Origin of the sequence: Aporhodopirellula rubra (assembly GCF_014192335.1) — a bacterium.
Taxonomy (GTDB): Bacteria; Planctomycetota; Planctomycetia; order Pirellulales; family Pirellulaceae; genus Rhodopirellula; species Rhodopirellula rubra.
This window is the reverse complement of sequence record NZ_JACHXU010000016.1, coordinates 1-207,804: the sequence shown is the minus strand read 5'-3', so window position 1 is coordinate 207,804 and position 207,804 is coordinate 1. Positions and strand designations below refer to the sequence as shown.

Below are 207,804 nucleotides of genomic sequence, written 5' to 3'. Positions count from 1 at the left end.
CTTCTGGCATCGCCGAGGCCAAAGAAACGACGGCTTCCGCCATCGACGTCGCAACACCAAAATCAAAGAAACCTAACAAACCCTGTCATGCACCCGTTGTTCATCATGAGTTGGCTTTGTAGCAGCGAAGTTGGTTTGGCAATTGTTAGATCGTCGCGAGTGTCGCTCAGAACGAGTCGCGTCGATGAACGACCCCGTTTCGCTGCGCGAAGGAAAACCTCTAAACTGGCGAAACGTTACCAAACACCTTTACTAGGAAATTCAATGAATCTGGTTGTTGCTGCTTACTTCGTTCTGGCTGTCGTCGGGGTGAACGATTGGCCGGCATTCTTAGGTGCCGGGGCTGGAGAGCGGTCCTCTGAATCGTTGCCGCTCACATGGTCACCGACCGAAAACATCGCTTGGATGACAGAAATTCGTGGGCACGGTCAATCCAGTCCGGTCGTGTGGGGTGATCATGTGTTCGTCACCAGCGTCGATGGACCCGAGAAGGATAACTTTTACACAACGTGTATCGACGTCCGCGAAGGCAAAGTTCTTTGGCAAAAAACGCTTGTTAATTCGTTTCCCGTTGCCAACAGTTACTACGTCAGTCGTGCGGCACCGACGCCGATGGTCGACACCGAGCGTGTGATTTCATTCTTCGAAAGCGGCGATTGTGTGGTGTACGATCATGGCGGTGGGCAACTTTGGAGTCGTTCGCTCGGCAAGGATTATGGGCCGTTCGTCGCGGAGTTCGGTTTAGGGGCGTCACCGTGCCAAACCGATTCCGCCATGTTCGTGTTGCTCGAGCATGACGGGCCGAGTTGCTTGGTTGCTTTGGACAAGAAAACGGGCGAGACGAAATGGAAAGTGGATCGCGATCCGCGACGCAGTTGGAGTTCGCCGGCAATTGTCAAAGTTGGGGACACACAGCAGATTCTCGTCAGCTCAGCAGGAACGGTGGACGGTTACGATCCCGAATCGGGTGCATTGCTGTGGTCGTTTGATGACGTCGGTGGCAATACGGCGACGAGTCCGATCGATTGCGGTGAGGGACGCTTTTTAGTGGGTGCGTCTCCCGGGCGAAACGGTGAAAATGCTGGTTCGGCGGCAGGTTCGAATGGATTGATGCAGATCGTTCGTGAGGGAGATGACTGGACGTTGACACGTCAATGGACGGCGGAAAAAGCGACTCCGACGTGGGCCTCGCCGATCATTCATAACGGATTAGCGTATTGGGTGAACCGGGCCGGCGTGGTGTATTGTTTCGATGCCGAAACGGGTGACGCGATTTATACCGAACGGATGAAGGAGTCGTGTTGGGCGACACCGGTCGGCGTTGGCGATCGTGTTTACTTCTTCGGTAAGGATGGAACCGTGACCGTATTGGCGGCGGGCCGTGAGTACCGTGTTTTCGCCGAAAACGAATCATGGACGGCTGAAACGTTGCCGGCCGAGAAGCCGTTGGCCGAAGAGTCGAGCGAGGAACGTCGTCGCGGTGCGTCAATGTTCAGTCGTCCGACCCTGTATGGGGTCGCGGTCACCGACGACGCGTTCTTGCTACGAGTCGGCAACGCGGTAATCTGCGTTCGCTGAGACGCCCGATCAAACGTTCTGCACGATTGGGTTTGAGAGAGTGCCGATGTCAGCGATGCTGATGTCGACGATGTCACCGGCGTGAAGAGTGAAATCGTTTGTCGGCACGATACCGGTACCCGTCATCAGAAAGGCTCCGGCGGCGAAGGTATTGTCACGGCCGAGCCAGCCGACGAGGTCGTCGAATTGTCTCGCCATTTCAGCCGCGGAGGTGGATTGGTCAAAAACGACCGAGTCACCACGACGGATCTTCAACGCGATAGTGATTTGGTCAACCGGCGGGAGAGTATCGTAGAGACGGATCCACGGCCCCAGCCCGGCGCACTGGTCGTAGCATTTCGCCTGCGGCAGATAGAGAGGGTTTTCGCCTTCGATGTCGCGTGAGCTCATGTCATTGCCGATCGTTAGGCCGACGATCCGGAGTTGTGGAGACAGCACCAGGGTGACTTCTGGTTCGGGGACGTTCCATGTCGCGTCGGTGCGGATGCGGAGTGGTTGACCGTGCCCGCTGACTCGCGACGGTGTTGCTTTAAAAAACAACTCCGGGCGGTCCGCTTGGTAGACACGGTCGTAGCACGAGGCGGCGGCTTCGGACTCTTCCATTCTCGCGGTTTGGCTGCGGCGGTACGTGACGCCCGCGGCCCAAACTTCTTGATGATCGATGGGAGGCAGCCAACGCGTGTTTGCGTCGATCGCGACGGGGTCTTCTCGTGTGAGAGAGCCCGCGGCCGCGATCGGACGATCGGCAGCCAAGATGTCAGACAGCGAGGTGAGCTCATCGCTCATGCGCAGTGGGATGAGATGGTCGCCTTCGACCAAGACGACGCGTTGTTGCGATGACGAATCGAGAATTTTTGTGATGTTCATCGCCGCATTGTAGCGGAGACAAACGTCAAAATGTGGATACCAAACGCGATCGATTCGAACGGCGGCGGATCAATCGGCGTCAGGCGATTCTAGATTCGGTTTGAGGGTTTCGACCAAGAAATCCGTCATCATTTGGCGCAGGTGCATTGAGGTTCCTTCACCTTCGGAAATGGAGTGCGAACGGCCGGGATAGGCCATCAACCGAAACTGCTTTCCGGCAGCGACGAGGCGATTGATCAACCGTTCGGTTGACCCGTAATGGACGTTATCGTCACCGGTTCCATGAACGATTAACAGCGGATCGTCGAGGCCGTCGGCGTGCGTGATTGGCGAACCATTGACAAACCGTTGTCGGTCATCTTCGACGAGTCCCATGTACCGTTCTTGGTAGATTGTGTCGTAATCGAACTGATCCGGGACAGGAGCGACTGCGATACCCGCGGCGTACAATTCGGGATAGCGGAAGATGCTGTTGAGTGTTGTCGACCCTCCGCCACTCCAGCCCCAGACGCCGACGCGTTCAGGATCGAGTTGCGGGAAACGTTCGAGCAGGCGGCGCATCCCGGCGGCCTGGTCGGCGGGCGTCAATACTCCGATTTTTCCGTAGATGCTCTGCCGGAATGCTCGACCGCGTGGTGAGGCGGTGCCGCGGTTGTCAATGCTCGCGACGGCGAATCCGAGTTGGGTGAGGTAGCGATGCCAGAGGTAAGTTTGCCCGCCGAACGAATCGCGAACCGTTTGTCCGGCGGGTTCACCGTAGACGTGAAGGATCAACGGAATGGACTTCGCCGGAAACTCGGGCGTTTCCGATTCGGCGTCCGGTGTGGGAAGCATGATCCATGCGTCGAGGGACGTCTCGTCGTCGATCAACAGAGAAACGAAGCGTTGATCGACGGGCTTTAAATCCGCGATCGCTTCGTTGACCGAAGTGTTTTCGACGAACGTTTCGATCACGTTGCGTGAACCGAGCGGTACCAGCCGTTTCACCGGAGGTGTTGAAAAGTCGGACCAAGTTTCCAACGCGTAATCGGCGGAGCGGCTGATGGTGTATCCGAAGGTGCCGTTTTGAGTCGGAGAAAATCGTGGTGGTTCGGCGACGGGAGCGGTTGCGAGTCCGTCGCAGGTGTAGAGTCCTCGAGACGCAGCATCGGCCGGTGAGGCCGTGAAGAAGCATTTGCCCGATTCGGAATCGACGGCATCGAGTTCGATCACGTCCCAGGCACCGGTGGTGATGGGGGTTAGTGATACGCCGCGTTGACAACCGTTTTCGTCGAGCGTTCCGCCATCGCCGATTGGGCCGGTAAGGTATCCCGGGTCGATCGAAAGCCGGTAGAGGTGCTGCCACTCGGTTCGTTCGCTGAGCCAAACGTAGTCGAGATTGGATTGCGGTGCGGTGTTGGTTGTCGCCGGGATATTGGTTCCTCGTGGAGCCGCACCGACTGCGTTTCCGCGGGCGGGCAATGGGTGCAGTTCGGCTTGATGTCGGACCCAACCGGGGCTGACTTCGTTAAGCAGGACAACGCCTTTGCCCGTTGATGCGTCCATTATCCAAAGACGATTTTCGTTTTGGCGTCGGGTGAGTTGTTGAATCAGCAGTCGATCATTGGCACCGGGCACGCCGTCGGGCAGCCACTGCAGAGCCGCGAGGTAGTGATTGCGAGGATCGCCTTCGATTTGCATCCACGTGGTCGTCTTTGAGCCAAAATCAAAAACACCGATTCGGGCCGCGGAGTTCGTTTGGCCGACTTTGGGATATGCGAAACGTTTGATGCTCGGATAACGTTCGGAAGTGTTGTCGATCAGCGAATGAACCGGGACGCCGGTTTCATCGAGTTGCCAAAATGCGATTTGGGTTCCGTCGGGACTAAACCGGAAACCGCGTCGCAGGCTGAGTTCTTCTTCGTAGACCCAATCAAAAGTGCCATGAATCAGGTTCGGGTTTTCGCTAGCGGCGATGGCTTCGATTTGGCCTGTTGCGGAATTTTCAAGATAGAGGTTACGGTCACTGACGTAAGCGACGGCATCCCCATTGGGAGAAAAGGTGGCAAACATCAATGATTGGTCACGTGCGATGTCTCCTCCCAGTTTCCGCCAGGATTTCGAAAGCATGTCGAGTAGCCAGTAGTCGCCACGGGTGTTAGTTCGCCACACTCGAACGGAATTGCTCAGCACGAGCAGATATCGATGGTCGTGTGACCACGAATAGTCATCGATCGAGATGCGTTCGCCCGAGGGTAGATGGAATTGGTCGGCGGATACCGCAACGGTCTCTTTACCCTCGGGGACCGACAGACGCACGATCTCGGTGTGTCCTTCGCTGGTGCCCCGTTTCCACCACAGGACGTCTTCGGTTTGGTCCCACCGTAGCGATTTGGTTTCGAGATTGAAATCTGAACCGTGGAAGATTCTCGAAATGCAGAGACGCTCCCGGTCGCTGGCGCAGGGGGCTGGGGGTGGGGAGTTTTCGGCTACCGGGGTGTGGGCGGCGCCGGTCGTTGCGAATGCGATGCAGAGCAGTAGCAACAGCAACGCGATCGCGGTTGGGGTGGGCGAGTTGATAAGGGGGCCACGGGAAGGCGTTTTCGAAAACGGTGGGTGGTAAGTCATCTTCTCGGCAGGTTTACAGGAGGGAATCGACGTAAGCGGGGAAACCCGTCATGTCGGCCGGTGGTTCACCGGGGCCGATGACGAGAGGACCATCGTTCGGATTGTCGGCGAGTAAGCCGTGGCTGCCGCGGACGAGCGTGGCGTCGAGCGGAATGACGTCCATCTTGTAACGCATGCCGATTTTTTTCTGCAGTAATCTCGCGGCGGCTCGCGCTCGGCTCGTCATGAACAATTCACAAGGGTCGTATCCCGGTTTGCGATGGATATCGACGGTACGCGCAAAATCAGGTGCGTCGCGATCGTCGTTCCAATAGTAGTATGTGAACCAGGCGTCGGAATCCGCCAACACGATGAGTTCGCCGCTGCGGGGATGGTCCAATTGCAGTTCGCCGGGCGGAACGACGGCAGCCACACCGGGCACGTCTCGCAGCAGTTTCGCGACGGTGTCGATGTTTTGTGGATTGCGAACGTAGACATGTGCGACTTGATGGTCCGCGACGGCAACGGCTTCGCAATCGGGGACCAGGAGTGCTTCACCGAACGGCCCCATGCGGGTGCGAAGGAAGCCGTTTTGCCGGAGCACACGGTTGAGATGGACGGGGCGGTTGACTCGCGTGAGGCCGTACTCGCTGACCACGACGATTTTTGCGTCGATTTCGTTCGCCGCATCAATGACACGCCCCGCCGCTGCGTCGACTTCCGCGACACGCGCCGGATCTTGATGGTCGAGTCGTTGAAAGTCGTAGTCGAGATGTGGGAGATAGCACAATGTGAGCTGTGGCTGCTTTTCGCGCATGACAATCGCGGTGGCATCGGCAATCCAGTTGCTCGATGCGATTCCGGCGCCGGGGCCCCAGAACGCGAAAAACGGAAACGGGCCGAGCTTGGCAGTGAGGTCACATGTTGTCCAATCCAGCACGTCAAATGCTTTGCTGCCGTCGCAGCCGTAGTGTGGTTTGGGCGTTGCGCCGTATCGGGCGTTAGTGGCTTGATTGAACCACCAGAACATTTTGGCGGTTTCGTATCGTTCGTAAAACAGCTCGCCTTGGATCAGTCGGCGAGACTGTTGCCAGAACCGGACCTCCTGCGTGTCACGATAGAGCCATCCGTTGCCCACGATGCCGTGGTCGCGCGGGGGGAGGCCCGTGTACATGGTCGCTTGACTGGTCGCCGTGACCGCCGGCACGGGGCTGGTCCAGGGGCGGGCGGCACCGACCTGTGTCAGGCGTGGTGCATGTGGCAGCAGTCCAGGGGTGAGACCGACGACGTTAAGGATACAAACTTTCGACAACTGTTGAATCTTTTCGGTTTTCGGGGGAAGGTATTGCGCAAACTCGACGGTTCAAGATTGTTTCGGTGAGATCGCTAGTAACACATGTCACCCGTTCTCGCTGGAAAGTCAGTATCCTATCGTCACAAGCCGCTTCAGTATCTGCCCTGCTGAAGCCGACGTGTCATTCGGAGCCGCACCGAATGAACGCACGAGTCTCTCGCCGCCTTTCATCATTGCCTGCAATCCCCGGAACTTCTCATGCTCACACCGACATTGATTTTTCGCCATCCGCTCCGCCTCGTGCTGTTGCTGGCCGTTGTGTTGATGATGGGGACGGGCGAGGCATGGGCACAATCGGAAGAGCCTGCCGCTGCGCCGGCTGAGTCGTCGTTGGGCTTGGATCAACAAGTTGACCAGTTGTTCAAGCCGATTGCTGACACCTGGGGTGGGATCGTGTTTTTCACCGTGCCGGTCCCCGGAATGGAAAGCCCGCTCCCGTTTGTGTTGATCCTGTTGGTGTTGGGGGCGGCGTTTTTCACGATCGTGTTTGGTTTTATCAATGTGCGTCTTTTGCCGCTGGCGATCCAGGTGGTCAGTGGGAAATATGACGAGATCGAAAAGCAAGGGCAGGATATTCCGAAGCATGTCGAAGTTTATGAGGTCGACGGCGACCTCGTCGATACGATTCGTGATGAAGGCGAAGGCGAGGTTTCGCACTTTCAAGCATTGGCCACAGCGGTGTCGGGCACGGTCGGCTTGGGCAATATCGCTGGGGTGGCGGTGGCCGTCGCGACAGGTGGCCCGGGGGCAACGTTTTGGATGATCGTTTGTGGCTTGCTGGGCATGTCCACGAAATTCGTCGAATGCACGCTGGGGGTGAAGTATCGCGATGTCGATGATGACGGCACGGTGCATGGCGGGCCGATGTACTATCTGCACAAAGGTTTTGCTGACCTCGGGCTCAAGCCAGTTGGGAAAGTGTTGGCAATCCTATTTTCGATTTTCTGCATTGGTGGCTCCTTCGGTGGTGGGAATGCTTTTCAAGCAAACCAGGCCGCACAGCAAATTCAATCCCTTATGGGGCTGTCAGCCAACGGTTCATCAGGAACGATCATCGGGTTGGTGATGGCCGCATTGGTGGCCACGGTGATCATCGGCGGGATCAAGCGGATCGCCAAGGTGACCGAGAAGGTCGTCCCTCTCATGGCGATCATGTACTGTTTGGCGGCGATTGTGATCATCCTGATGAACGTCGATAAGGTCCCCTGGGCGATCGGGGAGATCCTTTCCGGGGCATTCACGCCTGCCGCCGGATTGGGTGGATTGATGGGAGTCATGATCCAGGGTTTCCAGCGGGCGGCATTCTCCAACGAGGCCGGAGCAGGATCAGCTCCTATTGCTCACTCCGCGGTGAAGACCAAATACCCGGCCTCCGAAGGGATCGTCGCCTTGTTGGAGCCTTTTATTGATACGGTCGTCATCTGCACGATGACCGCGATTGTGATCGTGCTCTTTAATTCCGAGGCCTCGTTTGTGTGGGGAGCCGTGGAGTCGAAAAAAGTGCTGATTGAAGGAGTTCCGTTGGGCGGCGTGGACCTGACCTCGGCGGCGTTCGACAGCGTCCTGCCAGGATTTCGTTATCTGTTAACAATCGCGATTATTCTTTTCGCGTTCTCGACGATGGTGTCGTGGTCCTACTACGGGCTGCAGTCCTGGAAATATCTTTTTGGTCGCAGCAAAGCGGCAGATTTGTCTTACAAATTGCTGTTCTGCGTTGTGATCGTGATCGGATCAGCCGTGTCTCTCGGGTCGGTGATCGATTTCTCCGATGCGATGATTTTCGCGATGGTATTTCCCAACATGTTGGGTCTGTTTTTGCTGTTCCCCAAAGTTCGCCAGGAGTTGTCGGCGTATTTGGAAGCCTGTGGGAAACGTTAAGGCCATTTCGCGCGGCCCATGTATCCCGAAAGGCGGATTTGCCGAAGGCCGGAACTTTTGATTTACCGGTCTTTCTTTGAGCGATTGATCGCCCGATTGCCGCCTTTCCTATGGGTGGGTCGGTGCGTGGCAGGTGATGCCCACCGGCGTCTGTTTTCGGTGGCGTGCGGTGCGACAAGACGCCCGAGGGATGCACCTGCCAAAGTGGTAGTAATGACCAGCTGCTAGGCTACGCTAGGTTTGTTGGTGGCCAAGACGCCAGGCTCGATGGTCTCGTTGAGACCGGCGAGGGGGACGTGAACCGTCGAAGATTCGGGGGATGCACCTCCGAATTCGCCTTCGTGCGTAGCCCAAGTCGAGTCGTCTCGTCAGGTTGCAAGGCTTCAGCGGGCAGGTTGCTTTTCTGCAGGCACAAAAAAAGCCAGCCGCGTCATAAGACAGGGCTGGCATCGACATTTTGTCATTGGAAAAGTGGTTAGGCGCGGGCTCGAACCGCGGACACCGGCCTTTTCAGGGCCGTGCTCTACCAACTGAGCTACCTAACCAGAACAAAACGTTGCCGCTAACAGATACAGTAGGGTGCGAACCGGTGCTCTGCGAGGCTTTTTTATTCAACAGATGAGAAAACTACGCTATCATGTGGGTTCGCGTCAATCGGCCCCGACGAACTCTTTTCTAAAAATCAAATCTCTATGGGTATGGCTGCCTCTCCCGATCCAGATTCAAGCCAAGCTGCTGTTCTCGATGCCGAGGAACCCGCAGGTATCGTAAATGATGGAAAACACGGGAAATCCAATCCGGAACTGACTCCGATTCAGGCGAAACGTCTGGAAGAGAGGGAGAAGTTACGGACAAGCAAGTTCGACGCGGTTTCCTCTTTTTTCATGGCGACGATTCTCTTTTTGGGAACGTTCGTTTTCATGTTGTTTGTCGTTTGGCTGACGATGCGGATGCCGGTCCGCGTGAAGGCGATCGCGCCGATCATCGAAAACGCTGCTGGCCGGGCTGACAACGCCGAAGGCTTCGAACGTGACTTCGAACCGCCGGGGGCCGAAGAGGTCGAAGAGTTGATGGAACCGACTCTCCAGGACACGATCGAAGCGGTCACCGATGCCGTCAGTAGCGTGGCCGCGTCGTTGGACACGATGAACACCAACGCCACGGCCAGCACGTCGGGTTCGGGTAAGGGTGACAGCCGTCCACCAGGCCCTGAGGGGGAAGGCGAAGACATCGTTCCGCGTTTCGAGCGTTGGCAACTGAACTTCTCCGCAAAGGGCATCAAACCCTACGCGCAGCAGTTAGATTTCTATGAAATCGAGCTCGGATCGATTGGTGGGGGTGTCCAGGGTGTGGACTACGCGACTAATTTGTCGACTCGGCCGAAGTCCCGCCACAGTGACGACAGTGCGGGTGAGAAACGCCTGTACTTCATGTGGGCAACGGCCAGTCCATTGAAGGAATTTGATATCCAGTTGCTCGGCCAGGCGGGGGTGAAAACCAGTGGCCGAAGTATCCTGAAGTTCATCCCCCCAAATCTTGAGAACCAGTTGGCACACATCGAACTAGAGTATGCAGCGAGTAAGGGACACAAAAGTGTCACCGAAATCGCCAAAACTGTGTTCGTCAGCAAGCCTGAAGGTAGCGGTTACGCGTTCGAAGTCACCGAACAACGTTATCGCAGCAAACGATAAACCCTTTCCGCTGCTGCTCACTCTTCTGTAAAACCTCCCAACCCCATAGGAACCGACCTTGTCTTTTCTCGCTGCGGCCGACCTCTATACATTGATTTCCAACTCCACGTATGGGGCTTTGGCAATCGTCGCCCTGTGGGGCCTCTATCAGATCGTGATCGTGTGGACCCGCGTGGCACAGAAACGATTCAAGACTGAAGAGGAACAGGACACGTTCATGGACGATTGCGAACAAATGCTCCGAGCGGGCGATTTCGAGGGCGTCGAGGAGTATTGCGAGGGTGATTCTCGCGCGATTCCGCAAATGATGCACATGGCGATCGACAACCGGGCCGAAGGTTTTCGTCGGGCCCGTCAAATTATGATGGACCGATTCCAACGGGACGTGATGAGCGATCTGGAATACCGTCTGAGCTGGGTCAGCACGGTGATCAAGAGTGCTCCGATGATCGGTCTGTTCGGGACGGTGTTCGGGATGATGGGGGCGTTTAAGACGCTCGCAACCGCGGAAAGCGTCGAGCCGTCCGCACTCGCCGGTGACATTCAGGTCGCACTGGTGACGACGGCCAGCGGTTTGGCGATCGCGATTCCGTTGATGATTCTGATCGCGACCGTGAACATTCGGATCGCGAAAATGGAAGACTTAGTCGGTTCGGGGCTCACCCGATTCTTCGAAGCTTTCAAGGCTGGGCTCGCGATCGAGGCGTCACGACCTGCCGCTCCCGCCGAGGCCGTTGCTGAACCGGCATACGCGGAAACGGTTTAGAGGAATCTGCCCGCGGCGGTATCGACTGATCAAGAGACGTTTGGCCACGTTTTGAGGCGGATCGAAAGGACGTCGAGGATCGAGACGCCGAGAAATTCGCCTCATGACGAAAGGCGTCAGGACGAGGCCTCGGCAAAAAAAGGCGTGGCAAAAGGAGCCTCAGGAAAAGGGGACACAGGAATAAGCCATAGGAAACAGGCCGAGCGAGAACGCAGTGGACGAGATTGTGGCGAGTCATCGCACACCGACGAGCCACCGGTGATGACGACAAGCCCGGGTGACGACGTAGGTTGGTGACGCGGCGAATTGATTTGAAAAATAAGAGCGACCGAACATGAACGATGACCTATTCGAAGAAGATGAAGACGACGCCGATGCCGTTCCACCGCGTGCGAAACGCGAAGAAGAGGAAATGGACATCACGCCGATGATTGACATCACGTTCCTGCTGCTGATTTTCTTTGTTGTGGCGTCCAAGATGGATCCCACGCAGACGGGGAACATTCCTGATGCGGATAACGGACTGGCGATTTCGGCGAAAGATTCAGCGGTCATCTTTATCGAGCCCGGTGGTGGAGATGCCCCTGCGATCTTGAAGCGACGTGACCAAAGCGAATTCAGTAAAGACGAAGAAGCACAGGCGAACGAAATTGTTGAGTACGTCACCAACGAACTCGAAAAATCGATCAGCAAGAATAAAGATCAGGTGATGTTGCTCGGTGACGGTGACGTCAAAGTTTCTGAGGTTACTCGCGTCCAAAAGATCCTCGGTGACGAGTTCACAGACATGGAATTCACCTACATCGCGGTGAAAGAAAAATAGGATGAGGGACCAGTAACATGTCGATCAAAGTTCAATGCGAATCGTGTGGCATGCGTCGCCAAGTCAACGAGAGGTTGGCCGGGCGTACGATCCGATGCCCCGGTTGCGAACAACCGCTGACGATTCCTCAATTGGCTGCCCCGGAAAGCACCGAAGAAGTAATGGCTGTCCCTGTGGACGACGAGTTGCCGTTCAGCAGTGGTGAAGGAAAAGTTTTCGAGGTGGAGGCCGTTGCCGTGCCCGAACCTGGTTCGGTGGCAACACCCGATCACGTCAATTCCGCGGCGAGCGTTGGCGGGGCGACCGCAGTATTCGGGACGACCGATTCCGCGACCGGTGTGGTCACGGGGGAACCTCGACCGTCGACTCATCATGCAGAGGTGCCACCCTCGGCGTTGTTGCCCGACGACTCAGACGAAGACGGAATGCCGCCACGCAAAAAACGCGATGACGGCGAACTCGACATGACGCCGATGGTGGATGTCACGTTCTTGCTGCTGATTTTCTTTATGGTCACGGCGAGTTTCAGTTTGCAGAAGTCGATCCAAATGCCACGGCAAAACTCCGATTTGCCGAGTATGTCCAACGTTGAGGAGCCGACGGAGGAGCTCGACCCGATCGAACTCGAAATTGAAGAAAATGGCAGTTTCCTGGTGTTGGCCCCAGAGTGGGAAAAAGAAACGCCCGGTAAACACAACTTGATCAACGCCCTGCGGGAAGCGCTCGGTGGAAACAAGGACGGCATGCGGTTGGACATCAAAGTCCACGAAAACGCCAAACTGCAAATGCTCGTCGATGCGATGGACGCCGGAACGATCGCGGGGTTTACTGAAATCCAAGTCGCCGAAGTCGACGGCTTTGATTGATACAGGCACCCCGAGCGACTGGCGAATCGCATCAAACACCTCATCCTAAATCACACACAACTTTTCCTTTCAGGTTGTTCGGCGGTATCGCTAGCAACTAATCGCAAATAGCTCTCTCCATGCTTGCAAACGAACTGATTGATCGCCTCGAACGTCGCGGTCTGCTCGATCAAGAAATCATCGAAGCCCTGCGTGAACAACTGACCGAAGGCGGTGCTCGCGTGACGCCCGAAGCGGTCGCCAAATTGTTGGTCGACAACGGGCAGTTGACGCGGTTTCAGGCCACCAAACTGATCGGTGAACTCCGCAGTAGCGACTACGACGACGGCGATGTTGTGGAAGTCGTTGAGGCCGAAGACGACCTGACCGCGATGCCCGGCGAAGATGATGGCATCTTGGTTGACGACGTTTTTGATGCCGAACCGATTATGGTGGATGCCGAGCCGGTTGAAGTCGAAGCGGTGGAAGCCGTTCCGGTGGAGGCCGTGCCCGTCGAAGCGGTTCCCGTTGACGCCGTAGCAAACGGTGACCGCCCGCAACGAAAGAAGCCGCCCGTTCGGGTCAAACCGCCGGAGCATAAGTCGGTTTGGGATTCGTTCAAGATTTACGGTTATCTCGGCATCATCGGTTTTCTGATCATCGCGGGATATGGCTTTTACTGGATCCTCACAAAAGCCAATATCGATGATGTCATCGAGGCGGCCAACAAGCAGTACGACGCTCAGAGCTATCAGCCGGCTCAAGATGCGTACATCAGTTTCTTGGCGCAGTTCGGGCAAGAGAGCCAGTATTCGTCGGAGGCTCGGGTAAAGATCGCGATGTGCGAGATTTACCGCAGTGCCGACATGACGGACACGACCAAGGGACTCGATAAGGCAAAAGAAGTTTTGCCCCGGATCGTTGATGAGGAGGCGATGAACGGGGAACGCGGAAACCTCGCCGCCCTGCTCGTTGATATCGCCGAAAACATCGCAGAGGAAGCATCCAAAGCGACCGAGACAACTGAGAAACAGCGGTTGCTCGACCGACTCGACGAACAGTGGACGTTGATCGACAACCCGAACTACATGATGTCGTCGATGAAGACGACGCTTGAGGGGCGATTGCTGGAAGTCACCGAGGCTCGCAATCGTGTTAAGCGAGACATCGATCGCAATATCCGATTGGATAAAACCGAAGCAACGATGAAAGAGGCGTTGGCGTCGAAGAACACGAAGGAAGCTTATGACCTTCGCAAGTCGCTGTTGCGGGACTTTCCCGAACTCGCCGTTGATCCACGATTGACCGTGTTGATTGAGGAAGCGAGCAGTATCCAACAAACACTCGTTGTTCCGGACAAAGATCAACCTGAACCGAACACCGCTCCGATCGACGAAGGGGCCCTGAAATCGATCGTATTGACGACGCGGGAAGGTAACTCGGTCGCGGGATTGGAAGACGAAATCTATTACCTCCGAGCCGGCGGCAGCGTGTTGGCGTTCTCGGCGTACGATGGCCGTTTGCTGTGGCGGAAGTTCACCGGCTACGGTGAAGATCACACGCCGATTCGACTCGACGATGGTATGTCGGTCTTGCTCAGTGATTTGACCACAAACGAAGTTCGCAACTGTCGCGGCAGTGACGGAGAGTTGCAGTGGCGAAATGAAATCGGCGAGCGATTTGTTGAACCTGTCGCGGGCAAAGACTCGATTCTGATTTCCACTTATGCAGGCAAACTGATCTCGTTGGACGTCGAAACCGGCGATCCGAACTGGGTGACGAAAATGCCGCAATCGATCAGCACGGCGGCTGGGATCGATGACAAACTGCGTCGCGTTTATTTGCCCGGCGATCACAGCAACCTGTATGTGCTCGATTCGCGTACCGGCAAGAGCCTCGAGAGTTTCTACGTCGGTCACGAAGACGGAACGATCGCGGTCGCGCCGGTATCGCTGCTCGGTCACTTGTTCGTGATCGAAAACGCTGGTGCCGATTACGCAAACGTGCATGTGCTGCGAATGAATGACCAGGGCGGTGATCTGAAGGTCGCTCAACAGTCATTCCGGTTGACTGGTAACGTGATCGTCCCTCCGGTGATTCAGCAGCGCCGGATGATCGTGTTGACCGATCGCGGGCAAGTCGCCGTTTATGACATTGAACCGACCGCCGAAGGTGAGCAGGTGTCGTTGATCGCCCAACAGGTTGCGTCCTACGACACCCCGACGTTGACTCGCATGGCCGTCGGTCGCAGTCAGATGTGGATCACCGGAACCCGTGTCGGTCGATATGAATTGCAAATCAATACCGGACGGGTTGTTTACGATTGGGGTAAAGAAGAAGGCGACTCATTCATTGGCCAACCTTTGGCGTTTGAAGACGCGCTTATTCATGCCCGTCGGTTGCGAGGCACGTCGGCGATTCGTGTCACCGGCGCGGAGCCCAAGACCGGTCGAGAACTGTGGCGAACCGATGTCGGTACTCCGATATCGATGTTGGAGAAGAACGCGGCCGGCTTCCACGCCGTGACCAGCCAGGGTGCCCTATTCCAACTCGATCGTGAATCGCTCGCCAGCGGATCGACACAAGGACCGATCGAAAATCCGGGTGCGAACTCGATCTCGATGAAGTTCACCCAGCCGATTTCGGTTGATGATGTTCGGCGGATTCTTCTCAATGAATCACAGCCTGGTGAGGCGATGCTCTATGACCCAACGCGTCGCAAGGAAAAACTCCGCAAGATCACCTATCGATTGACCGGACCGAAGCCGACCGGTGTGGGGATCTTCTCCGGAGGCGGGTTGTTCTTGCCGTTGGATTCCGGACGTGTCGTGTTGATGAATTGGGAAACAGGAGCTCCGAAGGGCGCGCCCTTCCAACCGGCGAGCGATCCGACGTCCAAAGTGACTTGGACGACTCCCGTTCCATTCAGTACCGACCCTGATCAGGTGTTGATCGCGGACAGCCGTAAGAAGCTCTATCGGCTGCGAGTGGGCGATCAGATTCGCGAGCTTTCGAGCGTTGATCTCGTCTCGCCTTTCTTGGGCAAGACGATCGGAGTGGGTGGCGTCTTCATTGGCGGCGTCAACGGACCCGCGGCGGACTTCTTGGTCGGTCACGATGAGGAGGGTTTGGACGAGAAATTCAAAAAGCTGCTCGACGGTCGAATCGAATGGGGACCCTCGTTGGCGAAGACTGAAAATGGTGATGAGTTGGCGTTAGTGATCACGAATGATTCAGTCCTGCGAGGATTCACGTCCGAAGGCGACCAGGCATTCCAAACTCCGATGCCGAAGAAAGGGTTGCCGATCGATCAGGTGGTCTCGATCCAAGGTCGATGGGTCCTCACGGGTGCCGACGGATGGCTCGTGGCGATCGATCCTTCGAGCGGCGGCGTGCTCGGCACGACCGAACTCGGCCAGCCGTTGTCGGCGAGTCCGCTTCCGGTTGGCAATCGATTGTTGGTGCCAGGGGCCGAGGGCGTGGTTTACATTACCAACATCCCAGGTGAGAACTGATCGACCATGCGAATCTCACTTAATCAAACGATCGGATGTTTGGCGTTGGCGTTGTGTGCGTGGATGCCCCTGTCGCCCGCACATGCGGAGATCATCAACTATGCCGAGAAGGGGCGTCCTGAAGATCCTGGATTGGAGCTCCTGCAGGAAGATCCGCACGACATCATCCTGTTTAAAGAGTCGGCCGGTGGCGGTTGGGTGAAGACCCGTTTGCTCGACCTGCCCGGCCGATCGATGCCATCGAATCCGAAGGGGCAGTTGAAGTTTCGAATCATCGGAATTGAGACAAAAGACTTCGTTGCCAAATGGGACGATGTTGAGTTTATCGATTTTTGGGAAAAACGACTCGAGCGGGAGACCGCCGATCGAATCAAGGAAGGCGACTTCACGGGGGCGTACCCGTTTTTGGCGGTGCTGATCCGTGACTATCCCAGCCGGCCAAATTTGCGGACGTTGCGTTCGGAATTTCTGATGCGTGACGCCGGCAGTCGATACAAGAAAGGCGAGATCGGCCCGGCCTTGGCCATGCTCGAAGAACTGCATCGCTATGCACCGGAGTACAAGCCGCAGGCGGTCTTGGCCGCGATCGGCATGATGACCGACAGCCTGATGCAGAAACTGATGGACGAGAACAAACTCGAGTTGGCACAAAAATTACTGGCCCGACTCGAGAAGGATTACCTCGGCAAACCGTTGGCGTCGATCAAGAAATGGAATCAGATTTTTCTAGAGATGGCGCAAGAGCGACAGGCTGGCGCGATCGCGGCATTGAAAGCGGAGAACTTTCGTGAAGCCAGGCGCCTGTCACGCGAGAGCATTTACCTAAAACCGAGCATCGAAAACGGGAAGGAACTCGTTCGCAAGATTGACCAAATCTACCCGTTGGTGAACGTCGGTGTTTTGCAAACGGCGAAGGATCTTGATCCGACCCGGTTGGATAACTGGGCGGCTCGTCGTGCTGGGCGTTTGCTCTACCGCGTGTTGTTTGAAATGAAGGGCGCCGGACCGGAAGGTGGCGAGTACGAGTTTCTGTTTGGCGAAACGGAACAGAGTCCCGACCGGATGAATTTTTCCATGATGTTGGAACCAGAAAAACTGGAACCGCCTCTCAACGGGGTGGACGGGTTCTTCATTGCCGATCGTTTGGCGGCGCGGGTTTCTCCCGAATCGGATGTTTACTTTTCACCATGGGCGGCCGCTCTTGAGGCGATCGGGTTGGATGGTCCGAAGCAGATCGATTGTGTCCTCCGGCGACCCAACGTGTTGCCGTCGGCGTTAATTCAAATGACCGTTGACGGCAGTTGGTTTGGTGGCGAACCAGGGTCGCCGACCGGGGATTATCGCCGCGATGTCGTTGAGGGTGATGTGGTGCGTTACACGCTCGTGGGCGAGCAGCGAACGGCATCGCAACCTCGCGAGATCGTCGAAATTCGTACCGAGAGCGCGTCCGATGGTGTCGCCAAACTGCTCAAAGGTGAAGTCGACGTTCTGGATCAATTGTTCCCCGCGGATGCGGTACGCTTGGAAGGCAATCGTAAGATTCGTGTGGCGAGGTACCCGCTGCCGAGTGTGCATATGCTCGTCCCATGCAGTGACCACGCGTTCTTAGCCGAACGTACGTTCCGCCGCGCGTTGGTCTACGGTACCAATCGCCAAGACATTCTCAGCGGCGAATTGCTCGAGAGTCTGGAGGTGCCTGGTTGTCGAGTGCTGTCGGGTCCGTTCCCAGCAGGGATCGAGATGAACGACCCGCTCGGATACGCCTACGATCAGTCGATCGCTCCGCGTCGTTATGAACCGCGTTTGGCGAAGTTGCTGATGACGATGAATGCGAACCAGTTGGAAGCCACCGCGAACCGCAAGAAAGAGAAACCTGCGGAGTTGAAACCGATCCGTTTGGCGTTTCCACCCGAAAACCTCTCTCGAAGTGCTTGCGAAGCAATCAAGAGCCAGTGGGAATTGTTGGATCTGAAGATTGAGTTGATCGAGTTGCCCGTGGGCGAGGCGTTTCCTAAACCGGGGACTGCGGATTTGGCTTATGTCGCCGCGGCGGTTTGGGAGCCCATCATCGATGCACGACGTGTGCTCGGTCCCAAAGGCATGGCAGGCAGCACGGATCAGTTGATCGGGTTGGGCCTGCGTCGGTTGGAAGAATCGAAAAACTGGAAAGACGCGAGGGATCGCTTGCTCGACCTTCACTTCATTTCACACCATGAGTTGCCCGTGATTCCGTTGTGGCAACTCGTTGACTCTTATGCGTACAACCGCAACCTGCTCGGCGTCGGGTCGGAGATTGTGTCGTTGTACCAGAATGCCGAAAAATGGAGACTCAGCCAGTGATGTTTGACAACCACTCTCGACGTGCGGGCGGTTCGTCCACCAAGGCTGCTGTTGTCGGATTCGCGTTGATCGTCACCGTAATGGTCGGCGGTCTGTTGTGGACTTCACGTGGTCTCGCGATCAGCCCCGTTGTCGATTCAGTTGATGATCAGGGCACCGATTCGGCGGCCGCTCCTTCGTCAGGCGATGCCGCGACTCCCGATTTATTGGCCGAAATTGAAGAGCGTCCCGAAGAACCACCGCCGTTTGATTACGCGCCGTATCGCGTTTTGATTTGGGTTGCGTCGGACGATCCACGGATCAACACGAATTTGATTCGCGATGATCTATTGAGCTTTCTCGATCGAGATTTCTATTCGGTATGGCGGACCGTTGTTGCCGACGCTCCTCCCGCGGTTGCCTCGATTGCTCGACGAGATCTCAGTTCGATCACGTTTGCATCGATCGCGGCATCGGACCCGGTAATCGCACTTAAAAAGGGACATCCGGATTCATTGCGGATCCACTTCGCGTCGGATGCCGGCCGATTCCTGGATGAGATTCCGGGGACGCAAGGACGGATTCAAGACATCCTCAAACGGATCGATGAAAATCCGGAGTCGAAAACGACGCCGGCTAAGTTCGCGTGGAAAGAAAAACTGCGAGCGATTGATGGTGATGCCGTCGCGTTGCAGGAAATGTGGAAAGAGGAATCGACCGAGGCGATTTTGGTGTCTCGTGGGATGGCCGATACGCTGACGGACCCCAAGGCGAAACTGATCGTGCCCCCGCTCGACGGGCAAGTCGTGCAGGCGATCGAGCAGTTTGACAAAATCTACATCGCCCGGTTGAAAACGAAGGGCACACCGCCGAGCGTGGAGGTCATCGAACTCGATACGCTGATGCGGCACTTCGGTTCCGTCATGACCCGCGACATGATTTCCGTGGGCGCCGTCGCGGAGTCGGTCGGTGCAGCGGTCCGTGACGCGTTTTCCCCGATCGTTCGAATCGACAACGCCGGGCAGAAGTCGGCGACCGGTTTGGTACGTGCGTCTGGGTTGGCGTTGGACAAAAACTCACCCGCGCATGTTCGCGTCGGCGACGTGCTCGAGCCTTTGGTCCGAAAGGACGATCGCAATGGGAACCCGATCACGATCGGTCCGCTCGATTGGGCGTATCTGTACGTGACGGAAAAGAAAGAGAACATGGTCGAGATGGATTTCTTTGCCGGACGCATGGGTGGATTGCAAGGTCGTAAGAACAATCGGACTCATCGAATGGGCGTTGTCGTTCGTCCGCAATTGAAGGACACGATGTTGAGATTGCATGCGAAAGGCAAACCGAACGATCCCCTGATCGGTTATGAAATCTACGACAAGGAACTCGACAGCACTAGCATGACGTTCGTCGGTCGCACCGATTGGAACGGGAGATTGATGGTCGGTAAAATCGACCGCCCACTGCGTTTGCTCTATGTTAAGAACGGCGGCGCGGTGTTGGCGCGATTGCCGATCGTGCCTGGACACCATGAAATCTCCATCGCTGACCTCGCCGGTGACGACATGCGTCTGCAAGCGGAGGCCTACATTCGAGGTGTGCAAAATGCCATTATCGACTTGGTCGCGGTTCGCGAATTGTTCAAGGCACGTATCAGCATGCGGATCAAGGAAGGTAAGCTGAAGGAAGCCGACGAGTTGCTCGAGATGCTTCGAAACGAGCCCTCCAACGAAAAAATTGCCAACGACATGGGCAAAAAGCAGACAATGTTCCTCAAGGCGATCGGTCGCAATGCGAATCAGCAGCGGAAGGTCGACGAGATGTTCAGCACGACTCGAGAATTATTGTCCAAACACATTAACCCCAAAGTCGTTAACGATCTCGAAACGGCGTTAATCGAAGCTGAGAAGAACGGGGGCGTACCCCGTTCGGAAGACGCGACTCCATCCGAGGAAACAACTCCACCCGAAGAGTGAGTCGCTCGGGATAACAGCCTTTCCATTTCCACGAAAAACTATCGTTGAGCCGTTTTTAGTGAACCGTGATTCTCGCGAGCCGTCTGACGTGGACTCCTTTGTCGATGCATCTTCGACAACGGCGTTGGTCGTTGCGTCCAAGGGCGGCAACAACGAGGCGTTGGGCGTTCTGCTGAGTCGGTATCGTGGATTTCTACTGATGTTGGCTCACCGTTATCTCTCGGATCAATTGCGACGGCGAATCGATCCCGCCGACATCGTGCAGGTCACGTTTCTCGAAGCGAAGCGTGACCTTGGTGCGTTTCGTGGCGAGACGCCGGCGGAGTTCGCCGGTTGGTTGCGTGGAATGTTGAAAAACAATGTTGCCTCTGCCCTGTCGCATCATGTGATGACGCAGAAGCGGAGCATGAAGAAAGAGGTTCATGCGGCGGCCGGTAACGGCGAATCAGAGTCTCGCGAAAATTGGATCGCTCAATTGCCCGGTGGCATCACCAGTCCTAGCGGCGTGGCCGTGCGAGAGGAGGCGGTGGTGGCGATGATGGAGGCGTTGCATCAATTGCCCGAAAACCAAGCCGAAGCGATTCGACTGCGGTACATGGAAGGGTTGCCGCTGAAAGAAATCGTCGAACGGATGGGCAAGAGTGAGACGGCCGTCGCCGGTTTGCTCAAACGGGGTTTGCAAAAAATGCGAACCCTGCTCGACACCGGTAGTAGTCCGTGGTGGGCGACATGAGCGGTGGTCACTCCGACGACGTGACACCTCAACCCGCGGATGAGGAATCGCAGGTTGATGAAGCGTTCGCGTTGTATTTGAAGGCGTGTGATAGCGGTGAGCTGAGTTCCCGCGAAGACTTTCTCAAACAGTTTCCGAGTCTTTCGGGGCAATTGCGAGAACTGATGGATGCGGCTGACTTGATTGGTCAGTACACGCACACCGGCAACCCTCTGGAATCATCGCCGGCGAAACAATCGTCCACGGATCCAGAGAACGATGTCGCCGACGAAGAGGCGATTAATGACGGCGATGAGACCGCGAGTAGCTTTCTCGACTTTGCATCGATCGATGATGTGCCTCCCATTCAGGCGAACTGGTTTCCCGAGGTTAATATTTCGAAGGGAAACATCGACGGCGAAACGGTCGGAATGGATGAGCTCGGCCCTGATGAAACGACAGGTGATTTCTCAGGGCTCGACCCCCACGCGACGTTGCCGGTGGCGAACCGGCCTCGCGGTCAAGACGGACCTTCACTGCCGTTCGAGATGGAGGACTACACCCTGTTGAAAGTGTTGGGTGTTGGCGGCATGGGCGTCGTCTACCTTGCCAAACAACGTGACCTCGATCGATTGGTCGCGGTGAAGATGATCCGCAGTGGGATGTTGGCGGGGAAAGATGAGGTCCGTCGGTTTTACACCGAAGCCAAAGCCGCGGCCCGTTTGCGACACCCCAACATCGTTGCAGTGCATCAGTTCGGTCGCCGTGCCGGGCACCATTTTTTTTCGATGCAGTACATCGAAGGGAAAGACTTGCAACGTGTGCTGAAGAAGGGGCCGTTACCGCCGCGCCGCGCCGCAGAAATTGTTCGTGATGTTGCTCGCGCGATCGAACACGCACATAGCCGCGGTGTGCTGCACCGGGACTTAAAACCAGGAAACGTGATGATCGACCAGAACGGTCAAATCCACGTTACCGATTTCGGTTTGGCGAAACACGTCGATGCCGACAGCAGTCTGACGGGCACGGGTGAAGCGGTCGGAACACCGCACTACATGGCACCCGAACAAGCGGTCGGTAACAGCGACGGTGCGACTCACCAGAGCGATATCTATTCGCTCGGCGGGATCCTGTTTGCCGCGGTCGCGGGACGTCCGCCGTTGGTGGGCGATACGGTCATGCAAACGTTGATGCGTGTGGCTCACCATCCCGCGCCGGCGCTGCGATCGGTTTGTCCGCACGTGGATGCTGATCTCGAGGCGATCGTTGAAAAGTGTTTGGAGAAACAACCGCAATTGCGATACGCCAGTGCGGGAAAACTCGCTGATGATCTCGATTGCTATCTTACAGGAGATTCCATCGCCGCCCGGTCCAAGGGGCGGGTTGGGAAATTGATTCAGTGGATACATCAGGTGCCGGTCGTCGCGGCACTGACCGGGCGGCCGTCGACCGATGCGCCGCTCGGGCAACGACGACTGCAATCCAGCCTTGTGGTGATGATGTTTGTCCTGCCACTGCTGTTTTTGTTAGGCAATTGGTGGCACCAACACCGGATCGCCGCGATGCCGCAGCAGGTGCGGTTGGCGGGCGGGCTTGTCGGTGGGTTGTATACCGTGGCGTCCCAACATTTGGCTGATGCGATCGGCAGTGGCACCGGTTCTGTGTGTGAAGTCATTCCCACCTCGGGAACGATGGACAATCGCTCGCGTTTGTTGTCAGGCGAAGTGCAGTTGGCTCCGATGCAGGCGTCCGCGATTGGCGGGAGTCAGCTCGCCGTAGTGGCACCGTTGTTCTATGAAGCGGTGCATGTTTTGGTCCGTCGCGATGGTCCGATCCGTTCGATCGTTGACCTCGCCGGTCATTCGATTGCGGTCGGTCCTGATGGCAGCGGGTCCCGACGTGCTGCGGAGTTGATCTTGGATTCGTTGCAACTCGATGAGGCCGCGTGTCCTCGTGTTGTGATTGAGTGGCCTGAACTTAACGATGTGTCCTCCCCGCCGGACAATGAACACGAGTTGCCGTCGGTTGCGATTATTTGCATCGGGCCCGGCAGCGAGTTGGTAAGAAGTTTGCTCAAGGGAGGAAACTGGGATTTGCTGCCAGTGACGGGGAGTGTTTCGATCGCGTTGCAGCACCCGACGCTGCGTCCGATGGCGTTGAAGCGGTCGGAGTATCCGACGCCACAGTTGCCCAATGCAGAGACCGCGCAGGACGCGTCGATGATCGAAACGTTAGGCACGACGGCGTTCCTGGTATGCCGACGTGACGCCTCCGACGCGTTAGTGCGGGCGACACTGGAAGCACTCTATCGCGAGCCGACTCTCGTGGGGCTGATTCCCGCAGGCAGGGCCGCCGAATGGCAGGGACTCGCGTTTCACCAAGCGGCGAGAGAGTATTTCAATTCGCTCGAGCCCTAACTGATTGAACTTGGGCAGGGTTGGATTGGGGTGCGGGGCGTCGAAACGAGGTGAGGGTAGATATCGAGCGGGGTCAAGCTTTCGCGGATCGTAGTTGGACCCGGTAGGACCACTGAACCGTCCGGACCTCTGCCATTTGTCGCGGTTGAATTTGAATACCCGCGTTTGAGGAATCTGTGTTGATCAGAGCTTCACCGATCGCGTCAAAACGAAAATTCGCGGGAGTGTCGTTTACCGAATCGCTGCCGGTTTCTTCGCGATACGAACTGCCCAACCACGCGTTGGCGTCATCGTTTTCAGCGCCCTTCACTTCGCCGGTCGCGAGTGGTTTGGAAAGACGGGCCGCCCAATCGAATCGCAGTGAAGGTGATGAAGCGTCTTCGCTGGCATCGTACTGCACACTGACGCTGAAGTGACTCGTGCCGCAGCATCCCACACCCAGGATCGTTGTCTTGCCGTCGATGACTTCCGTGGACAGTTGTTGAATCGCGGCGGAGGAGGGCCAATCGTCGTCGGCGCCACCTTCGAGGCTCGCACAACACGGAGTGGAGGCGTCGTTGCTATCGCGGAGAACGTGGGCGTAGCGATCACCCTGCCATGTGAACTCAACGGCAGGTCCCGCGCCCTCGGGGCTGAGTCGATGGGGGACAGGAACTGATGTTGTGGTGGGACCGGTTGGATCGGTTTGAGAGTTCACAAGTAGGTTGGTCGTTTACGAGTTTGAGAGGGTATTGGGAATCAACGTGCCGCGGGCGAATCGTTCGACGAGTTGCAAGCCAGCTTGTTGGCTTTTCTCGGGGTGAAACTGGGTCGCGAAGAGATTGCCGCGTCGGACGGCGGCGCAGAACTGGCCTCCGTAATCGCATGTCAGGGCGACGACGTTTGGGTCCGTCGGACGCACGTAATACGAGTGCACGAAATAGAAGTGCGTTTGGGGTTCGATGCCCAGGTCTTCGCCGGCGGGGCCGACGTCGACGGTGTTCCAACCCATGTGTGGCACCTTATAGGACAGCGGCAATGTGAACTTGACCACATCACCCGGGATCACACCGAGGCCTTCGTAGGTGCCGTGTTCGAAGCCTTGTTCGAAGAGCATTTGCAGGCCGAGGCAAATACCGAGAAACGGTCGGTCGGCCGCGAGGTAGTCCTTGATCGGCGCCTCAAGGTCACGGTTACGGATTTCGGAAATGGCATCGCCAAACGCACCGACGCCGGGAAGGATCAACCGTTCGGCGGCCGCGATTTCGGCCGCGTCGCTGGTGATGACGGCTTCCACGCCCGCTCGCTCGACCGCCTTTTGGACGCTCCGCAAATTTCCCATCTGGTAATCGACAATGGTGATCATCTTAGATTCTTAAACTCTCTGAAATTTCGCAATTTACTTCGTCAGCGCTGCGAGCACTCGCTGGAACGGGACGTCTTCGCAGACACCATAACCGGGATTCTTGAATAGTCGAAATCGTCGGAAAAAGGGCGTGCTCAGCCCACACAGGAATTTGGCTTGGTCGACGGGTTCTGCAAAGAGGTCAGGATATTGTCGGATCGCCGTTTCGAGCACCCCCAGAGCGGAGCGTCCGATCGAATCAGAGGGAACGATCTGGTTTGAAAAGGGTCCCTGGCACAAACAAACAGTACATCGGCCACATATGCGAGAGCGCCGGTGACCAAAATGTTCGGCCAATTCGATCGCGAGACAGCGATGACACTCGAGGAAACCCATCAATTGGCCGACGCGTTGGGCGTTGTTCTCAAATTGATCGAAAGCGTGTTGCCGGAGCGATTTAACTAAGGATTTTGGGCGTTTGATGCGTTTGATCCATTCGTACCCGTGCATCGAATCGGCGCTTTCGACGTTCCAGAGGCCCTCGATCGCGGTTTGTTCGATCGCCTCGATCAATTTTTCTCTTTCGATCCCGTGCTGTTCGGATGCCACAATCAGATTGACTCGGAACCCCCGACGACCTTTGGCGAGTGAAGCCAGAATGGCGCGAACGGCGTCCCGGTGGGAGGGTGAGCTTTCTTGGACGATTTTTTCGTTGGTGTATTTCGGTGTGATCCGGTAGGTGTCGTATCGCATCGGTAGGCATCGAACGTACCCCAGCGATTGCAACCGGATCAGCAGCGTGGCGACGGCGGGCGTCGAGAGATTGACTTCCCATCCGAGTTTGCCGAGGGCCAGGTAGAACCGGTCGGGTTGGCCGATCAATCGTTCGATCAGGCGGCTGAGCGCCGCGTCACTGGGCAGGTCACTGGCGGCGAGATTTCGCAGCGCCGTTTGGTCTTCGGCAACCAACAGGGTTTCGCATTCACACGGTTTTCCGTCGCGTCCCCCCCGGCCGATCTCTTGGCTGTAGGCCTCGATCGACTGCGACGGGTTGTAGTGAATCACGCGGCGGATGTTCGCTTTGTCGACGCCCATGCCGAACGCGATCGTGCCGATCAAAACCGAATTGTCCGATTCAATAAACTCTCGCTGGACATCGTCTCGTTCGGCCGCGGATAGCCCGGCGTGGTACACGAGGGGTGCGAAGCCGCTCTCCCGCAGCGTATCGGCGAGTTGATCGGCCGTGTTTCGCCGTGTGACGTAAACCAGTGTGGAGTTTCGTCGTTTGCTGCGGGATGGGCTGGCCGTGCCGCTACGGCGAGTCTTCTTTTTCGGGGGGCCGCCGAGTCGGTCGATCAGGATCTGGTCGCGTTGGTCCGTTCGCGTCGGGGTGCAGTGCAGCCGTAGGTTGGGGCGGTGAGTTGATAAGCGAATCGTGTTCTTGGAGTCGATCGAAAATGCGCCGCGAATGTCTTTGACGACCGCCGGAGTGGCCGTTGCGGTGAGAGCGAGGGTTTGCCCAATTCGGTAGCGTTCGACGAGTTCGGGCAGTCGCAGATAGTCGGGACGAAAATGGTGCCCCCACTGGCTCATGCAGTGGGCCTCATCGATGGCGAGCATCGAGAGCGGGAGGTCACCGATCTGAGCCGCAAATCGCTCGTTGAAGAAACGTTCGGGGGCGAGATACAGCAGTTTGGCTTCGCCGGAGCGGACCGATCGCCAGGCATCACGGAATTCATCGGGCGAGACTGATTGATCGATCCGGACGGCTTTGATCGATTTGTGGGCCAGCGAATCGCACTGGTCTTTCATCAACGAGACCAGCGGCGAGACGACGACGGTGAGGCCCGGCAGCACTTGGCTGGCCAGTTGATAACAGAGGCTTTTGCCGTGTCCGGTGGGCAGGACGGCCAAAACGTTATGCCCGCGGAGCACCCTTTCGATCACTTTCCGCTGGGCCGGGAGCAGGCCGTCGTGCTCGAATCGGTGGCGGAGGATTTTTTCGGCGGCCCGCCATCGCGAATCCAATTCGGCTTGGTCGAGGCTGCCATCTGCCATCGATCCGCGATGGTTCTCGTCAATATTCACGCCGGCCATGATACCCGCCCCTCGTCACCCGCACATCCTGGCGTCATGATAGGTGCGGTGTGCGGATTGCGGCTCTTGGCGGTTTTTCCTGCTCATCATTGAACGGCTGAGGTCGTTCCGCCCTTTTTTGCTTTCGAGCGTTTTCTTCCGACCCCTTTCTTCCCCTTTTTCGCCCATGGCCGCGACCTACAAAGATGCGGGCGTCGATCTCGACGTTTACGCCGAATCGATGAGCCGATTGCCCCGGTTGATGCACCGCACGTTCAGCCCCCGAGTCCTGCCGAGCGATGGCGGATTCGCCGGTCTGTTTCAACTGGATTTCGCGGGCAAATTGTTCGCACGCAATTACGAAGAACCGGTCCTCGTCAGCGGCACCGATGGGGTGGGAACCAAACTCGTCGTAGCCCAATCGCTCGACCGGCATGACACCGTCGGCATCGACCTCGTCGCGATGTGCGTCAACGACTTGATCTGCACGGGTGCCGAACCACTGTTCTTCCTCGATTACGTGGCGATGGGACGTGACGATCCCGCACGGTTGGAACGGATCGTATCGGGAATCAGCGACGGATGCGTGGCCGGCGATTTGGCGCTACTCGGCGGTGAGACCGCGATCATGCCGGACATGTACGGCACCGACGATTATGACCTCGCCGGGTTCGCCGTCGGTGTGGTCGAACGCAAGCGATTGATCGACGGGCATCTGATCTCACCCGGCGACGTGGTGTTAGGTTTGGAAGCAACGGGACTGCACAGCAACGGGTTCTCGCTGGTCCGTAAAGTCATCGCGGATGCCGGCGCCGGATGGGACGATTGTCCGGAAGAGTTTGGTGGTGAATCACTCGGCGATGTTTGTTTGAAACCGACGCGTATTTACACTGCGGCGATCCGTGCGATTCAGTCGCACTATCGCGTCAAGCAAGTGCTGCACGGGATCGCTCACATCACCGGCGGCGGCATCGAAGAGAACCTCGATCGGATTTTGCCTTCGGGAGTCGATGCTGAAATCGATCCCACGTCATGGACCCCGAACCCGATTTTTAGTTGGGTGCAAAAACACGGCCAAGTCGAAACGTCGGAGATGCGGCGTGTCTTCAACATGGGAATCGGTATGGCGATTGTCGTCAACGATTTCTACGCATCGAGCATCACGACCCAACTGTCATCGCTCGGTATCGAATGCCATCGCATCGGTGCCATCACCGAAGGCACCGGCAAGGTCCGCTACGCCGAGTAAACAAGCTCTGCAAAAACATGCTCGCATCACATAAGTGATTGCGATGGCATGCTCGATCGTCGACACGTCACTCGGGTTTGGTAAGTATCCGAATTTCGCGATGACACGACTGCGTGTGATTAGTTGCTGTGTTGTATGGTGGGAATCGACGTCTATCTGGCGCTAGCTAACGACTTACTTGATTGGCTTGATAAACTTATTCAGCTCATCAATTACTTCTTTGGCTGCTTCGAACCCTTGGACGTTGCGAAGACGGGTGAACAATCGAGAGACCCCCCAATATCGTTTGAGAGTTTTGCCTTCAGGTTCCGCTCCTGGTGGCCCAGGTAACGTTGAAACACTGCATCGGCGGAGCTTGATGGCACCACGAAATGCATCACTTGCATCGAGTACGACGTACAGACGATGAGGGCAGGTGACACGCGGTTTGTCATTCGGCAATTGAATTACTCGCAACTTCCAGGCTTTCGCTGGTTCCCAGGACAAGGTTCAGAACCTGCTTTCGATCGGCCAACCTGCGGGGAATCGGCTAGATGTTCTCAATCGTTCGGCCGCTGTCGTTAGAAAGGCGTCGCCTGGTTGATATGCATCTGCAATTGACTGATCCTTCGCCACTCGATCAGTGGCGAGTTCGACTTTGGTGACCGGCCCTGTTGTCGCCCTCCCCACTGTCGCCCCTTGCGGCGTACGCGAGTCCGAACGACCACAGCTCACTGATTATCTTGCAGGCGTCCCGGCCGGTCCATCGATGACTGTCGGCCGAACGCCTGCGTGATTCGGTTGGTATTACCAGCGGATTGAGATTCCACCGACTTGAACGCTGCCACCCGAAGGAGAGGGCAATCCGAGTGCTCGAGCTACGTTGCTGGTTGCTTGAGAGACGGTCGATGCCGCAAGTCTCGCCCCGTTCTGCAACGCGTCCGAAATGGAGTTGACGTTCGTTGTCAACGCGCCAATCCCGCGAGCCACGTCGTCAGCGGTTGTCCAGGAGATGCTGTTCCACATAACGTTTGCGACACTGCGATAGCTGAGGTTCAACTGGCTCGACAAAGCCCGAGCGATCCCGGCGGCATCTCGCGATACGCTGCCCAGGCCTTGCGAGATCTGGTTCGATGTCGTCCATGAAATCGACCACATCGAGGAGGCAATTGTATTGAGGTTACTCGAGACGTTGTTCTTAAGTGCGTTGGCGATGCCGCTGACATCTCGCGAAACGCTTCCCAGGCCTTGCGCGATCTGGTTCGATGTCGTCCAAGAGATCGACCACATCGAGGAGGCAATCGTATTGAGGTTACTCGAGACGTTGTTCTTGAGTGCGTTGGCAATGCCGCTGACATCTCGCGAAACGCTTCCGAGCCCTTGTGCGATCTGATTCGTCGTCGTCCAAGAAATTGACCACATCGAGGAGGCAATCGTGTTGAGGTTGCTCGAGATGTTGTTCTTGAGTGCGTTAGCGATGCCGCTGACATCTCGCAAAACGCTTCCGAGGCCTTGCGCGATCTGGTTGGTGGTCGTCCAAGAGATCGACCACATCGAGGAGGCAATCGTGTTGAGGTTGCTCGAGATGTTGTTCTTGAGTGCGTTGGCGATGCCGCTGACATCTCGCGAAACGCTTCCGAGGCCTTGCGCGATCTGATTGGTGGTCGTCCAAGAGATCGACCACATTGAAGAAGCAATTGTGTTGAGATTGCTAGACACGTTATTCCTGATCGCATTGGCGATGCCACTCACATCTCGTGAGATGCTTCCTAGGCCTTGTGCGACATGATCCGCGTTCGTCCACGGAATGTTGCGGTATAGGGTTGCGGCAATTTGATCCAACGTCACACCGGCTCGGGTGTTCAGGGCTGCTGCAATTTGCCCAATGTCACGGCTGAGGTTTCCGAGTGCACCGGCCACATCTTGAAGTGAGGCACCGGCTTGGTTGAAAAGATTTCTCGCAATGTCCGAGAGGCCAAAGCCGAGCTCTTTGAGTAACTGCGCAACCTGCCCGGCACTGGCGGCGGCTTCACGGCGCAACAGACTGGTTAACTCACCGACCCCCACGTTGAGTTCACGAAAGAGTGTCTTGCCGATATCGGCGACCGACGCTCCGACATCATTCTTGAGGACACGCACCACTTCCCCAAGTCGCACGTTCATGTTTCCATGTAGGATTTTGGCCGTGTTGGTTAAATTCACTCGCAGGTCTTGGATCATCGCCCGCGCCGTGCCACCGATGCTTTGCAGGTCCTGATAGAGCAGGACCGCAGCTGCGGCTGCGATGTGCGGGTCCAAAGGAGCCCCTGCGTAGACGGCGAGTTTGCCTTCTCGTTGAAACTGTTCCTTGAACGAATTCAACTGATCCTGAATGTCAGCCATGGTGCCGACTTCGTAGCGATAGAGCGGTCGCTCGATCTCGCGTTGAACACTTCGCTGGATACCGAAGTTCAGCAAACCGACTTCGCCTTTCAATCCCAGGTTGAGGTCCAGCCCCGCCGTCACGAGCAAATTATCGGGCGTGAGTTGACGCAATTTCGTGTCCGAATTCGGTTCGGTAATGAAGGTGAATCCTCCGAACGCCTCCAATCCGATTTCAGCCGTCACTCGCACGAGATCTAAGACGAAGAAGAGGTCCCCTTCCCCGACAATTTGTCCTGTAATCCCACCGCCGAATGTAATGTTCGCTTGATCGCTCACTTCGTTGACGGGATCCGCTTCGACATAGAAACCTTGGGTGTCAATCCCCATCTGAACGTCAAACTCGAAGAACATGCTGGGGATCAGGTTGACCTCCATCGTGACATTTGCGATTCCGAGATAGCTGAACAGAAGCGTCTCGGGCATGACGGTGATGGGCGTTCCATCAGCCTGAAAACGCTGGTGTAAATCCAGACTCAGAATTTCATAAGACTGGCCGCTGAGCAAACGGGTGAGGTTGACCGGCTCGAACAGATCAAACCCGAGATCAAATCGATTGCCGTTCTCATCTCTGGCCACGTCCGCCAGAGGTTTGCCACGGAACGCTTCCGGTGCGATCAAAAACTGAGCTTCCTCGGGAACATCCAATAGATCCAGCAGCGATTGCTCGAGTATTGGGATTTTGGTACCCAGCATCGTTTGCACCGCATCCGGCAATGGATTGTGTGTGGCAATTTCGTCGATCAATAATTGAAACAATGCGTCTTGCAGTGAATCGTTGGAACTGAGCAACGAAGCGATCGCAGCGATCGACTCGCTTTGAATTTCTAAATCAAACGTCTGGGTGACTGCATCAATATGGACATCGGCCGTCCACGAGAATTGGGACGGGAAGAGCCCCTGCAATCGGGTTGAAAGAAACGCAGGCAAACGCGAGAGCGGGTTGTCGAGTTGAAACTGAACCTCGGCGTCCGCGGTTGCCGCGAAATCAACTGCTCTCGAATCGGCCAACAAATCCGCTAGGTTCGTTGCATCTACCCCGGCCAAGTAGAAGCGTTCGTTTGCGATCGCGTCAAAATCGCTGAACATAAAATCCAAACTACTGACGAACAAATGCTGGTCGTCAGCCGAGGTGGCCTGGGCGGTGACGTTCGCGAGATTGGGGATGTGAGCCGTGCCATGAAGTTCACCATCGGCCGTCACGTTTACATTGACCGTCGACCCCTCGACAATAAAGAATCGCCCTTCATGATCGAGGCCGAATGTCAATTGATAGTCCACGTCAGGCGTGACAGTGAGAGTACCATCGAGCGTCAATCGGATTCCATCATGCGAACCTAGATTCCCAGCGGCGGATACGGTCAGCGGGTTGGCGAGCGATTGGGTGAAATCCATCGTCAGCACCAACAGGTCGCCATGGGTTCCCGCGTAGACTTCCTGAGCGGTGGCGACGGAATTGATTTCAATGCCACGGGCGCGTAAGTACTGTCGCGCATCACCTTGAACATTGCCGATGCTGTTCGCCGAGCGAATTACCGGTGTGACGGCGGCTAGAATTTCATCGCCGACCGCGGGGATCGTTCCGAGCCCATTCAAGTTGCTGCCGATTGCCGACGAGATTTCTCCAAAATGGTTGGCGGCTTGGACCGCTAGTAGATTGAGTAGTTCTTCATCGTTGCTAAAGGATGTCGTCGCGAGCGAGTTTGCCGCGAAGGTCTGATCAATCAACGATGCTAGATAGATGGCGGCCGGCGTGTCATTGGAAACCCCCGTCGTCAAAGGAGAGGCAGTCATGACCCGTCTTTCCTCCAGGTTTTGCAGGATCATGACACGGTTCTTGCTAGCCGTGTCGTGCCCTTTCCTGCGACGTGATCGGGAGCGGTCAGAGAAAAACTTTACCAACATGCCTCGGTTGCTTCGATTCATTTCACATGACTCCAGGTCCGGGATCGTCTTCGACGCGAAGTGCGTCTCGAATTCCCTGAGCTAGAGATGTGAAGCGTTCGTCCAATACGGACAAGAAATCTACAAAGATTTTTTTTCCCGAGCTTTGGCGTCGATCGGCGTAATTCCAAACGCCTAACTTCACCTCCCAGGCGACCGCCCAACGGAGGCACAACGTAGCTCGTTACTCGCAGTCGCAACGTGTGGGGCGACACCAAATTCCGTTACCGCCCTGGCGGTTTAGCAATCACGATTTGGCTGTTCGGCAGACGTGAACGGTCAGTGCTCCTTCGTCGTGAGCCAGCGTGATCCAGAAACGGCAATGATAGGAAGAACGTGCGGCCCACCATCTGGTTGTTGGGCCGCCAAAAGTTTGACGTTGACTGGCAATGTGTTTGGACTGGCAATGTGTTTGTGTCGCTTTCATCCCGAAGAGATTGTCAGAAATTAGCCGGTGGTTTGAGCGAAGCGAACACCACCGGAAACAGATGGATCGACAACCTGTTGAACCTGGAAGGGTCATCGAATCTGCGACCCTTTCAGGGGCGGTGGTTCGTTTTTTTCGTCCCCGGGGGTGCGCTGCTGCGCAGCAACCCCCGGCGAATCTCTTCCATCCCTCCGGGATAGCATTCCCAATTGCGGAACAAAACGGACAGGTGAAAACGTGTCGGACCGACCTTTTGGCGTCCAAGCCAGCGCCACGACAGGCAATGCACTGGAAGACTTCTGCTTACATGCTAATACCTGCTGCTGAACTTCTATCGGCGTAACGCGTTTGCTGAAAAACTGAGTTTCGAAGCGATGCGATTTTGTGTTTGGGGTTGCTCCGGTGGCTGGGTTTGGGTCGCATGGTGGGGATCGTTATCCGGGGCGATCGACAACGCATCTTTGCTTAGGACTCTCTTGCATGCTTTCTGAATCTTCCGCCGCTGTTAGGCCGTTTTTGGTTTTCTGTCTTTCTGCAATGACGCTGGCCTTTGCCAATGGCGCTGAGCCGGTTTCATTGGATTGGGACGTGACGGCGACGGGGACGGACGCGAGTCTTCGTGGCCTGTCCGCGGTCGATGATCGAGTCGTGTGGGCCAGTGGATCGAACGCGACGGTGATTCGGACCCGCGATGGCAGTAAGACTTGGACGCCGTGTGGTCCGAAAGGTTTTGGTGATCTCGAGTTTCGCTGCGTGCACGCGTTCGGTGCGGACGTTGCCTGCATCGCCAGCGCGGGTTCACCAGCGGTGCTGCTCCGAACCGAAGACGGCGGAGTGTCATGGCGAGAAACCTACCGCGCGTCGTCTCCGACGGCTTTCTTTGATGCCATGCGGTTCTGGGACTCACAACGAGGCATCGCAATCAGTGATCCGGTCGACGGGAAGTTGCTGGTCGTCGAAACGAGCGACGGCGGACAAACCTGGGAACGACTGACGAATGAACTCCCGCAGTCTCGGCCTGGTGAAGCGGCGTTTGCTGCCAGTAATTCGTCGCTGCACGTTGGCGAGCAGGGGCAACTGTGGTTTGGAACGGGCGGGAGCGAATCCGAGACCAGCCGTCTCTGTCTTCGTACCACTTGGGATGCCAAATGGACAACGGTCTCGGTGCCGATTCCCAGTTCGCAAGCGTCCGGGATCTTTTCGGTTGGCACGGTTCCAACGTCGACGGCAGGAAAAGAAGACAGCACTTTGGTGCTCGTCGGTGGAGACTATCGGGCTTCCGAAACGTCGAACGTCACCGCGTGCATCAGCCACGACCGGGGAGTCACGTGGCGTACGGTGAAGACGCAGCCTGCTGCGTTCCGAAGTGCGGTTATCGCAACTCCGCGGGGCGGCCCGTTGCCAGCGGGGCTGATCACCGTTGGTCCGTTCGGTACTGACTTTTCCCGCGACGCAGACGTCTGGGAACCGGTATCCCAGACAGGCTTTCATGCCTTGGCGGTTGGCCAGACGCAGGTCTTCGCATCCGGCTCGGATGGCCGCTTCGGTCGACTGATCGTTGTCGGCGATTGAGCGTTGTAGGCAATTGATCGAAGCGACCCGTTGGTACTGCCTCTAAGAATCAGACCTTGGCCGCCCGGCCCGCGAACCGCGTTTCTGATTCGCGACGAATCCTTTTCTCGGGCGTCTCCTTCTCTCGGACATCGCTTTGTCCTGCGCGCCCTGTCTTCGCGTGATTGTTGCCTGGGTAAATAGCAATCGATGTTCTGGTTCGTTCCTGTGGATACCTATGTTCCTACCCTACGGTACCGACGCTCCTGTCTACCACTATCCGGTGGCCACGATCGGTATCATTGCTGCCAACACAGTGTTGTTCGTGCTGACCGGCATGGGCGACTGCGGCGGCTACGATTGGTTGATTCTCGAATTTGACCGCATCAATCCGTTCCAGTGGGTTACCAGTGCGTTCATGCACGCGTCCTGGTCGCACTTGATCGGGAACATGATCTTCCTGTGGTGCTTCGGCCTCGTCATCGAGGGCAAGTTGGGTTGGAAGCGATTTAGCCTGCTCTATCTGGGACTCGCGCTTGCCGACGGAGCAATCGGGCAGATTCCGATGTTCGTGTTCACTGATGGTCAGGGCGGCGCGCTCGGTGCGTCCGGGGTGATCTTTGCGTTGCTCGCCGTGGCGGTGATCTGGGCTCCCCAAAACGACATCCACTTCTTTTACGTTTGGAGTTGGTTGTTTTATGGCACGATCGAAATCCCAATCAGCGTGGTCGCGTTCTTCTACTTTGCGATCGAATTCCTGCAAGTCGCTTGGACGGGGATTCGAATGTCGACACCCATGCTGCACTTGCTGGGGATGTCGGTCGGGATCCCGTTTGCAATCTTCATGCTCAAGCATGAGTTGGTCGACTGCGAAGGTTGGGATCTGTTTTCGCGATTAGGGATGCAGCCCTTCGGTGTAGGCCGTGTTTCAAACGAAAACGATACCGCGCAAGTAGACAGTGTTCTGCATCGTGTCCACGGTGCGTCGAAGCTTGCCGTCACCACCGCGATCACCGACGCGACAACTCAGGCCAAACGTGACCCGTGTGCGACAGCTTTTGAAGCTTTTGCCAACGCCGTTCGATCCGATCGCGTTGACGAGTCGATTGCATGTTTTGACCGTCTTCGTCAGAACGCGTGTGTCGCCGCGGTTCCCAATTCGACCTTGATCGCGTACGTCAATCAACTTTCCAAGAACGATCGGCACCGAGAGCGACTCTTGCCGCTTCGTTATTTGGCCTCGCGGTCTTCGAAGCATTCGAACAACGCACGTTTGCAGATCGCGGCGATCGAACTCCGGAACAATAACGACCCGCAGGCCGCGGTCAGGGCACTGCAGGAACTCAGGTTGCCGCTGTCGTCTCAAGTCGCAAGTGCGAAGGAGAAAATTCTTCGAGCAGCCAACACGCGACTTCGCCAACGTCAGGCACACGCAACCGATCCGACGTCATAGCGAGGTTCGCCGAGATCCACACGCCAAGTCATTCGATTCAACCTCCACTTCATCGTCCTCGCCTGCAACGCAGCCATGCACGTTGCAAGTTTTGTCGGTTCACACGCCGTTCCAATTGGGAGCTAATTATGTCGAGCAGCGCTCAAACAAAATGCCCATGCTGTCTGAAGCCAATGAGCAAAAGCGAAGAGAGTTGTCCGACATGCGGCTACCAAGAACGCGACATCTATTTGCGGAAATTGGAGGTGGAAGCCCAAGCGACACAGCATCTCTACCGAGCCAAAATGCTGCAAAAACTATTTCGAATCCTGCGAGTCTCGCACCTGCTGCGATAAGCAATCCCCGATTGATGAAACCAGCCACCGGTGTCGGCCACCGGAGCACTTCGAGGCCGACCTCGCATCTACCGGATCCGCGTCAAAACGACCACTAATCCCCTTTTTTTCGTCGAACTACTTCGGTTGCGCCCGCGTCACAACCTCCGTCCACCAAGCCGTTGAATTCGCCATCACCGGTGCCATCCGCCTCGGCATCCTCGCCTACGGCGGCGACACCATTTGGCGAATCCAGTGAGCGAAATGACGCAAACACTTCTGAATTCATGACGTTCACCTTGCGAATAGCCGATAAAATCTCGTATTTGCTAAAGTTCTCGCCCGATTGACGATTCGGAAGCGGAGATCAAAATGAGAGGTTAAGGAAGCATAATTAAATGCCTACGTTGCAACGAGAACCAGAACAACAAGTATTTTCAGTGGTGATCCTCGGAAATTTCAACCCGAAGATCTTTCATCCACTGTGGTATGCGCAGAATGAACTGATCGCTGGGCAAGAGATCGACGAGGCTGACGATGTCTTGAGTAGTTCCGAGGTGTCGATGTTCAATTGGCACGGGATCCACTTCCAAATCGAACAGCATCGTTTCGGATTGACGACCAAAGATGCAGCTCGAGTACCTCAATTGCGAGACTTGGCAATTGGGTCGTTTTCGCTTCTAGAGCACACACCGCTCTCGGCAATTGGGTTTAACTTGGAGAGCCGATTCCAGCTTCCGAGTCGAGACGCTTGGAATTCGGTTGGGGATCGACTGGCGCCGAAGGACCAGTGGCAGAGTATACTTGAGGATCCCGGAATGCTCAGTGTTGCGATGCTTGGAAAGCGAAAGGACTGCTCAGCGGATCGGATTTCGATTCGTGTCGCACCTGCCAGTGGATTGGAGAATGGTGTCGTCGTGAGCATCAACCAACATTATAATATCGAAACGGAACAGCGTATCTCTATCGCAGATCGAAACAACGAAGTCATGAGAGCTCTCAAAGACGATTGGAAATCATTCCGCAACTATGCGGAGTCGACTGCCGTTAGCTTGGCATGCGACGGTATCGAGCAAGCGGGGACAGGATCATGAACCTCCTGCTTAATGAAAGAAGCTCACTAGAAACGAATTCACATGTTCGTGAATCAATATCGGAGCCCGAGACGAAGCGATTGCGTAAGGGTGACTGGTGGTTTTTGGAGTCGTCAACACTTCCTGAGAATGCCTCCACAAACGGGGCAGAGCCAGACACCGAAAAATCAACCACGCCTCAATCGGAGGCAGCTCCTAAAACTGTTCGCCCCGTGAGCAAGGACGTTGGAATTGTCACCTTGGATGGCGATCGTAAGGTTTTGCTCCAGCAATGGGAATGCGTCGTACTGGAACGTCAACACGATGTCGTTTGTTGCGAGTTGTACGACTTAACCGATGAGTCGAATCCAGTCGAATACGCGGAGGTCTTGCTGAGTGAGTTTAATACATGGGACTTGCCCCTGCTGGTCGAAGGGGCTGTGTTTTACTGGAGCCTTGGGCACTTGAGACGGCAAACGGGCCAAGTTAAACGTTTCACGGAATTTCGTTTACGCCGCATGCCCAAGTTAGGCCAAGCGAAACGAAATGAGATTACACGGAAGGTCAAGAATCTAAGTGGACTTTTGCTCGGAAAATAGCGTCTCGTTTGTTCCTCCTAAAGCGGACGAATTCGAGCTTACGATTTTCGGACCAGGCGTGGGTGAGTGCATATTGATGCACCTGGGAAATGGTAACTGGTTCGTCATTGACTCGTGCCGTTTCCCACGCTCGAAAACACCTGCTGCCATTGCTTACCTTGAAAAGCTAAAAATCAATCCGTCGTCAGCGATTCAAAGCATTTTGGCGACTCATTGGCATGACGATCATGTAAAAGGATTGGCTGACATTGTTCGTCGATGTCCTCAGGCAACTTTTGCGATGTCAGCAGCGTTGGAGCAAGAACAGTTTTTTCAGCTCGTCTATGAAGCCAACGAAAGCAACAAGCTCGTTGAAGCGAGTTCGACGGCTAGTGAGTTCGCGGACATCCTCGACCATTTCGCGGAGACGGGAAGAGAAATCGTTTCCCCTGATGTTTTTGCTTCCGAGGGAACGATCCTTTACCTAGGCGGCGTCGATGAGTCGGTCCGCGTTCAAGCATTGAGCCCATCGAGTGCAGCCATTACAAGCTGCAAGACGGATGTCGTTGCCAAACTGATGACGAATAGCACGACTCGGTGTTTTCGCCGTTTCGATCCGAACGATTTGTCGGTCGCGGTCCAAGTCTCGACACCAGTTCTCGATCTTCTACTGAAGGCTGATTTGGAGAACTCGGATAGTAAGCAACTTGGCTGGCAAGCGGTGCTTTCGTCGAAGGTCCGTACGAAACGAACAAGTCAGCTTGTAAAGGTCGGGCATCATGGGTCTGTGAATGCCCACAACGACGATGCCTGGAGTTCGATGGTCGCCCCCAATCCACTAGCAGTCGTTACACCTTATTCTCGCCTGGCAGATCCTCTTCCACGCGAGCACGACATTCAGCGAATTAAGTCATTGACCAACCAGCTATACGCGACGACTTGGCCGCCTTCGAGTCGGCCGCCTCGGCGACGCGGCGTTGATTCAGATGTCGGGAGTGCAACTAAGGTTCGTCGCGCACTTCATCGTGAACCCGGATTCGTTCGTGTTCGGTTCTCGATTAAGCAAACACCGTCGACGCCGACAATCGAACTTTATGGCTCTGCGAAACAGCTGTAGTTCGAGCTAGCAGGTGTCGCAGACCTCATCGCCAGAAGGCATTAAAATCATGAGGCAATGATATGATCGGCACGTTGCCACTGTTTAATTTTGAAGAGTCTTTGAAGAAGAAATGGGGGACGGGGCGATTTACGAAGCGGACGGCCATCTTTCAATCTCCTTCTTGCTGAATCTCCTTGCCTCGGCAGTGCTCCGGTGGCCGACGCCGAGGGGGGCTGTACTTGTTTTATGCGGCGTTGAAACTGCGGTAAGTCGTTGAGGCCTCGTGCAGTATGTGCTCGATCACGCTGCCCGTTCGTTCTGCATGGGACGCTGGTGGTCCGGGCTTGGTTGGGTTGGCGATGAATGGGGGCGTCCGTTTGTTGGTTTTTTGTTTTGAACCAGCGACGGGATTGGGGGTGTGCGGAGCTTGGGGTTACCAGATTTCTGGGATGAAGGTTTGGTCTTCTAGGGGTGGGCGGACGTAGGCGCCGTCGGTGGGGCGTGGGAGTAATTTGGGTGGTGTTGGTGTCAGGTCTCTGTATGGGATCATGCTCAGTAGGTGACTGATGCAATTGAGTCGGGCACATTTCTTGACGTCTGCTTTGACGACATGCCAGGGGGCTTGCTTGATGTCCGTGTGTGCGAACATCGTGTCTTTGGCTCGGGAGTACTCGATCCATCGTGAGCGTGATTCGACATCCATCGGACTCAGTTTCCAGCTCCGGGTTGGATCTTTCATGCGTTTTTGAAAACGTCGTTCTTGCTCTTCGTCGCTGACCGAAAACCAGTACTTGATCAGTTGAATTCCCGATCGCACAAGCATGCGTTCGAACTCGGGGCACGAGCGGAGAAACTCGTGATACTCCGCGTCGCTGCAAAATCCCATCACGTGCTCGACGCCGGCGCGGTTGTACCAGCTCCGGTCGAGCAAGACGATTTCTCCGGCCGCCGGCAGATGAGCGACATAACGTTGGAAGTACCAACTTTTTTTCTCTCGCTCGGTCGGAGTGCCCAAGGCCACGACTCGGCAGATACGTGGATTCAGACTTTGGGTGATCCGTTTGATTACCCCGCCTTTGCCAGCGGCGTCGCGGCCCTCGAAGATCACGGCGACTTTCAGTCCCTCGTGCTTGACCCACGCCTGCATTTTGACCAGTTCGATCTGCAGCCGAGCGAGTTCCTTTTCGTAGACCTTTTGATCGATACGGTGCTTCGTTGCTTTGACGTCACCGCTCCCGTTGAGAATCGCGTGGCCTTCAGAATCGTCACGGTTGTGCTTGCGTTTCTTCGGTTTGGAATTCACTCGAAGGCACCTATCGATTCAGGGAGGCGGTAAGGGTGGCAGCCAGAATCCGGCGTGTTGCCGTTTCGATGCCGCGCGGTCGTGCGACGTGTTCCTGCCTTCCTTCATGCTACACGAATCCGGGGCTGTGCGTGTTTTGAGGCGGCGGCTCTGCGGGGCTTGAATTGCAACGAATGCCCGCATAAGCTCGCCGAGGTGCGGGCGCGGTTCGTTCTGGTTTCAGAACGGTTGTCCGACAGGAATACTGTAGTGCACGGCGTTTTGCAGGTTTTTGAGTAAAATCTGGAGGACTCGCATTTCCGCTACGCTAACCCGAGTTACTCTGAGGCAACCCGATGACCCGACTTTTGATGACCACCGCACTGGCGATTCTTCCTGCGACTCTCGTGATGGCGCACGAAGGGCACGGGCATGGTGCCGCAGGCCAAGGAAATGGTTTCTGGCACTATTTGACCGAGCCGCAGCATGCGTGGGTGTTCGCTGCGTTGGTCGTCGTGTCGGCGGCGGTGGTTGGTTACCGGTGGCTCGAACGCACCGAGGCTGCCGACGCGAAAGATGCTTCCTAAATCACCTGTCTACTTGCCGTAACCACCGTCGCCAGGCGGTGCGGCACGTTCTCGCAAGCGTCGCATGCTCTTAGATGAGCATGCGTCTTTTTTCATGAGCACGATCAAAGTGTTCGGGTTTGTCCCGTGATCGCTTAATGTATCACTGGCTGACGTTGGCCGCCGCGATCGCTTGCGGGTCATCGAGGACGAGGTAGTGACCGTGGTCGCTGGTGACGAAGACCACGGTATCGTCCCACGCGTCATTGTCTTCGGCCCACTTGGTGACGGCACGGAAGGCGGCATCGCCACTGAGTACGGCACCGATGCTGTTGTCGATGTTGTTGGCGTGGTTGGCCCAATCGACGTCGCCTGCTTCGAGCATCATCCAGAACTTCGGTAGCTCGGCTTGGTCGTCGTTCGCTTCACCGGGGGTTGGCGCCGAGAGCACGTGGAGTGCTGCCGTTGTCATGTCAGCGAGCGTTGGGTTTTCGTTGACGTCTTCCGCCGTGTACCGTTCGGTGCCTTTGACGTCGAAGGTCGGATTGTAGTTTCCGTCGGCGGTTTGAAACGGGAGGTGGCCGCCTTTGGTGCCGAAGTAACCTAGCAACCGATCACCTGTTTTGATTGCCCGTGAGGCGGCTTCGGCGAGAACTTCGCTACCCCGGCGTCCGCTCGTTCGTTCGGCGACGACGTACTTGCGTCGTGACGGGTCAGTTTCGCCGGGTTGCAAACGCACCGCGTCGAGATCGGACTCGTGAAGGTATTTGTTGCCCGGCATGAAGTTCTCGCCCTGGCCGCCGTCTTTGCCGACGCCTTCGCCCCATCCGCCGCCGATCAATACATCGACGCCCGGTAATGGGTCGCGGCGGTGGGAAGAGGAGGGGCGGCCGATCATGTCACGAGCGATGTCTTGATAGTCGCCACGTGACACGTTGTTTGCGTAAGCCGCCCCGGGAGTGGCGTGACTGACCGGGACACAGGTGACGACGCCGATCCGGAAGCCTTCGTTTTGCAGTTGCCGGCCGATCGAAACGGCGTACGTACCGTCGTGAGCGATTCCGACGGATCCGTTATAGGTTTTGATGCCGCACGTTAGGCTGGTCGCTGAGGACGCAGAGTCGGTGACGGTATGCGGTTGCTCGCGGTCTTTTCCGATCGGGTACGCGATTCGGTCTCGTTCGTGCCATGGCATCGGGCCAGCGAAGTCGGGATCGAATCCTCCGGTTGCTTTCTTGTCAACGTCGACGATTGTTTGCGAATTAACGTCGAGTTTGGTGCCGCCGGTATGTGGTGTTGTGCCGATGAACGCGAAGTCCGTTTGGGTGCCGCGATAGTCTTGAATCGACAAGCCACGTCCTCGTCCGCTGTCGTAAAGGTCGGCTCGGTTTCGGTAGATCGTTGCCGCTCGTGTTGTTTGCCAATCGGTCCCGTCAAACACCATCAGGATGACGTGTCGTTTTCCCTGCTCGACGGCGAGTCGTTGCAGTTCGTAAACGTCGATTTGGTCGTGATAGTTAGCGACCGAGTTGAGTGTTCCGGCGGGAATGCGGCCGAAGAGTTTTTTCATCCGCTCGGCGTCAGAATACAAACTGCCTCGTTCTCGCAGTGCCGAGAGCGTCATGCCGAAGGAATAGAGCGGTACCAACCGATTGCTGTGGTTCGTCCAGCTGCTGTATTTGTTCGGCTGGTTGCCCCAATGTCCCCACGGCGCAGACTGTTCGCGCATCGCGTTGGATTGCATCTCTCGCATCGGGTCGGTGACGCTTTCGCCGTTGGCGTCATCGGAATCGGTATCGATGGAGTTCTTCAGCGCGTCGACCACTTTGGCGAGCGTTGAGGTATTCGTTGTTTCCTCGGCCTGGCATTGGCTGAGACTCATCGGCGGGGCGACGGCGGCGATCGTGGCCAAGAACAATCCGGCGATGAGTCCGGATGGGCGATCGGTCGATCGGAATAGCGAGGCGGGTGACAGAAATCGATTCAGTGATGAACGCATGGCAGTGGGTGGGGCGGGGCTGCGGGGGGAGGGGGGCGGTCGTGATAGGGCAGTCGTCAGGAACTGGGAGAGTCAGTGCTGAGCGAGGCTGGGACTGGGTGAGTCTGGGTGAGTCTGGACTTGGGCTTTTGAGAACCGACACAGGAGGATCGGTTTTGAAAGAGTCGAGCTTAAGGGTGTGTGGGGGAGAGGAGGTGTCGATCGCTGAAGATGATGAAAGGAAGGTTGTCGAAGTCCGATTGGGTGTCGTACACGGGTTAGTTTGGTCGCAAGATGCGGGTGTGGGAAGAGCGACGATGGCGAAAGACGCCGAATGTAGCGGATAGGTGAGGTTGGGGATTTGAGGCTGCGTGCCGGACCCCCATTTGGCCGAAAGTGCCCAGGTTTTCGAAGCGGAATCGTGATTTTGCTTGACGAATTCGCCCAGCGGCTTTAGGTTCAGGGACTCTTCTTAAACACGGATTAAAGGCAAGGAGGACTGCCATCATGGCGACTGTCTTCACCGGTTCGGCGTCCAATGCGGCGACGGGCGGCCCCGATTCGCAACCGCACCCTCAGGGCGAAGCGGCTGCATACTGGTTCGTTAACGCAGCATTTTTACAAGAAATTAAAGATAGCAATCCTCATCTATGGCATGAGGTTCATCGTCTGCGAACGCTCTGCGAGCTCGATCCCGGCGACGTGGAAAAGCCACAGGCGACGATTCGTGAATTCGTGGCATGTTTGGACGAGTTGCGAGATTTGCTCGCCTTGCAGTTTGCGCTTGAAGAATCGTACGGATTGATTTCGGCGGATTCGATCGCCGCTCAGCGGATTGCGGCGTCCCTCTCGATCTCGCAGCAGAGTGAGGCCGAACACGAGCGGCAGCGGATGGTTCGTAGTGTCACCGATCAACATCGTTGTCTGTATCTTCAATTAATCGACTTGGTCGAACAGGCCGAAGAACTACAATACAGAGGATGTGACGTTCAATGTTTGAAGATGCTCGCGGCATCGATCGAGCGATTTTCGGGTGATCTCACTGCACACGAAAGGCTCGAAGCGGAATTGATTCGGTTGCATGATTCGCGAGCCCGCAGCGGCGGTTCGCAGGAATGAAGTCGTCGGCGAGTAACGCGGTTGTCCCGCTCGTTCTCACGGCGAGCACTTTTAGGAGGTTTTACGATGTTGGGTGATTCACGTACCAAGCCAATGGAAATTCTGTTGGTCGAGGATGGTTTGGTTGACGCACGTATCACCATTCATGCGCTGCGTCGCAGCGGTGTGCATCATCGTTTGACATTGGTGCGAACGGTTCACGAAGCGATTCTGTTTATGAAACGTACCGGGATCTTTGCCCGTGCTCCTCGCCTTGATTTGCTGCTTCTCGATATGATTCTGCCCGACGGTACGGGGCTCGACGTGCTCGAAGAGATGTTGGAAATCCATCCGGACTCCGCTCGCATCACGACGGTGGTCCTGACGGCACTCGAAGATGAGACGTATCGCCAGCGCTGTGACGAACTCGGCGTTTACGATTACATTCAGAAGCCGGTCAGTGAGGAAGAGTTCCTTCGAGTCGTCCGCGATCACAAGAAACTCATGATTCACTTGCAACAAGTCGCGGTTGCGACCGCCGATCAGGAAGCTCAGGGATCGAGCGTTTCCTCCTCTTAATATCAATTTGGAACCGTCGTTGATGCTGATCTCTCGCTGTCGTTTTTTGATTGTGTTTGTCGTCGGATTCGCATCACTCGCGGCTGGGGCTCTCTCAAACGGCGAGACGACTGAGACGACTGAGACGACTGAGACGACTGAGGGAATCGAACCTGTTGGGCCGGTGAAGAGGTTACTCACGGGTTTTGCGTTCACCGAAGGCCCCGCCGTGACGAGCGACGGAACGCTTTACTTCACTGATATCCCGAACGCAACGATCCATCGTTTGGATCCGGATGGCAAACTCGGTGTGTTCACGGATCAGTCGAACTTTGCAAACGGTCTGTGGCCCCTTTCAGATAATGGTCTGCTCGCGTGTGAAATGAACGGAGCGGTCGTTCGGTATCGCCTCACCGATGGTTCCCGCGAGGTGCTGACGGATGAATACAAAGGTGTTCGTTACAACGCGTGCAATGATCTCGTTGTGGACGGGGCCGGTGGGATCTATTTCACCGATCCGCAGTACCGAGCGCCGACGCCGCTGCCTCAGAAGGAGCGTGCCGTCTATTACCTTTCGAGTGACGGGGAGGTGACGCGGTTAACGGGAGATTTGAATGCCCCCAATGGGATCGGATTGTCGCTTGACGAAAAAACGCTGTATGTGATTCCCAGCATGCAGAGCGAGATGTTGGCGTTTGATATTGAAAAGCCGGGTGTGGTTTCGAATCGGCGAACGTTCTGCGTCTTGGCCCAGCCTGAGGGAGTCAGCGGCACGGGGGGAGACGGAATGGCGATGGACGTGCTCGGCAACTTGTACATCACGACGCATTTAGGTGTTCAGATCTTCAGACCGTCGGGGCAGACGCTCGGCACGGTTTCCTTTCCCGAACGTTCTTGCAACGTCACGTTCGGCGGCGAGGATTTCAAGACGATGTTCGTAACGGCACAGACGTCGGTTTATTCGGTGCAAATGCCGGTGGCGGGAAGCCGCCGAGGCAAGTAACTGCAGTGGCGATCTGTCGACTTGTGACGCCGATTTGCCTTCCGGCTAAACTGGATTGGCTCAAATATTTGCGAACGAATCCCTCGCGAGTCGTGTAGAAATCTTGTACGACTCGCCGCCGCCGGAGATAGATAGATGCGATCAAAGAGTGCTTTCTCGTCCAAACCGTTTTGGGCTGTTTCGTTGAGTGCCCTCGGCCTCGCCGTGATGGTCGGTTCCGTGGGGGCGTTCGGGCGACCGGTCAACGCGGATGACGAAACCGCTGTGGTTCCTTCAGAAACCGCTGAGACGCAGACCGATGAGGTTGCCGTCGCTGCCGAAGACACCGGTTCGGCAGATGTTGCGGCGGACGCGGAAGGGGCATCATTGGACGAGCAGGCGGTGAAATTCGGCAATTTCAATCCGCTGAATCAGTTCGAACGATATGTGATTTTGCAGAAAGGCACCGAACGCCCGAGCAACGGTGGTTACACGTCGAACAAACGTGAGGGGACGTACATTTGCCGTCGTTGCAACGCGAAGTTGTATTTGAGCAAGGATAAATTCGAGAGCCATTGCGGATGGCCGAGTTTTGATGATGAGATCGAAGATGCGATCGTTCGGCAGACGGACGCGGACGGCGTTCGCGTTGAGATCTTGTGCAAAAATTGCGGCGCTCACCTGGGGCACGTCTTCACCGGCGAGCAGATGACCGAGAAGAACACTCGGCACTGCGTCAACTCGATCTCGATGAGGTTCATCGCGAAGGGGAAGAAGATTCCTCCGAAAATTCGCCCGGTTTCCGAGCGGCCCTCGGGAACGCTGAAGTCGAAATAGCGACGGGGCAGCCGATTGCGGTGCCCGTGAGCCGTGAAGTCGTCGGGCTCGTGAAGTCGTGGGCCCCGAGGTAATCGCACCCCGTGGACTAGTGGGATTTGGTACAGTGGGCGTCGTTGTGCGTCGCTGGGGTAGGGATCGTTTGTTTGGCTGTGGCAGCAATCCGCGATCCGGCAAGACCGAATTCGACTGGGAGATTGCCGCGTGTCTGATGAACTCTTCTTTTGGCAGCAAGAGCAGGAATCGACCGAGGACGCCACGGAACTTCTTCCGCCGGGACCTCCTGAAACGCGTCCTGATTCCGCTCCTCCGGCGAAGACGTCCCGTGAGCGTGAATTGGGAGGCGATCTTCGAGCGAGTGAACCCGATCGCGATCCTGATGGTGACACGGGCACGACGATGCGTGTCGGCGCGGGACTGCGAGATCGGTTGCAGTTGTGTCTTTTGCCCGGGCTCGGGCCGCGGGGGCTGAGTGTTCTGCTCGACGAGTTCGGTTCGGCGGGCAACGTTCTTCGGGCCGACAAGGCGAGTCTGCAGCGGGTGCCTGGAATTGGGCCGAAGATCGCGCACGTGATCCAAACGGCGACGGATCATGTGGATGTCGATCAAGTGATCCAGTGGTGTCACCAGCATCGTGTGCGGATTCTGCAGCCCGATGCGGCCGGGTATCCGAAGTCGTTCGATGAGCTCGAGGACACGCCGCCGATTCTATTTTGCCGTGGGGAAGTGACCGCGGCGGATCAGCTCGCCGTCGCAATTGTGGGGACCCGTCACGCGACTCCGTACGGTTTGCAGCAGACCAGGCGTCTGGCTCGCGACCTCGCGTCGGCGTCGGTGACGATCGTCAGTGGGCTGGCTCGCGGGGTCGACACGGCGGCTCATCGTGCGGCGGTGGAGGTCGGAGGCCGCACGATCGCGTTTCTGGGTGGCGGGCTCGGGCAGATGTACCCGCCTGAAAATGCGGGCTTGGCTGGGGAGATTGCCTGCTCGGGGGCCGTGATCAGTGAATACGCCCCGATGGCGAAACCGCGGGGCGGGATGTTCCCTCAGCGGAATCGGTTAATTGCCGCAGCGGGATTGGCGACGTTGGTGATCGAGGCGCCCGAACGCAGCGGTTCGTTGATCACCGCCCGATTGGCGAGTGAGATGGGGCGGGGTGTCGGTGCCCTGCCGGGACCGGTCAACAGCCGAGCGTCGCAGGGGTGCCATCGGTTGATTCGCGACGGCGGGACGTTGGTGACCAATGCGGACGACGTGCTCGAATTGCTCGGGCCGCTCAGCCAGCCGATTTGCCGTGGCGACGAGTCGCAGGCCAACCGGGACGAACGCGAGATTCGAAACGGCCGTGAAGTCACCTTAAACGAGATCGAGCGAGCGGTGCTGGATCGCATTTCACCAACGGGAACTTCGCTCGACGAGGTCACGGTGGGATGCGAATTGTCGTCCGCTCGCGTCTCCGCCATTGTCAGTGTTCTGGAAATGAAGCGGCTCGTCCGACGGCTGAGCAGCCAATACGTGGCCCGAGTTTGAGGTCCAGGACGATCAAGTCATCTTGACCTTCAAATTCCATCGGCGATACCCTTTGCAGTTTCGTGGTTCCCCTCCCGCCCCCTCCCTCCGTCCGCAGGTCGAGGCATCCTTCGCAGGTGTCCCCCTCGCGGGTTTATGTAGGCTTCTCTGATGAGTTCGAGTCCGTTCGAGATATTTCGACGCAACCTCAAGCCTTTGATGGTCTTTTTGACCCTCTTGGCTCTTTTTTCTTTCGTTGTTTTGCCAGCGTTGGACACCTACATGCGTCGTGGCGGAGGGATGAATTCCGATCCGGTTGCGGCGACGTTCGATGGTGTCGAGTTGACCCGCGCTCGTGTCGCTCGTACGACGCAGAACCACGCCGCCGTCGTGCGTTTTCTCAGCGAATTGGCTTCTGAAACGATCAATCGGGGCGGCGTGCCGCAAACCCCCGGTTTCCAATTTGACGAACAATCGGGCCAAATTCAGTCGCTCGGAATCGATTCCAATCCAGGCGAAGAAGCCACGGTCAACACGCTTCGTTTCTACAGCGAATCTCAAAAAGCTGGCTTCGAACTCGACGATACCGCGATCGGAAACTGGTTGACCCGGTTCACCGATGGAACCTTCACCGACAGCGAAATCGTCGCGATGTTGATGAGGAGCAGCGGCAACCAACTCGGCCAACAGCACCTCTACGAACAGCTCCGCATGCATTTGTTGGCGGACCTGTATCAACGCGGTTCGCTCGTCGGATTGACCAATGGCCAGATTCCTGTGGTCACTCCGCTGGGTCAGTGGGAGAATTTTTTGAAATTAAACCAGAAAGCGACCGTGAACGCGTACGGCGTTTTGGTGAGCGAATATCTGGATCAAACCGACGCCGAACCGAGCCAGTCGGACATTAAAGAGGTCTACGAAGAAGGCAAGAAACGCCTGAGTTATCCCGGTGATCAATCGCCGCTGCCGAGCTTCGGACGCCCCGATTCGGCTCAGATCGAATGGGTGGCCGCCGACTTGCAGCAGTTCCTCGATGTCGAGAAAGCGAAATTCAGCGAAGAGCAAATCCGGGCGGAGTACGAACGACGTCTCGCCGGGGGCGATTTCCAGCTTCCCGTCGGCTCTGATGAAGCAGCCGCAGCGGAAGAACAGCCCGCCACCGCAGAGGCCGCCGCAGAAGAGACCAGTGAAGAACAAACCAGCGAAGAAACTGCGGAAGAGAGCACCGACGAGCCGGCCGCTGATGCTGCTGAAGATACTGAGTCGAGTGAACCCGCCGCCGAAGATTCGTCCATGAACGCCAGTGCGGACAATTCGGTCCGTTTGGTGATGTTCCAGGACGAAGAGCCTGCAACGGGTGAACCGGCGGCCGACGCAGAGACGCCTGCGGAAACCGAGACGCCTGCCGAAACGGAAGCTCCCACCGAGCCTGAGACCCCTTCCGAGCCTGAGACTCCGGCTGAGTCTGACGCACCTGCCGAAGCGGAAGAAGCGGCTGAAACCGACGAGCCCGCCGAGATGAGCGAAGAAGAGCCCGCCACCGAAGCGGAATCAACTGAATCGGCGGAAGAGGCCCCCGAAACGGAGGCTGAAGAAACTGAAGAAGAAGCGACGTCGGAACCTGCCGAAGAAGCCGCAATGAGTCTCGAGCTCGACGACGAACCCGAGCAAACCAAGCTGCAATCATTCGAAGAAGTTCGCGACCAAATCGCGACCGAAATGGCACTCGAGCCCGCCCGCAACGCACTCGATCAGGCCGTTACCGAAGCCAACAAACGGATGCGGCTCTATTTCAGCGAACGGGCGGTGCATGAAAGCAATGTTTCCGTTGGTATTCAAAAGGAATCCGACGCTCCCGAACGCCTCAATCTGAAAAAGATGGCGGATGAACTCGGATTGATTTACGGGAAAACGAAACAGTTGGTCAACCGAGTGAGTGTCGATGAGGTCGATCCAGGCACCTCCTACGGATTGGGCACCGGGTTCAACCGTCGCGGACCGCCTTACGGTGCCATGATGTTTGGTGCTCAGATGCAGGACGGCTCGATGTTGCCGCCACAACCTGAGTTCTCGCCGCTGCGTTCGGTGGATCTCGAAGCCGGTGTGACGTACATCAGTTGGAAAACGGAGGACGTCCCGACATTCGTTCCCGAGCTCGATGAAGTTCGTGACGAAGTGGTCTTGTTCATTCGCACTCGAGAAGCGAGGAAGCTCGCTAAGGCGGCCGCAGAAGAAATCGCCGCATCAATCGCAGACGGAGACAAGACTTTGTCGGACGTGGTTCCTGAAGACAAAAAATCAAACCTGATCGAAAACGTCGGCCCGTTCAGCTGGCTCGAACAACTCGGGTTCATGCAAACCGTGATTGCGGAAGTGCCTAAACTCGATGCCGTTGGTGACGAATTCATGCGTGAGGTCTTCGCGACACCTTTGGGTGAATACGGAGTCGCACCGAATGATCCGCAGAGCGTTTTCTACGTGGTAACACCGACGGAATTCCAGCCGGATGTCGAGCAATTGCGTGAGCAGTTCCGCCAACCGCAGCAGCGTTTCATGGCTCAGTTGTTGGGCAACCAAGACGCTCGTAACATCGTCCGTGGGTTCTATGAATCGGTTGATGAGCGGACGGGATTCGAAATGCGATTGTCGGACGACGAATAGTCGACCCGCTCTGAATTGAGGGCTCGCCTGGCTCCTGCCGGGCAGGCCGTCATGAGCGGCAACTCCCGCAATCGGCGGCACGATAACGTGCGGTAAGACAAACAAAAAAGGGCGAGAAAGCAAACTGCTTCCTCGCCCTTTTCCTTTCGTGATCAGTGCCGTGAATCTGCCGGCGTGCCATGAGAGAACGGCGTGCCGCGGAGCCTCCCGGTCGGACGAGGAGGCGAACGTGAGGCGGCCGGTCAGCGTGCGGGGTGTGTCGGTGGCTTAGCTGACCTTTTCGGCGCGGGCGACTTCGCGGGACTTCCGGCTCATCAACGCGTTTGCTTGATCGTCATTGACGAACTCTTCGGCCTTCGGATCCCAAATGAGTTCGCGGCCGAGCATCAGGGTGAGGTTGCACAGGTGGCAGGAGGTCATTGTGCGGTGGTGCGACCACACGTCGGAGATAGGCAGTCCGCCCTCTTCAATGCAGGCGAAGAAGTTGCCCATGTGGTTACCGGGTTTCTTGCCTTTGCAGAGTTCAACGATTTTTTCGTCGAGTTCTTTGCGGTCGGCATCGGTCAACGCATCCATGGGGCTTCCTTCGATTTTGCCACGGTTGACGAAGATGCGTCCCTTGTCGCCTTCGAACAAGATTCCGTTTCCGAAGTCGACGTTATCGCCTTCGCGTTTGTAGTGATGGTTCACGCTCATCGTGGCACCATCGGCGAATTCCAGGTTGATGTGGAATTTGGTGGCGGCGTTGTAACCGTTTGGCAACGAGGCTTCCCCTTCGAGGAACGAGTTCCAGTTGAAATCGGCAGGAACGATTGGTGTGAAGGTGCCTTCACCGGAGATCTTTACCGGGCCGGTATCGCCGGGGGCGAGTGCCCATTGTGCGATATCGATATGGTGGGCACCCCAGTCGGTCATTTTGCCGCCGGAGTATTCGAGGTACCAACGGAAGAAGCGGCGCCGCTCTTCGCTGTATTTCGCTTCTGGGGCCGGTCCGACCCACAGATCCCAGTCGATATCGTCGGGAGCGGTGGTGGTTTCAAACGGTCCGCCTTCGGGAGCTCCGCCGATGGCGACATAGGCGTTCACGTTGTCGCCGAGGCGTCCGGTTTGCACCATTGCGATGGCGGTCAGGAAGCGGGCATTGTCGCTGCGTTGCTGCGTTCCGACCTGGAAAACCTTGCCGGTTTCTTTAACGACCTCACGGATCTGTTTGCCTTCGTCGATCGTCAACGTCAGCGGTTTTTCGCAGTACACGTGGCAGCCGGCGCGAAGGGCGTCGATCGCAATCGATGCGTGCCAGTGATCAGGGGTGCCGATCGTAACGACATCGGGTTTTTCGGTTTCCAGCAGGTCGCGGTAATCACGATAGGTGGTGAGTTTACCGCCGAAGGACTCGTTGAATTCAGCGGCATGTTTGTCGTCGACGTCACAGACCGCGATCATGTTTGCGAATTTGGCGGCTTGGCGAGCGATCGCTCCTCCGCGGTTGTACCGACCTCGGCTTCCACCCACCCCGATCGCGGCAAGACGCAGTTTTTTAGATCCAGCATTGTCGGTTTGATCTGCTGCTGAGACGGCGCCCGCGAGCGTGAGGGCCGAGCCTGCTGCCGCACTCGTGCGTAAGAAATCTCTTCGATTGGCGTTCATCAGATTTTCCATTGGGGATGGGGAAAGTAAGTGAGAGGTTTGGCGAGCGACGGGATTACTCGACGCTGCTGATCTTAAACGTCCACGCAAACTCGCAGGGCATTTTAGATGGGTTGATCGTTGGCATGTCGATAACGACATGATCACCGACCTGTTTCCACGTCAAATCGCTGTCGTGGCCGAGCATGGAGACGACGGCGTTGGGCGACGCGGTGATGTTTTTGAGGGTCAATTGGCCATTGGGGAACACGGCACAGATCGCATAGAACGCGTCACCTTTTCGGGTAAAGACGGCTTCTTTGCGTGCCTTTCCTTCGTCGGGCGTCTTGAGCAGTTTGTTGACGTCGTATTTGACGCGGTAGTTGCCTTTGCCGAGTTCCTCTTCGATGCCGGCGGTCCATTGGCAGGTCGTCGAGTGCGTCGTTGTGCCGTAAATCGCCTCGCCGTTGACGTCGAGCCAATCACCGATCTCGGCGAGCCGCTCTTCCATCAACGGTGGGATCCGTCCATCGGCAGTCGGGCCGATATCGAGCAGGAAGTTCCCGCCGCGTGAGACGATGTCGATCAGCATCAGGACCAATGCCTCGCTGCTGTTGTAATCTTCGAATCGTTCGGTCCGGCTGTATCCGAACGAGTGAGCCATTCCGCGGTTTTCTTCCCACGCGTTTTCGGCGTTGGGCAATCCGGCACCGTATTCGGTTGTGTAGTAGCCACCGTGTTTGTGTCGGTCGCCTTTGCCCCAGCGATCATTGATCACGACTTCGTCTTTGCATGGTGAGTCGTTGAACAACCACGTCAACATCTCCGATGTCCGCCATGTTTTGGCCGGATGATCCCATTCCCCGTCAGTAAAGATGACGGCGGGTTTGTATTGGTTGACCATGTCTTTGAATTGAGGGATCAAGTGCTTGGTCACAAACAGATCGACGTCGGTGGTGTAGAGCGGATTGAACCATTCGTAGATCGAATAATAGAGTCCCATTTTGACATCGGTTTTGCGAACCGCTTGCGTCAGTTCACCGACGAGGTCGCGACCGGGACCGGTGTTGGTGCTATTCCAAGGGCGTCCCCAGGAGAGGTCCGCTTCTTCGCTCGGCCAGAGGCAATAGCCGTCGTGGTGTTTGGAGGTTAGGACGACGTACTTCGCGCCGGATTCTTCGAACGATTTGGCCCACTGGTCGGCGTCGAAGAGCTCACACGTGAACATCGGTACGAAGTCAGGGTAAGTGAATCGTTCTCCATAGACCCGGTCGTGGAACTGTTTAACGAGTTGGTGTGATCGTCGTTTGGGGTTCGCGAGATCCATCCAGTACCACTCCGAATAACGACCGACTTCGGAGAAGGCGGGTACCGAGTACGGTCCCCAGTGAATGAAGATTCCGAATTTGGCATCACGCCACCACTGGGGTGTCGGACGTGCGTCGATCGCTTTCCACGCGTCGGCTTCTTGTTGGGCCGATTTGGCTTCCGTTTCGACGGATTCAGTTTGCTGTGCTACCGCGATACCGGAAACGCAGAGAAGGGAAAGTGTCACAGAGAGAAACAGAGTAACTCGATATAGCACGGTGGGACTCAGGAGGAGGGCGTATGGGTGAGGTTGGTGGGAATCAGGGTGCTGCACGCTGCTCATGCGATGGAGGCCGGGGTGGAAGGTTGTGCCTTCGCATCGGGCTCATGGATTCGCGGCGGTGCCCTGGGTTGGCACGTAAACGCAGGGTCTTTGGATCCCAATGTTTCCGGGTGACTTCGCCGCGCGACGACGTGCCAATCTTGCCGGTGGTCGACTCCTTTTGAATCGTCGGCTTCCCAGGTTTTTGATCGGTCGGAGTATACTCTCAGATCGAAACGGAGGGGCTGGCTCAACCCTATGCGTGACAATTTTGCGTCTATTGATTTGGGCGGACTGCCCGTAGATTGAAGACGTCTATTTTGTACAGCGATAGACAAATGCAGGCGGCAAATTACGCCACACCGTCGGGCTGCGATGCACCTCCGAGAAGCTTTCTCGAAGCCGTCTAGAAAACCGAACACCGGCTGGCAAAACGACACCCTGCCAGTAAGCGAACGTGGCGAATTGGCCGCCCGGACGAAGGACATCGAGCGTCGCGTCGAGAATGTTCCGCTGCAACGACTCGGGGAACGAAGCCCACGGTAACCCGCAAATGATCGCATCGACCTGGTCGATGCCTGCGGACTGGCACAATCGGGCCACATCGGCCGCGGACTCTTCGTGCACGGTCACGTCGGGGCACCGGTTCCGAGTGATCGCGGCGAGTTCGGCGGACCGCTCAATGGCGAAGAACTTCGCGTCCGGGTGCAGGCGTCGACTCACGCCTTCGGTGAAAACGCCGGTGCCGGGCCCGTACTCGACAACGCCGCGGGCGGTATCCCAATCGAACCACTCGACCATCGTTTCGACGAGACCTTGGCTGCTCGGGGCGATCGCGCCGACGGATGTCGGGTTGCGTGCAAAGTTCTTCAGAAACGTCCACGTTGCTGACCCGTCGCGTCCGGTCGTTTCAGCGTGCGAGGGGCCCGATTGCGGGGAATGGTTGGAAATGGCTCGGGCTCTCGGCGGCGGACAGGGGACGTGAAACTCATCCGAAGATCGTTCACCCGATGATAACGCATTCCCGTCAACACGTGGACGCGTCGTGACCGCGGATCAGTCCAGATCGACTTCTTCCATTTCGATGTTCAGTCCTTTGAGCACGTCACAAAGCTTCTTTTCGAGGTCGTCGAGTTGTTCGAGGGCCTCGTCTTGGCGACGTTCCAGGTCGGCGAGCAATTGACCGGGGGCGTTTTCTTCGGGATCGGACAGGCACGTAGGGAACATCGAGACGCTCAAATGAAATGCGGTCGCACGGTTGGACAGTTCTCCGTCCACCTCGCCGACCCTGTTTTGGGCCGGTGGTGTGACAGTGGAGGGCGACCGAGATGTCGAACGACTCGGCCGCCGGTTATGACGATCGGCCGTTTCTTTCCGGGATTCGCGGCGTGGGACGGGTCGTGCGGGTCGTTCCGAAAAGCGAAGATTTGCCGGTTGTCCGGCTGGCAACGGTCGTAGCGATTTTGGTATCAGTCGAGCGTGAATGACCGGAATTGCCGGTTTATCGTTAAGATTTGGGATCCCGAACCAATCGGAAAACGGGCGGTAGCCGGTGAAGGTGCAGCGAACGTGAACGCGAGTTCGCACGACCGATTTGCGAGCCGATTCCACGACCCCTTCGGCCGAGGTCGTGTGATCGCCGTTTCCCCGTGCGCGGTGGGAATCCTCTTTGGCCTGATCACGGTGATGTGTTCTCAATCAGGGTGCCGAGGGATCGTCAAGTTCGGTGAGAGCCGGCAAACCGTCGCGGCCCGCCGGCTTTCTCGCCAGGGTCTCAAAGCGGCCCGGGAAGGCGATTGGATGATCGCCGAGACCCTGTTTAGTGAATCGCTGGATGTTTCGGACAGCAACGACGCCGCTCACCGGGGGCTGGCCGACACGCTCTGGCAACGAGGCCGGCGAAATGACGCGATCGAGCATCTCAAACAAGCCGTGCAGCTCAGTGCCGGCGACCCGAAGCACCTGCAACGGCTCGGACGCATGTATCTCGAACTCGGACGCGTCGACGAAGCGGCCCGGCAGTGCGAGATCGCTCTGCAGTCGGATCGCGAGTGGGCGGCGTTATGGGCGTTGTGGGGCGATTGTGAAAACGCACAAGGGCGTGCTGACTCCGCACTGGCCGCCTATCACCGGGCACTCTCGCTGCAGCCGGATTATCCGTATGTGCAGTTGCAGGCGGCCGAGATTTACCACCGACAACAGCGGCACGATCGCTTGTTGGCCACGCTCGATCGGCTGAACGAATCGAGCAGTTCGTTGATGATGAACCAAACCGATGGGGGCATTGTTCCCGGTCGGGCTGATTTGTTGCGTGGGCTCGCGATGCGGGAACTCGGACGGATCGAAGAATCCAACCGGTATCTCGTTGCCGCGGCCCAGAAAAACCCTGCCGACGTGACCGCGCGACTGCAACTCGCCGCTGCGTCGATCGCCGGCGGGGATCCCGTGTCGGCTCAGGGGTGGCTCGCTCAGGCGATGCAGGTCGACCCCGAGGCGGTGGCCGCGTCCGGTTGGGTCCGCAGCGGGATCGATACCTCGGAACTGGCCAACAACATGATCCCCTCGGCGATGGAGGATCCCACGACTGCCGGTCGAGCCTCGGCGTACGGATCGGCGTCGGCGTATCAATTGCCTGCTGACTTCGAAGTGCCCACGTCTCGCTCGCGGATGGCGGTCGGACCCGTCGAATCAGAAAACCGCTGAGCTGACCAACGCGTTTTGCCTCGTCTCATTGCCCCACCACCCACATGCCCGGTTGTGACGGCGGGGTTTAGAGAGGATTCTATCGGACGACTGAGACAGTGGGCGGGGTGACCGCTGGTGATCGCATTTGTCGATCACTGGAGGAAAGTCCGGGCTCCGCAGGGCAGGATGGTCGATAACGTCGACCGGCCGTGAGGTTAGGGAAAGTGCAGCAGAGAGCAGACCGCCGAACGGTTTGACGTGATACCTTTCGGGGATCGCGGCAAACGCGTGGTAAGGGTGAAACGGTGCGGTAAGAGCGCACCAGCGACCGGGGTGACTCGGTCGGCTCGGTAAACCCCATCCGGAGCTAGACCAAACAGGGTGCATTCACGAGGCGGCCCGTCTCGTTATCGACACCCGGGTAGGTCGCAATTGAGGCGGCGAGCAATCGTCGTGCACAGATAAATGGTCACCGGCAGCGAACGCTGTTACAAAACCCGGCTTACAAGCCCGCTGGCTCCGTCGCTTTCAGAATTAAATTTTGCAACCGCATACTTACAAGGAATGCTTCGTCACAGACAATTGGGAGGCCAGCTAAATGCGAGGGCAGCCAAATGGGAGGGCAGCGAAATTCGTTGAGAATTTCCGTTCGTCTCGTCGTTGGCCGAATGATCCGATGACATTCGCGATTCGCAGAACCCCAATCCATTCTCTGTGACGCAGCACGACGCTACCACTAACGTCGTCCCTTCACCTTTGTGTGAACAAGGCACCGATCTGACTCATGACGATCTCGCGATCCGATGAACGTTATCTTCGCCAATCCCAGTTCGATCCGATCGGACAAGAGGGGCAGGCTCGGATCGAGTCCGCACGGGTGGCGGTGTTGGGGTGTGGCGCCCTGGGGAGTGTCGCGTCGGAACTGCTTGCTCGCGCCGGCGTCGGAACCATCCGGTTGATCGATCGTGATCTGGTGGAGTGGAGCAATCTGCAGCGTCAGAGTTTGTATACCGAAGTCGATGCGGAAACCGCAGCCGCCAAAGCCGAAGCCGCGGCCTCGCACTTACGGGCGATCAACTCATCGATCGAAATCCAAGAACGCGTTGTTGATATCACACCCAACAATATCGCCCACAACCTCGAAAACGTGGACCTCGTGATCGATGCGACTGACAACTTTGCCGCGCGGTTGTTGCTCAACGATTGGTCCATCCAGACGCGTACACCGTGGGTCCACGGAGGATGTATCGGCGCAGGGGGACAGGTGCGTTTGTTTGATGGCGAGACGCCGTGTTTCCGTTGTCTCCTGCCGCAACCGCCACTGCCGGGGGAAACCGCGACCTGTGACACCGCCGGTGTGATCGGCCCGGCCACGCACCTGATAGCGAGCCTGCAGGCGTGTGAGGCGATCAAGTGGTTGTCGGGGAACCGCCTCGATGTACGGAACGAAATATTGTCCGTTGATCTTTGGCACAACCAAATCCGAACCATTCGGCTGTCACCGGCCCCAAATTGCCGAGCCTGCGTCCAACACGAATATGATTTTCTGAACGCCTCAACATTAGAGACGCAATCGGCCGAAACGTTGTGTGGTCGCGACGCGGTGCAGATCGCCGGTGGCGGAGCGGATGTCGATTTGCAACGGATGGCCCGGACATGGGAAACCGTCGGCGAGGTCAAAACGTCACGTTTCTTCGTGCGTTTGTCGCTGCCTGAGGAACGGATGCTGACGTTGTTTCGGGACGGACGGGCGGTGATCAGCGGTGTTCGTGATGTCTCTCACGCTCGCTCCCTTTTCGACCGCTACGTCGGGTCGTAGATGCTTTTTGGGGATGCGACGGCGCGTTCCCGATTCAACCGACACGCACAATATCCGCTAAGCTATCGGCATGTCTAACGTCACCCCCGCCGCTGCTGATCCGTCTGCCACGTCCGTTGCATCGAACGACAGCGGTCCGCTGCTTACGCCCGCGTTGCTGCAGCGACTCGAGCGGCTCGAGTTGGTGTCACGCAAGATTTTTCGCGGGCGAATGAAAGGGGAGCGGATCAGCCGTCGAAAAGGCCAGAGCGTCGAGTTCGCTGACTTTCGGAACTACGTCCCCGGTGATGACCTTCGGCTCATCGATTGGAATCTCTACGCGAGATTGGATCAGTTGTTTTTGAAGTTGTTTCAGGAAGAGGAAGATCTGCACTTCTATGCGTTGATCGACACGAGTGCGTCAATGAACTTTGGCACACCCAATAAACTCCGCGTCGCCAAACAGCTCGCCGCCGCGTTGGGCTACGTCGGACTCTGTCGTGGCGATCGGGTTAGTGTTCAGGCTTTGGGGCCAGCGGGACGATCGGCACCGGTCGTCCGATCTCGCGCGGCCCTTTGGAAACTGCTGAAGTACCTCGACGGTCTCGACGCGGCGCCGAACCAGGACGTCGACGCCAACGTGTCGTTGCACGATGGGGTCAAGGATTTTGTTCTGCGTGGAACGTCGACGGGGGTTGTGGTGTTGATCACCGATTTGATGGACAAAGCCGGTTACGAGTCAGCGCTGCGGATGTTGATCGGTCGCCAAATGGATGTCTTTGTGTTGCATGTTCTTTCGCAGGAGGAACTCGACCCGCCACTAAGGGGTGACCGTCGGTTGATCGATGTCGAAGACGGCGACGCGGCTGAAATCACCGTGAACCAACACGTGATCGATCGTTATCAGGAAACCCTGAAAGCGTTCTTGCATCAGGCACGTCAGTACTGTGCTCAACGATCGGTGATGCATGTCTTGGTCCCGACGGACACGCCGATCGAAACCGTGATGACGAAGTATCTGCGATCGCGGGGAGTGGTCCGATGAGTTTGATCCCCGCGTTGACAGGCATTTGGCCATGGGTGGCTCTGGTTGCGGTCCCGGTCGGCATCGTGCTGCTGTACTTTTTGAAGTTGCGTCGGGAACCCGTCGAGGTGCCGAGCACTTACCTGTGGTCGCGAACGATCGAAGACTTGCACGTGAACAGTCTGCTGCAGCGGCTCCGAAATAGCATCCTGTTGTTCCTGCAATTGCTCGCTGTTTTGCTGGCGGCGTTTGCGTTGTTTCGGCCCGGCGTTCGCGAGGACACCAGTTCTCTGGGACGGCTCGTTTTCTTGCTCGATACGTCGGCGAGTATGCAGGCACCGGCCGCCGATTCGGCTACACCGGATCCAACGACGCGATTTGACCGCGCTAAAAAGTTGATCAGCGAACGTATCAACACGATGCACGATGACGAGACCGCGATGTTGATCACGTTCAGTGATCGTGCGGAAGTCATGCAGGCGTTTACTTCGGATCGCTCGCGTCTGCGCGACGCGCTGGGACGATGCGAAGTGACCAACCGTCCCACTGATATTCTCGGCGCGCTGCGTGCCGCCGATGGACTGGCTAACCCGCGACGTACATCGGAAATCGCAGACATCGGTGACGTGCAGGTTGCCGATGCGTTGCCCGCGGAGTTGCTGCTCTACAGCGACGGCGGTTTTCAAAGTGTGACCGAATTCAAACTCGGAAATCTGAAACCCGTCTACCACGCGATCGGTGCCCCGCAAACCAAGAACCTCGCGATTGCCTCCTTCTCGGCCAACCGAGATTTGCAGGATCCGACCAAAATTGAAGCCTTTGCGACGGTCGTCAACAGCGGCGACGAACCGGCGACGGCGGAAGCCTCTTTGTTCCTCGAAGGACGGCTCGTGGATGCCGCCTCGGTGTCTCTCGACCCGGGTGATCAATCGGGGTTGTCGTTCGCGGTGGAAGCCGCCGATGCGGTGCGAATGCGGTTTTCGCTGGACATCAAAGATGATCTGTCCTTGGATAACACCGCCTACGCCGCCCTGACGCCATCGGGTTTGGTTTCGGTGTTGGTGGTAACCGAAGGCAACCGTCCACTCGAGTTGGGGCTGACAACGGAGAAAGCCAACCGTATCGCGGTATGCGAATTCGTTGCGCCGGAGTTTCTCGAGACCGAAGCGTTTGCCAAACGTGCGGCCGCCGGTGACGACGATCTGATCATCTTTGACCGCTGTCGACCGAAGAAGCTTCCCGCGACGAACACGTTCACGATCGGTGAATTGCCGAGCGACGAGTGGGAATGGACCTCGCCGCCAGGCAGTCTCACGTTGATCGACATCGATCGCACGCATCCGATTCTGCGCTATCTCGAGATGTATTCGTTGCTGATTTTTTCTGGCCGCGGTATGGATGGCCCCGAAGGCACATCCACCTTGATCGAATCGGATCTCGGTGCGGCGTTGGCGATCGCACCCCGCGGCGGCTACCGGGACCTCGTGCTCGGTTTCGAGTTGGTCAGTCAGAACGATGAAGGCGAGACACAGGCGAACACGAACTGGTACGCCGAGCGGTCATGGCCGGTGTTTTTGCTGAACGTTCTTAGGCATCTCGCCGGTGCCGCCTCCTCATCGGCCGCACCCTCTTATCAACCGGGTGAAACCGTCCCCGTCCGACTCGAGAGCGCGGTCCGCACGGTCTCTCTAGTACGGACGGGAGAAGAAGATACAGATACACCGCTCGACGAGATCACCGTCGCCGAGGGGGGAAGTGTTGATGTCGTGCAAACAAGTTCGCCCGGCAATTATCAACTCGTCCGCAAAACAACCGGTGAATCTGCGGCCGGTGTTGGCAACGTGGTCGATCGTTTCGCAATCAATCTCTTTGATGTTCAAGAGAGTCGTTTGTCGACCAAGCCTGACGTTGAGCTCGGTTATGAAACGGTCGCCGCCGTCGATGCCGGAATCCAAACCCGCCGTGAATACTGGCGACCGCTTCTCTTGCTCGCCCTCGTCGTCCTGTTGGTCGAATGGTGGCTCTACACTCGCAGGTTGTCTTAGAGCAATTTCATTTTTGTTGTAGCCGCCGTCGCCCGACGATGGACTATGTTCTGGCGTACGCAGCTGCTTTTGCAAACCTACGTCATTATTTGAAATGCTCTCGACCACGGCGGCATTTGGAGGTGACGCGTTTGTCCGAGAAACTCGCTCGGCGGGAGTCGCGATTCAAGCCTGCCGAGCCTGCAGGCCGTCACCGCCTTGACGTTGTCAGAGGCGGGCGATCGTTTGGCGAATGACTACTCGCCTGTTTTCTCCGCGTCCGCGTCCTGCGCGGTGAGTTCTTTCACGCGGACGTTCTTGAACCGGACTTTGCCTTTGCGGCCTTGGTGGACTTGCAGGCTGAAGAAGCCGCTCGGGTAGGTCCCGTTGTCGACCCAATGTGCCGCCGGCACACCGTTGATCCATGTTTGGACGACATTGCCTTTGGCCCGGATCGTCAATCGGTTCCAACCGCTTCGGTCGAGTGCTTGCCGGGCCGCCTCGTGTTCCTTTAGCCACAGGGGATAGAAGTATCCGCCACAGCTTTGGCCGTAGATTCCGCCGGACCAATACCGGTCGCCGGTGATGCCTTCCATTTCCGCTTGTGGGCCGTAGACCGTTTCACCTTTCGCACCCGGTTTGGATTTTGCCCGGAACATCACTCCAGAGTTTCCATCGACTTCCCATTTCATTTCGCAGGTGAAGATGAAGTCGGTGTAATCGTTGTTATCAGTGCTCAGGTAGGTGCTCTTGGAGCCGGGAACACATGTTCCGACGATCTCACCATCGACCGCCTCGAAAGAACAAGTGCCGCCACGTGGCGTCCAACCGCTCAAGTCAGTTCCGTTGAACATGTCTTCGAACCCTTCCTCCAACGCCGGTTCCGGATCGGTGTTGAGTACCATTTCCTCGGGTTGCGGGATGTTTTCTTGCGATTTGTACTTCTCGTACCACGCCTTTTGTTTGGGATCAACTTCGTTCGCGGTGACGACGTTCATGCTCGCCCCGGAACTGACGATCAGGATGGCAAACGCGAGTGAGTGAAGTTTCGTAAACGACATGAGGTTCATTCTTGGCTCGTTAAGGAACAAGAGGATCCGGCTGCAGATTGGCGACGAGACGCAATCAAACGGTGAGGTGTCGCATTGGGCCGTTTTTGGTCTGTGGATTCTATTTGGGTGTTGGAGTGATTGGTAGTCAGGGCCATGCGTGGGCCGAGGTTCTGTTACGAACGAATCGCGAGTTCCCGGGTATCACGCATGAAATGAGGTATGCGTTATGTTGGCGACGCATCATTTCACTTTTCGCGGAAACGAACGTTGATACCGAATTCCGACGCAGCGAAATCGTCCGAACTGACGAAACTACGGTGGTGGTCGCGGGTGGAACCGCATGAACGCAAGGCAGTCGTTTGGGCAACGGCGTGGTTTTTCTTCATTCTGCTCGGGTACATGATCATCCGGCCGGTGCGTGAGACGATGGGCAGTATCGGCGGAACACAGCAGTTGCAGGGGCTGATGCTGGCGACGTTTCTCGTCATGTTGGCCGCCGTTCCGTTGTACTCATCGCTCGTCGCGAGGTTGCCTCGTCGGTGGTTGGTCCGAGTGGTGTATCACTTTTTCGCGGGATGCCTTGTCGCGTTCTTCGTTTTGATGCAGTTGGATTCGGAGTTTGTGCGAACTTGGACCGCGCGGACGTTCTTTGTTTGGGTGAACGTATTCGCTTTGTTCGCGACCAGTGTGTTCTGGAGCGTCTTGGCGGATCTGTTTACCAGCAGTCAAGGGAAGCGTCTCTTTGGCTTGATCGCCGCGGGTGGGACGGCCGGTGCGATCACGGGTTCCTTGATCACCAGCCAAGTCGCCACGCAGCTTTCGACGGACGTGCTGTTGTTGCTGCCGGTCGTCGTGATCGAAGCCGGATTGTGGTGTGCATGGCGATTAGAAAAGCAGTCCACGTCAATCTTGAGCGATACGGAGTTCACTTCGAACGTGTCGCAAAGCCCGACTGGCGGCGGCGTTTTGTCGGGAATCACTCACGTCGCGCGATCGCCTTATCTGGGCATGATTTGCGTGTTCCTGGTGTTGGTGCAGTTTTGCGGAACGCAGCTGTATTTCCAGCAGGCCGAGATTGTCGCCGCTGAGATAGAAACGAAAGAGGCACGCACGCAACTGTTTGCCTATTTGGATCTTGGAACACAATTGCTGACGCTCGCGATCCAAGCGTTGTTGTCCAGTGTGATCCTGCGGCGGTTCGGAGTCAGCGTGGCGTTAGTGATCTTGCCGGTCGTGTACTTCGCAGGCTTCCTTTCGCTCGCATTGAATCCGATGTTGTCGACGTTGGTGGTCACCATGATTGCGACGCGGGCGGGCGGTTATGGAATCACCGTCCCGGCACGCGAGGTTTTGTTTACCGTGGTTAGTCGCGAAGACAAATACAAGTCGAAGAGTTTCATCGATACGGTCGTCCTGCGAGGTGGTGACGCCGCATCGGGACAACTGTTTGGCTTCGCGAGACAACTCGGCGTTAGTATCACGGCGATGAACGTATGGGCGTTGCCGATCACGGCGATTTGGGGCGTTGTCGCTTGGCGATTGGGACGATTGCAGAAACGACGCGCGGCGCAGTTGGCGACTGAATCCGAATCGGACGCGTAACGCCGTTTGGTTCGTTGACACCGAGGGAGTCTGCTGTGGTGACGATGATGTTAAGTGAGAATCTCTTCGACAACGCGTCCGTGTACGTCGGTGAGTCGGAAGTCACGGCCCGCGTAACGATAGGTGAGTCGTTCGTGATCGATTCCTAGCGTGTGCAGAATCGTGGCATGTAAGTCATGCATGTGAACGCGATCACGCAGCGAATAGTAACCGTAGTCGTCGGTTTCTCCGTACGCGAAACCGGGTTTGACGGCGCCGCCGGCGAGCACCATCGAGAAGCCTTGAGGATTGTGATCACGTCCGTTGGCACCTTGGACGACGGGAGTTCGGCCGAACTCGCCTCCCCAGACGATCAACGTGTCGTCCCACATGCCACGCTGTTTTAGGTCGTTCATTAACGCTGCGATTGGCAGATCAGTGGCAAGGGCATTCTTATTATGTCCGGCTACCAAATTGCTGTGTTGGTCCCAAACTTGGCCGCTGCTGACGGTGATGAAACGCACTCCCGCTTCGGCCAATCGTCGCGCGAGGAGGCAGCTTTGTCCGAACGACTTGGTGGCTTTTTGGTCGATACCGTAGGCCGTCTGCGTGGCTTCGGATTCGCGACTCATATCGAACACCTCAGGGGCTGCCTCACGCATCCTCGACGCTAAATCCATTGCTTCAATCGCACCCTCAATCTCTCGATCCGGACCGCTGCGGTGGAGATGGAGTTCATTCATTCGTTGAACCAAATCGAAGCGTTGTTGAGCTTCTCGCGGATCACCGGGGGCATCGAGATAGGGGATTTTCCCGCTTCCGAACCTGCCGTTGCTGCCGATCGCGGTCGCTTGATGCATGGCGGGCAGGAACGCGGCGCCGTAGTTCCGCGGGCCACCGTGTGCCGTCGCCGGACCGATCGCAATGTGCGCAGGAAGGTCGGGGTGGCCGCTGCCCAACGCATAGCTCACCCAGGCCCCGACGCTCGGTCGCACCAAGTTGTCGCTGCCCGTGTTCACCATCCCGACGGCTTGTCCGTGCGATTGTCCTTTCGTGTGCATGCTGCGAATTACACACAGCGAATCTGATTCTTCCGCCATGTGCGGCAGCAGGTCGCTGACCCACAATCCGGAGTCGCCACGCTGCGAGAACTTCCAAGGACCGTTGAGTAGTTTCGGGACCGCGTCGATGTTCGGCGGAAGTGAAAACGGCAGCGGTTTGCCGTCGTCGCGAGCGAGCAAGGGTTTGTAGTCGAACGTGTCGACATGGCTGGGCCCGCCATGCATGAACAAGAAGATCACGCGTCGAGCACGTGGTGGTACATGCAGTGGTCGTACCACGCCCGTCGAATCCGAATCGGACGACGATGGCGGTGCCGCCTCTGCCGTCGTCCACGGAACAAAACCTGAGACCGCGAGTGAACCCAACGCAAACGAACCGGTGACGCCAAAATCACGTCGGGTCAGGTTTGTCGGTAACCAGGGGCCAGACTGTTTTCGGTTTTCGTTGGACAACGTTCGACGTTGGTATTGGTTCATTTTAGTCAATCCAATAAACGGAATTCGGTTCCCGCGAAAAGAGCGGCGACCCACTGCTGCCACGCATCGGGCGATTGTTGATTGTCGGAGAAGAAGCTTGCCGCCAATTGCTTGTCCTCTTTCGACGGCAAGCGTTGTAGGCACAGTTGATAAACGAAGTCCAAGCGTGCCTCGAATCCTTCGGTACTGGCGACCACACGATCGGCGGTCTTCTGAGCCCAATCGTTAATTTCGGGAGCGTTGATTAAGACGAGGGCTTGCCCGGGCACGTTGGTGGTCGGGCGTCGTCCAACCAACAGGTCGGGATCCGCGGCATCGAGCGCGGTCATCATCGGCGGCACGTAACCGCGTACGACGGGCAGATAGATGGATCGACACGGTGAGGCAACGCCCGTGATCTTTCCGGCCGTGCTGTTACCGTTGTTGGCCGAAACCAACACGCCGTGCGATTTCATCGAATCGTAGATGGGAGTGCGAGAGAGGATCCCTGCCGCCGACAGCATGGTGTCGCGAATCGACTCGGCGGGCAGTCGACGTCGGTGCATTCGCCACAGCAACCGGTTCTCGGCGTCGGCTTGCATGCCCTCCGCGTTGTAGTCACTCGATCGATGATAGGCGGCCGAATTGACGATTTCACGAATCAGCGGTTTCAGATGCCATCCGTTGCGCACGAAATCAGTCGCGAGGTAGTCGAGCAATTCCGGGTGAGTCGGACGCTCACCACGTTCACCAAAGTTGTCGACCGTCCGAACGAGTCCTTCGCCCATCAGGTGCATCCAAACGCGGTTGACGAATACGCGAGAGACCAGCGGGTGATCCGGATCCGTGAGCCAATCCGCCAAATCCAATCGCCCACTTCCTCGAGGGTTTGGGATTGTCGCTTCACCACCGCTGCACACTTGCAAAAAACCACGCGGCACGATCTCACCGAGGTTTTTGGCTTCACCACGAATGTGCACGGGGCTGTCACTGATTTTGGACGTCGGACGGTCCGTGGGGGCCATCGCTTGCGGTAGCGGTGGGGGTGTGTTTTTTGCGAGTTCTTGAAGTTCCTTTTTGAGTGAAGCGACGTTTTGTTGGGCAGCATCGATGCGGGCTCGGGCCGCTGCGGCTTGCTCTTTGTTTTCAGCCGGTGCGTCTTCGGGATGGTTGATTTTGTGGAGATCATCGACGGACAGAAACTGCACCGCGTCGGCGATCACGTATCCGTCGGTGTCTCGATTCGAAAGTGTGACGGCGGCGGGCGATGCCGATTCGAATTCGAACGTGCCTAACGAAGTCCAAAACGGTGGGATCTCGGTTTTGCGTTGGTTGATGGTGGCCGTTTTGACGCCGTTCGAAGTTTCAATGGTGACGGGAACCTTGGACGCGCGATTGGTGTTGGCCGAGAACGCGACCCGGATTTCATACGGTCCATCGGCGGGCAACTCCGCGGAAAAACGAATGGTGGATGTTCCTTTTTCGGTGTTGTTGTCGTGCACGTAACCCTGCCCGACGAAGCCTTTGGTGTAGGTCGATTCTTTCCAAGTGCCGGTTTTGATGGCTTGCGTGTCGTCGATCACGATGCCGTGCAAATCGTCAGGATTACCCGCTTTGGCTTCTTCAAGTGCCTTTTCCGCTTTCGCGATTTCTGATTTTAAATTTAGCACGGCGATGTCGTGTTCGCGCACCGCGGTGCGGTGTTCTTCCGTGGTCGGTAACGGCACTCGGTTCCACGTGCTGACGTACCGTTGGCTCTCACCTTTTAAGGTCACCGTGCTCTTGAATATACCGGCTAGTGAGTAGTAGTCTGACGTTGGCACGGGATCGAACTTGTGATCGTGACAACGTGCGCAACCCAGGGTCAGACCGAGAAAGGCTCGGCCGATGGTGTCGATTTGTTCGTCAACCACATCGAGTTCGAGTTTCGTCTTGTCGCGTTCACTGAGCATCTTGGTGCCCAGCATCAAGAAGGTGGTCGCGACGACGTTATCGTGTCGCTCCGCATCGGATTCGTAGGGCAGTTGGTCACCGGCGATTTGTTGTCGAATCATTTGATCGAACGGTTGGTCCGAGGCGATCGATCGGACGAGATAATCGCGGTAGCGCCATGCTTCGTGGAACGTCGCGTTGAAGTCACTGCCGTTGCTGTCGGCGTATCGGGCAACGTCCATCCAATGTCGTGCCCATTGTTCAGCGAAACCGGGCGATTCGAGCATCTCGTCGACGATGCGTTTCCAATGTTGCCACGAAGGGTCGGCGGCCCATCGTTGTTGCAGTTCGATCGACGGTGGCAGTCCGGTTAAATCAAACGAGAGTCGTCGCAACCGAATCTCGTTGGAGGATTGAGGGTTCGGTTGGATGCCCGACTCGAGTAGCCGTTGACCGATGAACTGATCGATCGCACCTCGAGACCCTTCATAGGATTCGCCGGTGGGTTCGGTGTAATCGAGAGGTTGGAACGCCCAAAATTGACGTCCTTGTTCCATGTCGATGTGGTCGCGACGGATCATCTCGGTGGACGTGTGATCGCGAGGGTCAGTCGCACCGGCGGCGATCCAGTCTTCGAAATCGCGGATCACCTCATCAGGAAGTTTGCCTTTGGGTGGCATTTCCGATGTCTCGTATCGAATCGCCAGGACCAAGGGACTGGCGTCGGTTTCACCAGGTTTGATTGCCGGACCGCTGTCACCTCCGACGAGCATCGCGTCGGATGAGTCCAGCAGAAGAGAGCCGCCGATTTCGTCGGCATCGGCAGCGTGGCATTCGTAACAGTGCTCAACGAGAACGGGACGAATGCGGTTTTCGAAGAACGCTACCGAGTCGGCGGGTTCTTTTGTGAAGGCGGGATTGGGTGTCCACGTTAACGCGAGAACGCACGTGAACAGCCACCGTTGGTGAGGGCGGGAGGTGGGCATGCTGATCTGATCCAAGGCGGGCCGGGCGACCCTTGGGGAGATCTGTGGGGGTGGGAGACGACCATCCTACCACAACTCTTCGGCTCAAGCATGTAAAAATATAGAGCATACGTACAGGTTTCGGCGGCCTCGTTTGTTCGCAGCAAGCGAGTTACTCATGCGTTCAGATGCCTTGGTCTTCTCGACCGTTTTCCACACGCGTTACTGACGACCTCGGTGGCAGCTACATCCGACGACGTCGCAGTATTCGCTGTCGCTGCTGACGCCACCGTCGCGTTGCCAGTAGAAATCCGCGCGAGGTGCGTTGTCGCCGTAGCGGTTCATCCGGTCGGCTTGGAACACATTACCGCCCGCGATAACGAGGGCAATCTTTTCGCTGTCACGAATTTGTTTGGTAGGGTCTGCCTTCTTGCGAAAGACGATCAGGTCGGCGAGTTTGCCATTTTCGACCGAACCGAGATCACGATCGAGTCCGAGATACTTCGCGCCATTGAGCGTGCCGCACTCCAACGCCTGCATCGGTGTCATGCCGCCCTGGACGAAGCTCCACATTTCCCAGTGGGTGCAAACGCCGGGAAGTTGCCCGTGTCCGCCCGCCTGCACCATCCCGCCCTGATTGACGACGTCACGTGCGATTTCGGCCACACGCATGTGGTTATAGTCATCTTCGGATGCCTTTTCGCGTCGTCTCGATCGTGGGTTCAATACATGCGGAGGGATGAACGTTTGCAACCGAGTGTGCAGCCAGAGGTCGTCGAGTTGGTACCAATATCGTTCTCCGGAGAGTCCGCCATACGCGACGCTGAGTGTCGGTGTGTAGCCAACTCCGGTGTTGCGCCACAAATCCATCACGTCGTCGTATGCGGTCTGGACGGGCAACGTGTGTTCAATGCCCGTATGTCCGTCAACAATCATGGTCATGTTGTGCATGAACGTGCTGCCGCCTTCGGGGACAACCATCATGTCCAGTTCTCTCGCCGCGGCGATGACTTGTTGACGTTGGTCGCGTCGCGGTTGGTTGTAACTCTTGACGGTGAAAGCACCGACCGCCTTCATCCTGCGGAGGTGAAAACGGGCGTCGTCGAGTGAGTCGATTTCTGCTTTGATCGCGCCTGTTGCCCCATACAGAATTTTTCCCGTTGAGAACGTTCGTGGAGATGTGATCATGCCGGCCTTGGCCAGTTCACTCGCGGCGAAGATGGCGTGCGTGTCGTTGCTCGGGTCGTGGATTGTCGTTACGCCGAACGCGATTCGTGCATAGTCGATCCAATTGTGTTGCGGCGTGATGCCGAACGTTGCCTGTGCGCCGTGAGCGTGCGCGTCGATGAGTCCGGGCATGATGACCTGACCACGCACGTTCGTCGTCACATAACCGTCCGGGATCTCGATCTCCTTGCGTGGGCCGACGGCAACGATACGGTCTTGATCGATCAGGATGACACCGTCTTTGATGATGCCTGCCGGACCCATCGTGAGGATTCGAGCGCCGACCAGTGCGCGGCGGGTGTCGGGTTTGGCAGTCGGTTGGGTGAATCCGATCGAGAGGCTGGTCGCTTTTTCGGGAGTCGATGTTGGGGTGTCCGCATCGTCGGTTTCAGCCTCTGGTCGCATCGCATCGGCCACATTGCACGTATACAAATTGGGGCCGAGGCTCCAGTGCAACTGTTGGCTGTCACCTGAGAAATGGATGAACTCGCCTGCCTCGTCACTGACCTTGACCGTTGGAATGCCCTTCGCGTTTGGTCCGACTTGAATCGGGGTTGGGGAGTGGACGAAGGGAGCAACGTAAACGTGGAAACGCTCGATCAGGGCGATGGATTTCCCGTCGGGTGACACTGCGAAATCGGTCGCCCAGTCGCTCTTGTAGTGTTCGCGGGTTTGATTGCCATGAAGGTCAACGGACACGAGCGTCACGTTGTCGGAGTCTTTCGCCGCGTCGCGACGGGTGACAAACACTCGTTCGCCCGAAGCGTCGAAGCGAGGTTGCGTTCCCTGCTCACAAATCAATTTTGGTTCGCCGTTTTGGATGGCCGTCATGTAGATGCCGGGATCTCGCGACCAAAGTGCGGATCGGATGTGGCCGCCACCGCGTTGCTCGTAAACGATGTGTTTTCCGTCGGGCGAGAACGACGGGTGCATGTAATGTCCTGGTTTGTTCGAAACGATCCATCTTTCACCGCGATCAGGATCCGTTGTCGTGATGCGAATCGATCCGAGTTGCCGGTCATTCCAGGTCGTGTAGACGATGTAGCGTCCGTCCTTGGAAAACGATGGCGAGAACTCGAAATGATCCGATTGTTCGGTCAGACGCGTGGGGACGCCATCAGGGAGCGTTTTCAAATACAAATGACCGAGTGCCTGATAAACGACCTGAGTGCCGTCGGGCGAAACTTGAACGCTCTGAAGCATCTTGACGTCGAATTCATCTCCGCCGACGGGGATAGGATGCCGAACGGCTTTGCGGACGTCTCGGTGATCTCGGATGCGGAAGGGGATCACATCGGCTGTTCCTGAATCGATATCGATTCGGCGGATCTTGCCTTTTGCCCACACGACAATCGATTTGCCATCGGGAGTCCAGTCGAATCCTGAATACACACCGTGAATCGCCCATGCCTCTTGCATGTCGCGTTCGAGGTCGTCGTATACCAAACGGATTCGGCCCGACTCTAAATCAAACAAATGCAGTCCCGTCTTTACGCCGACACGTCGCACGAAAGCGATCGTTTTTCCATCGGGTGAAGGCGTCGGGCGGCACGCACCACCAGGTCCGCGGATCAACGTTTCGGTGTCGCCGTCGACAAGGTCGAGTCGTTTGATCGCGTAGATGCCTTGGTGCGAGTTCTTGTCGTATTCGAAATCCTTGCCCGGCGTGACGTCTTGGCTGTAGTAGAGGTATCGACCATCGGGTGAGTAGGCCGGTTCGTTGACGTCTTTTTGGTCACTGGATCGGGTGGTCAATGCCGTGCCGGCGGTCGCGTCCATCGCGATGGCGTCGCGATGATACCGATGGCATTCCCCTGCACCGAGCGAGCGACGACTCGAAAAGTGTTTGCGGGCAACCAAATACTGTCCGTCGGGTGACCACGCCGGACTGCTGAGCAGGCGGTAGGTCTCATTGGTGACCTGAGTCAACGAGGTTCCATCGATGGTCACGATCCAAACATTGTCACCCGCTTTTTTACTCTTGCCCGTACGGTCGCTCGTGAACGCGATGTGTTTGCCGTCGGGGCTGAATCGCGGTTGCATGTCCCATGACATGGACTGCGTGAGGTTTTCGGGAAAACGCTTGTTCGTCGCTTTGGTGCCATCTGCCCCACTGATCGGCATGACATAGAGGTCGCCGAGTAGGTCAAATACGATTGACTCTCCATCGGGACTGACGTCGAGGTTCATCCACGTCCCCGAATCGCAATCGATCTCTTGCCGTTGTACCGGACCGGGGGGCGACTCAATGTCCCATTGCTCGGGAGTCTCTTCCGCTACGGCATCCTTTGCCACCTTCGCATCCGCCTGTGGGTTCGAATCGGATGCGGGTGTGTTGGTGATACCGCTCCCGAAAAGGAGCAGGAATGTGATTGAGAGACGAAATCGGCCGGAATCAAAAAGTCGCATCGAATTCGATTGGTTGATAGTTCAGGAGCGGTGAAGCAAGGTGGCGTCCGTTAGCGTCGCCAGAGGGCATTTGCCCTGCCGCTATCATTGAACTCTAAACCATCAACGAGCGAGTCTTCGAGCGACGCTCGACACATTCTACTCACCAATCGGTTGAAGGCTCATCCCCATTGTCATGTCAGTCTTCATCTTTTGAGTTTGGCCGGCGACATCGATCGACATGCTTGAAACGGTGTGTACCGTCACTTTTGAACTTGCGGGGAAAATGGCCGATTCTGAAATCGTTGTTTTGCCTGATCCGGTTGATTCGAGTGAATCTAATTTCAGTTTAGTTCCGGCTGGCAACATCGGATTTTCGATCTCTTGTGGATCGGCTTTCTGTTCGATTTCGACCGACATTTCGAAACCCGTACCGCTCAGGTTTGTGATGGTGTGAGTCGATGTTTGCGTCAACTTCATTCCGTTAGCAACGATACGTTGGATGACCTTCCACTGAGCGCCATCTCCGATCGCTTCCTCGGGAACCGGGGAGCTCAGTCGGTTCATCGCGTCCTTCATGCCGGCGAGCATTTGTTTGAGTTGAGGAGACAGGTCTTCGGGAATATCGAACTCGCCCTGTTTTGTAATGCCTCGGTTTGTGACGACGCCACGGCCGGTGGAACCAATCATCGGCTCTAGCATCTTTTCCAGGGTAGCCGCGATCGGCGACGGATTGTTTGGATCGTCGACGACCTTCATGTCCGTGTATTCGAAATCGAAGGAGATGTCGCCGTCGGATGAGACATCGGTCACCTCGACTTTCATCGTCATTTTCTGTGCCGGTATCGGCTGGGACGGCATCGCGGCGCCGCCCAATGAAACCTGTTGTTTCATTTCGATGATCATGTCGGCTTCTTGTATCTGTCCGATTTCAGGAGACAGGCGGACGAGACGCCGTGGTTCGCCCCCCGCATCAACGAGTTCGACTTCGACCCCAAGGCCTTTAACGGCGTCTTCGGATTTTGCTGTTGGGGCAAACGTCGCGAGCGACAAAGTGGAAAGTGCGATGAGGAAGCACTGAAACGGTTTGGCTGACGAACGCATCATGGTCTCGCAGTTGGATGATTAGGAAATGCATGACGGTTTTCGTCATACCCTCCCCAAATATATCAGGAGTCAAGCTGCGGCATGGGACACGTGGCGAGGATCACGAGAATGTTTCGTTATACAGATCGAGACCGAGTGGGTTTTCGCTTGCGTGGTAGAGCATCGGGTACCAGAATCACGCTTGTTCGCGTGAGTGATTTGCGGTGGCAGTGAAGTTGCGACGGCAGTGATGTTGCTCAGTTGTTCGGAATCTCTCACCCTACCTTTATGCGTTTTCGCCTCAGGCGGCTTTTCTCATGCCTCGCTGCAGACGTTCCTTCTACCTCGTTCTCGTCCTTTGGATCTGTTTGGGGGTGTGCCGTTCGGGTTCGATTAACGCACAGGATCTTCGTTTGAATGAAATCCAGACGATCGGCACGCACAATTCCTACCGTCTCGCTCCGCCCGGCGAGATTCTTTCATTGATCAGGCTCACAACCCCGTCCGCCGCCGAAGCTCTCGACTATTCGCATCGCCCGATTCCCCAGCAGTTTGACGACTTCAATATTCGGCAATTGGAGTTGGATCTCTACGCGGATCCGGACGGCGGTTTGTATTCCAATCCGATCGGACATGCATCGTTGCCGCAGAACGCCGCCACGGCGCGATCGCATCCCAACGTAGACGGAGCGATGGATGCACCCGGAATGAAGGTTCTGCATTCACCCGGGTTTGACTATCGAAGTACGGTCGCGACCTTTGTCGCGGCACTTCGGCAAATCAAGGAGTGGTCACAAAGTCATCCGTCCCACGTGCCGATACTCGTGTTGGTGGAATTGAAACAATCTGTCGTTGGACCTGCGCTCGTCAAACCCGTCGCGTTCAATGAGACGTTGTTGGATGAAGTCGATGCGGAAATCCGAAGTATTTTCACGGACCAGGAATTAATATTGCCTGATCAAGTTCGGGGCACGCATAAGACGCTGCGTGATGCGGTTATGAAAAACGGCTGGCCACGTTTGAGTGAGTGCCGAGGTCGCGTTTGGTTTGCATTGGACAACGAGGGCACGCTGCGTGATCGGTACCTCGATGGGCACCCATCGCTTCGTGATCGAGTTTTATTTGTGTCGGTCGATCCGCAGCACCCTGCCGCCGCGTTTCGGAAACTGAATGATCCGATCAAACGGTTTCGCGAAATTCAGGACGCGGTGAAACGCGGATTGATCGTTCGAACGCGTGCGGACGCGGAGACCCGCCAAGCACGCAGTGGCGATACCCGCCGCCGTGAGCGAGCGTTCGAAAGCGGGGCTCAATACATCAGTACCGACTATCCGGTCGCGGACCCTCGGCTGACCGACTACCGAGTCGTTTTGCCCGGTGAAGTCGAGTACCGGGCGAACCCGGTTTTGTTTCCCCAGGACTGAATTGGGGTCACATGTTATTGATTGCTGGGTTCACCAGGGCGCGAGCAACCACGAACGGATATCCAGCTCACCGTTTGGTCCCATTCGCACTCGGATGGCACCTTCCTTTGTGGTCACGCGCACGCCTCCTCCGGCCGCCGACAGCATGTCAGTCACGGCGACTTTGGCCGCCCGTTTGCCACCACTGACAACTGTCTCGCGAGGCCGAGCCCATTGAAGGACAGCGTCCGCGTCCATTCGGAGACTGCCGTGATGCGGTGCCATCATGACGCCTCCGGGCGGAGGCCGCGGCGTCGATATCAATACGGATGTGCCCGGTGGTTCGAGGTCGCCCGGCAACAGCAGACATCGCCCGCCGTGGTCGATCTGCAGGACCAATGAATTGGCGTTGTCGTTGGCGTCGAGTCGTTCGGAGGGTGGATGCAGGACACTGACGTCTCGAAGCCAAACGTGCGAGTCGGCGAGATCGAAAACGCTCTCCATTGGACGGTCACGATCGATCTCGAGTACCGGGATGTGATGTTCGGCGATCACACGCCGTGTTTGTTCCAGGGTTGTACCTTCCCCGCCCAGCATTCCCGGCGGCGTGACGATACAGCCGATCGAAAACCGACGAGCCAAGCCCGGAAGTGCGTTGAAGTGATCTGCGTCAGCGTGCGAGATCACGATGCCGCGGATTTTCGTCACGCCCATCGACCATAACACGTCGTCGATCTTTCGGCTGCTTTGGTTGAGATTGCCCATCCAACCGCAGTCGTAAAGCCAAACGTCTCGGTTGTTGGGGCGAAGGATCGTCGCCGTTCCGTGGCCAACGTCCACAAACGTCGCTTCGTAGGTGTCCGGGGGTAACGCGTTGGGAGTCGTTGCCGTCCACCACGTGATCACGAACCAAGTCAACGACCAAGTGGCGATGAGAATCCGTCTGCGACCGCTTTCGCGAAGAGCGATGATGGCGAGTAGAACGATGTAGTAAACCAATACCATCGGTGCCGAAGGACTGGGCAACCATGCGTGCCCACCGGGAGTCGCACTGGCGACGTTGATGACGAACTGCATCGCACTGAGTATTTGCGAACAGATCCACCCTGGAATGAAAGCCAATGGCAAGAAGACCCATCCCGCAATCACGGTCGCCACGCCCGCCGATAACGCGATCGCCATCATGGGTGAGAGGACGACATTGACCACGACACTGATAGGAGAAACAACATGGAATTGTTGCCACACGATCGGCAACGTGATCACCGAAACGCACCCGCTGTACCAGAGCGCCGTTGCGGTCGCATGGCCGGCGAAATGGAACCGTTGTCGCCATCGACCGTGTGACTGGCGAGCGAGTGCGTCGAAGTTATCTTCCAATGCCACCGCATGGCTCGCGGCGGTTTGTCCTCGCCCGCTCGGACGACCACATGAGAGCAATGTTGCTACGGCTAGAAAAGAGAGTTGCATGCCGACGCCGAAAATGGCCGCTGGCATCCACCACGCCAAAACGATGCCCGCGAGCGAGAGTGAATTGATCGGATGATTGGGACGCGCCATTGCGGTCGATAAGACCAACGTGGCGAGCAAGATTGCGGCTCTTAACACGGGAGGTCGTCCTCCCGTGATCGCGACATAGAACAACGTCACGGCGCCAAGGAAAATGAGTTGCCCTTTCAACGGAAGACGCAACAACCCGCTCACGATTCTCGCTAAGACCAGCAGGATGCCCAAGTGAAGTCCGCTGACCGATAGGAGATGCGCAGTACCCGTGACCAGCAACGCCTCTGAGGTCGGGCGGTCGAGGAGGTCGCGTTGCCCGAGCACAAGAGCGAGCGCGAGGCCCTGTTGATCAGGCGAGATTTGCTGCAGGATTGAATCTCGTGCCGAACCGGCCATTTTGGCAACGGTACGCTGCCCCGCCACCCAAATCCCAAAACGGTCGACCGCCTCCGGGGAGTCTGGATCGTCGTCATCTGGGGAGAGGATGTCGTCGACACGATCGATCTGAAATACGCAGTGGAGGTTGCTGCGTTTGGCCCAATCTCGCATGTCGCGTTCCCCCGGGTTCGTCGGGGATTCAATGAGCGAGATCTTTCCGAACAATTTGACACGATCCCCAGGCAGTAGCGTTGAGCGATCGCCATCCACTCTGACCATCGCACGCCCCGAAAAAGGGACTTGCTCAAAACCGATACGCAGCGATTCGACTTTGACTTGCAGGATCGTTTGGTAGTCGGTTCTTCCGATCGCCCCGTTGGCGAAATTGCCGCCCGCCGCGATGGCGTCTTTCTGCAATCTCGCGGGGCGGTCGATCGAGCCGACCATGATCATCGGCTGCGCGTCTTCGGTAAGCACATCCAGGACGGTCGCCGATTCGTAGTCCGCGACGCTGCGAGCATGGCGCATCGCAAACAGGCTCATCACCACGACGCACACGCAAGCGATCCGGCATCCACCCGTACCGAGTCGCCGCCACCATGACCCGCCCACCATGCCGACGGCGGACAGCAAAATCAATAATGTCCACGTCCATGGAGGGATGGAGGTGAAGCGATCCAGCGCGACCCCGGTCCATGCAAACCCCGCGAGCACCGTCAGTGGTTGACGCCACGCGAGAGCATCCATCCTTTCCTTGAGCTGGATGGCATCGATTCGACGAGAAATCGTAGTCAAGATCATGAGAATCGTTACAAGCCGCAAAGTCGCAGGGCCGGTTTCCTTTCGTTACCAGTAAAGTCTACCCATAACGCGTCACACGCACTGCCTTCGTGCTACCTATTGATGACCCAGGAGTTTCGATCCGTTTAATCGACTCTCCCAGCACCTTCCATCGCACGAGGACCCGAGATGTCAGTTTCTACCCCCGCCGCTAGTACCAATTCGATCTCCGCCGGCAACGCGACGGTAACGATGGATCGCCGACGCCAAGAGCGGCGCGATGAAGCGGCAGCGGAAGCTTCTGCAGCCCCGGCGAACCCTCGTCGCAAACAACAACGCCGCCGTCATATTGATCCCACCACTTGCGAACGAGACTACTCGGATCATGAAGTCGAATTCATGAAGGCGATGGACGATTACAAACAAAGCTCGGGGCGCATGTTCCCGACGTGCAGTGAAGTCCTCGAAGTCATCCGATCGCTCGGATACGTTCAGTTGACCGACCAGCAGTTCGAGCAACTCGGCCTCGAAGACAACGACGTCGTCGAAGGTGAATCCGCATTGAGCGAAGAAGAAGCCGACGAACTCGTCGAAGCCTAATCGGCGATGGGCATGTCCTCAGGAGAAGAGCCGGCGTCCCGCAACGTCCGGTTCGGCACACGGAAGGTGCCCTGACGCAGATGCCTGTTGATGCGAAGCCGCCGTCGACCTGAAATCACGGTTGACGGGAGATGTCACCGGGTTTGAAAACCCGGCGTGGGAGCCATGCTCAGCTTGGCGCGAAAACCCAATCGGGCTCAAAAATCCTGCTGAGCCCAAAAAACAGTGGGCTCAAAAACGCCAGCGGTCCGGAAAACCCAGTGGCCCGGAAAACCCTGTGGGGTTTGAAAAAATTCCCAAAGCGATGACACTGATCGGATCTCCGAATCCTACGATCAAAGATCATCATGGCGACCGAAACGAATCCTCCCAAACGCGTCACGACTCGTACTTTGCAAAAGATGCGAGATCGTGGCGAAGCGATCACGATGTTGACCGCGTACGATTTTCCCACCGCAAAGTTGCTCGACGAAGCGGGCATCGACATGCTCCTGGTCGGGGATTCTCTCGCGATGGTCGTTCAGGGTCACGACACCACTCTGCCCGTGACGATGGATCAAATGATCTATCATGCCGAGATGGTCGGGCGGGCTGCCCAGAGGGCGATGGTCGTCGTTGATTTGCCGTTTCCCGAAGGCCAAATCGAGATCACTCGCAGTATCGAAGCGAGCGCCCGCGTGTTGAAAGAAACCCGTTGCCATGCGGTGAAGCTCGAAGGCGGTGCGGAGCAGGCCGGCCGGATCGAGGCGATCGTTACCGCGGGAGTGCCTGTCATGGCTCACGTCGGATTGCGGCCTCAGAATATCCATGTCGACGGCGGATATCGTTTGCAGCGTGATACCGAAAAACTCGTTAACGATGCCAAAGCGGCTGAATCGGCGGGAGCGTTTGCGGTCTTGATTGAATGCGTGCCCGCATCCGTTGCGACAGCGATTACTGAAGCAGTGAAGGTCCCGACGATCGGGATCGGCGCCGGGCGGGACGTGTCCGGCCAAGTCCTCGTGACGCACGACATCGTTGGTTTGACATCGGGATACACACCTAAGTTCACGCGGCAGTTCGCCGATCTCGGACGAGGTTTAAAAGACGCCGCCGACGGATACCGCGAGCAGGTCCGCAGTGGCGGGTTCCCCAGCGATCAAGAAAGTTTTTGATCACGTTGGTCGACCCATCGTCGCGACTTGCCTTCGCTTCGAGGCAGACTTCCGTATTCAACGAGATCGACCGGAACCCGTAACGCTAAACGTTCTCGCATCAATTCGGCGAGCACGACGCTGGCGTCGGGGGCCGGTGAGTGGTCATCGGGCGAGTCAGTCGATTGAGGCCGTTCGATTTCAATCCGGATTTGATCCATCTCGTCTTGCCGCGTTGCGATCATGCGGAATTCGGCGGCTGAGGAGACTTCGCGCACGATCGCCTCGATGCTGCTGGGGAAGACGTTCACGCCACGGATGACCAACATGTCGTCGGCACGGCCGAGCACACCGCCGGGCAGATGCACGAATCGGCATGGCAGGTCGTGGTTCCATTGCGGGCGAACGATGTCACCGGTGCGATAGCGGATCGCCGGACCGCCGAAGCGTCCGAGGTTGGTCATCACCAATTCGCTCGGTTCGTCTTCTTCGGCTTTTCGCGGGGCACCGCCGGGTTGATCGAAGACAAGAAACTCCGCGATGAATTCCGACTCGATTAAATGCAGTCCTGTGTCGTCCTGGCCGGCAAACCCCCACGCCCCCAATTCGCTGGCGCCGGAGTGATCCACGACGCGGGCTTGCCATTGTGACTCGATCGCCGCGCGAACCGCCGGTACGCTGCCTCCCGGTTCGCCGGCGACGATGATTCGCGAAACACGATTTTTCGTCAAATCGATGTCGTGTTCTGCGGCGACGCTGGCTAAATGCAACGCGTACGTTGGGGTGCAGCAGAGCACCGTGCACTGTTGTTGTTCGATCAGTTTCAGTCGCGCGAGACTGGACAACCCACCACCGGGAACCACCAAAACGCCTCGTTCCACCAAGGCGTCATTGGCCGACCAAAATCCGATGAAGGGACCAAAGGAAAACGCCATCATGGCGATGTCCGCGCTGGTCACCTCGGCGGCGTCCAATACGTATTGCCAGCACTGCAGCCACCACGACCAATCATCGGCCGTGTCGAGTACCGGCATCGGCCAACCGCGAGAACCGCTGGTTTGATGAAACCGACGGTAATGATCTTTCGTCAGGTGAAACAGCAACGCCGGGTCGCCGGGTTGTTTGCCGAGCAGTTCGTTTTTGGTGAGCAGCGGAAACGATGAAAGCTCGTCCAGATTCTGCAGCGGCAATTCATGAACGGCGAGAGTATTCGCGTAGAGCGGATGATTCATCAGCGAGAGCAAGAGTCGATTCAGTTTGCTTAACTGCAATCGTTCCAACTCATCACGGTTCATCTCGCGGCATTGGGCACGTGTCGGTGTGGGCATGAAAACGGAATACGGGTGAGTTGGTGCATCAAACGAGGCAGCATCATAGCCGTGATCATTCCGCCGTACCTCCAGACGGCTTCGCTCATGTCGATCCGGCCCGGTTGAACGATCGTGCTCTCGGCCCATGACAATCCGATCACCAGACCCGCCGCCGCTAAGACGGAAATTGAGCACGTCAGGATCGAGGCAACGCCGTTTTCGGTTCTCAGGCCGACGACACACCACGGAAAAACGCCGCCGATGACGATCATTCCCGCCCAGTAAACCGGTTCGCGGTCGGCCAACGATGTTTGCCGCAATCCCGCAGCAAACAGGGCAAATCCGGTCGTCAGCATCAGTAAATCGAAAAGAGCGAATTGCCGGGATTCACCGCTGAAATCCTCGATCCGGCGGCGAACGTCGTCGTACACGCGGCAAAGACAAACCAGCCCCGCGAGCACCCACGTGTGGCAGAACGATGAGGGATCGCCCCACGATTGCCACAGGGAGACAGTAGTATACCCGCAGGCGATCACGACCAAGCACCACGTTTGCGGAGTGAATCGACGCGGTTGTGCCAGAGTTGCTGCCATAGCGGCCCCATAAATGAACCCCAGCCCGATTTCTCGGGTCATCGGGTGTTCCAGCGGGATCGGCAGGTTTAGCATCCCTATTAATCTGATTTCAGCCAACAATGATCACAATCGAGATCCTCACCACATGAGACGAGTCTGAGCATGGAAGGGACGACTGAACCGATTATCGCGGTCATCGGACATCCGATCGCGGGTAATCCAACCCAATTCGCACTGGAAACCGGCTTCGCCGCGGGACAGATTGATTGCCGTGTGTTGTCGGTGAATTTGTCGCCTAGCAAAGTTGCGGCCGCCTTGGCGGGGATGGACGCAATGAATTTCCGCGCCGCGTGGGTCTCGCCCACGTGCTGGGAAAGCGTGCAGAATTCTCAAGCGACCGATCGCACCGCGACGGCGGAAGATTCGCAAATCGAACCCGCCGTCCCCCCACCAGGCGCAGTCGCTACGTTAGAATCGGTGGGGTTGCAGGCAGAAAAAATATCCTTCGATTTGGTGGTTCACGAGACATCGGCGGATGTGTCGTCGCCGTGGCGACTTTGTTCGATGAAGCAAAAGGTGTGGGGGCCGCTCGCGTCTCACGTTTTGGATCGTCGCGAGAGCCGGTGTCGCAATTTGTGGTGGATCGATGGGCGATCAGATCGTTCGTCGGACAGTCTGATGATTCAAAAAGAGGCCTTGCTTAATCAAGTCAAAGCCACGAAGAACCACCGCTGGGATACACTCAATCTGGAACAGATCGAAATCATCAGAAGTCCCAGGCAGGTTCGATCCGAAAACGTAAGTGATGATGAGGTGGATATCATCGTTTTCTCTGACTCCGAAGACGTTTCGCTATCAGGTTGGCGACTGCCTGCCCATAGCCTCACCATCGATCTCAACGAGAATTGGGATCCTGAGTATTTGATGCTTTGGGACCGACTCAAACTGACCTCCTCGGACGAGGCCGTTGGTGAGTGTATCCGTGGTGCCGACGTTCACGCGGCATGTCTTTCCGAATTAACCAAAACGTTGTTCGATCGTGCTGTCGAGTCGGATGTGTTTTTAGAAGCCATTGATGAGTATCTCGGCGTTTAAGCTGATCATAAACAGATGCAAGCATTTCTTCGTCCGTTCAACACGCTGCATCAACGCGAATCTCGTGTCAGTGGTTTAGTGCTTCGGGATGACTGCATCATCGAAACGATCGCCCGATTGCAACGGCGGATCAGCGAGCGATTCCCCGACAGTGGCTTGTGCTGTTTATGCGGCGAGTTGTTGGACGTCGCACGGCGGGCGTCGGAGCGTTCCTCACGCATCGGCCAACCCATCTTCATGATCCGAATCAGTGGCTACGTACTCGCGTGTGCTTCGGTGATTCTGTTTCTTTGGTTTTTGGGCTTTTGGGCGGCGGGGCACGATATCGAAGATGAAGTCCAGAAATTGACCGATCTGATCACGACCGCCGAGGCCGGTGCGAACGTATTGTTGCTGTTCGGTGCGGCGATCTACTTTCTCGTGTCGTTGGAAACTCGCATCAAACGACGGCGCGCGCTCTCCGCGATCCATGAACTCCGATCGATCTGCCATATCATCGATATGCATCAGTTGACCAAGGATCCTGAACGGGTTTTGAAAATTTGGAAAAGCACCACGAATTCACCCCGTCAACAAATGACTCCGTTGGAATTGAATCGGTATTTGGACTATTGCAGCGAAATGCTGTCGCTAACGGGGAAGATTGCGGCGCTCTATGTGCGTGATTTTGATGACACCGAATCCGTCGCCTCTGTCAGTGACGTCGAACAGCTCAGTACGGGGTTGTCACGAAAGATATGGCAGAAAATCATGATCCTCGAACAGCAATCTGCGCATCGCACGGCAATCGCCGAGCAATCGAAAGAACCCCCAACATGAACCGTCCCGCCACGAAACGACGCACCACCAATCGCGACGTGCGCGACCAACTCTGCAACGCTGCTCAACGGTTGCGAGAGAAGGTCAACTCACTGAACTTCGATGAACCCATCACGCACGTCTACAACCCGCTCGATTATGCGTGGGATCTCCATCGCCTTTACATCGAACAGGTGTCGGCGAAGGCGGAGGTGTTGATGCTGGGGATGAATCCTGGACCTTGGGGGATGGCTCAGACGGGAGTGCCTTTTGGTGAGGTTGCGGCGGTTCGCGATTGGATGGGGATCCAAGGTGTCGTCGGCAGCGTCGAATCGGAACACCCGAAACGGCCCATCGAAGGACTCGAATGTCAGCGCAGTGAAGTCAGCGGTCGACGATTGTGGGGGTTGATGCAGGAACGCTTTCAAAAGCCTTCCGCGTTCTTCAAAAAACACTTTGTATTGAACTATTGCCCTCTGGTTTTCATGGAAGCCAGTGGCCGGAACCGAACACCCGATAAATTGCCCGCCGAAGAACGCAACTCCCTTCAACAGTGCTGTGACGAACACTTGCGAGAGGTGATCGATTTGTTGCCGTGGAAACACCTGATCGGCGTTGGTGCTTTTGCGGAAGGTTGCCTGAAGCGTGTCGTCGATGATGAGCAGTCGTCGGCGACGATCGCTCGGATTTTGCACCCCAGTCCGGCATCCCCTGCTGCCAATCGGGACTGGGCAGGAACCGCTTCGTCGCAACTCCAGACGTTAGGTGTGTGGTGAACGATCAACTTGCCAAACGCCGCTCGACGGTGAACTGCATTTTGTTTTCCAGTTTGGCCGCCGTTTTGTTGGTGGTTCTCAACCTGCCGTCCGAGCACGTGCGAGTGCTGGTGGCTCGGGAGGGACGCATCGCGGATGCCGGGGTCTCGGGGATGTTGGGGTCGACCAAGTCGATTGAACGAACCGGGTGGCCTCTTAATTATCGAGTTCGGTTACTCTCACAGGTCTCTTCGGAGAAGCCGTCACTGTTGTATGAATCCAAACGAAATCTAATCATCAACGTGATGATTGGTCTGGTCGTGATGGCACTACTCTGGCTTTACACAAGGCGGCGATACCGACAGATATCGTTGTCGAAGAATCCAAAGAGTGCACGTCTACGGTTTGACGCGACGACCGCGGGGCTCGCGTTACTGATCCCCGCGTTGATCTATTTACTTTCATCCATGACCGCGACGCAGCATCAGCGGATCGCGGTGCGCACCTCGCATTTTGGTCACTGTTCGTTGAGTGCGGAGTTGCCCAGATGGCTGGCGACTCGGATACCCCGGCCGTTGTTTCGAGCGTTTCTGAGGGTGCGAGACGTCGAAGTCTATCGGCCTTCAACAGCGATGTTGAATGAACTCCTGAGTCTTTCCACGCTGCGTGGTATACGGATTATCGCGTCGACGTTGGAAGAGGATGACTTCGCTCGTATGAGCAAGGCCACGGAACTGACCGAGGTTGTGTTGGAAAGTTGTTCCATGAGCACCGAGGCGGTGAAGTTGCTCTCGGATCATTCACAGCTTCGTGAATTGGCGTTGCGACGGTGTCGTCTCGAGAAAACGGATCTGGAGAACCTCAATCGATTGCCTAATTTGGAACGCGTGGATTTTTCTCGATCTTCGTTTGCGTTCAGCGACTTCAAGCAAACCGGTTGGGCGTCGAGTGTACGTACGTTGCGGTTGCCGACGCCAGGAACGAGCGAACGGGTTCGGTTGGAACTGAGCAATTGGAGCGTGCTGGAAGAAGTGGCGTTGGAACGATCACGACGCCGACCGTCCGATGCGACGATCGAACTGCATTTGGAAGCGTGTCCCGTTTTGAAGTCGATCTATCTGCCCGCTCCACAGCAATACTCACTCCACGCGATTGGGCTTCCCGCGTTGGAGAACCTTTTCGAATCGCTCGATATCCCGTTCGGTAGTCCTCGCGACACGTCAAATTTCCTGTTGCCTCGCTGGGAAGTCGTGAACCTAAAGCATTTGCCCAAATTGACCCGCATCGAATGCAATGCCGAGGACTTGGAAGAACTCCGATTGTCAGGCATGACCCGGCTCCGTGAAGTCATTATTGGTCGTTCCGTTTTCTCGCCGGTTTACCTGAAGGAAAGCACGCCAGAGCGATATGAACATTCCGTTAAGTGGATCGACGAAATATGTCGTCTGCCCGATATCCGATCGCTGACGCTCGATCGATTGAGATTGGGCAGTGGAGAACTCTCGAGAATTGCAGAGATTCAGTCGCTCGAGAAGTTGAAGTTGACGAACTCGGGATTGAGTTCTGCGGAGCTAAAGCCGATCGCAAAGATCGAATCACTCAAAGAATTGGATCTGCACCAAAGCGTCGTCGACCGTCCGCAATTGCGGCGGTTCCTTGAGTTGCCAAAACTCGCTCGGTTAACCGCTGATCTTTCGGGGCTCGATCAATTGCATCTGAGTAATCATCAACGAATTAAGGAAATCAGTTCGCTGCCGTTTCGAAAGTTATCCTCGTTGCGGTTGAGGAACCTGCCGCGTCTTTCTAGTGGAGTTGTGATCCAAGACCAAATTGAACATCTTCATATTACCAACGTGCCAAATCTTGTCGATTTGACCGTAGAGTGTCCTTGGCCGGAGGATGCCCGTGTCGAGGAAGTCGAAGGCTTGATGCGGTTCATCGCGGGGGGATCGAATGTCGATGATCGTCTTGTCGAAACGTTGCTCGACTGTGCTGACCTCGATCAGTTGGTGCTCGCTTACGCATCGTTGTCACGCAAAGGACTGCGGCGGATTGGCAAAATGACAGCTTTGACGGCTTTGGAAGTGCCCGGTAGTGAGCTGGACGACGACGTTACGCGAGCGTGGCGTGGTCTTGGACGATTGCGACGAATTTGTGTTGACGATACCGAGATCGGTGACGAAACGGTCGCCTGGTTCGGGTCGCTCGCGAGTCTCCGTTCGTTGAGTTTGAACCGAGTCGAACTCAGTACCGCCGCCTGGGAGAAAATCAGTTCCTTCTCACAGCTTTCCGAGTTGTCGATCATCGGGAGTTCGATGCCGTACCGGTTGTTGAACCGATTGGTCCGGCACGGTGGCCTCGAGGTTCTCGACGTCTCCGGTTTTGAATTGAGTGACGAGTTGGTGGAGGCGATCGTTCATGCCCGTTACTTACATACCGTTGTGATGATGGATTGCGACATTGAGATCGGACAGCTTCGACAGATTCTCACCGAACAAAGACACATGATGCTGATCGCCAATTTCGATGACGAACTGTTAGGGAAATTGTCTCCCGATGAACGTGACCGCATCAACACGAGTCACAAAGAGAGCTATCGTCGTCGAACCTCGCGGCAGTCACACCGCGTGATGATTTTATCGAAAGATCCTGATCCAGACGGTGAAGGCGAATCGATCGTCAATCGTCCATTCAACGTGGACCAATTTCGCGAACCCGTTGCCACGAGTGATTTGGCGGCGAGCCCTTGAGTAATACTCGCGGGAGGTAATCGTGTCGCGGTCGTTCGTGTCCGTTGGCACGCGTCTGCGCTGTCGGCAGGCGTCAATTTACTGTCGTGGTGACGACAGTTGATTCAGGCGGTTAGTCGTTTTGCTCTTGCGGTTGATAGGCGGCGATAACGTCCTGCTGGACTGCCGGAGGTGCGGGTTCATCGTGTGAATAGCTCAGCGTGAATGCTCCTGATCCGGCAGTAATGCTTTTCAGGTCGGTGGCATAGTTTTGCAGTTCACTCAGTGGAGCGGTTGCGCGGATCACGCAGGTGTCGCTGAGGACTTGCGTGTCGCTGACGCGTCCTCGTTTTACCGATAGATCGCCGGTGATATCGCCCATGTATTGGGAAGGAATGCTGACTTCCACGTCGACAAACGGTTCGAGCAGCACTGGGCGAGATTTCTTGACCGCTTCGACGAACGCCTTGCGGCCCGCCGTGATGAATGCGATTTCCTTACTGTCGACGTCGTGGTGTTTGCCGTCGTAAACTTCGACTCGCACGCCCGACATGGGATATCCCGCGATGGCACCTTCGTCGAGCACTTGTCGAATGCCTTTTTCGATCGCGGGCATGAATTGTTTCGGGATCGAACCTCCGACGGTCTTGTTCTCGAATTCGAACCCGGTTTTGTGGTCCTGTGGAAGAGGGGCGATACGCAGATAGACTTCGCCGAATTGTCCTGATCCGCCGGTCTGCTTTTTGTGCCGGTAGTGTGCTTCGGCCTGTGAGGTGATGGTTTCCTTGTAGGCGATCTTGGGCGGTGCGGTCTCGAGTTCAATGCCGTACTGCGTTTGTAGTTTTTCCAGAATGACGCGGAGGTGGAGTTCACCGAGACCACGCATGACGGTTTCGTTTGTCGCCGAGATGCGTTCGACACGAAAGCACGGGTCTTCGGATTGCAGTTTCTGTACCGCGGACGAGAACTTGGTTTCGTCGGCGTGGCGTTTCAATTCGATTGCCAAACCGTACATGGGTTTGGGGAGTGCCAGCGGGACGAGGTGCGGCGGGTTTTCTGTTGTTGCCTCATCATGCAAGACGCCATCGAAGTGAACCTCGTCGATCTTGGACACGGCACCGATTTCCCCCGGTCCGATCACGTCTGTCTCTTTATGGTCTTTTCCTTGCAGTCGCATGACGTGACCGATACGTAGCGGTTTTCGTAAGTCATCGATATACAACTCTCCTCGGGCACGCACGCATCCCTGATGCACACGGAAAATTCCGAGTTTGCCGATGTGCGGATCCGTCGCGACGCGAAAGATGTGTGCGATCGTCGGTTTGTCAGGATCAAACTCCGTTGGTAGTGGTTCATCGCCTCGCACAAAAGGACGAGGGTTCCCCTCGAGCGGACTCGGCAATAGCGATGCTGTGACATGCAGCAAATGTTTGATGCCTGTCCCGCTTGTTGCGGATGCAAAAACGATCGGGACCAAGTGTCCTTCTCGAAGCGCTTTCTCAAACGCCACGTGGATGCGATTCGGATCGAGCTTTTCCGCACCCGACTCGAGGTAGTTTTCGGTCAACTGATCGTCGACCTCGACTACCTGTTCGACAATCCGGGTATGGGCCGTTTCGGCGGAGCTGAACGCGGTCGCGTCGTGCGCATCGGTTTCGAAGACATCAATTACGTCACCGCATCCGGGCGTCGGCATATTGATCGGCAAACAGATGTCACCGAACGTATTCCGGATGTCATCGACGAGTTGTTCGAGGTCCAATTCAGGTAGATCAATCTTATTGATCAACAGCATACGCGGCAATTTGCGATCGGCTGCCAATCGCATCAATCGCCGCGTCTCACTTTCGATTCCTTTGGACGCATCGATCATAATCACCACCGATTCAACGGCGGGGAAACAGGCAATCGCGTGGCCGATGAAGTCTGACATGCCGGGCGTGTCGATGACGTTGACATGATGCCCTTCGTAATCGAAATGCACGATGCTTGGTTGCAGCGAATGATGATGGCGTTGTTCTTCTTCGGCATAGTCACTGACCGTGTTGCCATCTTGTACAGCGCCTAGGCGTTTGATTTCACCTGACTCGAATAACAATCGTTCGACGAGCGTGGTCTTGCCCGAGCCGGTTTGACCACAAAGACAAAGGTTGCGAATGGAATCGGGGGTGGGGAAAGTCATGAGTCATGTTCCTGTTTCGTTGATCACTGAAATTGATTTTCGCGTACCAAAGTTCTGAACTGAATCCTAGCGTCTTAACGATGAGGCCGCACTGAAGATCTGCCGGCACGGCAATGCGACGAAACGACGCAATCGTCATTCTATCGCGTTCGGCGTGACGATTCGACGCACGCAATTAGGGTGTGAAATGCACGGGTTTCGTTTGCGTTTCGATCGATGCCAGGACTAGACTCAGGGGTGCTGACGGTGACAACGTGTCCTCCCTGTTCGAAATGAATCGATCGAGCTTGTCTCGTCTCAACGGCGGAGAGTGTTTGATATGAATGACAGCAAACGAGAGCATGCCACACCGTGTGATAGGGCTTCGGCGCAGGCTGCGGATCTGAGCACCGCTCCGCAATCACCCGATCATCATGGAGCCGTTTGTTACCGGATGAATCCAGAGAAACGGATGCTCGGCGAGCAAGGCACATGTCTTCAAACGGGCCGATGTTCACCGACGGTTAGCGTCGATTCCACGAAACGTGGCATGCTATCGGGTGGTTCGATCGGCAACGGACAGTTCGTTAACGGTGACAATGCAATGCCACCCTGCCTGCTCAGCGAGCAGCAGCACAGTGTGATTGATATTGGAGGCGTGCACCGAGTTGCGCTGATGATCACGCCGCAAAATCACGGAACCGCGATCGATCAAGCTTGGGAGGCGATCTCGACGATCCGGGTGATTTTGAATCAGCAGCCCGTGCCGATGAAGATGGTCCAGCAAACGGTCTTTGTTCGCACGGCCGAAGATATCCCTGCGATACGAAGATTATTCGAAGCCTATTTTGGCGAAGAAACGCCCGCGGCGAACTATATCGTCCAGCCTCCCTGCGGCAATCAGTCGCTGGCGATCGAAGCGTGGGCGATTGGGGGGGAGTCGGTTCAAGTTTCGTTCCCTGACGCAGACGTCGTGACAGTCGACTATGACGCGATGCGTTGGATCTATTTTTCAGGGATCACTCCGCCACCGTCTGCCGCTAACTCGTATGAACAGTCTGCGTTCTGTTTTTCCGAACTCGATCGGAGGTTGAATCGCGTCGGTGTCACGTTTTCAGAAATTCCCCGTGTTTGGCTGTACCAAGGCGGGATCACCGAAACCGAACAGGGTGTCGAACGGTATCGCGAACTCAACCGCGCACGCACCGACTACTTTGACGCGAAAGCGTCTAGTGGGGCCATGAAAACAAGCGACCGAGGTGTCGTATACCCCGCGAGCACCGGGATCGGAACGGGAGGCAACGGTTTGGTGCTCAGTGCGATGGCACTGCAATCGACGCGGACCGATGTGCATTTAGTTGCGCTGGAGAACCCTGGTCAAACGTCCGCTTTTGATTACGAGAAGAGGTTTTCGATTAAGAGTCCTAAATTTTCTCGCGCGATGGCAGTGGTCGTCGATGACTATGCGACAATTTGGATCTCTGGGACCGCGAGTATTCTCGATTCCGAAAGTGTTCACATCGGAGACATCGAAAAGCAAACTCATCAAACGATCGACAACATCGAAAGTTTGATTGCCGAGGAAAACTTAGCACGGCATGGGTTCAAAGGTTGTGGCGCCACGTTACAAGAACTAGCAAAGGTGCGCGTGTATATCAAACACGCCAAAGACTACGAGAAGTGTCGAGCGATCTGCGAAGCAAGGTTCGGACCTCTCCCCATCATCTATGCGAATGCGGATGTGTGTCGCCCAGATCTTCTAGTCGAAATTGAAGGTGTCGCGTTCACGTCGGTTTGATTTTATAGGTTCAAAGTCGAAGGAACCCTACTCATGATCCGAACTCGAACCGAACGAGTTCGTCAGCGAAAGCACCGACATCAGGTGATGTTGCGGTTGTTGATGCTCGCCGTCGTGCCGCCTCTCTTGTCCGGTGTGTTGTTCTGGGCCATGACACAGGTGAAAGGCGATGTGGAGTCGTCGGTTGCTACTCCGGTCGAACCGTCTGCAGTGTCCCAGTCTCGTCGTGAGCGCGTTGCTCACGACGCACGTCCCGATTCCCGTGGTTCGGCCTCGCAGGTCACCACACCTGATGCGAAGCCCTTCGTGCGTGAAGTTCGGGAGAGTGGTTTGACGGTCGTGGACTTGTCCTCGAGTGGTTCACGAGGTGATGTCGTGGAACCTGCGGTGTTGACGACGCGGCGAGAAGAATCGACTCGAGAACAAACCCTCGTGGGCGTTTTTGAAAGTCCGATGCCGCTGCACGGTCACAACCGAGTGGACGATGCGGTTTTTGAAAAACTGTTCAAACTCGGGATACAACCTGCCGGTTTGTGTTCGGACGAGGTCTTTTTGCGACGTGTCTATATCGATGTCACGGGCACGTTACCGCGTGCTCATGAGGCGAAAGCGTTCTTGCGGGATAACGATGAACGCAAACGTGCAAAGTTGATTGATGAACTCCTTCAACGCGATGAGTACGCAGATTACTGGGCGATGAAGTGGTGCGACGTGCTACGAGTCAAGGCGGAGTTTCCGATCAATTTGTGGCCCAACGCGGCGCAAGCCTATCACCGATGGATCCGCACTGCGATTCGCGACAACATGCCCTATGACCAGTTCGTTCGCGAAATGCTGACGTCGTCGGGAAGTAACTTTCGAACCCCGCAGGTGAATTTCTATCGAGCGATGCAGAGCAAGGAGCCTGAGGCGATCGCGAAGACGGTCGCGTTGACCTTCATGGCCTCTCGTGCTGAGAAGTGGCCGCCTGAGAAGCTTGCCGGGATGAGTCAGTTTTTCGCCAGCGTGGGATTCAAGCCGACGGGCGAATGGAAAGAAGAAATTATTTACTTTGACCGACGGCAAGGGGATTCCGGAAACGGCCCGAGGAAAGGCATGCTGCCGACCGGTCGTGTCCTCGAAATTCCGCCTAACACTGACCCGCGATTCGTATTCACGGATTGGTTGGTCAATGAGAACAATCCATGGTTCGCGCGAGCGATTGCGAACCGGACGTGGTTCTGGTTGTTCGGCCGTGGCATTGTGAATCCGCCTGATGATGTTCGTGCGGATAACCCGGCGACCAACCAGGAACTGCTCAATAGTCTCGCGGACGAATTGGTGAGTTCGGGGTACGACATGAAGGGTTTGTTGCGGTTGATTCTGCGTTCGAGTGCGTACCAATTGTCGTGTGTGGATCCATCGGGCGACGAACATGCGGCTTCCTATTTCGCGTCTTACATGCCTCGCCGGCATGACGCGGAAGTCTTGATCGATGCCATCTGCCAAATCACCGGGACAACCGAAACCTACATGAGCATCATTCCCGAACCGTTCACGTTCCTGCCCGATCGGCAGCGTGCGATCTCGATTCCCGACGGCAGTATCACAAGTAGTTTTCTTGAAATTTTCGGACGCCCACCACGTGATACGGGGATGCACTCCGAACGCAACAATCAATTGACCGCAGGGCAGTCGTTGCACCTGCTCAATTCCAACCATATTCGGGACAAGCTGAAGAAGGGCCGTGGGCTCGCCAATATCACCAAACGATCGATCAATACGACGCAAAAGGCGGAGCAGATCTATCTCACAATCCTTTCACGGTACCCGACCGAAGACGAGATGCTGATCGCGAACACATGGTGCCAAGACGTCGAAGGCACGCGTGAACTCGCGTGGGCATTGATCAATACCGATGAGTTTTTGTTCCAACACTGAGTGAACATCGCAAGGAAAAAATCATGCGTCACTACTACAGCGATCACGCCACCTGTGGGCTTTCGTTGACCCGCCGTCAGATGATGCATAGCAGTGTGTTGTCGGGTGCCGGATTGGCGATCGCTTCACGACTCGCCGCCGCCGACGCCGCGAGAGCAGAGTTGTCTGATGCAGCCAAAGCGAGCGTGGTCAAGCCTCCCAAGGCGAAAGCGGTGATTCAGGTTTGGTTGTCGGGCGGTCCCACTCATACCGACACGTTTGATCCCAAACCGGATTCCGGCAGCGACTATACCGGTCCTCTGAGTCATCCGATCGAAACGAACGTGAGCGGGATTCGGATCGGGGAATTGTTGCCCGAACTGGCAAAAGTCGCCGACAAGTATTCTCTGATCCGCAGCATGACACACGGCCAGAACGGTCATGAGACGGCGTCGTATTTGACGCAAACGGGACGCATGCCGGGGCGATTGGTTTATCCCGCCGCGGGCGCGGTCGTAACGGCGTTTAAGGGATTTCCAGAGACCGCCGGAAAAGCGGGAGCGGCGGGTTTGATTCCTCCCTACATCGTTCTAACGGAACCGATGGGGCGGTTCTCCGAAGCGGGATTCATGGGCATTCGTTACAAGCCGTTCGCGACCGGAGGTGATCCGAACGCGCGTCGTTTCGAGGTCGAGGGAATCATCAGCAAAGATCTTTCGGAAAATCAGCAACGAAAACGGCGTGAGTTTCTAGGGCGTCTGAATTCGCTCAATAAGGTCGTTGGTAAAAACGCATCGCTGAGAGCAGCGGAGTTGGCACGACAGGAAGCCTACGATTTGATTGTGGGGGATGCGGGACGCGTGTTCGATTTGGCGCAAGAATCCGATGAGATGCGAGAGCGATACGGACGAAACAAGTTTGGGCAATCCTGCCTCGCGGCACGGAGATTGATCGAAAATGGTTCGAAGTTTGTCACAGTCAATCATGGTGGTTGGGACACGCACAAAGATCACTTCGCCTCGATGCGGCGTAAATTGCCTGAACTCGATCGTGGTCTCGGCACCTTGATCGCTGACCTGAGTGATCGGGGAATGCTCGACGATACGATCGTATGGTGTATCGGCGAGTTCGGACGCAGTCCCAAAGTGGCGGCCGAATCGCCCTGGAATGGTGGTCGACATCACTTTGGCGCCTGTTTCTCGAGTTTGATCGCAGGTGGCGGTTTCAAGGGCGGACAGATTGTGGGCGAATCGGACTCGCGTGGTGAAACGGTAAAGAATCGTCCGGTCTATCCCGGTGATTTGATCGGAACGATGTACGAGTTGCTCGGCATTGACCCCGAGGCGAGCCTGCCACATCCGATGGGTGAATTCGTCAGAGCAACCCCTGGGAAAGATGAAGGGTTGGAAAGTGGCGGTCGTTTGACGGAGTTGATCTCGTGAACGTGTTCAGGGCAGTACTGTCGAAAGCAGTTGATGGGAACGCCGTCGTGGTCGGTTGCATTCTCGTGCTGATAATGACCAGCACGGTACACGCGCAACGTCGTGGACGAGGCCCTCATCTCGCCTACGCCTATCCCGCCGGTTGTGAGCGTGGGATGTCGTGTGAAATCACGTTGGGTGGGCAGTACCTTAAGAACGCAGACGAATTCTTTGTCTCTGGTGAAGGAGTTAGTATCGAGATACTGAATTGGTACAAACCGATGACTCGAGGGGAATTCACGCAATTGAATCGAAAGCTGCGAGAAGCCGAGATTCGTCTGCAAGCGGAATTGAACGGAGAAGGTGGCGAGGCACCGAGCAAAGCCGAAGTCGCCACCTATGCCGGGGTGACCGAGGAACAACTGCATGAAATGGAACTCTATCGTCGACGGGACCGAGACCCCAAGCGGCAACCGAACGAGCAACTCGATGAAACGGTACGCTTGCGTGTGACCGTAGACGCAAACGCGGGGTTCGGAAAACGAGAGTTGCGTTTGATCGACGGTGCCTCGATTTCCAATCCGCTGTGGTTGCACGTGGGGAGATGGCGTGAAGTCAACGAGTCGCCGCCGAGCGAGATTGTGAGCTTTGTCGACACCGTTGATGAGGTGGTGGAAACGTTGCCAACCGTGATTAACGGACAGGTCATGCCTGGCGAGACAGATCGATTTGCATTCCAGGCACGCGAAGGCATGAAGCTCGTGATTCAGGCCGATGCCCGAGAGGTCATTCCTTATTTGGCGGATGCTGTTCCGGGATGGTTCCAGGCGGTATTGCGGTTAACGGATGAAACGGGACGTGAGGTCAGTTATTCCGATTCGTTCCAATTTCGCCAAGACCCGGTGATGTATTTCGAAGTGCCCAAGGATGGCAAATACATCATTGAGATTCGCGATTCGCTGTATCGTGGTCGCGAAGATTTCGTGTACCGGCTTACCATCGGCGAGATCCCATTTGTCACCGGAATCTTTCCACTCGGAGCGCCGGTCGATTCAGAACAAACGATACAAATCCGCGGTTGGAATCTGTCGAACAATCGTATGACGGTTTCGACAATGAGTCGCAAAAGGCATCGACCAATCATGCGTTGTCGGATGACGCAATCCGGCGGAGTGGGGATTCAGTTTCCATTGCAAATCGGGTTTTGGCCTGAGGTGTTTGATCGTGAGCCGAACAACACTCGCAAAGAGGCACAATCGATTTCGACACCACGTACAATCAACGGACGCATCAACTATCCCGGCGATGAGGATGTGTTCAGGATCGAGGGCGGAGGGCGTTTGGTCGCCGAGGTGGCCGCGCGGCAACTGGGGTCGCCACTCGATTCAATGTTGCGTTTGACGGATGCCGAGGGGAACGAAGTGGCCTTCAATGACGACTATGAAGACCTGACGTTGGCGCTGCAGACCCATCACGCGGATTCGCATTTGACGGCGACGCTCGCGGGAGGTCGTGAGCATTATTTGTATATCACCAATGCGCAGCACGATGGCGGTAGTGAATTTACCTATCGCCTGTCTCTACATCGACCACAGCCATCGTATGATCTCCGTGTCACCCCGTCCAACATCATTGCAAAGGCGGGACAGATTGTGCCGATTGACGTTTTCGTAATGCGACAGGATGGGTTCGATGAAGACATCGAATTGTCTTTGATAGAACCTCCCGAGGGTTTTCGGATAGACGGAAATGTCATTCCGGGGAATGTCGATCACATCGCGATGACGCTGTCGTTAGCGCCCTCAACGAAAGTCAGTCGGAACAAAGAACCGATTCAGTTAGAGATGCAGGGGGTGTCCCGAGGAGGACGTCGCGGCAACGGGTTAATTCGCCCGGCCGTTCCTGCGGAAAACATGATGCAGGCGTTCATTTGGCATCACCTCGTTCCTGTCGAAAATTGGAACGTTGTGGTCGATGGGAAAGGCGGTGCGAGAATGCCGTTCACGCTCGTTCCTGGAACCGAGGCGGCGAAGTTGAGCGTCAGCGAAAAAGCATTCATCCCGATTGCTCCCACGTCGAAAAACTTTGACCCGTCGATCATGTTCGTCGAAGTTGCCGATCCGCTTGATGGGATCTCGGCTACGGTCGTGAAGACTCGCACCGGCGGGTATGCCATTGCGGTGACAGTCGACAACACAACCATCGCCGAGGAGAAACACATCCTGCCGGGTGATCGCGGCAATCTATTGTTGAGTGTCTATAAAGAGATCACGGCAAAGCCGACCGAAGAAGATCCTGCACCGAAACCGCGACGGAACAACTACGGGTATCTACCGGCGATTCCGTTTGAGGTTACGAATCGTCGCTAGCTTTTTCCACGTTCGCGTTTTCGTCGCTGTTTCCTGAAGCCGCGGGTGTGGTTTCGGCAACCGGGTTTGGCTCGGCCGTCGGTTCATCAGCCGCCGGTTCGGGAGGGGTGGTCGACGCAGCGAGAGTCGCGTCTTCGTCGGGTTGCCAGGGGTTTTTCCATTCGGACCAGTGGTCCATGTAGTCGGAACACGCCTGGCAGGTTTTCGCTTGTGATTCGATCCACTCCCGTGCGTGTGCAACTAATTTGGTTTCGTCGGCGAGGCTCGCGCGACCGGTCAGCACCATGCTGCGCAGGAACACGAAGTATGTGTCGAGAACGTCGCAACGGCAGTAGTCGCTGATCGCTTTCAAATCACCACGGTCGTAGTAGGCCTGGACTTGATCGCCACTGAGTCCCATCTTGCCCGGTTTGCCGAGCGATTGAGCGGCGAGGTTGAGCCCGCCGTTAAATCGGGCGGCGGAGAAATTGGTGAGCAACTCTTGCAGATCGAGATGCGAGCCAGTGCTGAATCGATTGCGTCGTGATTTGTATCCGCTGTCGTCGAACCATTTGGGGATGGATAACCCGAAACGAAAGGCAGCGAGTTCCATCAACGGAATATCAAACGACCGCCCGTTGAACGTGACCCACTGCGGCATTTGATACGCTTCCCAGCCCTGCCAAAAGTGTTTGGTCATGACGTGTGGTCGGAAATGCGGTTCGTCGAGCGACTTGATGTCGAGCAGGCGAAAGTCGGAGGTCACTTTCGCGATCACGACCGAAATCGGCACCATGAAAGTGTGAGGGATGAACGTCGACCCGGTTTGTTCCAAACGTTCGGCTTGATATTTCGCGATCGCCTCTTCGGGCGTCAATGTTTCGTCGGGATAGCGAACCGCAGAGATCAATTCCCCGTCGGCAATGCTCTCCACGTCAAAGATCAAATGGGCAACGGCATCACTCATCGGACTCGATTCCTCGGGTTTCAACCCACATTAAAAAACGTTTGCTTGCAAATCCTAACATATTTGCGCTGTATCAAAATGGACCGTTCGGTCTGGTGGCGTACGAGTCGGAGGCCGAGCGAGGCGTTCGATCGATTTGGCGACTTCATCGGGTTGCAAGAATCAACCCGGCCTGAGCCCGCGTAACTTGCTTCGGTCTTGCGATCGCGTCACAATTGGCCGGTCTTTTCTTTCGCACTGATCATCTCGCGGTTTTGTCATAATGACGAGTCGACGGTGATCATCCGTGGCAAAATGCTCATGACGATAGCTTTCCCCCAATTTCGTTCGTCGTCATCAAAGCTGGCAGCCGGAATTAGGCTCGGTGGTCGTCGTCGACGTCAATCCCTTAACGGACGCAGACGTCGTCTTGTGAAGGGAAGCCGGAATCGACGTCTGATTTCCGAGACTCTCGAATCGCGGCAGATGTTAGCGGGCGACTTTGACGTCCGTTTTGTTTTGACGGCGCGGGATATCGAGACGGATCAGTTACTGCCCAATATCGATGGTGTTGTGGCGATGACCGCCGACAATGATCAAACGCTGCGCTATCAGGTTCCGATCAACGAAGTGTTCAAATTAGAGGTCGCTGCCCAAGATCTTCGGGAACGAGGGAGCCAGTTCGGTATCTTTCGCGTCGTTACGGATATCCTTGTCGAGAGCAAAGGTGTCCTGGAGCCCGCGATCGGGGAAGTTCAAGAACTGATTTTCTCCCACGATATTCTCAGTGAAGATAATTCGAGCGGTATGCTCGAGTTTTATCTCGATTCCAATCCGGAAGAGAAAGTGACGATGTCGCTGGCGGAGTTTCTAGGCGATGGCGATGCTCATGTAGCGGAAGTCATTCGAGAGGTTGTGGTCGGGTTGAACGACGATGTTTCATCGGGATCCCAGGTGCGAACACGCGCGATGCGGATTGCGGAATATGGTCCTGAGGAAGTGCCGGTTTATTTCACGGATGTGGTTTACACCGATCCAAGTTTCGTCGGTGTGGATATGCCGATGCTGCGCGTGAATCTCGCGATCGATTCGGATGGGACTGAAGGTTTGGTGTTGAAGGAAGTGGTTGAGAACGAGTTCGATGTCTATGTCGACCGTGATGGTGACGGGAGCAAGGATGATATCAATCCCGACCGGATGTATCAGTTTTTCGAACTCAGGAATCGTAACGTCGGAGTGGGCGATCCACCGACGTTCAATCTGACCCGAGTTTATGGCAACACGCGTGTCGTCGGAGGTTTCGACCAATCCGATGTTGAGCGTGATATCTTCGATGAGGTTGGAGGACTCGGGCCCGTCAGCGGTGGCGGGATCTTCGATGCGATTGACGGCTTCAGCGGCGAGATCGCATACGACGCGTTTGCGATTCCGGTGCGTGCGGTTTCTCTGGCAAATGAAGTGTCCGTGCGACTCGATCCACCCGACGTTGGTGACGGAGTGTTGCTCTACGGCACGGAAACAAATAAAGAAGAGGTGGCATCGGATCGAATCTTGCTAGGAGGTAACTCTCGGTTCCTGATCGATGTTGGGCCGGAACTGTCGAACGTGGAGGCGGCCGATATCAGGCGGGAACTCGATGAAGACGGCGAGCAAGTTACAATTGAACTGTCATCGTCCGTCGAGGCTGATCCTGGAGATTTGCTGTACTCGCTGATGTCGACGGCGGTGCTCGGAAGCGTCGTTCTCGATGGCCACATTCTCAGGTATGTTCCCAATGAGAATGCCTTCGGTACCGAAGAATTAGTCTACCGTGTGACACACGAGAGCGGCGCGTTCGATGAAGGTCAAATCACCTTTGATATCGATCCCAAACCGGATGCTCCTGTAGCGGAGGATGATTCCGTCAGGATGGACGAAGACGGAGAATTGCGGATCTCAGTGGCGAGTTTGCTCGCGAACGATACGGATGCCGATGCAGACGATTTGCTCGAATTGGCTTCGCATACGCAGCCGGAGCACGGGACCGTGACGCGTAGCGAAGGCATGCTGGTCTACCGTCCGTCAGATGACTTTTTCGGTGAAGATTCGTTTTCCTACACGATCTCTGACTCAACCGGTTTGCGTTCGACCGCCACGGTTGGAATTGTGATTGATCCGATCAACGATCCTCCATGGGTACAGGGAGAGTCGGCACGAACCGAACCCAACTCACCGATCGTGTTTGCGATTGAAGAGCTACTCAGTAACGATGTCGCCGGACCGCTGGAAGTCGAACAGGACTTATCGATCGTTGCCGTCTCTGCAACGTCGGTTGCGGGATCAACGGTTGTGATCGATGGGGATAAAATCGTTTACACGCCCGCGACTGATATGATGGGCGAAGATTCTTTCTCATACACGGTGAGTGATGGGATTGCTGAGGAAGAGGCTACGATCACAATCCAAGTGGGATTTGATGTGGAGGCGGTCCTGCTTGAATTACCGTCAGGCATATCTAGCGACCTGGCTGTTCGCCGCGTTGGCGACCGAATCGAGGTTGTTGACCAAAATAACGAACAAGCGTTGTTGCTGAATCGACCACTCAACACGATTCTTTCGCTGGTAATCAGGGGAGCGATCGACAAGCCCAACCGAATTGAAATCGATCATCATACGGGAGGTTTGATCACGTTCGTGGAGGCCGCTGCATCGCTTTCCGTCGTGGGCGGTGACACTGGTGACGACGAGGTCATTATTCGTAGCAGTGAATTCGTCAACGCGACCGTCTCCGAACGCGATGTGGACAATCCGACGATCAACACAGGAATGATCGCCCGATTGCAATCTGATTCCGTTGTCAGCGAACAGGTCGTTTCGGGATTCGAGAAGATCACCGTGGTCGGTATGGAGGCGATCTCGGTCTCTCCTACTTCCATCTTCGATGTTGACGACTCAAGCCTGTATCTTGGAGCATCCGAACCTGTGACGATGAGCCGAACGATCCGAATCAACGGTGGGACTCTGTCGTCGGCATCGCCGTTGATGTTAGGCAACGACGTCTCGCTCTTTGGAAATGGTGTTGTTGATGGTCGTGTCGTTTCAGCAATCGGATCGGTGATCACGTCAACGGGGAATTTGCGACTCGGTGATGTCGATTATGAAAACGGTATTGATATTGGCGGTGTGCTCGACGCGTCGCGACACGAGGTCACCTTGCTCGACGCCGATGGTGCGATGATACGCGGTCGTCTTTTGTTGGGGGCTGATTCGTTAGAGTCGGTGTCGTCGGTGGCGGGATGGGTGCAGAGCCTCAGCGGAATCGAGGTGCATTCCGATGGTCAAATTCGTGGCCACGGAACCATCGTAACACCGAATCACGTGGAAACTCCCCTGTTGAATAATGGCTTGATCGACGGGAACTCACTCGATGAACCCTTGATTCTCGAGGGGTGGGTAACGGGGGCGGGCGAAGTATCGGACGTTCGTTTTGCAGGAACGTGGAATTCGAGTGACGAGGTGACCAGCCGACTTGACGGACCAGTGAATTTCTTGGATACATCCGTGACCCATGTCGATATCGGTGGGGATGGGGCGGGGACCACTTACGATCGCTTGCGTTTCAATCCGATCGCTCGATTAGATGGGGTGTTGGAGGTTGAGTTGGTTAACGATTTCTCGCCAAAGGTGGGCAATCGGTTTGATTTGATTGAGGGCACGAGCGAATTGGCGGGCGAGTTCGACGCGGTGGTTTTGCCCTCGTTGCCCGATGGACTGACATGGTTGGTGGATCAGTCTGCGTCAGGCGTATCGCTCCATATCGAATTGGATGAGAACGCGATCGGCGAAATCGTGCACGTCGAATTTTCGGAAACGAATGAGATCATCATCCTGGCTGATTCGGGGCAGGAAATCCCTGTTGAGGGTGACACGTTTGCGATGAACGTGGATCCCAAGAACCAGCGATTCGAATCGCCCGATTCGTGGATTGTTGGTGAAACCGAGAAGGTCGGCGGAGAACGACAACAGGTCGCTACCAATGGTTCCGCAACACTTCGTTTCTTAGGTGCCGGTTGGACGAACTTTATCGACCGTTTTGATATCAACCGGGTTGGTGGAGTAACCGCCGTGGATGCCTTGGTGATTATCAATGAACTCAACGGCCCGAAGTATTCTTCTGCCGAGACGTCGACGCTGGTCGATGTGAATGCGGTCGAAGCATTCCCGAATGTGTTCTTCGATGTTAACGGCGACGGTCGCGTCTCAGCGGTCGATGCGCTGCAGGTGATTAACCGACTGATTGCGTTGGACGTCGGTGCGGAACCGATTATTGAAGGCGAGCCTGCAGGCGGTGAGATTGTCGCCGTCGATGTATTCTCTCATCGCGACTCGACCGATGACGAGAGTCTTGGCGGCGGCTTCGCACCAATGGGGCTCGGCAATTTGGACCCTGATGCGGTTTCGTCGGCGACCGATTCGGTGCTGACGCAGTGGTCGGCGTCGTCGATGCCGTTTCCGAGCCAACGATCGGGAGATTCACGCGGCAACGAGGCGGACGTTCTTCTCACCGACGCGTTGGAGTTGTTTACGCAGGCCGAGTCACGAAAGTCTTAACCCCTCGAGGGCAGACTCATTCAGACCAATTTGGTTTTGCCGGGGATGGCATGGCCAGAGGACGGTGGGAAGTCGTCAGCGGACAGGTTTTTGGGAAAGAGGTCGAGAGTCGATTTTTCGGTGAGGAAATCCCATTCGACTTTCTTGCCGGTGTATGCGGCGAGTCGTCCCATCACCGCGGTGAGGGAACTCTCGGCGGTTTGCTTCAATTCGACGATGGGTTTGCCCGCGACGATCGAGTCAATCAGATCTTTGTGTTCTTGTCGGTAAGCGTCCGCGATGCTTCCCTTGGCCGACCAAACTTCTTTGCCCTGGCGATCAACGATCTTGGAACCGCCGCTCATTGCCGCGATGTGCATGTTCGCTTCGGATCCATAAATCACGCTCCCGTTGTCACCTTGGGTGCCTGGGATTTGCCGACACATGAACGACAGGATGCGATCGCCGGGATATTGATAGTCGATCGACATGCTGTCCCACATTTCACTGCCTTCGGGCCGCGTGAAACGACCGCCGGATCCATACGCAGTTTCGGGAGCAGATCCCATCACCCAATTCATTGCGTCGATGTTGTGCACTGCTTGTTCGGTGATTTGATCACCGGATAACCAAATGAAGTGCATCCAGTTATCGAGTTGGTAATCCAGTTCGCTGGCTCCTGGTTGCCGGTTTTTGAACCAAATGGAGTTTGAACAGTATCGTGAAGTGGCACTCACGATGTCACCGATCGCGCCGCTGCGAATTTGCTCGATCGCTTGGATGTAATTGTTTTGTCGACGGTACTGAGTCCCGGTCACGATGGCTGTGCCGTTGGCCGCCGCCCGTTCGTGTGCTTCCAAGCAGATTCGGTATCCCGCGGGATCGACGCAGGTGGGTTTTTCGGCAAAGACATGTTTGCCCGAGTCGACTGCTTCGGAGATGTGGTAAGGACGAAAGCCCGGCGATGTGGTTAATAGAACGAGATCGACGTTGGGGTCTTCCAGAACACGTTTGTAGGCGTCGAGTCCTTCGTGCATCTTGTCATCGGCAACGTCGACTTTATCGCCATGTCGACCGCTCATTGCTTTCCGCGTGCGTTCGCATTTTTCTTTCTTCAAATCGGCGAGCGCGACGAGTTTGACGTTTTCGTTGATCGTCATCGAATCGTTCAACGCTCCGGTGCCTCGGCCGCCGCATCCGACCAGTGCCATGCGAATCGGCTCACGCGATGGCGACTCGGTAGAGGAAGACGTGTGAACTGCGTTGGTTTCGGTCGCGGACAAACGGTTTGCACTCGTCAAAGAGGAGGCGGCGACGGCGGACGTGGCCAGTCCTGTTTGCAGGAACGAGCGACGGTTGTTGCTCTTGTTCGAGTCGCGACGTGGAGACTGATTCGACGGAATCTTTGGATCGAGCGTCATGGGGATACGTGTTTCCATAAGAAGGAGGGAGGAATGGGAGGGCGGGGATCGGCCGGCGAGTTGTTGAGCGTTCACGTTGCGGAAACGCTTACTGTAAGGAGAACGCCCGCTGCGAACACGTTTGGTCGATGGTCACATTCTATTCGTAAACGGGGTGGCCGGGGGCGACGTTTTGATGTCCCCGCCGAGTCGGGGTTCAGCCGAGAATGCACCAACTGGCGATTTTTCCGCGAGGCAGTCCGGGTAGAACGCTGCCGCGTTCCGAGGGAGCGGATTGGCCGGGACGAGTTGCTCGCACGCTGTCGGCGGCCAAACGTCCACTGATGGTGGCTCCCTCCATCGTTGCCGGCCATCCCGTGTTGACGTAATCACCCGCGAGATGCAGCCAAGGCAGAGGCGTGCAGGTGTCGGGCCGTTGGGATTCAAATTCAGGGCAGACGCTGTAGACGGCGGCCGGATCGGTCACGACACGGGCATTGTGGATTTGGGCATCTCTCGCGTCGGGGAATGCCTCTCGAAGCTCATCCATGACGTGTGAAATCAACTCGTCTTTGGTGGCATCGCTTCGTTCATGTCGGCCACTGATGACGACTTGATGATAGTGGCCGGTCTGCGGATCTTGGTGATCCACTTCGTGATGAAACAACCACTGCGCCGTCGTGCCCACCATCACGACATGCCGATACGACGTGATGCTGCGATCCAACCACAGGTGCAAACCGGTGATGGGAGAAGGCGAAATGGATTCAAGCGAATCAACGATGTGCGTTCGCCACGACATCGTGTCTGCGGGTTCGTCGACCATCTCGATTGAACCGATCAAGCGTGAGGCGGCTCGCCACGAGGAGGCCACGATCACATGATCAAAATCGTGGCACTCGCTTTCGCCGATTGAGAGACGAACCGGGGGCGAAGAGGATTCGTGGAGCCTTTGGATTTTCCGCACGGCGGCTCCCGTTTGCACCTCGACTCCTCTTTGTCGTAGGACCGAGACTAATCGATCGCCAAAGAGATGCGAGAGGGCTTCGTTGGGTACCCACACGTCACTGGCGCCTCGGACGCTCGCGAATCCGTCGATAATCACCTTTCGCGCCGCAGACATGGAAACACGCTCGGGGACATCGCCGAGTGCGCTGACCAAGATCGGATCCCAAAACCGTGATCGCGTGTGAGCGTCTTGTCGATGATCGGCTAACCATTGGGCAGCGGTCATGTTGGTCAATGCCGATTCACGCGTTCGCATCAACGACCACAGACTAACGCGAATGCGGGACTTTTGCATCCATGAAAGATACCGCAGTCCTGACAACGCGGAATTCAGGTGCAAGGGTGCGGGCAAGATCCGGCTCGCCCGAAATGGCGATATCCCTGTCGACGCATGATAAAAATTTAGTTCGTCGTATCGCGTGAAGGCATCCGACAATCCTGCGTCCCGTAATAGATCGATAAAATTAGTGCAGCATCCCATCGCCACATGTTGGCAGTAGTCGGCCGTTGCACCGGAGATCGGGTCGGTAAACGAACCGGCGCGACCGCCGGGGGATTTGCGAGATTCAAAAACGACGACATCGAACTCACGTGACTGAGTCTCATTCGATTTGAAGTTCGATAACGCCATCGCCGCGGAAAGGCCGGCAATGCCGCCACCGATGATCGCGACACGAGGACGCCTGGGGGCCGTCTTTGAAACGTCACCGATCACGTGTTCGTCTTCGCCGGGGCAACCTGAGAAATGCTGGGGTCACGGCCGATTTCGACCGGAGGGATTGGCAGTCGTCGATAGAGTGGGCCGACAAAGTGTTTCGAAACGATTCCCAGGCGTTGCCTCATTCCCAGCGAAACGCGATGCCGAACGATCGCGTCAGGATCTTCGGCGATTCGTTGCAACAACGCTCGGTAGGTCCGCCACATCATGCTAAACATCGGGCGTCCGGAGTCGTCGAGAGAATCCCAAACACGCCATCCTGAATCGAACAGTTCGGAGGCGCGTCGGGTTTCGTCGAGGATCAGGCAGCGTAACCGGGCGTCACGTCGGGGGTGCAGTAGGTCGTCTTCATCGAGGCCGTGTTGCTCGTAATGCTGCCGCGGTAAATAGATGCGTCCTCGTGCGGCGTCTTCCGAAACGTCGCGCAGGATATTGGTGAGTTGAAACGCGAGCCCGCAATCAACGGCTGCCTGTTTGGGCAGCGGCGATCGGAATCCCCAAATGTACAAACACGCGATGCCGACGGCTGATGCGACGAGGTAGCAGTAATGCTCGAGTTGTTCGAACGTATCAAAACGGTTTTTCTGTTGGTCGGCGAGAACGCCATCGACGATTTCGAGCAGGTATCGCGACGGGATGGAGTAACGATCGGACGCGTGGCGAAGAGCGGGCATGATTTCTCTCGCCCGGCTGGCCAGATCGATCGACGCTTCGGCGGAAAGCTCTTCCATTCCTTCGGCTAGCCGGATCTCGCCGTTGGCTTCCCCGATCAAGTTCATGGCCGTCGTTTGCCGCCAACAATCGAGCCAGTGTCGACGCAGAAGGATCGGCTCATCGCTGTCACCAAGGTCATCGGTGACGCGCGCGAAAGCGTATAACGCGGACATCGCGTCGCGTTGCTCGCGTGGCAGTAACCAAAACGAACGATAGAAACTGCTGCCGCTGTTTCGCGATATCCGCCGAACCGCCGCGTAGCTCTTGGCGACTTCTTTATGTTTGATCGAATTCATGATGATCCCTCACTAGCGATCATGGTTCGATCGTGCGAGGGGTAGCGATGGCGTCGGATCGAGAATCGTCGCATGGCGGTACGAGCGAGAAGGGACACCTGCGTCATCTTCCCAACAGTCGGCCGATGACGAAGCACATCAAATTTGATTCTGGTGATTGCGTCGAGGGTTGCTAGTCCGCCACGGAGGAACATTTCCACGTCGGCGGCCAACCATTGTGGGATTCGGTCGGGTAACGCACGCCCTCGCTCAAACCGTGTTCTGGTTTGTTCGCAGAGTTCCGCGATCGCATCGCGTACGCACTTTGGCGTGGCGGCTGCGGATTGGATCGTTTGGTCGATTAACGAGTGATCAAACCCGTGCCTGACCATGGTCGTTTCCGGGATGTAAATGCGGCCGATGGCGAAGTCACGAGCGACGTCCTGCCAGAAATTGGCGAGCTGCAATGCCGTGCAAATCTCATCGCTCAATTGAACGTTTTCTTTGGAATCACTTCCCGCCAACGCCAGAACCAATCGGCCGACCGGGTTGGCCGAAAGGTTGCAGTATTGCAGCAACGATTCTTCGTCCGGGTAACGCTGTGTGGCCTGGTCTTGCAGGAACGCGTCGAGCAGATCGTCAAACGGTGCCCGCGGAAGTTGATAAGTGCGGATCGTGTCCGCCAGGGCGACGAAGATTCCGGATACTGATCGGTTATCGAAAATCCGTGAGATGCAATCTCGATAGCCGTTGAGTGATTCTCGAGCCCGAGCAGGGGAAGGGGATTCGTCCGCCAGATCGTCGGCAGTTCGGCAAAACGCGTAGATGTCGAAAAACGGCTGCCTCATCTTTCGAGGCAATAACAGGCTGCCGACGAGAAAATTCTCATAGTGCGATCGCGAGATGCGCCGGCACTGCGACCTCGATTTGGCAAGCTGCGTTGCGGTCGATGTGGAGTCGGAAGAATGGGGGCTCACGAGGATTGCGATGGTCGCCTGAATGAAATGCGCCGCGATCGGGAAAATGCGGCAAGTGGGGGTGCAGTCGGACGGCCGAAAGTCCGAGAAAACAGGGAAACAGGGTTCACGTGCGGATCATCCCGTTGGACGGGCCCGCCGGTCTGCGGTTATTCTACCCCGTCGGCGATCTTTCGAGTTCCCCCGGTGACAATCCGTCCTAGTTATCCGTTTTTGCCCCTGTCTCGTTTGACTGTTTTATGAAGATCATTCTGGCCGCCCCCCGAGGTTTCTGTGCGGGCGTACACATGGCGATCGACTCGCTCGCCCTCACGCTGCAAAAGTTCGGGCCGCCGGTTTATGTTTACCATGAAATCGTTCACAACCAGCATGTGGTAAACGAATTTCAAGGCAAAGGGGCCGTGTTCGTCAACGCGGTCGCAGACGTGCCTAGGGGGAGTGTGCTGATGTTTTCAGCCCACGGCGTTTCGCCCGAAATTCGTCAGGAGGCGAAAGAACGCGAACTGTTCGCGATCGACGCCACGTGTCCGCTGGTCACGAAGGTACACCTGGAGGCGATCAAGTACGCCAAAGCCGGATACACGATTATTTTGATCGGACACGAAGGGCATGACGAGGTACTCGGAACGATGGGCGAGGCCCCCGAGGCAATCGTCCTGGTCGAAGACGAAGCCGATGTTGATGCGTTGCAGTTTCCTGAGGGAACGCGTTTGGCCTACCTCACGCAAACGACGCTGAGTGTTGATGATGCCAACCGTGTGATCTCGCGACTTCGCAGCCGTTTTCCGGAAATCGAGAGCCCGCCGAAAGACGATATCTGTTACGCCACGCAAAACCGCCAAGAGGCCGTTCGCAATCTCAGCGACGATGCCGACGTCGTCGTTGTGCTGGGAAGCCAGAACAGTAGCAACAGTCAACGGTTGCGAGAACTTGCCGCTGAAAAAGGCCAGCGTGCCTTCTTGATTGACGGGCCTCAGGATCTCACCGAAGACCAGTTCAACGCCGACGACACCGTCCTGATCACAGCGGGAGCGAGTGCCCCCGAGTCGGTCGTGCAGTCCGCGATCGAGTGGTTGCGAACGACGTTTGACGCCACGGTTGAAACTCGGGAAATTCGCAAGGAAGACGTTCGTTTCCCATTGCCCAAACCGCTCCGTGCGTACGCGAAAGAAGTCAACGCGGGCTAGATTCGACTCGCTATCTCGGTGGATTGTCGTTTCATCCGAGATGCAAAATCCCTCGTCTAGTCGACCAGGGTGCGTACCCGGTACGTTGCATGAGATTTCCGACGGGGTAGCGATCCCGTCAACTTTCCGCCTCGTTCCCGCATCTCGAGAGTTTTGACATGGTTGAGCCGCTGCCACTTCCGTCACCAAAAATGACCGCCTCCGAAGCATTGCCAAAAGAACCAGGCGTGCTGGTGGTCTTGGCCACACAGAAAGGGTCTGAAGACGGGGCAACCGTTGCGGTTTGCAGTGCGAAAGTTCGCGAGGCACTCGACAGCAATGTCCTTCAAACGATCGACCGTTTGATCGGTTCGGGCGAGATCAGCGGAGCGGCCGGTGAAATCGTTTGCGTTGCGACATCACACGATCATGCGCCATTGCTAGTGGTGGCTTCGCTCGGCACACCCGATCGACTCAATCGTGGTGGCGTTGTGGACGTCGCGGCGAGCGTGGTGCGAAAACTCTCGGACAAGGCGCGATCCCAAATCACGTTCCTCGTGGGGGATGAGATCCCGGCGACCGAACACGATGCTCTCGTCGTCGGCGCCATGACCGCGTGCGAAGGGCAGCATCTTTATCAGAGCCAACCTTCGACCTACGTTCCCGCTGCGTTCACGTTTGTCGGGATTTCGTCGGATGCCGCCGAGAGCGGCCAGAAGATCGGATCGTCGATCAATCACGCTCGACGGTTGGTTAACGAACCCCCGACCATCATGAACCCGACCGAGTTCGCCAACCGGGCGTCGGAGATGGCCAAAGCGGAAGGTTTGGAGTGTGAGATTTGGGACGAAAAACGTCTCGACGCTGAAGGTTGCCGTGCGATCTTGGCTGTCGGACGGGCGTCGACGAGTCCGCCACGGTTGGTCATCCTAAAACACAACGGCGGTGGTTCAGAGCCGCCGATCGCGATCGTTGGCAAAGGGGTCACGTTCGATAGTGGCGGGTTGTCGATCAAACCGAGTGAAGGAATGGTCGACATGAAGTGTGACATGGCCGGTGCGGCAACAGTCGTCGGCGTGATGCGTGCGATCGCCCAGCTCGGTATCAAACGCAACGTGATCGGGCTCTGCGGTCTCGCGGAGAATATGGTTAGCGGCGATTCTTACAAACTCGGCGACGTCATTGAGACCCGTTCGGGTAAGACGATTGAAATCCTCAACACCGACGCTGAAGGACGTGTGGTTCTAGCGGACACGCTCGACGTGGCGGTGGAGCATGGGCCTTCCGCGATCGTTGATCTGGCTACCTTGACGGGCGCTTGCATGGTGGCGCTGGGTAACGACGTGGCCGGCCTGATGACGAACAATCAAGATTTGTGCGATCAAGTTGTTTCCGCCGCCAAGACCGAAAGTGAACCGGTTTGGCAATTGCCGATGTTCCCGCTCTACAACGACAAGGTGAAGAGCAAGGTCGCCGATATCAAGAATGTCGGCGAAGGTCGCTGGGGCGGCGCGATCACGGCAGCGAAGTTTCTCGAACACTTCGTCAAAGAAACACCCTGGCTGCACATCGATATCGCGGGACCGGCGTTTGTCGATTCGGCGAAACCTTCGCGCGATGCGGGAGCAACCGGCGTGATGGTGCGATCGCTCGTGCGATGGATCTCGCAAAACGCGTGATGTCTCGCGGGCGCCAAAACGACTCAAACACAAAAACACCACCGACGCCCTCGAGGCGGATGCGAGCTGCGGCAATAAGTTTCGCACACGGCCGTTTTCGGGCCCCCTAGAAAAGTGGTGCTCACTAGTCTTAATTGCGATTAATGAGCATTTGCAGCGTGGATCCGCTCAAAATGCAGCTCTTTTTTGCAATTCGATTCGACCTGATCGGGGAAGTGACCGATATTCAATCGTGGGCACAGAGGATGGAGAGATCGAACTCGCTATAAGATTTCTCGTGGGGTAATCCTCAGAATTCTAGTAGTGTTCGGATGGTCGGCACCTGGGGGCACAGGGTCGATCATCCGGACATGCCTAGAATTTCATCTCCCGGCGACACGCATCTCGCAATCGACAACACGCTATCGAGCGGCGAGACTTTCTCTCTGCGGTCGTTCTGAATCCAGCGCATGATTGTTGCCGATGCAGCGTATCTATTGCCGCCGGCGGCGGGCATTCAGTACTGAATCTCGGTGACGCCGCGGGCGCCTGAAGGTAGTTTGCCTGTTACCGTGATCTCGTCGAGTCGATAACGACCCGGCACCCATCGTTGGTTGCTCTTGGTTGCGAATGCCGCTTGCCGAACCACCAATTCTTCACCGACGGCGAGTGGTTTGTCTTGATACAAAAAGTATTGCCCGTTGAGATTGACGGTAACGTTGGGGATCTCGAAGTCCGCTTCGTTCTCGATCACGATGACGTCTTCGAGCAACCGTTTGGTTCCGTCCTGAGTCGGTAACGGTCGTCGATCGATGATCACGCTGACGGGCAGTTTATGCTCGCTCGCTTTTCCAAAGATGACGGCATAGGCACTCAGTGTGATCAGCGGGAAAAGACAAACTGCCGCGAGGGCGAGAAATAACCCACGCGTCGACAATTGCGTGACCGGGGCGATCGAACGGGGGCCATCGAAGACGGCGTCCGAATCAGGAGCGGAATCGGTAGTCGTCTTTTCCGCGGAGGTAGGCATTTCGTGTGGTTCAGAGGGCGTTGGATCAGGTGATGCGTTCATGTCGTCATGATAGCAAGCGGTCATCCTTTTCCGCACCCGCCGGCGGGTCCGCCCAGTCCCAATCGCCGGTCGTTTGGATTTCGACCTCGTCTTGCCGAGCGACCGGGGCGACCATGATTAAGGGAAGAGGGTTCCCGGGATCGGTGAATCGTCGCGACGAGTCGAGCGATTCATCGCGTGCTACGGTTTCGGAAAACCGTTTGGCGTTATCGCGTCCCATAACAAACAGTCCGGTCGCCAACGCGTCGGCATCGATTGCCCGCCGGGTGACCACGCTGAGCGAGAGTAGATCGCCGGCGGGTTGACCAGTACGTGGGTCGATGACGTGCCCGTAACGCTTTCCGCGATGATGGAAAAACTGCTTTCCGCTGCCGCTGGTCGCGAGTGCCGCGTCACGCAACCAAATCCCCGCGAGTCTCCGGTTCGGCTTAGTCGGATGCGCGATGCCGACCTTCCAACCCCGAGGCGGCTGATCGTCGATTTCGCCGTCGGTTGCACTTTCGGGTTGCCCGTCGGCAGTGACCGAGAGAGCGTCGTTTTCATCGATCGTTTGAGCGAATTGATCGCCGCGGGCCAACACGCTACTTTGTCCGGCGTGAATCAAAAAGTCTTTGACGCCTGCCGAGAGCAACCGATCGGCGACTCGGTCGATCGCGTCACCTTTCCCGATCCCTCCCAAATTGATTCGCATGGAAGCAGTCAATAACTCCACGGTCGTGTTCGTGGCGTCAAGCTTCAGTTTAGAGCAGCCGACGAGTTTTAACGCCTCATCGATTTCATCAAAGGTGGGTTTTCGTCCTTGCCGCGTCGTGAACCCCCACGCGTCAATCAACGGGCCGGCCGTGATGTCGAAGGCGCCCTCCATTGCCGCGTTCAGTTCGACGGCGTGACGCAATACATCAAACGTTTCGCGTGAGACCGTGACGGGACCTTGCCCGGCCGACTGATTGATTGCCGAAATTTCACTACGTGCGTCATAGACGGTCAAACGTCGTTCGACTGCGTCAATCGATTCGAGTGCATCGAGGGCAATGTCGACCACCGATCGGCGACCAATTCGTTGATGTTCGTCGCGCACGAGCACGACGAATTCGCATGCCATCGCCCGGTGAGACAGTTCGAGTAAGTTCATCTTCAACGTTGTAACACGTTAAGATTCGTTGACGAGGAGGTGCACGATCCGGCACGCGTGACCGCGGCTTAACGAATTCTTTTCGTTCGTGGTCTCAATCGTAATTTTGTGCGATCCCAGAGCGAGTTCGTTTTCGAGAATGACGACCCACGGAATGTGCAGCCCGCGACTCCACTTCGTGAACAAGTCACGTGTCTTCGCCGGCCCATTATCGATCCGGTACGAAATCACTCCGGCGTCTGGACCTGCGGTGATAAACAGCCCAACGGCGCGGCCATCGAATTCCAATGTGAATGACGCTCCGGGTTCGGTCGCGACGAGCATCGGCACGTCCACAAATCCCTCGCGAACCGAACCTCCAATATCGTCGCTCCGCGGATCGCAACTTTCGATAACACTGAATCCGTTTGCATCCTTGATCGATTCGAAGTCGACATATTTTCCATGGTCGTAACTATACCCGTCGATGACGTCAGGCATCGGGTGTTCGGAGAGAAGTGAGTTGGGTGGCAGCGGCGAGGTCCATGCTGTGCTGAGCATGCGACGAATGGTCGATGCGTAGACGGCGTGCCCATACGGCGACGGATGCAGGTTGACGAAATCATGTTCCCAATCGAATTGCCCTGCATCGATTCGATCAGTCACTTCTTTCGCGAGGTGGATTGTCGAGACCCCGTAGTGTTCTGCGACGGCCTCGTGCTGCGTGATCGTTTCGGGAACTTCACCGTTTCGATAGCTCGTCATGTGACGTGGTTCGACGAAGTGCAGCACGACGGTGTCCATGTTGGGATTCGATCGCCTCGCATGTCGGAGGATGCCCTCCATCCCTCGAGTCATCTCGACGGGGGTCCGCATGTTGTGCAAATCATTCACGGCGGCTTCTTCGAACAGCAGGTCGACCTTCCCGTGGCTCAACACGTCATTCGCGAAACGAAAAGCTCCCGGTGTGGATCCCGTTGAGGGAATCGCGGCGTCAACAAAGTCAAACTCGGTTTCCGGAAAGCGTTTTTGAAGGTACTCGCAAACGAGGTCACGCCATCCACTCATTTTGGTGATCGATCCGCCGAGGAAGGCGACACGTCCGCGTTTCTCGTTCTCAAACACCGTTCGGCAATTGTCGAGCGAACCACGTATTGCGAAGTAGTCTTCCGTCCCCGGTAGAGACGCGGTGTGCCGTTCGATGAAGTCGGCAACTCGCACGGGATCAGGATGCGTGAAGTGATGGCCGCCTGATTTTTCGGTGCCTTCCTCGACGGTCATGATGTCAATGGTTCCGCCGAGTTTGCGATAGCGTTCGGCGAGCACAAACGTGTTTTCGGTCGGCGGCACGATAACGTCGTTAAGGGAAACGATGTGCAGAATCGGGATTTGCGCTTCCGCGATTGGTGCCAGACGATCGATCGGGTTGCCACTGAACTGAGACGCCGTTTCCTCTGACAATCCGTACTCTTTGAGACAGGCTTTCCACGTCTTCGCGTCCCCACGCCCGCTGCCTTTTCCGCCGGGCCAACTACGGATATCGCCGACGGGGGTGTCGCAGTAGATGCACGTTACTCGTTGCGGCCAACGTGACGCGAATCCGTAGACGAACAAGCCACCACGACTGACGCCTTCGAGAGCGACTTTCGGATGGAGGTCGTGTTCGATAATGAAATGATAGAACGCGTTCCAATGCTTCATCGCCCGGTCACTGCCCAGCATCCCACCGGTATTGATGTGGGCAATGTGGTAGCCGCGATCCAACAAAATTTGGTCTGCCCCGGCATGGAAGCTGGGAAAGCGAGCACGCCAAACCCAAGGCTTCCCAGGAGCTGCGACTTTCGGTTCGACGACGAACGCGGTCAGTCCGTCGAATTCAAAATCGTAACGATCAAACCCGTTCCAATTTGACTTAACACCCGGCCATGTTTGCGAAACACTCGTGTTCGATTGTTCGGACGTCGATTCTGCGAAAGTTGCCTTCGTATCGAGCGACGTGTATCCCAGGGTGATGGCGAACAATACCGGCAGGAGGAAACGCATGTAACAAATCACTTTGGCACTGGTAGTACGATCGCATCGTTTTCGTTGAACATCGCTTTGCCGGCACGGCCATTGATGCGGTATTCAATACGGAGTTGCTTGGGGGATCCGGGCGCCGGGTCACCACCAAAGTTCGAATTATAGTTCGGATTGTCCAGCAGGATGATAGGCAGTTTGCCAACTTGTTTTTGAAGACGTGCAGTCACATCCACGTTTTCGTCGGTCGCACCGTACGTCGCCCGTGTAATCTCGACGTCCATTTCTTCGAGGTCCAGCTTGGCGAGCAATCGCTCGACGGCGGGCGAGTTTTCGAGTTTCTGGGCAATTTCGAGAGCGATCGCCTGAGCCTCGTTTTTGAGCGATTCGCTTTCACTGAAACCGACTGCAATTTTCAACATCGCAACGCTCGGATAACGGCTCGCTGCATCAAGGATCAGACGTTTCTCTTCATCGCGACTGGAAATCGGGAGTGCGGCAACCGCCATTTCGTTGCGTTGATTTTGCGGCATCCGGAATTGACGAACGATTCGCAGGTACCCTCGCACGGCGCGAATCCGATACGGATGATTAGCTTGTTCGGAGATCCGCATTAACACGTCGGCGGCGTCGACCGTCATCCAACCACCGAGCAATCGGGTCGCTGCGTTTTGTAGATTGCGGTCCTTGCTCATTGCGGCTTTCTCGATTGCGGCTAACGCGCCCGGGCCTCCCATGGCCGCAAAGGTTTCCACAATCGCGAGCTGGGCATCAGAGTCTGATCGAGTCATTGCCTCTTCGAGTTGTTGCACGCATTCAGGGTCATCGCTCAATCGGACGCAGGCGGCACGGAGGGCTTTGAGGGCAGCGTCGTGAGTCGATTTGGATTTTGCGTCTGACTGAAGTGCTCGGTCGATCAAGATGGAAATTTCCTCGATTGTGGCGACATCACCGAGGGCCTTTAAAGCGGCGACGCCGATCGAAGGGTCTTGATTATCAACAGCTTCGACCAATGTCTCGATGGCGGGAATTCGCCGCGCACCGATCGCCCCGATCCAGGCTTTCAATGCATCGTCTCCCGAGTCGCTGGCGCGGGCGGCGATTTCGGCATCGACCTCTTCGTCGCCGACAATCGCCAGCGCGGCACGTCCGGCTGTCGCGACGACGTCGTTGCTGTCAGTGGCCGCCGCGATTAAGGCGTCCAAGCAGGATGCATCGCCGATTCTCGCGACGACTCCGATTGCCGCCGTTTTGACATCGATATCCGAATCCGAATTCGCGGGCTGTTGGATCGTTGCTAACATCGCATCGAGCATGGAGGCCTCACCGCGTTCACCCAAGGCGATGACGAACAGTGCGGCTTGGGATTTCGGCACACGAGAACGTGCGGCAAGCAACGCCTCCGACACTCCCTCGCCAGTAAGTTCTCGGGCGGCCGTCAACGCGATATAGCGGATGCGTTTGTTGTCGGACTTGAGGCTCTCAACGAGAAGATCCACGCCTTCCGGTCCACGCGAGAGAATCGCACCCCGGGTGGCTTCTACCTTTCGCGGGTTAGGCAGATCGGTTTGCAACACGAGGTCGTAAAGTTCGGTGGCTTCGGTCGAGGAATCACTGCCCGAAGTCATGGCTTTTTCGGCGCATCGGATCAATCCTTCGGCGACTGCTGACCGCACGCTGGTCCGGGTATCGGCGAGCGATTCTTTGAGGGCTGCGATCGCATCGGCGTTGCCGATTTTCCCCAAGGACATCGCAGCAGCCTTGGCTACCAGTTCGTCCTCGGTGGCGACTTTTTCTTTCAGTGGTTCGACCGCGTTCGAGACACGTTTAACGCCGAGCGATTGAATGACCCCGACTAAGGGAAGGCCATCGGTCGTCGACAATGCGTCGAGCAAAGATGAATCTGTGGAAGGATCGTCGATCGCTTCCAACGCTATCCGTGCCCAAGAATTTAACTCGGGATCCGGCAGCAATGAGGCAACCGATTCAACACATTCAGCAGAGCCAAAGACGGCGAGTTGTTTGCAAGTGATCGCTTTTTCTGACTTCGGTGTGGTATCCGAAGTGAGGATCGCGATCATTTCTGCTTCGGTCGGGATCTCGTCGCCAAACGCTGCACCGGAGTGAAACGCCAGGGAGACAGCCAGCAAGTATTTGATGATGGGGCGGGCAAACATGGGGGGGACTTTTGTGAGGAAGATTTTGGAGGGGCTTAGATTTGCCATGGTTCGCGGAAGGCTTCGCTCCGCAAACGATTGGCTTCGGCATCATCGATGAACTCGTAGGTTGCCGGATCGAGTTGGACATCGCGTCCGAGATACGCGGCCACGTTTGCCGCGTGGCATGTGATGTGGGCGTAGCATGCCGCTTCCGCATTGGCCCGTGGTTGACTGCGAGTTTTCACGCTGTCGAGGAAGTCACGAACATGGAACGTTGCCGGATATCCGCCGATCTCTTCGACCTCTCGGCCGGCTAGGAGTTCAGGTGAACTGAGTACGAACTTTCCGCTGTCGCCCGTTTCAATCCAACCGGTTTCGCCCTCGAAGCGGACCGGGCACGACCCAAGTGGCAGCCACCCGTCGTCACGAATAACGAGTTCGACGCCACTGGGGTATTCGGCAACGATGCGTCCGTCTTTGGGGGCGTGGTACGTTACCGCTGCGGTGGAGTCGGCGCCGGCGGCCCATTGGCAAAGATCAACACAGTGCGAACCCCACTCAAGCACGCCACCGCCGGTTAGCCCGCCGCCTTTCTCGAAATTGAAGCCGTCGAGCCAGCTTTTGTTGTAGGGGCGATAGGCGGCCGGGCCGAGATACATGTTCCAATCGACTTCTTCGATCGGGGGCAGTTCTTGCTCGGGCAGCCAACCGCTCATCTTTGTCTTCATCCCCGCGGGTTGGGCATGCACGGTGTGCAGTTTTCCCAATCGCCCGGTTCTCGCCAGCATGCACGCGAACTCAAAATGGGGCAAGTTTCGACGCTGCGTTCCCGCTTGAAAGATCACGCCGGTGCGCCGCATCGTTTCGGCCAACTGCAAACTCTGCTCGATGTTTTTGGTGCAGGGTTTCTCGCAGTAAATGTCCTTCCCCGCGCGGGCAGCATGGCAGGCCGCCGTCGCGTGCCAGTTCGGACCCGTCGCGATCAATACCGAATCGATGTCTTCGCGAGCGAGAACGTCACGGAAGTCGCGATAGGTGTCGCAGTCGCTGTTGTTGTGATGGGCATCAACGCGTCCCTTGATCGCGGTCCGCTGCGTTTCTTTGATGTCGGCAACGGCAACAAATTGAACATCGGGTTGTTCGAGGAAACATCCCAGATCGTAGGTGCCCCGTCGGCCGATGCCGATGCCGCCGACTGTAATCCGGTCGCTCGGAGCGACGGCTCCTCCCAAACCGAGTGTTGATGCTGAGACATATCGAGGGATGGCGATGGAACTCGCCGCCAATCCGGCGGAGAGCGATCGGCTGAGGAACCCTCGGCGATTCGGAGAACTGGTCGAAGACATCGTTGGTCGCGACTTCATGGCAGGGAATCCTTTGAGGCGCAAGATTGAAATTCAGCATTGCTGGTCGGAAGTAGTCTATACGATCGATTCGGGTGGCGGACACAACTCGATGCACGAATGTGCCTATTTGCCGCAGCCCTACTGGAATTGTGATCAGTACCACTGCATCGCGTAATTCTGGAATTCCGAGATGGCGAGCTCCCGAAACTGGGGGTCACGCATGTGTTTTTTCCACTTGGATTGCTGCGAAGCGAGTCGTTGGTACAGACACGTTTTACTGTATTGGTAGCGGTGCCAGTGCCAGGGCGTGTCCCGCGAGTACGATTCGATCGCGAGTTGCCGTTCCGCCAGCAACGCCCGCACGCCCTCTCGAATGAGTTTGTCGGGATGATCCACTAAGTCCAACAGTGGAAACACGCCTTCGTCATCAATCGGCTTTACCGCGATCATGACCGATGGTTTTAAATATCCATCGGCGACTCGCGACGCGTTGTAACGGTGTGCCAAATAATCAACGGGAAACACACAGTACAAAACGACTGTGACGGACAGTGCTAACAATTGCGACTGTATCAACCATGTGAATGAGCGGCGTTGCAGGATTTTAAAGATGACAAGAATAAAACCGACCAACACCAACGTGATTCCGAAAAATCCGACGGTCCGTAGACGAGTCATGCCGTTGTATCCGACATAGATCAATAGCCGATTGTAGACCGCGACCGCGAGCAACAGATTCATCGCTGACCAAATCCAGGCGAGTGTTTTTAGGCGATCGACACGAGGGTCGCGAAACATGTCGGCATGAAAAATGAGCGACAACGTTAACGTCGCAAGGGCTAAAGCCACCGTTAACCACGCCGCACCTTCATGGGCGTAGCCGGCATAGTAAAACCCTTCAGGGAATTCTCGCCCCCAGAGCGTTTTGAATTCGAAGACGAGATAAACGACGAAAAGAGCGATCAACGCAAACAGAGTGTTGCGAAACGGTTGGTACCACGTCGTCGCTATTTCGTCCTGTTCATTCTCAACCGTCGGGCTGTCTAGCTCTCCGACACGAAACAAGCGGGTGATTAATTCGTCGGCGCCCGTTACGAGCGGTCGAAGTACGCCCGCCCCGACGAACAATGCTAGGATGCAAAAGGGGAGTTCCCAGAACGAAACACACGCGAAAAAGTCGAATACTCGGCCTGACAGTTTGCTGAACCAATCAGACACCTGACTGACCAAATCCGGATTCGCCATGACGAAGATTCCGCCGAACAACAGGACCGCAGCGAAAGGAATCAACACCGCCAACCATTTGCCGGGTTGACCCGATGTTGCGTTAGCGATTGGGAGTCGTTGCAGTTGACGCAGTCGATCGGCACCGAAGAACGGTGAGAAAAAGATGAGCGTCAACGTCCGAGAAAGTGTCGGTAACCATCCCGATAGCGAGAGTGCCAACGACGCGAGAACAAAACCCGCGGCGAGCGACGTTGCTGCCGATCCGGCCCATCCTAAACGGAGGATTGCGATCACGAGAATAGCTCCAGCGATCCAAGTTGCCACGGATCGAAGTCCGTCGGGAGCGGACGCCTCGTCGCCGGACGCATTGTTGGCATCACGACGAAGCAAGTACAGGGTGACGAGCATCGCGATCGCGAACACGAAAAAGACGGCAACCGCGAGATAGCCCTGAGCTCGAAAGATGAAGAGATCCGCGACGAGAGTCCAAACGGCGAGCGTCAGCATCTCCGCCAGCATCGTTCGTGTTTTTCCATCCGCGACCGCACTGTCCGAAGACGCATCCAACGCCGCCGTTTGGTCTGACGATGCCGCCTCACCAAGGTTTGACTCGGACGAATCGGTCACTTCATCGGCGTCTTCAGACATCTTCGTTCACCACCTATGAGACGAAACGCGAGTTAACGGCACCGTTGTATTCTAAACCAAACATGATCCGCCCATGTTGATTCGACGTCACCATTGCGTTTCGTCGAAATAAACTCGCGGTCGGATCGTTCACCACTTTCTGTTCGATCGTCTATTCCCAAACCGTGATGTCATCGATCGCCAATGAATCGCCTTTCATGACGATACGATAGTTCGGTTTGTCGGTATCCAGTTTTGCGTGTTGGGCCTCAACGATCGCCCCATTGTCGCACTGCGCAACCACCCGATCGCCCTGCATTTCTACTTGCAGTGTGTACCACTGGCCGGCCGCGAATTTGGCTTTGGTGGTACCCAGCACGACCGCTTTGGATGTCGGGTCCTTTTTGTCTTTGTCCAAACTGACACGCATTGCTGACGGACTAACGCCGACTCGATACAGGTGTCCGCCTTTATGATTGAGGCTGAGGTTGAATCCCTTGGTCGTTCCGTCGAATTTGAACGACAACCGTATCGCGGAGTTGCGATTCGACTTTTGCACATTCAGGACAGCGGCATGTTTGTCGGCGGCCAGTTCGTTTGCGATGAGCGAACCATCGGCGATTTTCCATTCGCCTTTCACGCCGCGGAAGAGTGTGGGCAACGTGCCTTCGAAGGATTCTTGAAGCACGGCATCGCTCGCGTGGCCAAGTTTGAAATCTAGCGACGCGTTCTTCTCGGCGATGGCCGACGATGAAAGTCCAACCAAGGATACTAGAAGAGTTGAGCAAATAATTTGCGGGAGACGGTTCATCAGTCAATTCTCGGTCGTGGGGAAATGAGCGACTCTGGGACGTACCAGAACATCTCATTGTAGCCAACGCCGAACGCCGCGTTTGCATCGATTGATCGCGTCTTATCCTGGTCCATTGAATCGCGGTGTCGTTTCTTTCGAGGCTCTTGTGCCGAGTGAGCCCCACAAGCCATCGACACTTTGTTGACTCGCCGTCGCAGGTGCGGCGGACTGGTAGCCGGCTTTGATGCTATCGGTAATGAATCTCACCGCGTCATTACTCGTTTAAGAGTAATGGCACATGTGATTCCCGTAGCGATTTTTGAAAATTGGTGATTGGTTACTGCGCTGACTTCACTCGCGCCAGAGCCGTTGGCAGATGCATGGGACGTTGTCCCGGCGAGGAGCGTCAATGCACGGCGGTTCCCACGAATGTGTTTCTTTGGAGCGATCGACGTGGTCGGTAAGCAGAACGATGACTAGCCGTCGCCTCACTCGCGGACTCGTCTACTCTTGATCCTGTGAAGGTTTCGTGTCGCTGTCGTCTTCGGTATTGTCCGGTAACGCGGTGGGATCTTCTAAGGGGGCAAGGACAATTTGTTTGGTGATCTCTTTGCCTTTGCGGAGAATCTTGATGTCTTGGGTTGAACCGACAGGCTGTTGCTCGACGGCTTGTTGCAGGGCGCTCATTTTGCGAACCCGTTGACCTGCGAATTCCAAGATCACATCGAGGCTTTCGAGACCAGCCACGTCGGCTGCGGAATCCTTGATGACTTGGTAGACGAGGACACCGAGATAATTGGGCAGTTTGAGTTTCTTTGCGAGTTTGGGATTGAGTTCGGCGAGTCGCACTCCCATCGCCGCGCGACGTACTCGTTCGTATTCGGCCAGTTCGCGGGCGATCCATTTCGCCTGGTTGACCGGGATGGCAAATCCGATGCCCTGGTATCCTCCGTTGCGGGTTGCGATTGCAGTGCTGATCGCGATCACGTTGCCGTCGAGATCCACGAGCGGGCCACCCGAGTTCCCGGGGTTAATCGCGGCGTCGGTTTGAAAGAGACGCCCGCGACGAATCTTTTCGAGACCTCGGTTTTTGGCACTGATGATTCCCGCGCAAACGGTCGCTTCCAATTTGAACGGGCTACCGATGGCGAGAACCCAGTCGCCGATTTCGAGTTCGTCGGAGTCGCCGAGGGTGGCGATGTTCAACCGCCGATCGGAGACAATTCGCAGGACCGCAATGTCACTGTCGGGATCGCTGTAGACGTTGGCGGCGACGAGTTCGGATTCATCGGGCAATTGAATGACGACGCGTTGGGCGGATGTGACGACGTGATGATTCGTCATCACCCAATAGGTCTGCGAAGAGGAGTCTGCGTTGGGAGAATCGGTGGTCGGCAACAAGTCCACAATCACGCCGGAGCCGAGACCTGTTAATTGATATCCTTCTTCTTCGGATTGTTGTGGCGGTGTGGGGCCGAGGGTTTCGTCACCGGGCGGGATCGTTTCGATTTCCTCATCGGCTGGGGCTTGGCCGGAAGGCTTGCTCGCGTTTTGACCGTAGGAAAATACGGTCACGACCGAAGGCGTGGCGACGCGAGCGGCGTGGCGGAATGCACGCGAGAGCGATTGGGCGTCGCGTTTCCACGACTGTTCCTGTTCGGTCGCGGCGGTTTTCGACGAACCGTTTTCTGTGGCGGCAGACGTGTTGGTATCTGAATTCTGAGCGTCGTTGTTCGAAATCGTCGGCAGAGTAACGACTTCCTGAGCGATCGCGGTCGCGGAGTGAAAACTCGCCAGTGCCAACGTGATGGCGAAATAAGCAGTCGTTTTGCAGTGTGGGGACATGTCTCGGTATCTCATGGCATCAAGGTGGAATCTACTGAGGCGTGACGATGCGTCACAACTAAACGAGGCCTGTGAGCATCTTAGCCGTTCAGGCCGCCGATTCGGAATCCGCTGCCCAGACATTTTGACGAAGCTTTCGGTCCGGGGGAGGCCAGGTTGCCCCTAAGAGAAGTCGCTCAAAGTCCCGCGGGAGCGTTCTGAAAGTATTGTTTGGCGGACAGAATCGGTTACGCTAAGATTGCCTCGAAGGCGGAAAAAACTCCTCTAGTCTGGACACTACTATGTCACTTATCTCCGCACGCACCTCCAAGGTGATGGCCAATTCCGAGTTTGAAGCTCCCGCCGAAGAAGACGTCAATCGACTCATTCAGGCCGCGATTTTAGCCCGAGATCACGCGTATGCCCCACACAGTCATTTCTATGTTGGGGCGGCCGTCTTGCTACATGACGGACGGATCATCGGTGGCTGCAATGTTGAAAACGCGAGTTATTCGCTGACGCAGTGTGCCGAGCGTGTCGCCGTAACGACCTCCGTGGCAACCGGGTATCGCAGTTTCCGAGCCGTCGCGATCGCCAGTGTTGGTGGTGCGATGCCGTGCGGTGCGTGTCGCCAAGTACTCGCTGAATTCGGTATGGACGTGTATGTCTACACCATCGATGTGATCGACGGTGAACAACAGGTACGTCGTCTCTCTGAGTTATTGCCTGATGCTTTTCTGACGTCGGACATTCCTTCTTCTTGAGTCGTCTCTCTTCCAACGACTTGAAACTGCTCTCGACGCCCTTCTCTTCTCAAGTTCCCATTATGATTCGGTTTCTCTCGTTCGGCCTCGTCGCCGCTTCGTTCGGTATCGGTGCGTCCGTTGCCAATGCTCAGAACTTTGTGGGGCCTCGCTATCCCGGCGAGGTGATCATCTCTGAGCGGGTGATCACACCCAAGCCGGAGCCCGCCGGGGCGAATACGTTACCGCCGCCTGCCAAACGCAACGGTTCATCCAGCGTCGGTGACAGTGCTCGGAGCGTTCTGGTTAAATCGCCTAACGCCGACGGCCAATCGTCGTCTGAACCGATGTCGCTGTCTGACGGTGGGCTGCGACGTGTCGAAGAGCCACGTGAGCGATTGCCGTTGTTGGCTCTCGGGCACGAGGTGTGGGAAAAGATGTTGTCGCTCGAACGTGAGAACGCCAAATTGGAAGCGACGCTCGAGTATGAACGACGGTTGGCGACCTATCGTGAGCACAGCGACCAGATGCAGAAAGCTCGCGCCGAAGAGATCGAGCGGATGAAGACGGAGATGGCCGCACAACGAGATGCCGCCCGCCATGAGCACAAAGCGGCCCAGGCAAGGGTTGCGGAAATGGCGAGATTGATACAGGAACGTACCGAACAGATCGTGCAGCTCGAACGGAAAGTGCACCAGGCCGAAACGGGTATGCCGACAAAGGCAATCGCCGAGAAAATCCGACAGCCGCTGACGCAAAAGCTGAAGGAACAATCCGAAATCATTCAGCAATTTGAAGCCCGTCAAAAAGAACTGATCGCGACCATCGACCATTTGCAACGTGCGAACGAACAGGTTCAGGCACGAATTGCCAAGAAAGCAGCGGCAACGGATGTCGAGGGTTCGGCGATTCATTCCGCAGACGACCACGCGCATGGCGACCACGCGCATGAGGCTCACGGTGATCATCAAGATGCCGATCAAATGGACGAAGGTCATGCAGACGAACACGGGGCGGCACACGGGAGTCACTCGCACGGGCACCCTGAGACTGGTCAACGTGAGACTGCGCAACGTGATCGAAAGCCCGAACCCCGTGACGCTAAATCGGGTGACGAGAAGAATCCACCCCAAGCAGACGTGCCTAAAAAGGATTCTCCAAAGCGGGACGTCGGGAAAAAGGAAACCGACGCTAAGGACGCCGACAAACGCGATCGAGATCGTAAGGACGCACCTCGTCCGGAACCCAATCGACGCGATAACCAGCCTCGAGGAAAGAAAGGGCGGTTCCGTGGCGCCGCGACGACGTCAGATCAGCCCGTGATCAAGCTGGCGGTTTTGCCTGTCGGCTTTTCGATCCAACCCCTCAGTGATGATGTGACGACGGCCGCTCCGATTTCAGCAACACAAGACGTGTCAGCAGCACAAAACGCGGACGACGCGAAAGCCGATGATCCGGTTGGATTGCAGGGAGGCGTGATCGGGCCACTGGGTAAGAACGATGCTCAACCGGAAACGGTCGCCGCGCCCGAACCGGTTGCGGTGCCCGAGCCTGTCGCGATTCCTGAAGCCGCTGAATTGCCAGCGCCTAAGAATCGCTAGAACAAGTTCATTTTTGGTTTAGGCACCGTCGCCCGACGGTGGCCCATGTTCTGGTCAACGTCGCTGCTTCCAAAAAACTACATCCATTGCTCAAAAACTCTTGAGCAACTTCTTAAAGGATGTAGCCGATGTCGCCTAACTTCATGGAGCGGTCATCATCGGCAGGCGAGCAACCTATGCGGTCTGTGGTGCGTTGTCAGTGACACCGGAGTCTGCTATTTCGGCTGCGTCGCTGTCGACTTCACTCGAATCGAGTTTGAAGAAGATGGCGACGGGTAAGAACAGCAACGCCATCGCCGCGAACAGATAGCTGCGGGGTGCGTCGACTGCGGTGATGATTCGGTCGAGGATCGAGTAGACCAGACCAGAGAGAACGATTGCGAAAAAGTTGGCTTGGTTCATCACTGCGATCATTCGGCCCTTCAGTTCCTGCGGCGGTCGGTCTTGCAAGAAGACTTGGATCGGAATGGCGAAGAACGCGGCCGAACCGCCGAGGCAAATTAGTGCGGGAATGCAGCCGTAGAATCCGAGCAGGTGACCTTGGCCGGGTTCATCGGCGGCACCGGGCAGGGATATCGACAGTAGGGCGCAGAAGGCAACCGTGCCCCACATCCCGATCTGAATGACAAAATTGTCTGAGATCTTGCGACTGAGTCCACCGGCGATGGCTCCGCCGATCGCGATGCCCACGCTGATCAGTGCGACGAGGATGCTCGTCCACGTGTCGGTTTGAGCGAGTTGTACTTTGCTCAGTGAGTTGACTGACTGAATCGTCAGGCCTGCGATCAACCAGAAAACGCACGAGGCGAGAAGTGCCAACATCAACGGCTTGTCACGCCGCAGCAGGCTCCGCATCTCTTTCGGGATCGCGAGGTTTTCGGTTTTGAGTTTGAGGTTCGGTTCGGCGGCGGGGAGTCGAATGATGGCGAGGCTTGTGACGGTCCCGATGATCGCGATACCGACGCAGACCAGTGAACCAATCCACAATCCGGAGGCGGCCTGCATCCGGGGCATGTCCGGTGGAACGATCGCATCCTTGAGTGGTCCCGCGACCGCCGTTCCGATAATGATTGCAATAAAGGTTGTCATCAGAACGAGGCCGTTGGCCCGGCCGAGCTGATTGCGGGGCAGCATCTCTGGCAAGATGCCGTATTTGCCCGGTCCAAAGAACGTGCTTTGCAAACCCATTAGGAACAGCACGATCCACAATCCGGCAAACCCGATCGAAGGTGTCGCCAGGAATGCGAGCATCCCCAACGCCATGATCGCGATTTCGGCGACCTTGCTCGAAACAATGATCGTCCGTTTGCTCAGTCGATCGGCTAGATATCCGGCGAGTCCTCCGAAGACAACGAAGGGGAGACCAAAGACGATGGTTGCGACCCCTTGTAGGTCGGCGCCGCCTGCTTCCGCGTCAGCCGCCGTTTCGCCTGCGGTGGCCGACGCCTCGGCAACGGTTTGAGCCGTGGTTGCCGGATCGAGCATGCCGGCTTCGGAGGCACCGGCAACGACGGCTGTTGGGATCGCCAGCAGGAGAAGCAGTTGTTTGAACAGGTTGTCGTTGAACGCACCAAAAAACTGCGTCGCAAGGAAGCCGACGAATGCGGGGTGCGACAGTTGGTCGATTTTGCCGGTCTCGGCTGATTGGTTCTTCATACTGTTACCTTGATCTCGCGGAGACGCGTCTCCCGCGGCGGCGGTCGTTGGATCAGGAGAGCCGACGGGCGGGACGAGATCGTGATCGGCTTTCTCGGGCATGAATCTATTTCGAGTTTGCAGAGGATCGGATGCGATGGAGAAAGAGAGCCTTACCACACGGGATTGCTTCGCGCCGACGCGAGATTTTGGCGTCAATCCTAGCGGATCGCGGTCTGGCGTGAAAAAAAAGCGTGTGAAACAGGAAAGTCTCGTTTTCCCGGTCGAAAATTGGTGGACCACCCGAGGCAGACACGCCTATTATGGAGGTGTTCCCGACAAGGCGGTCGGCGAGCTCCCGGACTTCAATGATGGTCAATCTCCTTCCGGAGCGTCCGTGCGTGAGAGCCAACGATTATGCCAGATATTTTTGCAGAACCGGCCGTGAGGGCTGGTTTCGCCATGACGATCCTACTCATCGTGATTGCGATCGCATTTTGGCTGTTGGGAAGATTGCGCGACTACACCACTCACGACCACCAAGTGCCCTCCGGAGGGCTTGTAAACCTGGAAGAAATGCTTCGCAAAGGTGACATTAGCGAAGAGGAATTCCGAACTATACAATCATCGACCCGTTCGCAGGTCGTGTCGTCTCCCTCTACCAAGATCCAACCAGTCCGCTCAACGGAACCGTCCTCCGAATTTTCGAAGGATTGAGTTCGCGACGAGCCGGCTTCACCCGGAATCTTTGTAGAGGAAGACGCTCGACCACCATGCGAGCGAAGTCGATTACCCAATCCAGCCGATGATTCGCCCTCCCAAGAAGATGATCGCAGATAATGTCGGATCGAGTTCATGCAGATGAACCTGAAATGACGGCAACTGTGGTCGGGCATACCAGTCACCGGCAAAACTAAACTATTACCAAAACCACGAATGGCTCGAGCTTCGAGGACACGGATGTTCCTTCAGGCATAGTGCGATGAACGAGACGGTCGATTTCGATTGAATCGGGAAACGTTCCTACTGGAAAGCATTCGAGTCGTGGCTTGAACCGTTCGATGTGTCGAGTTCCTGTTGCAGGGGACCAGACGATCGGTGGCCGACGCGAACAACATCTTTTTCACGGATCTCCCTTCTGTGCCTTGGATGAACGTTCATGAAAGTCGTTGTCCATCACAGTCTGGGTCTTCCTCGTGATCGGAGCTCCTATAAGTAAGGAGTCGTGTATGCCCACTAAGGAATCTTCGAACTCGCGCCGCAGCAGCGCGTCGACAAAGAAGAATGCGTTCTGCAGTTTTTGTCGCAAGAGTTATCGTGACGTCGGCCCGCTCGTCGAAGGCCCAGGCGACGTCTATATCTGTGCCGAGTGCATCGACCTTTGTCAGTCGATTCTCGACCAGGAACAACGTCGACGCGGTCCATCGAAATCGCTGTTCAACGAAATCCCAGCACCACGTTCGATTGTCGAGCATCTCGATAATTACGTGATCGGTCAAACCGCCGCAAAGCGTGTTCTCGCCGTCGCGGTTCACAACCACTACAAACGACTCAGCAGCGGCTGGGAAGGTAGCGGCGACGTCGAAATCGAGAAAAGCAACATCCTGCTCGCCGGCCCGACCGGCAGCGGCAAAACGTTGCTCGCTCGTTCCCTCGCCCGCATGCTCAACGTGCCGTTCGCCATCGGTGACGCCACCACGCTGACCGAAGCCGGTTACGTCGGTGAAGACGTTGAAAACCTGTTGCTGAAGCTTCTTCACGCAGCCGATTTTGATGTCGAAGCCGCTCAGCGAGGCATCTTGTACATCGACGAAGTCGACAAGATCGGCCGCACCAACGGGAACGTTTCGATCACTCGTGACGTGTCCGGTGAAGGCGTCCAGCAGAGCTTGCTGAAGATGCTCGAAGGCACCGTTGCCAACGTTCCACCCCAAGGCGGACGTAAGCATCCCGAGCAACAGTACATCCAGATGGACACGAGCAACATCCTGTTCATCTGCGGCGGTACGTTCGTCGGAATCGAAGACATCATCCGTCGTCGACTCGGACACCGTACGCTCGGCTTCGGCGAAGCAGGCTCACTGCGGAACGAACAGAGCGTCTCGGACCTGCTCGCTCAGGTTCAAACCGAAGACATTCTCAAATTCGGTTTGATTCCAGAGTTGGTCGGACGGATGCCCGTTGTGACTTATCTCCAACCGCTCGACGTGGACGGTTTGATTCAAGTCATGACCGAACCGAAGAACTCGCTCGTCAAACAGTACCAAGCTCTGTTTGCGATGGAGAACTGCGAATTGAACTTCACCGAGGGTGCCCTGCGTGCCATCGCGGAGAAGGCAATCGAGAAGGGCGTCGGTGCCCGGGGTCTTCGCGGGATCGCCGAAGACGTGATGCTCGACATCATGTACGACCTGCCTGAACAAGAGGACGGTCGCGTTTACACAATCGATGAGACGATCGTCTCAGGATCGCGTAAGCTCTTCACGATGCCGACAACCAAGAGCGCCTAACCGGCAGCTCGGGTTTTGATCGAGCCTCCACCGATTGGGGTGGAGGCCCTGCGGTTGCCATCACACTCCTTCTGGGAGGGACGGTCCGCTTCGGACCGGTAATGGAGCGTGGTGAACCGCTGATGCTATTCACCAACGATTTCACATCGTTGGGATGGGTCAGAGCGTCGGAAGCGCCGCCTTGGGCGGGGCTGCGGAGGCCTTCGAGGCTAGGTTTCGAACCAACGCCCGCACGATTTTTTCAAACGGTGCCCGAGCCCGTTCGTCTTCATTGAGCACGTCGGCCAATTTTCCTTCATCTCCGGCGACCCGCAACGTCATGTCGATCGGCAACCCGCCGAGATACGCGACGCCGAGTTCTTCGGCTTTCTCGCGGGCTCCTCCGCTGCCAAAGATGTCGTAGGTTTTGCCGCAATCGGGACAGAGGAATCCGCTCATGTTCTCGACCATGCCCGCGATCGGAATATTCACCTTTTTGAACATGCTGATCGCTTTGACCGCATCGAGAAGAGCCACTTCCTGCGGCGTGCAGACCACAACGGCACCCGAAATGGGAACATTTTGCGAGAGAGTGAGCGCGACGTCACCGGTGCCTGGCGGCATGTCGATCACGAGATAATCGAGTTCGCCCCAATCGGTGTCCTTGAGGAACTGCTGGATCGAACCGTGCAACATCGGTCCACGCCAAATGACCGCTTGGTCGGGTTCGAGCAAGAATCCCATCGACATCACCGGCATGGCGTTGTTCAGACGGATGGGTTCGATTTTTTTCTGTTCTGATACGGAAGGACGACCTTCCAGGCCGAGCAGGTGTGGGATGCTCGGTCCGTAAACATCGGCATCCATGAGACCAACTTTCGCACCGAGACGTTGCAGCGTCAGAGCGACCGATGCCGCGACGGTGCTTTTGCCGACGCCACCCTTGCCACTGCCGACGAGGATGACGCTCTTGGCACGCAGGCCGATTTGCCCGATCCGGGCGGGTGGACGCTCGTGGACGGGCGTTTCGACGGTGACATTTTTTCCCGGAGCGATCGTGAGAATTTTGTCTCGGATCGCGTCGGCCACCTCGTCGGCGATCGGTTGACAATGCGAGGTCACGCCGATTCGCACGGAAACGTTGTCGCCATCGACCTCGACATTTTGAACTTGCCCCATCGATCCCAGCGGTCGGCCGGTTTCCGGATCGGGGTATGCCGCGAGAAGTTCGCCAATGGCGTCAGATGTGGAGGATGTCATCTCGGTCGTTAAAAAAGGGGGGAGATTCGAATCGGGGCCAGGAAAGAAGAATGTTCCAGCCTACCAACGTCGACCGGTTTTTAGTAGCGGAACGGTTGAGGGACCGCGGAAGTGCTTCGCGGTTTTGGGAAACCCCAACGGGACTGCCTCTGAGCAGAAAATTTGAGGCTCGAGCCGAGTGGCCCGGAAATGTCGGCCAGTCTCGCCATTATCGAATCAGGGCTCGAAACGGAACTCTTGGCGAGATCGGCTACTCAAGAATGACATCAAGGCCGCATGAGAACCGAGTCCGCGAGCCGATCGTCGGCGGACCTATGGGTTCGGGCCGAGATTCGATGCTATTTCGTCGGGAACCCTCCAAATTGACGAGAGGGTGTCAGCGTTGTTCGCGGTACGTCGTGAAGCTCAGATAGGCCAGCAAACCCGCGAAAATGAGGAATGCCAAGTCCATTAGCATGCTGGTGGATTGCATCGGGGCCGCATCTTGCATGCCGGCAAATCCCATGATGAGATCGGCGCCAAAGAGCACGAGCAAGAGAATCGACGCCACAAGGCTGAGCAGACAGAGCGCCTTGGGCATGAATCGAAACCTCGGAGAACAGACAAGAAGTAGTAGCAGGTGGTGTTAGCGACCAAGATTAATCACTGGTGGAGCGCCAGTATACTTGCGAGGCCCAAAGTTTCCCAAGCCTGCGCGAGATCGCCAATTTAACGTCTTTTTCTTTGGTGCTAGAGCCCGGTTGTAGCGACTGGGACAAAAAAACTCGACTATTCGTGGCGTATCGGGCGTGCGACATTGGTTTGCTGAGTGAAACGCTCCACGTTTTTAGAAATTGCCCCCCACCTCGCCCTACGATCCTCATGCGTCGAACGCTTTTCCTGATTCCCCACGAAATCGCCGGCATCCCGTTTTTCGGCGTCGGATGGCTCCTGGCCGCATTGGCAATCTTTATTGCTTTGAGGCTGGTTTTTGCTGCCATTCGGCCGTCCCCGATCCAGCCGGCGTCGCCCGGTGAGGCCGCGCGACCGGCAACCGTCGGCCACGTTATCGCTCACGAAGGCGGTTTGTGGGCGTTTTTGGGGCTTCTGATCGTATTCCTGTTGCCGCGATTGGAGCTGGAAAACCTCGCGGGCGATCCCGTCGGTTTGCCGATTCGGGGTTACGGCATGTTTTTGATGTTGGCCGCGATCTGTTCGGTTTCGCTCGCCGCGTGGCGTGCTCAGCGTGCCGGATTGGGGTCGGACGCTATTTTCCGGCTCGCTCCGTGGACGTTTGTGGGCGGGTTGCTGGGTGCGCGGATTTTTTACGTGGTCCAGTACTACCAGGATTTCCTGCGTCCAACGTGGGGCGAAACGATCAGTTCGATGGCCGCGCTGACTCAGGGCGGATTGGTCGTCTATGGCGGCTTCATTGGCGGATTCCTGGCATCGGCGTGGGTGATCACGCGTCATCGCCAACCGCTGTGGAAGTTGGGCGACGTGATCGTTCCCTGCATTTTTGTGGGGCTGTTCTTCGGCCGGCTCGGATGTTTGATGAATGGATGTTGCTACGGCGGGGTGTGTGAACCCAATGCGTTGTCCGTTCAATTCCCGCCGGGCAGCAACGTTTATGTCGATCAACTGCTCACAGGAAAACTGATCGGGCTGACGGCGCGGCCGCACGTTGATGATGAGTCGGGCGTGACCGAAACATCGCTCGAGGGCAAACAGATCCGGCGGAATAAATTGTGGATGGTGAAGTCGGTCGACCCGGGAAGTTTGGCCGAACAGGCGGGGATCGAATCCGGCCAAGTGTTGACGTTTGTTCTCGATCCAGGATTTGCGAACCTCGCACCACCGGACATTCCCGCCGAAGACGCATTGCCGGGGCTCGCGGTGCTCCGCGATGGCGAATTGGTGGCGCGGATTCCTCCTGATCAATTGCCTTCGCGAGCGGCCCCCGTCTGGGCGACTCAAATCATCAGTTCAGTGATGGCTGCGGTGATGTTGGTCGTTTTGTTGATTTTGGAACGGATCATGCACGCCTCTGGAGTCCGTATCGACGGTATTCTGATGTTGTGCGGTTTTATCGCGTACGCTGTCCTGCGAATCGTGCTGGAATGGGTTCGAGTGGATGAGGAGGGACAATTTGGCACTTCGTTGTCGATTTCCCAGTGGGTCAGTTTGGGGGTGATTATCGCCAGCGCGATTGCGTTGGTGTTCCGCTTTCGGTCCGGTGACCCCGATCATCATGAACCTAGCAAGGTCGCCGACGCTACGTAGAGACTTCGAGAATTTGCAACCTTTGAAATAAGATCGAAATCGATGGTGCTCCCACGCTGCCGTGTCGAAGAAAAGATGGATGCCCCCGATCTGTCGGCGGATCGACATCGCGCCGCGTTAGCCGGACTGCGTCGACTCAATCGGATCAGTGGTGTTTCCTCGGCCTTGTTTCGGCAACTCGTTCGTTTGTCGGCGGCATCACGCTCGAATCGACCATTGAGAGTTCTCGATGTTGCGAGTGGTAGTGGGGATTTGCCGATCGATTGGCTGAAGATGGCACGCAGACGTCGGATGCCGCTCGCGGTCACGGCGCTCGACAGGAGTGAACTGGCGATGCAAACGGCGGCAGACGCGGCTCGTCGAGAAGGCGTCGAACTCGGTACCGTATGTCGAGACTGCTTGCGTGACGGGCTGCCGAGCGGTTTCGATGTGGTTACCTCATCTCTTTTCATGCACCACCTCGACCCGCCGGATGTTTCAAAATTGATCCAGGAGATGTGGCGAGTCAGCAATCGGGCCATTGTGATCTGTGACTTGGAGCGATCTCGCGTCAATCTTGGGCTAATCGCCACCTCGGCTCATCTGGTTACCCGCAGTGACGTCGTGCATTTCGACGCGTCGGCCAGTGTTCGAGCCGCGTACACGCGAGGTGAGTTTGCGACGTTGTTGCATCAAGCACTCGGGTTTTCCGTGCCTGTGAAGACTTCGTTTCCATGCCGCTTTATTGCGGTGATCGATCAACAGTGCGAGGCCGAAACCGTGGATGGTTATGCACCTGCCGTTGTCGGCGCCGGTTCATGATCGCAGGACCGAACCAACGCCGATCACGTGTGCTCGTGATCGGTGCAGGCGTATCGGGCTGCACTGCGGCAATCCGTTTGACCCATCACGGTCACGATGTGACTTTGGCCGAACGCGCCGTATTCCCACGAGAGAAAATTTGTGGCTGCTGTTTGGGAGCGGCGGGCTTACGTGCTCTCGACGCCATCGGACTGGGCGAAACCGTTCGTGACTTGGGAACGCCGACACATACGTTCGTCGCTTACTTGCAAACGTCACATCGTCAGGCTCCTCACGAGGACGGCCCCCGGGCTGGTTTACCCGAAGGATCGGTTTGTTCGTCTCCGATACGTTTGCCGATTGCACCCGGTGTTGCGGTCTCGCGAGCGACTCTCGATTCCTATCTTGTCGAGCAGGCGGCACGCTTGGGTGTACGCGTTTGGCAACCGTGCGAAGCTCAAGTGGTCACGACGAGCAACGATTGCGTCACCGTTCGCTACCGATCGCTAAGCGAAGACAGGGAGCAGACCACGCTGCTCGATAACGCATTATCGGTTGAAAACGCATCGCGGGATCGGAATGCCGCGGCGAAAGAAGATTGGCAGGTCTCAGACGAATTCGATTTGGTTATTTTGGCGACAGGCCTTACCGGAGTCTTCTCGGGCGGAAATGTTAAGGGAGCGAAAGAGGTTGGCGACGACCGGGATGCAGCGACGACGCGTCGATGGCAGTTGCCGTGGATCGAATCCCCACACGGTCCGCTCGGCATTGCCGCTCATCTGCCCAACGAGGATCCCCTTGCCGCGGCATGGGACCTACCGCGTGGCGAAATTCAAATGGTTTGCGGTGATGAGGGGTATGTCGGGTTGGTTCGTTTGCCCGGTGGCGAGATCGATATCGCGGCCGCGTTGCGTTCGGAGCGACAGCGCCGGCACGGTCACGGTGATGAGGGTTCGTCGGATGACGCTCGATCTGATTCGACGACCGGACGGTTGGTGCGTTTGCTGCAAAGCCATCCTGATTGGAAAACAGGTATGAACGAATTGGTCCACGAATGGCTTGCTCAACGTGTTCGGCTGATGACCGCCCCGCCACTGCGTCGACGACGGCAACCGGGGCTGGGCCGCGTTGTTGCGATCGGTGATTGCGCAGGCTACGTCGAGCCAATGACCGGTGAAGGCATGACGTGGGGAATCGAAAGTGGAATCGCTGTCGCCGACCTGTGGGATGGTCGCTCCTTGTCGGACGACTTTGTTAGCCAGTGGAATCACACACTGAAGTCACTCCAACCAAAACGGCGCATGCTTTGCGGAAGTGTAACCCGTGCGATGCGGTCGTCGACGTTGCGTTTCGTTACGCTCTCCAGCCTGCGGCCGGCCCCTTGGTTGGCGAGGCCGATCACGCGTGGACTCGCCACCGGACCTTCGTTTGAAGCGACCCACTCGTCTAATTCGATTCCTTGACGGTAATGCACCAGGAAATCCATCGCGAATGTCTTCGGGTGGATGACGTATGACAGCTCTTTCGATGAGGTGGTGAATTGACATCACCCGATCACAGCGGATTTAAAACACATGGCTCGTATCCTTTCCGTCGCATCGGCATTTCCTCGTCACTTAGCGAGTTTGGAGATGTCAACATTCCATGCTCAGCGGATGTCGTGTCGCGACGACGGGGAAGCGGAGAAGGTGGCGAAGCTCTATCGGCGAACCGGAGTCGATACCCGCGGCAGTGTGCTGCTCGAGGAGCCCGAATCAGGCGACGTCACGCAGACGTTTTACCCGCCAATGAAAACGAACCCGGACGGGCCAACGACCCAAGAACGAAACGAACGTTTTGTCCGTGACGCGCCGCCGTTGGCATGTCAGGCGGCCGGAGAAGCAATCCGAAAGAGCGGTTTTTCGGCGGGACAGATCACTCACGTCATCACGGTGACATGCACCGGGTTCAACGCGCCCGGTGTCGATATCGAATTGATCGGGCAACTCGGGTTGCCCGCCACGACCCAGCGTATCCAAATCGGATTCATGGGGTGTCACGCATTGATCAATGCGATGCGAACCGCACGTGGTTTGGTCGCCGCTGACGCCGACGCATGCGTGCTCATTTGCAGCGTCGAGCTCTGTTCGCTGCATTATCAATACGGTTACGACGTGCAACGGATCGTGTCGGGAGCTTTATTCGCCGACGGAGCCGCCGCCATGATCGTTGCGGGATCGGAGTTTATTTCGGCGGACGAATCTGCAGCGTGGGGAACGATTGCAGCGACCGGTTCCTATTTGATTCCCGATAGTCGTGATGCAATGACGTGGTCGATTGGCGACTACGGGTTTCAAATGACGTTGGAGGCGAGCGTTCCGGGGTTCGTTGAGCGCAACCTGCCCGCTTACCTCGGCGAATGGTTGGGCGCCCAAGGTGAAACGTTTGAATCAATCGGCGGTTGGGCCGTTCACCCCGGTGGTGTTCGAATTCTGCAAGCCGTACAGACGGCCATCGATCTCGATGCCACTCAGCTAGACGTATCCAGGCGTGTGCTTCGCGAACACGGCAACATGTCCTCGGCAACCCTCGGTGTGGTGCTCGAGGAGTTTGAACGCACCGACGTTCCACGTCCCTGGCTGATGCTGGGATTTGGCCCCGGGCTCGAAGTCGAAGTTGCGCTCGTACGATAGGCATTCGGCAGGCATGCGACCAAACTCTTGAGATCGACGCGTGGCTCGAGATCGGTTCCTCATCAGTTGACTCCGATGGCGCCGTATGACCGGTAGGACCGTTAGAGACGATGTCGCTCGGTAGGAGTTACGGCAGTGCGGGCGTATCGCGATTCTGTGTCACGCACCTCCTCTTTTTACTGGCTCGCGTGTTTTCACTGGCTCACGTGCCACGCGTTGTCGTGTCTGACAACTCATAGCGAATTAGATCGCTGTTTTCTTTCTCGCGATGCAGGATAACCGGCACTTCGGGAGAAACTATCGTCGTATTCAGTGCAACGCCCGATGTTAGTCGAGACGCTGTTTGGTACGGAAGCCGACTCGCCTCTTTTTGACGCGGGCTTGGGTGTCACTGCTATCGATGGAAATTCAACTGTGCCGTCCGCCCCTCTGACCGCGTTACTGCTGCTATGTAGTTTAGCGTGTGTGTCAGGGTGTAGCCGTTCGGAAATCGTTTGGACTGGCCCGTTGTGCGTTCGACCACTGGCTCCAGTTAAGACTGCTGGGCACATCGAACAGGAGGCGGCGTACGGTCCTGCCGAACGACTTTATGGCATCGCGAGAGAGCGAGAGTGTCAGGGTATCGACACGTGTGTCGATCTCTACTTCGACGTCGCACGCCTCACCTGCCGTGTCGACGGCCAATGCCGTACGCGTCGTCAACGTTTGCTGCACAAATCAGCGCTCGCAAAAATCGTTCTAACCGGGCAGCGGTTCAAACGCATCAATCCTTGTCGTGGATTGCGAATCCGTTCGAGTGACTATGAATTCTGGGTTCCAATCTCGTTTCACGGGTTCGTATGGCAACCGAGCGATTTTCATCGACTGGTTCCCGTTGGGAATTATGAGTCTCACAAGGTGACACGGGTCCACCGCAGCGATGGCGCAGGGATTCCGATGGTGGTCGAGAATCGACGTTGTCCCGACGGCACGTTCTTGCCGGAGCATTCGTATTTTGCAGCGACTCTCGTGATGGATGTTCCGCGTTGCGAAGAAGATGTCTTGGCGAGCGGTGTCGAAATCAAAGTCGTTGATCCGTTGCGTGTTCATGCGACGGCGATCGCGGGGCGAATGACACCAATCGCGAAAGACACGTCTGCCCCTTTTGTGTACCGCTTGAAAAATGAACCGGCGCAGTTTCTGGGCGGTTTCTTCAATCCCTATTCCGACGTTGAAGAGAGCAAACTGTTCACGGTTGAGCCGTTTCAACCAGGGAAAATTCCTGTCGTATTCGCACACGGCCTTCTTTCGGATCCGTACACATGGATCGAAATGCTAAACGACCTGCAAGCATGCCCCTGGTATGTGCAGAACTATCAAACCTGGGTGTTCGAATATCCGACCGGGCAGGCGTTTGTGAAGAGCGCTGCCGAGCTTCGCGAGCAGCTTGTTTTGGCGAGGCATGTCTTTGATCCTGGTCGAAACGATCCGTCGTTATCCGATATGGTCGTCGTAGGACACAGCATGGGAGGTCTGATTGCGAAGCTTCAGGTGACTCACAGCGGAACGCGTCTGTGGGACGCCGTGTCGGCGAAACCGTTCGATGACATGAAATTGAACCTGACGTTTCGACAAGAACTTCAGCGATACTTTTTCTTCGATCCTTCTCCGGATGTCGGGCGGGCTGTCTTCATTGGCACCCCGCACCGCGGTTCGGGAATCGCACGCCGCCCGATCGGCATTCTCGCCTCGGCTCTCGTCAGTGTCCCGCAAAGTGAAAAGGCGAAACTGAAACAAGCCGTCGAAGCGAATCCGGGTGTGTTCACCAAACAAATCGTCCGCGGCGTGCCGTCCAGTATCGACCTTTTGAACCCGCGAAATGAGTTGTTACAGGCGATGGAGAAATTGCCGACAAGTGGTCACGTGACCCTGCATACGATCTTTGGTAACAGCCGCTGGATGTTGGGCAACGGTCCCTCCGACGGAGTTGTCCCGGTGTCGAGTGCGCGGGATTCGAGAGCGATCAGCGAGCTCGAAGTCGATGCCAGTCACTTCGAGTTAAACGATTCACAAGAGGCAGTGAACGAGGTTTTGCGGATTCTAAATCAACACTTACAGACCCACGTTGATGACGCCTGCTACAGAAACTCGCACGTCGTCACCAATTAGTCGCGACCGGCGTTTGTCTCAGCGTAGTTCAGGTAATCCCGCAAATTGTAGAAGCGTTTGCGTGTCCAGTTCCGAGATCGCTTTTTCCAGGTTGCTCGTTGCGGACGATTTTACTTTGGTGGTTGCCGACGCGGCCGTCGTCTCCACCGAGGGGGCGAAGACGGGCTCAGGATCAGCAATCGGAGCAGGTGGTGCGATCGAGCTCGGCGAAACGTTTTCTGGAGCCGGTGCCGGAGCAGGAGTCGAAGCGGGAGCAGGAACGGTCGAATGTGCGGGTGTCGGGGCGACAGCGTTCGGGGTTTGGATCAAGAAACGGCTCGGCTGAGTGTGTTGGACCGGACCATAGGATTGTACGGGAGCGTAGTGGCTGCTGTAGCCGTATCCGTAACTTTGCGAGTGATATCCCTGGCTGCCGCCGCAGGCCAGTACCGATGAGGCGGTGCTCAGAACAATGAATCCGGTCAGGAGGGCGAGTGTCGTTTTCATCAGGTTTTCGCTCTATGCAGTTGGTTCTAGGGTTTCTCGGGCACTTCGATCAGGTCGCAGTCCCGCGTCTATTACTCAATGCAAATCCTGCGGGGAGAGAGGACAGAGAATTTCCGAAGAAAACCGAATTGCCCATTCGATTGGCTCAGGCGAACTGGCGGGGCTCCGCTGGCGGCACCGATCGACAACATAAAACACGATCGATTGTCAGTTTTCGGTTTGGCGAATAACCTATCCGTCACCCTGAAACCACCACTTCAACCCAGTTCATTTCCATGAAAATTCTCGTCACCGGCGGGGCCGGCTACATCGGCAGTCACACCGTCCTCGAACTTCTCAACGAGGGCCACGAAGTCGTCGTTGTTGACAATCTCGACAACAGCAGCGAAGAGTCGCTTCGCCGAGTCGCGGAATTGACAGGAAAGAGTGCAGAGTTCCACAAAATCGATTTGCTCGATGAAGAGGCTCTCGACAAAGTGTTCAGCGGTGCCGGTATCGACTCCGTGATCCATTTTGCGGGTCTGAAGGCAGTGGGTGAATCGGTTCAGATTCCGCTTCGCTACTACCAAAACAACATCACCGGCAGCCTCAATCTTTGTGAGGTGATGATCAAGCACAACGTCAAGAATTTGGTCTTCAGCTCGTCGGCGACCGTTTACGGTGATCCGCACACGGTTCCGATTACCGAAGATTTCCCGCTCTCGGCCACCAACCCCTACGGCCGCACCAAACTGATGTTGGAAGAAATCTTCCGTGATCTCTCCGTCAGCGACAGCAGTTGGAACATCGCGTTGCTGCGTTACTTCAATCCGGTCGGTGCCCATAGCAGTGGACGCATCGGTGAGGACCCGAGCGGTATCCCGAACAACCTGATGCCATTCGTCGCTCAGGTTGCTGTCGGACGGCGACCTGAGTTATCGGTGTTCGGAAACGACTACCCGACCGTCGATGGCACTGGAGTGCGCGACTACATCCACGTCGTCGATCTCGCCGTCGGGCATGTCCGGGCCGTCGACAAACTGACGAGCAATCCCGGCGTCGTGACCTACAATCTCGGAACAGGTAATGGGTGCAGCGTCTTGGAAATGGTCGCTTCGTTTGAAAAAGCGAGCGGTAAGAAAGTACCGACGAAGATCGTTGAGCGACGCCCCGGTGACGTTGCTGCCTGCTACGCCGATCCAGCGTACGCTGAAAAGGAGCTCGGCTGGAAGGCCACACGCACCGTGGACGACATGTGTGTCGACACGTGGCGTTGGCAATCGCAAAACCCAACCGGCTATAGCGTCTGAACGCTTTGTTGACGGACGTTACTGCTGAGTCAGTTTGAAATTCCTGGCGTGGAATCGCATGATGTCGATGCCGTTTTGCTCGTAGACCTTCAATCCCGAATGAGGGACTCCGGGAACGATAAGCTTTTCGAAAGGAATATCGAGTGATTCAAGGAATTCCATGTAGGTCAAGTTGTTTTCGTAGTTGAACCCTTTGGTGCCAACGTAGACCATCCACTGGACGGTCGGCGTCTTTTTGACCGCATACGCTCGCGCGAGATCCCATGCGTTGTCGCCTTCGGCAAAGACGAGCGTTTCGGACTCGCGGCCGCCCGATTCGCTGATTTTGCGTTCGGTCTCATAGCCACCTCCACCCGCTGCAGCGCTGCTGAATAATTTCGGATACCGCAGTGAGAGACGCATCGTTCCTCGTCCGCCTTGGGAAAAACCTTCCAGGCCGCGATGTTCCCGATCCGCAATCGTGCGGTAGGTAGCATCAATGTGTGGAATCAGTTCTTTGACAAACACATCGGCGCCCTGTTTGGAAGGTTCGTCGGGAATGTTGTAGTGACTCACGGGGCCACCGTTGACGAAAACATAAATCATTTCATCAGCTTTCCCATTCTTCATTGCCGCAGCCATGATGGGGGCCAGCGCGAGTGATTTCGATTCGCTACCGGGGCGTCCGCCGTGCAAGTAGTACACAACGGGAAATCGTTTCTGTGATTCCTTTGAGTAACTCGGTGGTAACAGGATGACGTAGCCGATTTCTTGATTGAGCGAAGGGCTTCGGAAGGTGCCATGCTTGAGCGATGGATGCTGCAACTTTTTCGGTATCGGGTTGACCCACTTAAACGAAGCGGGCGCTCGCTTGGATTTCTTCCGGGGCGAGTCTTTGGCTTGCACCTCGTCGCGTTTGTTCGTGGTGATCGGCGATTGAGCGAACACTCCGAGGCCATCGAACATGGTCAAGCAAATCGTTAGGCAAAGAACGAGCAGCATGGGATTTCGTTCGTGGGGCGGCATGAGAGAAATTGATCCGTCATTGTACAATGGCGCTGATGAGCCGGCGCTACTATTCACTAGTCGAGGAATTTGCAGATGGATCCGTTCTTAAGAGCAGCTTTGGAAGAAGCACGCATGGGACTGCAAGAACGCGGGATCCCGATAGGATCCGTTTTGGTGATTGACGGTGAAATCGTCGCTCGCGGGCACAACCGTCGAATCCAAAACGGCAGCGCGATCTTGCATGCCGAAATGGATTGCCTTGAACGAGCCGGGCGTCTGACCGCGGCGGATTACTCGCGATCGATTCTGTATTCAACGTTATCGCCGTGCGACATGTGCAGCGGCGCGGCGTTGCTCTACAAGATCCCCAGAATCATTGTCGGCGAAAATAGAACCTTTCAAGGACCTGAGTCATACGTTCGTAGTCGAGGCGTTGAACTGGAAATCGTCAACGATCCTGAGTGCATCGCCTTGATGGAAAGCTTCATCGCGAACCATCCCACGCTTTGGAACGAGGACATCGGTCAGCCTACCTGCTAACCAACACGCCTCGTAGACCGTGAGGCTGCCATCTCGAACTTGCTCTGCTTACTTATCGTTGTTGATGTGCTCGGATGCGGCATTACGCGTCTGACAGAACGTCGCCGCATTTCTCGCAGGCGGGCAAGAGCGAATGTCGGACGTCGCCGCACTTTTCGCATTTATGAAAGAGTGATGTTTCGCAACAGGGGCAGGTGTACGGCTGATCGAGTGTCGCGGTCGCGGGATCAATCGCAATCGGCGTGTGCTTTTTCAAGCTACGTCGTGTCCAGGCCGCATACTTCAGCGGACCTCGTTGAATCGGAAAATCACAAATCGGACAGAAGAAGTTCGCGTAGGCTTCGCGGTACTGGCGTAACAGCCAATCACGGCTCGGTTTGGCAACCAAACGCAGCAGACGCACCAGGACACCTGTGGCGATCGCCAGTGAAAGCCCGATCAAAATGTATTTGAAATAGATCGCTGGAAAATGTTCGTGCATGACGAGCAGGACGCGCGATGCAACCGCGCCGCTCATCGCGTACACCAACATCGCATACGTTCCGCCCGTGTGGCGAACGAAAAGCCATCCGCACACGAGCAACAGTGGCACCAACATTCCGAGTTTGTATGCGGCCAATCGCCACTGATGTTGCTGGTAGAGGTGCTCGTATTCGGTTTCAATCGGCCGGGTTGCCGACGTGATCGCCGACGCGTTGGTGCGTTGCTTCGCTTGAACGTCGTTTCGATCCTCGTTCAGTTGAGACAGTTCGGCATTGAGAGCTTGAGCTTGGTTCTGATTAGCCAGGAACAGTTGCAGGCTTTCGGTTAACGCTTGTTGCTGGTCTTCGCTTAGCGACGTGGCGTTTTGGTCAGCGTTGCGTTTGAGTTGCAGGAGTTGATTGATGGTCTGTTGTGAATCGCTTGTCGTTTGGCCCGTCAGTTGTCGGCGTTGCTCAGTGGCTGCGATCTGTTGTTTTAAATCGGCGAGCTGAGCGGTGAGTTCCTGACGCTCGTCTTGTAATTCTTTCGGCAGACCTCCTTCGAGCATCTGAGTGTAGTTCGGTCCCTGGATTCGGTCGATGTCATGGATGATGTATCCGAGCAACCAGAACGCGAGCACGCCAACCGCGATACTGAATCCGAAAACCATGAATCGGAGTATGAAAGAGCTGCGTTGTTTTCTTGTCTTCACCGGATTGCCTGCGATTTCTTGACGCGGATAGAGGACCTACCTCACCATAGAGCCTGCGCAGCGGCAAGTTTGCGCGAAAAGTAAAAGTTTTTTACGCGAAGCTGTGGCAAAACGACGCGGTTCGCAGCGACGACAAGAGGCGGCCTGACGATGGGGCCACGTGGGACCTAGATCGCGGCTTGTCGCGTGCCCGCTCTGTCACAGCCTTGTCGAGTCGGGGCCTCCGTTCGGCCCGCTTCCACGGTTCGCGCAATCTCTTCGCTGGTGAATCCTCTGGCTAACAATTCCATTTTTAGTTCTGTGTCGCTTCGGTTGCACATGACCTTTGCCACGGCGATGGAGATCGACTGAATTGCCAGCCATGTGAAAACGCAGACGATGGCCACGATCGGGATTCCGAACGGTGTCATGAAGACTTGCCATGGAAATTCTGCCAACAACATGTTCGTTCTCGCGTGATTGGTTCGAGGGGTACAGAATCCGGGATTTCTGTTTTGACGGTGGAGTTTAGCGTTATTCGGCAACGCGTTCTCGATCTTGGTACCGCAGCGAAGTTTTTTTGAATCGGGACGGAAATGCTCTTCTCAGCGTGAATGGGCATCTGGATAACCCGGGGTGGAGTACGGTGATTGGCGAAAGCAGAGTTCTTTGCCAAGATATCGATCCGTCGACCGAAACAATCATCGACGCCGCCGTTTTTAACCGCACCAAGAGCGACATACATGAAGTACGCCAACATGATGCAGGCATCCGGATTGGTACCGTTCTCGATCGCGACGCTAAGACGCGGGCTGGCGAGGATGTTTGAAGTGCAAAATGCGGGACAGAGTGAATGGTATCGATTCCCGGTCGCTGATCATGACGGCATGCGATTGTTTTTCCCGATCAATCAGGCAGGCGACGCAGCATCGGTGGCAAAGAATTGACAAAGGAACGATTGAGCACAATTGTCGAAATCGAATCGGTCAGTAAACGATACGGAGCAATCGATGCGCTCCGAAACGTTTCGTTGCGAATCCCTTCGGGCGTCACCGGACTTTTGGGGCCAAATGGCTCGGGAAAAAGCACGTTGATTAAGTCGTTGCTGGGATTGCTTCGTGTGCAATCGGGCCAAGGGCGTGTGCTTGATTATCGTTGGCCTCTGGACGCGCGGCTCATTCGCGACCACATCGGTTATCTTCCTGAGGACGATTGCTACGTTGCAGGTCTACTTGGAATCGAATCCGTCACGCTCATGGCTCGATTATCAGGACTGTCTGGACGCGAAGGCTTGCGACGCTCGCACGAGATGATGGATTACTGTGGGTTCGGTGAAGAGCGGTACCGTGAGGTCGAATCCTATTCAACGGGCATGCGACAGAAACTCAAGTTCGCGCAGGCACTCGTTCATGATCCGCCGCTCTTGATTTTGGATGAACCCACCACGGGGCTGGATCCTGATCAGCGTCTCGCGATGTTGCACCGGATTCGTCATCTGGCAACCGAGCACGGGAAGTCGGTGATCTTGTCGACACATATTTTGCCGGACGTCCAGACTGTCTGTGATCATGTCGTGATCCTCGTCGACGGAACGGTTCGCGTTACCGACACGCTGGAATCGCTGAGTCGACCGATCGAACCGACCATGCACCTGAAGACCGTGGGAGATCCCAGTGAACTGATTCGGCTCATTCAAGAAGCCGGGCACGTGGTTCGACACGATGCCGAAACGAATGCGCTGCGTTTCGAGGGCGTTGATCCCGAGCATGCCGGGGTGTTGTGGCAGATGGCGGCGTCGTCGAATACCGCGATTCGCAGTTTCGAGCCGGCGGTGAACTCACTCGAACAAATTTTCATGGATGTTGCCGCCGGGAAAACACTTGCCCCGCCAAGCATCGCACAAGGGGATTCTCGTGCCGATTCATGATCTGGGCTACCGCGGTTGGCAGGGTGATCGCATGGCGACCTTGCTTCGCCCCTGGGTTGTCGCCCGCAGCGGAATTTCGTTGGTTTTACGCAGGCGGTGGCTGCGTACGATGTTGATGCTTGCGTGGCTGCCCATCGTCTTTCCCGCATTTGGACTGTTTGCGTTTGAGTATTCGTCGACCGAGCCCGATTTGCAGCGGGTCATCGTTCGCATGGCTGCGGGGCCTCTCAATCAACCAGAGCTCGCCAGCCAAATCATCGACGATCATGACGCAGCCCGGCATCAGGTTTGGTCGACGCTGATTTTGGCGTTCTTTCGCTACCCACAACTCTTTGCGATGGTGATCTTGATCGGATTAATCGCACCGATGCTGATTTCGTACGATCTGCGAACGAAGGCTTATCTGATGTACTTTTCGCGTCCGCTTTCGCCGTCGCAGTACATTCTTGGAAAGTCTGCGGTTATCTGGTTTCTGCTGTCGATGATTGCAACCCTGCCGGCGTTTTTACTTTATTTGTTAGGCGTTTTGTTGTCACCTGATTTCTCGGTGGTGACGCAAACCTGGGACATTCCGCTGCGAATATTAGCCGCATCGGCAGTCCTGATGATTCCAACGACCTCATTGGCGGTCGCCTATTCGTCGTTAACGGTTGAGAGTCGGTACGCGACGTTCGCTTGGTTCACGACGTGGGCGATGGGGTTTGTCGCCTATCAAGTGTTAACGTCCGCCTCCGCGGTGATGGCTTCCGGATCCATGCGTCCACCACGAGGTCGGCGCGGTTGGGAAAATATCAACTTCGACTTCGATCGTTGGCGATTGCTTTCGCCCTATCACACGTTGGGAAAAGTTCAGTCGTGGGTATTCGGTTTGGACACATCGGCGGCGAGTGTCTTTCCTGCGATGTTGGTTCTGGTGGCCGTGACGGCGATTTCATTCTGGGTGGTCCGCAGGCGTATCATCGCGAGGCTGAGTGTTTGAGCGATGATTGAATTGAATCATGTTTCGAAGATGTATGGCAACGTCGTCGGCGTGAACGACCTGACGCTGCGCATCCCCCGCGGCGCATACGGGCTGATCGGTCCGAACGGTTCCGGGAAAACGACGTTGATCAATTTGTTGATCGGCCATTTTCGTCCAACGTTAGGCAGCCTTCAGGTACTCGGGACAACACCCACGAGTGATCGTCGATTGCTTCGTCGTATCGGTTTGTGCCCCGCCTCGGACGTGTTGTACCCCAACGTCTCGGCACTGGAGTGGGTTCGGTATCAGGTCCGCCTGCACGGAATTTCGCGACGGGAGTGTAAGTCACTGGCCGAAGAAGCGTTGGAAACCGTTGGCATGACATCCGCCATGCATCGTCCGATGGGAACCTATTCGTTAGGCATGCGTCAGCGAACCAAGATTGCTCAGGCGATCGCTCACCAACCGGAACTGCTGATTCTCGATGAACCTTACAACGGGTTGGATCCTGTTGGTCGCAATGACATGACACAACTCTTGAAGCAATGGACTCGATCAGGCCGTGGGTTGATCTTTGCAAGCCATGTTTTGCAAGAGATTGAATCCGTGACGGCCTCTTTCCTGCTATTGCACGGCGGCAGGATTCTCGCGTCGGGAACCGCACAAGAAATCGAATCGATTTTGACGGACACGCCACAAGAGGTTTTCATCAAAGGTCGGGATGCCGCAAAATTGATTCACCGCTTGGCGGACGTCGATTGGGTTGACGCGTTGCAACTCAATCATGGCAAAAACGAACTCAGGGTTTCGTTGCGAGAGCCAGCGGAGTTTTATGGAAGGATCGCGTCCTGGATACGTGATGACAACTTGGCGATTGATCAATTGCAGACGCCCGATGGAAACATCGAAGCGGTTTTTGAATCGATTCTTCGTCGTCACCGAGGAGAGACGTCATGAATCGTCTGACCATGCCATGGGATGTGATGCAATTCGAATTGCGTCGATCGTTCACGATGGGACGTATCGCGATGTGGTTCGCGCTTGTCGCGTTTCCGGTGGCGATCATCGCGACGATGCGAGGCATTGCTCTGGCTTCCTCAGCGAACAAGTTTGATCCTGCCGAATTTATCGAACCGTTCGGTTTCACGCTGTATTTTTTGGTGCCGGAGGTGACGTGTTTGCTAGGGCTTCTGCTTTGGGCGACACCCGCGATCAGCACCGAAATCGAAGGCCAAACATGGGTGTATCTGGCACTGCGTCGATCGGGCAGGCGAATGGTTCTCTTCGGAAAGTACCTGACGGCGGTCGTCTGGACGCTTTCCGCGTCGCTCGTTTCCACCGCAGTCTGCGTATGGTTGATCGGCACCGATGTCATGCTGCGAATGTGGTGCGTGATGAGCGTGCTCGCGGTGTTGTCTTGTCTCGCCCACGCTGCCATCTTTCTGTTGATCGGCGTGCTGTTCTATCGACGAACCATGGTCAGTGCGGTGCTCTACACCATGATCGTTGAATACGGTTTGTCGTTTGTTCCCGCTCTCGTCAACAAATTCACGATCAACTACCGACTTCGTGGGCTACTCGCGAATTGGATGGGTTGGGAAAACGTTCGTTCGAATGCGGAAAACATCTTTGGCAGCGAGCCGGTCTCTACCCATCTCATGGCCCTCAGCGCATTAACAATCATCGCCCTGGGGTTCGCACTCTACCGCGTCGAGTACGCCGAATACCCTACGCAACAAGAAGGCTAGTGCCTTTCTATAAAAGACGTAGCCGATGTCGCTAGGCCTCGTTACCGTGCTGTTGGCCGAGTGCTTGCGCTCGGTTCTCGCTTTTGAGGTTGGTGCTCGCGTTCGCCTCGGACTTTTTCAACCAGGAAGGCGTGGATGTCTTCATAGCGTTTGCTGGGGTTCCCATTCCACGTGACGCTGCATTCGATGCCGAGTTCGTCCATCGCTTCCTTCAGCTTGATCCCCAACAGTGCATGGTGGACCCACAAACCGGGATTCGAGTCAACGGTAACGGGGATATTGCCACTGCCGTAAACCATGAACACGGGGGGATCGTCATCAGTGAGATGGTTAATCGGTGACGCATCGACCATTAGTTTTTTGACGCGTTCGGTTTCCCAGTCGGAATCATCTTCGATGCCATAGAACGCGAAGATCGCCGGATGAGGTGGCAAGTCCGGGATTCCGAACCATTCACGGAACGTTCGCATGTCGTAGGTCGATTGCCCGCCTGTTGTTCCAGCGGCGACAATACGAGTCGACTGCCGAGCGACCGGATCGTCACTGCCCGGTTTAGCCAAGTCATCATGGAAAGCGAGCCACAGAGAAATACCGGCTCCTGCCGATCCGCCGTAGCAGGCGATGCGATCAGCATCGAGGTTCCATTGTTCTGCGCGAGAGCGAATCGTTTGCAGGCATCGTGCTGCATCATGCATCATGATCGGGTACGGACCGACGTCGCTGAGCCGATAGTTGATCGATGCGAACGAAATGCCTTGATCGAGATACTGACCGATCGGTTGGTTGCCCGCTGATTTGTCACCTCCTCGAAACCCACCGCCGTGAATGTAGATCACCAGCGGAGTCGGTTCGCTGTTATTGGATTCGGCTAGCCAGAGATCGAATTTCTGTTTTTCGTGATCTCCGTACGCAACATTTGCGTGTGTCGGTTTCGGCCGCGAAACTTTTGTGGCACGTCGAGCCTCAGTGTTTTCAGGGCGTTCCGTTCGATTTCGACGAGACTGCTCAAACGCATCGAATTCTGCTTGAGTGACATTCCCATCATGGTCAGTGTCCAGGGTGTCAAAACGATTGCGAAACTGCTCCGGAAATTCTTCGAGAGACAGCGATTGATCGTTGTTCTTATCCCAACGCCGAATCCGATCAACGCTTCGCTGAGCAGCCACGGAACTGGCCGATAAGACGCCGATCAACGAGAAAATACAGAATGTGTTCAACCGCCGCATGATGGTTCCCTCTCCACTAAGTTCGCCCCTGTTTGACGCAAGTCCAACACCGTAACGCCCCCCGCCGGCCACCCATCAAACCCCGGAGCCAGCCAAAAGGTTCGGGGAATCTGCACCATGCGTACGAGCACATGCAAGAAGGGGGCATCGCGGGACGTTGTCGTCCAATATCGATACCCCCGATTTTATACAGGATATCAATGCAGGTGGACTCAATGTCCATTCGAGCGGACGTAAGTCCGAAACGCAGACGCGGGACAACTAGGGGGAGAATTTCCGATGGTCAGAAATCTCTCAGCATCGTCAGTCGGTGCGATCTCACCAGTGCCAGCGGGTTCCAATCAGACCGCTTTGAAACGCGGATTGGGTGTTGAGATTGCCTTGATATGCCAGGGTGAACTGCCCGCCCAAGAAAAAGCCCCAGTCCAATTGGGCGCCGACCGAAAGCCAATCGCGGCCTGCTTCGGTGCTTCGCAGATCGTAAAATTCGGGCGTTCCCCCTTCGATCGCGGTTTGAGCGGTGCGTTGTTGGTCAAGGAATTCATGCAACCATCCAAGACGAACCTGAGTCGTCGCGGGACCGAGCGCGGTTCCGTTGGTCTGCGCGAGTGATAATCCGATCATGCTTCGTAACGAATCGTCTTCTAACCCACACACCAAAAGATCGAAATCAGATGGGCCCGATTCTTCCACCGGATCGAGCTCGACACGGATTCCTTGTAATGAGACGAACGACAGCCACAGAGTGTTTGCGACGGAATGTGCCGTGCCCAATTCTACCGATACGAATTGATCGTTTCCATCAATCTCGCTTTCCGCAAACGCACCTGTCGTGAATGCCGACATCGATCGTTCAACCTCATGGTCTTGAAAGCCGAAGCCGCCCATTGCCATGACATACGCAAGTTCGCCAAGGTATTGGACGGAGCCGCCGAAGCGGTACGAGCTTGATTCGGCATCTTGATCGACACCGCGTATTGTCGTATTCGCGGATCCAAATTGAGCGAAACCATGCATTCCCAACCCAGATGAGGTCAAAATTCCGGTGCCGATTTCCACGCCGCCGACTTCTTGGCGATAACCTTCTGTCAGGCAATCATCGACGTTCGTGTTGAGTGACATTCCAAAGCCGCGAACCCATGGCGTCCAACGTCCACTCGTGAGCATGTCGTCTCGTTGTAGTAGCACTCGGTCACGTATCGCGTGTAAGTTGTTTTGAATCTGATTGATTTCTCCATCGACCAGCGATGGATAGATCGTACCCGACAATTGGCCGACGGCGCCTTCCACGTTCTCGCCCGAACCGTTGCGTAAAGCGGTGATCACTGCGACTTGGTCAACAGTTCCAACTCCTGTTAGCCGGTCCAATTCGGCCGCCGTTGCGATCTGGTTACAGCCTTCAAGCACTTCCGCGAACGTGAGTCCGTTGTCCCGGAGTTCAATCACAATATCGTTGCCGCTTGCTGCGTTGATCAAGGCTTCCAGAAACGGATTCGATGGCAGCTGAAACTCATCTGTCGAATTGGCGAGGGTACCTGTCACACTCGTTGACGCGGTGATGACCGTGAAGGAATCACCTGCCGAATAATCGGAGCCGACAAAATTCGGTGCGAGCGTCGCGTCGGTAACGATCGCTTCCCCGGTAACATCGATCAGGTCGTTCGACGCCGGGGCACCGCCCATGATATCGACTTCGATCGTTGAGTCAGTGGCATCTAATTGACCGACAATAATCAAATCGCCAATTACCCCGGCGGCTTCACTGCTTCCCGGTGCAATGGTTCCGCTGACCGCGATATCGGCCGTCAATTGCTCTCCGTCGCCAATCAACGTGGCCGCGGGAGATAACTGAATGTCTGTCCCCGTATCGATCACTTGAAGTTCGCCGAAGTTGACGACGCCACCGGTAATCGAAAGCGGGCCGTGAACGTCACGGTCAATGATGATGGGGACGACGTTTGTGTTAGTGAACGAAAGATTATCGGTGATATCGGGTAAATCGGACGCAAGTGTGATTGTGCCGCCGCCGGGGACATCGAACACGATGCGGTCACCTGCGGCCGCGTTTTCAATCGCTTCCCGAAGAGAACCCGCGCCGGAATTGTTGAGGTTGGTCACTTCGATGTCCGCAGCCATGGAGACCCCATAACTGCATGTAACGACGAGTGCTGCCAGCACCGACCGAAGTGCCTTGCGATGGAGATCGCGACGGTTGATGCTTTTTCGGAGACTGATTTGACGTGTAGTGCTCTTCATGCCGATGATTCCTTAGGTAGTGGTGAAAGGACTTATCGGCCTCTTGTGGGATCTGATGGTACCCCGTGGAGCTCATTTTGAGCGTGTCGCATGGTCGGGGATGCAACATTCGTTACGAGCCGCATACTTTGACAACGTGGGAAACTCACGAGTTGGCGGTGTTTTCATTGTCTCGTCAGGAGCGATCGACGTTGGATTTGTTTGGCAACGTGAGGCAACCGACTTCTTCTACGCAAACGTCGACAGTGGGCGAGATGGGCGTGGCAAACCAAGAGCCTAAGTCGATTGCGTTCTGCAACGTTTCGTTCGGACACGGTTCTCAGTCAGCAAATGCTGCAAAAAGTTGACCGCTGGTGATGCGAAATCTTGATTGATGGAATAGTGGGCGTTGAGCCCGCGACCTTTTGAACACTTCCAACATTCAAGAATGAGCACGAGCGATGAAACGTTTAATCTCCGCACTCTCGTTAGTCATTTTGGCATCGTCGCTGTTCGCGGGAACTTCTGCGTCAGCCGAGGGGCCGAAGTTGCGAGCGTTCACGAATCAGACGGCGAGGTTCGATGCCTTGATGCCGGCCGGCGTCACCAACCAGACGATTTCTGGCAAGACATTGTTGGACACCGAATATCGCTCGACGGTTGAACTCGTTGGTGGGAAATTCGAAGTCCGTGTGCGTGTGCCGATTCCGATCACATTGGATGATAAGGAACTGCTCGACCAATACGGGGCGTCATTGGTGAATCAAGCGGACGAGCAATTCACCATAGCCTTCGGTCAACCGACCAGCACGAAGTCGATGACGCAAAACGGTGCCAAAGGCAAGGACTTTGTTTTTCGGATTTCCGGCAGTCGAACCCGGGACGGGAAGGACCTGCTGATTCGACGCCGTGTACTCTTTGACGGGCAACGCCTCTACCAAATCATTGCGGAAGGTTCACCGAGTTTGATCAATTCACCTCAAACAGATGACTTTCTCGACTCCGTCGGCCCCATGCTCTAATCAATCCGCGTGTTATGAAACGCAACCTGTGCTGATGCCGCCCGTTTTTCGCTCGAATGCGATCTCTATAGAAGGCGTGGTGTGATGTTCAATGCGTTGGGAAGCTGGCCATGTCGGGGCTCTGTTTTTACACAACGCTGTTAACTGGATGCAAGATTCCAAAGACGCCCTCAAGTACAATTTCCGCTCTTACGCTCTCGTTCAGTAAACGGATTCTAGGCGGATAAACATCGATGCAACAACGACTGAGTTGTTACTTAGCAGTCCTGGTAGGTTTGTTCGGCACTGCAGTGTCGGATGCCGAAGACATCAACTTCAACGAACAGGTGCGACCGATTCTGTCGCGTCACTGCATTGCCTGTCACGGTCCTGACGAAGACGACCGCCAAGCCGATCTGCGTCTGGACACGTTCGAGGGGGCAACCGAAGACTTTGGTGGATACGCCGCCGTTACGCCTGGCGATCCCGACGCCAGTGAGATCATGGTTCGCATTTTGACGGACGATGACGACATGCGAATGCCTCCATCGGATCATGCCGAACGGTTATCGACGGCGGATGCGGAAACGCTTCGCATGTGGATCCAACAGGGGGCTGACTACGAAGCCCACTGGTCGTTCATTGCTCCCAAGATTGCCGACGTTCCTAGCGAGATTCGGACTCAAGACCACCGTGTCGTGGACTACTGGATCGATCAAAAACTCGCTGACGTAGGGCTCACCCGAAATGACCGGGCGGAACCACACGCACTCGTTCGGCGATTGTCGCTCGACTTGACGGGATTGCCACCGGTTGCCCACCCGCAACCGATTCAATCGGTGATCCGGCAATACCTTTCCGATCTAACGGCAGAACGATTCGCCGACTTGGCGGACCAGTTGATGCAAACACCGGCCTTCGCGGAACACTGGGCTGCAATGTGGTTGGACCTTGCCCGATACGCGGACACGGTTGGCTATTCCGGTGACGAGCATCGAGACATGTGGCCGTGGCGAGATTGGCTGATTGCTTCGATATTGGAAAACAAGTCCTACAAAGAGATGTCCATCGAAATGATCGCGGGTGATCTTTTGCCCGACGCCACCGTTGACCAGAAACTCGCCACCGCATTTCATCGCAATACATTGTCCAACAATGAAGGTGGTACCAACGACGAAGAGTTTCGCACCGTCGCGATCAAAGACCGACTGAGCACGACACTCAATACGTGGATGGGGATTACCATCCGCTGCGCCGAATGTCACTCGCACAAATACGACCCGATCAGTCATGTCGAGTATTACCAGTTGCTCGATTATTTCAATCAAAGCCTCGATGCCGATCGGCGTGACGAACATCCCAAACTGCCCGTTCCGCCACGTCGTGATTTGGAACTCGCCAAAACGCTCGAAACGAAGTTGCCCGCTCTACGTGACGCCGTTGCCTCTCAACCGATTGTTTGGACGCTGCGTCAACCGAACGAAATGAAAGGCGAGGCGGGTTCAACGCTCGAGCAATTTGACGACGGTAGTATTCTCGCCACGGGAAAGAACCCTTCCTACGAGACGTATGAGGTGACGTTTGAACTGCCGCCGGGGCAATCCGTTCGCGCGATTCGATTGGAAGCCATCCCTCACCTCAAGCATGACGCGAAAGTGGGCCGCAGCGGTGATGGCGGATTTATCCTGTCACAAATTTGGCTGACGAAGCATCAGGACGGCGCTGACGAGAAAGTTCCTTTCAAAGACGCGGAAGCCGACTTTCATCAACCCAATCACCATCCACGCACCGCGATTGCAGAGCATGTGGAAAGCGGTTTGCGTAATCAGGGATGGGCGGTGCGTCATCCCGTGACCGGGTACACCGGGCATCACGAGGCAATCTTCGAACTCGCCGAACCGCTCGACGGAGCAACCGCCACACGCTTTACCGTCTCGCTTCGCCATGATTCACCGTGGGTCCGGCTCAACATAGGGTGTTTTCGTATCTCAACCACGGATGTGGAAAACGCGGCGGAGCGGTACCGAAATGGCGACTTGGATGCCGATCGAATTGAACTGCGCAAGTGGGAAGCGATCGCTGCTGAACGGGTTCGTGTCCCCGTAATGGAAGAGAAACCTATCGACAAAAAACGCGAAACCTTTGTGATGTTGGGTGGGAACTATCTCAGCCATGGTGACAAGGTTTCTGCAAAATTGCCGGAAGCCTTCGTGTCGGAAGCCGACGAATACGAAGACAACCGTCTCGGGCTGGCGAAATGGGTTTTTGACGAATCCAATCCGCTGACCGCGCGCGTGGCGGTGAATCGCTTTTGGGCTCGGGTGATCGGTGTCGGTTTGGTCGAAACCGAAGAAGATTTCGGGACCCAAGGCACACCGCCCTCGCATCCGCAACTGCTCGATTTCCTCGCGGTTCGGTTTCAAGAGGAAGACTGGGACGTGCGAAGATTACTCAAGACGATCGTCATGTCGCAGGCGTATCAGCAGTCTCAGATCGCGAGCGCTCGGGCGCTCGAAGTCGATCCGCGAAACCGACTTTTGTCGCGTGGGCCACGAATCCGATTGCAAGCGGAAGTGGTTCGCGATCAAGCGTTATCGATTGCGGATTTGATGTCTGACAAACTGTTCGGTCCGCCCGTCTATCCACCGAGCCCAATCAAACGAGTTGTCAACGCGTTCACAGGCGGAATGACGTGGCAGGAAAGCGCGGGAGAGGACCGTTATCGGCGTGCCATTTATACGTATCTCAAACGCAGTGCCCCGCACCCGCTGTTCGAGACCTTTGATATGTCCAGTCGCGACGTGTGTAGTCTGCGGCGTTTGCGAACGAATACTCCGTTGCAATCGTTCATGACGCTCAACGATGTGACGTTCATCGAAGCCGCGCGTGGACTGGCGAAACAGATGTGGGACCACGCGTCCGAAGCGGTGAACGCCAAAGACTCGGGCGACGTCAGCAAATCGGAGCAAACCGATCTGAACGAAATGATCGGCTTTGGACTTTGTCATGCACTCTTTATCGACGAAGCACCGGAGGAACAGGTCAACGTGTTGGCGGAGCTTCACTTGCAGTGCCAACAGCGTTATCGGGAAAATCTTTCTGATGCGGCTGAGTTTGCGGGACAATCCGTTGATGTCAAAACGCTCAGCCAAGAGCAAAAGAACGAACTCGTACGTCAGGCATCGATGACCGTCGTCGCCAACGTCATTTTGAATCTCGACGGTGTCTTGAACAATTGATCTGACGAAATCGTCCCGCGATCTCGCCGTGTCATTCCAGATTTTATAACCAGCTGTTTTTGCGAATTCACCATGAATCCCAACCGCCTTACTCCGGAATCCGAATTGCGTTTGGCCTCCGCCCGTCTGCAAACGCGGCGGCATTTTTTGGCAAATTGCTCCGTCGGATTGGGGGCGATCGGTGCAGGGTTGTTGGATTCAACGACCGCACCAGCATCGAGCGACAGTTCTGGTTTTAGTGGGAAATACGCCAAGCCGGCCAAGCATGTCATCTATTTGCACATGGCTGGTTCGCCACCGCAGCACGAACTGTTTGACTTCAAACCCGAACTGCAGAAGCACCATCTCGAGCCTTGTCCTGATGAGTTGATCGATGGCAAAATGTTTGCGTTCATCAAAGGGAAACCCAAATTGCTCGGTCCCGTCTATCCGTTCAAACGATACGGAAAGTCGGGCATGCTGCTGGGTGAAAAGATTCCTCACATCGGAGAACATGCCGACGACTTATGCTTGATCCGGTCGATGCACACCGATCAGTTCAACCACGCTCCGGCACAGTTGTTGTTGCATACGGGGTCGGCTCAGTTTGGTGGTTCTTCGTTCGGATCGTGGGCGACATATGGCCTGGGAAGTGAAAGCGATAACTTGCCGGGGTTCATCGTCATGGTATCGGGTGGCAACATGCCTTCGGGCGGGAAGAGTTTGTGGGGTAACGGTGTTTTACCTAGCGTCTTTCAAGGCGTTCAGTGTCGCAGCGAAGGTGATCCGATCCTTTTCGTTAGCAACCCCGATGGGATGTCCAGTGACGTTCGACGGGCGAGTTTGGATGCGCTCAACGAATTGAATCGTCAGGAGCATGAAGTGTTCCGCGATCCTGAAACGCTGACTCGAATCGAGCAATACGAACTGGCGTTTCGAATGCAGACGACCGTTCCGGAGGTCATGGATATCAATCGCGAATCCAAAGCCACGTTGGAATCCTACGGAGCCGAGCCAGGGAAAGCCTCTTTCGCCAATAATTGTTTGCTAGCGCGACGATTAGTCGAACAGGGAGTGCGATTTGTGCAGTTGTTCGATTGGGGATGGGATATCCACGGCACGGCGAAATACGATGACATGGAGACTCAGTTTCCGATGAAGTGCACGCAGGCGGACAAGCCGATTGGGGCTTTGTTGACGGATCTGAAGCAACGAGGGTTGTTAGACGATACGCTCGTTATCTTTGGCGGCGAGTTCGGTCGAACTCCGATGGTCGAAGCCCGCAACGGCACGATGAAGTTCCTGGGGCGTGACCATCATCCCGATTGTTTCAGCGTTTGGGTCGCAGGCGGTGGTTTCAAACGAGGGATCGCCTACGGGGCTACCGATGAACTCGGATTCAAAGTCGCTGAGAATCCGGTGGAGGTTAAGGATTTCCAAGCCACGGTGCTGCACGCGATGGGACTGGATCCCTATCGTTTGAGCTTCCTTAGCCAGGGATTGAACCAACGTCTCATCGGCCCGTCTAACAAAGCACAAATCATTCACGATCTTCTTGTCTGAGAAGGGCGAGAGCTTTGTTTGGTTCACGCCGGCGAAGTTCGATTTTGACGTGATCCATTCTTAAACATCGCGGCGGTAGGCAGGAATTCTACGCCAAAATTCGGGGATCGCCTAAGGTGTCTTATGGTCGACATTGCGGAGTCGAGGATGAATTCAGTAGTCGAACCAAACACCCAGTCCTAAATGCGATTCGCGGCGTGTGAAAAAGGAAAATTGATTTGTTGGGCCATCGCTGTACTGCGCACCCAGTCGAAGTCGCCGTCCCGAAACAGGACCTTGGAATGACCAACCAATTTGCAGGGTCACGGCCACGTCGTAGTCGACGGCTTCGCGGAAGTTCAAATTAACGGCTGCGAAAGGCGCTCCTAGGTCGAGGGATTTTGCAACCGCTGTGTACTCCGCCCCTGTTTGAAATTGGTATCGTTTGGCACCACCGGCGGCGTGAAAGGAGTTGACGAATTCACCGTACAATCGCATGTCATCGGAGGGGTGATAGCTTCCGCCCACTATCCATGACTCGGTCACGTAGTTGATTCGTGTGAAAGTTGGGTTGCGAACCAAATATTCGTCACCGACGTGTGAACTGATGTGAAAGTAGCCGAGCTTCATTTCCCAAAGCCCTTCGGCAGCGGTGATCTCCGATCCGAAACGATAATCCATCGACTCAACATCTTCGGCATGTAACAAATCCAAACGTGTCATGACGGCGCCCTCGATGTCCCATTGCCAACCGCTCGGACGCACTGCACCCGCAGTTCCATAACGCAGTAGGCCGACGCGTCCGCCGAGTGTGGCGTCCCAAAAGACTCCATCGTTATTATCACTGAAAATAACCGTCGAGATGCGTGGTTCTTGCGGGGCGGCTAGATAAGAACGCCACAGTAAACCGTCGGGCAACAAATGCCACTCATCGTCGGTCGATGAGGTCGAGGATTCGCGAGCGTGTGACGCAAATTTTGCTAGGTCGCCAGTCACGGCCTCGCGAAATTGGGACTGCTCGATCATTTCGATTTCGTGCATCGAAAAGCCGTCGTCTGCCGCGACCGTCGATAACATTACCGACGGAGGAAGCAGGACGAGCAGCCATGCCGCAACGACGAAGTAATTCGGCATCTAACGATTCACCGTATCGACACGAGCGACTTCCGCGACAGGATGCTGAACTCGCGACGCGCGATAGACATGTTCGTGGTTGGGTGATTCCGTTAGCAGGTGTGTTCCTGCCAAGCGTTGTCGCGTCTGGACGATCCGCTCGTCGTCGGTTACCAGTATCAAGTCTTCTAACCGTTCGACGAAAACGACAAACTCCTCTTCAAGCTCTTTCGGAAAAAATGTTGTTCGGTAGTTCGAAAGGTGAAAGGCAGATCCATGTGGTTTTTCACCAAAGAAGACGATCCACGCGTCCGGAGTCGCATCGGCCACACGTTGAATTTCAACGAATGCAGACCGCTCAGTCGAAATCGTTGGCAGTAGCGCGGATGACACGAATAGCAGAACACAGGTGGAAATGGCCGCCGTTGTCGCCCACGCAGTTCTCCCAAAGGCAGCTTCGCCATTCCATCGCCATGTCGTAGTCGCCAGTACGAGTACGCACCCTGTCGACGCCGCAATACTAGCGACTGATAGACGGTTGCCAATCCAGATGTCGATGCTGACGGAGACCAATCCACATGCGGTCATGATCAAGTTGGCTCGCTGCGGAAATGGACGCAGGTAGTTCGTGATTCGATCCGTTGCACCAAGCCGAAAGACGGTCTGGTCCAACATCACACCCATTATCAAACAGAGCAGAGGTATCACGGGCAGAATGTAGGTAGGTAACTTACAACTGGCAGCGGAGAAGAACGCTAGTGCCCATATCGCAGCGCAGCATAAGAAGCCAACATCTTCGGAACGGAGCGACCGTATTCGATCTGCCCGGCTTGCTAAAAAGACTCCTACGGAGGGCAGTAACAAGGATGACGGAAACATCGCGGCGAAAACGATCGGAATGTAGAACCAGAGCGGTTGTTCGTGGTTGGACCCTCGCATGAACCGTTGGAAGTTATGTTCCCAGAAAAAGTAGTCGACGAAGTGCGGGTTGAACTTCGCTACGGCGGCATACCAGGGAACGCAAAATACAACCATGGGCAGAACGAACGCGATCCAGTGCCATACTCGCGTCCGGCTTTCATCGGCTCGCAGCCACCCGCTGACGACGAGCGGTGGTGCGCACAAAACGAACGCAACTGGACCTTTCGTAAGCACGCCGAGGGCGCAGGCAATGCCGGCCACCATCCACCACGTCGGACGGTGGCACTGGCCGCGAACCGCGATGTAGCCTGACAGCAGAGATGCGGTGGTGAACAACGTCAACAACGAGTCCAGAATCAAGAACCGACCAGCCAAAATGAAACCGCCTGACAACGTCAGCGTGATGGCGGCTAACCAAGCTGGACGTTGGCCGACGATACGTGCACCCCAGCCGAACGTCAGCAGGATAGTGGCGAGTGCGGCGAGCATCGAAGGCAATCGGGCAGCCGTTTCGTTAACTCCCAATATCTGGAACGTCGCCGCCGTCAGCCAATACAGCAGTGGCGGTTTATCAAGATAAGGTAACCCATCCAACGTCGGCGTCACCCATTCGTGTGACGTGTTCATCTCGATCGCAATCTGTGCGTATCGAGTCTCGTCGGGCTCAATGAGCGGGTAGGATAAATTGGGAAGCAACACCACTAGCGTCGTCAATAACAACGTCGCCCATGCAAACAGATGTTGCCGATAATTCCACTCGGTGGTGACGGAGACGGCGAGTTGCGTGCGAGCGGGAAAATGAGTTTTCCACGATCGACGAAGTTGCGTTTTGTAAGGGACAAACATCGGAATTCAGGCTGGCTTGTAAATGAGATTGCGCATCATCATGATGCTGACGACGACAAAGAGAAGATTTGTGATCCAAACACCCTGCGGCGCAATGCGACCGTCTTTGGCCATGTCCAATGTCAGGGCGAAGATGGGGTAGTAGATCAATACGGTCGGCAGGAATACGACACCGAAGCTGGTCATCGTGTCGGCTGCTTTCATGCGAATAGCGAGCGGGATGCCAACCAAAGACATCGCGAGACAGGTAAAGCCACTGGCCCACCTGCGATGCATTTCTGTGTCCAGCCGATGGCATCGTTGACGACTCTGCGCGATGTCGGCTAGCCTCGCGACGGCGCACGGTTTGCCGATGTCATCCGTTCGTGAAGTTAAAATGCTGAAACCGGTGTGAACCGCCAAGGCGTTTTCACGGCGCCGAATGTCGTCGGTTTGCCGCGATGATGCGGTCGGCAAATCACCCATTGCCATGTGCGAAGGGTGAGCGGTTAACAGGTCCAGGTTGGGTTCTAGCCCGAGCGGAATGGAATGCACGAAGGTGTCCGGGAATGCAAAGGATGCCGTTCCACCGACCTCGGCTCGACCATCAGAAATGGTGAGTTGCAGGCTGTCGTCATCGCTTCGATAAGCGAGCTGTGCGGTGCGAGCGGTAATATGGATGGGGGCCGCTCCTGTCCGCCGAATTTTGATTCGAGGTTCAATCAAATCTCGGCCCCGAACGTCTCGAACGGAGATGGAAAAATTGGCGTGTTGAAAGCTTCGCTCTCGCTCCAATTGCGTGTAGGCAATCGTTTCGACTGAGGAAAGGACGACACTTCGAACGCCGTGGAATCCCCATGTGAACGCCAGATTGATCAGTCCCACTGTCGCGATACTCAAACCCGTCATCAGTACAATTGCCGGAACCATTGATGGGAAAAGAGAAATTCCGACGGACTGCATCGTCACGAATTCGTTGTCCGCAGACATCCGGCCGTAGACACTGCACACGCTGAAGAGAGCGGTCCCAGGCACCGCAAGGGAAAGTGCGTTTGGAATTGAAAATGGGATTAACCGTACGACTCCCATGATCCCCAAGCCTTGGTTGATCGCTTCCCGTGCGACACCGATGAACATCACCAACATCGTGATGACAAACAACGATACGACAAAGACGACCAACATGTCTCGCGCGATCAGGCGTTGGAGTTTCGTCAACATTTCAATTTCTCACGAAGAGAATCGATGTGTTCAGTTCGGATATCTCGGGCATCTTCAAGTTGATCCAGCATGTCGGCCAGTTGGCGAATGCGAATCAGGTCACTATGAACGCAGTGATCGGTTTCGCGAACTCGCGTCGACTGTTTCAAAACGAGGCGGAACAACCACCTCATTGATGACTGCCTTTGGATGCGTCGGAGACCATTGCGATCCGAGTTGATCCTGTCACACGCGTGGCGTGATACAAGCGAGCTGAACCCCGGTGTCCGACCTCAATCAGTTTGGACCTCTTGGGCAGTTGACGTAGCACGTCCTGTGGAGCAATTCGATCGTCCACGATTAAGATCGCTGTTCCGGATTTCGCTACAAACTCACCGAGTTTGGGATCCTCGACATCCGCGAAATTGCGAATGTCGTTGCGATCGAGATAGAACGGGATTTCTGAAAACTCATGATTGATCGTCGCGATCTGTAACCGCGTGTCTGCGGTCAACTGTTCGGCCAGTGGCGATGTGTCGCCGACGACGGTTTGCGAGCGACTGTAGGCCGGCAGTATTTGATGCATCGTCATCACGGCCAGCAACGCCGCGACGCCGGTAGATGTTCCCCATGCGATTGACGCGTGATATCGATCGGCCATTAACAAGAGGGAGGTCATCAACAAGGTCGCCCACAGCATCGCCCATCCGAACAACGCTGCCGTTGCTTCGCCGGTCGTTTGCATGACGAAGAGCACAAACGCCACACCGGCGAAGCATGTTGTGGCCGTTGCTGTTCGAGCGGACCAGAACCGAGCGAAAAAGTACTGTGGCGAATTCGTCGTGTCGCGAAGGACTTCGTTGAGATAGTGTCCGAGCATCAGTGCCAGTGCGGGTGCAGCCGGCAACAGATACGTTGGTAACTTGCAACTCGAAATTGAGAAGAACAGGAAGCACCAACCACTCCAGAGCACTAAGAACCCGATCGCGGGCGTGCGTTGGCGTCGAGACGCGTCGTCCCGCCCGAACAGGAACTTTGCATACGGGATCGTCAAGAACGACCAAGGATGTCCCGCGAGCAGCAATACGGGAACGAAGTACCAAAATGGCCTCGCGTGAAATTCGCCAGCGAATCGAGCGATGTTGTGTTTGTAGAAAAAGTTGAACAAGAACGACTGGTCTTGTAGGTGCACGAGGACGAACCACGGTGCCGCGATCACGACGGCCACACTGCCCAAAATTCCATAGTGCCACCAACGAGGTTTTGCCGTGGTGTCCGACAACCACGTTATCGCCAATACCGGCGGTAGCCAAAGTACCACCGCGATCGGTCCCTTCGTGAGGAATGCTAATCCGATGCAGACGCCCGACGCGATCCACCAACCCCAGTGCACATCACGATGTCCTTGCGTTTTCTCAACCAGTTTTGGATCTCTGAGAGCTTCATAGGCGGAAAATAGTGACAGAGAAACAAATAGAGACAGCACCCCATCGAGTAGTAGATATCGACTCGTGAACGCGAATCCGGCCGATAGCAAAAGAATCACTCCGGCGAGCAATCCGATGCGACGATCGAAAATTCGAGAACCAAAGAACATTGTTGACACCAATGTGAAGATTGCTGCGAACGCTGGAACGAGGCGAGCGGATGATTCACCAATGCCGAACACTTTGAAGCTAATCGCACACAGCCAGTACAACATTGGAGGTTTGTCATAGTAGGTCGTGAAATTTAGCTGCGGCAAAATCCAGTTGCTGGTCGCAATCATTTCACGTGGAATCTCGGCGTAGCGAGTTTCATCGCGATCGATCAACGGGTAGCCGAGATTTGTCAGCATGAACACGGCGGCGATCAGTACCAAACCGAACTGTAACCATCGGTCATGTGCGAATCCCAGTAGCGAGCGAGTCTCAGTGGGCTGCGTGACTTGTTGCCGGCTCGGTTGGGAATCTGGGAACTGCACCTCGTTCCACCAGTATCGCAGCAACGATGTCAATACTTTAGGGATGTGTGATACCGACACGGTGCTTTCACCTTGCAACCGAGGTCGGTGTGAAACACCGACTTCGACGACGCTCAGATGAGATTGCCTTGCCTGGGTCAGTATCTCGGAATTGACGAGAAAACCATTGCCCGTAATCCGCAGCTTTTTCGCTGCGTCACGGTGAAACATCTTCAACGCACAGTCGACATCACGAACGCGGGTGCCCAGTAACGCTCGAACCAACAAGTTGTAGACTTTCGAGTAGAGACACCGCAGCGGTGTGTCCTTGCGATCGATCCGGTATCCGCAAACGATGTCGTAGCGATTGGACAACAGCACGAAGCGATCCAGTTCCGTTAAGTCGAATTGACAATCCGCATCAGTAAAGACGACCAGTTCATGCTTGGCTGCTGCGAACCCCGAGCGAATCGCTGCACCGTATCCCCGGTTCGGTGAGTGTCGTATCAATTGAACGTGTTCGTTGGCAGACGCGAGTTCGTTCACAATGGCCGACGTTTCGTCGATGCTGCCATCGTCGACAACGATGATTTCGTAAACGTCCGTGATCTGCGATAAGGCGGTGTTAGCTTCGGAGACCGCGTCGGCAATGACGGCAGCCTCGTTGTATGCCGGCAAAACTAGCGAGATCGTTGGCGTACCGCGCACCGTCGAATGAACTTCGGTGTCGTCGACGTTGCGTGATTGAGCGGGTTCGGCAAGGTGCATCCATGCACTCCTTAACTACGGTGGTTTTAGTAATACTGGGTTGCGAAGACCTTACGAATTCCAATCTCAGGCATCAATGCCAACTCGTAAGGTTTTAGTAGTTCGTGGTGGGAAGACGTCGTGATTTCAATTTCGCGAGGTCATTCACCGATGTGATGCACCACCGTGGACGTTTCAATCGTCTTTGTAGATGAGATCGTGCAGTTGCACACGATCCTCGAACAGTTCGAAATCACGAACGTGGACGTCGACATGATGCAACGCTTTCGCCGTCCATTTTGGCCATGGGGACCAGTCACTTCGCTGAGATGCCATCGCGTTGGTCGGCAACCATACTTGTTGGACCAATCCGGCGCACAACAGCAACGTTGTGGTCGCTACGATCGGTCGCCAAACGGGTGTGGGTTGCTGTCCCTGGGCTAGCTTGACCAAGCGGTTGCTGCGGCGAATCAGCGCGCTGGGGCGGTTTCCAAACGCGAGCGTTCCGCTGGGGACTTTGTCGCAAGACGTATTTCCACACCGCTCCGCCACTTTGGCCAGCGTGCGCAGGTAAGCACCAAATTTGCCGATCGACTTCGCCGCAACCTCGTCGCACAGGTATTCGCGAGTTAACTCGGCGTCTCGCGAAGCAGACCAAACCAACGGATGGAACCAGAACAGCGTCGAACAAACACCTTGTAGAAAGTGTTGCATCGGGTGCTGGGTTCGTAAGTGTTCAAGTTCGTGCAGTAAAATATGTCGTAGCGTTAAATCGTCTTCTTTGAGCAAAGACGTTGGTAGTACGATTACCGGTTGGTGTAGTTGCCAACAGAACGGCCCCTGGATATTTGGCGACGTTAAGATCGCAACGTGATCGATCAGGGCGATAGTTGGATGAGTTGTCTCGGTAGTCGAGCCGTGGGCACAGCTTGTCGTTGCCGAGGGAGTCCGTGCGAGTGCAGGCAATTGTGTTTTCGAATCGACCGGATCACATTCGTATTTTAGAAATCGCAGAAGACAGAGGCATCGCACCAATGTTTTCAGCATCGACCATGCAACGCCGAGTGCCCAAACGAAGAAGAGTACGGTTGCAGCGCGGCTCTCCCAAACAATGATACCGAGCGTAGTTTCGTGCGTGATTCCGCTCGGGAAATGGAACAGACGCCGATGAGGCAGCAATAATGCGGCGATGACCACGCCGATGATGCACAGGAAGCAGGTGGTCCAAAGCCGACATCCCCAACGGGCATCGGCGATCCAGCGTTGCAGTATGAATGTCGTCGCGATGATGGCCGTGATTTGCAGGCAGAGGGTGCTGCCGACTTCAAATGTGAATCGCGGATCCATTATGAATTCTCTAGCTTGGAGGCGGCTTTCTTAACCGCTTCGATATCGTCCGCCGTGACTGCATCGGATTGCAATAGACTGAGGACGAGCGATCTCGTCGAGCCACCGAATAACTGATCGGCCAATGATTTGAGCATCCCATGACGCACTTCATCTCGCGACACTTTTGCCGTGTAGGTGAAGGCACGACCGATTTTCTTCCCGCGTTTGACAATTTTTTTGTCTTCGAGAATCTTCATCGTGGTCAGTACCGTCGTGTAGGCGAGTTCGCGGTCGATCGTGTCGACAACATCGTTCACGGTAACGCTACCTTTGTCCCAGACAACGTCCATGACCTCGGCTTCGCATTTAGTTAACTCGAAAAGCTTTTTGGTTCGTGCCATGTTGAAAACGCTGCGGGTAGGAAATTGAAGTCGAAGGGTGACGGGATGTGCAGAGGAAATGAATTCGAACGTGCTTACCCTTCAGATCCGATTGCACGTAACTTTGCCAAGCAGTGGTATTCATTCAGGTCAATGTCTTCGGTAATAAACGAGACGTGGCCATCACCCCACAGGAAATTAGCTCCGCCGGGGTGGCGACTCGAATGTTCGCACTCGTCTGCGAGTGGATTGTTGATGCCCTCGAGTGCTGAGCCGACCAGTCGTGCTGCCGCATCTTCGCCGGCGAGGTTCACGCCGATCCAAGTTGATGGCACGAGAGCCATCGTTCGTTCGCCCACGATGATCGTATTGGATAACCCGCGTTGGAAATCACGAAAACGGACTGCACGGTTTTCAATAAACGCACCGTCGCCGGTCGGAGCGGGAATGTCATCATCGGCCTCGATTGTTCCAAAAATGCCGACGTAGTTGGCTGTTGGTAATTGAATGATCGCCATCGATTCATCGGCGTCACCTAAACGGATGGACGATGAAGGAGATTCATCATCGTCATCATCGCCGTGAAAAAGCGTGAAGTGGGGTTCGGTGATGTCGGAGGGGCAAAGAAACGATGGCAGCGAAGTCGAACGAGCGAGATCGTGCCTTGGGTCGTCGAGAGGCAATCTCACATTGATTTGCCCCCCCAACGCATTCTCTTCGAGGTAGGGTAGCAGCGAGACGGCCCACCCGTACGCGGAGGTGCCGCTCGGGTCGAAGGTCCATCCGACGGGCAATTGATTTCTGGCGGCGTGGTGGTTGTGCATCGCCAGCCCGATTTCACGCAAATGATTGGTGCATTGCACGCGGCGGGCGGCCTCGCGAGTTGCCCCGATCGCGGGCAACAACAACGCCGCCAAAATACCGATGATCGAGACGGCCACGAGTAACTCGAGCACAGTGAATGCGTCTCGAGAACAAGGGGCAGCGTTGTCGCGGTAGTGAATTTGGGTCAGAAGTTTCATGTGAGATAACCACGTCCGTGTGGGATGAATACGATTAAAATACGAATAGTTTAGTATTTTGGCAATCCCGGTTCGCCCTATATGAGTCTCTGTCTCCTCATTCCGCTGGATTTCCCGGAAGGAAGGTGGCAGGTTTGTGCGTCAAAACCAAAACCCGCCGCACTGCACTTTCAGATTGCCCCATCGCCAAAGCAGCTGTCGACCTTCTTTCGGTAAGCCGTGCCTTTTGGCAACACCGAACGCCGCCAAGACTCACCCCGCAGAGTGTGCCGTTTTGGCTATTTCAAATTTCATTTCACTGAATCCTCGTGACGAGAACACGTGATTCCGGTGAGCCGGGTTACTCAGGCATACAGGTTCCTTGCCACTCGTTTCGTGCGTGAAATTCGCGACTTCGTCGGTCGCAGGCGGGTTTCGATTTAGGATGGGAAAAAATCGGCTGCGGCTTTTGGGATCTTAGGCCTGATTGCAAAGTGTCACAAAAAGAATGGATTTCGAGTAAAACCGAAGCATCACTCGACATTCTTTCCATAGAGAGGCATTGGCGATTGGCAAATTCACGTTTTTCATTTGAAGATCTGCTCGAACAAGCACAACGCCCGGTGCTCGGCTATTTAGTCAGGCTGACGGGTTCGGTGCATGCTGCGCAAGACACCCTTCAGGCGGCCAACGTGACGGCACTGGAAAAGCAAGAATCTTTTCAACCGGGAACAGATTTTGCCGCATGGCTGTGCCAGATCGCTCGGAACCATTTTCGAAATCACACTCGCAAACAAGCTGCCACGAAAGCGGAAGCGTTGGTGGACGATCGTTTGCACGACGTGATTGAACGACGCTATCGAGAGCGACTTGCTCAGCGTCGACAGCAATCGAATTGGGAACGACTGGATCGCTGCTTGCAGAGCTTGCCCGATCATCAACGCGATCTCGTCGAAGGATTTTACTTGCGTGGTCACTCGCTAACCGACTTGGCGGAATCGACCGGTCGAAAGCCTAATGCGATCGGCCAAGCATTGCACCGGGCGCGAAATGCCCTTGTGGACTGCGTCAAGTTCCAAGCCGAATCGACCGCGACACAAAACCACCCACACAAAACACCCGCGGCAACCGCCACACTCAACGAGGTGCCAAAGTAACATGACTTTTCCTCAGCGTTACGATCAACTGCTGCAAAAGCATCTCGCCGGTGTCCTGACGACCGAAGAAGTCGTGGAGTTGCGTGAGATTCTCGAAACGGACCCGCAGGCTTTGGATCGATATTTGGATCTATGTGAATTGGACGAGCAACTCCTCGCGAAAGCGGATTTGATCGCCTCACCGTCCGGCACTTTGTCCGCCGCCGCGTCTACTTCGCGTGCTACCGAGTACTCGGGGTTGATGCTAACCCGTCTGTTTGTGGTGGCGTGTGTGATCGTGGTCGTTGGACTCGTCGTGCGTCAGCAAATGTTTCCGTCGTCCAATGCTGTGATGGTTGTCGCTCGCAACGATGACGCGTCCCCGAGTCAGGTTTCCAATCAAGAATCCAATCCGACATCCCGGCGAACGCCGAATCCTCGGAAGGTGATCAACGCGTCGGGATCCATGAAGCATCCCGGTTTGTCGGAGGCGTCGATCCCGGTGGTTCCGGCCGCGGCCAAACAACGGATCAAATTCAATCGTGACATTCGACCCATTCTTTCGGAGACCTGCTTTTTATGTCATGGCCCCGATGACCATGGTCGTCGTGCGGACTTGCGTCTGGACACGCATGAAGGTGCAACTGCCGACCTCGGAGGATACACGCCGATTGCCCCTGGCGACTTGTCGAACAGCGAAGTGTGGAAACGGATTATCAGCGACGATCCTGAATTGCTGATGCCACCGCCTGAATCGCATCTGGTGTTAACCGAAGTTCAAAAAACATTGATTCGACGTTGGATCGAAGAAGGGGCGCCATACGAGGGTCACTGGGCATTCATACCGCCGGTGTCGCCGCCTGTTCCCGAGGTCAATTTGACTGACGAAGTGACGCAGGAAAGGTGGGGCCGAAACGCGATTGATTCGTTTGTTGCCCAGGGGCTCGTCAATGCAGGACTGACGCCATCGCCCGAGGCGAATGCGCGAACGCTGATCCGTCGGCTGACCTTCGATCTTACGGGATTGCCGCCCACGATGGAGCAGGCTGACGCGTTTGCACGTGACTACCCCAAGGGCGGTGAACGTGTTTACCAGGACGCCATCTCGCGGTTACTCGAGTCACCGCACTTCGGCGAACGGATGGCATTGCCGTGGCTCGACCAATCGCGATACGCGGACACGAACGGGTATTCGATCGATGGCGGCCGCAGCATGTGGATGTGGCGAGATTGGGTGATCCAATCCTACAACGACAACATGCCGTACGATCAGTTTTTAATCGAACAGATAGCAGGTGATTTGCTTCCCGCCGCAACCGACGCCCAGCGAATTGCCACGGGTTTCAATCGCAACCACATGATCACGCACGAAGGGGGCACGATCCCCGCCGAGAATCTCGCCAACTATGCAGCCGACCGGGTTAAGACCACCAGCGAAGTGTTTTTGGGGCTCACGATGGGGTGTGCCCAATGCCATGACCACAAATACGATCCGATCTCACAAAAAGAATACTATCAATTCCTGGCCTTCTTCAACGAACTCGATGATCACGGTCTCGATGGTGACGGCGGTCGGAACTCCGGTCCCACGCTCAACGCAGTCACGGTGCTGAAAACTCAGGAACTCGATGACATCGACGTAGAGATTGCACGATTACGCGACCGTCTCTCGCAGGCGACGAACGGGTTTGACGAATGGCTCGAAACGCAACGGTCTGACGAAGAGTCTCGCGGCGATGGTTTTCGTTTGGTTGACCTGGAGTTGATCGATGTCTCCAGTCCAAACCGGCCCGGACCCATCACGTTTGAGACCGACGGCTCCGTTCAACTCACTCGGCCCAGCGGTGGGCTGAATGGATTGAGCCACTCGCTGCGGTTGCCCACTGGTGCGTTAGACGAGGCAGAGTTGGTCTCGGGAATTCGCATTCAATTTTTGCCGCAAAAGACGGGCGACGGTGATGCGTCACGCATGTCATTGTCCCCATTTCCCGCTGGGGTACCGAAGATCTCGACGGTTCTTGTTTCCGCAACGGCGCAACCCGCCGACCAGGTCGATTACCATCGCCAGCTTGCCTTCTCAAAAGTATCCGCAAGCAGTCAAGCGGCCGGGCATGCGGCGGCAAGTATCGTGGTCGAAGACAGTAGGCAATGGTGGCAGCCCTCCGTCGGTGATTCGGCTCAGCGATTGACACTGACATTCGCCGAACCGGTTGACCCCCGAGAGACGCCGTACTTGAGCGTATTGATCTTTTTCGGCCAGCCAAATTCGTTGGCATTTCAGTGGAAGATGCAACCGTTCTCGGGCAAGGACACCGACAGCCGATGGGACGCACCGATCGCTCAGGCAATCGCGACCCCGGAAGAGCAATGGGACGACACGACTCGCGATCTCGTCTTAAACGTCTTCCGAAAATCGGCGCGTGAATTAGAGCCGCTCCGCGTTCGCATCGCGAATTTGGAAGAACGCCGTGATGTCCTCACGTCCGCTCACTCGACTATGGTGATGAACACGTCCGCGAATCCGCGCGAGACTTTCGTTCTGAATCGTGGCCAATATGATTCACCGCTCGAACGTGTCACCGCTCAAACGCCCGGCGTGCTGCCGCAACTGATTCCCGCCTCAGCCCCCGAACCGACTGACTCGGAATCTGCTGAATTAGCGGAATCCCGCGATGCGAAAGCGAATCGATTGGATCTCGCGAATTGGCTGGTCGCTGCAGATCATCCGCTGACGTCGCGTGTCGCCGTCAATCGTTTTTGGTCGTTGTTTTTGGGAACCGGGTTGGTAGCGACGTCGGCCGATTTCGGATCCCAGGGTGAGTACCCGAGCCATCCTGAATTGCTCGATTATTTGGCCACTCGATTCGTTGAAATCGGGTGGGACTCCAAACAACTCATCCGAGAAATTGTCAGCAGTGCGACCTACCGTCAGCAATCATCGGCGACCCAAGAGCAAATCGAGTTAGATCCGAAGAATCGTCTGCTTGGGCGCGGTCCCCGGTTTCGTTTGCCTGCCGAATTCATTCGTGACCAAGCACTTGCTGTGAGCGGTTTGCTGGCACCGCGAGTGGGCGGCCCCAGCGTGCAGCCATACCAACCGCCGGCGTTGTGGAAAGAGGTCAGCCACTTCGGCAGCACCCCCGCGACCAAACAGGTTTTCGTTCAAGACCACGGTGAAAAGCTATATCGCCGTAGCCTGTACACGATCGTCAAACGGACCAGCCCGCATCCCGCGATGGCTGCATTCGATGCACCGAGCCGCGAGATGTGTACGGTCGATCGTGGTGCAACGAACACTCCGATTCAGGCACTGGTGACGTTGAACGATCCTCAATTCACCGAAGCCGCACGGGTTCTCTCCGCTGCGATACTTCGAGAGCAACCGGACAACGAAACCGACTCACGAATTGAGTATGCGTTCAGCCGAGTGCTCAACCGATCACCCAGTAAACGTGAACTGCAAGTTGTCGGCAAGCTGGTACAATCCGAACTCGCTCGTTTCGCTGCTGCTCCGGACGAGGCTGCGGCGGCAATCTCGGTGGGCGAGTCACCACCCTCCAACGACATCGATGTCGTCGAACAGGCGGCATGGATGCAGGTTTCAACCTTGCTGCTGAACCTCAGCGAAACCCTCACACGCGGCTGACCGACCCTGCTCATCATGCTCGCTGAGAACCCGCGCCGACAACTCACGGCGAGAAACCAAACGGTGACAGTACCAACGCGACAGTGCGACGACTCCGAACGATCAATTCTCGAATACTTCTCGAAACGCAAAGAATTCTCATGACACGATCCGTCCCAGATGAATTTGATGTGCGCCAATCACAACTGATGACGCGTCGGTCGCTGCTCGCCACTTCTTCGGCCGGGATCGGTGCGATCGCGTTGCAACGATTGCTCGCCGCCGAATCCAATCCCAACATCAGTGAGACGGGGAACCCTGTTGGTGGATCGGCGCTGCCGCATTTCGCACCGAAGGCCAAGCGGGTGATCTATCTGTTTCAGTCGGGCGGTCCGAGCCACGTCGATCTTTTTGATCATAAGGACGAGCTGGTTCAACGACACGGGACGAACCTTCCCGATTCGGTTCGCGGGGACCAACGGCTGACCGGCATGACGTCGTCACAGAAAAGCTTTCCCGTCGTGAAGCCTCTGTGGGGAGGCGAACGATGTGGCGATCGCGGCACCTGGATCGGCAACACGTTGCCGTATACCCAAACGATCGCCGACGACATCAGCATCGTGCGTTCGATGTGGACCGAGGCGATCAACCACGATCCTGCGGTGACGTACATCAACACCGGCTCCCAGCAGATGGGGCATGCCTCGATGGGGGCTTGGCTCAGCTATGGACTCGGATCAGAAAACGAAGACTTCCCCGCGTACATGGTGCTCTTGAGCCAGGGCAGCGGCAAGAATCCGGGACAGCCGTTGTTCTCGCGGCTTTGGGGCAGCGGTTATCTGCCGTCCAGCCATCAAGGCGTGATGCTGCGTCCCGGCGTGAACCCAGTGCTGTATCTCAAAAACCCAAACGGCGTCACGCGTGAGTCACGGCGCAACCTGCTCGATGCCCTCGGTCAACTCAACCAGATGCAATGGAATGATGCGGGCGATCCAGAGACGCTCGCGAGAATCGAAGCGTATGAGATGGCGTATCGGATGCAAACGTCCGTACCAGACCTAACGGACGTTTCGGACGAACCTGAATCGACCTTTGAACTCTACGGTGAAGATTCACGTCGGCCAGGAAGCTTCGCCGCGAACTGCCTGCTTGCGCGTCGCATGGCGCAGCGGGGTGTGCGATTTATCCAGTTGTTTCACCGCGGTTGGGACCAACACGTGTCTCTCCAAGACCAACTGCCGCGACAATGCAAAGACGTCGACCAGGCGTCGGCGGCGTTGATCAAAGATCTCAAACGATTGGGAATGCTCGACGACACGCTGGTGATTTGGGGAGGTGAATTCGGCCGCACCGTGTACAGCCAAGGCGAGCTGGGCAGTCCTACCTCCGGCCGCGATCATCACGGTCGCTGTTTTACAACTTGGATGGCGGGCGGTGGGGTTAACGCCGGCACGGATTACGGCGTGACCGACGAGTTCTCCTACAACATCGTCGAGAATCCCGTGCACATTCGTGATCTCAACGCCACCGTCCTGCATCTCCTGGGAATCGACCACGAACGATTCACGTTCAAGTTCCGCGGGCTCAGTCAACGCCTCACCGGAGTCGAGCAAGCCCACGTCATCAAAGACCTGGTCAGTTAATCTCGATCGCCCTCGCGCAAATCGGTCAACTGCAGTGATTGTAAGACCAGTTCCTAATTGTGACCGAACGCTCCGCGGTCGGTACCCTGTTACCCCCGCACCTAGTCTGAGCTGCGACCGCGGAGCGTTCGGCCACAATCGGTGCACTAAACGCCGGTTGCCATTGCGTGCGATTCGTTGTGGGCACTCGAGTCACCGACTGATCGTCGATGGCATGCTTGATTCGATGTCGCGTCGGCCGCCGAGAATGATTAGCCCTGAAACGACAATCAGTGCGGAACCCGCAACCATGGGTGTGCTCAGAGATTCTTGAAACCAGAAGATTCCCAAGCCGATGCCGAATAGCAGCCGGGAATATCGAAAAGGAGTCACTGCTGACACGTCACCCGTTCGCATCGCTTTCATCAAACAGGCATACGCCGAGACACCGACACACACGGCGACAGTGAGAGGCAGCAAAAGCGAAAGCTCGGGCCATGAAAATGGCTCGCCTTTCCAGATCGCGAGTAAGCAGCCAGCCATGAACACGGAAATGAACCCGTACAATCCCAAAACAGCCGTCGTCACCGTGGGCGGTGCCGCTCGACTGGCCAGATCACGTCCGGCGAAGCCAAGCATTCCTAGTACAGCCAAGACGGAGAGCATCGAAAAACTGTCACGTCCTGGCCCGACGACAACGATCACTCCGGCGAGCCCAACGAATACAGCGGACCAGCGACGAATGCCAACGCGCTCACGAAACAGCATCGCCGCGCAAGCAACCACGACGAGAGGAGTCGCTTGCAAAATTACGGTCGTGGCCGATAAAGGAGTGAGGACAACGGCCATCGAATAAAACAGTCTGCCGGCGACTTCAGACAGCATGCGATATTGCATTGAAGATGACCGCAGAGCGGACGCGACGAGGCGGTCTCCCCTTTTCACTGCAATCAGTGCAAAGAGCACCGCACCGCCTAATCCGAAAAACATCAGCACTTGCCCGATGGACGCATGCGTGGACGCCACCTTGATCGAAGCGTCTTCGATAGCAAACAGTCCCATCGCCGCAACCATCCAGATCGAACCGATCAAGTTGTCTCGATTGGTTGTCGCAACGGTTGGGTTCAATGAAGCGGATGACATGGGGTGTTTTTACGTGGATTTCTGGTTGGAGTTGCCGCGATCATGCGATACGAATATAGCTTGGTCGTGCTCTGAGAGAACTTATGTTCTGCAGAGCTTCTTGCGATAGAAGTGACGGGCATGCCCTTCCGGGTAATTTTCGAGAGTTGCGAATTGCTCGTAACCCCACGCTTCGTACAAGTCGGGCGCCTGAAACGTAAACGTATCCAGGTGAATGTGATCGCATCCATGAGCAATTGCGTGTTCCTCGAAAGCAGATAGCAACTGTTTTCCAACGCCTTGCCCACGCAGCGGTTCAGCCACCCAAAAGTTGTAAACGTTGGCCCAGTTCCAGTTCAAAAATCCGTTAATGCCAGCGTCAATATTCCCCTCTGGATCGCGGTGGAACCACGCAACGCTGGAAAAACCTGGCTTCTCGACGTGACCAAGTGAGTGATCGGTAAGTCCTTTGCTGAGTGCATCGAGAACCTCCGAAGAAGGTGAAGCAGCAAATTCAATTTCGACTTTTTGTGACATGTTGCACACTCATTTGTGAAACTAAAACCATGTCGCCTACGGATTTTTTCTGCAGACAACCGTGGAGCGATCCGTTCTTCTTCCTCACCGGAACCGTCCCCATCGGAACAATGTGTCACCGTAACCTTCAGGCCAACAAAGGACACCACCAGCACCGTCAAAAAGAAGACGCGTCCAACGTTTAATGGTTCGTCAAGAAATGCCATGCCCAGAAGGACCGCGCCCAGGGTACCGATGCCGACCCAGACCGTATAAGCGGCTGTAGCAACACGGCGTCTGGTGCTCAGACATCATGCCGATGGATGGTGACAGCGGGCTAGATCCACTCCACGTTGTCTCGATCACTGGTTTATTCTGCCATCGGCGATCACCACGAAGCGTTCGGCCACACTGCAGTTGGCATTGCTCTCCTAGAGATTCCACTCGAAACCGGTTTCCTGTTCCGATAGGTCCCAAAGTCGCTGCATCACAAACTTGTCATGTGCGTGAGGATGGAGCGTTCCCTTGCCGACGGGGCCGACGAATTCCATGCACCCGGTGGGCCCGTAGAGCGCCCGTTGCTCCAGACCCTCTTCGGTCGCGCACATTACCTCCGGCCACGAACCTTTTTCAGCCGATTGCACCATCGGCGAAAGCGACATGAGACCAAACATCATCCGCGTCACCAAGTTGCCGCTGGTCTTGATAAGAGATGTTCTCGACGATCCCGGATGGCAGACATACACCTTCACGTTCGTTCTATTTGCTGCGGCGAGGCGATCCTGCAACTCGTACGCAAACATCATCTGTGCCAATTTGCTCTGCGAATAAGTGCGGTTCTGGTGGTAGTTTTTGTCCCAGTTCATGTCATCGAACTGGATCGTCTTGATCCCCATGTTGTAGCCTAGGCTGCTGACGACCACGATTCGTCCTTGCGTTGATTCGATCCGCTCGAAGAGCAATCCGCAGAGCAGGAAGTGACCGTAGTGGTTCGTGCCCAGCATGCTTTCAAAGCCATCGACGGTTAATTGCTGGGTGGGCACTTGTGCGATGGCGGCGTTGCAAAGGATCGCGTCAATCCGAGCAACCGACTCCAGAACCTCCGCTGCGGCCTCGCGTACGCTGGCAAGCGAGGCGAGATCCATGCGGATGAAACTCACCTCGGCGCCGCCCCCGAACTCCTCCTTCAGGTCCGCGATGGCGGCGTGCGATTTTTCGGTCGAGCGGTTCAGCATTACCACCTTGGCTCCCTTGGCGAGCAAGGTTCTCGCTGCTTGGAATCCCGCACCGGCATTCGCGCCGGTGATGACAAATGTCTTGCCAACGAGGGAGCCGAGGCGTTCCGGAGTCCAGCCCTGCGGTCCGAATGTTGTGTCTGCCATTGGATGCTCCTTGAAAAACCCACGGAATGAATTAGGTTGCTTACCGGAAGTCGCCTAATAAGAGACCGGTGGTATCTATTTAGGCGACCACTGGTATGATGTCAACGGAGCTGCGAGAACTTCTTCTGGAAAATCCTGATGGTGCCCCCCAAAAACAAAACGTGGAAACGAGCCCGGAAACCGGAGCAGAAGGCCGAAAGAATCGATGCGATATTGGAAGCCGCTGGCGTACTGCTTGAGGAGCAGGGCTTGGACGGTACGGGACTCAATGCGATCGCCCGGCAGGCCGGATTGTCCAAGCCCAATCTCTATGTCTATTTTGAGAGCCGGGAGGCCATTTTGCTTCAGTTGCTACTCAAGGAGTCGTCAGTATGGGCAAAATCATTCAAACGGCGACTCGACCAGATCGAGAAGGTCGGCGATGTCGACGCCGTCGCTTCCGCGTTTGCGGATTCTCTCGCCCGCCGCCGCAGGTTTTGCACTTTGTCGGCGTCTTTGGCATCCGTTTTCGAACACAATGTTGGACCGGAAACCGTGGCCCAATTTAAGCGTGAGTTTCTCTCGATCGTACAGCCCTGTGTAGCGGCCTTGTCGCAGGCCCTGCCAGAGCTGAGTGACGAAGAATCCTCCCGTGCGTTGGCAATGCTAGTGATGTCCGCAACCGGAATGTGGGCTCATTGCCATCCGTCTGCTTCGGTCGAGGTGGTTCTCAAGCAACCCGAGTTCGAGCACATCAAGTTTGACTTCAAAGAAACGGTCTTTGACTTGGCTGCTTGTTTCCTGCGAGGACTTTTGACTGGGGCGTAGAACTGATCCGAAGACCTCGATAACCAATAATAGCGTTTTGAAAATACAGATGCAGCCGATGTCGCCAAACTTCGGTGGCCTGAATGCTGGCGAATTCAGCGACAGGGATCGGCTGATAAGTTTTCGGAGAGGTTCCTGATTCCTGGCGTCGGCATTCTTGTTTTTCTACCGCTCGATCGTGAGCTATCACGCTCGGTGCTTCTCGAAGAATCACCTTCGATTTTTGTGTTCGCGTGGGAATCTTACGGCCTGCTCCGGATGTCCGTGCGCCTCACGTCCATTCGGCGCGGCAAGGTTGGTGTGCTCGGTACCGCCAAAATATACGTGTTGTAGTTGGTCTCCAACATCGACTCCCAAAACTCCGCTTCGTCCCTCGTGTCAAAGGGATCACCGACCATTTCCCAATATCCTGGGATGGATGGCGATTCAATATAGAGCTCGAAATCATAGTAGAGATCGATGTAGTAATCCAAGAAAGAGATGGTGGAATCCTCGTAGAGCACCGTGTACTCATAGTCGCTTTCTCCCGCGAACTGCGCCTGAGCGTTATTCGCATACACGATACTGGCGAGAGCAACCACAATCCCAAGTAGGCTTCGATACATTGTTTTTCTCCATTTGGCTGGACGGCTTAAGGTCTTGTTCCACCTCGACTGACCGCTGGATCCAGTTGAGTCGGAATTTGTCAACGACGATTGACATAACCTCTACAGCGGAGTGAGTGCAGATGTGTGACATCCTTTGTAACGCGGCGGCGAGATTTCACCCTTTTCAGCTTGGCCACGATCGAGGACTGAACGACAAGGTGTTCGGTCCGACCCGCTTTTCGGTCAACAACGCTCCCTCGGGTATCCTGCGGATCAATGCTCGACCGAGCGACAGTCCGCCAGGAGCTGAAGTGATCTGGCGAGGCACTCGACGTATGCACGACTTCGCGCTCTGCTGGCAATCCTTCGGACCGGACTGCTGACTTGTGGGTAATCAACAGCTCGTCGCCTCGTCCACTACGGGGTGTGACGGCCTTTCTTGGGGCGAGGCCGCTGACTAGCAAACGGACAGCTCACTGTTGGCACGCGGATACGTTTTGAAAACTGGCGCTGCCTTGTGGTCGGGGCTTTCAGTACTCTGGTCAACGATCGGCGTCCTGTCTTGTTCGGTCAATCCCCTGAAACCCCGAGTCCTGCATCGTGTTCTTTCAACCGAAAGCGAATCTGTCCGATTCCGCGAAGTCGCGGATTGAATTTTGCTTGCAACAGATTGCTGAATGTGTTGGCTTTGAACGCCTCTCACTCCCCGTGGTGAGTCGCAAAGCGATCTTCGACCTCTATGAAGCCGAGCGGAATCCGCAGCACGTGATCGCGTTTGTCGGAAAACACCTCGGGCATGATGTCAATGGAATCCAGGTTCGCAATGCTCTCCCGCAAGCTCAGAGTGCAGGCGGTGGCTGTTGCGGTGGTGGGTCTTGTGATGGTCCCAGCGGGCTGGCTGGTCGCTATGAACCGTCGGACCGCAGCATCATGCTGGACCAGACGATCGACAGCGATCCGGCGATGGGGCTTGCCACGCTGATCAATGCCGTCGTCTGCGATTTGCTATCGCAAAACAACTTTGCCGGGGCACATTTGCCTGAGCAAGTCGACCTTGCCGTCGTCGGGACGGGACTTGGCATGATTCGCAACAGCATCAGTCTTGTTGCCAAGCACCCGGTTTACTGGGATTCGACGCAGTGGGACGTTTTCCCACGACCTTTTCTCGACGGCCAATCCCTTGCCTATGCCAATGCGATTGCAGCATGGGGTCGTGAGGATGAGTCGCCCAAGTGGTCAAGCGATTTACCCAGCGACCTGAAACGCCCCATGAAAAAGTCGCTGAAGTTCCTGCTGAAAACAAACGATTCCTTCTTTCAACCACGAGCGAAAAAGTTTCGGTTGACGCAGTCGCAACGCGAATGGTGGACGCTGGCAACCGAATCATCGGCATCCAGTCAGGTGATCGCGATTCGACACTTGCATTCGGATGGCAAACTGGATGACCAGCAAGAGTCCTTGTTGGTAGACAAATTGGGGTCGGCAAATGTCGCGATCACGTTGAATGCGATCGCGGCGATTGAACGGATGGCGTCGCAGCAACCAGCGATTGGTAGCGAGTCCATTGTTCGTGAACTTCGTTCTCTGACGGATCATCGCGACGGTGAAGTCTGTGCAAAAAGCATGTGCGCTCTTGCAATGCTAGGCGGGCTGGATGAAGCGACGGTGGAAACGGCAGCAACGATGCTGGAAGCCCATCAAAAGCACCTCACTTTCGCCGGTCTGTATGCTTTGTGCATGCAGGATTCCGTTCCGGAGGAAGTCGTGCCGGCGCTGGACCGATGTTTCGTTCGCGTGTTGCGAGCGTGTGACTATGAACTCATTGATTTGATTGCCACAGCGTACCGGCGTCTGCTCGATGATCCTCAATCGCACATCGAGGAATTGTTCCAGAACAGCCCCGAGCATCTGCCCATTGCATTGGAAACGCTGCAGAAGGTTCCACAGCAACCCGTTCCGTTGCGTCGCGGAGCCTAAGAAGTGGCGCCAGGATCAGACTTGATCTTCGGTTTTCAGGCCAGGTTTTCTTTCGATTGCAATGCACTCGTTCTGCAAATTGGAGGACCTTGCTAGTCTCGCTTTCGCGCGACGCACTAAGTTGGCTGACCCGCCTGGATGTGGTTCTCCTGATCGGTGCCACCCACCCGATGCATTTCTCGTGGCGCAGTTCCGAGTGTCATCCTGACGCCTTGCTGGAAAGATGAGTGCTTTGCGGGCTCTGGGTGACTGGGGTTGGGTATGGGTCTGTCAGGGTGTCCCTCATTTCCGAATGATTGACGCATTTTAGTATTCCAGGTCCCCTAGATTCACTTGCTTTTGGCTAAACTGATTCTGCATACTCCGTTTGCCGTATGGATGGACTATTCGGCAACCAATCCAGGAGGATGGCATGAAGACAAAGCACACGGAACAGCAGATCTCTCGCGACGCAGCGATGCTGGCGGTCGAGTGGAAAGCTAGATTCGCCCGCGAGTTGCAAGATGCCGCATGTCGGGTAGCCCAGGACGCGGCGATCGTAACCTCGGAGCACTACCATCAGGCTCTCCCGCATGCCATTGCCGCACTCGTCCAGCAGACCGAACTTGAAACGACACCATTGAATGCCCGAGAAGAAACAGCCAGTCAAAGAGCAGCGTGAAACGAATCCGTCTGTAAGAGCGACGGTGAGTTCTGAGCTTGCTGAACTTGCGAGCAAGTTCGCGGTGGGGATGGAAATGAACTTCATCAGTTCGGTGTCTGCTTCGACTAGCGAGGACGTGATGGATGCCTTTCGCGAGTCGATGATGTCCAGTTTTATTCTGACAATGCGAGATACCGGGGCAAGCTCAGCGGAGGTTGCGTTTTTGATTAAGCGAGCACTCGACAGCATTCTAGTGCCTGACGAAGAGCCATGGGACGACGCCAAGAATGATCGAAGAGTTGAGCTTATTGACTTGTCGATCCAGCAGGGTTTGACCGCCGACGAGTCTTTTGAATTGGCTCAGCTCACGCAGCGAATGCGCAAGCATGTTGATACGGAGTCGGCCATCCCTATGGCGGGTGCTCGAAAGCTACATGAGCATCTCCTGAGACTTGAGAAAACGCGGCGAGAGCAAGATTGATATTCGACTATCCAGAACCGCGAACCGCGCGACGTCATGGCCCCTATGGGTACTCGCGGTATGAATCTTACCGGCCTTGGTTGAGAGATGAGTTCACGTTTCGTTGTATCTATTGTTTGAAACGCGAACGGTGGGGACAGGTCACGGCGGAGTATGAGCTAGATCATTTTCAGCCTCAAACACTACACCCTGACTTGGAGCTTTCCTATGACAATCTTGTCTACGCCTGCCGTCGATGTAACAACGTCAAGCGAGCTCAAGCGGTTGATGATCCTTTTGCAGTTGCGACCTCTGGTCACTTGAAAGTGTTGGGTTCTGGAGAATTGCTTGCGATTTCCGGCGACGCAATCCGGTTGGTTCGAGTCCTTGATCTCAATGCTGAAATTATGATTCAGTGGCGAGAGATGTGGCTTCGGATCGCAGAACTGGCCGAGGAAAATGATCCCGTGCTTTACCGGAACCTTTTTCGATTCCCAGAAGATATCCCGCGTCTTGATCGGCTGATACCGACCGGTGGAAATGCTCGGCCAGATGGCGTTGTACAGAGTTGGTTCGCTCGCCAAGAGAGAGACGAACTACCGGAATCCTACTGATGCTTGGTAGCTACCTGTGTGCTTACCGCGTGATCTAAGCTCGCGTAGGGCCGAGTGTCGCTACCCACACTGATAAAGCTAGCAGATACCGTCGAGTTGCGTTCAGGCTTGAGCGTGGGTTCTTTAAGCGTGCAAAGTGCTGGCACTTTTGTTTTGGCCTTGCTTGTTGGATCAGCTTCGTATCGCGATCCAACCGGTCTCATGGAAATCCGAGCGAATGTGCGGGCTAGTCCATTTTGCCACGGGCTTTGCATTGAATGAGGCCGAACCGGTTTCTATCGCATCGGTAGGTGACCGGCCGATTTGCCACGCGACGAATCACTGAAAGTGATGTTGGCTGTGCTGCCTCCAGATGGGCAGCGATTCGGAGCCCGATACTAGTAGAGCTACGTTGAATGCGGCGGAACTCAGGTGAATTCAGCGGCAGGGCAGAGAGAGCCGGTTAAAACCGCTCTAAATCACTGCCTTTGGTTCTAGTTTTATTTCTGAGAAATCGTCAAAAACACTGTAAATGACGAGTCGGGATGACAAGATTCGAACTTGCGACCTCTGCACCCCCAGTGCAGCGCTCTAACCAGGCTGAGCCACATCCCGTTGTTGGTCGGAATTCCCTTGGGGTGGGTGGGAAGTCCGGCTTTCGACCGACAAACTCTACCGAAACCGCCCGCCTTTCGCTAGGGTGAACGGAATCTCCGGGTACAATTCCCCGGGGGTTTTTTTGGTTCCTGGAAATGGGATTTCCTTGATGACGGTTTCGGATCCGGCGAGTTCTCGCCAGCAAAATACAATGAAAAATCGAGCCTCAAACCGGTCGCCAGTGGCGGCCGGGCGGAAGGAGTCAGATGGCGGTGTGGATGTCGATCCGGCAGGCCGTTCTGCGGAGCCTCGAGTCGCTGCGACAGATTCGCGTCCGCCACGTGTCGGGTTTGCCGGGAAGCTGCGTCGTTCATGGCCGTTGTTGGTCTTTGGGATCGCGACCGGTGCGGGGCTGGGGATCTATTTCCTCGGTGGATCGGATCGGGGACTTGAGCGACCGTTGGAACTGACCCTGCGGCCGATCCCCGCGATCTATTCGCCTGAAAGGGCGATAGGGTATCTGGAGACGATCTGCGACTTCGGGCCCCGGCCGACGGGCAGCGAAGCGATGAAGCGGCAGCAGGAATACCTGACCGACTTCTTCACGCAGAACGGCGCGTCGGTTGAACTGCAGAAGGAATCGATTCGCCATCCGTTAACCGGGGAAGCCGTGGAAATGGCGAACTTGATTGCGAGTTGGTATCCGGAACGCCCGATTCGTTTTCTGCTGTGTGCCCACTACGACACCCGCCCGTTCCCTGACCGTGATCGCAACGATCCGAAGGGAGTGTTCGTTGGCGCCAACGACGGTGCCAGTGGTGTGGCGGCGTGGATGGAAATGAGTCATCAGTTTTCGAGCTTGCCGAGCGATGTGGGCGTGGACGTGGTGTTGTTCGACGCCGAGGAGTTCGTGTTTGCCGAGGGGCGTGATGACTATTTCCTCGGGTCGACTCACTTTGCACAGCAGTACCGAATGTCACCGCCGGCGGTTGCCTACCGGGCGGGAGTGTTGTTGGACATGGTGGGTGATCGCGAGTTGCAGTTGCTCTATGAACGCAACAGTTTGCGTTACGCTCGCGATGTGACCAAGTCGATTTGGCAAACGGCGCGTCGATTGGGGGTGCGTGCGTTTGTTCCCCGAACACGGATGCAAGACATCCGCGATGATCATTTGCCCCTGAATCAGATCGCCGGCATTCCGACGACGGATTTGATCGATTTTGATTACCCGCGTCCCGGGTTTCGTGCACCGCAGTATTGGCACACGACTGAGGATGTGCCTGAAAAATGTAGCGGCACGAGTCTGGCTGCGGTAACTTGGACGGTTCACCAATGGATCATCGAACAGTCGGGGAAGTAGCTATTCGCTGACGGATGGATGATTGCGTTGAGGGTGTGGTCGGTTTGGCGACTGACTCATTTTGCAGAAGGAATTTTGGAATGTTTGCCGGCGGATTGATCATTGCGACGACCTTGATGCTTTTTTCGGTGTGGTTGTTTCGCACCGAACAGATCGGGTGGCCAAACGATTCTTTCGACGACCCGGTGGATGAGAAGTACTTGCGTCGTCGCACACGATCGCGGCGCAAGGTTAACGCGTTGTTTTTTCTATGTGGGCTTTTGATTTTGGCGGCGACGTTGGCGACGCCGGATCGACGGGCGTGGTGGATCGGTTGCTGGATGAGCGCGATGTTGGTGTTGTGCACGATCGTCGCGCTTGCGGGAATCGATGTGGTGCGAACGATGTTGCATCATCGGAGTCGCTTGGATCGGATTCGGAAGAGGTGAGGTCGCGGGTGACAGGTTGCAGGCGGGTTTACGGGGTTGGGTTTGTTTCTTCTTCTTTCCAGCAGCGGACGTAGAAGCCGGCGTCGAGTTTTCGGCCGGATCGATCGGTGAGGGTCATGCGGCCGGTTTTGAATTGCGGTTGCATCCGGCCGAGGCGACTATTGGCTAGCTTTTTTCGCATCCATTGCCGCACGTCGGATTGATCCATTTCGGCGGAGTGGCCGGTGACGAGGATGCGAAAGGTTTTTCCCGAGATCAGTTCGAAGCAGTTATCGAGCAGGTCGGGGAGGTCGCGTTGGATCCGCCAGGCCTGGGCTTGGCGGGCCGGTCGTTTGCCCGGTGATCTCGGAGCCCGTTTGCTCTTGGGGCCGTGTCCGTAGGCGGGTGGGTCGAGCACGACGGTGTGATAGCGATTGCCTCGGCGGATTTCTCGTTGTACGAACGCGGTGGCGTCATCGACAAGGTAACGAATGGGGGCGTCGTGAAGGTCGTTGGCTGCGGCAACTCGCTTGGCTGCTTCGACGTTCGGTTTGGCGGCATCCACATGCGCGACTTTCATGCCGTCCCTGGCCATGGTGATGGTTGAGGCTCCGGTGTAGGCGAACAGGTTGAGTGCTTGTTTCTGTTTCGCTCGCGCCGGCAGTTCGGCGGTCGGTGCGGTGCGGTGGAGCCAGCGCCAGTTGCCGATTTGTTCGGGGAAGATCCCGATGTGTCCGAAGGGGGTCGGTTGAGCGGGGACACGCAACAATACTTCGTTTTCAATGTTAGCCGGTGCGCCTTCTGGCTCGCGCGTTTTGTTTGACGTGAGGATTTCGACGTGCAGTTGTTCGGGCCACGGTGTGCGGTGAGTCCAGGTGCGCGTGTCGAGATCGAAGTGGCTGTCGGCATCTCGCCAGAGGGACGGATCGTGAGGAACAGCGTGATCGGCTGCTGGGCAGGGACGGTCGACCAACCGCCCGGCGAGAGACTCGAGTTTGCGTCCGTTGCCGAAATCGAGAAGTTGGTACCGGCGAGACAAAACAAAACCGAATGCAGAGATAAGCGGGAGGAAAACGTCCGAGCATGTTATCTCGCGATGACGTGGTTTGGTAGTCGCACGTCGGAATCGAGCCGTCAGGCGTGGCGGAGAAACCAGGGGCGACGGGCGTGCGTGGTGTGAATGCGGTTGGGCGGATTCGCTCCTCGAGCCTTCTGTATTGCCGTTGAAAATGTCGAAATTGTCGCTGCCGCGCTAATTCTAGCGACGAAGGGCTCTGGGAAAGCTACCTTTGCTTGTTTGTCCCTTCGTTCCGCACCCAATCCGGCGATTCCCCATGGCCGTCTTCTTCTACGTTCTTTTCGTGTGGGCATTCATTACCGCGCTGGGCCACGGCACGTGGTTGGCGATCCGGGCGATCGGCCGGCAGTTGAGCGGATCGTTTGATTCTCTCGCTTCGAACCCCGAGGCGTTTGGTGATCGGGGGATGCCTGAACGCCGATCGTTGTCGGGCAACGCGGCGGACGAGGCTCCCAGCCCGGTCAAGGATATCGCGGCGTTTGAAAGGATGGTTGATGCCCTCGCGGCAACGGACGGGATCGAAGCCGCGACGGCGAGCGAGCTAAAAGCAAAGGCCCGTGAGTTTGCGGGCATGGCTGAGGCGTCGCGATCGGCTGAAGTCGCGAGTCCGGATGTGTCGGTCGTCGGACCGGTTCGGCGGGTGGATCGTGTCGAGGAAGTCGCACTAGATCACGCGATTCATTCAGCACCCGTTGCCGCCGAGCGTCCGACATCGGAGGCATCGCCGCAACCAGTGTTGGGACAGTTGAGTCATGCGGATGTGGGCGATCGAACATTGGCTGAGGAGCCGTTTGGTTTGGCCGCGACGCGTGAACAGGATCGGTCAGCCAGTGTTCAACCCGCCAGCGTTCAGCGGGCGATGTCGGAAGTGATCGCTTCGTTCTTGGCGGATCACAACATTCGGTGGGGTGAATTGGTCGCCGGGTTGATGATCGTGGTTTGTTCGATCGGATTGGTCGTCAGTTTGTGGAGCACGATCACGTCGACGCACCGTGTGGTTCCTTCGTTGATTTTCATGTCGGCCGATGCGGCGATCTTTGCGGCTGGGTTGTACACGATGCGGCGTTGGAAGCTGCGTCACACCTCGAGAGCTGTGTTAATCATTGCAACGTTGTTGGTTCCGTTGTCCGTGTTGGCGGGTTTGGCAGCGGCAGGCGCGAGCGTCGACACCGTGTCGCTTTCTTCGCCGACGACCTTAGCGGCGATTGCACTGGGAACGGTTGGGTGTGGTTGGTTGTTGTGGATGGCGTCGCTCGAGTTAGTCGGTCGAGGCGGAGCGGCGGCATTGACGGCGAGCGTCGTGGCCCCGACGCTTTGTCTTCCCTTGCTGCCTGCGGTCGGGCGTTGGTTGGGTGTCGGTGCGGGCAGTTTTCTGTTTGTGCCCGCGATTGCGACCGCGGCCGCGTTACTGGTCCCGTCGCGTCGCCACTTTCGTTCAAGTTCACCGCAGACGCGTCGTTTGCTGAATGATGGAGGGATGAAGGGAGGTCGTCGTTTTTGGTCGAACCACTGGTTGCGCTTGGGGATTGCGATCGCGGCGTTGGCCAGCGTGGTTGTGTATGCGGCGTTTCTTTATAAGGCCGACGGTCGCATCGCGTGGATTCAAATTGCGATCGCAACTGTGCCGGTTTGGGTATCGATCCTGACGATGCATGTCGGGTTTTCGAAAATGTTGTTGGGCGTACCGAAGCGGGCGACGTCTCGCTTCGTTTGCGTTGTTCTGAGCGTGATTGCCGCAGGGGCGGTGTTGCTGGTGTTGCCTGCGTCGATCGAGCGAGTGGGCTGGTTGTGGGCTCATGCCGCGGCGATTTCGGGGGCGATGATCGGTGCCGGATTGGTCTTGCGTGGGCGTCCGCGGTTAGCGGAAGCCAGCGTGCCTGTCGGGATTGCCGCGATGCTGTCGTCGCCGTCTTGGCTGGCTCGGTCGGACTGGGGTGATGTCGCGGTATGGCGAGCGTTTCTCGGTGGTGAGCCGATGATGGTGTCGCTCGGTTTCGCGATGCTCAGTGGAATGGTTGGGGCGTCTCTGTATCGCCGGCAAATCGGAGCGAGCACTTCAAAAGCGATTTCGATCGCGGACTCAGACGCCACGACTTGGTTTATCGCGACTGCGTTTTGGGGAGTAATTGCGAGCGTGCAAGCGGTGGTGTTGAGCGTGGCCCCAACGAGTTGGCTGGGCATGATGCCGGTGTGGGCACTGGCGGGAATCTTGTTCGGTGCAATGGTGCTCGCAGTTTGGGCGGCGGTGCGAGATGCCGCCAGAGCTTCGGCGTGGATATGGGCATCCGCGGTCGCGGGGACGTGTTTTTGGTTGACTTGTTTTGGTGTGGTGCGTTGGGCCGATGGCGGTTTGTTCGTCGAGTACGAATCGATAGCAACGGCGTTGATCGGGCTGAGCAGTTCGATGTTGGTAATGGCGATTGCGGGCAAATTGACTCAGCCGGATCAATCGCGTGCTGCGGTCGCCCGATTGGTGGGAATGTCGGTGGCGCCCGCGTGTGGAGTTGTTGGCTTTCTAGCGGTGCAGGGATGGATGGGGGCACGGTTGGACACGGTATTGTCACCGTCGTGGGGTGTGTCAGCGTGGGAGACCGTGACAGCGGGTGTTCTGTTGGCGATCGGGGCGTTTGTTGTTTCGCAGCGTCGTTACTTGCAAATCGCCATGATGGTTTCCGCTATAGCTGTCTTTTGTGGCGTGACGCACTTCGGTGGGATTGAGTTGTGGCAAATTTCGGCGTGGAAGAACACGGACGCGCTGTGGAGCAGCGCGGCGGTGTTGGTGGTCGCGGCAACAGTGTGGACGGTGGTTCGTGAGTGTTTTCGGTTTTTGCCTGCCCGATATGACAATCCGCTCGTCATGAACACGGCTTGGTCGCGTCGCGTGATGCCTGATGGTGGATTCCTAATTGCGTCGTTGGGGGTGTTGGGCGTGGGGGTGGCGTGGCGTTACGTCGCCGTCTTATGTGCACCGCTGGGGGTTCCGTTGGATCAATGGTTCAACGTCCCGTCCGGGTTGGACGTGCGGTCATTGGGCCGACTGTCGTTGATGATGGGATTGGCGGGAGGACTTTGGGTGAGCCAACTCCGAGAGCCGTGTCAAATGTTTCGTCGTTCTCTGGGAGTCGTCGGCGGGCTCAGTGGGTTGTTGTTCGCGATTGGTGTTTCGGCAAGCATCGCGGCGTCACCATCGCTGCAATTGATCGGTACGACGACGTTGGCGTGTGGTGGAGTGTTGGCGGCGTGGGGAATCGGATCGCGTGTGAGGACGGCGGATGGGCGTTCGCATGGTTTCGATGTTGGCGACTTCGGTTTCAGTGATTCGGAATCGGGAAGCCGTGAAATCGGAGTGGTCACTCTGGGGGTTTTGTTGTCGCTCGGGTCGGCAGTGTTGTTGTGGGCAGATTGGTGGGGGCCTCTCTCGGAAGGATTGGCACCGGACCGATGGAGTACGCTCGCGGTGGCGAGTTGGTGGGTGGCGTCGTCGCTGGGGCTGCTCTTTTTTAGCAGCCGATTTGATCCGCTCGGTGAGTTTTCGTGGGGGCGTTTGTCGGTTGCGAATCCGGTCGAATCGGATGGGGGAGCCCGCGAGGACGCGATTGCTACAGATTTGCGGAGAGTGTTGTCCGCGATGTTGATGCCGGCCGCGATTGGTATCGGTGTTCCTGTTTTCTTCGTGGTCCCCGAAGTGATTTGGTGGCAGGCATCCGTGATTGGGGCAGTGTTGTGGTTGGCAATCGCGACGGTTTGGTCGCCGGCGAATTCGCAGAAGGATGGCGAATCGACATCCGATCAGGGAGCGGCACTTTCGTGGGTGTGGATCGTGCTCGTCGGATTGGTATCGGCGGGTGTGGTCCTGGGAGGGCTGTTGAGCGATGCGTCACCGTCGATCACGTGGAGTTTGCCTCTCGGTGCGATCGTTTCGGTCTTGGCACTGATGGTTTGTTGCCGAGCGTCGTCGTTGTCATCGGCAAGTTGCCGGGTTGATTGGGATACGGTGGCTCGCGTGCTGCCCTTTTTGTTACCGGTGATGAGCGGCCATTTGGCTTGCATCGCGATTGCGATGGGATGGATCGATGCGTCGGATTCGTTGTTGGTAATCGTCGGGAGTGGGTTGATTGGGAGTATCGCGTCGGCGGTCTTGGTGTGGCGTCGCGCGAGTCCGATACAGGCATGGCATGTGACCGGCCAGACGTTCCTGTTGTTTGGTCTCGCGTGTTTGTGTTGGCGTGGATGGCCCTCTCTGTCGGCAGGTTGCGAGGCCTGGGTTTTGTGGATGGCGTTGGCGGCAATGGGAACGGCGGCGGTGGCATTGATGCGGTTCGCGAGTACCGATGAAATGTCGGGAGGGTTTCGCCCTGTGGCAGTCTTGCCGCGGATTCTTGGATGGTTTGTCGTCTTGGCGGGCAGCTTTTTATTGTTGATTCATCCCGAAATCGCTTCGCGAGGGCTCGTTCGGATGACGTGTGTTGTGGGGTGGGTGGGAGCCTGCGTGGTGTTGTGGCGGAGCGATCGATTGACGGTTTTGGGACACCGGCAGGTGGCTCGCGCGGACGTCGGTGTGTCGGCATTGTTGGTTCCGATGTTGATGCTCAGCATCTTTATGCTGGACGCGGATGTTCGTTGGAGGACGATCACGGCGACGAGTTTGCCAGCCGCGATGGGAATGTTGCAGTTCTTGATCGCGTGTGTGGTGGCGGCTACGTGTTTGTTACGTCCCGGTGTGCCTCGTTCGCGGCCGTTGTCGATGTGGAGCGTTTCGGTGTTGCTAGTCACGCTCGGTGCGGCAGTTGGTGCCGCGAGTTTCGCCCGAGTTTGGCAATTGGAAAGCGGTGCACGCTGGGTGGCCATCATGATGGCGGCGACGGTGTCGGTGACGATGGTGATAGGGGGATTGGCGTCAATTGAGCGATTGCGGTCGCGGCTTGAGTTGCGGATCGGACGCGGGCCAGAGGTCGATCGGTTCGGTATCGCGGCCGAGCGGGTGGTGCTCGGATGGGTTTGTTTTGGGAGTTTGATTTCGATCGGCTTAGCGGCAACGGCTGGGATGGCCGGCTCGATTGGTTCAGGGACGGATGCGAACTGGGTGCGGTTGTCGATCGTCGCGATTGCCGGGATGGCGTGGTCGTTGTTCATGCTTTCGGAGCAAACGCAGCCGATTCGCTCGGGTGCGGCCGACCGCCGTCGAAATTTGAGTGTGTTGGTGGGGCTGTGGGCGTTGGCGTTGGTGGCAGTGTTGGGGCAGCCCGATGCTGGTGAATGGCTTTTGACCGCGACGATGCGGTTGTTGATCGCGTCGGTCTTCGCGATCGGAGTCATCGCGTTGGCCGTTCCGAGATTGTTGGGTGGCCCGTTTTTAGATCGCTGGCAGAACGCATTGCGAGTCGGGAGTCGTTGTTCGGCAATCGTTGCCGGGGTGTCGTTGTTGTCGATGTTGGGGATCGAAATGGCGATCCGTCAGGGCAACGTCGGTATACCTGGTGTAGCGATGCCCCTCGTCGTCGTCGTTGCGATCATTTTGGGTGGGTTCGCATTGATGACCGGTATGTTGGCGATCCTGAGCGGGCCGACGCCGGAGCGTTCGTTGTTAGGGGAAGCAGGCCCGGCGAATTGGTTGCGTTTGGATGATTCGCGGCGGCGTCAGTTGCTGTATGCGGCGCAGGCGATTGCTGGCCTGACGTGGTTGCATCTGTTCCTGTGCCGCAGTTCGATCGCGTTTTTGGGATTGCGTCAGGTTTGGCCGTATGTCGTGATGGTGATCGCGTTTGCCAGCGTTGGTTTGACGCAGTGGGCGATCCGGCGTGGTGACGCGGTGTTGTCGGAAGCGATGCGACGGACGGCGATGTTCTTGCCGATGATTCCGGTCGTCGGGTTTTGGCTCAGTGGATCGTATGCTTCGATATGGCATTCCGATGCGTGGTCATGGACGTTTTACAACGGCACGGCGTCTTACCAGGGTTTGCTGGTGGTCGGTGCGATCTACTACGGTGTGATGTCGGTCATGTGGAAGCAAGGGATGCCACGCGTCGCCACGGTAGTGCTCGCCAACGGGGCGTTGTGGGTGATGCTGACACAAATGCCGGGATGGGATTTCCTGACGCATCCCCAGGCGTGGTTGATCCCGCCGGCGGTCTGTGTGTTGGCGGTTGCGTATTGGCAGCGGGAGAATCTCGACGAGAAGGTTGGGGCCGCGATACGCTATGGCGCGACGCTGGTGATCTATCTGAGTAGCACCGCCGATATGCTGATGCGTGAGATCGGCAGTTCGCTTTGGGGGCCTGTCATCCTGGTGTCGCTCTCGCTGGCCGGCATGCTCGTGGGGGTCGCGTTGCGGGTGAAACCGTTCTTGTACCTCGGCGCGATCTTTGTGTTCATGGGCGTGACGAGTATGGTGTGGCACGCGACTGAATCGATCGATGCGGTATGGCCGTGGTGGGTGTTTGGGATCACGACCGGGCTGTTGCTGTTGTCGGCTCTCGCCGGGATCGAGAAGCATCGCGGTCGGTTGCAGCAGTGGTCAGCAGAGTTGGCCAAATGGCAGAACTGATCTAGTTCGGTTGCTCTTCGCGGATGTGTGAAGAATACGAGCGGAGAGAAAGATGTCGGCGCACAAAAAAACGCCTCGATTGGATCGAGGCGTTTTCGTTGTCTGATATGCAGAGACGGAGACGTCTCGGTGACCTGATTAAGAGGTCGCTGCGGCTTCTTCTTTTTCTTCCGCAGCTGCTTCAGGAGCGTCGGTCGATTCGCTGGATTCGGGAGTAGCTTCGAAGGAAGGTTTCGACGAGGTGCGTTTGACCTTGTCGTTTGCACCGCCCACCAATTCCAGAATCGCACGAGTTCCGCCGTCGCCCAAGCGAGGCGTGGCCAGACGCATGATGCGGGTGTATCCACCGGGACGATCGACGAAGCGAGGTGCAACGGTATCGAACAGGATTGCGACGGCTTCGCGATCACCGATCAGTTGAACGGCGCGGCGTTGTGCGTTGACGTAAGGGGCACGGGCGTTGGCCCATTTTTGCCACTGATCGCTCGCACGCCATTGCTTGTAGGCATCGGTGCCACGCTCGGCCGAAGTCCCGAATTGCTCGGAAGCTTCTCTTGCGGCGTTGGCTTTCTTAGCGAGGGTGATGCATTTCTCGATGAGCGGTCGCACTTCTTTGGCTTTTTGCAAAGTCGTGGTGATGCGGCCAGGCACCTTCGGTGCGTTGTCATCCAAGCTGGCGTCACGCTCGGTCAAGAACAAAGCGGCGGAGAGATTTTTAAGCAGTGCTTTGCGGTGCGATGGGGACCGACCGAGCACGCGGCCTTTGCGACGGTGACGCATATCAAATGTCTACTAAACGGGATTGATGAATTGGATCAGGTGAAGGCAGGCCGCTAGTCAGTGACATGCGGCCCGCGTTGTTTGATTGTCTCTAGAAGAGAGGCTGGTTTGGCACTCGCATGCCCAGGTGGAGTCCGTACTGAGAAAGTTTTTCTCGGACTTCGTTGAGCGTGGTGTCACCGAAGTTGCGAACTTCCAACAAAGCGTCTTCGTTGCGTTGGACGAGATCGCGAACGGTCATGATGTTCTCGCTCTCGAGGCAATTGTTGGCTCGCACCGACAGTCGCAGATCGGCGAGGGTCATGTTGAGTTTGGCTTCGAGTTGAGCTTCCGGCGATCCGGCACCACCACGAGCGGCCGAGAAAATGCTCGGTCCGAGTTCGCGGTACTGAACGAACGGGTTGAGGTGTTTGCGGAAGATCTTGGCCGATTCGGTCAACGCCATTTCGGGGTTGATGGTTCCGTCGGTCCAAATCTCGAGGTTCAGGCGATCGTAGTTGGTTTTTTGGCCGACACGGGTCGCTTCGACTTCGTAGCGAACGCGAACGATAGGGCTGAAGACCGCGTCGATCGGGATGATGCCGATTTCGTGGTCCACGCTGCTGTGTTCGGTGCTCGGGACGTATCCGCGACCGTTTTCGACGACCATTTCCATCATGAATGGTTTGTCGTCGGTCAACGTGGCGATGACGTGGTCTTTGTTGATGACTTCGACGTCGGCATCGGTTTCGATGTCACCACCGGTGATCACGCCGGCCGAATTACGTTCGACGGTGATCACGCGGGTCGCGTCGCTGTTGTTGCGAACGATTAGCGATTTTACGTTCAGGACGATGTCCGTCACGTCCTCAAGAACGCCGGGGATCGAGGTAAATTCGTGTTGTGCACCGCGAATTTTGATTTGAGTGACGGCGCTGCCCATGAGGCTGCTCAACAGCACGCGACGCATGCTGTTTCCGATGCTCGCACCGAAACCGCGTTCGAACGGTTCGGCAGAGAACTTGCCATAGGTCTGGGTCAGCGTGTCGCGATCGACTTCGAGCGTGCTGGGCAATTCCATGCCACGCCAACGGATATGCATCGACATGTTGAGGTGCTTTCGGCGTTGTGAGGTTGCGGGATCGATTCGTTGGGAACAACGGGGAGCGGGGAAGATTGGCGAGCGATTAGACGCGTCGTTTCTTCCGTGGGCGACATCCGTTGTGAGGGATCGGGGTGACTTCCTCGATCAATTTCACGTTCAAGCCAGCAGCCTGGAGGGCTGTGATTGCACTTTCGCGACCCGAACCTGGGCCTTTGACACGAACTTCGACGTCACGCATACCGAACTTGGTTGCTTTCTCAGCAGCCTGTTGAGCGGCACACTGTCCGGCGAACGGGGTGCTCTTTCGGCTTCCCTTGAATCCGCTGGTTCCGGCGCTGGCCCAGCAAAGAGTGTCGCCTTTGGTGTCGGTAATGGTTACCGTCGTGTTGTTAAAGGTTGCGTGAACGTGCGCGACGCCATTGCTGACGTTGCGACGGACGCGTTTTTTCTTGTTGGTCTTTGCCACCGGTGGGTCTCAAACGAACAGAGGTGAAGATAAATGAGGAAGGGAACTGCGCGAAAAACTAGCGCAGATCCTTGACGCCCTTCTTACCGGCAACGGTCTTGCGGGGACCTTTACGGGTGCGAGCATTTGTTTTGGTGCGTTGTCCGCGAACGGGAAGTCCCACGCGGTGCCGGATTCCGCGGTAGGATTTCACCTCACGCAGACGGCTGATGTTTTGGGTGACTTGGCGGCGAAGGGGACCTTCGACCAAGTAGTCACGCTCGAGCAATGCGGCGATCTGACCGACTTCTTCGTCGTTGATCTCGCTCGCCGGAGTCGTCGGATCGATTCCTAGTTTTTGGCATACTTCTCGAGCGCGGAACAAGCCGAGCCCATAGAGGTAAGTCAAGGAATACTGAATCTGTTTGTCGTTGGGGATGTCAACGCCCATCAAGCGGGGCATGGCAAAAACTCCGAGAGCAACTGCGTGATTTTGAAAATTGAATCGCGAACTATAGCAGTCACCTCCCGTTTTGCTCAAGTGGAAGCTTCACAAGGAATTCGGTTTTTTTTCTTGGGGCCGCAAATGTGCTGTCAGACGTTGACGAAATGGGCTATGCCTGTTTATTCTTCGCGATTGCTCGAAATCAAATGGGCATCTTTCCCTTACACCATTCCCACTCCGGACCCCCGTCATGGCCGTCCCTAAACGCAAACACAGCAACAGCCGAACCGGCAAACGCCGCAGCCACGATCGTTTGAAGAAACGATCGATCGGCTACTGCCCGCAGTGCAGTTCTGCCGTTCCGACCCACCACATTTGCCCGAAATGCGGGTACTACCAAGGCCGAACGGTCGTCCAGCAGGAAGAGTCCTGAATTGTCTTTTGATGTCACTAGCCCCGGGATTTTGTTCCCCGGCCAAGGAGCTCAGGTGCCCGGAATGGGCACTTGGTTGTGTGAGAATTATCCGTCTGCTAACGATTTATTCGATCGTGCGGGTGAAGTTCTCGGGTACGACCTGAAAAAGCTCTGCGCCGAAGGCCCAGCAGGAAAACTGAACGAAACCGTTCACTGTCAGCCGGCATTGTTTGTCACGGGCGTGGCAGCGGCGGAAGTTTATTCGGAACTGCATGGCGACGTGGCGTCAAAAATTCGATCCGCCGCCGGTCTGAGCCTCGGTGAATACACGGCGGTGTGTTTTGCCGGTGGATTGTCGTTCGAGGACGGCGTCCGGTTGGTTCAGAAACGCGGCGAAGCGATGCAGGCCTGTGCCGACGCCATCCCCTCGGGGATGTCGAGTGTGTTGGGCCTCGATCTTGAACGCCTCGATACGGTCTGTGCTGAATGTCGGCAAGACGATGAAATCCTGAGACCCGCTAATCTTCTGTGCCCAGGCAACATTGCGGTTTCAGGGCATCAATCCGCTCTCGATCGGCTGGAGCCGATTGCGATGGCAGCGGGTGCGATGAAAGTCGTGCCATTGAGCGTTGCCGGAGCGTTTCACACTCCGTTGATGCAGGATGCGGTTGGGACGTTGTCAGAGGCTTTGGCGAACGTCGAAATCAAGGCAACTCGGATTCCCGTCTACAGCAACGTGGATGCGATGCCCCATACCGATCCGGCTGAGATCCGTGACTTGTTGGCTCGCCAGGTGGTGAATCCTGTGTTGTGGGAAGCCTCGATCAGCCGAATGCTCGAAGATGGCGTCAACGGTTTTCTCGAGGCCGGTACGGGACGGGTTCTGCGTGGCACGATCAAGCGGATCGCCCGAAAGACGCCTTGCGATGGTTTCGGCGACCAACCGTAGTGAGGTGAGATCGGTTAGGGTTTTGCGGAACCGCGGTTGTTCTCTGTCGCTCGTTTGAAGGCGAGCGTTTTGTATCCAAGGTGGTGGAACTGCCCCAGGGACGTGCGATTTCCCCAGAGGCGGCATCCTTCCGAGTGTGTCCTTGTCAATTTTGGGCATGCTCTTCGTTTTTTGGCAGGCTCCGTGCGGAGCATTTTCTTTTCACTCTTTAGCCCCACATTCTCCAGAAATGAATTTATCTTTATCGGTCGATCTTAAAGGCCAGGTTGCGATCGTCACCGGAGCCAGCCAGGGGCTTGGGCAAGCCGTCGCGGTTGCCTTGGGGCAAAACGGGGCGCACGTCGTCTGTTTGGCGAGGAACGCGGAGAAGTTGGCCAAGACGGTCGCGGAGATCGAGGCGGCGGGCGGATCGGCCGAGGCGATGCCTTGCGACGTTACCGATCGTGCCGCGGCGGCAGCAGCGATCGAACAGACCAATAAAACGCACGGACGTTTGGACATTCTCGTCAATAATGCCGGAATTACCCGCGACAAATTGATGCGTGGCATGTCGGACGAGGAATGGGATTCCGTGATCGCCACGAACCTCACGAGTTGCTTCGTTTGTTGCCGCGCCGCGGCCGGCGTGATGCGTCGTAAGAAGTATGGCCGCATCATCAACATGGCCAGCATTTCAGGTCTGATCGGCAACCCTGGGCAAGCAAACTATTCGGCCAGTAAAGCGGGCATGATCGGCATGACGCGGACGATGAGCAAAGAGCTCGTTTCGCGTGGAGTGACCGTAAATGCCGTGGCTCCGGGCTTTATCGCCAGTGAAATGACGGCTGAACTCGGTGATGTTGTCATGGAAGAAGTGAAGAAACGGATCCCCGCTAAACGCGTCGGGCAGCCAGAAGACGTCGCCGCGGCGGTCCTGTTTTTAGCTAGCAAAGACGCCAGTTACATTTCCGGTCAGACCATTGTCGTCGACGGCGGCATGGTCGGCTAAAGCAGCCGTCGCTGTCGTGCGTGCGTCTGGGCAGTCCAGTCACCTGCAGTTGAACCCGTGTTTCGGGTAGATTTTCGATCGCAACTGACCTGACGGGATATTGACGGGTTTTAGCCGTTTCCCCTATCTTCACGCCCCGGCGAGAAGGGAATCTCGGCTACACCTGTTTTGAGGAGCCTGGGAGACCACGTTCTTCCGAAGCAACACCAAGTTCATCGAAGATTTCGATCCTGGCGTTTTTCCCGTCCTATCGACCAGCACAAGTTTACTCTCAACCCCCATCCATTTTGGAGTTACGCCCGTGGCGTCTATTGAAGAACGCGTTATCGACATTGTTTCAGAACAACTCGGTGTCGACAAAGACAAAATCACCCGCGAAACCTCGTTCGTAAACGATCTCGGTGCAGACTCGCTCGACACGGTCGAGTTGGTTATGGAGCTCGAAGAAGAGTTCGACATCAGCATCCCAGACGACTCGGCTGAGAAAATTCAAAAGGTTGGCGAAGCGGTCGACTTCATCGAGAAGGAAAAGGGCGACGACGCCTAAGGCGAACCGTCACCGCTAAATAACTGATTCTCAGGCGTCAGTCACCGTGTCCCCAACTCTTCCTCGGTGGTTGACCCTCTTTTTGCGAAGATACTCCGGTCCCATACATGACGGTTTCAACGGAACCCTTTCGACTCGTTCCCAACAATGGAACTCCACGACGTGTGGTTATTACTGGAGTTGGTGTCGTTACGTCGCTCGCGAATGATGTGGACTTGTTCTGGGATCGGCTGACGGCCGGTGCCAGTGGTGTGCATCCGCTCTCGATCATGGATACGAGCCGCTACAAAGTTCACTTTGGCGGCGATATCCCTGATTTTGACGTCACCGAGCACGTCGAGCCGAAGGAAGCCAAACGGCTCGATCGCTTCACTCAGTTTGCTGTCCACGCCGGTGCTCAGGCGGTCGCGGACAGCGGTATCGATTTTTTATCGCTCGATCGCGCACGCTGCGGCGTCGTGTTGGGCTCGGGAATCGGTGGTCTCAACGAGATCGAAGATCAGATTGAACGGATGCTCAACAAGGGCCCTGACCGTGTCAGCCCGTTCACTGTCCCCAAGATGATGCTCAACGCGGCCGGCGGAAATCTTTCGATCCGGTACGGGCTCAAGGGGCCGAACTTTGCAGTCGCTACCGCCTGTGCCAGCGCGACTAATGCAATGGGCGACGCCGTCCGGAGCATTCGCAGCGGTGAGACGGACGTTATGATCACCGGCGGCAGCGAAGCGGCGATTACCCGAATGGGACTCGCTGCATTCCAAAATATGAAGGCCCTTTCGACTCGAAACGATGATCCTGAACGAGCCAGTCGCCCGTTCGATTCCGATCGCGACGGCTTCGTGCTCGCCGAAGGTGCCGGTTTGCTGATCTTTGAAGAGTATGAGCAGGCCAAGGCTCGTGGTGCGAAGATGTACGCCGAAGTACTCGGTTACGGAACCACGAGCGATGCGGGCCACATCACCGCTCCGGATCCGGAAGGTAACGGGGCGGCACAGGCGATGCGGTTGGCGATCGCCGACTCGGGCCGCGGGGTCGAAGAAATCGATTACATTAATGCTCATGGAACCAGCACACCGCTTGGCGACAAAGCTGAAACCCGCGCGATCAAGGCGGTTCTTGGCGAGCATGCGAAGAGCGTTGCGATCAGCAGCACCAAGAGTGCCTTGGGGCATTCGCTCGGAGCAAGCGGTGGGATCGAAGCCGTGATTTTGTGCAAGACGATCCAGACCGGAAAGATCGCACCTACGATCAATCTTGAGTCACCGGATCCTGAATGCGATCTTGATTACGTGCCATTGAAGGCTCGTGAGCAAAAGGTCGATATTGCCATGAGTAACAGTTTCGGATTTGGCGGTCACAATGCTTGCGTTGTGCTAGGACGCGTCTAAGAAGTTCGGCCTGCCTGCGGTGTCGGTGCGGATCGAATGCGTGTCGGCCGGTGGGTCCTGTGGTGAATTTCGCAATTAACCTCTTCTATCTGGAAGATCCAGTATGCATCCTGAATCCACAAGCAACGCCGACGAAACAGGGCGTGACGAAGGTCCTGAACCCACCGTGTTTCTCGTCGACGACCATGAAGTCGAACTCGACCTGATGCAGCGGTGGTGTCAACGAGCCGGTTTGGCGACACAAATCTTTGCCGATCCTCTGCGGCTTCTCGAATCCCTCGACGTGGACACGGTCGGATGTGTGGTCGCCGATTTGCGGATGCCGCGGATCAGTGGTCTCGAGCTGCAAGCCGAGATGGCGAAGCGTGAACTGTTTATCCCCGTCGTTCTGGTTACCGGCCACGGCGATGCGGAAAACTGCCGAACGGCGTTTCAACAAGGCGTCTTTGACTTCATCGAAAAAGGATTCGATTCGGTCCAGTTCATCGATTCGGTCGAACGTGCGATTCGCAAAAATCAGCGAGAGCAGTTTCGGCATCAGGTCCGGCGTGAAGCGCGTGGCCTGCTTGAGGCGATCTCGAAACGTGAGCATGAAGTCGTGTTGTTGCTGGCCAACGGCATGCCGCTGAAGGGAATCGCTCATGAGCTGAAGATCAGCGTTCAAACGGCATCGAAGCACCGCAGTAGCATCTTTACTAAGCTGCATATCGATAACGAAGTCGATCTTTACAAGCTGCTGCTCGCCGCCGAGGTCAGTCTCGAGGTTGAGACGCCTCAGTAGTCTTGGCTGTCATGCGGGGAGACGCCACGTGTCTTTCTAGGATGATGTCGTGACAGTCGCCAGGTTGCGGTAGCTAGGATTTTGGCGTATCGAGCTACGGTGAGTGGACGCGTCGTCATTTGGGATGCGCTAGCGGGCGAGGTTTTCGAGCCAGCGTTTGAGGACCGCGTCGCCATGGGATTCGGTTGACGGTTCGTCGCGGATCGGCATCACTCCCTTTTCACTGAGTGGGCCGAGCGGAACGACGGTTTGGTCGATAAGGGAAAAGCGAACGCGAGTGCCAAACGTTGCGCCGAAGGATGCTGGTGACGCGGTGAGACGTGGTGATTTTCGCGGTGGGACGATCACCATGTCGCGGCCCACGAGGTTTGAGATCGAGAACGATCGCGATTGCAATTGTCGCGTTGTCGCCGAAAGAAGGTTCACTCCGTCGAGTTGTTCCGGCATCGACATTTGAAGGCCGGATGCGGATAGCAGTGTTGGCAGGATGTCCGCATGCATGGTTCGCTGAGTCATTTTGCGGGAGGGGATGCCGGGCCCCGTGACGAATGCGGCGACGCGTGTTTGTGCCACGGACAGTCGCGTGCCGTGGCCGACCGTGCCGTCATCCAGGAATGATTCGCCGTGATCTCCGGTGACAACCGTGATGCGGTCGGGGCGTATCAGCCCGGCGAGTTCTGCGTCGAGCGTGCGGGCGGCATTGCGATAACGATTCCAGACGCTCGGTCGCCACGACCGTGGGAACGGGATCGGATAGTCGGCGGACGCGGCGGGCTGGTCGATGGCTTGCTGCGAGGCAACGGCGAACGGGGCGTGGGTGCTGTAAAGGAAGAGGATTGCCAGTCGCGGTGATCGCTGGGCTGTTGTCTTTGGATTTAGAAACGATGCGGTCGTGGCGATGGCGATTCGGTCAGCGGCGAGCCAATCCATCGGCTCGGTTTCGAAGCGGTCGAATTGATCGGGCGAGAGAAAAGCGTCCATCTGGAACTTTCCCCAGTCGTCGTGGCCAGCGAAGAAGCCAAGTTCGTATCCGGATTGATGGAAGAGACGATTCATTGCAGGGGCAAATCGCACTTCCGATTTGTAGAACCAAACCGCCTCGAGGCCGCTGACGACCGAAAAGATGCCGAGGCTGGTCGCGTTGCCTCCGGAATAATGCTGGGTGAGGAAGAGCCCTTTCTCGGCCGCGGCGTAGGCGTGAGGCATGACATCCGGCGCCAGCATCTCGGGGCGAAGCGATTCGCAAATGACGATCAGGATGTCGGGTTGGTGCTCAAATGCATCTGAATCAGAGGCCCGTGAGGCCACGTTCATTCGCATCTGCTGCACTCGAGATTGTGTCGCAGCGGCAAGGCTTGCGGTGTCGTATTCAAACGGCGGTAGCGGGGCAAACCCGCGAGAGGCTCTGCTGAACGAAGCCCAGGGATTCCGTGTCGGATGGTTGTGGATGTTATCTCGCCACGCGTGTCGGCTGGCCGTCGCCGTGACTACTGAAACCGATGCGAGTAGGCCGAGGACGATCAGGATGGCTCCGTATTTCGGCCGTTGGCTTGTGTGGGGTGGGGTCGAGGTTGCGCCGCGTCGAGACGTCATCGTTTTGGCGAGAAACGCGATCCCCTGAGCCGTGGCGGCTCCTCCTGTCAAAGCGATCGCGATCGCGAGAACGGGCGCCAGCATGCCCCACGAGAAGAACGGCGTCAGATTCGGAAGATGATCGAAGACAAGCGAGGCAAACTCTTCTGAAGCGAGGTGTGAACCGCTCCAGCTGAACGCCAAGACATCGAAGGCAAACCAGGCAGGGACGACCGCGAACAGCCACGATCCGAGCGTCGATGATCTTGAAAGCAGTGATTCCAGACGCCGTGATCCGAAAAAACGTGACCCGAACGGGCGTCCGATGCACGGTCGAAATGCGTTCCAGGCGAGTGCCACAATCAGTGATGGGGTCTGCAGCGAGACACACTGCATCGCAATGTACCCGCGGAACCCGATCCAGTCCCATGCGGAGGTCAGACCGAATTCGGAAGTCCGATCGAGGGCGGAAGCCAAAGCGGCATCGTCGAGCGGGCCACCGAGCGGATGCAGCAGTGCAAAGAGCAGCATCCAAATACACCAGGATGCCCATTGTGCGAAGAGGATGCGATGCTCAGTCGTTTGAGTCAAAGATCGGTTCATTCACATTTGGGACGTTGGGTGAGCGATAGGCGGCTTTCGTGGGGCGATTCTACTCGGGGCGGCCGTGTCGATGCGAGGTTTGTGGTCATTGCGTCGGGATCGCGGTGCCCCTCGATCGTTTTTTGGCGGCTTGGTAAAACGACGCATTGGGTTTAAATCGGATCGGGGTAAGATACTTTTCATGAATTCACGATTGAATGTGCACGAACCAGCAGCGCTCGATGCCTCGGAAACCAAGACATCGGGTGGTCTGTCACCGCTAACGATCGGCAATGTCGAGATCGGTTTTCCGGTGGTGCAAGCGGCTTTGTCCGGCTACAGCGATTTGCCCATGCGTGTCATCGCGCGGCGTCACGGGGCGAGCTACAGCGTCTGCGAAGTGATGCTGGATCAGTTTCTGTTGTCGCTGACGAAGCGGCAGAAGACGAAACACTTCCTCGACATCGCGGAGGAGGAGCATCCGGTCGGCGGCCAGCTCATGGGGGCGGAGCCGGAGCAGTTTTCGCTCGGTGCGATGAAGCTCGTCGAGGCGGGCTTTGACATCATCGATGTGAACTTTGGCTGTCCGGTAAAGAAAGTGCTCGGTCGTTGTCGCGGCGGGTTCCACTTATCACAGCCGTTGGTGGCGATCGAGATTTTGAAGCGGACGCGAGACATCGTGCCCGACGAAATCCCGGTGACCGTGAAGATGCGACGAGGGATCGACGACAGTGCCGAGGCGCGGGACCAGTTTTTTCAGATTCTCGATGGTGCGATGGACGCGGGGTTGGCGGCGGCGACCGTGCACGGCCGGACGGTGGTTCAGCGATACATTGGTCCGAGCCGGTGGGAGTTCTTGCGAGAGGTGACGCGTCACGTCAGTGGGCGTGGATTTAAAATTCTCGGTAGCGGCGATTTGTTTACCGCCGAAGACTGTTTGAACATGATGGAGCAGACCGGTGTCGATGGGGTGACGGTGGCCCGTGGGGCGATTGGAAACCCGTGGATTTTCAATCAGGCGAGGCGTTTGGCCAACGGTCAACTTTTGTTGCCACCGCCGACGTTGCATGAGCAGGCCGCCGTGATGCGAGAGCACTTCGATTTGTGTGAGCAGACCTATACGGTCGAGCGGGCACCCCTGTTGATGCGAAAATTCTGTATCAAGTACTCGCAAAACCATCCTCAATACGAGCAAGTGCGGCTCGCATTTCCGAGGTTGAAGACCCGTGATGATTTCGAGGCTGCGTTGGCGGAGCACTACACCGTCGATGGCCCAGGGCGATACATCCCTCGCGAACTGCACGGTTCGCAGGAGGAATGTTGACCGCCATCGGTGATTCTATGGATGCGCGATAACGGGGCGGATCGTCCCGTGAGCGGGCGATGCGGTAGGTCTCGGTAGCATCGTTTGTCGCTGAGCGTGTCATCGATGCGGGCGTGTCTGGACTCGGGGTATAACATCATCGACGCATCGAAGTCGGCTTCGATGTCGCGGAGGCGGGTTTCAGAATATTCTTCCTTCACCCACCGGGTAAGCAATGACGAATCGCGTGACAACACCCATGGACTCGGGAACACCAATCATGGCAAATTCAACTCCTGACAAATCTTCCTCGCCTGCTGTGATGTCGGCGTATCGGCATACGAAAATCATTGCCACGATCGGTCCGGCAACTGATTCCGAAGAGATGTTATCGCAGTTGATACGCAGCGGTGTTGATGTGATGCGACTCAACATGGCGCATGGCACCGGTGAATGGGTGAAAGAGATCATCGGACGCGTGCGGCGTGTTTCGGAGGAAGTGGGCCGGCATGTCGCGATGATGATCGACGTGAAAGGCCCCGAAATTCGGACGGGCGCGGTCGACACGCCGCTCGTTCTCAAGAAAGGGGACATCCTCCGTTTATGCGTTCGCGAAGAAGATGTCGCGGCGGAGGAATGTGCGAGCGTTACGGTGAATTATCCGTTGTTGCCTCAAGACGTTGAAATCGGAGCAACGGTTCTGGTCGACAGTGGTTTGATGCGGCTGCGTATCTTGAAGAAGGATGAGTACACGGTCCGGTGTGAAGTGATGACGCCGGGCACGCTTGGGTCTCGCCGGCATATTAATCTGCCGGGTGTGGAGGTTCGGTTGCCGGCATTGACGGAGAAGGATCAGAACGATTTGCGGGCGGGCGTGGAGGCCGGGATCGATTTCGTCGCGTTGTCGTTCGTGCGTCGTGCGGACGATGTCGAAGCGTTGCGATCTTTTCTTAAACAACTCGGTTCGCCGGCGCGGATCGTGGCGAAGATTGAGGAGCAGGCGGGTGTTCGCAATATGAAGGACATCATTCGTGCCGCCGATGCGATCATGGTCGCTCGCGGTGACCTCGGCATCGAAATTGACTTCCACAGGCTGCCTTTGGTGCAAACCGAGTTGGTGCAGGCATGTCAGGCGGAAGGGAAGCCGGTCATTATCGCGACGCATTTGCTCGAGTCGATGATTGAATCACCGATACCGACGCGGGCGGAAATTTCGGACGTTTGTAATGCCGTCCGTGAGCAAGCCGATGCGGTTATGTTGTCGGGCGAAACCACCACGGGGAACTATCCCGTTGAATCCGTGGAGGTGCTCAAGAGCATTTTGCTGAGTACGGAACCGACGGTGAGCAGCCAATTGAATTCGCGCATCCATTTACGTGCGCCGAAAGACAAGATGCTCCGCTCGTCTGCGATTTTGGCACAGGATCTCGGCCAGTCCGGTATTGTTGTCTTCACCCGCAGCGGATTTTTGGCGTATGTGCTCGGGGCACTTCGTCCACGGGGAATTCCGATTTTTGCGTTCACGGACGTTGAGTCCACGTTTCGGCAGATGTTGTTGCCGTGGGGCGTTGAGCCGTTCTACATGCCGTTTTCGGACGACCCTGACGTGACAATCCGCAACGCCCTCGAAAGATTGCGGAACAACCAGTGGTGTCCATCGGGCATGTGGCTCGGTGTGATTACGAACGCGTTGGCCGACGACAAGATTGTCGATACGTTGCAACTCCGGCAGGTCCCTTAAACCGTACAATGGATCGATATCGAAAGGGTATCGAATTCATGAAGGTTCTGTTGCGATGGTTCGGCTATGTTTGGGCGGGGCCGAATACGTTGTTGGGGATTGCGATCGGGTTGTTGCTCGGTGGACGATTCGAGCGGGTTGATGGCGTGCTCGAAATTCATGGGCCGAGGGTTGCCGCGGCATTGGCGCGAATGTTTGTGCCTGCGTTGGCGATGACGCTGGGGCACGTGGTGCTGGGCCGCGATCGCGGTGTGCTTGAGATAACGCGAGCGCACGAACGCGTTCACGTGCACCAATATGCCTGTTGGGGGCCGTTCTTCTTACCCGCTTATCTCGGGATATCGCTGTTGCTGTACGCGATCGGCCGGGACGGCTATCGCGGCAATCCGTTTGAGATTGCCGCCTATGCCGTTGATGACCCGTCTACGCGTAAGCGCAAACGGGTTTAACAGAGAACAATCGAGCTTGATGCTCAGGTGTCGATAAGGTCTTCGGGCGACAGAATCGGGAGTTGGTTTTCCTCGGTTTCTTGTTTCTCTCGCCAAGGCTCATTCTTGCGATAGGATTCGAGTTCTTCCTTGAGTTGGTCGAGTTGCTCGTTGTCTTCGATACCGCCTTGTTTGACCGCCTTCTCGCTCCACAGGATCGCGTTTTCGAAGTCGCCCATTTCGGCATAGCCGGCCGCGAGCGTGCTAAGAATGTGAGCTTCGCTTTCTTCGGTCAGCTCGACTGCTCGCAGGCCCAGTTCGACGGAACGTTTGCCGTTACGGACTCCATCTTGGGGTGATGTTGCGAGCACCCAGGCTAGGTTGTTCAGGATTCCGGAGAGAATCTTTTTGTTCTCTTCGTCGTCCTCGTTCCCTAGCGTTTTAAGAGCCTTCTCATAGTCGGCGATTGCGTTGAGGTGTTCGCCAACGGCGAGGTAGGCGTCGGCCCGCGAACGCAAAACGGCGGCGTTGTTCGGTTCGGTTTCGAGGACACCGGTCAGTGTTTCGATTGCCTTACGAGGCCGGTCGTCTTGGAGGTAAAGGCTCGCGAGTTGTAGTTGGCGGAACGTGTCGTTGGGGTTGCGTTCGATCAGGATCTGCATGTCGTTAATCGCGTCGGCCATACGGCCTTCTTCGATCGCGATGAAGCAACGCACGATGATCGCTTGGTCAATTTGTTCTACCTGTGGTGCGATATCGGTGGCGGCTTTGAGGTCGCGTTTGGCGGATTTGACGTCGTCGCGACCCAGGGCGATCTCAGCTCGCTGAAGAAGCGAAATCGGATCCTGTGGTTGCATCGCGAGAGCTTTGTTCAAGTCCGCGAACGCTTCGTCTTCTTTACCGAGCATGCGATAGAGAATCGCTCGGAGGCGGTAAAGTCCTTCGCTCGGGTTGGCGGCGATTGTCTTGCCGAGCAGTTCGACGGCTTCATCGGCGCGGTCCAAATCAACGAGCTGTTGTACGGTTGCTTGTGCGATTTGTTGATTGGTGGGGTCGAGTTCGAGAACGGCTTGCAAGTCTTTGACTGCTCCGTCTACGTCACCGCTCTGCAGTTGGGCACCGGCACGTTCGCGGAGCGCGCCCGTGTTTCGAGGGTCGGCTTTGATGGCGGCGTTGAGGTCTTCGAGTTTTTTGTCGACGTCGTCTTGAGTGACCGCTCGCAGGAGATACGCCTTGCTCTGTTCAGCCGGGTTGTCTTCGTAAAGTTCGATCGCGGCGGTGGTGGACTTTTTGATTTGTTCCATGTCACCATCGGGAAGCAGGTTCAGTTGAGCGATCAACATGTGTGCTTCGGCCAATTCGGGATCATGTTTGACCGCATCGGCGAGAGCTTCGGCGGCTTCGGTGCGAGCCTGGAGTTGTTGTCGGCCTCGCAGGCGGATGATGGCTGCGGCGAGTCCTTGTCCTCGCTGCAATTGGACGCTGCCTAGCATTTTGCGAGCGAACGCGTCGTTTTCATCGCTGAGGCCCTTGGCGAGAGCGGACTCGATCAACGCGGCGACAGCTTCGAGGTCGCGGTTGGATTCGGCGTCGATTCGCTTTAGAACGGCTTCGTCGAGGTCGGCTTGGCCCGGATCGATTTGGGCGTTGATCGGTGGCGGAGCGGGGACCGGCGAGTCCTGGGCGGTCGCATTGGTGCCCATCAGCAGGCCGCAAACAGCACCGGCGAACAGAAATCGCGAGAACCCGCGAAGCGTTGCGGGACGAACAGGCTCTAGTGCGACCGTGCAGGAATGAACGACCTTGGTTCGGTCGTGGTGTTGGTTGGACTCCGTTATGATGTTTTCTCGATTCATCCTGTATTCTCGCATAGTGGTTCGTGTTGTTTCGTCTTGATGGGACGACGCATTGGCGCATCGTATCATCTTTCGTCCGATGAGAGCCTCACGTAGTAATTATGGCGGTACCGGCAACTGCAGCGAAGGCCAAACCTAGGTAAATCTGGCGCTTTGTCACGAGGATGCGTTGAGTTGAGGCACCTCGAGACGACACGACGCCAAAAATAAATAGATTGAAAAAAGTATGAGTGAGCCCACCCGTAGTCGTATTTTCGTTACTCGCAAGATTCCCGGCGCTGCACTGGATCGTCTCCGCGAGGCACATGACGTGTCGATTTGGCCGGATGAGTTGCCGCCGACACCTGAGCAGCTGCTCGAGAACGTCGCCGGCTGCGATGGACTTTTGACCATGTTGAGCGATCGAATCGACGAAACGGTGATCAAGGCCGCTGGACCGCAATTGAAGGTCGTCAGCAACTACGCCGTCGGCTTTAACAACATCGATTTGAAGGCCGCCCGCGAGCACGGGGTCTGCGTGGGCAATACGCCGGACGTGTTGACCGGTGCAACTGCCGATCTCGCGGTGACGTTGCTCCTGGCTGCGGCTCGGCGGGTTGAAGAGGGGGCTGCCGAGGTGCGTGAAGGCCGTTGGGGAGCGTGGAAGCCGTCGGCCTTGCTCGGCGTTGAGCCTGAAGGGAAAACTGTCGGCGTCGTCGGCATGGGCCGGATCGGGAAAGCGTTTGCTGAGCGGATGGTTCGGGGGTGGAATATGAAGTTGTTGTACACGTCGCGATCGGATCAGGCCGATGTCGACGAGTCACTCCGAGGGCGTCGAGTGGATCTGGATGAGTTGCTCGCCGAGAGTGATTTCGTTTCGATTCACGTTGCCCTGACAGACGACACTCGGAATCTGATCGACGCTGCGGCACTATCGAAAATGAAGTCAACGGCGGTTCTGGTGAACACGGCGCGGGGAGAGATTATCGATCAGGATGCTCTCGTCGATGCGATTAAGGGCGGCCGAATCTTTGCGGCCGGTTTGGATGTGACGACGCCCGAGCCGCTGCCGCCATCGCATCCCTTGGTCGGTCTTCCGAGGGTAATCATTCTGCCGCATATCGGCAGTGCCACGGATACCAGTCGATGTGGGATGGCGGAGATCGCGGTGGACAACGTGCTCGCCGGCGTGGCCGGTCGGCCGCTGCGATGCGAGGTGCCACTTGGCTAAATGGCTGACCTATCTGTCTGACGCGATCCGTCGACCACGCGAAGAACTCTCTAAGCGGCAGCATCAACTTCGTTACGCATGGGAGTTGGTCGTTTACTGTGGTCGCCAGCTCGAACGCCATCGGGCCGAAGGTATGGCAGCGGAATTGACCTATCGGACGATCTTCTCGTTGATCCCAGTCGTCGTTCTCGGGTTGGTCATGTTTCGAGTTGTCGGCGGGCTCGAAGACGTTCAGTCGCGGGTAGAGAATCAGCTTTATTCATTCTTCGGCGTTCCCGAAATCCCGATTCAATATCTGCATGATCAAGCGGAGGAGATCGAGAACGAAACCGCAGAGGCGAAGGCGGAGTCCGAGCGGCGGATCGCCGAGACGCTTGCCGGGGGTGGTCGTTCGGGTTCATCGAACGAGCCGTCTGGCGATCCTCTCGATTTGGGTCAGGAATCAGAGTCCGGCGGCCGCGGGGATATCGTCACGACGGAAGAGGTGGACGAGGCGTTAGTCGACGCCGTGGAGCAAAAAGCGGGAGAGGCGGCGACCGCGATGGAAGCTCGTGCGAGTATCCGCAGGACGTTGCACGATGTGACGTCGCAAATCGCCACACTGGATTTTGCGTCAATCGGTGTGTTTGGGTTGTTGCTGTTTTTGTATGCCGCCGTCGCGCTCGCGGACGCAACGGAGCATCTGTTTAACATCATTTACGATGCCCCGAGTCAGCGTCCGATTCATATCCGGCTAGCCATTCATTGGTCGATCATCACGCTCGGCAGTGGTCTGCTGGCGTTGAGTTTGTACATGTCCGGACAGGTCGTCGATTGGTTCAATACGATCGGCGCTGGCTCTCGACCGACATGGATTTTGCAGCATGCGTTGTCGCTGCTCGCCGGTTGGGTGTTGTTGTTTTTGCTATACGCCTTGATGCCTAACACTCACGTTTCGCTGCGTGCGGCCGCGATCGGATCGGCGGTTGGAGCAGTATTGTGGGAGTTTGCAAAATACGGATTCCAAATCTACGTCAGCAAGGCGGTGCCCTATTCGGCGTTGTACGGTTCGCTCGGTTTGATCCCACTGTTTCTGTTTTGGATCTACGTAACCTGGCTGATCGTCTTGTTCGGGCTGATTTTGACTTACACGACACAAACGATGCGCGGCCGGCGGCTCAACCGCAAACTCGATGAAGGCGACGCCTTGCCCGCGGGTGATCCGGATTGGATGTTGCCGATCATGACCGAGGTGGCCAGTGCGTTCAGTGAAGGTAACGCGATCGGTCGGCAGGAGTTGGCCGAGCGGTTGGGGCTCAGCAGCCGAGTCGTCCACGAGATGGAGAACCATCTGATCAGTGGCGGTTGTCTGTGGCGAGTACCCGGCAGCGCCGGCGAAGAAGATCGGCTGACGCTCGCGAGGCCGGCGGAGCGAATCTTGATTTCAGATGTTCTGAAATTGGCTCATCAGGCCCGTCCGACGAACAGTCATCGAGCATGGAAAACGCTCGCGAATCTGAAGCTCGCCGAACGCAACGCCGCCGGCGAACAAACGCTGGCCGACGTGATTGTTTAAGACGCGTGCCGATCAACGGCATGCGATTGACAAAGAAAAGTAGGGCCGACAGGAATCGAACCTGCACTCCAGTAAAGGAACTGGATCCTAAATTCACCAGATTCTTTTGCTGCTGTCATTTAATCATTCCGAAAGTCGGTAATCTCGGAGAAAGCGTATCGGTCAACGCCGACCAATTCGCCACTCGTTTGTTCGGCACCATCGATATCGACTAAAATCATGTTCTAATCATGTTGGAGCATCTTGGCTCTGTTCCACTGGTTAAATTGCATGTTTCTTCTGTCGCGTGTCGCCCAAGTGTCTCGGTTCGGGCAAAGTAAAAGAAAAAAATCAGGTAGTTCGTGACATTTCTCAGCCCGATGATTCTGACGACGGCGGGAAGATGAGTGGGGCCGTTCTCTGTCTCTTCTGGTAGTTCTGATGGATGACTTCCTTTTTGACCTAATCGAATTTGAGTCTGCCCTTCCTTGGGTCTATGCAGAGGAAGACGATGAGCCAGGGGACGTGACGATAGAACTGGAAATGGTGATTGAGCTTGTGGACGAAGAGACGGGCAACGGCGAATCCGATTAGCTGCCCACTCGTTTCGATATTTTCGGTTCGTATCTGGTGGGGACGTTTGGGTAAGACGTTCCAGGGGTATGTCCCATTCGTTGTTGAAACTCGTGATGGTCTCTCTAGTAAAAACGTAAGTGATCGGGTTTGAGTGGGCAACAAGCCCCACCTCCTGGAGCTCGCCGTAGGCGAGCTCCAGGAGGTGGGAAAGCATTTTCAGCTGGTTTCTGATTCGGGTCTCGCCAGGGCT

The 207,804-nt window shown here is 56.2% G+C and carries 150 protein-coding genes, 2 tRNA genes, 1 other RNA gene and 4 pseudogenes; 88 read left to right on the top strand and 69 right to left on the bottom strand.

From position 1 onward, the window contains the following. The first annotated feature begins 264 nt into the window (after nucleotides 1–264). Entirely contained in the window at nucleotides 265–1,578 is a 1,314-nt protein-coding gene (locus tag FHS27_RS20790; protein ID WP_184306757.1) for an outer membrane protein assembly factor BamB family protein, read from the top strand. 9 nt (nucleotides 1,579–1,587) lie between these two features. On the opposite strand, the gene FHS27_RS20785 is transcribed toward FHS27_RS20790, so the two are convergent. The 3 genes from FHS27_RS20785 to FHS27_RS20775 form a co-directional block, all read right to left on the bottom strand. After that, entirely contained in the window at nucleotides 1,588–2,445 is an 858-nt protein-coding gene (locus tag FHS27_RS20785; RefSeq protein WP_184306756.1) for a fumarylacetoacetate hydrolase family protein, read from the bottom strand. A gap of 69 nt (nucleotides 2,446–2,514) precedes the next feature. Beyond that, nucleotides 2,515–5,052, bottom strand: coding sequence for a S9 family peptidase (locus FHS27_RS20780; protein ID WP_184306755.1), 2,538 nt, complete (start codon nucleotides 5,050–5,052; stop codon nucleotides 2,515–2,517). Nucleotides 5,053–5,065: 13 nt separating this feature from the next. Next, nucleotides 5,066–6,343 carry a nucleotide pyrophosphatase/phosphodiesterase family protein gene (locus tag FHS27_RS20775; protein ID WP_184306754.1) on the bottom strand — a complete coding sequence of 426 codons (1,278 nt, stop codon included), beginning with the start codon at nucleotides 6,341–6,343 and terminating at the stop codon, nucleotides 5,066–5,068. 240 nt (nucleotides 6,344–6,583) lie between these two features. Here FHS27_RS20775 and FHS27_RS20770 point away from each other — a divergent pair, with 240 nt between their 5' ends. Continuing rightward, nucleotides 6,584–8,263, top strand: coding sequence for an alanine/glycine:cation symporter family protein (locus FHS27_RS20770; RefSeq protein WP_009103855.1), 1,680 nt, complete (start codon nucleotides 6,584–6,586; stop codon nucleotides 8,261–8,263). A gap of 472 nt (nucleotides 8,264–8,735) precedes the next feature. Here the strand turns inward: FHS27_RS20770 and FHS27_RS20765 are convergent. Further along, nucleotides 8,736–8,808: transfer RNA gene (locus FHS27_RS20765), tRNA-Phe, on the bottom strand. A gap of 153 nt (nucleotides 8,809–8,961) precedes the next feature. Between FHS27_RS20765 and FHS27_RS20760 the strand changes: the two genes are divergently transcribed. The 9 genes from FHS27_RS20760 (at nucleotide 8,962) to FHS27_RS20720 (ending at nucleotide 23,324) form a co-directional block, all read left to right on the top strand. Then, nucleotides 8,962–9,954 carry a hypothetical protein gene (locus tag FHS27_RS20760; protein ID WP_246420396.1) on the top strand — a complete coding sequence of 331 codons (993 nt, stop codon included), beginning with the start codon at nucleotides 8,962–8,964 and terminating at the stop codon, nucleotides 9,952–9,954. Between the two features lie 58 nt (nucleotides 9,955–10,012). Next, on the top strand, nucleotides 10,013–10,720 hold the full coding sequence (locus tag FHS27_RS20755; RefSeq protein WP_184306752.1) for a MotA/TolQ/ExbB proton channel family protein: 708 nt from the start codon (nucleotides 10,013–10,015) through the stop codon (nucleotides 10,718–10,720). Between the two features lie 334 nt (nucleotides 10,721–11,054). Continuing rightward, a complete protein-coding gene (locus FHS27_RS20750; RefSeq protein WP_009103849.1) occupies nucleotides 11,055–11,543 on the top strand; it encodes an ExbD/TolR family protein in 489 nt (162 codons plus the stop codon). A 17-nt stretch (nucleotides 11,544–11,560) separates the two neighbouring features. Next, nucleotides 11,561–12,409 (top strand): biopolymer transporter ExbD, encoded by an 849-nt coding sequence (locus FHS27_RS20745; protein ID WP_184306751.1) that lies wholly within the window; start codon nucleotides 11,561–11,563, stop codon nucleotides 12,407–12,409. A gap of 119 nt (nucleotides 12,410–12,528) precedes the next feature. Further along, nucleotides 12,529–15,903, top strand: coding sequence for an outer membrane protein assembly factor BamB family protein (locus tag FHS27_RS20740; RefSeq protein ID WP_184306750.1), 3,375 nt, complete (start codon nucleotides 12,529–12,531; stop codon nucleotides 15,901–15,903). Nucleotides 15,904–15,966: 63 nt separating this feature from the next. After that, entirely contained in the window at nucleotides 15,967–18,243 is a 2,277-nt protein-coding gene (locus FHS27_RS20735) for an ABC transporter substrate-binding protein (RefSeq protein WP_315854642.1), read from the top strand. Next, entirely contained in the window at nucleotides 18,225–20,195 is a 1,971-nt protein-coding gene (locus tag FHS27_RS20730; RefSeq protein WP_246420394.1) for a hypothetical protein, read from the top strand. Before FHS27_RS20735 ends, FHS27_RS20730 begins: the two co-directional genes overlap by 19 nt. Nucleotides 20,196–20,253: 58 nt before the next feature. Then, on the top strand, nucleotides 20,254–20,928 hold the full coding sequence (locus tag FHS27_RS20725; RefSeq protein ID WP_009103839.1) for a sigma-70 family RNA polymerase sigma factor: 675 nt from the start codon (nucleotides 20,254–20,256) through the stop codon (nucleotides 20,926–20,928). Next, nucleotides 20,925–23,324, top strand: a complete 2,400-nt coding sequence (locus FHS27_RS20720; RefSeq protein WP_184306770.1) for a serine/threonine-protein kinase — start codon at nucleotides 20,925–20,927, stop codon at nucleotides 23,322–23,324. The genes FHS27_RS20725 and FHS27_RS20720 overlap by 4 nt, the downstream gene beginning before the upstream one ends. Nucleotides 23,325–23,397: 73 nt before the next feature. Here the strand turns inward: FHS27_RS20720 and FHS27_RS20715 are convergent, their stop codons facing one another. The 3 genes from FHS27_RS20715 to FHS27_RS20705 are packed head-to-tail and all read right to left on the bottom strand — an operon-like array spanning nucleotide 23,398 to nucleotide 26,745. Beyond that, nucleotides 23,398–24,021 carry a hypothetical protein gene (locus FHS27_RS20715; protein ID WP_184306748.1) on the bottom strand — a complete coding sequence of 208 codons (624 nt, stop codon included), beginning with the start codon at nucleotides 24,019–24,021 and terminating at the stop codon, nucleotides 23,398–23,400. Between the two features lie 15 nt (nucleotides 24,022–24,036). Beyond that, nucleotides 24,037–24,669 (bottom strand): imidazole glycerol phosphate synthase subunit HisH, encoded by a 633-nt coding sequence (hisH, locus tag FHS27_RS20710; RefSeq protein ID WP_184306747.1) that lies wholly within the window; start codon nucleotides 24,667–24,669, stop codon nucleotides 24,037–24,039. Between the two features lie 33 nt (nucleotides 24,670–24,702). Next, nucleotides 24,703–26,745, bottom strand: coding sequence for a RecQ family ATP-dependent DNA helicase (locus tag FHS27_RS20705; protein WP_184306746.1), 2,043 nt, complete (start codon nucleotides 26,743–26,745; stop codon nucleotides 24,703–24,705). Between the two features lie 166 nt (nucleotides 26,746–26,911). On the opposite strand from FHS27_RS20705, the gene purM reads away from it, so the two are divergent. Then, nucleotides 26,912–27,973, top strand: coding sequence for a phosphoribosylformylglycinamidine cyclo-ligase (gene purM / locus FHS27_RS20700; RefSeq protein WP_009103830.1), 1,062 nt, complete (start codon nucleotides 26,912–26,914; stop codon nucleotides 27,971–27,973). 180 nt (nucleotides 27,974–28,153) lie between these two features. Here the strand turns inward: purM and FHS27_RS20695 are convergent. Together FHS27_RS20695 and FHS27_RS20690 are read right to left on the bottom strand one after the other, a co-directional pair. Then, nucleotides 28,154–28,478, bottom strand: a pseudogene (locus tag FHS27_RS20695) (IS256 family transposase); the annotation flags it as partial. 281 nt (nucleotides 28,479–28,759) lie between these two features. After that, a complete protein-coding gene (locus FHS27_RS20690) occupies nucleotides 28,760–32,167 on the bottom strand; it encodes a hypothetical protein (RefSeq protein WP_184306744.1) in 3,408 nt (1,135 codons plus the stop codon). Nucleotides 32,168–33,281: 1,114 nt separating this feature from the next. On the opposite strand from FHS27_RS20690, the gene FHS27_RS20685 reads away from it, so the two are divergent. The 3 genes from FHS27_RS20685 to FHS27_RS20675 all read left to right on the top strand — a co-directional run bounded on the left by FHS27_RS20685 (nucleotide 33,282) and on the right by FHS27_RS20675 (nucleotide 36,083). Continuing rightward, a complete protein-coding gene (locus FHS27_RS20685) occupies nucleotides 33,282–34,316 on the top strand; it encodes a WD40/YVTN/BNR-like repeat-containing protein (RefSeq protein WP_246420392.1) in 1,035 nt (344 codons plus the stop codon). A 217-nt stretch (nucleotides 34,317–34,533) separates the two neighbouring features. Beyond that, a complete protein-coding gene (locus tag FHS27_RS20680; RefSeq protein WP_184306742.1) occupies nucleotides 34,534–35,748 on the top strand; it encodes a rhomboid family intramembrane serine protease in 1,215 nt (404 codons plus the stop codon). Between the two features lie 173 nt (nucleotides 35,749–35,921). Beyond that, complete coding sequence (locus FHS27_RS20675; protein ID WP_246420389.1) at nucleotides 35,922–36,083, top strand: hypothetical protein; 162 nt, start codon at nucleotides 35,922–35,924, stop codon at nucleotides 36,081–36,083. Between the two features lie 94 nt (nucleotides 36,084–36,177). On the opposite strand, the gene FHS27_RS20670 is transcribed toward FHS27_RS20675, so the two are convergent. Beyond that, on the bottom strand, nucleotides 36,178–36,351 hold the full coding sequence (locus tag FHS27_RS20670) for a hypothetical protein (protein WP_184306740.1): 174 nt from the start codon (nucleotides 36,349–36,351) through the stop codon (nucleotides 36,178–36,180). A 109-nt stretch (nucleotides 36,352–36,460) separates the two neighbouring features. On the opposite strand from FHS27_RS20670, the gene FHS27_RS20665 reads away from it, so the two are divergent. The 4 genes and pseudogenes from FHS27_RS20665 to FHS27_RS20655 all read left to right on the top strand — a co-directional run bounded on the left by FHS27_RS20665 (nucleotide 36,461) and on the right by FHS27_RS20655 (nucleotide 38,830). After that, the gene (locus FHS27_RS20665) at nucleotides 36,461–37,156 is read left to right on the top strand and encodes a hypothetical protein (RefSeq protein ID WP_184306739.1); all 696 of its coding nucleotides are present in this window, start codon (nucleotides 36,461–36,463) and stop codon (nucleotides 37,154–37,156) included. 212 nt (nucleotides 37,157–37,368) lie between these two features. Then, the gene (locus FHS27_RS20660; protein ID WP_184306738.1) at nucleotides 37,369–37,734 is read left to right on the top strand and encodes a hypothetical protein; all 366 of its coding nucleotides are present in this window, start codon (nucleotides 37,369–37,371) and stop codon (nucleotides 37,732–37,734) included. Continuing rightward, nucleotides 37,712–38,008: pseudogene (locus tag FHS27_RS31690) on the top strand (MBL fold metallo-hydrolase); the annotation flags it as partial. The gene FHS27_RS20660 and the pseudogene FHS27_RS31690, both read left to right, overlap by 23 nt. 6 nt (nucleotides 38,009–38,014) lie before the next feature. After that, on the top strand, nucleotides 38,015–38,830 hold the full coding sequence (locus tag FHS27_RS20655; protein ID WP_246420376.1) for a hypothetical protein: 816 nt from the start codon (nucleotides 38,015–38,017) through the stop codon (nucleotides 38,828–38,830). Nucleotides 38,831–39,245: 415 nt separating this feature from the next. On the opposite strand, the gene ppk2 is transcribed toward FHS27_RS20655, so the two are convergent. Then, nucleotides 39,246–40,115: a polyphosphate kinase 2 gene (gene ppk2 / locus FHS27_RS20650; protein WP_184306736.1), complete on the bottom strand. Its 870-nt coding sequence runs from the start codon at nucleotides 40,113–40,115 to the stop codon at nucleotides 39,246–39,248. Nucleotides 40,116–40,450: 335 nt separating this feature from the next. Here ppk2 and FHS27_RS20645 point away from each other — a divergent pair, with 335 nt between their 5' ends. Further along, on the top strand, nucleotides 40,451–40,681 hold the full coding sequence (locus FHS27_RS20645; protein WP_009103808.1) for a hypothetical protein: 231 nt from the start codon (nucleotides 40,451–40,453) through the stop codon (nucleotides 40,679–40,681). A gap of 142 nt (nucleotides 40,682–40,823) precedes the next feature. Here the strand turns inward: FHS27_RS20645 and FHS27_RS20640 are convergent, their stop codons facing one another. Then, on the bottom strand, nucleotides 40,824–42,659 hold the full coding sequence (locus FHS27_RS20640; RefSeq protein ID WP_184306735.1) for an alkaline phosphatase: 1,836 nt from the start codon (nucleotides 42,657–42,659) through the stop codon (nucleotides 40,824–40,826). A gap of 486 nt (nucleotides 42,660–43,145) precedes the next feature. On the opposite strand from FHS27_RS20640, the gene FHS27_RS20635 reads away from it, so the two are divergent. From FHS27_RS20635 to FHS27_RS20610, 6 genes are all read left to right on the top strand, one after another. Then, nucleotides 43,146–43,757 carry a hypothetical protein gene (locus FHS27_RS20635; RefSeq protein ID WP_184306734.1) on the top strand — a complete coding sequence of 204 codons (612 nt, stop codon included), beginning with the start codon at nucleotides 43,146–43,148 and terminating at the stop codon, nucleotides 43,755–43,757. Nucleotides 43,758–43,823: 66 nt separating this feature from the next. Continuing rightward, nucleotides 43,824–44,315, top strand: coding sequence for a response regulator (locus FHS27_RS20630; RefSeq protein WP_044256908.1), 492 nt, complete (start codon nucleotides 43,824–43,826; stop codon nucleotides 44,313–44,315). Nucleotides 44,316–44,337: 22 nt separating this feature from the next. Beyond that, a complete protein-coding gene (locus tag FHS27_RS20625) occupies nucleotides 44,338–45,297 on the top strand; it encodes an SMP-30/gluconolactonase/LRE family protein (protein WP_246420375.1) in 960 nt (319 codons plus the stop codon). Nucleotides 45,298–45,432: 135 nt separating this feature from the next. Then, nucleotides 45,433–46,113, top strand: coding sequence for a methionine-R-sulfoxide reductase (locus FHS27_RS20620; protein ID WP_184306732.1), 681 nt, complete (start codon nucleotides 45,433–45,435; stop codon nucleotides 46,111–46,113). Between the two features lie 204 nt (nucleotides 46,114–46,317). Next, entirely contained in the window at nucleotides 46,318–47,643 is a 1,326-nt protein-coding gene (gene dprA / locus FHS27_RS20615; RefSeq protein ID WP_184306731.1) for a DNA-processing protein DprA, read from the top strand. A gap of 150 nt (nucleotides 47,644–47,793) precedes the next feature. Then, nucleotides 47,794–50,283: a hypothetical protein gene (locus FHS27_RS20610; RefSeq protein WP_184306730.1), complete on the top strand. Its 2,490-nt coding sequence runs from the start codon at nucleotides 47,794–47,796 to the stop codon at nucleotides 50,281–50,283. A 267-nt stretch (nucleotides 50,284–50,550) separates the two neighbouring features. On the opposite strand, the gene FHS27_RS20605 is transcribed toward FHS27_RS20610, so the two are convergent. From FHS27_RS20605 to FHS27_RS20590, 4 genes are all read right to left on the bottom strand, one after another. Further along, nucleotides 50,551–51,930, bottom strand: coding sequence for a Gfo/Idh/MocA family oxidoreductase (locus FHS27_RS20605; RefSeq protein WP_184306729.1), 1,380 nt, complete (start codon nucleotides 51,928–51,930; stop codon nucleotides 50,551–50,553). Nucleotides 51,931–51,985: 55 nt separating this feature from the next. Beyond that, nucleotides 51,986–53,494 (bottom strand): alpha-L-fucosidase, encoded by a 1,509-nt coding sequence (locus FHS27_RS20600; RefSeq protein ID WP_315854639.1) that lies wholly within the window; start codon nucleotides 53,492–53,494, stop codon nucleotides 51,986–51,988. Nucleotides 53,495–53,854: 360 nt separating this feature from the next. Beyond that, the gene (locus tag FHS27_RS20595; protein ID WP_221225260.1) at nucleotides 53,855–54,340 is read right to left on the bottom strand and encodes a class I SAM-dependent methyltransferase; all 486 of its coding nucleotides are present in this window, start codon (nucleotides 54,338–54,340) and stop codon (nucleotides 53,855–53,857) included. 255 nt (nucleotides 54,341–54,595) lie between these two features. Next, a complete protein-coding gene (locus FHS27_RS20590; RefSeq protein ID WP_184306727.1) occupies nucleotides 54,596–54,766 on the bottom strand; it encodes a hypothetical protein in 171 nt (56 codons plus the stop codon). A 101-nt stretch (nucleotides 54,767–54,867) separates the two neighbouring features. Here FHS27_RS20590 and FHS27_RS20585 point away from each other — a divergent pair, with 101 nt between their 5' ends. From FHS27_RS20585 to FHS27_RS20560, 6 genes are all read left to right on the top strand, one after another. Next, entirely contained in the window at nucleotides 54,868–55,026 is a 159-nt protein-coding gene (locus FHS27_RS20585; RefSeq protein WP_009103782.1) for a hypothetical protein, read from the top strand. Continuing rightward, nucleotides 55,019–56,242, top strand: a complete 1,224-nt coding sequence (locus tag FHS27_RS20580) for a tetratricopeptide repeat protein (protein ID WP_184306726.1) — start codon at nucleotides 55,019–55,021, stop codon at nucleotides 56,240–56,242. Before FHS27_RS20585 ends, FHS27_RS20580 begins: the two co-directional genes overlap by 8 nt. 95 nt (nucleotides 56,243–56,337) lie before the next feature. Next, nucleotides 56,338–56,745, top strand: an RNA gene (gene rnpB, locus FHS27_RS20575) — RNase P RNA component class A. A gap of 263 nt (nucleotides 56,746–57,008) precedes the next feature. After that, complete coding sequence (locus FHS27_RS20570; RefSeq protein WP_184306725.1) at nucleotides 57,009–58,043, top strand: ThiF family adenylyltransferase; 1,035 nt, start codon at nucleotides 57,009–57,011, stop codon at nucleotides 58,041–58,043. A gap of 70 nt (nucleotides 58,044–58,113) precedes the next feature. Next, nucleotides 58,114–59,067: a DUF58 domain-containing protein gene (locus FHS27_RS20565; protein WP_184306724.1), complete on the top strand. Its 954-nt coding sequence runs from the start codon at nucleotides 58,114–58,116 to the stop codon at nucleotides 59,065–59,067. Continuing rightward, the gene (locus FHS27_RS20560) at nucleotides 59,064–61,091 is read left to right on the top strand and encodes a vWA domain-containing protein (protein WP_184306723.1); all 2,028 of its coding nucleotides are present in this window, start codon (nucleotides 59,064–59,066) and stop codon (nucleotides 61,089–61,091) included. The genes FHS27_RS20565 and FHS27_RS20560 overlap by 4 nt, the downstream gene beginning before the upstream one ends. A gap of 236 nt (nucleotides 61,092–61,327) precedes the next feature. On the opposite strand, the gene FHS27_RS20555 is transcribed toward FHS27_RS20560, so the two are convergent. Next, nucleotides 61,328–62,131, bottom strand: a complete 804-nt coding sequence (locus tag FHS27_RS20555) for a 3-keto-disaccharide hydrolase (protein WP_246420373.1) — start codon at nucleotides 62,129–62,131, stop codon at nucleotides 61,328–61,330. 258 nt (nucleotides 62,132–62,389) lie between these two features. Between FHS27_RS20555 and FHS27_RS20550 the strand changes: the two genes are divergently transcribed. Continuing rightward, nucleotides 62,390–63,724 (top strand): NTP/NDP exchange transporter, encoded by a 1,335-nt coding sequence (locus FHS27_RS20550; protein ID WP_246420371.1) that lies wholly within the window; start codon nucleotides 62,390–62,392, stop codon nucleotides 63,722–63,724. Between the two features lie 50 nt (nucleotides 63,725–63,774). Here the strand turns inward: FHS27_RS20550 and FHS27_RS20545 are convergent, their stop codons facing one another. From FHS27_RS20545 to FHS27_RS20530, 4 genes are all read right to left on the bottom strand, one after another. After that, nucleotides 63,775–65,241, bottom strand: coding sequence for a DUF1501 domain-containing protein (locus FHS27_RS20545; protein ID WP_184306720.1), 1,467 nt, complete (start codon nucleotides 65,239–65,241; stop codon nucleotides 63,775–63,777). A gap of 5 nt (nucleotides 65,242–65,246) precedes the next feature. Then, nucleotides 65,247–68,138, bottom strand: a complete 2,892-nt coding sequence (locus FHS27_RS20540; protein ID WP_184306719.1) for a DUF1553 domain-containing protein — start codon at nucleotides 68,136–68,138, stop codon at nucleotides 65,247–65,249. Nucleotides 68,139–68,339: 201 nt separating this feature from the next. Continuing rightward, complete coding sequence (locus tag FHS27_RS20535) at nucleotides 68,340–71,753, bottom strand: amidohydrolase family protein (protein WP_184306718.1); 3,414 nt, start codon at nucleotides 71,751–71,753, stop codon at nucleotides 68,340–68,342. 138 nt (nucleotides 71,754–71,891) lie between these two features. Continuing rightward, complete coding sequence (locus tag FHS27_RS20530; RefSeq protein WP_184306717.1) at nucleotides 71,892–72,839, bottom strand: hypothetical protein; 948 nt, start codon at nucleotides 72,837–72,839, stop codon at nucleotides 71,892–71,894. Between the two features lie 296 nt (nucleotides 72,840–73,135). Here FHS27_RS20530 and FHS27_RS20525 point away from each other — a divergent pair, with 296 nt between their 5' ends. Beyond that, on the top strand, nucleotides 73,136–74,242 hold the full coding sequence (locus FHS27_RS20525) for a phosphatidylinositol-specific phospholipase C1-like protein (protein ID WP_184306716.1): 1,107 nt from the start codon (nucleotides 73,136–73,138) through the stop codon (nucleotides 74,240–74,242). A 30-nt stretch (nucleotides 74,243–74,272) separates the two neighbouring features. On the opposite strand, the gene FHS27_RS20520 is transcribed toward FHS27_RS20525, so the two are convergent. Continuing rightward, nucleotides 74,273–76,903 carry a ComEC/Rec2 family competence protein gene (locus tag FHS27_RS20520; RefSeq protein WP_184306715.1) on the bottom strand — a complete coding sequence of 877 codons (2,631 nt, stop codon included), beginning with the start codon at nucleotides 76,901–76,903 and terminating at the stop codon, nucleotides 74,273–74,275. 168 nt (nucleotides 76,904–77,071) lie between these two features. Here FHS27_RS20520 and FHS27_RS20515 point away from each other — a divergent pair, with 168 nt between their 5' ends. Beyond that, nucleotides 77,072–77,482, top strand: coding sequence for a hypothetical protein (locus FHS27_RS20515; RefSeq protein ID WP_184306714.1), 411 nt, complete (start codon nucleotides 77,072–77,074; stop codon nucleotides 77,480–77,482). A 347-nt stretch (nucleotides 77,483–77,829) separates the two neighbouring features. Next, a complete protein-coding gene (panB, locus tag FHS27_RS20510) occupies nucleotides 77,830–78,636 on the top strand; it encodes a 3-methyl-2-oxobutanoate hydroxymethyltransferase (RefSeq protein WP_009103750.1) in 807 nt (268 codons plus the stop codon). Here the strand turns inward: panB and FHS27_RS20505 are convergent. Both FHS27_RS20505 and FHS27_RS20500 read right to left on the bottom strand, forming a co-directional pair. Next, nucleotides 78,621–79,943 (bottom strand): phenylacetate--CoA ligase family protein, encoded by a 1,323-nt coding sequence (locus tag FHS27_RS20505; protein ID WP_246420368.1) that lies wholly within the window; start codon nucleotides 79,941–79,943, stop codon nucleotides 78,621–78,623. The genes panB and FHS27_RS20505 overlap by 16 nt on opposite strands. Then, complete coding sequence (locus tag FHS27_RS20500; RefSeq protein ID WP_246420365.1) at nucleotides 79,907–80,560, bottom strand: hypothetical protein; 654 nt, start codon at nucleotides 80,558–80,560, stop codon at nucleotides 79,907–79,909. Before FHS27_RS20500 ends, FHS27_RS20505 begins: the two co-directional genes overlap by 37 nt. 102 nt (nucleotides 80,561–80,662) lie before the next feature. On the opposite strand from FHS27_RS20500, the gene FHS27_RS20495 reads away from it, so the two are divergent. The 4 genes from FHS27_RS20495 to FHS27_RS20480 are packed head-to-tail and all read left to right on the top strand — an operon-like array spanning nucleotide 80,663 to nucleotide 85,898. Next, a complete protein-coding gene (locus FHS27_RS20495; protein WP_184306712.1) occupies nucleotides 80,663–81,595 on the top strand; it encodes a shikimate dehydrogenase in 933 nt (310 codons plus the stop codon). A 15-nt stretch (nucleotides 81,596–81,610) separates the two neighbouring features. Then, entirely contained in the window at nucleotides 81,611–82,414 is an 804-nt protein-coding gene (locus FHS27_RS20490; protein WP_184306711.1) for a hypothetical protein, read from the top strand. Further along, a complete protein-coding gene (locus FHS27_RS20485) occupies nucleotides 82,411–83,169 on the top strand; it encodes a uracil-DNA glycosylase family protein (RefSeq protein WP_184306710.1) in 759 nt (252 codons plus the stop codon). The genes FHS27_RS20490 and FHS27_RS20485 overlap by 4 nt, the downstream gene beginning before the upstream one ends. After that, nucleotides 83,166–85,898, top strand: coding sequence for a protein kinase (locus FHS27_RS20480; protein WP_315854638.1), 2,733 nt, complete (start codon nucleotides 83,166–83,168; stop codon nucleotides 85,896–85,898). The genes FHS27_RS20485 and FHS27_RS20480 overlap by 4 nt, the downstream gene beginning before the upstream one ends. 112 nt (nucleotides 85,899–86,010) lie before the next feature. Here FHS27_RS20480 and fusA read toward each other — a convergent pair whose 3' ends face one another. Next, nucleotides 86,011–88,059, bottom strand: coding sequence for an elongation factor G (gene fusA, locus FHS27_RS20475; protein ID WP_184306708.1), 2,049 nt, complete (start codon nucleotides 88,057–88,059; stop codon nucleotides 86,011–86,013). A gap of 319 nt (nucleotides 88,060–88,378) precedes the next feature. Between fusA and FHS27_RS20470 the strand changes: the two genes are divergently transcribed. The 4 genes from FHS27_RS20470 to FHS27_RS20455 are packed head-to-tail and all read left to right on the top strand — an operon-like array spanning nucleotide 88,379 to nucleotide 95,525. Further along, on the top strand, nucleotides 88,379–89,836 hold the full coding sequence (locus tag FHS27_RS20470) for a chorismate transformation enzyme, FkbO/Hyg5 family (protein WP_221225259.1): 1,458 nt from the start codon (nucleotides 88,379–88,381) through the stop codon (nucleotides 89,834–89,836). A 33-nt stretch (nucleotides 89,837–89,869) separates the two neighbouring features. After that, complete coding sequence (locus tag FHS27_RS20465; RefSeq protein ID WP_184306706.1) at nucleotides 89,870–91,756, top strand: DUF1553 domain-containing protein; 1,887 nt, start codon at nucleotides 89,870–89,872, stop codon at nucleotides 91,754–91,756. Nucleotides 91,757–91,779: 23 nt separating this feature from the next. Further along, nucleotides 91,780–93,177 (top strand): DUF1501 domain-containing protein, encoded by a 1,398-nt coding sequence (locus tag FHS27_RS20460; RefSeq protein ID WP_184306705.1) that lies wholly within the window; start codon nucleotides 91,780–91,782, stop codon nucleotides 93,175–93,177. Further along, nucleotides 93,174–95,525 (top strand): peptidase, encoded by a 2,352-nt coding sequence (locus FHS27_RS20455; RefSeq protein ID WP_184306704.1) that lies wholly within the window; start codon nucleotides 93,174–93,176, stop codon nucleotides 95,523–95,525. Before FHS27_RS20460 ends, FHS27_RS20455 begins: the two co-directional genes overlap by 4 nt. Here FHS27_RS20455 and FHS27_RS20450 read toward each other — a convergent pair. Then, a complete protein-coding gene (locus tag FHS27_RS20450) occupies nucleotides 95,509–96,471 on the bottom strand; it encodes a 3'-5' exonuclease (protein ID WP_184306703.1) in 963 nt (320 codons plus the stop codon). The two genes, FHS27_RS20455 and FHS27_RS20450, sit on opposite strands and share 17 nt — an antisense overlap. A gap of 465 nt (nucleotides 96,472–96,936) precedes the next feature. Between FHS27_RS20450 and FHS27_RS20445 the strand changes: the two genes are divergently transcribed. Then, nucleotides 96,937–101,040: an Ig-like domain-containing protein gene (locus tag FHS27_RS20445; protein WP_184306702.1), complete on the top strand. Its 4,104-nt coding sequence runs from the start codon at nucleotides 96,937–96,939 to the stop codon at nucleotides 101,038–101,040. 20 nt (nucleotides 101,041–101,060) lie between these two features. Here the strand turns inward: FHS27_RS20445 and FHS27_RS20440 are convergent, their stop codons facing one another. The 4 genes from FHS27_RS20440 to hpnC all read right to left on the bottom strand — a co-directional run bounded on the left by FHS27_RS20440 (nucleotide 101,061) and on the right by hpnC (nucleotide 106,111). Next, nucleotides 101,061–102,440, bottom strand: a complete 1,380-nt coding sequence (locus tag FHS27_RS20440) for a Gfo/Idh/MocA family protein (protein WP_246420413.1) — start codon at nucleotides 102,438–102,440, stop codon at nucleotides 101,061–101,063. A 196-nt stretch (nucleotides 102,441–102,636) separates the two neighbouring features. Continuing rightward, nucleotides 102,637–104,142, bottom strand: a complete 1,506-nt coding sequence (gene hpnE, locus FHS27_RS20435; protein WP_184306700.1) for a hydroxysqualene dehydroxylase HpnE — start codon at nucleotides 104,140–104,142, stop codon at nucleotides 102,637–102,639. Continuing rightward, nucleotides 104,139–105,155 carry a phytoene/squalene synthase family protein gene (locus FHS27_RS20430; RefSeq protein WP_184306699.1) on the bottom strand — a complete coding sequence of 339 codons (1,017 nt, stop codon included), beginning with the start codon at nucleotides 105,153–105,155 and terminating at the stop codon, nucleotides 104,139–104,141. Before FHS27_RS20430 ends, hpnE begins: the two co-directional genes overlap by 4 nt. Further along, nucleotides 105,152–106,111: a squalene synthase HpnC gene (gene hpnC / locus FHS27_RS20425; RefSeq protein ID WP_184306698.1), complete on the bottom strand. Its 960-nt coding sequence runs from the start codon at nucleotides 106,109–106,111 to the stop codon at nucleotides 105,152–105,154. Before hpnC ends, FHS27_RS20430 begins: the two co-directional genes overlap by 4 nt. Before the next feature lie 239 nt (nucleotides 106,112–106,350). Here hpnC and ispH point away from each other — a divergent pair, with 239 nt between their 5' ends. After that, complete coding sequence (gene ispH, locus FHS27_RS20420; protein ID WP_184306697.1) at nucleotides 106,351–107,298, top strand: 4-hydroxy-3-methylbut-2-enyl diphosphate reductase; 948 nt, start codon at nucleotides 106,351–106,353, stop codon at nucleotides 107,296–107,298. 158 nt (nucleotides 107,299–107,456) lie between these two features. Further along, the gene (locus FHS27_RS20415) at nucleotides 107,457–108,956 is read left to right on the top strand and encodes a leucyl aminopeptidase (RefSeq protein ID WP_184306696.1); all 1,500 of its coding nucleotides are present in this window, start codon (nucleotides 107,457–107,459) and stop codon (nucleotides 108,954–108,956) included. A gap of 496 nt (nucleotides 108,957–109,452) precedes the next feature. Here the strand turns inward: FHS27_RS20415 and FHS27_RS20410 are convergent, their stop codons facing one another. The 9 genes and pseudogenes from FHS27_RS20410 to FHS27_RS20370 form a co-directional block, all read right to left on the bottom strand. Beyond that, on the bottom strand, nucleotides 109,453–109,965 hold the full coding sequence (locus FHS27_RS20410; protein WP_184306767.1) for a hypothetical protein: 513 nt from the start codon (nucleotides 109,963–109,965) through the stop codon (nucleotides 109,453–109,455). A 46-nt stretch (nucleotides 109,966–110,011) separates the two neighbouring features. Beyond that, complete coding sequence (locus FHS27_RS20405; protein ID WP_184306695.1) at nucleotides 110,012–111,139, bottom strand: FAD:protein FMN transferase; 1,128 nt, start codon at nucleotides 111,137–111,139, stop codon at nucleotides 110,012–110,014. Between the two features lie 18 nt (nucleotides 111,140–111,157). Next, entirely contained in the window at nucleotides 111,158–113,161 is a 2,004-nt protein-coding gene (locus FHS27_RS20400; protein ID WP_221225258.1) for an SGNH/GDSL hydrolase family protein, read from the bottom strand. Between the two features lie 8 nt (nucleotides 113,162–113,169). Continuing rightward, nucleotides 113,170–115,314, bottom strand: a complete 2,145-nt coding sequence (locus FHS27_RS20395) for a HEAT repeat domain-containing protein (RefSeq protein WP_184306693.1) — start codon at nucleotides 115,312–115,314, stop codon at nucleotides 113,170–113,172. A 35-nt stretch (nucleotides 115,315–115,349) separates the two neighbouring features. Further along, nucleotides 115,350–116,660 (bottom strand): Gfo/Idh/MocA family protein, encoded by a 1,311-nt coding sequence (locus FHS27_RS20390; protein WP_246420362.1) that lies wholly within the window; start codon nucleotides 116,658–116,660, stop codon nucleotides 115,350–115,352. Nucleotides 116,661–116,795: 135 nt separating this feature from the next. Continuing rightward, nucleotides 116,796–118,517, bottom strand: a complete 1,722-nt coding sequence (locus FHS27_RS20385; RefSeq protein WP_184306692.1) for a DUF4153 domain-containing protein — start codon at nucleotides 118,515–118,517, stop codon at nucleotides 116,796–116,798. A gap of 151 nt (nucleotides 118,518–118,668) precedes the next feature. Next, nucleotides 118,669–119,307: a family 16 glycoside hydrolase gene (locus FHS27_RS20380; protein ID WP_184306691.1), complete on the bottom strand. Its 639-nt coding sequence runs from the start codon at nucleotides 119,305–119,307 to the stop codon at nucleotides 118,669–118,671. A gap of 102 nt (nucleotides 119,308–119,409) precedes the next feature. Continuing rightward, nucleotides 119,410–119,559, bottom strand: a pseudogene (locus FHS27_RS20375) (DUF1559 domain-containing protein); the annotation flags it as partial. Between the two features lie 234 nt (nucleotides 119,560–119,793). Continuing rightward, on the bottom strand, nucleotides 119,794–121,149 hold the full coding sequence (locus FHS27_RS20370; protein WP_246420360.1) for a trypsin-like peptidase domain-containing protein: 1,356 nt from the start codon (nucleotides 121,147–121,149) through the stop codon (nucleotides 119,794–119,796). A gap of 254 nt (nucleotides 121,150–121,403) precedes the next feature. On the opposite strand from FHS27_RS20370, the gene FHS27_RS20365 reads away from it, so the two are divergent. Both FHS27_RS20365 and FHS27_RS20360 read left to right on the top strand, forming a co-directional pair. Continuing rightward, complete coding sequence (locus tag FHS27_RS20365) at nucleotides 121,404–121,877, top strand: cytidine deaminase (RefSeq protein ID WP_390854117.1); 474 nt, start codon at nucleotides 121,404–121,406, stop codon at nucleotides 121,875–121,877. A gap of 62 nt (nucleotides 121,878–121,939) precedes the next feature. Continuing rightward, a complete protein-coding gene (locus FHS27_RS20360) occupies nucleotides 121,940–123,457 on the top strand; it encodes a hypothetical protein (RefSeq protein ID WP_184306689.1) in 1,518 nt (505 codons plus the stop codon). A 174-nt stretch (nucleotides 123,458–123,631) separates the two neighbouring features. Here FHS27_RS20360 and FHS27_RS20355 read toward each other — a convergent pair whose 3' ends face one another. Next, nucleotides 123,632–125,215 carry an MFS transporter gene (locus tag FHS27_RS20355; RefSeq protein ID WP_184306688.1) on the bottom strand — a complete coding sequence of 528 codons (1,584 nt, stop codon included), beginning with the start codon at nucleotides 125,213–125,215 and terminating at the stop codon, nucleotides 123,632–123,634. Nucleotides 125,216–126,321: 1,106 nt separating this feature from the next. Here FHS27_RS20355 and clpX point away from each other — a divergent pair. Then, the gene (gene clpX, locus FHS27_RS20350; protein ID WP_184306687.1) at nucleotides 126,322–127,602 is read left to right on the top strand and encodes an ATP-dependent Clp protease ATP-binding subunit ClpX; all 1,281 of its coding nucleotides are present in this window, start codon (nucleotides 126,322–126,324) and stop codon (nucleotides 127,600–127,602) included. A 159-nt stretch (nucleotides 127,603–127,761) separates the two neighbouring features. Here the strand turns inward: clpX and FHS27_RS20345 are convergent, their stop codons facing one another. Continuing rightward, complete coding sequence (locus tag FHS27_RS20345) at nucleotides 127,762–128,841, bottom strand: Mrp/NBP35 family ATP-binding protein (protein ID WP_184306686.1); 1,080 nt, start codon at nucleotides 128,839–128,841, stop codon at nucleotides 127,762–127,764. 376 nt (nucleotides 128,842–129,217) lie between these two features. After that, complete coding sequence (locus FHS27_RS20340; protein WP_052329598.1) at nucleotides 129,218–129,421, bottom strand: hypothetical protein; 204 nt, start codon at nucleotides 129,419–129,421, stop codon at nucleotides 129,218–129,220. 281 nt (nucleotides 129,422–129,702) lie between these two features. Here FHS27_RS20340 and FHS27_RS20335 point away from each other — a divergent pair, with 281 nt between their 5' ends. The 5 genes from FHS27_RS20335 to FHS27_RS20315 all read left to right on the top strand — a co-directional run bounded on the left by FHS27_RS20335 (nucleotide 129,703) and on the right by FHS27_RS20315 (nucleotide 136,703). Beyond that, the gene (locus FHS27_RS20335) at nucleotides 129,703–131,103 is read left to right on the top strand and encodes a prolipoprotein diacylglyceryl transferase (RefSeq protein WP_184306685.1); all 1,401 of its coding nucleotides are present in this window, start codon (nucleotides 129,703–129,705) and stop codon (nucleotides 131,101–131,103) included. Nucleotides 131,104–131,145: 42 nt separating this feature from the next. Beyond that, a complete protein-coding gene (locus FHS27_RS20330; RefSeq protein ID WP_009103675.1) occupies nucleotides 131,146–131,904 on the top strand; it encodes a methyltransferase domain-containing protein in 759 nt (252 codons plus the stop codon). Beyond that, nucleotides 131,901–133,346, top strand: coding sequence for an NAD(P)/FAD-dependent oxidoreductase (locus FHS27_RS20325; RefSeq protein ID WP_184306684.1), 1,446 nt, complete (start codon nucleotides 131,901–131,903; stop codon nucleotides 133,344–133,346). Before FHS27_RS20330 ends, FHS27_RS20325 begins: the two co-directional genes overlap by 4 nt. A 111-nt stretch (nucleotides 133,347–133,457) precedes the next feature. After that, complete coding sequence (locus FHS27_RS20320) at nucleotides 133,458–134,555, top strand: type III polyketide synthase (protein WP_184306683.1); 1,098 nt, start codon at nucleotides 133,458–133,460, stop codon at nucleotides 134,553–134,555. Nucleotides 134,556–134,867: 312 nt separating this feature from the next. Further along, on the top strand, nucleotides 134,868–136,703 hold the full coding sequence (locus FHS27_RS20315; protein WP_184306682.1) for an esterase/lipase family protein: 1,836 nt from the start codon (nucleotides 134,868–134,870) through the stop codon (nucleotides 136,701–136,703). 18 nt (nucleotides 136,704–136,721) lie between these two features. On the opposite strand, the gene FHS27_RS20310 is transcribed toward FHS27_RS20315, so the two are convergent. After that, a complete protein-coding gene (locus FHS27_RS20310) occupies nucleotides 136,722–137,189 on the bottom strand; it encodes a hypothetical protein (protein ID WP_184306681.1) in 468 nt (155 codons plus the stop codon). Between the two features lie 275 nt (nucleotides 137,190–137,464). On the opposite strand from FHS27_RS20310, the gene galE reads away from it, so the two are divergent. Next, a complete protein-coding gene (galE, locus tag FHS27_RS20305) occupies nucleotides 137,465–138,478 on the top strand; it encodes a UDP-glucose 4-epimerase GalE (protein ID WP_184306680.1) in 1,014 nt (337 codons plus the stop codon). 18 nt (nucleotides 138,479–138,496) lie between these two features. Here the strand turns inward: galE and FHS27_RS20300 are convergent, their stop codons facing one another. Further along, entirely contained in the window at nucleotides 138,497–139,459 is a 963-nt protein-coding gene (locus tag FHS27_RS20300) for an alpha/beta hydrolase (protein WP_184306679.1), read from the bottom strand. Nucleotides 139,460–139,558: 99 nt separating this feature from the next. On the opposite strand from FHS27_RS20300, the gene FHS27_RS20295 reads away from it, so the two are divergent. Further along, entirely contained in the window at nucleotides 139,559–140,005 is a 447-nt protein-coding gene (locus tag FHS27_RS20295; protein ID WP_009103660.1) for a nucleoside deaminase, read from the top strand. A gap of 82 nt (nucleotides 140,006–140,087) precedes the next feature. On the opposite strand, the gene FHS27_RS20290 is transcribed toward FHS27_RS20295, so the two are convergent. After that, the gene (locus tag FHS27_RS20290) at nucleotides 140,088–141,179 is read right to left on the bottom strand and encodes a hypothetical protein (protein WP_184306678.1); all 1,092 of its coding nucleotides are present in this window, start codon (nucleotides 141,177–141,179) and stop codon (nucleotides 140,088–140,090) included. Nucleotides 141,180–141,346: 167 nt separating this feature from the next. Then, nucleotides 141,347–141,622, bottom strand: coding sequence for a hypothetical protein (locus tag FHS27_RS20285; protein WP_184306677.1), 276 nt, complete (start codon nucleotides 141,620–141,622; stop codon nucleotides 141,347–141,349). Between the two features lie 279 nt (nucleotides 141,623–141,901). Between FHS27_RS20285 and FHS27_RS20280 the strand changes: the two genes are divergently transcribed. The 5 genes from FHS27_RS20280 to FHS27_RS20260 are packed head-to-tail and all read left to right on the top strand — an operon-like array spanning nucleotide 141,902 to nucleotide 145,794. Beyond that, on the top strand, nucleotides 141,902–142,105 hold the full coding sequence (locus FHS27_RS20280) for a hypothetical protein (protein ID WP_184306676.1): 204 nt from the start codon (nucleotides 141,902–141,904) through the stop codon (nucleotides 142,103–142,105). Between the two features lie 11 nt (nucleotides 142,106–142,116). Then, nucleotides 142,117–143,085 (top strand): ABC transporter ATP-binding protein, encoded by a 969-nt coding sequence (locus FHS27_RS20275; protein ID WP_184306675.1) that lies wholly within the window; start codon nucleotides 142,117–142,119, stop codon nucleotides 143,083–143,085. After that, on the top strand, nucleotides 143,072–144,064 hold the full coding sequence (locus tag FHS27_RS20270) for an ABC transporter permease subunit (RefSeq protein WP_315854636.1): 993 nt from the start codon (nucleotides 143,072–143,074) through the stop codon (nucleotides 144,062–144,064). The genes FHS27_RS20275 and FHS27_RS20270 overlap by 14 nt, the downstream gene beginning before the upstream one ends. A gap of 3 nt (nucleotides 144,065–144,067) precedes the next feature. Further along, nucleotides 144,068–145,003: an ABC transporter ATP-binding protein gene (locus FHS27_RS20265; RefSeq protein ID WP_184306674.1), complete on the top strand. Its 936-nt coding sequence runs from the start codon at nucleotides 144,068–144,070 to the stop codon at nucleotides 145,001–145,003. After that, the gene (locus FHS27_RS20260; RefSeq protein ID WP_184306673.1) at nucleotides 145,000–145,794 is read left to right on the top strand and encodes a hypothetical protein; all 795 of its coding nucleotides are present in this window, start codon (nucleotides 145,000–145,002) and stop codon (nucleotides 145,792–145,794) included. Before FHS27_RS20265 ends, FHS27_RS20260 begins: the two co-directional genes overlap by 4 nt. Nucleotides 145,795–145,835: 41 nt before the next feature. On the opposite strand, the gene FHS27_RS20255 is transcribed toward FHS27_RS20260, so the two are convergent. Both FHS27_RS20255 and FHS27_RS20250 read right to left on the bottom strand, forming a co-directional pair. Beyond that, nucleotides 145,836–147,020 (bottom strand): alpha/beta hydrolase fold domain-containing protein, encoded by a 1,185-nt coding sequence (locus tag FHS27_RS20255; protein ID WP_184306672.1) that lies wholly within the window; start codon nucleotides 147,018–147,020, stop codon nucleotides 145,836–145,838. A 318-nt stretch (nucleotides 147,021–147,338) separates the two neighbouring features. Beyond that, nucleotides 147,339–149,276 (bottom strand): autotransporter family protein, encoded by a 1,938-nt coding sequence (locus tag FHS27_RS20250; RefSeq protein ID WP_246420355.1) that lies wholly within the window; start codon nucleotides 149,274–149,276, stop codon nucleotides 147,339–147,341. A 440-nt stretch (nucleotides 149,277–149,716) separates the two neighbouring features. Here FHS27_RS20250 and FHS27_RS20245 point away from each other — a divergent pair, with 440 nt between their 5' ends. The 3 genes from FHS27_RS20245 to FHS27_RS20235 all read left to right on the top strand — a co-directional run bounded on the left by FHS27_RS20245 (nucleotide 149,717) and on the right by FHS27_RS20235 (nucleotide 155,037). Next, on the top strand, nucleotides 149,717–150,277 hold the full coding sequence (locus tag FHS27_RS20245; protein WP_184306671.1) for a hypothetical protein: 561 nt from the start codon (nucleotides 149,717–149,719) through the stop codon (nucleotides 150,275–150,277). 233 nt (nucleotides 150,278–150,510) lie between these two features. Further along, a complete protein-coding gene (locus tag FHS27_RS20240; protein ID WP_246420353.1) occupies nucleotides 150,511–153,495 on the top strand; it encodes a PSD1 and planctomycete cytochrome C domain-containing protein in 2,985 nt (994 codons plus the stop codon). Between the two features lie 72 nt (nucleotides 153,496–153,567). After that, nucleotides 153,568–155,037: a DUF1501 domain-containing protein gene (locus FHS27_RS20235; protein WP_184306670.1), complete on the top strand. Its 1,470-nt coding sequence runs from the start codon at nucleotides 153,568–153,570 to the stop codon at nucleotides 155,035–155,037. Between the two features lie 153 nt (nucleotides 155,038–155,190). On the opposite strand, the gene FHS27_RS20230 is transcribed toward FHS27_RS20235, so the two are convergent. From FHS27_RS20230 to FHS27_RS20195, 8 genes are all read right to left on the bottom strand, one after another. After that, on the bottom strand, nucleotides 155,191–156,150 hold the full coding sequence (locus tag FHS27_RS20230) for a DUF1207 domain-containing protein (protein WP_184306669.1): 960 nt from the start codon (nucleotides 156,148–156,150) through the stop codon (nucleotides 155,191–155,193). Then, nucleotides 156,151–157,896: an ArnT family glycosyltransferase gene (locus tag FHS27_RS20225; protein ID WP_184306668.1), complete on the bottom strand. Its 1,746-nt coding sequence runs from the start codon at nucleotides 157,894–157,896 to the stop codon at nucleotides 156,151–156,153. It lies immediately after the preceding gene. Nucleotides 157,897–157,902: 6 nt separating this feature from the next. Beyond that, entirely contained in the window at nucleotides 157,903–159,096 is a 1,194-nt protein-coding gene (locus FHS27_RS20220; protein WP_184306667.1) for an LptF/LptG family permease, read from the bottom strand. Beyond that, a complete protein-coding gene (locus FHS27_RS20215; protein WP_184306666.1) occupies nucleotides 159,090–159,269 on the bottom strand; it encodes a hypothetical protein in 180 nt (59 codons plus the stop codon). The genes FHS27_RS20220 and FHS27_RS20215 overlap by 7 nt, the downstream gene beginning before the upstream one ends. Then, nucleotides 159,266–161,785 carry a glycosyltransferase gene (locus FHS27_RS20210; RefSeq protein ID WP_184306665.1) on the bottom strand — a complete coding sequence of 840 codons (2,520 nt, stop codon included), beginning with the start codon at nucleotides 161,783–161,785 and terminating at the stop codon, nucleotides 159,266–159,268. The genes FHS27_RS20215 and FHS27_RS20210 overlap by 4 nt, the downstream gene beginning before the upstream one ends. 174 nt (nucleotides 161,786–161,959) lie before the next feature. After that, on the bottom strand, nucleotides 161,960–163,111 hold the full coding sequence (locus tag FHS27_RS20205; RefSeq protein ID WP_184306664.1) for a M56 family metallopeptidase: 1,152 nt from the start codon (nucleotides 163,109–163,111) through the stop codon (nucleotides 161,960–161,962). Continuing rightward, nucleotides 163,111–163,494, bottom strand: coding sequence for a BlaI/MecI/CopY family transcriptional regulator (locus tag FHS27_RS20200; RefSeq protein WP_184306663.1), 384 nt, complete (start codon nucleotides 163,492–163,494; stop codon nucleotides 163,111–163,113). The genes FHS27_RS20205 and FHS27_RS20200 overlap by 1 nt, the downstream gene beginning before the upstream one ends. A 74-nt stretch (nucleotides 163,495–163,568) precedes the next feature. Beyond that, nucleotides 163,569–164,495 carry a DUF1559 domain-containing protein gene (locus FHS27_RS20195; protein ID WP_184306662.1) on the bottom strand — a complete coding sequence of 309 codons (927 nt, stop codon included), beginning with the start codon at nucleotides 164,493–164,495 and terminating at the stop codon, nucleotides 163,569–163,571. Between the two features lie 473 nt (nucleotides 164,496–164,968). Between FHS27_RS20195 and FHS27_RS20190 the strand changes: the two genes are divergently transcribed. The 3 genes from FHS27_RS20190 to FHS27_RS20180 all read left to right on the top strand — a co-directional run bounded on the left by FHS27_RS20190 (nucleotide 164,969) and on the right by FHS27_RS20180 (nucleotide 170,878). Beyond that, a complete protein-coding gene (locus FHS27_RS20190) occupies nucleotides 164,969–165,631 on the top strand; it encodes a sigma-70 family RNA polymerase sigma factor (protein WP_184306661.1) in 663 nt (220 codons plus the stop codon). 1 nt (nucleotide 165,632) lies between these two features. Next, nucleotides 165,633–169,256 carry a PSD1 and planctomycete cytochrome C domain-containing protein gene (locus FHS27_RS20185; protein ID WP_184306660.1) on the top strand — a complete coding sequence of 1,208 codons (3,624 nt, stop codon included), beginning with the start codon at nucleotides 165,633–165,635 and terminating at the stop codon, nucleotides 169,254–169,256. Nucleotides 169,257–169,396: 140 nt separating this feature from the next. Beyond that, nucleotides 169,397–170,878 carry a DUF1501 domain-containing protein gene (locus FHS27_RS20180; RefSeq protein ID WP_184306659.1) on the top strand — a complete coding sequence of 494 codons (1,482 nt, stop codon included), beginning with the start codon at nucleotides 169,397–169,399 and terminating at the stop codon, nucleotides 170,876–170,878. Between the two features lie 192 nt (nucleotides 170,879–171,070). Here the strand turns inward: FHS27_RS20180 and FHS27_RS20175 are convergent, their stop codons facing one another. The 4 genes and pseudogenes from FHS27_RS20175 to FHS27_RS20165 all read right to left on the bottom strand — a co-directional run bounded on the left by FHS27_RS20175 (nucleotide 171,071) and on the right by FHS27_RS20165 (nucleotide 173,877). After that, entirely contained in the window at nucleotides 171,071–172,000 is a 930-nt protein-coding gene (locus FHS27_RS20175) for a DMT family transporter (RefSeq protein ID WP_184306658.1), read from the bottom strand. An 81-nt stretch (nucleotides 172,001–172,081) separates the two neighbouring features. After that, the gene (locus FHS27_RS31175) at nucleotides 172,082–172,516 is read right to left on the bottom strand and encodes a GNAT family N-acetyltransferase (RefSeq protein ID WP_246420350.1); all 435 of its coding nucleotides are present in this window, start codon (nucleotides 172,514–172,516) and stop codon (nucleotides 172,082–172,084) included. A gap of 161 nt (nucleotides 172,517–172,677) precedes the next feature. Next, nucleotides 172,678–172,803, bottom strand: a pseudogene (locus FHS27_RS31685) (SMR family transporter); the annotation flags it as partial. A 123-nt stretch (nucleotides 172,804–172,926) separates the two neighbouring features. Then, a complete protein-coding gene (locus FHS27_RS20165) occupies nucleotides 172,927–173,877 on the bottom strand; it encodes an SDR family oxidoreductase (RefSeq protein ID WP_184306657.1) in 951 nt (316 codons plus the stop codon). A 138-nt stretch (nucleotides 173,878–174,015) separates the two neighbouring features. Between FHS27_RS20165 and FHS27_RS20160 the strand changes: the two genes are divergently transcribed. Continuing rightward, a complete protein-coding gene (locus tag FHS27_RS20160; protein ID WP_221225256.1) occupies nucleotides 174,016–174,684 on the top strand; it encodes a TetR/AcrR family transcriptional regulator in 669 nt (222 codons plus the stop codon). 242 nt (nucleotides 174,685–174,926) lie between these two features. On the opposite strand, the gene FHS27_RS20155 is transcribed toward FHS27_RS20160, so the two are convergent. Further along, entirely contained in the window at nucleotides 174,927–175,289 is a 363-nt protein-coding gene (locus tag FHS27_RS20155; protein WP_184306656.1) for a hypothetical protein, read from the bottom strand. A gap of 582 nt (nucleotides 175,290–175,871) precedes the next feature. Here FHS27_RS20155 and FHS27_RS20150 point away from each other — a divergent pair. From FHS27_RS20150 to FHS27_RS20135, 4 genes are all read left to right on the top strand, one after another. Next, nucleotides 175,872–177,248, top strand: a complete 1,377-nt coding sequence (locus tag FHS27_RS20150; protein WP_184306655.1) for a hypothetical protein — start codon at nucleotides 175,872–175,874, stop codon at nucleotides 177,246–177,248. Between the two features lie 339 nt (nucleotides 177,249–177,587). Beyond that, nucleotides 177,588–177,731, top strand: coding sequence for a hypothetical protein (locus FHS27_RS20145; protein ID WP_184306654.1), 144 nt, complete (start codon nucleotides 177,588–177,590; stop codon nucleotides 177,729–177,731). 140 nt (nucleotides 177,732–177,871) lie between these two features. Further along, a complete protein-coding gene (locus FHS27_RS20140) occupies nucleotides 177,872–178,372 on the top strand; it encodes a hypothetical protein (protein ID WP_184306653.1) in 501 nt (166 codons plus the stop codon). A gap of 116 nt (nucleotides 178,373–178,488) precedes the next feature. Continuing rightward, nucleotides 178,489–178,965: an HNH endonuclease gene (locus FHS27_RS20135; protein ID WP_009095506.1), complete on the top strand. Its 477-nt coding sequence runs from the start codon at nucleotides 178,489–178,491 to the stop codon at nucleotides 178,963–178,965. A gap of 519 nt (nucleotides 178,966–179,484) precedes the next feature. On the opposite strand, the gene FHS27_RS20130 is transcribed toward FHS27_RS20135, so the two are convergent. After that, a tRNA-Pro gene (locus FHS27_RS20130) sits at nucleotides 179,485–179,559 on the bottom strand. 256 nt (nucleotides 179,560–179,815) lie between these two features. On the opposite strand from FHS27_RS20130, the gene FHS27_RS20125 reads away from it, so the two are divergent. Both FHS27_RS20125 and FHS27_RS20120 read left to right on the top strand, forming a co-directional pair. Next, nucleotides 179,816–180,901, top strand: coding sequence for a M28 family peptidase (locus tag FHS27_RS20125; protein ID WP_184306759.1), 1,086 nt, complete (start codon nucleotides 179,816–179,818; stop codon nucleotides 180,899–180,901). Between the two features lie 80 nt (nucleotides 180,902–180,981). After that, a complete protein-coding gene (locus FHS27_RS20120) occupies nucleotides 180,982–181,329 on the top strand; it encodes a hypothetical protein (RefSeq protein ID WP_044252218.1) in 348 nt (115 codons plus the stop codon). Nucleotides 181,330–181,357: 28 nt separating this feature from the next. Here FHS27_RS20120 and FHS27_RS20115 read toward each other — a convergent pair whose 3' ends face one another. Then, nucleotides 181,358–182,347: a class I SAM-dependent methyltransferase gene (locus FHS27_RS20115; RefSeq protein WP_184306652.1), complete on the bottom strand. Its 990-nt coding sequence runs from the start codon at nucleotides 182,345–182,347 to the stop codon at nucleotides 181,358–181,360. A 295-nt stretch (nucleotides 182,348–182,642) separates the two neighbouring features. Here FHS27_RS20115 and FHS27_RS20110 point away from each other — a divergent pair, with 295 nt between their 5' ends. After that, entirely contained in the window at nucleotides 182,643–188,930 is a 6,288-nt protein-coding gene (locus FHS27_RS20110) for a hypothetical protein (protein WP_184306651.1), read from the top strand. 138 nt (nucleotides 188,931–189,068) lie between these two features. Here the strand turns inward: FHS27_RS20110 and FHS27_RS20105 are convergent, their stop codons facing one another. The 4 genes from FHS27_RS20105 to rpsM all read right to left on the bottom strand — a co-directional run bounded on the left by FHS27_RS20105 (nucleotide 189,069) and on the right by rpsM (nucleotide 191,690). Next, entirely contained in the window at nucleotides 189,069–189,710 is a 642-nt protein-coding gene (locus FHS27_RS20105; RefSeq protein WP_184306650.1) for a bL17 family ribosomal protein, read from the bottom strand. A gap of 91 nt (nucleotides 189,711–189,801) precedes the next feature. Further along, nucleotides 189,802–190,797, bottom strand: coding sequence for a DNA-directed RNA polymerase subunit alpha (locus FHS27_RS20100; protein ID WP_009095493.1), 996 nt, complete (start codon nucleotides 190,795–190,797; stop codon nucleotides 189,802–189,804). Nucleotides 190,798–190,876: 79 nt separating this feature from the next. Next, nucleotides 190,877–191,260, bottom strand: coding sequence for a 30S ribosomal protein S11 (rpsK, locus tag FHS27_RS20095; RefSeq protein WP_008681679.1), 384 nt, complete (start codon nucleotides 191,258–191,260; stop codon nucleotides 190,877–190,879). Between the two features lie 58 nt (nucleotides 191,261–191,318). Then, nucleotides 191,319–191,690: a 30S ribosomal protein S13 gene (rpsM, locus tag FHS27_RS20090; protein ID WP_009095491.1), complete on the bottom strand. Its 372-nt coding sequence runs from the start codon at nucleotides 191,688–191,690 to the stop codon at nucleotides 191,319–191,321. Nucleotides 191,691–191,934: 244 nt separating this feature from the next. On the opposite strand from rpsM, the gene rpmF reads away from it, so the two are divergent. The 6 genes from rpmF (at nucleotide 191,935) to FHS27_RS20060 (ending at nucleotide 196,752) form a co-directional block, all read left to right on the top strand. After that, nucleotides 191,935–192,117 (top strand): 50S ribosomal protein L32, encoded by a 183-nt coding sequence (rpmF, locus tag FHS27_RS20085; protein WP_008681676.1) that lies wholly within the window; start codon nucleotides 191,935–191,937, stop codon nucleotides 192,115–192,117. A gap of 1 nt (nucleotide 192,118) precedes the next feature. Further along, complete coding sequence (fabD, locus tag FHS27_RS20080) at nucleotides 192,119–193,048, top strand: ACP S-malonyltransferase (RefSeq protein ID WP_184306649.1); 930 nt, start codon at nucleotides 192,119–192,121, stop codon at nucleotides 193,046–193,048. Between the two features lie 229 nt (nucleotides 193,049–193,277). Continuing rightward, a complete protein-coding gene (gene fabG, locus FHS27_RS20075) occupies nucleotides 193,278–194,036 on the top strand; it encodes a 3-oxoacyl-[acyl-carrier-protein] reductase (RefSeq protein ID WP_009095487.1) in 759 nt (252 codons plus the stop codon). 301 nt (nucleotides 194,037–194,337) lie between these two features. Next, nucleotides 194,338–194,583: an acyl carrier protein gene (locus tag FHS27_RS20070; RefSeq protein WP_008681663.1), complete on the top strand. Its 246-nt coding sequence runs from the start codon at nucleotides 194,338–194,340 to the stop codon at nucleotides 194,581–194,583. 107 nt (nucleotides 194,584–194,690) lie between these two features. Beyond that, nucleotides 194,691–195,971 carry a beta-ketoacyl-ACP synthase II gene (fabF, locus tag FHS27_RS20065; protein WP_184306648.1) on the top strand — a complete coding sequence of 427 codons (1,281 nt, stop codon included), beginning with the start codon at nucleotides 194,691–194,693 and terminating at the stop codon, nucleotides 195,969–195,971. A 103-nt stretch (nucleotides 195,972–196,074) separates the two neighbouring features. Beyond that, a complete protein-coding gene (locus FHS27_RS20060) occupies nucleotides 196,075–196,752 on the top strand; it encodes a response regulator transcription factor (protein WP_184306647.1) in 678 nt (225 codons plus the stop codon). A gap of 129 nt (nucleotides 196,753–196,881) precedes the next feature. Here the strand turns inward: FHS27_RS20060 and FHS27_RS20055 are convergent, their stop codons facing one another. After that, entirely contained in the window at nucleotides 196,882–198,927 is a 2,046-nt protein-coding gene (locus FHS27_RS20055) for a sulfatase-like hydrolase/transferase (RefSeq protein WP_184306646.1), read from the bottom strand. 181 nt (nucleotides 198,928–199,108) lie between these two features. Here FHS27_RS20055 and FHS27_RS20050 point away from each other — a divergent pair, with 181 nt between their 5' ends. The 3 genes from FHS27_RS20050 (at nucleotide 199,109) to FHS27_RS20040 (ending at nucleotide 202,399) form a co-directional block, all read left to right on the top strand. After that, nucleotides 199,109–200,230 (top strand): tRNA dihydrouridine synthase, encoded by a 1,122-nt coding sequence (locus FHS27_RS20050; protein ID WP_221225255.1) that lies wholly within the window; start codon nucleotides 199,109–199,111, stop codon nucleotides 200,228–200,230. A gap of 301 nt (nucleotides 200,231–200,531) precedes the next feature. Beyond that, a complete protein-coding gene (gene pyk / locus FHS27_RS20045; protein ID WP_184306758.1) occupies nucleotides 200,532–201,950 on the top strand; it encodes a pyruvate kinase in 1,419 nt (472 codons plus the stop codon). Nucleotides 201,951–201,988: 38 nt separating this feature from the next. Then, nucleotides 201,989–202,399: a hypothetical protein gene (locus tag FHS27_RS20040; protein WP_184306644.1), complete on the top strand. Its 411-nt coding sequence runs from the start codon at nucleotides 201,989–201,991 to the stop codon at nucleotides 202,397–202,399. A 23-nt stretch (nucleotides 202,400–202,422) separates the two neighbouring features. Here the strand turns inward: FHS27_RS20040 and FHS27_RS20035 are convergent, their stop codons facing one another. Further along, nucleotides 202,423–204,234 carry a tetratricopeptide repeat protein gene (locus tag FHS27_RS20035; RefSeq protein WP_184306643.1) on the bottom strand — a complete coding sequence of 604 codons (1,812 nt, stop codon included), beginning with the start codon at nucleotides 204,232–204,234 and terminating at the stop codon, nucleotides 202,423–202,425. 226 nt (nucleotides 204,235–204,460) lie between these two features. On the opposite strand from FHS27_RS20035, the gene FHS27_RS20030 reads away from it, so the two are divergent. The 3 genes from FHS27_RS20030 (at nucleotide 204,461) to FHS27_RS20020 (ending at nucleotide 207,572) form a co-directional block, all read left to right on the top strand. Then, complete coding sequence (locus FHS27_RS20030; protein WP_184306642.1) at nucleotides 204,461–205,444, top strand: 2-hydroxyacid dehydrogenase; 984 nt, start codon at nucleotides 204,461–204,463, stop codon at nucleotides 205,442–205,444. Then, nucleotides 205,437–206,999: a YihY/virulence factor BrkB family protein gene (locus FHS27_RS20025; protein ID WP_184306641.1), complete on the top strand. Its 1,563-nt coding sequence runs from the start codon at nucleotides 205,437–205,439 to the stop codon at nucleotides 206,997–206,999. The genes FHS27_RS20030 and FHS27_RS20025 overlap by 8 nt, the downstream gene beginning before the upstream one ends. A 420-nt stretch (nucleotides 207,000–207,419) precedes the next feature. Then, nucleotides 207,420–207,572, top strand: coding sequence for a hypothetical protein (locus FHS27_RS20020; protein WP_184306640.1), 153 nt, complete (start codon nucleotides 207,420–207,422; stop codon nucleotides 207,570–207,572). The last annotated feature ends 232 nt before the right edge of the window (nucleotides 207,573–207,804 follow it).

What these genes read in the sequence shown, in the direction of transcription:
- FHS27_RS20790 (WP_184306757.1), top strand. Translation starts at nt 265, where the DNA reads ATGAATCTGGTTGTTGCTGCTTACTTCGTTCTGGCTGTCGTCGGGGTG.
- FHS27_RS20785 (WP_184306756.1), bottom strand. Translation starts at nt 2,445, where the DNA reads ATGAACATCACAAAAATTCTCGATTCGTCATCGCAACAACGCGTCGTC.
- FHS27_RS20780 (WP_184306755.1), bottom strand. Translation starts at nt 5,052, where the DNA reads ATGACTTACCACCCACCGTTTTCGAAAACGCCTTCCCGTGGCCCCCTT.
- FHS27_RS20770 (WP_009103855.1), top strand. Translation starts at nt 6,584, where the DNA reads ATGCTCACACCGACATTGATTTTTCGCCATCCGCTCCGCCTCGTGCTG.
- FHS27_RS20760 (WP_246420396.1), top strand. Translation starts at nt 8,962, where the DNA reads ATGGCTGCCTCTCCCGATCCAGATTCAAGCCAAGCTGCTGTTCTCGAT.
- FHS27_RS20750 (WP_009103849.1), top strand. Translation starts at nt 11,055, where the DNA reads ATGAACGATGACCTATTCGAAGAAGATGAAGACGACGCCGATGCCGTT.
- FHS27_RS20745 (WP_184306751.1), top strand. Translation starts at nt 11,561, where the DNA reads ATGTCGATCAAAGTTCAATGCGAATCGTGTGGCATGCGTCGCCAAGTC.
- FHS27_RS20740 (WP_184306750.1), top strand. Translation starts at nt 12,529, where the DNA reads ATGCTTGCAAACGAACTGATTGATCGCCTCGAACGTCGCGGTCTGCTC.
- FHS27_RS20735 (WP_315854642.1), top strand. Translation starts at nt 15,967, where the DNA reads ATGCCCCTGTCGCCCGCACATGCGGAGATCATCAACTATGCCGAGAAG.
- FHS27_RS20730 (WP_246420394.1), top strand. Translation starts at nt 18,225, where the DNA reads ATGGAGACTCAGCCAGTGATGTTTGACAACCACTCTCGACGTGCGGGC.
- FHS27_RS20720 (WP_184306770.1), top strand. Translation starts at nt 20,925, where the DNA reads ATGAGCGGTGGTCACTCCGACGACGTGACACCTCAACCCGCGGATGAG.
- hisH (WP_184306747.1), bottom strand. Translation starts at nt 24,669, where the DNA reads ATGATCACCATTGTCGATTACCAGATGGGAAATTTGCGGAGCGTCCAA.
- FHS27_RS20705 (WP_184306746.1), bottom strand. Translation starts at nt 26,745, where the DNA reads ATGGCCGGCGTGAATATTGACGAGAACCATCGCGGATCGATGGCAGAT.
- purM (WP_009103830.1), top strand. Translation starts at nt 26,912, where the DNA reads ATGGCCGCGACCTACAAAGATGCGGGCGTCGATCTCGACGTTTACGCC.
- FHS27_RS20690 (WP_184306744.1), bottom strand. Translation starts at nt 32,167, where the DNA reads ATGACTGCCTCTCCTTTGACGACGGGGGTTTCCAATGACACGCCGGCC.
- FHS27_RS20685 (WP_246420392.1), top strand. Translation starts at nt 33,282, where the DNA reads ATGACGCTGGCCTTTGCCAATGGCGCTGAGCCGGTTTCATTGGATTGG.
- FHS27_RS20680 (WP_184306742.1), top strand. Translation starts at nt 34,534, where the DNA reads ATGTTCCTACCCTACGGTACCGACGCTCCTGTCTACCACTATCCGGTG.
- FHS27_RS20675 (WP_246420389.1), top strand. Translation starts at nt 35,922, where the DNA reads ATGAGCAAAAGCGAAGAGAGTTGTCCGACATGCGGCTACCAAGAACGC.
- FHS27_RS20670 (WP_184306740.1), bottom strand. Translation starts at nt 36,351, where the DNA reads ATGAATTCAGAAGTGTTTGCGTCATTTCGCTCACTGGATTCGCCAAAT.
- FHS27_RS20665 (WP_184306739.1), top strand. Translation starts at nt 36,461, where the DNA reads ATGCCTACGTTGCAACGAGAACCAGAACAACAAGTATTTTCAGTGGTG.
- FHS27_RS20655 (WP_246420376.1), top strand. Translation starts at nt 38,015, where the DNA reads ATGTCAGCAGCGTTGGAGCAAGAACAGTTTTTTCAGCTCGTCTATGAA.
- FHS27_RS20645 (WP_009103808.1), top strand. Translation starts at nt 40,451, where the DNA reads ATGACCCGACTTTTGATGACCACCGCACTGGCGATTCTTCCTGCGACT.
- FHS27_RS20640 (WP_184306735.1), bottom strand. Translation starts at nt 42,659, where the DNA reads ATGCGTTCATCACTGAATCGATTTCTGTCACCCGCCTCGCTATTCCGA.
- FHS27_RS20635 (WP_184306734.1), top strand. Translation starts at nt 43,146, where the DNA reads ATGGCGACTGTCTTCACCGGTTCGGCGTCCAATGCGGCGACGGGCGGC.
- FHS27_RS20630 (WP_044256908.1), top strand. Translation starts at nt 43,824, where the DNA reads ATGTTGGGTGATTCACGTACCAAGCCAATGGAAATTCTGTTGGTCGAG.
- FHS27_RS20625 (WP_246420375.1), top strand. Translation starts at nt 44,338, where the DNA reads ATGCTGATCTCTCGCTGTCGTTTTTTGATTGTGTTTGTCGTCGGATTC.
- FHS27_RS20620 (WP_184306732.1), top strand. Translation starts at nt 45,433, where the DNA reads ATGCGATCAAAGAGTGCTTTCTCGTCCAAACCGTTTTGGGCTGTTTCG.
- FHS27_RS20610 (WP_184306730.1), top strand. Translation starts at nt 47,794, where the DNA reads ATGAGTTCGAGTCCGTTCGAGATATTTCGACGCAACCTCAAGCCTTTG.
- FHS27_RS20605 (WP_184306729.1), bottom strand. Translation starts at nt 51,930, where the DNA reads ATGAACGCCAATCGAAGAGATTTCTTACGCACGAGTGCGGCAGCAGGC.
- FHS27_RS20595 (WP_221225260.1), bottom strand. Translation starts at nt 54,340, where the DNA reads ATGGTCGAGTGGTTCGATTGGGATACCGCCCGCGGCGTTGTCGAGTAC.
- FHS27_RS20590 (WP_184306727.1), bottom strand. Translation starts at nt 54,766, where the DNA reads ATGTTCCCTACGTGCCTGTCCGATCCCGAAGAAAACGCCCCCGGTCAA.
- FHS27_RS20585 (WP_009103782.1), top strand. Translation starts at nt 54,868, where the DNA reads ATGTCGAACGACTCGGCCGCCGGTTATGACGATCGGCCGTTTCTTTCC.
- FHS27_RS20570 (WP_184306725.1), top strand. Translation starts at nt 57,009, where the DNA reads ATGACGATCTCGCGATCCGATGAACGTTATCTTCGCCAATCCCAGTTC.
- FHS27_RS20565 (WP_184306724.1), top strand. Translation starts at nt 58,114, where the DNA reads ATGTCTAACGTCACCCCCGCCGCTGCTGATCCGTCTGCCACGTCCGTT.
- FHS27_RS20560 (WP_184306723.1), top strand. Translation starts at nt 59,064, where the DNA reads ATGAGTTTGATCCCCGCGTTGACAGGCATTTGGCCATGGGTGGCTCTG.
- FHS27_RS20555 (WP_246420373.1), bottom strand. Translation starts at nt 62,131, where the DNA reads ATGTCGTTTACGAAACTTCACTCACTCGCGTTTGCCATCCTGATCGTC.
- FHS27_RS20545 (WP_184306720.1), bottom strand. Translation starts at nt 65,241, where the DNA reads ATGAACCAATACCAACGTCGAACGTTGTCCAACGAAAACCGAAAACAG.
- FHS27_RS20540 (WP_184306719.1), bottom strand. Translation starts at nt 68,138, where the DNA reads ATGCCCACCTCCCGCCCTCACCAACGGTGGCTGTTCACGTGCGTTCTC.
- FHS27_RS20535 (WP_184306718.1), bottom strand. Translation starts at nt 71,753, where the DNA reads ATGCGACTTTTTGATTCCGGCCGATTTCGTCTCTCAATCACATTCCTG.
- FHS27_RS20530 (WP_184306717.1), bottom strand. Translation starts at nt 72,839, where the DNA reads ATGATGCGTTCGTCAGCCAAACCGTTTCAGTGCTTCCTCATCGCACTT.
- FHS27_RS20525 (WP_184306716.1), top strand. Translation starts at nt 73,136, where the DNA reads ATGCCTCGCTGCAGACGTTCCTTCTACCTCGTTCTCGTCCTTTGGATC.
- FHS27_RS20520 (WP_184306715.1), bottom strand. Translation starts at nt 76,903, where the DNA reads ATGATCTTGACTACGATTTCTCGTCGAATCGATGCCATCCAGCTCAAG.
- FHS27_RS20515 (WP_184306714.1), top strand. Translation starts at nt 77,072, where the DNA reads ATGTCAGTTTCTACCCCCGCCGCTAGTACCAATTCGATCTCCGCCGGC.
- panB (WP_009103750.1), top strand. Translation starts at nt 77,830, where the DNA reads ATGGCGACCGAAACGAATCCTCCCAAACGCGTCACGACTCGTACTTTG.
- FHS27_RS20505 (WP_246420368.1), bottom strand. Translation starts at nt 79,943, where the DNA reads ATGCCCACACCGACACGTGCCCAATGCCGCGAGATGAACCGTGATGAG.
- FHS27_RS20500 (WP_246420365.1), bottom strand. Translation starts at nt 80,560, where the DNA reads ATGACCCGAGAAATCGGGCTGGGGTTCATTTATGGGGCCGCTATGGCA.
- FHS27_RS20495 (WP_184306712.1), top strand. Translation starts at nt 80,663, where the DNA reads ATGGAAGGGACGACTGAACCGATTATCGCGGTCATCGGACATCCGATC.
- FHS27_RS20490 (WP_184306711.1), top strand. Translation starts at nt 81,611, where the DNA reads ATGCAAGCATTTCTTCGTCCGTTCAACACGCTGCATCAACGCGAATCT.
- FHS27_RS20485 (WP_184306710.1), top strand. Translation starts at nt 82,411, where the DNA reads ATGAACCGTCCCGCCACGAAACGACGCACCACCAATCGCGACGTGCGC.
- fusA (WP_184306708.1), bottom strand. Translation starts at nt 88,059, where the DNA reads ATGACTTTCCCCACCCCCGATTCCATTCGCAACCTTTGTCTTTGTGGT.
- FHS27_RS20470 (WP_221225259.1), top strand. Translation starts at nt 88,379, where the DNA reads ATGAATGACAGCAAACGAGAGCATGCCACACCGTGTGATAGGGCTTCG.
- FHS27_RS20465 (WP_184306706.1), top strand. Translation starts at nt 89,870, where the DNA reads ATGATCCGAACTCGAACCGAACGAGTTCGTCAGCGAAAGCACCGACAT.
- FHS27_RS20460 (WP_184306705.1), top strand. Translation starts at nt 91,780, where the DNA reads ATGCGTCACTACTACAGCGATCACGCCACCTGTGGGCTTTCGTTGACC.
- FHS27_RS20450 (WP_184306703.1), bottom strand. Translation starts at nt 96,471, where the DNA reads ATGAGTGATGCCGTTGCCCATTTGATCTTTGACGTGGAGAGCATTGCC.
- FHS27_RS20445 (WP_184306702.1), top strand. Translation starts at nt 96,937, where the DNA reads ATGTTAGCGGGCGACTTTGACGTCCGTTTTGTTTTGACGGCGCGGGAT.
- FHS27_RS20440 (WP_246420413.1), bottom strand. Translation starts at nt 102,440, where the DNA reads ATGACGCTCGATCCAAAGATTCCGTCGAATCAGTCTCCACGTCGCGAC.
- FHS27_RS20430 (WP_184306699.1), bottom strand. Translation starts at nt 105,155, where the DNA reads ATGAATTCGATCAAACATAAAGAAGTCGCCAAGAGCTACGCGGCGGTT.
- ispH (WP_184306697.1), top strand. Translation starts at nt 106,351, where the DNA reads ATGAAGATCATTCTGGCCGCCCCCCGAGGTTTCTGTGCGGGCGTACAC.
- FHS27_RS20415 (WP_184306696.1), top strand. Translation starts at nt 107,457, where the DNA reads ATGGTTGAGCCGCTGCCACTTCCGTCACCAAAAATGACCGCCTCCGAA.
- FHS27_RS20410 (WP_184306767.1), bottom strand. Translation starts at nt 109,965, where the DNA reads ATGCCTACCTCCGCGGAAAAGACGACTACCGATTCCGCTCCTGATTCG.
- FHS27_RS20405 (WP_184306695.1), bottom strand. Translation starts at nt 111,139, where the DNA reads ATGAACTTACTCGAACTGTCTCACCGGGCGATGGCATGCGAATTCGTC.
- FHS27_RS20400 (WP_221225258.1), bottom strand. Translation starts at nt 113,161, where the DNA reads ATGCGTTTCCTCCTGCCGGTATTGTTCGCCATCACCCTGGGATACACG.
- FHS27_RS20395 (WP_184306693.1), bottom strand. Translation starts at nt 115,314, where the DNA reads ATGTTTGCCCGCCCCATCATCAAATACTTGCTGGCTGTCTCCCTGGCG.
- FHS27_RS20390 (WP_246420362.1), bottom strand. Translation starts at nt 116,660, where the DNA reads ATGAAGTCGCGACCAACGATGTCTTCGACCAGTTCTCCGAATCGCCGA.
- FHS27_RS20385 (WP_184306692.1), bottom strand. Translation starts at nt 118,517, where the DNA reads ATGTCTGAAGACGCCGATGAAGTGACCGATTCGTCCGAGTCAAACCTT.
- FHS27_RS20380 (WP_184306691.1), bottom strand. Translation starts at nt 119,307, where the DNA reads ATGAACCGTCTCCCGCAAATTATTTGCTCAACTCTTCTAGTATCCTTG.
- FHS27_RS20370 (WP_246420360.1), bottom strand. Translation starts at nt 121,149, where the DNA reads ATGAGATACCGAGACATGTCCCCACACTGCAAAACGACTGCTTATTTC.
- FHS27_RS20360 (WP_184306689.1), top strand. Translation starts at nt 121,940, where the DNA reads ATGATTCGGTTTCTCTCGTTCGGCCTCGTCGCCGCTTCGTTCGGTATC.
- FHS27_RS20355 (WP_184306688.1), bottom strand. Translation starts at nt 125,215, where the DNA reads ATGCCCGAGAAAGCCGATCACGATCTCGTCCCGCCCGTCGGCTCTCCT.
- clpX (WP_184306687.1), top strand. Translation starts at nt 126,322, where the DNA reads ATGCCCACTAAGGAATCTTCGAACTCGCGCCGCAGCAGCGCGTCGACA.
- FHS27_RS20345 (WP_184306686.1), bottom strand. Translation starts at nt 128,841, where the DNA reads ATGACATCCTCCACATCTGACGCCATTGGCGAACTTCTCGCGGCATAC.
- FHS27_RS20340 (WP_052329598.1), bottom strand. Translation starts at nt 129,421, where the DNA reads ATGCCCAAGGCGCTCTGTCTGCTCAGCCTTGTGGCGTCGATTCTCTTG.
- FHS27_RS20335 (WP_184306685.1), top strand. Translation starts at nt 129,703, where the DNA reads ATGCGTCGAACGCTTTTCCTGATTCCCCACGAAATCGCCGGCATCCCG.
- FHS27_RS20330 (WP_009103675.1), top strand. Translation starts at nt 131,146, where the DNA reads ATGGTGCTCCCACGCTGCCGTGTCGAAGAAAAGATGGATGCCCCCGAT.
- FHS27_RS20325 (WP_184306684.1), top strand. Translation starts at nt 131,901, where the DNA reads ATGATCGCAGGACCGAACCAACGCCGATCACGTGTGCTCGTGATCGGT.
- FHS27_RS20320 (WP_184306683.1), top strand. Translation starts at nt 133,458, where the DNA reads ATGGCTCGTATCCTTTCCGTCGCATCGGCATTTCCTCGTCACTTAGCG.
- FHS27_RS20310 (WP_184306681.1), bottom strand. Translation starts at nt 137,189, where the DNA reads ATGAAAACGACACTCGCCCTCCTGACCGGATTCATTGTTCTGAGCACC.
- galE (WP_184306680.1), top strand. Translation starts at nt 137,465, where the DNA reads ATGAAAATTCTCGTCACCGGCGGGGCCGGCTACATCGGCAGTCACACC.
- FHS27_RS20300 (WP_184306679.1), bottom strand. Translation starts at nt 139,459, where the DNA reads ATGCTGCTCGTTCTTTGCCTAACGATTTGCTTGACCATGTTCGATGGC.
- FHS27_RS20295 (WP_009103660.1), top strand. Translation starts at nt 139,559, where the DNA reads ATGGATCCGTTCTTAAGAGCAGCTTTGGAAGAAGCACGCATGGGACTG.
- FHS27_RS20285 (WP_184306677.1), bottom strand. Translation starts at nt 141,622, where the DNA reads ATGTTGTTGGCAGAATTTCCATGGCAAGTCTTCATGACACCGTTCGGA.
- FHS27_RS20280 (WP_184306676.1), top strand. Translation starts at nt 141,902, where the DNA reads ATGAAGTACGCCAACATGATGCAGGCATCCGGATTGGTACCGTTCTCG.
- FHS27_RS20265 (WP_184306674.1), top strand. Translation starts at nt 144,068, where the DNA reads ATGATTGAATTGAATCATGTTTCGAAGATGTATGGCAACGTCGTCGGC.
- FHS27_RS20260 (WP_184306673.1), top strand. Translation starts at nt 145,000, where the DNA reads ATGAATCGTCTGACCATGCCATGGGATGTGATGCAATTCGAATTGCGT.
- FHS27_RS20255 (WP_184306672.1), bottom strand. Translation starts at nt 147,020, where the DNA reads ATGCGGCGGTTGAACACATTCTGTATTTTCTCGTTGATCGGCGTCTTA.
- FHS27_RS20250 (WP_246420355.1), bottom strand. Translation starts at nt 149,276, where the DNA reads ATGAAGAGCACTACACGTCAAATCAGTCTCCGAAAAAGCATCAACCGT.
- FHS27_RS20245 (WP_184306671.1), top strand. Translation starts at nt 149,717, where the DNA reads ATGAAACGTTTAATCTCCGCACTCTCGTTAGTCATTTTGGCATCGTCG.
- FHS27_RS20240 (WP_246420353.1), top strand. Translation starts at nt 150,511, where the DNA reads ATGCAACAACGACTGAGTTGTTACTTAGCAGTCCTGGTAGGTTTGTTC.
- FHS27_RS20235 (WP_184306670.1), top strand. Translation starts at nt 153,568, where the DNA reads ATGAATCCCAACCGCCTTACTCCGGAATCCGAATTGCGTTTGGCCTCC.
- FHS27_RS20230 (WP_184306669.1), bottom strand. Translation starts at nt 156,150, where the DNA reads ATGCCGAATTACTTCGTCGTTGCGGCATGGCTGCTCGTCCTGCTTCCT.
- FHS27_RS20225 (WP_184306668.1), bottom strand. Translation starts at nt 157,896, where the DNA reads ATGTTTGTCCCTTACAAAACGCAACTTCGTCGATCGTGGAAAACTCAT.
- FHS27_RS20220 (WP_184306667.1), bottom strand. Translation starts at nt 159,096, where the DNA reads ATGTTGACGAAACTCCAACGCCTGATCGCGCGAGACATGTTGGTCGTC.
- FHS27_RS20215 (WP_184306666.1), bottom strand. Translation starts at nt 159,269, where the DNA reads ATGAGGTGGTTGTTCCGCCTCGTTTTGAAACAGTCGACGCGAGTTCGC.
- FHS27_RS20210 (WP_184306665.1), bottom strand. Translation starts at nt 161,785, where the DNA reads ATGCACCTTGCCGAACCCGCTCAATCACGCAACGTCGACGACACCGAA.
- FHS27_RS20205 (WP_184306664.1), bottom strand. Translation starts at nt 163,111, where the DNA reads ATGGATCCGCGATTCACATTTGAAGTCGGCAGCACCCTCTGCCTGCAA.
- FHS27_RS20200 (WP_184306663.1), bottom strand. Translation starts at nt 163,494, where the DNA reads ATGGCACGAACCAAAAAGCTTTTCGAGTTAACTAAATGCGAAGCCGAG.
- FHS27_RS20195 (WP_184306662.1), bottom strand. Translation starts at nt 164,495, where the DNA reads ATGAAACTTCTGACCCAAATTCACTACCGCGACAACGCTGCCCCTTGT.
- FHS27_RS20185 (WP_184306660.1), top strand. Translation starts at nt 165,633, where the DNA reads ATGACTTTTCCTCAGCGTTACGATCAACTGCTGCAAAAGCATCTCGCC.
- FHS27_RS20180 (WP_184306659.1), top strand. Translation starts at nt 169,397, where the DNA reads ATGACACGATCCGTCCCAGATGAATTTGATGTGCGCCAATCACAACTG.
- FHS27_RS20175 (WP_184306658.1), bottom strand. Translation starts at nt 172,000, where the DNA reads ATGTCATCCGCTTCATTGAACCCAACCGTTGCGACAACCAATCGAGAC.
- FHS27_RS31175 (WP_246420350.1), bottom strand. Translation starts at nt 172,516, where the DNA reads ATGTCACAAAAAGTCGAAATTGAATTTGCTGCTTCACCTTCTTCGGAG.
- FHS27_RS20165 (WP_184306657.1), bottom strand. Translation starts at nt 173,877, where the DNA reads ATGGCAGACACAACATTCGGACCGCAGGGCTGGACTCCGGAACGCCTC.
- FHS27_RS20160 (WP_221225256.1), top strand. Translation starts at nt 174,016, where the DNA reads ATGGTGCCCCCCAAAAACAAAACGTGGAAACGAGCCCGGAAACCGGAG.
- FHS27_RS20155 (WP_184306656.1), bottom strand. Translation starts at nt 175,289, where the DNA reads ATGTATCGAAGCCTACTTGGGATTGTGGTTGCTCTCGCCAGTATCGTG.
- FHS27_RS20140 (WP_184306653.1), top strand. Translation starts at nt 177,872, where the DNA reads ATGCCCGAGAAGAAACAGCCAGTCAAAGAGCAGCGTGAAACGAATCCG.
- FHS27_RS20120 (WP_044252218.1), top strand. Translation starts at nt 180,982, where the DNA reads ATGTTTGCCGGCGGATTGATCATTGCGACGACCTTGATGCTTTTTTCG.
- FHS27_RS20110 (WP_184306651.1), top strand. Translation starts at nt 182,643, where the DNA reads ATGGCCGTCTTCTTCTACGTTCTTTTCGTGTGGGCATTCATTACCGCG.
- FHS27_RS20105 (WP_184306650.1), bottom strand. Translation starts at nt 189,710, where the DNA reads ATGCGTCACCGTCGCAAAGGCCGCGTGCTCGGTCGGTCCCCATCGCAC.
- FHS27_RS20100 (WP_009095493.1), bottom strand. Translation starts at nt 190,797, where the DNA reads ATGTCGATGCATATCCGTTGGCGTGGCATGGAATTGCCCAGCACGCTC.
- rpsM (WP_009095491.1), bottom strand. Translation starts at nt 191,690, where the DNA reads ATGGGCGTTGACATCCCCAACGACAAACAGATTCAGTATTCCTTGACT.
- rpmF (WP_008681676.1), top strand. Translation starts at nt 191,935, where the DNA reads ATGGCCGTCCCTAAACGCAAACACAGCAACAGCCGAACCGGCAAACGC.
- fabG (WP_009095487.1), top strand. Translation starts at nt 193,278, where the DNA reads ATGAATTTATCTTTATCGGTCGATCTTAAAGGCCAGGTTGCGATCGTC.
- fabF (WP_184306648.1), top strand. Translation starts at nt 194,691, where the DNA reads ATGACGGTTTCAACGGAACCCTTTCGACTCGTTCCCAACAATGGAACT.
- FHS27_RS20060 (WP_184306647.1), top strand. Translation starts at nt 196,075, where the DNA reads ATGCATCCTGAATCCACAAGCAACGCCGACGAAACAGGGCGTGACGAA.
- FHS27_RS20055 (WP_184306646.1), bottom strand. Translation starts at nt 198,927, where the DNA reads ATGAACCGATCTTTGACTCAAACGACTGAGCATCGCATCCTCTTCGCA.
- FHS27_RS20050 (WP_221225255.1), top strand. Translation starts at nt 199,109, where the DNA reads ATGAATTCACGATTGAATGTGCACGAACCAGCAGCGCTCGATGCCTCG.
- pyk (WP_184306758.1), top strand. Translation starts at nt 200,532, where the DNA reads ATGTCGGCGTATCGGCATACGAAAATCATTGCCACGATCGGTCCGGCA.
- FHS27_RS20040 (WP_184306644.1), top strand. Translation starts at nt 201,989, where the DNA reads ATGAAGGTTCTGTTGCGATGGTTCGGCTATGTTTGGGCGGGGCCGAAT.
- FHS27_RS20035 (WP_184306643.1), bottom strand. Translation starts at nt 204,234, where the DNA reads ATGAATCGAGAAAACATCATAACGGAGTCCAACCAACACCACGACCGA.
- FHS27_RS20030 (WP_184306642.1), top strand. Translation starts at nt 204,461, where the DNA reads ATGAGTGAGCCCACCCGTAGTCGTATTTTCGTTACTCGCAAGATTCCC.
- FHS27_RS20020 (WP_184306640.1), top strand. Translation starts at nt 207,420, where the DNA reads ATGGATGACTTCCTTTTTGACCTAATCGAATTTGAGTCTGCCCTTCCT.